Source organism: Mycobacterium mantenii (assembly GCF_010731775.1).
In the GTDB taxonomy this organism is placed as follows: Bacteria; Actinomycetota; Actinomycetes; order Mycobacteriales; family Mycobacteriaceae; genus Mycobacterium; species Mycobacterium mantenii.
Genome location: NZ_AP022590.1, coordinates 397730 through 622106, shown reverse-complemented (window position 1 = coordinate 622106; position 224377 = coordinate 397730). Strand labels below are relative to the sequence as shown.

The window sequence follows — 224377 nt, the reverse complement described above, 5'->3', positions numbered from 1 at the left end:
GCGCGGTACCCAGAAAGGCGGGGCGCGTGCGGGTGCCGGTCTACTGTGGTGCATACCGGTCGCCGCGATGTTTGGGGGGATTACCGTCGAGTCCTCGCTAGCCTGGTTGCTGCAGCCCGTCGGTGTCGACGCCTTCCTCGACGAAATCTGGGCGAGCAGGCACCACCACATCAAACGATGCCAACCGGGCTACTTCGACCGACTGTTGCCCGGGCCTTCGGCCGTCGACGGGCTCCTGGAGCACGTGCGGCCGGAGCCGGCGGCCGTGCGGCTGGTGAAGGGCGGCCGGGACATGGACCCGGCGGTATACCGGCAATCCGACGGCGGCCTGGACCCGGTCCGGGCACTGCAGGGCCTGGCCGACGGCTACACCATCGTGCTGAACGGGCTCGAACGGTACGTGCGCACGATCGCGTCGCTGTCGCACTCCATCGAGGTCGAGCTGAACTTCCCGACGCGGGTCAACGCCTACGTCACGCCACCGGAATCGACCGGCTTTGTCCCGCACTACGACCCGCACGACGTGCTCGTCCTGCAGATCCAGGGATCGAAGACGTGGCATTTGTCCGACGCCGCCGCCGTGCCGCCGCACGAGATCCAACGGCGCAAGGGGGTGGGGACGGACGAGCTCACGTCGCCGACCGACGTCTGCCTGCAGCCCGGCGATGTGCTGTATCTGCCGCGCGGCCAAGTGCATTCGGCCGAAACGCACGCCGAGCCGTCGGTCCATCTGACGATCGGGCTGCATGCGCCCACGGTGCTCACGCTCGTCACGCACGCGCTGCACGCGCTGAGTTTGCGCGACCCCCGGGTGCACGCCCGCTTGTCGCCACGGCACCTGGATGACGCGACCGCCCGCGCCGGCCTGGGCGACCTCGTGCACGACACCCTGCAGGCCGTCGGGGATCCCGAGATCGTCGGCGAGGGCCTCGACGCGATGGCGGACGTCTTGGTCCGGCGCGGCCGATGCCCCCCGGTCGGGCGGGTCAGCGACACCGTCGGGATCGACGGGCGAACGCTGGTGGCCAAGTACGAGCCGCTCTATTCGCGGGTTACGCACGTCGGCGACCGCGTCGTCCTGCAGTTCGCTCAACTGTCGGTGGGCGCCGGCGCCGACCACGAGGCCGCGCTGCTGTTCCTCGCCGGCAGCACCGAGCCGTTTCGGGTCGGCGATCTGCCCGGGCTGAGCGCGGCGCAGCAGTCGGGGCTGGCGCAGACGCTGATCCTGAACGGATTCCTGGTCCGGCTGTCCAATGGCTGACAGTTAGCTTCGCATCTCCGGTGAGAGTGCCTGTTTCTATCCGCATTTGCGGATGAAAATGGCGTAAGCTTCGGGTACCTGTGGGTCCCGTCGGGGTCGCCGCTACGCACACCGCGGGACCGCTGACCGGTTCACCCGGAAGGAGCGCATCATGGCGGCACGGACGCACGCCGGTGACCAGCGATGACCATGCCGATCTGGGCCGCTTTCCCACCTGAGGTGCATTCGGCGGCGCTCTCCAGCGGGCCGGGACCCGGGTCCTTGCTGGCGGCCGAGCAAGCGTGGCAGGCGCTGAGTGCCGAATACGATTCGGCCGCCCAGGAACTCGGCGATCTTTTGGCGGCCGTGCAGGCCGGAACCTGGCAGGGCCCCAGCGCGGAGGCGTTCGTCGCCGCGCACGTCCCGTATCTGGCCTGGCTCTTGCAGAACAGCGCCAACAGCACCGCGGCGGCCCTCGAGTCCGAGACCGTGGCAGCGGCCTACACCGCGGCGCTGTCGGCCATGCCGACCCTTGAGGAGCTGGCGACCAACCACGCCGTTTTCGCGCAATTGGTCGCGACGAATTTCTTTGGTGTCAACACGATCCCGATCGCGCAGAACGAGATCGAGTATCTGCAGATGTGGCTGCAGGCGGCCACCACGATGGCGATGTACGAAGCCGTGTCCGAGACCGCGATGACGTGGGCGCCGCCCACCGCGCCCCCGCCGGCGATCCAGAAGACCGACATCCCGAACCAGGATGCCGGCGGCGGGCCAACGAAATTGAGCTGGTGGGTGACTCGGGTGCAGGAGGTGGCCAGGGCGATCAGCGGGGATCTGAGCCAGTCGCCATCGAACCCGTCCGCAACCCTCTCCGACCTGATGGGCGACCCGCTACTGGCCTCCGAGGTTCCGCACTGGGCGGGCGAGTCGCTCCTCTATTTCACCCCGCAAGTACCGCAATTGACGCAGCTGTCGTTCGGCCTGATCGCGCCCTTCATCCCCGTCGCAGGTGCAGCGGGTCTGGCGGGCCTGGCCGGGCTCGGCGCCGCCCCGCAACCCGCCCCCGCCCTGCCCGGCGCGGCGGCCGCGCCGGCGCCATCCCATCAGGGGGCGCCCGTCGCGATGGCCCCCGGCCTCGGCACACCCATCCCGACCCCGGCCACCACCGCGGCGCCCGCGCCCGCCCCCGTCGCCGCATCGGCGTCCGCCGCGGCTCCAGCGCCGCCCGCCGCCGGCGTTCCGGGGTTCAGCTACCCCTACGTCGTCGGCCCCCCCGGCCTCGGGGCAGGCACCGGCATGAGCGTCGGCTCCCGGGCCGACCAGACGTCGCCCGGGCGCGACACCGTCGACGCCTCCGCCGCCCCGGTTCGGGGGGAACAGGCCCGGCGCGGCCGACGGCCCCGGCCGGGCCTGATCGACCCCGGACGCCGCTACGAATATCTCGACGATGCGTCGGGCGCCGAATCCCCCGCCGCGTCGGCGTCGGATCGGGGCGCCGGGCGCATGGGTTTCGTCGGCACCGCCCACCGGCCCGACACCGCTCCTGTGGGCTTGACCACACTTGCCGGCGGTTCGCTGGACGACAATCCGGGTCTGCCGCTGCTGCCGAGCGCCTGGGGCCCCGAAACCGAATAAGTAGCAACGGGGCAGGTAGAGGGCCCGTGACGGGCGCCGCGGGCGGTGGCGGCGGTTTGGACGACGTCGATTCCGGCTACCAAGCCCCTAGCTCAACGTAAGGTGGGGGCAGAGCAATGGAGGGAGTCCGTAAATGATGAAGCGCTCGTTGGCCAAACTGGCTGTCACCGTCGGCGGCCTGGCATTGGCGTCGACCGCTGGGGTCGGGGTCGCATCGGCCAGCCCCGATTACGGTCCGATGATCAACACGACCTGCAACTACGACCAGGCGATGCGGGCCGTGCACGCGGAAAACCCGATGGCCGCTCAGTACCTGGACCAGTCGCCGCCGAACCAGCAGTTCCTGCAGCAGTACCTGGCGTCATCGCCGGACCAGCGGGTGAACCTGCTGCACGCGATCGAGCACAACCAGGGGGCCCAGCAGGCGCTGCCGATTTTCCAGCAAATGATGACGGACTGCACTCGCTACTGAGTGCCTCCGACTCGGGCTTTTCGACACAACCGTTAGACCACCAGGCGACGGGCCACCGCAACTAAGCGGTGCGCCCGTCGACCTGTGTTCGCCGTTTCGCCGCCCAGTCCGCCATCGGGAATCCGGGGGCGTTGTTACAGGCCGACAGCAGCAGAGCCACGTGCGGCAGTACGGCCAACCCGTAATCGCAGGTCCACCCCGGCTGGTTCATCGTCCATACCAGGACGCCTTCCGACGGCGTGGCGAAGCCGGCCAGCCGCATTGGCGGCGCCTCCCCGACCGGGGCCATGCCGACGGCGTCGTGGCGGCACTGGGCGACGGCGATGAAACCACTGACGACCTCGTGATGGGGGTCCAGCGCATTGTCGTAGATGTCGACCGACTCGGCGTACAACGCCGGACCGTTGAATTGGTAGGCCGATTCGGCGTGGTCGGAGGAGCCGGCGGGTCGCAGCGGAGAGCCCTTGAAAAGCAGCGCCGCCGAGCAGTCCGGTGGCCGGGCGCTGGTGAAGTAGGTATCGCCCACCGGCATCGCGCTCGCCGCGCCGAACGGGGTGTCATCGCCGCTTTGCAGCAGTAGGTCCTGCGCGCGGGCTTGCGGGGGTTTCACCGTTGTCGACGTCGCGCCCCCCGACTGACCGGACGCCCGGACCGCCCGTCCCCCCACCACTGCGCTGCACCCACCGAGTGCCAGCATGGCGACGACGGCGACTGCGGCCACCCGTGCCTGAAGTGCCATCGGCTGATGGTACAGCGCTCAGTGCGTTTTCAGGTCCGGCCGATAGCGCGCCAGCAGCGACCGCACTGTGTCCATGGCCTCGACCGCGCGTGCCTTGTCGACGGCCTGGATGGCCATCACCGGGATGTACTCGTCATCGGGCAGGTCGATCCGCGCCCAGCGGTGCCCCACCGGAAACGAAACGCCGACCACGTCCGGCCATTCGATCAGCTTGTCGCCCAACAGGTTTCTCACCGAAACTCCGGCCGGCCCCACTCGCAGCCGCGGCCGCGCGAACAATAGCACGACGCCGGCGATGACCAAACCCAGCATCGCGATGGCCACCTGGTCGGAGGTCTGAAAGACGACCCCGGTGGACCCCGCCTTGAGCAGAAGGCCCACCGCGATGTGTGCCGCGGCAATGACGAACGCCGCCCCATAGGCGAACAGCGGTGTGCGATGGGGACGCACCACCGCATCCCAAATCTCGCGGTCCGGAGGCGAAGTCACGACCGGGCGCGCAACTCACGCAGGGTCAGCGCGGTGGTGAGGGCCGCCAGAGTCGCTTGGGCCCCTTTGTCCTCGGCCGATCCTGGAAGGCCGGCCCGGTCCAGGGCCTGCTGCTCGGTGTCGGTGGTCAGCACGCCGTTGGCCACCGGTGTGGAAGTGTCCAAGGACACCCGGGTCAGGCCCTGAGTCACCGCATCACACACGTATTCGAAATGCGGTGTCTGTCCGCGAATTACGACGCCCAGAGCGACCACGGCATCGTGGTTGCGGGCGAGTTCCTGAGCGATGACCGGGATCTCGATCGCGCCGATCACCCGGACCACCGTGGGGTCGTCGATACCCGATTCCGAGGCCACCTTGCGGGCACCCGCCAGCAGGGCGTCGCAGATTTCGCTGTGCCAGGTACTGGCAACCAGGGCCAGGCGCAGGCCGGACGCATCGAGTGGCGGAACCTCCGGCACACCGTCGGCAGGGCTCATTTGCGCCCCTCCGCAACATCGCTCCACTCTGCATCGGCACGGACGTGGCTCACAAAGCACCGCCGAATTCACCTGGCAGATGGACGGATTCGTGAAAGTCGTCGAGCCCGGCCAGGTCGTGGCCCATCTTGTCCCGCTTGGTCATCAGGTAACGGATGTTCTCCGCGTTGGCGCGCACCGGAAGCGGCACCCGCTCGATGATATGCAGGCCGTACCCGTCCAGCCCGACCCGCTTGGCCGGGTTGTTGGTCAGCAGCCGCATCGAGCGCACCCCGAGGTCCACCAGGATCTGCGCGCCGATCCCGTAATCCCTTGCATCGGCGGGCAACCCGAGCTTCAGGTTAGCGTCGACGGTGTCCTCACCGGCGTCCTGCAGCTGGTAGGCCTGCAGCTTGTGCATCAGCCCGATGCCGCGCCCCTCGTGGCCGCGCATGTACAGCACGATCCCGCGTCCCTCGCGGGCGACCATCGCCATCGCGGCGTCCAGCTGGGGCCCGCAATCGCAGCGGCGGGAGCCGAACACGTCACCGGTCAAGCATTCGGAGTGCACGCGCACCAGCACGTCGTCACCGTCGGCGTTCGGGCCGGAGATGTCGCCGCGCACCAGCGCGACGTGTTCGACTTCTTCGTAGATGCTGGAGTAGCCGATGGCACGAAACTCCCCGTGCCGAGTCGGTATCCGGGCTTCGGCGATGCGGGCGATGTGCTTCTCGTGTTTGCGTCGCCACTCGATCAGGTCGGCGATGGTGATCATGGCGAGGTCGTGTTCGTCGGCGAAGACCCGCAATTCGTCGGTCTGCGCCATCGAGCCTTCGTCTTTTTGGCTGACGATCTCGCAGATGGCGCCCGCGGGCTGCAGCCCGGCCAGCCGGGCCAGGTCGACCGCGGCCTCGGTGTGACCGGGACGGCGCAACACGCCACCGTCCTTGGCGCGCAACGGAACCACGTGACCGGGCCGGGTGAAATCATCGGCGACGCTGGTGGGATCGGCCAGCAAGCGCATGGTGGTCGCTCGGTCCGAGGCCGAAATCCCGGTACCCACACCCCGTCTTGCGTCGACCGTCACGGTGTAGGCGGTGCCGTGTTTGTCCTGGTTCACCGCGTACATCGGCAGCAAGCCCAGCCGGTCGCAGATCTCGCCGTCCAGCGGCACGCACAGGTATCCGGAGGTGTAGCGCACCATGAACGCCACCATCTCCGGCGTCGCCTTCTCGGCGGCGAAGATCAGATCGCCCTCGTTCTCGCGGTCCTCGTCGTCGATGACGATGACGGCCTTGCCGGCCGCAATGTCGGCAACCGCCCTCTCGACGGAGTCCAACCTCGTCATCTTTCCTCGCCCTTCCCGCTGTCCGGCAGGAACACTGTCGAAACGGCTCACACGAGAAGCCCACGTGTTGCATTCAGTATGAACCACGGGGCCGCAGCGGTTATTGCCGCGGCTTGATCGCCGGGACGGCCTCGGACGGCGCAGTACCGCCGAGCGGGCCCACGATGCCCAGATGCCTGACGCGGGCTAACGGACCATCAATCGTTCAACATATTTCGCGATCATGGGTCAACTGCCGCTTTAGGGTTGCTGGGAAAACCCATTGACCAGCACGCCCGGTATAGGCTCCGATATGTTTGAGCGGCGGTTTGTGCTCAACGCCACAGCAGCCCCTACGCTGGACGGCATGGATTTGGAGAAACTCGTGCTGGATTATGTCCACGAAAACATGCCGACCGACCTTCAGGTCCCGACCGGTGGGAGCGAGGAGGAAGCCATGCAGGTGGTCAAGAAGCAGTTCTCAGATGCGGGCGCATTCGAGTGTTCAGACGGACTCGCCCGCAAGATCGTGCAGCATGCGCGGGCGAAGGCCGACGACAAGTAGCGACCTTCTCGTATGACACTGAAAATTCAGAAGGTCACCCAAGATCCGAGAGACCGGTCTGGGCTGAGCTTCGTCATGCAGTTCACCCGTCCCCTGACGCCACACGAACGTCAGACCGTGCCGATGTTTCTTTCGCAGTTACTGCCGACCGAAGAGAACGGCCCCGACACGGTGGTGATCCGGAAAGCGCGTGAGGAATGGTTCACCCTTGCGCAGCATCGGCAACGGTGGAAGGCGCTGCTGGCTGACGCGGAGGCGCAGGCTGAAAAATACCTAGCGCAGGACACCAGCGCCGAAGGTCTGGCCGCTGCACGAGCCGATCAAACGCGGCGCCGGCTAGAAGCGATCGACTGGGACGACGACTCAGAGACCTAGACCGGGTCTCAGCATAGGCTGTGTGTATGAGCGACGACGGCCGCACCACCCCAGAGCGGGTGTCGTTGCGCGCTTACTGCCTGGGGCTGTGCGGCAGGAACACCATGGACGACCCCGGTAGCTGGATGGTCGTTCCCATTGAGGGCGGTGACGGCTACTGGTGCGAATCGTGCTGGGCTGATCGTGACCCCGACGACCGGGAACCCGACGCCAAACTATGGGTTCAGCCGGACTGGTAACGAACGTCGGGCGTATGCCCCCCTCAACCGCGTTGTTAGAACTAAATGTTCACCTAGTAGTGGAACTGGATGTTCTCCTCGAACTCGCGGGCACGTATGCCCCGACACGTCCCCCTTGAACGGCTACTCTCGCCAAGGATTGACGACACAGGAGGATGAAATGGCAGCTCAATGCATGGTCGCCGGATGCGAATCATCAGCACTGACCATCCACAATCTCACCCCGAACCGAGAATGGGCCAGCCTGCCGGGCGAGATTTTGGTCTGCAACCTGCACAAGGAAGAACTAGAGAAGCCCGGCGCCGAATGGTTGTTGGAGCGGGACGAAGACAAAATCTACGTAGGCGACAGCCTCCGCAACCTCAACGAGTACATCCTCGTCGGGATCGACTCCATCAAGGGCTACGGCGCCGGCCGAGAATTTAGCCACAACGACGAGAACGGCCACCACATCCACATGCGTGTGCGACGCCGCGGCGAACCCGAAAAAGAAATCGCCCTAGTAATCACGTCCCACGAGATGGCCAAAGTGCTGAAGGACTGGGCGAAACTACTGCCTCCGGTCGACGACTAACAACGTCAAACCGCGCGGGCAGGGTGGTCGGCTGGCAGATGCGCCCATCTGAATTTCTCCAAATCGTTCAATGCGTCCCACTGCTCACCGGTCTGCACGTCCTCGCAACTCAACTGCGGGGTTAGCTTCGCGGCCAGCGCCCCCAACTCGGCGTCCTCGTCCTCGTCGAAGTCAGGATCGTCGGCGGCCGGCCGATCCAACGCAGCCTGATACGCCTTGATGACCCGGTGCACGCTCATCCTCGACGCCCCGGTGGCCACCGCGATGTCCCGCACCGACTCCTTCGCCAGAAACAAGGTGATGATCTGCTGATTGCGCTTCAGCGCCGCGTCCGCGCTCAGACGCTTCCGCACTGTCGGGTCTTCCTTGGCCATGACCTGACGGTAAAGCCGACCAGGCCATTTGCTGGCCAGCAAAACACCCCACGTCGTCCAGGGCGCCGACAACGCCCGTTGGGACGACCGCTGGGACACCTTTTGGGACAAAACCGGCGCTGTCCCGCCACGGGAATCATTCGCCGAAACTATCGCTGATCAGCACTAATTTTCACGGAAGTGATGGGTATTTGCTGGGTGATGAGGGATTAGCACGGATTTCGATGCTTCTGTAGCAGGGAGCGCGATGACCGGCTTCGCCGCCGCGCCACCTATGATCTGTAAGACTTTGTGGACGTCGTCGTCTACTAAGCGTGAGAGTGGTTGTGTTGCAATGATTTTAGAGAGGATGTCAGCCCCTACGCTCCCTCATCAGATGTGGGGCTTGGTGGAACTGTCATCGACCACCTCGCCGTCGATGACCTCGGACGGTTCTTCATCTGGCTTTGCAAGCAATTCCTTCTGCTTCTTGGCTGCGATCGCCTTTTGCTGCGCTTCCTCGCTCGCAAGCGTGAATACATCGTTCACCGACGAAAACACACCGGCGAGGGCATTCACCGCTCCACCGTAATCGTTGACACTCACCTGGGTGATGAACTGAAACAGATTGGACATCGCGCTGACGACGGTGCCAACCGTGCCGGTCACCTTGATAACTGACAGCCCCAAACCAAACAGTGATCGGCCGTGCTCAGCAAGAGGCTCTAGACCATACGTCTCAGCTTCAGAGAGTAGGAATTCGATCTGTTCGATCTCCGCGCGGATCTTCGCGGCCAGGTCGGGTGGTAGCTCTGCCTCTTCGAGTAGTGTGGCCCACTCCGCAAGCGATGCCTTCAGCATTTCGACATTGGGGGCCGGCTTCAATGAGCTTTGATAACTCAGGATCTGGCCGAGAGAGCCGAGAAGATTGATCTTGTCCTCAGAGATCATGGTGGCGTTGGCATTGCTGTTGGCTTCCCAGTTACCCGTGTGGACCACCACGCTGTACCAGAGCACGATGTCGCCCTCGTACCGCGTACGCGTCTGGTCGTCGTCAGGCAGCGCCAGGAGATAAAGCTGCAGTCGTCGCACGAGGTGAACAACTTCAGCATGTCGGATCGCAAACTCGGGCGTATGGGCCTGTGCGTTTAGGACATAAGTCCAAACTTCCTTGACCGTGTTGCGACCGCTCTGACGTACCCGCCAGAAGACGCGCTCGAGCGCAGTCGCTGCATTATCAGGAATATCGGGCATACGTGTTCGCTCCTCCCTGCCCCGCAGATTATCGGACGCGCGGCCCAAAAATGAGTTCACCGTCGGTTTCCGGTGGCAGTCCCCGCGTAAGCCACCTCGGCTTCCGGCAGGCATCCACCGGGCAGATTATCGGCATCCTCGGCGGATCAGTCTGCGGTATTCCTGCCGGGCCGTTTGGTGCGGTCGGTGGTCGCGGGATACTTCGCCCACCGGCCGGGGGGTGCGCAGGGCGGCGGTCGAAACCGGAAAGGGAACGGCTCACCTGACCACCTCCCCGTGCTTGATGTCTGAATAACAGTTCCGGTCGCGGGACAACGGCTCAAGGAGGTAGGTGCCGCACACCTGGCAGGTGTTCCGCATCGCCGCGAACCGGCCGTGACGCGGCAAGACGAACCCGCTCACTGCGAGACCACCAGCGCCCAGCAGCGACCGCACATCAGGCGTCGTCGGCTGATCACGTGCTGCAGTTGGGTGCCGCATCGCAGGCAGCGACGGTCCCGCAGCCACGTCAGGTAGCCGCCGCGGTGCTCAGTCACCGACGTAGCGGACGTACAGTCGCCCCGACCTCGTAGCGGCCTCAAAAGCGCCCTGAGGACCGAAGCATCCTCGGCCACGGTTGGCGCTGCTGGCGATGCCGTAGATCTTCTTCTTGTCGTCTACCGGCCACCGCGCCCATTTCTGCGGGTGATCACGCAGCCGGTCAGCGAACGCCGCCAGCAGGGGATTTCGGGTGCCGAGTGTTCGCGCATCGGGTGGTAGGTCGTCGAGGAACTCGATGTTGGCCAGTTCGGGGTATCGGTCTGCGGAGGGCACGGTGTTCTCGCTTTCTCTGTTAGCGGGTGTGGGGCCGGGCCGGTTGTGCCGACCTGCCCGGCCCCGAACGGTCCCGCGATAGGGGCATCAGGACCGTGGTCTAGGTGTGGTGCGGGCACGGCAGATCGACGCCAGCGCAGTCGGTGCAGTAGGCGGCGTTCGGTCGGTGCAGCAGCGCCAACCCTTGTGTGGTGACCGCCAAAACCCCGCCACTGTCCAGCAAGGAGAACGCGCCGTCGTCGCGGGGGTCGGTGACATCGACGTTCGCCATGTATGCCGTCAGCCCGGCGCTGCCGACAATGACAGGCACCCCGTCAACCGACGCCTGCACTGTTTCCAGCGCTGACCGGCAACGGTCGTCGAACTGGTCGCTGGACTCGATGTCGGGGTTGAACGGTCGCAGATCGGTCAGCGTCTGCAGCCGCAGCCCCAGCGTCGCCGCGATGAACCGGCCCGCGTTGGAGCCGCCGTCCGCCGCGATCACCGCAGTCGGGTAGGGCAGGCCGTCGCCGCACACCTGCTGCAGGTACGCCGCCGCGCCGGCCGCATCCGACAGCAGGTCAGCATCGACGACGCAGAACGCCACCAACGTCGTGTTGCGGGCCCCCGGGGCCCGCAACACGACTCCGCCGCGGGTCTCGAACTCCGATCCGTCTAACCGGTCCGCCCAGCCCTCGTCATCGTCGTCGTCGGAGTCGTCATCCTCGTCGTCGTCGTCCCCGTCGTCAGGAACATCGTCGGAGTCGGGCAGGTCATCCCGCGGAATGTCGAAGTCGTCGTCGTCGGGGGCGTCGGCCGGGTCGTCGTCCAGGTCATCATCGTCGTCGTCGAGGTCGCCGTCGAACAGGTCGTCGAGGAGGTCATCATCGTCGCTGTCGGGGTCATCTAACCCGTCTAGCCGGGTGGACGACCGCAGCCAACGGTAGGCATCGTCAACGTTCACAGCGCCCCCTGCGGGTGGTCCTTGTGGTACTGCTTGGTGACTTCGGGGCCTACCTGCAGGACGCTGCCCCAGTCGTGCAACTGGGCGGCGTGCTCGGCGGGAAGCTCGACCAGTTCGCCCGGCCCGTACACCCGGCCTTTGTGGCACAGCGACCACTTCAGCGACCCGTTCAGGGCGGCGGGCAGCACCCGAACCACCACTTGGAAGGTGCCGCTCATGGGGTCGTCGCCAGGTTGTAGACCTGCAGCACGGCAGGCGGGCGGGTCACACACAAAACCAGGCGCTCCTCGGCGACGGTCCGCAAGATGTTGCGCGTGAAATCGTCTGTGGCGTAACCGATCCGCATTGAAAGCGGCTCCCTGATCGCGACATAACCGAACTTGCTGGTGTCGATCAGGACGGCCTCACCTTCGGGTGCTGCCGTCGTCGTCAAAACGTCGATCCCCCAGAGTTGGTTAGCCTGACCGGCTGTCGGGTCGGGCTGGACCATGAAGTGGCCGTAGGCGTCCTTGATGCGGCGGATCGCTGACCAGGTTGTCGGGTGCAGAACGATCAAATCGGGAGTGGCCAGGGCCGGTCCCACACGCAGCGTCGCAATGGCTTTCTCGAACGAGTCCAGCGCAGACAGCAGGGTCGATCCCGAACCGCCCGTATCGACCGAGGCGTCGTACTTCAGGATGCCGGGGGTGTCCAAGAAGCCCTGCATGCCCGTCTGAGACTCGTACTGGTACGCGCCGCTGTAGACCGCGATACCGGAGTTTCCGCTGATCAGCAGCGAGTTCTCCAAATCGACGATCTGCCGGTAAAGCTCGACGTTCGCGTAGGACTGGAACGCCGGCCAGTCGTTGATGATCTCCCACGAAAGCCCGTTGTTCGCAGCGAGTTTCACTGCGGTCGCGGTCAAAGCGTCGGTGTTGAACGTCAGTTCGGGCTTCAGCGCGCCCTCAGCGACCGCGGCGGGGCTGCCGGTCGTCGATATATGCCGAATGAACGTGACGGCCGGGGTCTCGATCGCGTAGCCGGGCAGCCGGTCCAGCAGCCGGGCCTCGTGGATTTGTTCGACCGGGTACGGGAACCGGGTCGCTGGCAGCAGCGGATCCGCGGTGCTGAAGTCGCGTTTCTCGGTCTCGATGCGGCAGTTCTCGCCGCGCTGGGCAGCCGCCTGCATCCTCTGCAATTGCTGGTCGGAGAACCCCAACGGCGCGAGGCGTCCTGCCGTGTTGATCGGCCGGGCGCCACGCGGCAGGCCGGGTTGCGCGGAAGCGTCGACGCTGCGCGTCGACGCGGTGCCGTTGCGCTGCGAGACCTTCTCGCGGATCGGGTTGAGGGAGCTGGTGTCGGATCGCTTCAGTTCCGACTCAGCGCGCTTGATGCGGGCGTCGAGTTTCTTCTTCTCGCGCAGCATCGCCGCTTCGGCCTGGTTGATGTTCTGGCGGCCGACGCTGCGCGCCTCCTCCAGACGGGTGGCCAACATGCGGACGACTTCGCTGCGGCGTTCTTTGAGCATCGCGACTTCGTCAGCGAGGACGGTTGAGATGGAAGACACGGAGGTAACCCCTTGGGAGAGAACACAGCACTGGGACACTCGACCGGGGTCGGGTTGGTCGGCAGTGCTTACCCTGGGGGCCTGTGCTGCTCTCAAGACGGCGTTGAAGGGCTAATGAGCCAACATTCTTCGGCCGTCCCGCGTCCGTAACGGTGCCACAAACATTCCCGTTACCGTTGGCTGCGAAGGGATTAGGGCGCGTCGCGGAATTCGGCCGCTTGCTGCATCTGCTCAACGCACGCCTGATGCAAGAACTCCGTGTGATCCACCCGGCACGCTGGCAGGCCTCGGTCGCGAACGAGATGTACTGGCCGGCCATCGCCACGAACAAGTGTTTGGCCTGGCCCAGGGCGTTGATCTGGTTCAACACGTTCTCCACCTCCCAGAAGTCGCCGCCCGCCATCGCAGCCACGGACTGCGCCGCGGTCGCGCTGTCGTCAGCGATCTGAACTATCTGAGGGTCGATAGGCATGTCTACTCCTTGGTGATTTGTTGGTGTCGCAGCGCGAGAACTTGTTCGTCGCTGAGGGTTTCCAGGCGCCGACCCTCAGGCGGCCGGCGCGAAGGAATATCTCTGCGGGTGGTGGCAGCGTGAGCGTCGATGATCGCGAACACCGTCGCCTTGTCGTCGTGATCCCACGGCACCGCGCCTGCATACACATGCGCTTCGGCTTCGGCGCGGGAGTGATGCCACGACACGCGCGTCCTGCCGCGAGGAGGCCATAGCAGCAGCGCCCAGGCCGGTTCTCGCGGCAGCGTCGGCCGTTGCTTGTCGGTCATCGCACACGCCTTAGTGACGTACCCGACCGCTGGACCACTGTTGGCACCAAGGAGTGCGTTCCAGCGTGGTTTACGTGGCAAGGAAATGAGCGAAGCGAGGCTTCCGCGGCAGGCTTCGGTTTGAGTTGGTTGGTTGTGGTGGCTGCCTCGCCACCGCGGGCGCGCGTTTAAACCTTCACGCGCCTTCGCTGCGCGAACGCGCTCCGAAAAAGGAAATGTCAGTGTGGTTTTTAAGGCAACGGTGAGGTGTGCGGCAGGGCGGTTAGGTGACGTACTAGTACCTCCCCTGGGGAGTAGGCGCCACGTTGTTCGGTCAAGGAAATTCTGACCAGTGGTTATCCTCGAAACTCCCCTGGGAGTTGGGCAGACCTTGTAAAACAAGCCTCGGGTTTCACGCGCCCGACTCCCCCGTATAACTCTCCTGGGGAGTTTCGGCCGACTCCCCTGGGGAGTTTCGGCGCTTCGCCTGTTTGCGTTCCCACTTTTCGCGTTCGCGTTTACGTTGGTAGCGCATGTGATCGGCTGTGTTGTTCCGTCTGATCCACACGAAGTACCAGCAGTGGTGGCCGGCTTCCCAGATGCCTTGCTCCACCAACTTGTTGGCTTCGCGGATGGAACCCCAGCCCCTCACGACCCACTCGGGGACTTCCCACTCCGGTGGTATCTTCGCCTCAGGCTGATTGTGTACCTGCGCAATACACCACGACCCGGCCCGCACATACAAACCGAGGCTGGCGGTGCCGAAGCGCGGGTCGTTGTGCTCCTCATCACCGACGAGCCAGAACATGACCACCACCTCCGCAGTGCAGTAGTGGAAAACCTTGCGGGGCAGCGGTATCGTTACGAGTGTCGAGTTCGTCGCGATGCCGGCCCCTAGCGGCCGGCATCGTCATTTCGGTTGACCACCCATTGCCTTGCGCTGCTTGGCCTCCCGCGCCTTGATCGACAACCGTTTGTAGTAGGCGAGGCGCGCGTTCTCGGCGCGTTTGCGTTCCGTCGTCGTCAGGTTGTCGGGGTCGAGTCCTAACTTTTTGGCGTGCCACGCCACCTCGGACGGTGAGTTGGCGTGGGCCTTGGCTAGACGCGCCTGCCGGTCAACAGTGTTGGCCCAAGAGGTGTGCCCGCCGATGCTGCCGTATTCGACCAGCCGGGCACGGGTTTCTGGACTGTAGTAGGACACGATGGAGCTGCTCTCCCTGTGCAGCGCCCAGGTCGGCGTGGGCGGCGCGCTCCAATCGCGGTCAACACTACAGCGGAAATCCTTCGGTGTCGGAATCGAATCCGGGTGTGTCGCAACCGATTAAAGGCCAGTCGGGTGGCCTATAAGTCGCCGAGCTGCAGTTTGCGGGCCTCGGCCTGTGCCCGTTCCGCCGCGGTGTGGCGGGCATAGCGGTCCACCATTTCGCGGGTGGACCAGCCCGCCGCGCTCATTAAACCGCCTTCAGAACCGCCGGACTCCAACCACCGCGACGCCCACGAGTGCCGCATCCGGTGCAAATGAAATCCTTCGATGCCGGCCTGCTTTGCCCGCGCCAGCAGCGCCACCCGTAACCCGTGGTAGCCGAGGCCCTGATCGCCGCCGCCGAGGAACAGCGGCGCGGTGTGCGCCAGCCGATGGGTGCGGCGGGCACGCAGGTATCGGTCGAGCGCGGCGGCCGTCTGCGGCCCTATCGTCACGACACGGCCTTTACCACCCTTACCGCGGTGCACCGTGACCAGACCGCGCTCTAGGTTCACGTCGGCCGTCGTCAGGCCAAGACATTCACCGGCCCGCAGCCCGGTCTCGGCCAGCAGCCGCACCACCGCCTCGTCGCGGCGCCCCAGAAAATCCTTGCCGCCGCACGCCTTGAGCAGCAGCCGGATCTCGTCGGCGGTCAACCCGTCGATCACTTTGGTGTCCAGCTTGGGCGGTCTGATCCCCAGCAGCGGGTCGCTGTCGAGCTCGGCTCCCTGCTCAGGGTCAGCCAGCCACGCGGAGAACTGCCGCACTGCCTGCAGGCGGACGCGGGCCGTGTTGGGCTCCGCGCCGTTGGCCAGCAGCTCGGCAACCCACATCGACAGCAACGTCTTGTCCAGTTCCGGCGTGTGCCCGTTGTTCTCGCACCACTCTCTGAACAGCCGAACACCGCGCATGTACGAGTCGATGGTGGCCGGCGATTTATGCGCGGCCTGCATCGCCAGCTTCCACGACGGCAACAGCGAAAAAAGGTTAGACGTGCTCGGCTCCATGGCCGATATGTTAACCGCTGCCCACTGTAGGGTGGGTTATTTCGAACTTTAGGCCTGTCACCTGCCGTTATGTGACATCAGCCGCTCAACATATTTCGCGATCACGTCGACTTCGAGGTTCACCTGCGTCCCGACCGGAGCGCGGCCCAGGGTGGTCAACTCCCGGGTGGTGGGAATCAACGAAACTTCGAACCAGTCCCCCGGGTCGCTGCCCAGCGCGGACACGGTCAGCGAAATGCCGTCGACGGTGATCGATCCCTTCTCCACGACGTAGCGGGCCACCGCGGCGGGCAGTTCGATCCGCACCACTTCCCAGTGTTCCGACGGCGTCCGGGCCACGATGTGCCCCGTCCCGTCGACGTGCCCCTGCACGATGTGCCCGCCCAGCCGGCTGTTGACGGCCGCGGCACGCTCCAGGTTGACCCGGCTGCCGACCTGCAATTCGCCCAAGTTGGACCGGTTAAGCGACTCGGCCATCACGTCGGCGGTGAATTGACCGCCGGGCAACAGTTCGGCGACGGTCAGGCACACGCCGTTGACGGCGATGGAATCGCCGTGGCCCGCATCGGCCGTCACGACGGCGCCGCGGATGGTCAGCCGCGCCGCGTCGGAAAGGACGTCGCGAGCCGTCACCTCGCCGAGTTCCTCGACAATTCCGGTAAACATCCCCCCAGGCTAATTGGCCCTCGCTCAGGCTGATGAGCAGGGCAAACGCCCGCACCTCGTCGACACTGGCACCCCACGTTCACCAGGGCAGTCACCGGCACCCTCTACGATGCAGTGTATGCAGACCCGCCGCCGTCTATCGGCCGTCATCGCATCCCTGACCCTCGCCACCGCCTTGATCGCCGGCTGTTCGTCGGGCTCGAAGCAGAGCAGCGCGCCGCTTCCCGACGGCACGACCTTGGTCAAGCAGTCGGCCGACGCCACCAAGAATGTGAAGAGCGCGCACATCGCGCTGAGCATTCAGGGCAAGATCCCCGGGCTGCCCATCAAGACGCTGACGGGTGACCTCACCACGGCGCCGGCCACCGCCGCATCGGGCAACGCCTTGATCACCCTGGGCGGGTCCGACATCGACGCCCAGTTCGTGGTGCTCGACGGGACCCTGTACGCCACCCTCACCCCGAACAAGTGGAGTGACTTCGGCAAGGCCTCCGACGTCTACGACGTCTCGGTGCTGCTGAACCCCGACAGCGGGCTGGCCAACGCGCTGGCGAACTTCAGCAATGCCAAGGCCGAGGGCCGCGACACCATCAACGGGCAGAGCACCATCCGCATCAGCGGAAACGTGTCGGCGGACGCGGTGAACAAGATCGTGCCGCAGTTCAACGCGACGCAGCCGGTGCCCAGCACGGTGTGGGTCCAGGAGACCGGTGACCACAAGCTGGTCCAGGCCAACCTGCAGAAGAGCTCGGGCAACTCCGCCCAGATCACCCTGTCCAACTGGGGCGAGCAGGTTCAGGTAACCAAGCCCCCGGTGAGCCAGTGACCGCGGACACCGCAGCCCAGGCCGGGCACCAGGCCGGACGCCGCGTAGCGATCAGCGCGGGCAGCCTGGCGGTCTTGCTGGGCGCCCTGGACGCCTATGTCGTCGTGACGATCATGCGCGACATCATGACCGACGTTCACATCCCGATTAACCAGCTGCAGCGCATCACCTGGATCATCACGATGTACCTGCTGGGCTACATCGCCGCGATGCCGTTGCTGGGCCGCGCCTCCGACCGGTTCGGCCGCAAGCTGGTGCTGCAGGTCAGCCTGGCGCTGTTCATCGTCGGCTCGGTGGTCACCGCGCTGGCCGGCCACTGGGGCGATTTCCACATGCTGATCGGCGGCCGCACCATCCAGGGCGTGGCCAGCGGCGCGCTGTTGCCGGTCACCCTCGCCCTCGGTGCCGATCTGTGGTCGCAGCGCAACCGCGCCGGCGTGCTCGGCGGCATCGGGGCCGCCCAGGAGCTCGGTAGCGTGCTGGGCCCGCTGTACGGAATCTTCATCGTCTTCTTGTTCCATGACTGGCGCTACGTGTTCTGGATCAACGTCCCGCTGACCCTGATCGCCATGGTGATGATCCAGTTCAGCCTGCCCTCGCACGAGCGGGTGGAGGAGCCCGAGAAGGTCGACCTGGTCGGCGGTGTGCTGCTGGCGGTCGCCCTGGGCCTGGCCGTCATCGGCCTCTACAACCCGGAACCCGACGGCAAGCAGATCCTGCCCAGCTACGGGTTGCCGCTGGTCATCGGCGCGGTCGTGGTCGCGGTGATGTTCCTGCTCTGGGAGCGCTTCGCGCGCACCCGGCTGATCGAACCGGCGGGCGTGCACTTCCGCCCGTTCCTCGCCGCGCTGGGCGCCTCGCTGTTCGCGGGTGCCGCGCTGATGGTGACGTTGGTCGACGTCGAGCTGTTCGGCCAGGGCGTGCTCGGACAGTCCCAGACGCAGGCCGCCGGGCTGTTGCTGTGGTTCTTGATCGCGTTGCCGATCGGGGCGGTGCTCGGCGGCTGGATCGCCACCCGGGTCGGTGACCGGGTGATGACCTTCGTCGGGCTGCTCATCGCGGCGTACGGGTACTGGCTGATCCACTACTGGCGCCAAGACGTGATGAGCCAGAAGCACGACATCTTAGGGGTGTTCAGCGTGCCCGTGCTGCACGCCGACCTGTTGGTGGCCGGTGTGGGCCTGGGCCTGGTGATCGGGCCGCTGACTTCCGCCGCGCTGCGTGTGGTGCCGTCCGCCCAACACGGCATCGCCTCGGCGGCCGTGGTGGTGGCCCGGATGACGGGCATGCTGATCGGTGTGGCCGCCCTCAGCGCGTGGGGCCTGTATCGGTTCAACCAGATCGTGGCGGGCCTGACGGCCGCGATCCCGGCCAACGCCACCCTGTTGGAGCGCATCGCCGCCCAGGGCACGATGTACCTCAAGGCCTTCGCCATGATGTACGGCGACATCTTCGAGGCCACCGTCGGCATCTGCGTTCTCGGAGCGCTGCTGGGTCTGTTGATCGGCGGCCGCAAAGAGCACGCCGAGGAGCCGGAAGTCGCTGAGCCGCAAGCGGTTTCGTTGGGTGAGCGCTAGCCGCTGCGCGGCACCAGGCTGAGCACCAGGTCGGGTCCGACCCGGTCGATTCCGTCGAACTGCCAGCGCAGCGCCCGCGCGATCGTCGACACCCCCACGTCGTCGACCGCGGTGACGGGGCCGCCCAGCAGGGTAGGCGCGACGTAGGCCAGAATCCGGTTGACCACCCCGGCGCGCAGGAAGGCCCCCGCCAGCGTCGGTCCCCCCTCCAGCAGCACGTCGGTGCGATCCGACACGGCCCTGAGCACCTCCATGGGGTCGTGCGTGCGGATCAGCATGGTCCGCGAATCGTCGTTGAGCACCTTTGCCTCTGAAGGTATTTCACGCATCCCGACGACCACCCGCAGCGGTTGCCGGTCGGCCAGCGAGCCGTCGGGCAGTCGCGCGGTCAGCGCCGGATCGTCGGCCAGCACGGTGCCGGTTCCCACCACGATCACTTCGGCGGCCGCGCGGCGGCGATGCAGATCCAGCCTCGAGGCCTCGCTGGAAATCCATCGGCTGGAGCCGTCTGCGGCCGCGCTGCGGCCGTCGACGCTGCTGGCGTATTTCCACGTCAGATGTGGCAGCCCGGTCCGTTGCTTGTGCAGCCACTCCCGCAGCGGGCCACCGGTCACCTCGTCGGCCAGCACACCCGAGCGCACCGCGACGCCCTCTTGCTCGAGCCGGGCCGCCCCGCCGGCGGCCTCCGGGTTGGGGTCGGCGACGGCGTACACCACGGTGCCGACCTTCGCGTCCAGCAGGGCGTTCACACACGGCGGGGTTTTGCCGTAGTGATTGCACGGCTCGAGCGTGACCACGGCGGTGCCACCGGCCGCCAAATCGCCGGCCCGCCGCAGGGCCAGGATCTCGGCGTGATCGCCGCCGGCGGGTTCGGTGGCGCCGACGCCGACCACCTCGCCGCGGGCATCCAGGATGACCGCCCCCACCGGCGGATTCGGATAAGTGGTCCCCTTGACCTGGTTGGACTGGTCGATCGCCAAGCGCATCGCGGAGTCGAGGCGCTCGCCCGGCGGAACCGTCATCGCCGCAGGTGCAGGGATGCGCCGACGGCCTGTCGGCGCAGCGCTTCTATCGCGGTCTCCGGGTTGTCGGCGCCGTACACGGCCGACCCGGCGACGAAGCAATCGACGCCGGCCTCGGCGGCCTGCTCGATGGTGTCCGCGTTGATGCCGCCGTCGATTTCGACGAGGATCGTCAACTCCCCCGCCTCGATGAGCTTGCGCGCGGTGCGCACCTTGCTGAGGACCTCGGGGATGAAGCTCTGGCCACCGAAGCCGGGCTCCACCGACATGATGAGCAGGGTGTCGAACTGCGGCAGGATTTCCAGGTAGGGCTCCAGCGGGGTCCCCGGCTTCACGCTGAGGCCCGCTTTCGCGCCGGCGGCGCGGATGTCGCGGGCCACGCCGGTCGGATTCTGGGTGGCCTCTGCGTGGAAGGTGACGTTGTACGCCCCCGCTTCGGCGTAGGGAGGCGCCCAGCGGTCGGGGTCCTCGATCATCAGATGGCAGTCCATCGGGATGGTGGTGGCGGCCAGCAGGCTCTCCACCACGGGCAGCCCTAAGGTCAGATTCGGCACGAAGTGGTTGTCCATCACATCGACGTGCAGCCAGTCGGCGCCGGTCACGGCGGCGGCTTCGTCGGCGAGCCGGGAGAAGTCGGCGGAAAGGATCGACGGCGCGATCAGAGGCCCCTTCAACGGTTCCGTATTGCGAGGCATGAGCGCCAGACTACTGAGCCGCGCCGCCCGCTTCACCTCCGGCGCGCCCGCTATTCCGCCTCGCGGCGCAGCGCGGCCGCGAACATCGCGTCGGTGCCGTGCCGGTGCGGCCAAAGCTGGACGTACGGCCCGTCCCCCAGGTCGGCGGCGGGCTCGAACAGCGGCCGGGTGTCCAGCGCGCTCACCGGGTGGCGGCGCAGCGCGTCGGCGACGACGCCGACGGTCTCGGCCAGGTGCGGCGAACAGGTGGCGTAGAGCACCACGCCGCCCGGCCGGGTCAATGCGATCGCGGCGCCCAGCAACTCACGTTGCAGCTTGGTGAGCGTGGGCACGTCGGCGGGTTGACGCCGCCATCGGGCCTCCGGCCGACGGCGCAGCGCCCCCAGCCCGGTGCAGGGCGCGTCGACGAGCACCCGGTCGAAGGTGGGCTCCAGCTCGGTGTGCCGCCCGTCGACCCGCAGCACGTCGACCGGCAGGCCGCGAGTGTTCTCGGCCACCAGATCGGCGCGGCGCGGCGCCGGCTCCACCGCGGTGAGCCGGAATCCGGACTTCGAGTGCTGCTGCGCTCCCAGGGCTGCCAGCAGCGCCGTCTTCCCGCCCGGGCCGGCACACAGGTCCAGCCACCGCCCGCCGTCGCCGTCGACCGGCGCCAGCGTCAGCGCCCGGGCCACCAGCTGGCTGCCCTCGTCCTGGACCAGCGCGACGCCGTCGCGCACCGGCGCCAGCCGCCCGGGATCGCCGCCCGCCAGGTACACCGCGTACGGCGAATACCGGCCGACCGTGCCGCCCACCGCCTCGGCCAGTTCGGCGGCGGTCAGCGCGCCGGGGCGGGCGGCCAGATGCACCTGAGGTCGTTCGTCGTCGCTGGCCAGTACCGCGTCGAGCTCGGTCGCGGCGGCGCCCAACGCATCGGCGAACGCCTGGGCGATCCACCGGGGGTGTGCATGCGCGAACGCGGCGTGCCCGATCGGATCCTGCGCCGGGTTCGGGGCCAACTCCCGCACCCAGGACTGCTCGTCGCGCCCGGAGATGGTGCGCAGCACGCCGTTGACGAAACCCGCTCGCGCCGAGTCGAATTCGATACCGGCCTGCTCGACGGTGGTGGACACCGCGGCGTGCGCGTCGACCCGGGTGCGCAACAGCTGATACGCGCCGAGGCGCAGCAGGTCGAGCAACACCGGGTCGATGGCTTGCGGCGAGCGCCCCGCGGCCGCGCCGATGACGGCGTCGAGCAGGCCCCGGGTGCGGCAGGTGCCGTAGGTCAACTCGGTGGCGAATGCCGCGTCGCGACCGGTGATTCCGCGCTCGCGCAGCAGGGCGGGCAACGCCAGGTTCGCATAGGCGTCGCGCTCGCTGACCGCCCGAAGTACGTCGAATGCGGCGGCGCGGGCCGGGTCCAGCGGCCGGCGCGGCGGCCGGCGGTCCCGTTGTGGCGGCCTGCGGTCGCGCTGCTGCGGGCGCGGCGGCTTGCGCTCCGGCCGGCCGCGCTGCGGCCTGTCGCGGCCGGTGCTCACGTCGCCCGCACCGCGGGGTCAAGCCGGGCGCCGCGCGCCCAGTCGACGGCGTTCATGAATTTCTTTCCGGGCGGCTGGATTTGGCCCAGCCGCACCGGATCGGAACCCGTACCGACCCAGACGCTTTTGCGGTCGATGTGAATAGTGCCGGGCGACAACGGTTCTGGCGGTCCAGGCAGTGCGGAGGTCTCGACGGCCTGCACCGGCCCCAGTTTGATGCGCAGGTCGCCGATCAAGGTCCAGGCGCCGGGGTTGGGCGTGACCGCGCGAATGCGGCGATCCACCACCGGCGCCGGCAGGTCCCAGCGCACCCGGGCCTGCTCCACGGTGATCTTGGGCGCGACGCTGACCCCGTCGGCGGGTTGCGGCACCGGCGTCAGCGTCGCGTCGGCGATGCCGTCCAGCGTGGTCGACAACAGCGCCGCACCCGAAACAGCAAGTCGCTCAAGTAATTCCCCGGCGGTATCGGTCGGCCGGATCGTCTCGGTCACCACTCCGTAGATCGGGCCCGAGTCCAGGCTCGGCTCGATCCGGAATGTCGAGGCGCCGGTGATGCTGTCGCCCGCCGCGATGGCCGCCTGCACCGGGGCGGCGCCGCGCCAGGCGGGCAGCAGCGAGAAGTGCAGGTTGATCCACCCGTGCGGGGGCACGCCCAGCAGGCCGTCGCGCAACAGCGCGCCGTAGGCCACGACCGCGCAGCAGTCCGGCGCCAACGCCGACAGCTCCGCGACGAATTCGTCCGAGTTCGGCCGCGCCGGCCGCAACACCGGGATGCCGCGGTCGAGCGCCTCGCGGGCCACCGGCGACGGCTCCGGCTTGCCGCGGCGTCCGACGGCCGCGTCGGGCCGGGTCAGCACGGCGATCACCTCGTGACGCGGTGAGTCGATGAGGCGGCGCAGTGCGGGCAGCGCAGGTTCGGGGGTTCCGGCGAAGACAAGGCGCACCGGCCCAGTCTAGAAAGCGGCGGACGCAGGCCCGACCCGCCCGAGTCGCCGTAATGTGCGTGCGTACACTGTTGCTTATGGTTACTATTTCTGGGAGTAACTTTTTAGCGGTGTGAACGTACCGCCGATTCGTGTCGACAACGAGGTCGAAAGCCAACCCCTTCGCCTTCCCCCAAGGAGGTCCAAATGACCCTCGACACCACCATCAGCGACGCTTCGGTGGCCGCAACGCATCGCACGGTATGGGCGCTGGGCGACTACGCCCTGATGGCCGAGGAGGTCATGGCGCCGCTCGGCCCCGCCCTGGTCAAAGCCACCGGCATCGGGCCCGGCGTGCGCGTTCTCGACGTCGCCGCCGGCTCGGGCAACATCTCGCTTCCGGCGGCCGCCACCGGCGCCACCGTCGTCTCCACCGACCTCACCCCGGAGTTGCTGCAGCGGTCGCGGGCCAGGGCCGAGGCGCAGGGCCTGACGATCGATTACCGCGAGGCCAACGCGCATGCGCTGCCGTTCGGCGATGGCGAGTTCGACGTCGTCATGTCCGCGATCGGCGTGCAGTTCGCCCCGGATCAGCAGCGCGCCGCCGCCGAACTGGTCCGGGTCTGCCGCCCGGGCGGCACGATCGGCGTGATCAGCTGGACCCCCGAAGGGTTCTTCGGCCGGATGCTCGCCACCATCCGGCCCTACCGGCCGAGCCTGTCGCACCCCGTGCCGCCGGCGGCCCTCTGGGGACGCCCGGGCTATGTCGCCGCGCTGCTCGGTGACCACATCGCCGACTTCACCGCCACGCGAGGCATATTGGCGGTCAACCGGTTCGACAGCGCCCAGGCGGTGCACGCGTACTTCAAGCAGCACTACGGCCCGACGATCGAGGCGTATTCGAACATCGGCCACAACCGCGTGCTGGCCGCCGAGCTCGACGCCCAACTCGTCGAGCTGGCCGAGGACCACCTCGTCAACGGCACCATGGGCTGGGAGTACCTGCTGGTGACCGCCGCAAAGCGGGCCGACTAGCTCTGATGGTGGCGACCCGCTTCGCCCGGCTCCACCGCGCTCGCGATCGCCACGCTCTGATGGTGGCGACCCGCTTCGCCCGGCTCCACCGCGCTCGCGATCGCCACGCTCTGATGGTGGCGACCCGCTTCGCCCGGCTCCACCGCGCTCGCGATCGCCACGCTCTGATGGTGGCGACCCGCTTCGCCCGGCTCCACCGCGCTCGCGATCGCCACGCTCTGATGGTGGCGACCCGCTTCGCCCGGCTCCACCGCGCTCGCGATCGCCACGCTCTGATGGTGGCGACCCGCTTCGCCCGGCTCCACCGCGCTCGCGATCGCCACAGCCGGCTACAGGTCGATCTCGGCGTCCAGGTGGACGTCGGGCTCCCCGCCGGCAGCGGTGAAGGCCGTCAGGGCCCGCACCAGCCCGTGCCGCTCCGGCGGTGGCATCTTCGCCACGATGGCCGCGATCTCGGCGCGCCGGTGCGAGGTGACCTGGCGGACGACGTCGCGGCCGCGCGTGGTCAGCGCGGCGAGCAGCTCACGGCGCGAGGTCGGGTGCGGCAAGCGGTCGATCAGCCCGGCGGCGACCAATCGGTCCACCATCCGGCCGGTGGCCGACGGCTGCACACCCAGCAGGCCCGCCAGCGTGGCCAGGTTGACCGGACCGCGATTGGACAGGATCACCAGCGTCCGGAACTGCGCGATGGTGATGGTCTCGTCGACCTGCCCGACGGAGCGCGCCGAAATGGCCATAAGCAAACGGGAGGCCGTCAGCAAAGCATCGGTGATGACGTCCAAGGACTCGTCAACGGCGGTGTTGTCCGCTGCCATATCGCCCCTTTTCGGATGGTTTCCGGCCTCTCGGCGGCTAAGGATTAGAAAGTGTAGCAACCTTCTAATGTCGTAAGGAGAGATTATTGCATGCACATATTGTCGCCTAGGGTAACGGTTCGTGAAGGTTACCCGATGTGCAGCGGGTCGATCTGCACCCGGGCCGGCTCGTGGGTTTGCCGGGCGCTGAGCACACCGACGCCACGGCGCAGCGCCGCCGCCAGCGCCAGGCCCTGCTGACGCGGCACGCGCACCAGCATTCTCGTCACCGGGGCGCCGGCCGGGGTTCCGGCCGGGCGGCGCACGCCAGGCGGAAGGTCAACCGGCCCAAGCAGATCGGCCTGCAGGGCCTCCTGATCGGACAGCCGGGCCTCGTCGAGCAGGGCGGCCACGGCGCCGGCGGTCCCGTCGATGGCCGCCATGTGGACGCTGGGCGGCAGACCGACCTCGGCTCGCGCCGACACCTCGGCCTCCGCGTGGCCCACCGGATCCCAGCGGATCAGCGATTGCACCGTGGGAAGCGACGACTCGGCGACCACCATCACCACGCCGCCATCGCCGCGGGCACGCACCAGCGCGGCGGCGCTCATCCAGCGCCACAACGCATCCTCGGCCGCGCGCAGGTCTTGCCGGCCCAGCAGCGCCCATGTGTCCAACAGCAGGGCCGCCCCATAACCGCCGCAGGCCTGCGGCTCGGCGCCCGGGGTGGCCACCACCAGGGCCGGACCCGCCGCCACCTCGGGCACGACGCCGTCCCCCGACGACGTGATCACCGCCGTACCGGGAAACGCGCGGCCGAGTTCTTCGGCGGTGCGGCTGGCCCCGACGACGACGGCGCGCACCGCGTCCGACCCGCAGCGCGCGCACCGCCGCATCGCGTCGGCGCGACCGCACCAGCGGCAGAGCAGTGCCGCGCCCCCCTCCTGCAGCGACAGCGGCCCCGTGCAGTGCCGGCAACGGGCGATGGTGCGGCAGCGCGCGCAGGCCAGCGCCGGGACGTACCCCCGCCGCGGCACCTGCACCAGCACCGGCGCCGCGGCCTGCAGCGCCGAGCGGGCGGCGCGCAGCGCGATAGACGGAATGCGTGCCGTGCGCGCCGCCGGGTCGCGCTCGTCGGCGTAGCCGGTGTCGTCGAGGGCGATCACCCGCGGCGTGCGGGCGCGCACCACCGGCCGCGCCGCGACGATGTCGTTCGCCCAGCCGCTGCGCACCAGCGCGTGGGCTTCGGCGGTGCGCGCGTAGCCGCCGATCAGCGCCGCGCACCGGGCCTGATGCGCGCGCAGCATCGCCACCTCGCGGGCGTGCGGGTACGGCGCCCGCGGCTCGGCCAAGCTGTCGTCGGCGTCGGCCCACACCATGACCAGCCCCAGGTCGCTCAGCGGCGCGAACACCGCGCTGCGGGTACCGATCACCAACCGCGCGGAGCCGCGCAGCGCGGCCAGCCACCGCCGGTACCGGGCCGCCGGCCCCAGGCCGGCCGACAGGGCCACCACGGCGGCCTCGTCGATCCTGGTCGTCGCGGTGTGCCACAGCGCGTCCAGGTCGCGCTGATCGGGAACGATCACCAGCACCGAGCGGCCGGTCCGCACGGTTTGCGCTGCGGCGTCGGTGAACCGGTCCGTCCACGACTCGCCCGGCAGCGCCTGCCAGACGGCCCGGGCCGCCCGCGATTCGGCCAGGGCGGTCAGGAACTGAGCGCCGCGGCCGTACGCGTCCCAGCCCGAGGGGTCGACGGGACCCGGGATCGCAAGGTCGCGGCCGGCCGGGGCTTCCCGCTCCACCCTGGCGTGCCGGGCCGGCACGGCCAGCCGCAGCACGTCGGGGCGGGTGCCGGCGTAGTGCGCCGCGACCGCATCGACCAGCCGGCGGATTTCCGGGGTGAGCACCGGTTCGGCCGAGATGACGCGGTCCAGCCAGCCCAGCTTCCCGGGGTGGTCGGTGTCGTTGCGGCGCTCCAGCACAAACCCGTCGACCAGCCGGCCGTGGAAGCGCACCCGCACACGCACCCCGGGCTGGGCGTCGTCGGACTGCTCGGCCGACACCAGATAGTCGAACTCGCGGTCCAGATGCGGCACCGATAGCATCGGCAGCACCCGAGCGATGGGTTCCACCTCGACGGGCGTGCGCGGGCTGGGGCTCACCGCGCCCCCGGACCGCGAATCATGTTGCTATCCAATGCATTTACCGTCCGGTGTGCAGCGTACCGGGCACAAGCGACAATCAGCTCTCGGCGGGCGCCGGGGCGTCCCCGGCGGCCGCCCCGGTGTGCTGGGCGGGCACCTCGCGGCCGAAGAAGAAGCCGGCCGTGATCAGGATCTGGGCCGCCGCGTAGGACCACCAGATCGGCACGGCCAGCGCCTCGTTACCCAGGATGAAGCGCCCGATGGCGATCATCGAGTCTGAGGCCGCGAAGGACACCGCACCCATCGCCGTCCAGATCGTCGGCAGTTTCGCCAGCAGGGCGGTGCACACCATCGCGGTCAGCACCACGATGTAAACCGTCACCGGCAGCGTCAGCTTGTCCGCGCCCAGGTGAGGCCAGAACCAGACCAGCAGCGCGATCGACACCGCACACATCAGGATCACCGCGGCGATGCGCATCGTCGACGGCCGCGCATCCTTGGTGTTCCCCGAAAACGCCGGTACCAGCGGAAGCAGTGCGGCCACGAAACAGAAGTGCGCCAACAGGAATGCCGCCAGGCCCACCACGAAAGAAAGCGTCCACCACGGGATCGCCAGCACCCAGTCGCCGACGGCCGACAGCAGCAACGCCGGCATCAGCCACCGCCGCTCGCGGACGTTTGCGTGGCCCGCCGCGGCCAGCGTCAGCAGCAACGCCATCGAGGCTTTGAACGCCGGCTGCAACACCCAGTGCCCGGTCAGCTCCACTCCCGGCGGCGAGCGCAGCGCCAACACGGTCAGGTAGATGCCGTAGCCGAGGGCCACCCAGCCGGCCACCACCCAGGCGCCGGCCATCAGACGAGGTGCGTACGGTACGTCCATGCCCAGCTTGGATAACACAGCCGACGAGAAACCCGCTATCGACCCCATTCTGCAGAAGGTACTGGATGCGGTTCCCTTCCGGCTATCCACTGAGGACGGAGTCGACGCGGCGCGGCAGCGGTTCCGCGACCTGCCGCGCCGGCCGGTGCATCCCGAACTGCGGGTCGAGGAGCGCACGATCCCCGGCCCCGCCGGCTCCATCGCGGTCCGGATCTATTGGCCACCAGCGCATTCCGACGGCCATCCGGAGGGCGCCGCGGCGCCGGTCGTGCTGTATTTCCACGGTGGCGGCTTCGTCATCGGCGACCTCGACACCCACGACGGCACGGCCCGTCAGCACGCGGTCGGCGCCGACGCGATCGTGGTGTCCGTCGATTACCGGCTGGCCCCCGAGCACCCCTACCCCGCCGCCGTCGAAGACGCTTGGGCCGCAACGCTTTGGGTCGTCGAGAACGCCGCCGAGTTGCACGGCGACCCGGGCCGGATCGCGGTCGCCGGGGATTCGGCCGGCGGCACCATCTCCGCCGCGGTGGCGCAGCGGGCGCGGGACAACGCCGGTCCGCCGATCGTGTTCCAGCTGTTGTGGTATCCGTCGACCATGTGGGACGCATCGCTGCCGTCGTTCACCGAGAACGCCACAGCGCCCATCCTCGACGTCAAGGCCGTCGCGGAGTTCTCCCGTTGGTACGCGGGCGAAGTCGACATGTCCGATCCGCCGTCGGACATGGCCCCGGGGCGGGCGACGGACCTGAGCAACCTGGCGCCGGCCTACATCGCCGTCGCCGGGTACGACCCGCTGCGCGACGACGGCATCCGGTATGGCGAATTGCTGGCGGCCGCCGGCGTCGCCGCCCGGGTGCACAACGCCGAGACGCTGGTGCACGGCTACCTGGGGTATGCGGGTGTGGTGCCCGCGGCCACCGCGGCGCTCGAGGGCGGACTGACGGCATTGCGAACCGCCCTGCACCGGTGACCCCGCAGCGTACGTTTAACACATGAGCGAGCCGACCATCGCCCGCCCGGGGATCGATCCGACGTTCAAGGCGCTGCTCGACGTCTTTCCGATGACGTTCCGCGAGGCCGACGGCGTCGAGGTCGCGCGCTCGCGGCTCCGGCTGCTCAAGGTGCCGCCGAAGATGCTGCCGGAGCTGCGGATCGAGGACCGCACGGTCGCCCACGGCGAACGGACCGACATCCCGGTGCGCATCTACTGGCCCGACAGCGAGCTCGCCCCGCTGCCCGTGGTCGTCTTCTACCACGGCGGCGGGTTCTGCCTGGGCGACCTGGACACCCACGACCCGGTCGCCCGCGCGCACGCCGTGGGCGCCGAGGCCATCGTGGTGTCGGTCGGTTACCGGCTGGCCCCCGAGCATCCGTTCCCAGCGGCGGTGGACGACTGCTGGGCGGCGTTGCAATGGGTCGCCGAGAACGCGGCCGAGCTCGGCGGCGACCCCGGCAACATCGCCGTGGCCGGTGACTCGGCGGGCGGCAATCTCGCCGCGGTGACGGCGCTGTTGGCCCGCGAGAACGACGGGCCCGCACTGCGCTTCCAGTTGCTGTGGTACCCGACGGTCACCGCGGATCTGTCCCTGCCGTCCTACACCGACAACGCCGCGGCGCCGATTCTGAACCGTGAAGTGATCGACGCCTTTCTGTCCTGGTACGTCCCCGACCTCGACATCACCGACCCGACCGCGCTGCCCACCACCATGGCTCCGGCAAACGCCGCGGACCTGTCCGGGCTGGCGCCGGCCTACATCGGGACCGCCGAACACGATCCGCTGCGCGATGACGGGGCCCGTTACGCCGAGCTGCTGGCCGCCGCGGGCGTGCCGGTCGAGCTGAGCAACGAGCCCACCCTGGTGCACGGGTACGTCAGTTTCGCCCTGGCGATACCCGCCGCCGCCGAGGCCGCCGAGCGCGGCCTGGCGGCGCTCAACAAGGCGCTGCACCCCTAGGCAGGCAACGATGGTCCCCCACGAAGACGAAACCCCCGACTATCACACGCTTATCATCGGCGCCGGATTCTCCGGCATCGGCGCGGCCATCAACCTGGACCGGGCCGGGCTGCCCGACTACCGGGTGATCGAAGCCGGCGACGGGGTCGGCGGCACCTGGCACTGGAACACGTATCCCGGTATCGCCGTGGACATTCCGTCATTCTCCTACCAGTTCTCCTTCGAGCAGAGCCGGCACTGGTCGCGCACCTACGCGCCGGGCCGCGAGCTCAAGGCCTATGCCGAACACTGTGCCGACAAATACGGCATCCGGTCCCGGATCCGGTTCAACACCAAGGTGCAGAGCGCCGAGTTCGACGACGAGCACGGCCTGTGGCGGTTGCAGACCGACCCCGGCGGAGAAGTCACCGCCAGGTTTGTGATCAGCGCCTGCGGCGTATTGACGGTGCCGAACCTGCCCGACATCGACGGCGTGGACTCGTTCGGCGGCATCACCATGCACACCGCGCGGTGGGATCACAGCCAGGATTTGCGCGGCAAGCGCGTCGCGGTGATCGGCACCGGCGCCTCGGCCGTGCAGGTGATTCCCGAAATCGCGCCGATCGTCAACCAGCTCACCGTATTTCAGCGCACACCAATCTGGTGTTTCCCGAAGTTCGACGTTCCGTTGCCCGCGGCCGCACGCTGGGCGATGCGAATCCCCGGCGGCAAGTTCCTGCAGCGCCTGCTCAGCCAGGCCTACGTGGAACTCACCTTCCCCATCTCGGCGCACTATTTCACGGTCATCCCGCTGGCCAAGAGGATGGCCTCGCTGGGGAAATCCTATCTGCGGCAACAGGTTCAGGATCCGGCCGTGCGCGAGCAGCTGACCCCGAAGTACGCGGTGGGTTGCAAACGCCCCGGTTTCCACAACGGCTACCTCGCCACGTTCAACCGCGACAACGTGCGGCTGGTCACCGAACCGATCGACAAGATCACGCCCGACGCGGTGGCCACCACCGACGGCGAGAACCACGAGATCGACGTACTGATCCTGGCGACCGGCTTCAAGGTGATGGACCCCGACAACGTGCCCACGTTCGCGGTGACCGGAAGCGGCGGAAAGTCGTTGAGCCGATTCTGGGATGAGCACCGGCTGCAGGCCTACGAAGGCGTGACCGTGCCGGGCTTTCCCAACCTCTTCACCGTGTTCGGTCCGTACGGTTACGTCGGCTCTTCATATTTCGCGCTCATCGAGGCGCAGACCCATCACATCGTGCGGTGCCTCAAACGCGCCGAGCGCGTCGGCGCGACCCGCGTCGAGGTGAGCGAGGAAGCCAACGATCGCTACTTCGCCGAGATGATGCGCCGACGGCACCGGCAGATCTTCTGGCAGGACAGCTGCCGGCTGGCCAACAGCTACTACTTCGACAAGAACGGCGACGTGCCGCTGCGTCCGGGCACCACCCCGGAGGTGTACTGGCGCAGCCGCCGGTTCGATCTGGACGACTACCGGTTCACCGGCTAGCGCCCGACGGGCCCTAGATCGCGCGCTTGAGGTCGTCGACCTTGTTGAGCTGCTCCCAGGGCAGTTCGATGTCGGTGCGGCCGAAGTGCCCGTAGGCGGCGGTCTGCGCGTAGATCGGGCGCAGCAGGTCCAGGTCGCGGATGATCGCGCCGGGCCGCAAATCGAACACCTCCGGGACGATCTTCTCGATCTTGACCGGGTCGACCGTCGCGGTGCCGAACGTCTCGATGAACAGCCCGACCGGGGCGGCCTTGCCGATGGCGTAGGCCACCTGCACTTCGACCCGCTCCGCCAGCCCGGCGGCGACGATGTTCTTGGCCACCCAGCGCATTGCGTAGGCCGCCGACCGGTCCACCTTGGACGGATCCTTTCCGGAGAAGGCGCCGCCGCCGTGCCGCGCCCAGCCGCCGTAGGTGTCGACGATGATCTTGCGGCCGGTCAAACCGGCGTCGCCCATCGGGCCGCCGAGGACGAACTTGCCGGTCGGGTTGACCAGCACCCGCGTCGCCGACGAGTCCAGGGTGTCGTGCGCCAGCTCGTCGAGCACGGTCTTGAGCACGTGCTGGCGGATGTCGGGATCCAGCGTCTTTTCCAGGTCGATGCCGTCGGCGTGCTGGGTGGAGACCACCACGGTGTCCAGCCGGACGGGCACGTCGTCCTCGTACTCGATGGTGACCTGCGTCTTGCCGTCCGGCCGCAGGTAGGGCAGCGTGCCGTTCTTGCGGACCTCGGTCAGCTTCCGCGACAGCCGGTGCGCCAGCGCGATCGGCAGCGGCATCCGCTCGGGGGTGTCGTTGATCGCGTAGCCGAACATCAGGCCCTGGTCGCCGGCGCCCTGCAGGTCCAGCGGGTCGGCGGCGCCCTCGACACGCGTCTCGTGTGCGGTGTCCACGCCCTGGGCGATGTCGGGCGACTGACGGCCGATGCCGATGTTCACGCCGCAGGTCTCGCCGTCGAACCCTTTCTCGGACGAGTCGTAGCCGATCTCGAGGATGCGCTCGCGAACCGTGTTGGTGATGTCGGCGAACGCCTCTTTGGCCGTCGTCGTCACCTCACCCACCACATGCACCTGTCCGGTGGTGACCAGCGTCTCGACCGCGACACGTGAGCGGGGGTCCTGCGCCAGCAGGGCGTCGAGGACCGAGTCGCTGATCGCGTCACAGATCTTGTCGGGATGTCCCTCAGTCACCGACTCACTGGTAAACAGGCGACCCTTTTCGCTCACAATCTCTACCCTTCCAAATAGTTAGTTAACCGAATTATATCGGTTGGTATCGGGCCGGCCAGCACCTGGCCTGGCGCCACAGGAAAACCGAACCGTATTACGCGCCGCCGTGCAGGAATGCGGCGATCGCATCCACGATACGACTGGCCATCAATGTCTTGGAGCCGTGCTGCAGCGCCGACTCGGTACCGTCGGCCGCCAGCAGCCAGCCGTCGTTGTTGTCCACCTCGAAGGCCCGGCCGTCGCCCACCGCGTTGACGACCAACAGGTCGCAGCCCTTGTTGCGCAGCTTCGCCCGGGCGTGAAACAGCACGTCCCCGTTGTCATCCCCGGTCTCGGCGGCGAATCCCACGATGGCGCGCAGGTTCGGCAGCTCGCCGTGGGCGCGCGCACGCACCGCACCGGCCAGCACGTCGTCGTTGCGGACCAGCTCGATCGTGGGCAGTCCCTCTTGGTCATTGGGGCCCTTTTTGATCTTGGCGGCCGCGACCCGGGCGGGCCGGAAGTCGGCGACCGCGGCGGCCATCACCAGCACGTCCGCCTCGGATGCGTGCTTGGCCACGGCGTCGCCCAGTTGCTCGGCCGAGCTGACGTGGACCACCTCGACGCCGGCCGGGTCGATCAGCCCGGCGGTATGCCCGGCGATCAGAGTGACCTCGGCGCCGCGCTGGGCGGCCACCCGGGCCACCGCATAGCCCTGCTTGCCGGAGCTGCGGTTGCCGATGAAGCGCACCGGGTCGACCGGTTCACGGGTGCCCCCGGCGGTGACCAGCACCCGGCAACCGGCGAGGTCGTAGGGAAGCGCGTCGTGGCGCTCCAGCAGCAGGTGGGCCAGGGTGGTGATCTCCTCGGCTTCGGGCAGCCGGCCCGATCCGCTGTCCGTGCCGGTGAGGCGCCCGGCGGCGGGCTCGAGCACTATCGCTCCGCGGCGGCGCAGCGTGGCCACGTTGTCCACGGTGGCCGGGTGCAACCACATCTCGGTGTGCATCGCCGGCGCGAACAGCACCGGACATCGCGCGGTGAGCAGGGTGGCGGTCAGCAGGTCGTCGGCGCGGCCGTGTACCGCCCGGGCCAGCAGGTCCGCCGTCGCCGGCGCCACCACGACCAGGTCGGCCTCCTTACCGAGCTGGACGTGCGGAACCTCCGGCACGTCGTCGAAGACGCCGGTGCGCACGGGCTGGCCGGAGAGCGCCTCGAACGTAGCGGCCCCGACGAAGCGCAGCGCGGACTCGGTGGGGATGACGCGGACGGAATGGCCGGCCTCGGCGAGCTGACGAACGACGGTGCACGCCTTGTAGGCGGCGATACCGCCGGAGACGCCGACGATGACCCTTTTCGCGGCCCGATTACGGTCCTCCACAGCGCGCCCGGCCCGGCCCGGTTACTCGCCCTCGGTGTGCTCGAGCAGGTCGCTGTGGATCTCGCGCATCGCGATCGACAGCGGCTTTTCCTGCAGCCCCGGCTCGACCAGCGGACCCACGTATTCGAGGATGCCCTCGCCGAGTTGGTTGTAGTAGTCGTTGATTTGACGGGCCCGCTTGGCGGCATAGATCACCAGGGCGTACTTGCTCGAGACGCGGTCCAGCAGCTCGTCGATGGGCGGGTTGGTGATGCCCAGCGGGGTGTCGTAGGCGGCCGGTCCCCCGGCGGACGGGTCGAACCGGTCGGGGACGGCGGCCAAGGCCGCGTCGGACTGCGGAATACTCACGTAGGTCAATCTCCTGGCGGATTGGAGCGGCTGGTCACCACTGAAAAAAATGGTGAAATTCGGTGTTCAATCTTGCTGGGATGTGGTCCGGTTTCTGGTCTGGCCAGACGGGTCGTGCCGGCCCGGCGCTTTTCCCACCAGCAAGGATACCAATTCGGAGCACGCCGACTCCAATTGACTGTTCACGACCACCCGGTCGAAGTCATTTTGGGCCGCCATTTCGACGCGTGCGGTCTCCAGACGCCGCTCCATGGCCTCCGGGGTTTCGGTGCCGCGCCCGATGAGCCTGGCCTTGAGGTCCTCCCAGCTGGGCGGCGCCAGAAAGACCGCCAAGGCCTCGGGCATCGCCCTCTTGACCGCCCTGGCCCCGGCCAGGTCAACCTCGATCAGCACGGGGAGTCCGCGGGCTGTGGCGGCCCGGACCGGCTCGGCCAGGGTGCCCGATCGGTGCAGCCCCGCGTGAATTTCGGCCCACTCCAGCAGCGCGCCCTCGTCGATGAGCTGCTGGAAGCGGGCGGGGCTGACGAAGTGGTAATCGACGCCGTCGACCTCGCCGGGCCGCGGCGCCCGCGTCGTGGCCGACACGCTGAAATGCAGGTTCGGGACCCGCTCGCGCAGGCACCGGACCACGGTTGACTTGCCGACCGCGGAGGGACCGGACAGCACAACCACACGTCCGGGACCTGACGGTTCAGGACGTGTGCCGTGCTGGACGTCCGGTCCCCCGCCGGCGCTCACAGGCGCTCCTGGGCCGGTGCGCCCACGGCTTGGGTCCGCTCGCCCGCCTTCTCCTCAGGCCGTTCGGCCTGCATCGTCGGCGGTCGGGTTAGGAGCCGAACTTTTCCAGCAGGGCTTTGCGCTGACGATCGCCGAGGCCGCGCAGACGGCGGGTGGGGGCGATCTCCAACTCAGTCATGATTTCCTGCGCCTTGACCTTGCCCACCTTGGGCAACGCCTCGAGAAGCGCGGAAACCTTCATCTTGCCCAGGACTTCGTCGGTCTCGGCGTCCTTGAGCACCTGGGTGAGGTTGGTGCCGCCACGCTTCAGGCGGTCCTTGAGCTCTGCTCGCGCTCGACGTGCGGCAGCAGCCTTCTCCAACGCGGCCGCGCGCTGCTCGTCGGTCAACTGGGGAAGGGCCACGATTCCTCCGTATCTGATCAATCAATTTCAATCGATCTCATTTTGTCTCGCCGGTACTTCTGCCAGCGGAGACGACCGTACTCAGGCCTTCTGACGAAATCTAACCCGACCCCCTGCTTCAGGGGGCAAACTCCCAGCATGGACCGGAGTGTGGCCGGCCGAAGCGGCGCTTCACGCGGCGTCGACGGCGGCCGCGTTCGGCGCGGGCCGGCCGCCGCCACCGGCTCGGTTTCGACGCGTAACTGAGCCATCTACCTGCGGCTTTAGCGTTCGATGGCGGTGGAGGGCGGCGCGGCCGGCCAGCCCGGAAGCTCGTCGCCGGGCCGCCGTCACGCTCGGTGTGAGGGATCACGGATTTGTTGCGGCGTGTCGCGCGTGTCGCGTCGCCGGTCAAACGCCAGGCCATCGCCGCCGTTCGGCCCGACGCACCGGTCTCATGGGCGCCGGGGGTCTTCCGGGCCCGGTATTCAGGCGCCCCGGACCGTGACCACCTGTGCCGCCGAGTCGCCGTCCGCGGCGCTCAGGCGCCGCCCCAGGTCACGATCGACCAGCAACCGACGACCCGCCGCCCCATCCCGGCCGATCCGTCGGCGGCGGCGCCGGCCCGACCGGCGTCGGAGTCCCGGTCGGCGGCGGGGCGTTCGAGCCGGCGCCGCGACCGAACCACGTTCGACGTCACCAGACTCCACTCTCCCCAGCCCACCCTGCGGTTTCACCAACCTTCAAGGGCCGCAGCGTCGTTGACCGCCGGGGGGTGCGCCGCCGCGCCGGACGCGCGCGAGTGATCGCGGGCGCCCGCCTCCGCGGCATCCGGGAGAAATAAGACTCGGTTTCCGCACCCGCGGACTAATCCCAGTTTTGTTTCCGTAGGTGCGGGATGAAGGCGGCGCCCGGTCCCATTTCAGCTAATCGGCACCCCGAAATCCGATACGATCGAGCGGTGTCCAACCTGCGAATTCGCCAGGCGGCTGAGCTGCTCGGCGTCAGCGACGACACCGTGCGGCGCTGGATCAACCAGGGCACATTGGCGGTCAGCCATGACGCCGCCGGCCGCAAGGTGATCGCCAGCGAGGACCTCGCCCACTTCTCCCGCACGAATGCGCCCGCCCCGCCGGCGGACCCGCTCAGCATCGGCAGCTCGGCCCGCAACCGCTTCGTCGGGCTGGTCACGTCGGTGGTCAGCGACAAGGTGATGACCCAGGTGGAGATGCAGTGCGGTCCGTTCACCGTCGTGTCGCTGATGAGCACCGAGGCCGCCGAGGAATTGCATTTGCGTCCGGGAAGCGTCGCGGTGGCCGTCGTCAAGGCCACGACCGTCATCGTCGAAACCGCGCGGCCCAGCACGGCAGTGGCGTCGGACTAGCCGTCTACAGCGCGCCGAGATAGGCGACCGCGTCCAGCATGCGATCGGCGGCCGCACGCAGCTCCGCCACACCCGGTCCCGCCCGCAGCACCTCGCGGGCCACCGCGGGCAACAGCTGCCCGGGATCCGCGCCGCCCAGCCCGGCGAGCGCCTCGGGCCGACCGCCCTGCACGCCCAGGCCAGGCACCAGCACCGGTCCGCCCAGCGCACTGAGGTCGGGCGCCTCGAGCACCGTCGCGCCGACCACCACGCCGACGTAGCCGGGCCCGGACGGCGTGAAGGACTTGTTCACCACCGCCGCCTGGTCGACGACCAGCTGGGCCACCGTGCGGCCGTCGAAGGCGGCACGCTGCACGGTCGCGCCCTCGGGATTGGAGGTGGCCGCCAGCACGAACACCCCGCGGTCGTGCGCCGCGGCGGCTTCCAGCAGCGGCCGCAGCGAGCCGAAGCCCAGGTAGGGGGTGGCCGTCACGGCATCGGCGGCCAGCGGCGAATCACCCGCCCAGGCGGCCGCATAGGCCGCCATCGTCGTCCCGATGTCGCCGCGTTTCGCGTCGGCCAGCACCAGCACCCCGGCCGATCGCAGGGCCGCGATGGTGCGTTCCAGCACCGCGAATCCCGCGGCGCCGTAGGCCTCGAAGAACGCCACTTGGGGTTTGACGACGGCGAATCCGGAAAATGCCTCGATGCAGATGTCGCAGAACGCGGCCAGGCCGTCGGCGGTGGTGGGCAGATCCCAGGCGCGCAGCAGCTCGGGATGTGGGTCGATGCCCACGCACAGCGGCCCGCGTTGCGCTTTCGCGTCCGCCAGCCGGACGCCGAACCCGGTCACCGCGCGCCTTTGTCCGACATCTGGCTGTGCAGTTCCTGCAGGCTGCGCACGCCGATGTCGCCGCGGATGCCGGCCTCGATGCCCTGGACCGCGGCCGAGGCGCCCTGCACGGTGGTGACGCAGGGGATGTTGACCGAGACTGCGGCCGAACGGATTTCGTAGCCGTCGATGCGCGGCCCGGAGTTGCCGTAGGGCGTGTTGATCACCATGTCGACCTCGCCGGCCTTGATCGCGTCCACCGCCGAGGTCGCGGGGCGGCCCGGCTGCGGATCTTCGAAATGCTTGCGCACCTCATCGCAAGGGATTCCGTTGCGGCGCAACATCTCCGCCGTCCCCTCGGTGGCGAGAACGCGGAAACCCAGATCGGCCAGCCGCTTGACCGGGAAGACCAGCGAGCGCTTGTCCCGGTTGGCCACCGAGACGAAGATGGTGCCCTGGGCCGGCAGCGAGCCGTAGGCGGCCGTCTGGCTCTTGGCGAAGGCGCTGCCGAAGTCCCGATCGATTCCCATCACCTCGCCGGTGGATTTCATCTCCGGGCCCAGCAGCGAGTCGATGGCGGCCCCGTCGGCGCGGCGGAAACGGTGGAAGGGCAGCACGGCCTCCTTGACCGCGATCGGGGCGTCCTGCGCCGCGTGGGCCCCGTCGCCGGACGCCGCCAGCATCCCCTCCTCGCGAAGCTGAGAAATGTTGGCGCCCAGCATGATCCGGGCGCACGCCTTGGCGAGCGGGATCGCGGTGGCCTTCGACACGAACGGCACCGTGCGGCTGGCCCGCGGGTTGGCCTCCAGGACGTAGAGCACATCGTCCTTGAGCGCGTACTGCACGTTGAGCAGTCCCACCACGCCGATCCCGTGGGCGATGGCCTCGGTCGCGCGGCGCACCTTCTCGATGTCGCTGCGGCCCAGCGTCACCGGCGGCAGCGCGCACGCCGAATCGCCGGAGTGGATGCCGGCCTCCTCGATGTGCTCCATGATGCCGCCGATGTACACCTCGGTGCCGTCGCACAGCGCGTCGACGTCGATCTCCACCGCGTCCTCCAGGAAGCGGTCGACGAGCACCGGGTGCTCGGGTGAGAGCTCGGTGGCGCGGGTGATGTAGCCCCGCAGCGTCTCCTCGTCGTAGACGATCTCCATGCCCCGTCCGCCCAGCACGTAGGACGGCCGCACCAGCACCGGGTATCCGATGTCCTCGGCGATCCGCCTGGCCTGGGCGAAAGTGGTTGCGGTGCCGTACTTCGGGGCCGGCAGGCCGGCCGCGGTGAGCACGTCGCCGAAGGCGCCGCGGTCCTCGGCCAGGTCGATGGCCTCCGGCGGAGTGCCGACGATCGGTACGCCCGCGTCGGCCAGGCGCTGCGCCAGCCCGAGTGGCGTCTGGCCGCCGAGTTGCACGATCACCCCCGCCACACCGGGGCCGTCGCCCGCCGACTGCTGCTCGGCACGGAACACCTCGAGAACGTCTTCGAAGGTCAGCGGCTCGAAATACAGGCGGTCCGCGGTGTCGTAGTCGGTGGACACCGTCTCCGGATTGCAGTTGACCATGATGGTCTCAAAGCCCGCCTGGCTCAATGTCGTCGCCGCATGCACGCAGCTGTAGTCGAACTCGATGCCCTGCCCGATGCGGTTGGGCCCCGACCCCAGAATCAGCACCTTGGGCTTCTCGGTCTGCGGCGCCACCTCGGTCTCGGCGGCCGGGTCCAGCTCGTAGCTGCTGTAGTGATATGGCGTCTTGGCCTCGAACTCGGCCGCGCAGGTGTCGACGGTTTTGTACACCGGGTGCACACCGAGGCGCTCGCGCAGCGACCGCACCCCGTTCTCGCCGGCCAATTCGGGCCGCAGCGCGGCGATCTGGCGATCCGATAACCCGCTGTGCTTGCCGCGGCGCAACAGGTCGGCGTCGAGCACCGGGGCGGCGATCAGCTCGGCGCGCAGCTCGATCAGCTGGCCGATCTGCGCGACGAACCACGGGTCCACCCCGCTAACCTCGGCGACCCGCTCGACCGACGCGCCCTGCCGCAGCGCCAGTTCGATGTCGTAGAGCCGGCCCTCGGTCGGCGTCCGCAGCCGGGTCAGCACGTCGGCGACGTCACCGTCGGGGTCGGGCTTGGTCCAGAAACCGGCGCGGCCGGTCTCCAGCGAGCGCATCACCTTGCCGAGCGCCTCAATAAAGTTGCGGCCCAGCGACATTGCCTCGCCGACGGATTTCATGGTGGTGGTCAGCGTGGGATCGGCGCCCGGGAACTTCTCGAACGCGAACCGCGGCGCCTTGACCACCACGTAGTCCAGGGTGGGCTCGAAGCAGGCCGGGGTCTCCTTGGTGATGTCGTTGACGATCTCGTCGAGCGTGTACCCGATGGCCAGCTTGGCGGCGATCTTGGCGATGGGAAAGCCGGTGGCCTTGGACGCCAGCGCGCTCGACCGCGACACCCGGGGGTTCATCTCGATGACGATCAGCCGGCCGTCGGCAGGGTTGATCGCGAACTGGATGTTGCAGCCGCCGGTGTCCACCCCGACCTCGCGCAGGATCGCGATGCCCAGGTCTCGCATCCGCTGGTATTCGCGGTCGGTCAGCGTCATGGCGGGCGCGACGGTGACCGAGTCACCGGTGTGCACGCCCATCGGGTCGAAGTTCTCGATCGAGCACACCACGACGACGTTGTCGTTGCCGTCGCGCATCAGCTCGAGCTCGAATTCCTTCCAGCCGTAGATCGATTCCTCGATCAGCACGTTGGCGCTCGGGCTTTCGGCCAGCCCGGCGCCGGCCATCCGGTCGACCTCCTCGACCGATCGCGCCATCCCCGAACCCAGGCCGCCCATGGTGAAGCTGGGCCGCACCACGACCGGCAGACCGAGCTCCTCGACCGTCTCGCGGACCTCTTCCATGGTGAAACACACTCGGCTGCGGGCGGATTCGCCGCCCACCTTGGCGACGATGTCCTTGAACATCTGGCGGTCCTCGCCGCGCTGGATGGCGTCGAAGTCGGCGCCGATGAGCTCGACGCCGTGGCGCTCCAGCGCGCCGTTCTCATACAGCGCGACCGCGGTGTTCAACGCCGTCTGCCCGCCCAGGGTGGCCAGCAGCGCGTCGATCTTGTTGCCGCGCTCGGCCTGCTGGGCGATCACCTTCTCCACGAAGGCGGCGGTGATCGGCTCGACGTAGGTGTGGTCGGCGTACTCCGGGTCGGTCATGATGGTGGCCGGGTTGGAGTTGACCAGGCTGACCTGCAACCCCTCCGCGCGCAGTACCCGGCAGGCCTGGGTCCCGGAGTAGTCGAACTCGCAGGCCTGACCGATCACGATCGGGCCCGAGCCGATCACCAGCACGTGCTGCAAGTCGGTACGACGCGGCACTACCGCCCCCTTCCGCGGTTTGGGGCCGCCATCAAATCGATGAATTGGTCGAACAAGTACTCCGCATCGTGCGGGCCGGCCGCGGCCTCCGGGTGGTACTGGACCGAGAAGGCCTGCCCGTCGCCGAGTTTCACGCCTTCGACGACTCCGTCGTTGGCACAGGTGTGGCTGACCACCGCCGCACCGAACGGCGTGTCGAAGGATTGGCCGGCCTCCCCCTCGAGTGCAAAGCCGTGGTTTTGGGCGGTGACGGCCACCCGACCGGTGGCGTGGTCGATCACCGGGATGTTGATGCCGCGGTGACCGAACACCATCTTGTAGGTGGACAGTCCCAGCGCCCGGCCCAGGATCTGGTTGCCGAAACAGATGCCGAACAATGGGATTCCGGCGCCCAGCACCTCGCGGGTGACCGCGACGATGTGATCGGCGGTGGCGGGGTCGCCGGGGCCGTTGGACAGGAACACCCCGTCGGGATTGATGTCGGCGATCTGCTCGTAGGTCGTCGACGATGCCAGCACGTGGGTGCGGACGCCGCGCCGGGCGAAGTTGCGCGGCGTGTTGGTCTTGATGCCCAGGTCCAGCGCGGCCACCGTAAATCGCGGTGAGCCTTCCGGTTCCACGATGTAGGTGTCCGGCGTGCTGACCTCGCCGGCCAGGTCGGCGCCCAGCATCGACTGCTGTCCCCGCACCCGCTGCAGCAGTTCGTCCGCATCCGCGAGCGCGTCACCGGAGAACACGCCCGCCTTCATCGAGCCGCGGGTGCGCAGATGCCGCACCACCGCGCGGGTGTCGATGCCGGCGATCCCCACGATGTGCTGGCGGACCAGTTCGTCCTCCAGGGTTCCGGTGGCCCGCCAGTTGGACGGGCGCGGCGACGGATCGCGCACCGCGTAGCCGGCGACCCAGATCTTGTCGCCGCGGCTCTCGGCGTCCTCGCCGTTCCAGCCGGTGTTGCCGATCTGCGGCGCGGTGGCCACCACGATCTGCCGGTGGTAACTGGGGTCGGTCAGCGTCTCCTGATAGCCGGACATGCCGGTGGAAAACACGGCCTCGCCCAGTGTTTGGCCAATCTCGCCGAACGGCGTGCCGGTGAAGACGCGGCCGTCCTCGAGTACCAACAATGCTTTGCTCACGCGGCTCCCTCCTGCTGGGACTCCAGCCACTCGCCGTAGTCGTCGCGGTGGTTCGCCCGGAAGCCGGTGTCGATCTCGACTCCCGATGGCAGCCGCCACCGTATTGCCAATATCCCAACCCGGGCCGCGGCCCTACCTCCCATACGGCGCTCCATACGGATAGCGGTGATCGAGTCTTGTGGAATCCAAATCGGTTGAGCCCGTAAGCGCTCCATCATGATTCCCGCGGCATAGCGGGTCAGCGCCGCTTTGCAACGGAAACCCAGATCGCCGGCCGCGATCCGCTCGTTCCAACCCGGCGCCATCATCGAGCCGCAATAGTGGCCGCGGGTGGTGATGATCGCCGCGCCTACCCGGTCGGGCATGCCGGGCAACTCGCCGATCAGCTCCGCCTGCCGTTGGGATTTCCGCCGCCAGCCGCGCATCATCAGTTGGATCACCACCGTGATCACCACGACCACCACGGCCGCGAAGATCAGCGATCCCACCAGCGTGCCCGAATTCATGCCGGGCACTTCCCGTCTCGGGCGGTGACCTTGCCGCGCAGCAGCGTGGCGGTCACGGTGGCGGGCAGTGTCATCGCCTCGTAGGGCGTGTTGGCCGACCGGCTGGCCAGGTCCGACCCGGCGACGGTCCAGGAGGCCGTCGGGTCCACCACCGTGAGGTTGGCCGGCTCCCCCGCTTCCAGCGGCCGCCCATGATCGGGCAGGCGCGCGATGCGGGCGGGATTTTCGCTCATCACCCGGGCGGCGTCCCGCCAGGTCAACAGGCCCGGGATGACCATGGTCTGCACCACGATCGACAGCGCGGTCTGCAGGCCCAGCATGCCGGGACGCGCCGCGGAGAACTCCACGCACTTCTCGTGCTCGGCGTGCGGGGCGTGATCGGTGGCCACACAGTCGATGACGCCGTCGGCCAGCGCCTGGCGCAGCGCCACCGCGTCGGCCGCTTCGCGCAGCGGCGGGTTGACGCGGTTTTGTCCGTCATAATTGGCCAGCCTGCTGTCATCGAGCATCAGGTGGTGCGGCGTGACCTCGGCGGTGATCGAGATTCCCTGCTTCTTGGCCCATTTCACGATCTCGACGGTGCCCGCCGTGGAAGCGTGGCAGATGTGCACCCGGGCGCCGGCGTCGCGGGCCAGCAGCGCGTCGCGGGCGACGATCGATTCCTCGGCCGCCCGGGGCCATCCCGCCAGGCCCAGCCGAGCGGCGGTGGGCCCTTCGTGGGCGACGGCGCCGACGGTCAGCCGGGGTTCCTCGGCGTGCTGGGCGATGAGCACGTCCAACCCGGTGGCGTATTCCAGCGCGCGGCGCATCACCAGCGGGTCGTGCACGCAGATGCCGTCGTCGGAGAACATCCGCACCTGCGCCGCCCCGGCCGCCATCATGCCCATCTCGGTGAGCTCCTTACCGGCTAACCCGACGGTGACGGCGCCCACCGGGTGCACGTCGACCAGGCCGACCTGCTGGCCGCGATGCCAGACGTGGTCGGTGACCACCGGACTGTCGGCGACCGGGTTGGTATTGGCCATTGCGAACACCGCGGTGTAGCCACCCAAAGCCGCTGCGGCCGACCCGGTTTCGATGTCCTCGGCGTATTCGCGCCCCGGTTCGCGCAGATGGGTGTGTAAGTCCACCAGGCCGGGAAGCAGGACGTGATCGGTGGCATCGATCACGTCCGCCGTGTCGGGAAAGTCGAGGCCGGCGCCGATGTCGGCGATCTGGCCTTCAAAACCGGGGCTGTCGACCAGCACGTCGACGCGATCGCCCTCGCCGTACAACCGAACCCCGCGCAGCAGCACGCTCACGCCGCACCCTCTTCCCCGGCCAGTTCGGTGCCAACCAGCACATGGAACAACACCGCCATCCGCACGTGCACACCGTTGGAAACCTGTTGCAGCACAGCCGATTGCGACGAGTCGGCCACCGACGATGCAATCTCCATTCCACGCAGCATCGGCCCCGGGTGCAGCACCACGGCGTGGCCGGGCAGCATCGCCTGGCGACGATCGGAAAGCCCGTACAGCGACGAGTATTCGCGTACCGACGGGAAGAAGGCGCCGTTCATCCGCTCGGCCTGCACCCGCAGCATCAACACCGCGTCGGCGGCGGGCAGCTCGGCGTCGAAGTCGTTCGACACGGTGACCGGCCAGCCCTCCACGCCGACCGGCAGCAGCGTCGGCGGCGCGACCAGCACCACCTCGGCGCCCAGTGTGTGCAACAGCATCACGTTGGAGCGGGCGACCCGGCTGTGCAGGATGTCGCCGACGATCACAATGCGACGGCCTTCTACGCCGCCGAGGCGCTGGCGAATGGTGAGCGCGTCCAGCAGCGCCTGGGTCGGGTGTTCGTGGGTACCGTCGCCGGCGTTGATCACCGACGGCCCTGGATCCTCTCGGGCGGCGTTCCCGCCCGAAGTCCACTCGGCGAGCAGGTGCGCGGCGCCGGAGGCCGGGTGCCGGATGATCAGCGCGTCGGCGCCGGCGGCGCGCAGCGTGAACGCGGTGTCGCGCAGCGACTCCCCCTTGCCCACCGACGATCCGGAGGCGCTGACATTGATCACGTCGGCGCTCATCCACTTGCCGGCCACCTCGAAGGACACCCGGGTGCGGGTCGAATTCTCGTAGAACATCGTGACGATGGTGCGCCCGCGCAGCGTCGGCAGCTTCTTGATCTCGCGGCCCACCAGCGCCTGCGCGAACCGGTCGGCGTCGTCGAGGATGGCGGTGGCGTCGTCGCGGCTCAGGTCGCCGGCGGCCAGCAGATGGCGCGTCATCGGGAGATCACCACCCCGTCGTCGCCGTCGGTCTCGCGCAGCAGCACGTGCACGCTCTCGCCGCGTGAGGTGGGGACGTTCTTGCCGACGTAGTCGGCGCGCAGCGGCAGTTCGCGATGGCCGCGGTCGACCAGCACCGCCAGCTGCACCACCCGCGGCCGGCCCACGTCGCGCAGCGCGTCCAGCGCGGAACGCACCGACCGGCCGGAGTACAAGACGTCGTCGACCAGGATCACCAGGGCGTCGTCGATGCCGCCGGCCGGAATCGAGGTGGCCTCCAGCGGCCGCGGCGGCTTCTGCATCAGGTCGTCGCGGTAGAGCGTGATGTCCAGGGCGCCATGGCCGACCTCGACCCCGCTGTATTCGCCGATGTTGGCGGCCAGCCGCTTGGCCAGGATGACACCGCGGGTCGGGATGCCCAGCAGCACCACCCGTGGTGCGTCCGGACCGTCCAGCGCGGTCTTTTCGATGATCTGATGTGCAATGCGGGAAATGGTGCGGCCCACATCGGCCGCCGACATCAACTCCCGGGAATCGCTGCCCAAGCCGGTGTTGCCCGCAGCACCCATACGAAACTTGACCTCCTTCTCCGCCTCGCCGGACGGATCGTTAAAGGATGTCGACTGCGAGGCAGCGTACCACTTATTTCGAGTGCGACGCCGCGAGGCATGGGTGGTGCCCGTCGCAGCCCACCGCGCTAGTCACACCCGCCTCACCAGTCTCTGGGAGGGAGGCATGCGGCGTGTGCCCGCCTCACAGCGTCACGTCGCGTTCCGCGGTGGCGCGCTGCTCGAGCGCACCCAAGCAGGCTGGCGCTCAAGCGCCTATTGCGGCGGAGGCGGAGGACTCGGAGGGCGGTTCGCCGGCGGAGACTGGCGGGGCCGGATCGGCCCACAGTTCAGGCCGATCTTGCAGTCCCAGTTGCCCGATTGAGGTGCGACCGTGTCGCAGCAAGCGTCGTCGGGCGACGAGGGCGTCGGGGCTACCGTCGGCGACGGGTCCGGGTCCGCAACGGTGCGCGGCACCCCGACACCGCTGGCACCATCGATTCCGCTGAGCGCCAGGGCAAATACGGCAGCACCACCGCACACCGCGGCTATATGTCGCGGCCGGCATATCGGGGGCCTGAATTATCGAAGAAATATGTGCGAACCCCGGCAGAAAGCGGCTCTGCCGGCGCCCATAGCCGCATTTTCGGAGCCGTCGGGCTCGGTGCGCAGCCGCCTCTAGCTGCAGGGATATTGCCCGTTGAGCAGACAATTCACCGGTGGCGAGTAGGCACCCGTCAACGCGCCTCTAAAACCACCCGTCGCTGAACCACCGGGCGCAATGACGCGATTCCAATTCGCGGGGGTGAGAACAAAATGCGTGCCCGATTGGCTAACGGTGCTATTCCATGTGTGCAAGACGGATTGTCCCGCCGGCATGTCGAATTCGAGCTTCCAACCGGCTAGCGGCGCCATGCTCGCGTTGGTGACGGCGAAGCGGGCTATGAAACCGGTCTGCCACGTATGTTCCACCGACAACGTCGCCGTCACCGCGGCCGCATGGGCTACCGGGCTGATGGCGAGTCCGAAGATGGCAACCAGCAGTGCCGACACGGCTACGTGAAGCGCTGTGCGCCAGCACTTCACGCAATTGTTCAGTTCGGCCATAGCCGCCGACACTAAAGCCGAACGAGCGACATCGGCCGTCGCATCGCGGGTGGGCTGCCGTACCTTTGCGCAACCGAGACCGTCATGAAATCTTGACCCTCGATGCACCGATGCGTCGGCGGGCTGACCGGGCGCCGCCACCGGCCCGCTAACCTGACCAGGTGAATCGCTCGACCCTCGACCTCAATGCGGCCTCCATCCGCGAAGTCTGCGACGCCGGACTGCTCGCCGGCGCGGTGACGGTGGTCTGGCAGCGCGGAGAACTGCTGCAGGTGAACGAAATCGGCTACCGCGACGTGGACGCGGGCCTGCCGATGCAGCGCGACACGCTGTTCCGCATCGCGTCGATGACCAAGCCGGTGACGGTCGCGACGGTGATGAGCCTGGTCGACGACGGCAAGCTGAGGCTGAAGGATCCGGTCACGCGGTGGGCTCCGGAGTTGGCGCAGGTGCGGGTGCTCGACGATCCGCACGGCCCGCTAGACCGCACGCACCCGGTGAACCGCACCATCCTGATCGAAGACCTGCTCACCCACACCAGCGGCCTGGCGTACGGGTTCTCGGTATCCGGGCCGATCTCCAAGGCCTACATGCGGCTGCCGTTCAATCACGGCCCGGACACCTGGCTCTCCGAGCTGGCCAAGCTGCCACTGGTGCATCAGCCCGGTGACCGCGTCACCTACAGCCACTCCATCGACCTGCTGGGCGTCATCGCTTCCCGCGTCGAGGGCAAGCCCTTCCACCAAGTGCTCGACGAACGGATTCTGGGCCCGGCCGGCATGACCGACACGGGGTTCTTCGTCTCGCCCGAAGCGCGGCGCCGCGCGGCGACCATGTACTCACTCGACGAGCACAGCCGACTGCGGCACGGCGTGATGGGCCCGCCGCACATCACGCCGCCCTCGTTCTGCAATGCCGGCGGCGGATTGTGGTCGAGCGCCGACGATTACCTGCGGTTCGTCCGGATGCTGCTGGGCGGCGGAACGGTCGACGGCGTGCGGGTGCTCTCGGAAGAGTCCGTCCGGCTGATGCGGACCGACCGGCTCACCGACGAACAGAAGCGGCACAACTTCCTGGGCGCGCCCTACTGGGTCGGCCGCGGCTTCGGGCTGAACCTGTCGCTGGTGACCGATCCGGCAAAGAGCACACCACTTTTCGGGCCGGGCGGTCCCGGCACGTTCAGCTGGCCCGGCGCCTACGGGACCTGGTGGCAGGCCGACCCCGGCGCGGAGCTGATCCTGCTCTACCTGATTCAAAATCTGCCGGACCTGACCGTGGATGCGGCCACCGCCGTCGCCGGCAACACGTCGCTGGCCAAACTTCGCACGGCACAACCGAGATTCGTCCGCAACACCTATCGCGCCCTCGGCCTCTAAAGTCACATTGCGATGGCCGAATACCCACCCGACCGCATCAGCGGGCCGCGGCTGACGCTGCGCCCGCCCGTGCTCGACGACGCGGGGGCGCTGTTCCAGCGGGTCGCCCGCGATCCGCAGGTCACCAAGTATCTGCTGTGGGCGCCGCACCCCGACGTGGCCGCGACGCGGCGGGTGATCACCGAAAAACTCAACGCCAGCGCGGACGAGAAAACCTGGGTCATCGAGTCGCGGCACCGCGGCGAGGTGATCGGGCTGGCCAGCTGCCGGCGCAGCGCGCAGCACTCGGTCGAGGTCGGCTACTGCCTGGGCCGACGCTGGTGGGGCAAGGGTTTCATGTCCGAGGTGCTCGGCATGTTGCTCACCGCGCTCGACGCCGATCGCGAGGTCTACCGCGTCTGGGCCACCTGCAGTGTGGACAACGAGCGCTCGGCACGACTGCTCGAGCACGCCGGCTTCTTCTTGGAGGGGCGGCTGGCCCGGCATGCGGTCTACCCCACCATGGGGCCCGAGCCACAGGACAGCCTGCTCTACGCCAAGATTCTGCGCTAACCAGCCTTTCTGACTACCCGTCGTATTCGAGCGCCCGGCGCGCGTAGGCCCGCACGTCGGCATCGCCGTCCTTGAGCGCGAGCCTCAGTGCGTCCCGGGCGGCGGGCTGACCGGCCCAACGGATCAGGCTGAGCACCGCCGCCTTGCGCACGTCCAGGTGGGCATCGCCCAGCGCCTCCCACAGATGCGGAACCGCGAAGTCCACCGGGGTCCCGGCCAGCGCGCGTGCCGCGCCTTCCCGCACCTGCCAGGCCGGCGCCCGCAGCGCCTGCTTGATGGCAGCGTAATCATCTTGGCCGCAACCTATTTGGCTTAACGCGGCCAGTGCGGCCGCGCGGACCAGCGGGTCGGGGTCGGCGACCAGCCGCCGCACTGCCCGGCTAGCTGGGACCGCTGCCGCCCTTAGCGTCGCCAGCCCGGCGGCCGCCGCGATCCGGACCTCGCGGTTGTCGTCACCGGCGGCGGCGACGACCCCATCCACATCGTCGACGGACACCAGCGCGCGCACGGCCTCGATGCGCACCCGATGATCGGCGTCGCCCAGGGCGCGACGGTAGCGCGCGGCGTCACCGGCCCGGCGCGCGGCCAGCACGTACAGCGAGGCCGCGCGCACCACCCGATCGACCGAATCCAGGTGTACGCGAAGGCTTTCCGGGTTGGGCAGCACCTCGACCAGCTCGCGGATGCCGTCGGCACCGGTGTGCCGAACCGCGGCGTCGTGGTCGTTCAGCGCGGCCACCAGGGCCCGCGCATACCCGTCGGGAATGTGCTCGGTCAGCGTCGACACCGCGGTGCGGCGCACCCCGGGATCCGTGTCGACAAGGTAGGGCCCCAGGTCGGCCATCGTCGGCTCCTCGAGCGCCAGCACCTCGGCGATGCGCGGCGACGGCGGCTCGACTATCGTTGTGGCCGAATTGATTCGGGACACCGCGGTGGCGGGCGCTTGGCCGCCGACCAGCGGTGGCTGCTCCACCGGGTACACCGTCTGGTCGGTGGGCGGCAGGCCATCGAGCTCGGGGACCGGCACGAAGTACGGCGCCACCGGCCGCTTGAGGAACACCATTCCTTCTTCGGCGTCGCCTTGGGTCGCTTTGCGCAGGTTGAGGTGATAGCCCCACTGGCTGTCGTCGCGGCCGGGCAGGTCGGCGCGGTCGTGATACAGGCCCCAACGCGATTCGGTGCGGGTGTGCGACGAACGGGCGGCCATCTCGGCGCAGTCCCGGATGAACGACACCTCCACCGCGCGCATCAGCTCATGCGGATTGCGGGCGCCCATCTCGGCGATCTCGGCGCTCATCCGCTCGAAGGTGCGGATGGCCAGGGAGAGCTTGGCACCGGTCTTGGGGGGCGCCACGTAGTCGTTGACGAAGCGGCGCAGCTTGTATTCGACCTGCGGTTGGGGCGGGCCGTCCGGATGCCGCAGCGGCCGGTAGATCAGCTCGTGCGCCTCGCGCACCTGCCCGTCCGGAAGTTGTTGGGGCGCAGCGACGTCGGCCAGCGTCGAGGCGGCGTGTGTGCCGGCCAGATCGCCGAACACGAACGCCCCGATCATGTAGTTGTGCGGGACGCAGGCCATGTCCCCAGCGGCGTACAGCCCGGGCACGGTGGTGCGGGCGTGCTCGTCGACCCAGACACCTGACGCGGAATGTCCACTACACAAGCCGATTTCGGAGATGTGCATCTCGATGTCGTGGGTGCGGTAGTCGTGGCCGCGGTTGGCGTGAAAGGTGCCCCGGGTCGGTCGCTCGGTGGTGTGCAGGATGTTCTCCAGCGCGGTCAACGTCTCGTCGGGCAGGTGCGACACCTTGAGGTAGATAGGCCCGCGCGCGGAGTCGATCTCCGTCTTGACCTCGGCCATCATCTGTCCCGACCAGTAGTCGGAGTCGACGAACCGCTCGCCGTGCGCGTTGACCTGATAGCCGCCGAACGGATTGGCCACGTAGGCACATGCCGGGCCGTTGTAGTCCTTGATCAGCGGATTGACCTGGAAGCACTCGATACCGGACAGCTCCGCACCCGCGTGGTAGGCCATGGAGTAGCCGTCGCCGGCATTGGTGGGGTTCTCGTAGGTGCCATACAGGTAGCCCGACGCGGGCAGGCCCAGCCGGCCGCATGCGCCGGTGGCCAGGATGACCGCCTTGGCGCCGACCGTGACGAATTCCCCGGTGCGGGTATTCAGCGCCGCCGCGCCCACGGCCCGGCCTTCCCTTGTCAGCACCCGGACCGGCATCAGCCGGTTCTCGATCCGGATCTTCTCGCGCATCGACCGCTGCCGCAGCACGCGATACAGCGCCTTCTTGACGTCCTTGCCCTCGGGCATCGGCAGCACGTAGGAGCCCGAGCGGTGCACCCGGCGCACGGCGTATTCGCCGTGCTCGTTCTTCTCGAACTTCACGCCATAGCGCTCCAGCCGCTGCACCATCGCGAAACCGCGGGTGGCGGTCTGATACACGGTGCGCTGGTTGACGATTCCGTCGTTGGCGCGGGTGATCTCGGCGACGTAGTCCTCGGGTTCGGCCTTGCCGGGGATCACCGCGTTGTTGACCCCGTCCATGCCCATCGCCAGGGCTCCGGAGTGGCGCACATGGGCCTTCTCCAGCAGCAGCACCTGCGCACCGTTCTCGGCCGCCGACAGCGCGGCCATGGTGCCCGCGGTGCCGCCGCCGATGACCAGCACGTCACAGTCCAGACGAACCGGTGCCGTGGGGTCCGGAACCTGCATCACGCCGCTACCGCCGAATGATTCAGTGCCGCAATGACTTCAGCACGCAGCGCGGCGCGCTGCCGATCGACGCGCGGCTCCGGCACGTCGATCAGGGTGCGCAGCGGCTGACCGGCCCTGCCCAGCACGGCGATGCGATCACCCAGCAGCAGCGCCTCGTCGACGTCGTGCGTGACGAAGACGATCGTCGTCGGGTGCGCACGCCAAGTATCGATCAGCAGCCGCTGCATGGCCGCACGGGTTTGGGTGTCCAGCGCGCCGAACGGCTCGTCCATCATTACCGCGCGCGGCGCCCCGGCCAGGCCACGGGCCAGCTGCACGCGCTGGCGCATGCCGCCGGACAAGCTCTTGGGCAGGTAGTCGCCGAAGCCGGTGAGCCCGAGCTCCGCGATCCAGCGGTCCGCATCGGCGCGCCGGCCGGCCCGCGGGACACCGCGCAGCCGCAGGGCCAACTCGATGTTGGATCGCACGGTGCGCCAGGGCAACAACGCGTTGTCCTGGAACACCATGCCGCGGTCGCCCGAGGTGGTCGTCACCTCGTGGCCGTCGGCCACGATCCGGCCCGCGTCGGGCCGCAGCAGTCCCGCCAGGGCCCGCAACACCGTCGACTTGCCGCAGCCCGAGGGACCCGTGAGCACCAGGATCTCCCTGGGACGCACCGTCAGACTCAGCCCGTCGATCACCGGTTCTCCGGTGTAGGACAAGCGAACTCGATTCAGTTCCAGACTGACTCCGGCCTGTTTTAAAGTCATCTTCGCTCCTCCTCCGCGCGCGGCAGCCAGCCGGTCACCCGACGGCCCACGACCTCGACGGCCGCCGCCGTCACGAAGCCCAGCACGCCGATGGTGATGATGCCGACGAACACCTGGGGGTAGGCCAGCACGGTGTAGTCCTGCCAGGTGCGATAGCCGATCCCGAGTCGGCCCGAGATCATCTCCGCGGAGATCACGCAGATCCACGCGACGCCCATGCCGACCGACAGGCCACCGAAGACCCCCGGCAGGATGCCCGGCAACACCACCTGCTTGAGCACATCCCACCGGCCGCCGCCCAGGGTGCGCACCGAGTCCTCCCACAGCGTGGGCAGCGCCCGCACCGCGTGCCGGGTACTGACCAGGATCGGGAAGTACGCCGCGAGGAAGGTGATGAACACGATGCCGGCCTCGTCCGTCGGGAACAGCAAAATCGCCACCGGCACCATCGCGATGGCCGGAATGGGTCGGACCAACTCCGCCAGTGGGCCAAAGGTATTGGTGAACACGCGCGAACGGCCCAGCAGCACACCGGTCGCGACGCCGACCACGGCGGCCAATCCGAAGCCGGTGAGAATGCGGATCAGCGACTGCGCCAGGTCAAGCCAGTACTCCCCGGTGCCGAGCCGGCGCCCCAGCGCGTGCACGATCTCGGTGACGGTGGGCAGCGTGTCGAAGCGCAACAGCAGCCGGACCTTGTCGGCGGTGAGCAGCTGCCATAGCCCGATCGCGGCGGCAACCGAGGCGAGCCGCAGCAGCCGCCACCGCCACGGCGAGCCGGCACGCCGCGGGGCGCCGGTCGCCGGGGCCGCGTCCACGACTTGCGTAGACACCGGGGCTGCCGGGTCGCCGGTGAGATAAGCGGTCATACCGAACCTCCAAGTGCCTGTTGGTAATTCACGATGGTGCCGCCGGGGTGCGCGGCGAGATAGCGGTGCACGCCGGCCGGTGTTCCGAATGGCAAGTAGTTCTGGCCGTCCTGCACCCAGACCGCCTTGTCCGCGAACCACCGGGTGCCCAGCTCGGCGTCGGGAACATAGGCGGCACGGACTTTGGCGCCGCGGGACGTCGCGTCCCGCACCGCCCGGAGCAGACTGGTCGGATTGGCGACGGTTTGAGTGGAATCGGCGCCGTCCAGCCACAGTTCACTTGCCAGGGCGGGATCCCCGCGCAGCGCCGATGGGTTGGCGGTGGCGGCCCGGGTCGCGTCGTAGTTCAGCCCGCGCGCCCCGAAAACGGTGCGCAACGGCCCGTCCTGGACGAAGCCCGACACGTCGAGGTCGGCGAAGTCACCGATCGACTTCAGATACGGCACATCGTTTTTCAACGCCTCGACCAGTGACGGTTTGAGCGTGGTGTCGAACGAGGTCCCGCCCGGACCGTTGTAGAGGTACACGACCTCCTGCGGCAACCCGCTGCCCTGAGCGACGATGCGGGCGGCCTCCAGCGGCTTGCCGTTGAGGAAATCGGTGGCGTCCAGTTGCGCCTGCAGGAAGGCGCCCAGCACCTCCGGGTGCGCCGATGCATACGAGCGCCGCACCACCACGCCGTGCAGGGTAGGTAGGTTCAGCTCGGCCCCGTCGTACAGCAGTTTGGCCTTGTTCTGGTAGACCAGCAGTCCCGGCCAGGCGACGAATTGCGAAAGACCTTGCACCTGACCGGATTCGAGGGCAGAGGCACCGATCTGCGGTTGCTGGTTGAGGACTTCCACGCCGCTGATCCCGGCCCTGTCCAGCGCCCGCATCAGGGTGCCGTGACCTGCCGACCCCACGCTTGCCGAGACCTTTGCGCCGGCCAGGTCGTTCAACGTGGTCGCCGACGAGCTGGGCGCCACCACCACCATGTTCAGCGCGCCCTTGGGGTTGTAGCCGGTGATGGAGACGATCTCGGTTTTCGCCAGCGGGTTGGCTTGCGTCTTCGAGGCGTTGATCAGCATGGGGTAATCCCCCATCGAGCCGATGTCGATCTTCTCGGCGAGCATCTGCGCGGTGATCGGGGCGCCGGTGTCGTAATCCTGCCACCGCACCGCATATTTGGTACCGGTGCGGGTGGTGATGTCGGCCAGGCGGCGTTCCAGGTAGCCCTGCGCCCGCAGCAGCGTACCCGCGGTGACGGTGTTGATGGTCTTGGACTGATATCCCACCACCACGTTGACCACACCGGATGACTGAGACAGGGATTCCAGCGAGCATCCGGCGGTGAGCGCGACGATCGCGATCACCACCGACGCTGGCCGAACGGCGCGTCTTTTCATCAAAGATCCTGGGGTTGAAGGCTTTTCAGCGGAGGAGGTAGGGCATGTTGACCGTGACGGCGCCGGTCGGACAGCGTGCCGCGCAGGGGCCGCAGTACCAGCACTCGTCGACATGCATGAAGGCCTTGCCGGTGTCGGGGTCGATGGCCAGCGCATCGAGCGGGCAGACCTCCACGCACAGCGTGCAGCCGTCGATACACAGCGACTCGTCGATCGTGACCGGCACGTCGGCGCGGTTGTTGTGGATCAGCGTCATCGGTCGCTCCTCATCAGGTTGCCGCGCATGGTGATTCGATCGCCCCGCATCCGGATGTACTCCAGGTCGACGGGTGTGCCGTCGGCGAGGCTGGTGAGCCGCTCCAGCATCAGCAGCGGTGCGCCGTCGGGTACCTGCAGCGTGGCCGCCGAGTGCGGGTCGGCCGGAATGGCCTCGACCGCCAGTGCCGCCGAGCCCAGCCGCTGCCCGCTCACCTCCTCGATGAGCGCGAACAGGTCGTTGGTCTCCAGCGGATGGTTCAGCACCTGGCGGCCGATGTCCGGGGCGAGGTAGGTGAGGTCCAGGCTGAGCGGCAGATCACCCAGGTAACGCAACCGCTCGACGAACACCACCTGCTCGCCCGGTTGCAGCCGCAACCGGCGGGCCACCGACGGCGGCGCGGTCACCGGCATCGCGGCGCGCACCTCGTTGCGGACCTCACCGAGATCCTTGAACGTCTCCTTCAGACCCAACAGCGCGTCGAGCCCGTGGTCGTACTTGCGCTGCGCGACGTGCGTGCCGACCTTGGGTCCGCGGTCGATAAGCCCCTCATGCTTGAGGACGGCCAGTGCCTCCCGAATGGTGTTGCGCGAGACCGAGAATTCGGCGGCCAGCGCCAGTTCGGCGGGCAGGCCCTCCGGGTAGGCGTCGGCGTGGATCTGCTGGCGCAACACGTCGGCGACCCGGCGGGCACGATCGGCCCTGGGTCCCCCGATGGGTACTGGTTGCGTCACGCCGTCACGCTAACGCAGCTCAGGGCCTGTTTTTGGGTCGAGCACGTCGGTCGGTGACGGCGCCCGGGCGTATTGCGCCGGGCCGCCGTCGGACCCGACCAGCTAAAACCGCCACCCGCCGCGCCATTGCGCCACCTGCGAGAACCCGTCGGCTTTGGGATCCCGGTGAGCAGAACCGGCCGCGCCGTGCGACCCCACGATTCCGGTGTGGACTCCCGACGGCGGAAGATGGCTTGCATGACTGACGTTTCGAAACACGCGTTGACCAAGGTGCCGGCGGTCACCCTGGGCTTCTGGGTCATCAAGGTCTTGGCGACGACGTTGGGCGAAACGGGCGGCGACACCGTCACGATGACCCTGAATTGGGGTTATGCCGCCGGGGTCGCGATCTTCGGCGTCGCGCTGGTGGTGCTGGTCGCGGCTCAGATCCTCGCCAACCGATTCCACGCGGTCCTGTACTGGTTGACGATCGTGGCCTCGACGACGTTCGGCACCGTACTGGCCGATTTCGCGGACCGGTCGCTGGGCATCGGCTACACCGGCGGATCGCTGCTGCTTCTTGCGTGTCTAGTGGCCACCCTGGGTCTGTGGCGATGGTCGCAGGGCACCGTATCGGTCAGCACCGTCTCGACACCCAAGGTGGAGGCCTTCTACTGGGCGACCATCACGTTCTCGCAGACGCTGGGCACCGCCCTCGGCGACTGGCTGGCCGACACGCGCGATTTCGGTTACGAACGCGGCGCGCTGGTTTTCGCGGCCGGCCTGGCGGTGGTCGCGGCTCTGTACTTCTGGACTCCCATCTCCCGCGTCACCTTGTTCTGGGTGGCATTCATCCTCACCCGGCCGCTGGGGGCGACCCTGGGTGACTTCATCGACAAGCCCGTCGCCGACGGCGGCCTGGCGTGGAGCCGCCCGCTCGCCTCGGCGGTGCTGGCGGCGCTGATCGCGGTGCTGCTCGTCGTGATACCGCAACGTCCCGGTCGCCACCCTGGCCAGCCCAAAGACGATGCGACGGAAGCCGGCCCGCGCCTTGACGTCGAACAACCAGACCAGGACGCGCACTGACCGGTCGATCCGGATCGAGGCCCGCTGGCCCGACTGAGGGTGCGTCTCGCGCTCGACGTAGCGTTGAAACATGCGAGTCCTGCTCGTTGAGGATGAATCACGACTGTCCGCCACCGTGGCCCGGGGGCTCAAGGCGGAGGGGTTCGTCGTCGTGGCCGTCGGCAACGGCGCCGACGGCCTGCGCGAGGCCACCGAAAACGCTTTCGACGTAGTCGTTCTCGACATCATGCTGCCCGGCTTCAGCGGCTATGAGGTGTTGCGCCGGATGCGCTCACGAAACGTGTGGACGCCGGTGCTCATGCTGACCGCCAAGGACGGCGAGTATGACGAGACCGATGCCTTCGATCTGGGTGCGGATGACTACCTGACGAAACCATTCTCATTCCGGGTGCTGGTGGCGCGGCTGCGGGCGTTGGTTCGTCGCGGCGCACCGGCGCGACCGGTGGTGTTGGAAGCGGGGTCGCTGGCGCTCGATCCCGCCCGGCACACGGTCAAACGGGGCTCGACCCCGATCGCACTGACGCCACGTGAGTACGGGGTCCTCGAGTTCCTGATGCGCAACAAGGACGTGGTGGTGACCAAGGCGGAGATATTGCAGAACGTGTGGGATGCGCACCATCACGGCCCGGACAACGTGGTCGAGGTCTATGTGGGATACCTGCGTCGCAAGATCGATGTTCCCTTCGGTACCAACACCATCGAGACGATACGGGGCGTCGGTTACCGCTTGCTGGGCTGAGACGCGTTGGGCGGCAACGTCACAGTGATCTTGGTTCCGCCGCAGGGCGGGTCGTCGATGCTGACCGTGCCCCCGTGTGCGGCGACGATCTCGGCGACGATCGCCAGACCCAGGCCGGCCCCTCCCCCGCTGCGCGCCCGGTCGGAATCCAGGCGCACGAAACGTTCGAATACCCGGCTCCGGTCGGCCGGGGCGATCCCGGGTCCGTCATCGCTGACGACAAGAACCGCAACTTCGTCCCGGCCGCCGACCTCGATGGCGACACACGAAACCGCATGGCGGACAGCATTTTCGACCAGGTTGCGGATCATGCGCGACATGGCCGCCGGGTCACCCTCCAGCCGCACCGGGCGGATATCGGTGTGGATCACGACTTGCGCTTCACGGCGGGCACGGTCGGCTTCGGTCCGCGCGAGGTCGTGGAGAGCCACCTGTTCTTTGCGCCGCAGCAGGGTCTGCTCGTCGGCGCGGGCCAGCAGCAGCAGATCCTCGACCAGGGTGTGCATGCGCTGGGCCTCGGGCAGCATGGTGTTGACCGCGAGCTCGGCATCGAGCAGATCGGGGTGGGCTTCGGCCACCTCCAGCGCGGAGATGATGGTGGTCAGCGGGCTGCGCAATTCGTGAGACGCGTCGCCCACGAAGCGTTGCTGCGCACGGTGACCCGCTTCCAGACGCGACAGCATCTCGTTCATGGTGACGGCCAGCGCCGCGATCTCGTCGTGGCCGTCCGGCACCGGCACCCGCTCGGCCAGGTCGGACGTCGAGATGTCCGCGACCCGGGAGCGGATCGCGTCCACCGACTGCAGCGACCGGCGAACCAGCCAGTAGGTCGCCCCCGCCGCCACCGCGACGATGACCGGCGCGCTGCAGGCCAGCAGGATCGCCAGCGTCCGCGTGGTCGCCTCGACCGCCTCGCTGCCGCCGCCCACCAGCACCGTGTAGACCCCGGATCGGGTGGCGACCTTCTGTCCGCTGACCCGCATATCGTCACCGGCCACCGCGTCGTCGGGCAGGCCGCGACGCAAATTGAAGTCGAACGCGCTCGTCGGCACCAGCGGAGTTTTCGGGGCGGCATCGGACCGCTTGACCACGTGGCCGTCGGGACCGATGACTTGGGTTGCGACCACCCGCTGGTCGGTGCTCAACAGGGCGTTGTCGAGCTCGGCGGGCGAGTCGGACTGCAGCGCCTTGGAAATATCGCGGACTCGTTCCGCGGCGGCGTAATCGACGCCCGTCAACAACGAGCGGTACAGGATCGCGTCCAGGCCCGCGCCCGCCACGCTGAGCGCGCACAGTACGACGAGCGCCGACACCGCCGCCGAACGGGCCGAAATGCCCAGATGCGCGAGGCGCCACGGACGCACTAGCCCGCCTTGCCGAAACGGCCCGACACCCGATACCCGCACGCCCTTGATTCTGCAGGGCCGCGACCCGGCTAGAAACATCGAGCTCAGCGGGTTCTCAGCGGCTTCTCAGCGCCATCGCTCTAGGCTTGAGTCCGTATGTCTGGTAGAGCACGCCCTGCGCGTCGTAACGATCGTGCGATCCCCCGGATACTGATTAGCACGGCAGTCGCATTCGGCTTCGGTGTCCTGGTAGCGGCGCCGGCCGCCGCCGACCCGAGTCCGTTCAACACCCTAAGTTCGAGCTGCAACCAAACGGCTCCGTCGGGCAGGGACGCACTCGTCCAGGGGATCCGGCGAGCCATCGCCGACTGGCCGCCGGGCGGACCGCACCCCTCGTCCCGCACCACGTGCGGCGCCAGCCCGACGCCGACGACCGGCTGATCTCAGGAGCTGTCGGCCGCCGACGGCACGCCCGACGCGTCGTTGGCGCCGTTGTTGCGCGCCCCGTTCGTTCCGGACGCGTCCGCCGGGAGCTCGAAAGCCGCAGTCACCGAACCCACCGCCGCCATGGCGGCATTGCGTTGCGCCTCCATGCGCGCCAGCGCCGTCTCGGTGAAGACCGACAACCCGAGATCGGGGTTGTATCCGTGGATTTCCTTGACGTCGAGCTGGGCCAGGAAGTAGACGATCTCCTTGGAAACCACCTGCCCCGGCACCAGCACCGGGAAGCCCGGCGGGTAGGGCACCACGAAGGTGGTCGACACCAGGGTCTTGCCCTCGGCCAGTCGTCGCCCGGCCATGCCGATCAGCACGTGCTCGCGATCGGACTCCTCGTAGCCGGCGTAGAACGCCGATCGCATGTCGCCGAAGTTGCACTCGTCGACGGGCCGGAACGCCACGTCGAATTCGCTGAAGTCCGGCAGATGCGGCAGATCCTCGGTGATCTCCTCGACATGACGCTCTTGCAGCGCACGGTCGGCGACGCTGGCCGCCTTCTCGATGCGGTCGAAATCGATTGCCACCCTTCGCAATACGTCGAGCAGGTAGTGCACGCTCGACCAGGTGACACCGATGGTGAAGATCAACAGCACGCTGTTGATCGACGTCTTGTTGATCTGGATGCCGAACCGCTCCATCAGGATCTTTTCCCGGAAGTCGTAGCCGTTCATTCCGGTCTTGCCGACGAAGAGCGTGACTCGCGTCGGGTCCAAGACGAAGTGGTCGGAGCGCCACGCCTCGTTCCATTCGGCCAGGGCGCCCTGCCTGATCGAAGCGGTCGAGCTGACCGCGGACTCCCGGAACTCCTCGGGCACCAGGTCGGACTCGTCGAGGATGCGGAACCACTTGCTGATCAGCCTGTCTTTGCGCACCCGGTGCCGGAAGACCAGCGCCATGTCGTAGACCTGCCGGACCAGCTGGAAGCCTTCGATGTCGACCTGACGGCGCGCCAGGTCCAGGGACGCCAGCAGCTGCTGGTTGGGCGAAGTCGAGGTGTGGGTCAGAAAAGCCTCACCGAATGAATCGCGGGTGAGCGCGTTGAAATCCTGGTCGCGCACGTGGATCATCGACGCCTGCCGAAGCGCCGACAGCGACTTGTGCGTGGAATGCGTGGCATAGACGCGGACCCGCGCGGCCGCCGGGTCGGGCATCAGCTCGCGCTCGACCCACTCCGACCGGTCGACGCCTGCCATGGACGCGGCCCACTTCCGGTGCTCCGCAGCGTATTCCGGCGATGCCAGCATCTGCTCGAGACGCTCGGCGGACACCATCGCCGTCCGCTGCCGGGCCCACGGCACGGCCGTGGCGAACGCGTACCACGCCTCGTCCCACAGAAAGCAGATGTCCGGCTTGATCGCCAGCACCTCCTGCATGACCTGCAGCGGGTTGTAGACGACGCCGTCGAAGGTGCAGTTCGTCAGCAGCAGCATGCGCACCCGGTGCAGCTGTCCGGCCGCCTCCAGATCCAGCAGCGCCTGCTTGATGGTGTGCAGCGACACCGCGCCATAGATCGCGAACTGCGGCAACGGATAAGCGTCCAGGTACAGCGGGTAGGCCCCGGCCAGCACCAGCCCGTAGTGATGCGACTTGTGGCAGTTGCGGTCGATCAGCACGATGTCGCCCGGCCGGGTCAGCGACTGCACGACGATCTTGTTGGCGGTCGACGTCCCGTTGGTGACGAAGTAGGTGTGGTCGGCGTTCCACGTCTTCGCGGCCTTGTCCATCGCCTTCTTGATGTTGCCGTGCGGGTCCAGCAGCGAGTCCAATCCGCCTGAGGTGGTTGAGGTTTCGGCCATGAAGATGTTGCGGCCGTAGAACTCCCCCATGTCCTGCAGCGACCTGGAGTTGAAGATGCTGGCGCCGCGCGCGACGGGCAGGGCGTGGAATTGGCCCACCGGCGCGGCGGCGTACGCGCGCAGCGCATCGAAAAATGGTGTGGCGTAACGATTTCGCAGCCCGGCCAGCACCGTGCTGTGCAGGTCGGTGACGTCGTTGAGCCGATAGAACGTCCGGTCGTAGATGTCGGGTTCGGTGTCGTCGCCGGCCGCGATCGACTCGTCGGTGAGCAGGTACAGGTCGATGTGGGGCCGCAGCTCCCGGATCCACTCGCCGCACTCCACCCAGTCGTTGGCGCGATCGGGAATGACCCCGTCCGCATCCTCGTTGGGCCCGAGCAACGTGTTCATCAGCGGCAACCGGTCGCGGGACCGAAGCGGCAAGTCGTCGCGGATGATCGCGGCCTGGATCTCCCCGTTCAGGGCGACCGCGGTGATGGCGTCTTCGACGCTGGGCACCACGAGGATCTCGAACTGCACATCGTCGGACGGGCACCGCAGCGCCCGCAGGCACTCGGCCAGGCTGTCCGGCGCGGTGCTCGGGGCGTCGTCGGCGAGCAGCACGGTATAGAAGTGCTGCTGCTTGGCCTGTGCGACCAGTTCCTGGTCGTCCAGCGGCGCCGAGGTATCGAAAAGCCCTGCGCGGTCACCGTATTCACTGAGCAACCGCACGGCCAGGGAGACCTCTTCGGTGAGCCGCACGGTGGACAGGCTCTCCAGGTGGGCGCGGAAGACCGCCAGATTCGCCGCACCCGGGTACAGCCAGTACCGCTCGTAGGCGGCGATACGGTCCATGAGGCGTTTCACCCGGGCCACGTCATGGGTTTTGTCCAGCCCGGCAAGGTCGACCTCGGCGAGGTGACGGCATGCGTCGTCGAGCAGGTTCCAGGTGTCGATCCGGGCGTATGACGGGTTGGCCACGGCCGCCAGTGCAGACACCCGGAGTCGTCGCGGCTGGGTGCTGTATCGAATCATGACCTCACCTGTTCTTCTGGGCGACTTGTATTCTCACCCCACCCCGCTGCCCACGTGATCGTTTCGCGTGAGCTCGCTCAGCTGTTCAGCTCGTCGTCACCCTTGTCAGCGTCCACGACGCGCCGATTGGCGCCCCGGGTGCTGTCCACCCACCGCAGCACGGGCAGCTCCCAGCGCCGCACCGGCAGCTCGGTGACATCGGACAGCGACCGCACCACACCCTGCGTCAGGCCCATGATCGCGGCCATCACCGGCAGCAGCGGCTGCAGCGGCCTGGCCGCGGAGCGCACCGTGCTGATGCGGCGGGCGACGACCACCCGTTCGGCGCAGTGATACAGCCAGGCGCCCACGCCCAGCGCGTAGATCGCGAGCACCGAGGCGACGATGGTCAGCCCGTAGGCGGCGCAGATCACCGCACCCAGCACCACCGTCGCGGCCAGCACGGCCGCAGCGAGCAGGCGCAGCTCCAACCGGGTCATGGCTGCGGTCCGGGGTCCTCCGGTGCGCCGGCTGCGTCGGAACCCACCGCGCCGCGCACCGCGTCGGCGGCGGCCCGGATCTGCGGCGTCACCAGCATCACGTGGCCGAGCACCCCGTTGACGAAGCCCGGCGAGTCGTCGGTAGACAGCTCCTTGGCCAGCTGGACGGCCTCGTCGACGGCGACCGGTTCCGGCACGTCGTCGGCATACAGCAGCTCCCACACCGCGACCCGCAGGATCGCACGGTCCACGGCGGGCAGCCGGTCCAGCGTCCAGCCCTGCAGGTGCGAGCTGATCAGGTCATCGATGTGGGCGGCGTGTTCGCCGACGCCCCGGGCCGCCGCGGCCGTATACGGCTGCAGGGGCGCGATTTCGGGGTTCGTCTCGGCGAGCCCGGTGCGGACGTCGACGACCTCCGCCGGGCTCAGCCCACGGGCGTCGGCTTCGAACAGCAGGTCGACGGCACGCTTGCGGGCCTGGTGGCGTCCCCTGACGGGCCTGCTCACGCGTTGACGCGCCCCAGATAGCTGCCGTCGCGGGTGTCGACCTTCAGCTTGTCTCCGGTGTTGATGAACAGCGGCACCTGGATCTCGGCGCCCGTCTCGACGGTGGCCGGCTTGGTGCCGGCGCTGGACCGGTCGCCCTGCAGGCCGGGCTCGGTGTGGGTGACCTCCATCTCGACCGAGACGGGCAGCTCGAGGTACAGCGGCGCGCCGTTGTGGAACGCCACCTGCACCGGCAGGCCCTCCAGCAGGAACCGGGCGGAATCGCCGACCAGTGACTCGGGCAGCGGGTGCTGCTCGTAGTCCTGACTGTCCATGAACACGAAGTCCGAGCCGTCGCGGTAGAGGTAGGTGGCGTCGCGCCGGTCGACGGTGGCGGTCTCCACCTTCACCCCCGCGTTGTACGTCTTGTCGACGACCTTGCCGGATAGCACATTCTTCAGCTTGGTCCGCACGAAGGCCGGACCCTTGCCCGGTTTGACGTGCTGGAACTCGACGATCTGCCACAGCTGGCCGTCGATCACCAGTACCAGTCCATTCTTGAAATCGGCAGTGCTTGCCACGGTTCGGTATATCTCCTCGAGGATGGACAGTCGTCTACGGAACTGTCTGTAACTTGTCGGCCAGTTTAGAGCGCTCCGCGGTCGGCGCCCGCGGGCCGGGGTGGGGCGGTGACGCGCGAAACGCCGTCAGCGATGGACGCGTTCGGAGCCGAGCGCGGTTTGCTCGTCGGGCGAGGGCAACGGCTTGATCATCGTCAGCAACGGGAGGTTCAGGGTGACCCCGCTGCCGAATGGCACGTGGATCGCGAAGTAGACGATCTGCATCTCCAGCCGCATCTCCCGAAGGGGCTGTGCATACATGTCCCACCGGAAATCCCGCAGGCGCGCCAAACCCCGTGCCACCCCGTTCACGCACCCGACTGTACTCGCGGGCGCAAGCCCCCCGAAGCCGTGCGCGGGTTGCTGCCAGTGCCGATCGCAAGCGCGGCGCATGCGCCGGGCGCGGCGGGTCGGCACCATCGGGGCCAGTGCCGATCGCAAGCGCGGCGCATGCGCCGGGCGCGGCGGGTCGGCACCATCGGGGCCAGTGCCGATCGCAAGCGCGGCGCATGCGCCGGGCGCGGCGGGTCGGCGCCATCGGGCCAGTGCCGATCGCAAGCGCGGCGCATGCGCCGGGCGCGGCGGGTCGGCACCATCGGGCTACGTCAGGACGGCCAGCTCTTTGGGGAACTTGGTCAGCAATTCCGGGGCCCCGCCACGGGTCTCCGCCGGCACCACCAGGGTGTCCTCGATGCGCACGCCGCCGCGGCCGGGCAAGTAGACGCCGGGTTCCACCGTCACCACAGATTCGGCCAGCAACGTGCCGGTGGACGTGGCACCGATGCCCGGCGCTTCGTGGATTTCCAGGCCCACGCCATGGCCCAGGCTGTGGCTGAACTGCTCGCCATAGCCCGCGTCGGCGATCACCTGGCGGGCCGCGGCGTCCACCCCGCGCAGGTCAGCGCCCGCGTGCAGCGCCTCCCGGCCGGCCCGCTGCGAGTCGGCGACCAGCTGATAGATCTCCAGCTGCCAATCGGCGGCCTTGCCGAGCACGAAGGTGCGCGTCATGTCGGAGTGGTAGCCGCCGACCAGCGCGCCGAAGTCGATCTTGACGAAGTCGCCGTCGGCCAGCACCGCGTCCGTGGGGCGATGATGCGGGATCGCCGAATTCGGCCCGGCGGCCACGATGGTCTCGAACGAGATCGCGTCGGCGCCGTGGTCGAGCATCAGGGCCTCCAGCTCGCGGCTGACCTCGCGTTCGGTCCGCCCGGGCCGCAGCCCGCCCCGCGCCACCAGTTCGGCGAGTGCGGCGTCGGCCGCCTCGCAGGCCAGCCGCAACAGCGCGACCTCGCCGGCGTCCTTGACCTCGCGCAACGCCTCGACCGTCCCGGCGGCCTTGACCAGCTCGGTGGCCGAATTCCGGTCGTCGAGCTCGCGGGTCAGGGCGTCGAATCCGTCGACGGTCACCACGTTGCTTTCGAAGCCCAGCTTGTGCGCGCCCGCCTCGGCGGCCTGACCGACCAGAAAGCGTCCCAGCACCCGTTCGATGGCGACTTCGAGGTCCGGCGCCTGCTCGGCGGCCTGGGTCCGGTACCGCCCGTCGGTGGCCAGCACGGGGCCGCGATCGTCGGCGAACACCAGCAACGCGCCGTTGGACCCGGTAAAACCGGAGAGGTAACGGACGTTGACCAGGTCCGTGACCAGCAGCGCATCCAATCCGCTGGCCTCAAGTCGCGCTCTGAGCCTGTCTCGACGCTGTGAATGTGTCACAGGTCTTGACGGTACTCGCTACGCTTTTGGGCCATGAGTAACTGGATGCTGCGCGGATTGGTCTACGCCGCGGCGATGGTCGTCGTCCGATTGTTCCAAGGTGCACTGATCAACGCGTGGCAGACCCAGGCCGGGCTGATCAGCGTGGCGCTGCTGCTTCTGTTCATCATCGGCGTGGCCGTATGGGGGGTTCTCGACGGCCGGGCCGACGCCAACGAGAACCGGGACCCGGACCGGCGCCGCGATCTGGCGATGATCTGGCTGCTGGCCGGCCTGGTGGCGGGCGTCCTGTCCGGCGCCGTCTCCTGGATCATCGCGCTGGTGTACAAGGGCCTCTACACCGGCGGCCTGATCAACGAGCTGACCACGTTCGCGGCGTTCACCGCGCTCTGCGTCTTCCTGCCCGGGATCATCGGCGTCACCATCGGCCGTTGGCGGGTGGACCGGCAGTTCGAGAAGACGCCGGAGAAACACCACGGCCCTGGCGCACGGCCGGAGCGGGACGGCGACACCGACGTGTTCTCCGCGGTGCGCGGCGACGACGCGCCCACCGGCGAGATTCCCGCGCAGACGTCCGGCGCCCACGCCGACGCGCGGACCGCGGCGGTCGCCACGGCCGAGCGCGACGCGCCCACCGACACGGTGGCCACCACCGAATCGCCGACCGAAACGATCGCCAAGCCCGAAGACGACCCGAAGACGGAGGTGATCCGCACCGGCGAGAAGCACACCAAGCCGGACGCGGAACACGACAAGGGCTAGCTGTCGGCGCCGGGCTTCCCGGCCAGGTAGCGCAGGGCGAGCAGATAGCCCTGCACCCCCAACCCGACGATCACTCCGGTCGCCACCGGGCTGAGGTAAGAGTGCCGCCGAAACTCCTCGCGCGCATGGACATTGGAGATGTGCACCTCGATCAGGGGTGCACTCAACTCGGCGCACGCGTCGCGCAGCGCCACCGAGGTGTGGGTCAGCCCGCCCGCGTTGAGGATCACCGGTTCTCCTGCGTCGGCGGCCGCATGGATCCAGTCCAGCAGTTCGGCTTCGTTATCGCTTTGCCGCACAACGGCTTTGAGTCCCAGCGTATCGGCTTCGCGCTCGATCCGCGCCGCCAGCTGTTCGTGCGTCGTGTCGCCGTACACATCGGGCTCGCGCCGGCCCAGCCGGCCCAGGTTCGGGCCGTTGATGACGTTGACGGTGGTGGTAGTCATGACGCCTCCGCAAGCCCGGCATAGGCCGCCGCCAACAGCGACGGGTCGGGGCCGGCCATCCGGCCCGGTTTGGCCAGTCCGTCCAGGACCACGAACCGCAGCACCCCGGCCCGCGACTTCTTGTCTCCCGCCATGTATTCCAGCAACTGCGGCAACGCGTCGGCGTCGTAGCTCACCGGCAGGCCGAGCGCGGACAGGATGGTGCGGTGCCGCTGCGCGGTGGCGTCGTCGAGCCGGCCGGCCAGCCGGGCCAGCTCGGCGGCGAAGACCAGGCCCACCGACACCGCGGCGCCGTGCCGCCATTGGTAGCGCTCGCGACGCTCGATCGCGTGCCCCAATGTGTGCCCGTAGTTGAGGATTTCGCGCAGTTCCGATTCCTTCTCGTCGGCGGCGACGACCTCCGCCTTCACGGCGATCGCGCGGCGGACCAGCTCCGCCAGGACGTCACCCGACGGGTCCAGCGCGGCCCGCGGATCGGCCTCGATGAGGTCGAGGATCACCGGATCGGCGATGAATCCCGCCTTGACGATTTCGGCCATCCCCGCGACGAGTTCGTTGGGCGGCAACGTCTGCAGCGTCGCGAGGTCGACCAGAACGGCGTGTGGCTGATGAAACGACCCGACCAGGTTCTTGCCCGCGTCGGTGTTGATCCCGGTCTTACCGCCGACCGCCGCGTCGACCATGCCGAGCAGCGTGGTGGGCACATGCACGATGTCCACGCCGCGCAGCCAGGTGGCCGCCGCGAACCCGGCGACGTCGGTGGCCGCACCGCCGCCGAGGCTGACCAATGCGTCCTTGCGCCCAATCCCGATGCGGCCCAGCACTTCCCACAGGAAACCCACCACCGGAAGGTCTTTGCCCTCTTCGGCGTCCGGGATCTCGATGCGGTGCGCGTCAACACCCTTGTCGGCCAACCGGCTTCGGATCACGTCGGCGGTCTCGGCCAGTACCGGTTGGTGAACGATGGCCACCTTGTGACGGTCGCCGAGAAGTTCGTCCAACTCGCCCAGCAGGCCGGTACCGATGATCACCGGGTACGGCGGGTCGACGGCCACCTCGATGGTGACCGGATCTCCAGATTGCGTCATGTGGCCGCTCCGGCGGGAGCCTGCAGCCGCGAGACGATGTAGCGGACCACCGCGCCGGGGTTGCGCCGGTTGGTGTCGACGCGGATGGTCGCCGCCCGCCGGTACAGCGGGCTGCGCTCGGCCAGCAGCGCGCGGTACTTGTCGGCACGATCGGGCCCGGCCAGCAGCGGTCGCACGGCGTTGCCGCCGGTGCGCCGCACGCCTTCGGTGGCGCTGATCTCCAGGTAGATGACGGTGTGACCGGCGAGCGCCGCACGCACCCCTGGGCTGGTGACCGCGCCGCCCCCGAGTGACACCACGCCGTCGTGGTCGGCCAGCGCGGCGCGCACCACGTCCTCCTCGATTCGGCGGAACTCCGGCTCGCCGTCGGTGGCGAAGATGTCGGCGATGCGGCGCCCGGTCTGCTGCTCGATGGCCACATCGGTGTCCAGGAAATCGACTCCGAGCGCCTTGGACAGCCGCCGGCCGATGGTGGACTTCCCCGACCCCGGCAACCCCACCAGGACAGCTTTGGGCGCCATTACGCGGTGCCCCGGGCGGCCGGCGACTCCCGCTCGGCGACCGCCTGCCGGTAGGCCTCGACGTTGCGGCGGGTCTCGGTCAGCGAATCTCCACCGAACTTCTGCAGCGCGGCGCGGGCCAGCACCAGCGCCACCATGGCCTCGACCACCACGCCGGCCGCCGGCACCGCGCACACGTCCGAGCGCTGGTGGATCGCGACGGCCTCGTCGCCGGTCGCCATGTCGACGGTGGCCAGCGCCCGCGGCACCGTGGAAATGGGCTTCATCGCCGCGCGCACCCGCAGCGGCTGGCCGTTGGTCATGCCGCCTTCCAGCCCGCCCGCGCGGTTGGTCGAGCGCACCACGCCGTCGGGGCCGGGGTACATCTCGTCGTGGGCACGGCTGCCGCGGCGACGCGCCGTCTCGAAGCCGTCGCCGATCTCGACGCCCTTGATCGCCTGGATGCCCATGACCGCGGCGGCGAGCTGGCTGTCCAGCCGGTTGTCGCCGCTGGTGAAAGACCCCAGCCCGACGGGCAGGCCCAGGGCCACCACCTCGACGACACCGCCGAGCGTGTCGCCGTCCTTCTTGGCCGCCTCGATCTCGGCGATCATCGCCTGCTCGGCGGCCCCGTCGTACGCGCGCACCGGGCTGGCGTCGATCGCGGGCAGGTCGCCCAGACCCGGCGGCGGGCCGTCGTAGGGCGCCGACGGGCCGATCGCGATCACGTGCGACAGCACCTCGACGCCGAGCGCCTGACGCAGGAACGAGCGGGCGATGGTGGCCGCCGCGACGCGGGCCGCGGTCTCGCGGGCGCTGGCCCGCTCCAGCACCGGCCGGGCGTCGTCGAAGCCGTACTTGAGCATGCCCGCGTAATCGGCGTGGCCGGGCCGCGGCCGGGTGAGCGGCGCATTGCGCGCGCTGTCCGCCAGTTCCCCCGGGTCAACCGGGTCGGCGGCCATCACGATTTCCCACTTCGGCCATTCGGTATTGCCGATCTCGACGGCGATGGGCCCGCCCAAGGTGACACCGTGCCGCACCCCGGACAGCACGCTCACCGCGTCGCGCTCGAACGCCATGCGGGCGCCGCGACCGTAACCCAGGCGACGACGGGCCAACTGTTCCGAAATGTCCAGGGAGGTGACCTCCACACCGGCGACCATGCCTTCGAGCACGGCCACCAGCGCGCGGCCATGTGACTCCCCGGCGGTGATCCAACGCAACACGGGTCCCATTCTCCCATGTGCGCCCGAGTGGACTTAAATCTGCGCACCACTGCCGAGAACGAGCCCCACCCCCGCCGCGCTGGCCAGACACATCGACGGCCCGTGCGGCACCGCCGCCGTGCCGCCGTCCCCGCCGAGGAGCCGGGCGACCATCGCGAGCACCACGGTCAGCAGCGGCGCGCCCAGCGCCGCCAGGAACCACGCGCCGACGCCGAAGCAACCGGTCAACGCGCCCAGCCCGAGGGCCAGCTTGACGTCACCGGCGCCCATGCCGCGCGGCGCCACGCAGTGCACCATCAGGTAGATCGCGGTCAATGCCACCGTCCCGGCCAGTGCCGGTGCCCCGCGCCCGGTCAGCGCCGCGATCGCCAGGATCGCCGCGGCACCGGTCAGCGTCAGCGCGTTGGGCAGTCGTCGTTCGCGGATGTCGTAGCGACTCAACGCCGCCAACCAGGCCAGCACCAGACACACCGCCGCAATTCGCATGCGCGGCAGGCTAATCCGGTTCGGCCGCCGCGCAAGTCATGGCCTCGCGGGGCGCGGGCAGCCCGGTGAACTGTTCCACCTGCGCGAAAGCCTGGTGCAGCAGCATTTGCAGACCGCTGATCACCCGGCCGCCGGCGGCGCTCACCGCGGCGGCCAGCGGCGTGGGCCAGGGGTCGTAGACGGCGTCCAGCAGCACACCGATGCGTTCGAAGGTGCCGGAGTAGCGCGCGGCCACGTCCGCCGGGATGGTGCTGACCAGCACCTCGGCCGCGGCCACCTCGCCGGCCAGCCCGGCGCCGTCCAGATCGCAGAACCGGGTCGGCACGCCCAGGTCGTTGCCCAGCTGCATTAGCCGGGCCGCCTTGTCGGCATTGCGGGCCACCACGGTGATGCCGGCGACGCCCAGTTCGGCCAGGCCGGCAACGGCGGCCGGCGCGGTGCCGCCCGATCCACAGACCAGCGCCCATCCAGAGGCGCTCCCGAGCGCCCCGGCGACCCCGTCGATGTCGGTGTTGTCGGCGCGCCAGCCCGTCGGGGTGCGCACCAGGGTGTTGGCCGATCCCACCCGCCGCGCGCGGTCGGTGCGCTCGTCGGCGAATCGCAGGGCCGCGAATTTGCCGGGCATGGTCACCGACACCCCGACCCATTCGGGCCCGAATCCGCCGACCACCCCGGGTAGCTGGTCGGCGTCGCATTCGATGCGCTCGTAGGTCCAGTCGGTCAAACCCAGCGCACGGTAGGCGGCCAGGTGCAATTGCGGGGACTTCGAATGGGCGATCGGCTTGCCGAGCACCGCCGCCTTGCGGGGGCCCGTACTAGCGGGGCGTGCTGTCGAGGACACCGTTGCGCTTAGCCAGCTCGATGTTGGCCAGGTGTTGTTGATAGTCGCGGGTGAACAGCGTCGTGCCCTGCGCGTCGATGGTGACGAAGTACAGCCAGTCACCGGGCAGCGGGTGCTCGGCGGCGTTCAGCGCGTCGGTGCCGGGCGAACAGATCGCGGTGGCCGGCAGGCCCTGCGACACATAGGTGTTCCACGGCGTCTTCTGGGCGCGGTCGGCGTCGCTGGTGGCCACCTCGCGCCGGTCCAGCGGGTAGTTGACCGTCGAGTCGAACTCGAGCGTGTGGTGGGCGTGCAGCCGGTTGTAGATGACCTGCGCGACCTTGGCGAAGTCCTGGGAATTGGATTCCTGCTGCACCAGCGACGCCACCACCAGGATGTCGTAGGGCGACAGGCCCATGGCCTGGGCGGTGTCCACCAGCCCGGACTTCACGTACTCCTGGGCTCCGGCGCCGATCAGGGTGGCCAGGATGCTCTCCGGCGACGCGGACGGATCGATGTTGAAGGTGCCCGGCGCTATCAGGCCCTCGATCCGGCGGTGGTCCTTGCCGAGCTCGCCGACGGGTTCGGTGGCCCACGGCGGCACCGCCAACGCCAGGGCAGAGCTGTTGGTCGCGGCGGAGCGCAGGTCCTGCGCCCGCACGCACCGGGTGTCACCGTCGAGGTCCACGCAGGTGGCGCGCGAGATCAGTGTCAGGATCCCCGGCGTCACCACGTTGGTTTTCATGTCGGTGGTGTCGTCGAGCTGGCGGCCTTCCGGGATGACCAGCCGGCCCACCCGGCTCTTCGGGTCGGTCAGCCGCGCGACGGCGTTGGCGGCCGGGATCTCGGTGCGCATCCGGTAGAAGCCGGGCTGAATGGAGTTGATGGCGCTGTTGCCGTGCGCGGCGTTGACGAACGCCCGGACCGTCTTGATGACCTCCTGTTTTTGCAGCGTCTCGCCGATGTTGGTGGTCGAGTCACCGGCTTGAACCTGAATCACGAGGTCCCGCTTGCCGCCACCGGTGTAGTCGTCACCGGGCCCGAACAGGGTGTGCCACAGCTTGCCGCCGACGAACACGCCCGCGAGCACCACCACGACGAAGACCGCGAGCGCGATCTTGCCGGCAAGTCGGCGCCGCCGGCGGGCCCGCTCGGCCTGATTGCGGGCGACCCGGCTCGACTTGCGCCGACGCGGCGCACCCACGGCCTCGGGTTCGGCTCGTTCCCGCCGTGCGCTGTCAACCATCGCTGAGCTCCCCCGCCGCCGCGCGCCGCTGATCCAGCCAACTCTGCAGGATGGCCACCGCCGCCGCCTGATCGATCACCGCACGCTGCTCCTTGGCCCGCACACCGGCCGCGCGCAGCGATCGCTGCGCGGACACGGTGGTCAGCCGCTCGTCGGCCAGCCGCACCGGAACGGGAGGAACTCGGCGGGCCAGCACTTCCGCTAGTTTGCTGGCCACCTCGATCGCGTCGATAGCCGACGGGCCGGTCCGATCGGCCAGGGTGCGCGGCAGCCCGACGACCACCTCGACAACCCCAAGTTCGGCGACCAGCGTGGCCAGCCGGCGCAGGTGCTTGCCGTTGCGGTCGCGGCGCACGGTCTCCACCGGGGTGGCCAGGACGGCGTCGGGGTCGCTGCAGGCCACGCCGATCCGGACGCTGCCCACGTCGATGCCGAGCCGCCGCCCCCGGCCGGGGTCCTGCTGCGGATCTCCGGGCCGGTCAGGCAACCGGTGCTGTGCCGAAACCACTCAGCCGACCCGCGCTATCTCGGAGCGGACCGCCTCGAGCGCCGCGTCGATACGGCTCGGGTCCTTTCCGGAACCCTGCGCCAGGTCCGGCTTGCCGCCGCCGCGGCCGTCGACGGTCACGGCCAGCTGCTTGATCAGGTCGTTGGCGCGAAGCCCGAGGTCCTGGGCGGCGGGGTTCGCGGCGACCGCATACGGCACGCTGCCGCCCTCGCCCTCCGCGATCAGCGCCACCACCGCGGGGTCGCTGCCTAGCTTGCCGCGGATGTCGCCCACCAGGGAACGCAGGTCGCCGGCGGTCATCCCGGCGGACATGCGTTGCGCCACCACCCGGACGTTACCGATGCGCTCCGCGCCGGCCGCGGCGTTGGTCGCGGCGGCCCGCGCGCCGGCCAGCCGGGCGCGTTCGAGTTCCTTCTCCGCCGCCTTGAGCCGCTCCACCAGGTTGCCCACCCGGGCCGGCACCTCGTCGGAGGGCACCTTCAGCGACGACGCCAGCCCCGCCATCAGCGCGCGCTCCTTGGCCAGGTGCCGGAACGACTCCAGTCCGACATAGGCCTCCACCCGGCGCACCCCGGAACCGACCGAGGATTCGCCCAGGATCGTCACCGGCCCGATCTGCGCCGAGTTGTGCACGTGGGTTCCGCCGCAGAGCTCCAGCGAGAAGGGGCCGCCGATCTCCACGACCCGGACCTCGTCGGGGTAGGCCTCGCCGAACATGGCCATCGCACCCATCGCCTTGGCCTTCTCGAGCCGCTCGGTGAAGGTGTGCACCTCGAAGTCGGCCTGCACGGCCTGGTTGGTCACCTCTTCGACCTGGGTGCGTTGCTCTTCGGACAGCGGACCCTGCCAGTTGAAGTCGAACCGCAGGTAGCCCGGGCGGTTCAGCGACCCGGCCTGAACGGCATTGGGCCCCAGCACCTGTCGCAACGCGGCGTGCACCATGTGGGTGCCCGAGTGGCCCTGGGTGGCGCCCCGGCGCCACTGCGGGTCGACCGCCGCGACGACGGTGTCGCCCTCCACAAATTCCCCGGACTCGACGTTAACCCGGTGCACCCACAGGGTTTTCGCGATCTTCTGCACATCGGTGACCGCCGCGCGGGCGCTCTCGCCGGTGCCCGTTCCGCTGATGATGCCCTCGTCGGCGATCTGCCCGCCGGACTCGGCGTACAGCGGGGTGCGGTCCAGCACGAGTTCGACCCGGGCGGCGCCGTCGGTGCCGTGGGTGACCACCGGCACCCGCTTGCCGTCGACGAAGATGCCCAGAATCTTTGCCTCGGAGGTCAGTTCGTCGAACCCGGTGAACTCGGTGGGACCGGCGTCGACCAGCTCGCGGTAGGCGGTCAGGTCGGCGTGGGCGTGCTTGCGCGCGGCCGCATCGGCCTTGGCGCGGCGACGCTGCTCGGCCATCAGTTCCCGGAAGCCGATTTCGTCCACGCGCAGACCGGCCTCGGCCGCCATTTCCAGCGTGAGCTCGATGGGGAATCCGTAGGTGTCGTGCAGGGTGAACGCGTCGGAGCCCGAAATCGCCTTCGCACCAGATGTTTTGGTGGCGCCGGCCACCTCGTCGAATAGTTTCGAGCCGGCCGCCAGCGTGCGGTTGAACGCGGTCTCCTCGGCGACGGCGATGCGCCGGATCCGATCGAAGTCGGCGACCAGTTCGGGATACGACGGACCCATCGCGTCGCGCACGGTCGCCATCAGGTCCCCGACGATGGGGCCCTCGATGTCGAGCAGCTTGGCCGAGCGGATCACTCGGCGCAGCAGCCGGCGCAGCACATAGCCGCGGCCGTCGTTGCCGGGGGTGACGCCGTCGCCGATCAGGATGGCCGCGGTGCGGCTGTGGTCGGCGATCACCCGGTAGCGCACATCGTCGTCGTGGTTGCCGACGTCATACCCGCGCGGTGCCCGCGCGGCCGCGGTGTCGATGACCGGCCGCAACAGGTCGGTCTCGTACACGTTGTGCACGCCCTGCAGGATGAAGGCCACCCGCTCCACACCCATGCCGGTGTCAATGTTTTTGCGCGGCAACGGGCCAAGGATCTCGAAGTCGGTCTTGCCCGTGCCCCCGCCACGTTCGTTCTGCATGAACACGAGATTCCAGATCTCGATGTAGCGGTCCTCGTTCGCGATCGGGCCGCCCTCGACGCCGAACTCCGGGCCGCGGTCGTAGTAGATCTCCGAGGACGGGCCGCACGGGCCGGGGATGCCCATCGACCAGTAGTTGTCTTCCATGCCGCGGCGCTGGATGCGCTCTTCGGGCAGGCCGGCGATCTCCTGCCAGAGCCGCACGGCCTCGTCGTCGTCGAAAAAGACCGTCGTCCAGATGCGTTCGGGATCCAGGCCGTAGCCGCCCTGCTCGACGCTGTCGGTGAGCAGGGTCCAGGCCAGTTCGATGGCGCGGCGCTTGAAATAGTCGCCGAACGAGAAGTTGCCGGCCATCTGGAAGAACGTGTTGTGCCGGGTGGTGATCCCGACCTCGTCGATGTCGGGGGTGCGGATGCACTTCTGGATGCTGGTGGCGGTCGGGTATTCCGGGGTGCGCGCGCCCAGGAAGTAGGGCACGAACTGCACCATGCCCGCGTTGACGAACAGCAGGTTGGGGTCGTCGAGGATCACCGATGCGCTCGGCACCTCGGTGTGACCCGCCTTCACGAAATGATCAAGAAACCGCTTCCTGATCTCGTGTGTCTGCACTTTCCAGCCCGCTTCTTCCTGTTACTTCGATGTGTCATTCCCAGCCTATTCGCCGGGGCGTGGCAAGCCCGTCTCACGACGCATTTCGACCGCTCACAGTACCTGCCCCGGCGCGCCGGGCACCGGGCCGCTAACCCTCCAGAAAGCTCAGCCGGACCGAGCGTTGCGGGTTGTCCCGGTTCAGGTCGACCAGGACGATGCTTTGCCAGGTGCCCAGCATCGGCTCCCCGGCCGAGACCGGAACCGTCACCGACGGCGCCACCAGCGCCGGCATCACGTGGTCGGCGCCGTGGCCCGCGGAGCCGTGCGAATGCCGGTAACGGTCGTCGCGCGGCAGCAGCCGCTCCAGCGTGTCGACCAGGTCGTCGTCGGAACCGGCGCCCGTCTCAATGATGGCCACCCCCGCTGTGGCGTGCGGGACGAACACATTGCACAGGCCGTCCCCGCGCGACCAGCAGAACCCGCGCACCGCCTCGGTGATATCGACGATGCGGCGGCGCGAGGTGTCCACGTCCAACACATCGGTATGCATCCGGACAAGCCTACGGCGCGGGCGTCACGACCAGCCAATCGTCTGTGAGCGCGGCCACATCAGGGCATTGCGGCGCGCACCCGGCAGGAGGAAGGTAACTGGTGGGACCGGTGGCGCTACCGGGGCGCCGCCCCGACAGAGGAGGGGTCGACCGTGTACGCACGCTCCACCACCATCCAGGCGCAACCGCTGTCCGTCGACATCGGAATCGCGCACGTTCGCGATGTCGTCATGCCCGCCCTCACCGAGATCGACGGGTGCGTGGGGCTGTCGCTGTTGGTTGACCGGCAGTCCGGCACCTGCATCGCCACCAGCTCGTGGGAAACCATGGAGGCGATGCGCGGCAGCGCCGAGCGGGTGGCACCCATCCGCGACCGGGCCGCGTTGATGTTCGACGGCAGCGCGCGGGTCGAGGAGTGGGACATCGCCCTGCTGCACCGCGACCACCCATCGCGCCCGGGCGCGTGCGTGCGCGCCACCTGGCTCAAGGTGGTGCCGGATCAGCTCAGCCGGTCCCTGGACTTCTATCGGATGGCGGTGCTGCCCGAGATGGAGGACCTGGACGGGTTCTGCAGCGCCAGCCTGCTGGTCGACCACCCCGCCTGCCGCCGGGCCGTCACTTGCTCCACGTTCGACTCGATGGAGGCGATGGCCCGCAACCGCGACCGAGCCAGCGAACTGCGCAGCAGGCGCGTGCGCGAGCTGGGCGCCGAGGTGATCGACGTGGCCGAGTTCGACCTGGCGATCGCCCACCTGCGGGTGCCCGAGCTGGTCTAGCTAGGGCAGTGCGTCCCCGGGGAATCCGCGGCAGGCGTGCACCTGGTAGGTGAAGACGCCCGCCGCCACCCCGGGGTCGTCGGCCATGATCGCCGTGGTCTCGTCGACCGTCGCCGCGAACACCCCGATGCCGCAGATGTCGGATTCGTCGCTGACCGGCAGGACCACCGCGAGCACGCCGTCGTCGCGCAGCCCGAAGTTCCGCCGGCCGTGCTCCCAGATGATGCTCGCCGAGGACTCGTCGCCGAATCTCGGTCCGCGCTTGAGGATGACCACGCTATAGGGCTTGGCGGTGGGCAGCAGGGCGCCCATCTCCGCGTCGGTGAAGATCTTCATGCCCGCCCCCTTCTGCGGATGATCGCGCGCAGCCGGTCCAGCCGGCCGGCCATTTCGCGCTCACCGCCGCGGCCGGTGGGCCGGTAGTAGTCGACCCCTACCAGCTCCTCCGGTGGATATTGTTGTGCGACAACGCCATCGGGATGGTCGTGCGAGTACTTATAACCCTGCGCGTTGCCCAGCCCCGCCGCGCCCGAATAGTGCCCGTCGCGCAGATGGGGCGGAACCAGCCCGGCTTTGCCGGCCCTGATGTCGGCCATCGCCACGGCCAGCGCGGTGGTGACCGCGTTCGACTTCGGCGCGGTGGCCAGATAGATCGTGCAGTGCGCCAGGGTGAGCTGCGCCTCCGGCATGCCAATCAGCGCCACCGTCTGCGCCGCCGCGACCGCGACCTGAAGTGCGGCCGGGTCGGCCATGCCGATGTCCTCGCTGGCCAGGATCATCAGCCGGCGCGCGACGAACCGTGGGTCCTCGCCGGCGACGAGCATGCGGGCCAGATAGTGCAGCGCGGCGTCGACGTCCGAGCCGCGGACCGACTTGATGAAGGCGCTGATGACGTCGTAGTGCTGGTCGCCGTCGCGGTCGTAGCGCACGGCGGCCTCGTCCAGGGACTGCTCGACGGCCGCGACGGTCAACTCGCCGCCCGGCTCCACCGCCTCGGCCGCCACCTCCAGCGCCGTCAGCGCGCGCCGGGCGTCACCGGCGGCCAGGCGCACCAGCAGGTCGACGGCCTCCGGCGCGACCGTGATCTGCCCGCCGAGCCCGCGCGGGTCGTCGATCGCGCGCTGCACCACGGCGCGGATGTCGTCGGCGCCCAGCGGCCGCAACTGCAGGATCAGCGAGCGGGACAGCAGCGGCGCCACCACCGAGAAGCTGGGGTTCTCGGTGGTCGCCGCCACCAGCAGCACCACCCGGTTCTCCACGGCGGACAGCAGCGCGTCCTGCTGGGTCTTGGAGAACCGGTGCACCTCGTCGATGAACAACACGGTTTGCTCACCGGACAGCAGCGCCCGGCGGGCGGTGTCGATCACCGCCCGAACGTCTTTGACGCCGGCCGACAGCGCCGACAACGCCTCGAACCGGCGGCCGGTCGCCTGCGAGATCAGCGCGGCCAGCGTCGTCTTGCCGCTGCCGGGCGGCCCGTACAAGATGGCCGACGCCACGCCCGAGCCCTCGACCAGGCGGCGCAGCGGAGACCCGGGCGCCAGTAGGTGGTCCTGCCCGACCACCTCGTCCAGCGATGCCGGACGCATCCGGACCGCCAGGGGTGCGCCGCCCCTCGCGCCCAGCCCATGGTCGGTCGGCTGCGGCGCGCCGGGAAGGTCAAACAGACCGTCGGACACGGCTTCAGGCATACCACGATGGGCGGACGCCCGCGCCGGCCCAGGCGCGCGCCGCAATCCGCGCGCCCGGGCCGCTTCTTTGCTAAGTTCGGCGTTTGCCAAGTTCCGCGCGCGTTCCCTCCTAGGAAACTTCAGACACGAGGAAATCCGACAGCAAGGACGGACATGAGCCAACCACCCGAGTATCCAGGCACCCCGGCAGACCCTCAGGGCAGCAATCCTCCCGGCTACCCGCCGCCGGGCTACGGCGCCCCGCCGCCGGGTTACGGCGCACCTCCGCCGCCGGGTTACGGCGCACCGCCTCCCGGCTACGGGCCTCCACCCGGCTACGGTGGCCCACCCGCGTTCAGCGTGGGCGACGCGTTTAGCTGGGCCTGGAACACGTTCACCAAAAACCCTGTGGCGCTTATTGTTTCGTCATTGGTCTACGCGGTGCTGTTCGGCATCGCCTCCGCCCTGATCGGCTGGAGCCAAACCATGGGCACCACCTCGAGCGGTTCCGACGACGACTACTTCACCTTCACGGCGAACCTCAACGGCGGCGGGCTGGCGCTGCTCATCCTCGGTTATCTCGTCGCGTACGTGGTGGGGGCGTTCGCCCAGTCCGCGTTCCTGTCCGGCTGCCTGGATCTGGCCGACGGGCGGCCGGTGACCATCGGGTCCTTCTTCAAGCCGCGCAACTTCGCCATGGTGTTCCTGGCCGCGCTGCTGGTCGGCGTTCTCACGTCGATCGCCTCCGCGTTGTGCTTCCTGCCCGGACTGATCCTGGGGATCTTTGCCCAGTTCACCATCCCGTACGCGATCGATCGGTCCCAGCAGCCGATCAAAGCGCTGTCTTCCAGCTTCTCCACCGTCACGGCGAACTTCGGCAACGCCCTGCTGGTCTGGCTGGTCGAGGTCGCGGTGTTCCTGGTGGGTGCGCTGGCGTGCGGTGTCGGTCTGCTGGTGGGTGCCCCGGTCGCGGCTCTGGTCGGGATCTACGCCTATCGCAAGCTTTCGGGCGGCCACGTCGTGCCGGTCGAGTACGCCGGGTACCAGGCCGGTCCGCCGCCGGGCGCACCACCGGGGCCCGCACCGGCCTGAGGCTGCGCACGGGTTACTCGTATTACGGCGCGGTAAGCCGCAATTGCGGTGTGCTGCGCCGTGGCCGCGCGTGTGATGGGATCAGCGACTATGAGCATCAAAGTTGCGCTGGAGCACCGCACCAGCTACACCTTTGACCGGCTGGTCCGGGTGTATCCGCACGTCGTGCGGCTGCGCCCAGCGCCCCACACCCGCACGCCCATCGAGGCGTACTCGCTGCGGATCGAGCCCGACGAACACTTCATCAATTGGCAACAGGACGCGGTCGGCAATTTCCTTGCCCGGCTGGTGTTTCCGAACCCGATGCAACGACTGACCATCACGGTTGGGCTGATCGCCGACCTCAAGGTGATCAACCCGTTCGACTTCTTCATCGAGGACTGGGCCGAAACCTGGGCCCCCGCCGGGGGGCCGGCCGGGCTGCGCTATCCCACAGACCTGGCCAACGACCTGGAACCCTATCTGCGGCCCGTCGACGAAGAGGGCGACGGCTCGGGTCCGGGCGAGCTGGCGCGGGACTGGCTGAGCAATTTCTCGGTGCCCAACGGCACCCGCACCATCGACATGCTGGTCGAGCTCAACCGGGCGATCAACGCCGACGTTGCCTACAGCCTGCGGATGGAACCCGGCGTGCAGACACCGGATTTCACGTTGCGCAACGGGGTCGGCTCGTGCCGGGACTCGGCGTGGCTGTTGGTCTCGATCCTGCGCCAGCTGGGGCTGGCCGCGCGGTTCGTGTCCGGCTACCTGGTGCAGCTGGCGTCCGACGTCGAGGCGCTCGACGGTCCGTCGGGCCCCGCCGCCGACTTCACCGACCTGCACGCCTGGACCGAGGTGTACATCCCCGGCGCCGGCTGGATCGGGCTGGATCCGACGTCCGGGCTGTTCGCCGGCGAGGGCCACATCCCGCTGGCGGCCACCCCGCACCCGACGTCCGCGGCACCCATCAGCGGGGGCACCGAGCCCTGCACGTCGACGCTGGAGTTCTCCAACACCGTCACCCGGGTCCACGAGGATCCGCGCGTCACACTGCCGTACACCGACGACGCGTGGCGGACGATTCAGGACGTCGGCCGGCGGGTCGACGAGCGGCTGGCCGCGGCCGACGTCCGACTGACCATAGGTGGTGAGCCGACTTTCGTGTCGGTGGACAACCAGGTCGCCGAGGAATGGACCACGGCCGCCGACGGCCCGCACAAGCGGCAGCGTGCCTCGGACCTGGCCGCCCGGCTGAAGTCCGAGTGGGCCCCGGGCGGCGTGATACAGCGCGGGCAGGGTCGCTGGTACCCGGGAGAACCGTTGCCGCGCTGGCAGATTGCGTTGCATTGGCGCGCCGACGGGCGTCCGCTGTGGACCGACGAGAGACTGCTCGCCGATCCTTGGGGCGGCGAGCAGCAGCGCCCCGCTGACACCGAAGCGGCCTACCAGGTGCTCGCCGGGATCGCCGACGGCATGGGGTTGCCCGCGTCGCAGGTGCGGCCGGCATACGAGGACCCGCTGCATCGGCTGGCGACCGAAGTCCGCGAGCCGGACGGCGTTCCGGTGGACGCCGCCGACGACCTCGAATCCGATTCCCTCGCAGGCCGTGCCGCGCTGCTGTCACGTCTGGACGAATCCGTCACGGCCCCAGCGGCGTTCGTGCTGCCTCTGCACCGGCGTGAGGACGACCTCGGGTGGGCCAGCGCCGACTGGCGGCTGCGCCGCGGCCGTGTCGTGCTGCTGGCCGGGGATTCTCCGGCGGGGCTGCGGCTGCCACTGGATTCGATCAGCTGGCAACCGCCGCGCCCGTCGTTCGACGCCGATCCCCTCAGCGTCGCCGAGGCGCTGTCGACGGAGGAGACCAGCGCCAGCAAAGCAATAGTCGTCGACGCCGACGGGGCGCCGCCGACCGCGATGGTCACCGAGATCCGGGACGGGCTGCTCTACCTCTTCCTGCCGCCCACCGGGGTGCTCGAGCATTACGTCGATCTCATCTCCCGGGTGGAGGCCGCTGCGGCGAAGGCCGACTGCCCGGTGGTGATCGAGGGCTACGATCCCCCGCCCGACCCGCGGCTGCGCTCGACCACCATCAGCCCGGACCCTGGGGTGATCGAGGTCAACGTCGCACCCACCGCCAGTTTCGCCGAACAGCACCAACAGCTGGAAACGCTGTACGCGCAAGCCCGTTTGGCCCGCCTGTCCACCGAGTCCTTCGACGTTGACGGCACGCACGGCGGCACCGGCGGTGGCAACCACATCACGCTGGGCGGCGTGACGCCCGCGGACTCACCGCTGCTGCGTCGTCCCGATCTGTTGGTCTCGCTACTGACCTACTGGCAGCGTCACCCGTCGCTGTCATACCTGTTCGCCGGCCGGTTCGTCGGGACCACCTCGCAGGCGCCGCGAGTCGACGAGGGCCGCGCCGAGGCCCTCTACGAGCTCGAGATCGCGTTCGCCGAGATTGCCCGGCTGGGCGGCGGAGGCGCCACCAAGCCGTGGGTGATCGACCGCGCGCTGCGCCACTTGCTCACCGACATCACCGGCAACACCCACCGCGCCGAGTTCTGCATCGACAAGCTCTACAGCCCCGACAGCGCCCGCGGCCGGCTCGGCCTGCTGGAGCTGCGCGGCTTCGAGATGCCCCCGCACCTGCGCATGGCGATGGTGCAATCGCTGTTGGTGCGCTCACTGGTCGCCTGGTTCATCGACGAACCCCTGCGCGCACCACTGATCCGCCACGGCGCCAATCTGCACGGTCGATATCTGTTGCCGCACTTCCTGATTCATGACATCGCCGACGTCGCCGCCGACCTGCGCGCGCACGGTGTCGCGTTCGAGACCAGCTGGCTGGATCCGTTCACCGAGTTCCGGTTCCCGCGCATCGGGACCGCGGTGTTCGACGGCGTGGAGATCGAGCTGCGCGGTGCGATCGAGCCGTGGACCACGCTGGGCGAGGAGTCGACCGCGACGGGCACCGCCCGCTACGTCGACTCCTCCGTCGAGCGCATCCAGGTCCGCATCATCGGGGCCGACCGTCATCGCTACGTGGTGACGGTCAACGGCTACCCGGTGCCGTTGCTGGCCACCGACAATCCCGACATTCATGTGGGCGGTGTGCGGTTCAAGGCCTGGCAGCCGCCCAGCGCGCTGCACTCGACCATCTCGGCGGACGGGCCCTTGCAGTTCGAGCTGATCGATTTGACCACCGGCACGTCGCGCGGGGGCTGCACGTACCACGTCGCCCATCCCGGCGGGCGGGCCTACGACACGCCACCGGTCAACGCCGTGGAGGCCGAGGCGCGCCGCGCCCGCCGCTTCGAGGCGACCGGCTTCACCCCCGGCAAAGTGGACCTGTCCGACATCCGGGAGAAGCAGGCCCGGATCTTCACCGACGTCGGCGCGCCGGGCATCCTCGACCTGCGCCGCGTGCGTACCGTTGCGCAGTAATGGCGTTTGCGGACATGACATTCGGCACCGGTGCACCGGCTGGGTCCGGCCCGATGGCCGGCACCGCGCGCTACGACGCCGATCGCCTGCTGGCGTCCTACCGCGCCGCGCGGGCCCAGGAAGCACTCTTCGATCTGCGGCACGGCCCGGCAAGCGGTTATGACGAATTCGTCGACCGGGACGGCAATGTGCGCCCGGCGTGGGCCGAGCTGGCCGACGCCATCGCGGAACGGGGCCGCGCCGGGCTGGACCGGCTGCGCTCGGTCGTGCACGGCCTCATCGACAACGACGGCATCACCTACACCGACGTCGAGCCCGGCGGCCGCGGCCAGGAACCCCGGCCGTGGCAGCTGGACACCCTGCCGGTCGTGCTGTCCGCGACCGACTGGGAGGCGCTCGAGGCCGGCCTGCTGCAACGGTCGCGGGTGTTCGACGCGGTGCTGGCCGACCTGTACGGGCCGCGCAGCCTGCTCACCGAAGGCGTCCTGCCCCCCGAGCTGCTGTTCGGCCATCCCGGGTACGTGCGCGCGGCCAATGGAATCGAAATCCCCGGCCGCCACCAGCTTTTCATGCATGCCTGCGACGTCAGCCGGCGACCGGACGGCGCCTTCGTCGTCAACGGCGACCGCACCCAGGCGCCCTCGGGCGCCGGTTATGCGCTGGCCGACCGGCGCGTGGTCGCGCACTCGATCCCCGATCTCTACGAACGCATCGCGCCGCGGCCGACGACGCCGTTCGCCCAGGCGCTGCGGCTCGCGCTGACCGACGCGGCACCCGACGACGCCCAGGACCCCGTGGTGGTGGTGCTGTCCCCGGGTATCTATTCCGAGACCGCGTTCGACCAGGCCTACCTGGCCACCCTGCTGGGTTTCCCGATGGTGGAAAGCGCCGATTTGGTGGTGCGTGAGGGCATGTTGTGGATGCGTTCGCTGGGCACCTTGAAACGCGTCGACGTCGTTCTCCGCCGGGTCGACGCCGACTACTCCGACCCGCTGGATCTGCGCGCCGATTCCCGGCTCGGGGTGGCCGGACTGGTGGAGGCGCAGCGTCGCGGGACGGTGACCGTCGTCAATACGCTGGGCAGCGGGATTCTGGAAAACCCTGGGCTGCTGCGTTTTCTGCCCGCGATGGCCGAGCACCTGCTGTCGGAAACCCTGCAGCTGCCCACCGCCCCGGTCTACTGGGGCGGCATCGCCAGTGAGCGCTCACACCTGCTGGCGAACCTGTCGTCGTTGCTGATCAAGTCCACCATCGGTGAGAAAACCCTTGTCGGACCGACGCTTTCATCTCACCAGCTGACGAAGTTGGCGGCCCGGATCGAGCAACTGCCGTGGCAGTGGATCGGCCAGGAGCTGCCACAATTCTCGTCCGCGCCGACCGACCACGCCGGTGTGCTGTCGTCTGCCGGCATCGGCATCAGGTTGTTCACCGTTGCCCAGCGCGGCGGCTACGCGCCGATGATCGGCGGCATCGGCTACGTGCTGGCACCGGGTTCCGACTCGTACACACTGAAAACCATTGCGGCCAAGGATGTCTGGGTGCGCCCCACCGAACGGGCGCGCGCCGAGACCATCAGCTTTCCGACGCCGGAGCCGCCGGCGAAGACGGCCGCGGGCACCTGGGGCATCAGCTCCCCGCGCGTGCTGTCCGACCTGTTCTGGATCGGCCGCTACGGTGAGCGCGCGGAAAGCATGGCGAGGCTGCTCATCGTCGCCCGCGACCGCTTCCACGTCTATCGGCACCACCAGCAGAGTGAGGAAAGCGAATGTGTGCCGGTGCTGATGACCGCGCTGGGCCGCATCACCGGAACCGACACCGCGGCCGACAGCGACGGCGACCACGCCGAGATGATCGCCGTCGCCCCCTCCACCCTGTGGTCGCTGACCGTCGACCCGCACCGGCCCGGCTCCCTGGTGCAGTCGGTGGAGGGTTTGGCGCTGGCCGCCCGGGCGGTGCGCGACCAGATGTCCAACGACACCTGGATGGTGCTGGCCGCGGTGGAGCGGGCACTGGCACTGGAAAGCGAACCGCCGGATTCGCTTTCCGAGGCCGATGCCCTGCTGACCACGGCCCAGAACCAGACGCTGGCCGGCATGCTCACCCTGTCGGGGGTGGCCAGCGAGTCGATGGTGCGCGACGTGGGCTGGACGATGATGGACATCGGCAAACGGATCGAACGCGGCCAGTGGCTGACGGCGTTGCTGCGGGCCACGCTGACCGTCGGCCGCGGCGCGGCGGCCGAACAAACCGTCATCGAGTCCACCCTGGTGGCCTGCGAGTCGTCGGTCATCTACCGGCGCCGCACGGTGGGCAAGATCAGTGTGGCCGCGATGGCCGAGCTGATGCTGTTCGACGCGCAGAACCCGCGGTCGTTGCTGTACCAGTTGGAGCGGCTGCGGACCGATCTCAAGGATCTGCCCGGCTCGTCGGGGTCGTCGCGCCCGGAACGGCTGGTGGACGAGATCGGCACCCTGCTGCGGCGGTCCCATCCCGCCGAACTCGAACGGGTCGGCGCCGACGGCCGGCGCGCCAAGCTCGCCGAGCTGCTCGATTCGGTGCATGTCGAGCTACGCGACCTGGCCGAGCTCATCACCACCACCCAGCTGGCGTTGCCCGGTCATATGCAACCACTTTGGGGTCCCGACGAGCGTCGGGTAATGCCGGCCTAGTTGCGTTGTCTCCCCACATCTTTCAGACTTTCGATGGTGCCCGATCCGCGGTGACGCCGTGATAGCGGTGTGGATCGGGCAGTCGTCGGCGCCGCACCATGTGCACCAGCGCCAGGACCGACAGCGTGGCGGCGTAGATGCCCACAGTGACGCGAACGCCTGCAGGTAGAGGACGGCCACGACGGTCAGGCCCACCAGGTTTGCCACCCCGAACACCACGATGGAGCGATAGCCCGACATCACCGCCGGCCCGATGACGGCGATGATGTACAGCGCCGCCCACCCGTAGCCGTCGTGAACACCGGTCTGGTATTGCAGCGCATGGGGCCCGTCGCCGCGGTGACCGGCTCGGTCAGCACGACGACGGCCAGATAGGCCGACACGACAGTGCCGAGCACCGCGAAAGGCGCCACCCGCAGCCGGGCGCCGCGCGGTTCCGGCAGCAAGATCGCCCACGGGGCCAGCGCGGGAAGCAGCGGCAGTGCGATGAAGACATATGCGCGCACCGTCAGCTGGGCCATCCCTGGGGAGACAACGCCGTTGGGCCACACGGCCGCCTCGATGAACTGGTGCGCCGCGAACACCGCCGGCAACAACGCGAATGGCACTTCGCGCCAGTGCTTCACCTCGCGCAGGGTCGCCGCGGCGACGGGCACGAGTGCGGTGCCCACCACCAGATCCGCCGTCATCGAGAAGCGCACCCGTCGAGGTGTTCTCGTTTGTGGCGCCGCGAATCGGGGTACGGCCCCGGGCGCGGCTCAGCCGGCGACCGAAGCCGGACCGCGGGACTCCGAGGTCACCTCGTCGACCACGGTGTAGATGAACTTCATCTTCTCCAGCACCGTGACCGGCAGCACGAATGGGTACAGGTCGTCGTGACCCATCGACCGGTTCACCATGTTCAGCGACCACGACAACGGCAGCCACATGTCGATGATCGTCTGAAAAGCACTCGGGCCCAAGGCCGGCCGGTCGAAGGTGGCCGACGCCGGCGCCAGCCCGCACCACGCCGAGGTGTCCAGCGTGTCGCGGATGTGCAGGTAGTGGGCGAACGTCTCGGCCCAGTCCTCAGCCGGATGCATGGTGGCATAGGACGACACGAAGTCCTCCTTCCAGCCCTCGGGCGCGCCCTCGCTGTAGTGCCGGTCGAGCGCCTCCTGATAGTCGGCTTCATGATCGCCGAACAACTCGTTGAACCGCTCCACGTAGTCACTGAACGGCGCGATCAGCCGGTAGTAGTAGTAATGCCCGATCTCGTGACGGAAGTGCCCCAGCAGGGTCCGGTACGGCTCGTCCATCTCGACGCGCAGCTGCTCGCGATGCGCGTCGTCGCCCTCGGCCAAATCGATGGTGATGAACCCGTTTTCGTGTCCGGTCATCACCTTCTCGTGCGCGCTGGACAGCAGCCGGAAGGCCAGCCCGTAGTCGGGGTCCTTGTCACGCCCAACGATCGGCAACTTCAGTTCGTGCAGCTCGGCGATCAGCCGGCGTTTGGCCGCCTCGGCCCGGGCGAACTCGGCCATCCCCACGGTGTCGGCGTCGTTCGGCCGTTCGGTCGTCAGCGCGCACGACGTGCACAACAGCCGGGGGTTGTTGACAGGAACGAGCCAATTGCATTCGGCGAGCAGCAGGTTGGCGCACAGCTGGTACTCGCTGGCAGGCACGAAGCCGGCGTGCTCGGTCGACCCCTCCTCCGAGATCACCAGCAGGGCCATCTGGTCGAGTGAAAACCCCAGCGCGCTACCGCAATTCAGGCAGGTGGAGTTCTCGAAGGTCAGGCGCTGACCGCAGTTGGGGCAGGTGAAGTCACGCATACAGCACATCGCCTTCGAAGGGCACCACGTCGACGGCGACGTCAATCACGCTGCGTTCCGAGTCCGTGTAGATGATGCCGCGCAGCGGGGGGACGTCCGCGTAATCGCGACCCCGGCCCACGATGATGTAACGCTCGTCGACCATCTGGTCGTTGGTGGGATCAAGCCCTAGCCACTCGAATTGGCCGGGCTCCCGCGGGGTCCATACCGCTGCCCAGGCGTGGGTGGCGTCGATGCCGATCATCCGGTCCTTCCCAGGTGGCGGGTCGGTGGCCAGATACCCGGATACGTAACTGGCCGCCAACCCGTTGGCTCGCAGGCAGGCAATCGCCAGCCTGGCAAAGTCTTGACATACCCCTTCGCGGGCCGCCAGAACCTCTTTCACCCCGGTGGAAATCGTCGTCGACCCCGACCGGTAGGTGAAGTCGGTGAAGATCCGTGATGTCAGGTCGCGCAACACCTCGATCAGCGGACGCCCGGCCGTGAAGCTGGGCGCCGCATAGTCGCGAATCTCGTCGGTGATTTCCGGTGGATTCAGGTCCAGGGTGAACTCGGTCGCCAGCGCTCCCCCGCGCCCGACCGGCCGGGCCGCCTCCCACGGCTGGGTCGCCGGCCCGCCGCTGTACAGACCCGGATCCGGCGGATACACGTCGACGATCGAATCGCTGGTCACCTTCAGGGTGCCGTGCGGCTCGGTCACGTGGAAATACGAGCTGATGTTCCCGTAGGTGTCCGTGCTGGTCGATTGGTCGGCGGGGGCCGGTTCGATGGTCAGCCGGTGCGCGACACAGCGCTGCCGCAACGAGTCGCGCGGGGTGAGGAATCCGCGACCATAGGAGCTGGTCACGATGTCGGAGTAGCGGTACTCGGTGCGGTGGGTCACGCGATGCCGGCGGGCGACCCCGCCCCCACCGTCGCCTGGTTCTGCTGGCAAGCGCCACCTCCTCACCGCTGATCACATCACATGCCGCCCGGTCGCGTGAGGTCCGCGATTCGCCCCGGCCGCCCACCGTTTGCCAATCCAACGGCAAGCACGCCAAAACGGGAGCACAATCGAATGGTGGCCACGTGGGGCGAAGTCGCCCGCATCGTTGGTGAGCTGGCACTCACCTCCGAGCCGTCACCGCACGACTGGCGGGTCGGCAAGAAATTGCTGGCCTGGGAGCGGCCGCTGCGGCCCTCCGAGCGCGAGGCGCTGGGGCGCAACGGCCCGCAACCGCCGCAGGGCGACATCCTCGGGGTGCGGGTGTCCGACGAGGGCGTCAAGTTCGCGCTGATCGACGACGAGCCGGGGATCTACTTCACCACCCCGCATTTCGACGGCTATCCCGCCGTGCTGGTCAACCTGGCCGAGATCTCGGTTCGCGACCTCGAGGAGCTCATCACCGAGGCGTGGCTGACCCAGGCGCCACGGAAACTGGTCCAGGAGTTCTTGGCCGACTCGCGCTGACCGCTCACACGTGCCGCAGGTCGATGACCCGTTGCAGGTCGTCGACGCAGGCGCTGACGACGTCGGCGAGGATCACCTGCGTTTTCTCGTGCGCGCCGGACTGCAATTCCGCCGCATGATGACGCGCCGAGGCGGTGTACACGCAGGCGCCGGCGGGATCGGGGTCGGCCAGGGCGGTCGCGGCCGCCAGCACCACCAGCACCGAGTGCACGAGCGGCGGGAGGCGTTCGCGATCGCCGTCCTCGCTTGGCGAGACGGCCCGGGCCAGTTGCAGCACCGAGCCGGCCAGCAGGGCCACGTGCACGGCCTGGTGGTCGGCGGCCTCGATCGCCGTCCGCAGGGCCCACCGCCGCGGGGCGATGGTCACGACGTGGCGGGCGGTGGTGCGCGCCTCGAGCAGTCCGCTGAGCTGTTCGTGCACCCGGTCGACGGCCGTCAGCGGCCAGTCCGGCGGCGGCTCCTTGCGTCCGACGGCGACGTCCGCGGCCCGCGACAGCACATCGTGCAGCACGCCGAGCACGCCGACGCGCGCGGTGCGCAACACCTTCAACGGATCGGCGGGAAACAACAAGACCGCGAACACGATGGCCACCGCGCCGCCGATCAGCGCGTCGAAGATGCGTTCCAACCCGACGCCGCCACGGTAGAGGGCCAGCACCAGAATCGCCGACACCACGGTCTGGTTGGCGAACATCATCCCGTGCCCGATGAAGCCGCCACCGATGAACACCGCCGCGCCCAGCGCCACCAGCGCCGCGACCGCGATGGGCAGCTCGCCGGGTCCGAGCAGGCCCTGCACCAGCGAGCCCAGCCCGATGCCCAGGGTCACCCCGATCATCATCTGGACGGCGCGTTGCGCGCGCAGCACGTTGCTGGTCGACAACGACACCGCGGCGGCGATCGGCGCGAAGAACGGCTGCGGGTGATCGAGGACGGCGTGCGCGATGTACCAGGACAAGCCCGCGGCCGTCGCGGTCTGCACCAGGTTGAACCACACGACCCGCAACCGTTTGTTGCCCGCACGCGCGGAGGCGAGAACCAGCGATGGCACCGCCCGCCGCGACGTGCGCACCGGCTAGGTCCGGCTTAACTCGAAGAGTGGGATGACCCGGGTGGTCTTGGCCTGGTACTCGGCGAAGCCGTGCGCGGCGGCGGTGACTTTGTCGAAGAGCGCGGCGCGATCGTCGGCGGGGATCTCGTGCGCCGTGACGTCGAACTCGTGTGTGCCGATCTCGACGCGGGCCCGCGGGTTGGCCCGCAGGTTGTGCACCCACGCCGGGCTGACGGGCGAGCCGGCGAAGGAGCCGATGATGATCAGCCGGCCGTCGATGCGGAAATAGGCCAGCGGCGACACCCTGGGCTGCCCGGACTTGGCGCCGGTGGTGTGGAGCAGCAGCAGGTCTGCATTCTCGAACTGGCCGCCGACCTTGCCGTCGTTGGTGCGGAACTCGTCGATGATGCTCTGGTTGAACGCGTTAATCGTGTCGGTGTCGGGCATTTCGGTCATGCCCGGTCAACCTTTTCGGGCTTGGCGTCTATTCCGGATTCCTTGCGCTGCTGGGCGGTGATCGGCGCGGGCGCTTCGGTCAGCGGGTCCACGCCGCCGCCGGTCTTCGGGAAGGCGATCACGTCGCGGATGGAGTCGACCCCGGACAGCAGCGCGTTGATCCGGTCCCAGCCGAACGCGATCCCGCCGTGCGGGGGTGCGCCAAAGGTGAACGCCTCCAACAGGAATCCGAATTTCTCGTGGGCCTCGGCCTGGTCCAGGCCCATCACCGCGAACACGCGCTCCTGGATGTCGCGGCGGTGGATACGGATCGACCCGCCACCGATCTCGTTGCCGTTGCAGACGATGTCGTAGGCGTCGGCGAGCACGTTGCCGGTGTCGGTCTCGATTTCGCTCTCGTGTCCGGGCTTGGGTGAGGTGAACGCGTGATGCACGGCGGTCCACGCCCCCGAGCCGACGGCCACGTCACCGGCGGCGGTCGCGTCGTCGGCGGGCTCGAACAGCGGCGGGTCCACCACCCAGACGAACGCCCAGGCGTCGGGATCGATCATGTCCAGCCGGTGGGCGATCTCACCGCGGGCGGCGCCCAGCAGGGCCCGCGACGGCTTGGCCGGGCCGGCCGAGAAGAAGACGCAATCGCCCGGCTTGGCCCCGACCTGGGCGGCCAGCCCGTCGCGTTCGGCGTCGGTGAGGTTCTTGGCCACCGGACCGCCCAGCGTGCCGTCGTCGGCGATCAGCACGTAGGCCAGTCCTCGGTGACCGCGCTGCTTGGCCCACTCCTGCCAGCCGTCCAGCGTGCGCCGCGGCTGCGACGCCCCGCCGGGCATCACCACCGCACCGACGTACGGCGCCTGGAAGACGCGAAAGGTGGTGTCTTTGAAGAACTCTGTGCAGTCGACGAGCTCCAGCCCGAAGCGCATGTCGGGCTTGTCGGAGCCGAATCGCCGCATCGCGTCGGCGTAGCTGATCCGCGGGATCGGCGTCGGAATCCGGTAGCCGATCAGCTCCCACAGCGCGCACAGGATCTCCTCGGAGACGGCGATGATGTCCTCGGCGTCGACGAAGCTCATCTCCATGTCGAGCTGGGTGAACTCCGGCTGGCGGTCGGCGCGGAAATCCTCGTCGCGGTAGCAGCGGGCGATTTGGTAGTAGCGCTCCATGCCGGCCACCATCAGCAACTGCTTGAACAGCTGCGGGCTCTGCGGCAGGGCGTAGAACGAGCCCGGGTGCAGCCGGGCCGGCACCAGGAAGTCGCGCGCGCCTTCAGGCGTGGAGCGGGTGATGGTCGGGGTCTCGATCTCGACGAAGTCATGCTGCGCCAGCACCGAACGCGCGGCGGCATTCACCTTGGAGCGCAAGCGGATTGCCTCGGCCGGGCCGTCGCGGCGCAGGTCCAGGTAGCGGTACTTCAGCCGCAGTTCCTCGCCGGCGGGCTCGTCGAGCTGGAACGGCAGCGGCGCGCTCTCCCCCAACACGGTCAGCGAGGTGGCGTTGACCTCGATCTCGCCGGTGGCGATCTCGGGGTTGGCGTTGCCTTCAGGGCGGATCTCCACCACACCGGTGACGGCGACGCAGAACTCGGCGCGCAGCCGGTGCGCCTGGGCCAGCACGTCTGCCGCGCGGAAGACCACCTGCGCGATCCCGGAGGCGTCGCGGAGGTCGATGAAGATGACGCCGCCGTGGTCGCGGCGGCGAGCCACCCAGCCCGCCAGCGTCACCTGCTGCCCGGCGTCGCTACTCCTCAGCGAACCCGCGGCGTGACTGCGCAGCACAAAACACTCCCTTTCACCTGGCTTGAACGAGTGACCAGTCTAAAGGAGGTAATTTCGGTGGCATCGCCACAGACGCTGCTACCAACATCGCCCTGGTCGGTCCCGGCGCCGTCGGCACGACGGCCGCCGCGCTGCTGTACCGGGTCGGGCATTCGGTCATGGTGTGCGGCCGCACCCCGCGCGACGCCATCGAACTGCGGCCCGACGGGGCCGACCCGATCGTCGTCCCCGGTCCCGTGCACACCGACCCGGCCGGGGTGACGGGGCCGGTGGACGTGGTGCTGCTGGCCGTCAAGGCCACCCAGAACGACGCGGCCGCCGCGTGGCTGGCCCGGCTATGCGACGTCCACACCATCGTCGTGGTGCTGCAAAACGGCGTGGAGCAGGTCGAGCAGGTGCAGCCGCACTGCCCGTTGTCGCCCGTCATCCCCGGCATCGTGTGGTACTCGGCGCAGACCCAGCCCGACGGCTGGGTGCGGCTGCGCACGCAGCCGGCCCTGGTGCTGCCCAGCGGGCCGGCCGCGGAGACCGTCGCCGAACTGCTGCGCGGCGCGGGCTGCCGAGTCGACTGTGACCCCGACATCCTCACCGCGGCCTGGCACAAGCTGCTCTCCAACGCGCTGGCCGGGTTCATGGCGCTGGCGCGCCGGCGGTCCGGGATGTTCCGCCGCGACGACGTCGCCGCGCTGTCGCGGCGCTATGTCGCCGAGTGCCTGTCCGTCGCGCGGGCCGAGGGCGCCCGGCTGGCCGACGGCGTGGTCGACGAGTTGGTCGACATGTTCAGCAACGTCGCCGAGGACATGGGCACGTCGATCCTGACCGACACGGAACATCAGCGGCCGATGGAATGGGATATCCGCAACGGCGTGATCGTTCGCAAGGGCCGGGCCCACGGCCTGGCCACGCCGATCAGCGACGTGGTGGTGCCCTTATTGGCCGCGGCCAGCGACGGCCCCGGCTAAGTTGTTGTCATGTTCCCCTGCGAGCGCGTCGATACGAGCTTCACCGACACCGCACCGTTCCGGTTCCGCAACAGCGTCGACCTGGCCATCACCCCCGAGCAGTTGTTCGAGGTGCTATCCGATGCCCAGTCCTGGCCGCGGTGGGCGAAGGTGATCACGAAGGTCACCTGGACCAGCCCCGAGCCGCGCGGCGTCGGGACCACCCGCATCGTCGAGATGCGCGGCGGCATCGTCGGCAATGAGGAATTCCTCGCTTGGGAACCGTTCACGCACATGGCATTTCGGTTCAACGAGTGCTCGACCCGATCCGTGGCGGCCTTCGCCGAGGATTACCGGGTCGAGGTCATCCCGGGTGGCTGCCGGTTGACGTGGACGATGGCCCAGAAACCCGCCGGCCCGGCGAGGCTGGCGATGGTCGTGGTGGGGCCGCTGCTGAACCTGGCCCTGCGCCGCTACCTGCGCAACCTGCGCAGCTACACCGATTCCCTTGCGACCCGGCAACATTAGGAGAGTGTCATGACCTTCAACGAGGGCATGCAGATCGACACCAGCACCGCGTCCTCGTCCGGTGGCGGCGGCATGGGAATGGCCGTCGGGGGTGGCGGCATCGGGCTGCTCATCCTCATCGGGGCGCTGTTTCTGGGCGTCGACCCGGGCCGCGTGATGAACTCCCAGCAGACCAACACCGGCGGCTACTCGGCGCCGGGTTTCGACCTGAGCCAGTGCAAGACCGGCGCCGACGCCAACAAGTACGTGCAGTGCCGGGTGGTCGCCACCGGTAACTCGGTGGACGCGGTGTGGCATCAGCTGCTGCCCGGTTACACCCGCCCGCACGTCCGGCTGTTCACCGGCCGGGTGAGCACCGGCTGCGGGGCGGCCACCACCGCGGTCGGGCCGTTCTACTGCCCGGTCGACCAGACGGCGTACTTCGACACCGACTTCTTCCAGGAGCTGGTCGACAGATTCGGTTCCAGCGGTGGGCCGTTCGCCCAGGAGTATGTGGTCGCCCACGAATACGGCCACCACGTGCAGCAGCTGCAGGGTGTGCTCGGCCGCTCGCAGCAGGGCGCGCAGGGCGCCGGCGGCAACGGCGTGCGCACCGAGCTGCAGGCCGACTGCTACGCCGGGATCTGGGCGCACTACGCCTCCACGGTCAAGCAGGAGAGCACCGGCGTCCCGTACCTGGAACCGTTGAGCGACAAGGACATTTCCGATGCCCTGTCTGCCGCGGCCTCGGTGGGCGACGACCGCATCCAGAAGGAATCCACCGGACGGGTCAACCCCGAGTCCTGGACGCACGGTTCGTCCGAACAGCGCCAGAAATGGTTCACCATCGGGTACCAGACCGGCGACCCGAAGAAGTGTGACACCTTCTCGGCGCCCGACCTGGGCTAGTCCTGATGGCGGCGGCCCGCTTCCCCCCGCTCCGCCGCGCTCGCGACCGCCGCTAACCGGCCAGCAGCGCCTTCAGCTCGCCACGACCCTGCTCGTCGAGCGGCAGCAGGGGCGCGCGCGGGTCGCCGACCGGGAAGTCGAGCAGCTCCAGGCCGGCCTTCACGGTGGTGGCCAAGCCGCCGGCGACGATGAAGGTGAGCAACGGCTTGAGGTCGTCGTAGAGCTTCTGCGCGGTGTCGAGGTCTTGCGCTCGCACCGCCTCGTACAGGTCGATGCAGGGCTGTGGCCGCAGATTCGGTGCGGCCGTGCACCATCCGGAGGCCCCGGCGGTCAGGGCGTCGAGCACCAGCGGGTTGCTGCCGTTGTAGAAGGGCAGCCGGTTGCCGGACAGCTCGGCGATGCGCCGCATGCGGGTCAGGTCACCGGTGGACTCCTTGACCATGGTGACGTTGTCGATGCTGTCGAACATGCGGACCAGCAACTCGGGGGGCATGTCGACACCGCTGGTGGCCGGGTTGTTGTAGGCCATGATCGGGATGGCGATGCCGTCGCCGATGCACTGGTAGTGCCGGAAGATCTCCCGCTCGGTGAGCTTCCAGTACGACACCGGCAGGACCATCACCGCGTCGGCCCCGGCTTGCTGCGCGTACTTCGCACGCCGAATGGTCTTGGCAGTGGTCACATCTGACACACCGACGATCACCGGGACGCGGCCGGCGACGGTGGCCAGCGTGGTGTCGACGACGGCGTCGAATTCGGGTTCCTCGAGATAGGCCAGTTCGCCGGTGCTGCCCAGCGGGGCGATCGCGTGGACGCCGGCGGAGACCAGCCGCTCGACCAGCGCGGCCAGCCGCTGGGTGTCGATGCCCTTTTCGGAAAAAGGAGTCACCGGGTAGGCGATGATGCCGTGGATCTTGGGCTCAGGCGTGTGCGCCACTGACGGTCTCCTCGGATTGGGTTGGCGGATAACGGGTTTAGCCGGTCAACACGTCGGGATGCCGGGCCAGGGCCCGACGGGCGTAGTAGGCGAAGTTGGCGCGGCTGCGCTGCGGTGACAGCGTCCAGTCGTGGGCCTCGCGGGCGAGTTCTTCGGGTAGTTCCTTGACGGCGCCGGCGGCCATGGCGGTCAGCTGCAGCTTGGCGGCGCGCTCGATGAGGATCGACAACGAGCACGCCTCCTCGACGCTGGCGCCGGCGATGACGTGGCCGTGATGCCCCAGCAGCACCGCCTTCTTGTCGCCGAGGGCGGCGGTGATGATCTCGCCTTCCTCATTGCCGACCGGAACACCCGGCCAGTCGGGCAAAAACGCGCAGTCGTCGTACAGCGGCGTGGTGTCCATGTGGGAGACGATCAGCGGGACCTCCAGCATCGACAGTGCCGCCACGTGAAACGCGTGGGTGTGCACGATGCAGTGGACGTCGGGCCGCGCGCGATAAATCCAGCTGTGAAAACGATTGGCGGGGTTGGCCATTCCGTCCCCGTCGAGGACATTGAGGTCCTCGTCGACCAAAAGCAGGTTGGCGTCGGTGATCTCGTCGAATCCCAGCCCGAGCCGCTGCGTGTAGTAGGTGCCGTCGGCCTCGGCCCGGGCGGTGATCTGCCCGGCCAGCCCGGAGTCATGCCCGGCGTCGAACAGCGCCCGGCAGGTCAATGCCAGCTTCTGGCGGGTGGTCAACCCCGAATCGGCGACGTTCGCCGTCAGCTGCTCGGCGGCGCGGCGCATCAATTCGGATTTCGAATCGGTGAACGTGCTGGCCATATGACACAATGTAACAGAATAGGAAACCTTGTGTCATGAGAGGGGTCGCCGTGACCGCACTGCTGCGCGCGGTCCGCAAGCAACGCGGCCTCACCCTGGAGGCGCTGGCCGAGCAGACCGGACTGACCAAGAGCTACCTGTCCAAGATCGAACGCCGGCGCAGCACACCGTCGATCGCGGTGGCCCTCAAGGTCGCCAAAGCCCTCGACGTCGATGTCGGGCGGCTGTTCTCCGAGGAGGCCGCGCAGGAGAAGATCACCGTCGAGCGTGCCGCCCCCGACGCCGAGGGTGAGCGCTACCGGGTGCTGGCCTCGTCCCTGCTGGGAAAGTCGATGTCGCCCTTCGTGGTTCGCCCGACCGAGCAGCTCGCCGACGATCCCCACCCCGACCACGCCGGCCAGGAATTCATGTTCGTGCACGCCGGCACCGTCGAACTCGACTACGGGGACCAGACGTTCACGCTCGGGCCCGGCGACAGCGCCTATTTCGACGCATCGGTCAGCCATAAAATCCGGGCGGTCGGCGCCGAACGCCCCGAAGTCGTCGTCGTGGCGCATGCCGAGCCCAGCGCCCGGAGCCTCCGCGACGTGTTTGTGCCTTAGACTTCTATCCCCCACGCGTTGCCCGTATGTCGGATAGGAAACGAGCGACTCAGCCGTGACTCAGACCTCAACGCTCACTGAAGGCGGGAAGGTGTCGGCATGGGCGCCGATGCGCAACGGCGTGTTTCGCGCGTTGTTCATCGCCCAGTTCGTGTCCAACGTCGGGACCTGGATGCAGAGTGTGGCTGCGCAGTGGTTCCTGGTCGAGGACCACAGCAGTGCCGTCGTCGTGGCGCTGGTCCAGACCGCGAGTCTGGGACCGACGCTGCTGCTGGGGATCTTCGCCGGGGCGCTCGCCGACCTGTTCGACCGGCGGCGGCTGTTGATCTTCCTGCAGTCCTATGCGGTCCTGGTGACGCTGGCCCTGGCCGCGCTGACCTTTCTCGGCACCCTCACCCCGACCGAGCTGCTGCTGTTCACTCTGGCCGTCGGCTTCGCCTCCGCCCTGACCGCACCGGCCTGGCAGGCCATTCAGCCCGAGGTCGTCACGCGCGAGCAGATACCCGCCGCAGCGACTTTGGCCAGCGTCTCGGTAAACGTCGCCCGGGTGGTCGGGCCCGCGATCGGCGGCGTGGTGCTGGCCATGACCGGCCCCGGAGCCGTCTTCGCCATCAACGCCATATCTTTCGCGGGAATCATCGTCGCCCTGGCGGCATGGGGGCGACCCAAACAAGAGCCACCCGTCGAACGGGAACACTTCAGCCAGGCCATCGTCACCGGGCTCCGCTACGTCATCAACGGCCCGATATTTCGCCGAATTCTTTTGCGCACAACACTTTTCGTTTTCCCCGCCTCTGCCCTGCTGGCGCTGTTGCCGGTGGCCGCCGCCGACCGTTGGCACCTGGGAGCCAGTGGCTACGGTGTGGCGTTGGGGGCCATAGGTTGTGGCGCGGTGCTCGCCGTCGCGGTTCCCGCGCCGGTGCGCCAGACGGTGCCGCCCAACGCGTTGCTGGCAATCTCGGCCGCCGCGTATGCGCTGGCGCCGCTCGCCGTGGTCTTGCTGCCGTTCGCCGCGGCGGCGCCGTTTCTGGTGCTGTCCGGGACGACCTGGCTGGTCACCCTCACGACGCTGAACGCCGCCGCGCAACTCCATCTCCCCCAATGGGTTCGGGCCCGCGGATTGTCGGCGTACCTTCTCGTCTTCACCGGATCCCAGGCGTTCGGCTCATACCTGTGGGGCGCCATCGCCACGCGGGCGGGGCTTGATTTCGCGTTGGTGTTGTCGGCCGCGTTCCTGGGTGCCGCCGCACTCAGCGTCGCCGTCCTTCCGTTGCGACCGTCCACCGGAAAGCTCAGCCGGGACATCTCCAGGGCATGGCCGTCGCCGATGGTCGTCTTCGAACCCTGTCCCAATGACGGACCCGTCCTGGTGGCCGTCCGCTACCGCGTGGCGGCCGACAAACTCCAAGAGTTCGTCAAAGCGATGAGCGCGGTCCGGCGGTCGCGGTTACGCACCGGTGGACACAGCTGGCGGCTGTATCACAGCATCGAGGACCCCGACGCGGTCCTCGAAAGGTTCACGGTGCCGTCCTGGAGCGAGTTTCAGCACCAGCACACCGAGCGCTGGCTGGAGTCCGACCATGACGGCCTCGCGACGGCGGTGAGCTACACCATCGACAACGCCCGGCAACCCGAGTATTACCTCGCCCTGCGCGTGCACCGATGAACGAGCCGGCTTGGTTACCCGTGCGGGGCCGTGCAGGTGACGGTGGTGGTGGCGTCCTGCTGGACGACCACCTGGCCGTCCACGGCGATCTCGCAGTGGAACGAGGCGGGCCCGTTGCCCGAATCCGGCCAGTGCAGCATGCCGCTGGCGGTGATGCTCGCCCACTGGTTCGGGTTTGCCAACGTGGCGTTGTAGGTGACCGGTTGCCCGGCGCTGAGCGGGGCCTGCACGTTGGTCATGAACTTCGACGAGTCCGCGTTGTAGGCCGCCTGGCTGGGCGGATCGGAACTCACGTAGTTGACCGTGGCGGTCACATTATTGGGGCTGGTCACCGTGTACGTCACCTGATGCCCGGGCGGATCCGCATAGCTGGTCGCGGGCGTGAGTACCGCCCCCGCGGCCGTTGCCAGCATTACCGCTGAGATCGCGCTCGCTGTCCTTTGCACGTTCGTCATATCGAAAACGCTACCGGATTCGTTAGCAAAGGTTCGCTGTTTACCGGCAGCTGTGCCCGCGGTCGCCCGGCTCGGGTATGAAGCAAGCATGAGCGACGACCCGCATTCGGCCCCGCAACCGGCCGATGCCACCCAAGCGGCGGTGACCCGCCGCCGATTGCTGACGACCAGCGCGGTCTCGGCCGCTGTCGGGGTGGGCATTGGGGGCGGCGCCGTGCTGCTGTGGTCACGCCCGCGCGGACCGATGGCCTGGCTGCGGCCCGATCGCCACGGCGCACCGCCGGTCGCCGGGCTGCACCTGCAATTCGGGAAGAACGCCGGCACCGAAGTGGTGGTGTCCTGGCACACCACCGACGCGGTCCGCAATCCCCGCGTCCTGCTCGGGACGCCGGCGTCGGGCTTCGGCCACACCGTGGCCGCGGAAACCCGCACCTACCGGGATGCGAAGTCGGGCACCGAAGTTCGCGTCAACCATGCCCGGCTGACCAATCTCAGCCCGGACACCGACTACGTGTACGCCGCGGTGCACGACGGCGCGGAACCCGAGCAGGGCACCGTGCGTACCGCGCCGACGGGCCGGAAAAAACTGCTGTTCACCAGCTTCGGCGACCAGTCCACGCCGGCGCTGGCCAAGATGCCCGACGGCAGCTACGCCACCGACAACATCGGCTCGCCGGCCGCGGCCGACACCACCATGGCGATCGAGCGGATGGGCCCGCTGTTCAACCTGATCAATGGCGACCTGTGCTACGCCAACCTGGCCCGAGACCGGGTGCGCACCTGGTCGAACTGGCTCGAGAACAACACCCGCTCGGCGCGATACCGGCCGTGGATGCCGGCGGCCGGAAATCACGAGAACGAATTGGGTAATGGGCCAATCGGTTACGGCGCCTACCAGGCCTACTTCGCGGTGCCCGATTCCGGGTCGAGCCCGGAGACCCGCGGCATGTGGTACTCGTTCACCGCCGGCTCGGTGCGGGTGATCAGCCTCAGCAACGACGACGTCGCCTTTCAGGACGGCGGCAACTTCTACGTGCACGGCTACTCCGGCGGCGAGCAAAGGCGCTGGCTTGCAAGCGAACTCGCCGCGGCCAGGCGCGATCCGGACATCGACTGGATCGTGGTGTGCATGCATCAGACGGCGATCTCCACCGCCGACAGGACCAACGGTGCCGACCTGGGCATCCGCGAGGAATGGCTGCCGCTGTTCGACCAGTACCAGGTCGATCTGGTGGTGTGCGGTCACGAACACCATTACGAGCGCTCGCACCCGCTGCGCGGCGCGCTCGGGACCGACACCCGCACGCCGATACCCGTCGACACCCGAAACGATCTCATCGACGCCACGCGCGGAACGGTGCACCTGGTCATCGGCGGCGGCGGCACCTCGGCGCCGAGCAACGCGATGTTCTTCCCCGACCCTCGGTGCCGGGTGGTGACCGGCGTGGGCGCCTTCGATCCCGGGCTGGGCCGCAAGGCGCCCATCTACGTCCTCGAGGACGCGCCGTGGTCGGCCTTTCGCGACCGCGACAACCCTTACGGTTTCGCGGCTTTCGACGTCGATCCGGGCCGGCCCGGCGGTAACACCGCGATCAAGGCCACGCACTACGCGCTGCGGGGTCCGTTCGGTGAAGTCGCCGTCATCGACGAATTCACGCTCACCAAGCCGCGCGGCGACAAGGCCGGCTAGCCCGGCTCAGCAACATCACCACGGCGGACTTTTTCCCTGTGAAATACTTCAGAAATGGTTGAATCGCCGCCGGGTCCGGTCGTCGGGGGACGCTTGGCAGACTTCGTCGTGGATCGGCGCATGCTGATGATCACGGCGCTCGCGGTGCCGATCGGAGCCCTTGCCGCGGGTGCGGCGTGGTGCCTGCTCCGGCTGATCGGGCTGGTCACCAACCTCGTCTTCTACCAACGATGGGCGGTCGGCCTGGTCGCACCGGGATCCCACCCCCATCCGTGGTGGTTGTTGCTGGGCGCCCCGGTCGCCGGCGGTCTGGTGGTCGGCATCATGGCACGGCTGGGCTCGGAGAAAATCCGCGGTCACGGCATGCCCGAAGCGATCGAGGCGATTCTCACCCAGGGCAGCCGTGTTGAACCGAAAGTCGCGATTCTCAAGCCTGTTTCGGCAGCGATCAGCATCGGCACCGGCGGTCCGTTCGGCGCGGAAGGACCGATCATCATGACCGGCGGGGCGCTCGGGTCGATCCTGGCCCAGCACCTGCATCTGACCGCCGACGAGCGCAAGATCCTGCTGGTGTCGGGAGCCGCCGGCGGGATGGCGGCCACCTTCAATTCCCCGCTGGCGTCCATCCTGCTGGCAGTGGAGCTGTTGCTGTTCGAATGGCGGCCCCGCAGCCTGATTCCGGTGACGGCATCGGTCGTCGTCGCGACCGTTGTGCGCCAGTTCATTCTCGGCGGCGACCCGGTCTTCCCGGTCGACGTTGCGCACCTCACTCGCATCGACTGGAAGATCGACCTGTTGGCGCTCGTCATCGGAGCCTGCGGCGCCGTGGTCGCGATCGCCGCCACGCGGTTGGTGTATCTGGCCGAAGACGCCTTCTCGCGCCTGCCGATCCACTGGATGTGGTGGCCCGCGATCGGCGGCTTGGTGATCGGAACGGGTGGGCTGATCGAACCGCGGGCCCTCGGCGTCGGCTACGACGTGATCGACGCGCTGCTCACCGGCCGTGCCACCCTTTCCCTGATCGTCGGCATCCTCATCGTGAAGACCGCCATCTGGTCACTGTCATTGGGTTCGGGCACGTCGGGCGGGGTACTCGCACCGGTGTTCATGATCGGCGGTGCGCTCGGAGCCCTTGTGGGACAAGGGCTGCCGGACGTGTTCGCGGGTTTCTGGGCGATCCTCGGGCTGGCGGCCGTGGTGGGCGGCGTCATGCGGTCGCCGCTGACCGGCATCGTCTTCACCCTCGAACTCACGCATGCCTGGCCCGCACTCCTTCCCTTGATCGTCGCCTCCACCACGGCCTATGCCGCATCGGTGATGATGCTCGACCGATCCGTTCTGACGGAGAAGATCGCCCGGCGCGGGCTGCATCTGACCCGCGACTACACCACCGATCCGCTAGAAGCGTTCTTCGTCGCCGACGTCATGCATCCCGAGCCCACGGACATACCCACGGACGGCAGCGTCAGCACCCGCGACACCCTCCGCCACGCCGCGAACGTCCTCGCCGAATCGGGCGGCCGCGCGCTGCGAGTCCTGTCGCCGGACGGCACGGAACAGGGTCACCTGCTGCTGCAGGATCTGCTCGCCGCCCGCCTACACGACATCAACGAAGACACCCAGCGCACCCGGCACTTCGTCGCGTTCGCCCGGAGACGAGCCCCGCGGGTCACCGATCCCGGCTAGCTCAAAACAACGTCGGCTGAATGGGTTCCGGCGCCGGCGCGGCGGAGACCGCCTGTGCGAAGGGGCGGTGGTCGCCGGCCAGCCGATACTTGGCGATCAGCGGCGCGGCCCGCTCCCGCAGCGCGTCCCGATAGTCCTGCGGCAGGTAGGCACCCCGCCGGTACAGCTCGCGATAGGGGCCGACCAGTTCTGGATGCGAGCGCGCCAGCCACGCCATGAACCATCCCCGGGTCGAGCCGCGCAGATGCAGGCCGAAGACCGTGACGCTGCTGGCACCGGCCGTCGCGATCTGGCCGAGCAGCCCGTCGAGGTGCTCCACGGAATCGGTGAGATGCGGCAGCACCGGCGCGACCATCACGTGACAGTCCAGCCCGGCGGCACGGATCGCGCTGATCAGGCCCAGCCGGGCCTGTGGTGTGGGCGTGCCGGGCTCGACGTCCTTGTGTAGCTCCGGATCGCCGACGGCCAGCGACACCGCGACCGAGACCGGAACCCGCGCGGCGGCATCCGCGATCAACGGCAGGTCGCGGCGCAGCAGCGTGCCCTTGGTCAGGATCGACAGCGGCGTGCCGGATTCAGCCAGGGCGCCAATGATGCCGGGCATCAGCGCGTAGCGCCCCTCGGCCCGCTGGTACGGATCGGTGTTGGTGCCCAGCGCGACGGTCTCGCGCTGCCAGGCCGGCCGTCGCAGCTCGCGACGTAGCACCTTGACGACGTTGGTCTTGACGACGACCTGGGTGTCAAAGTCGTTGCCGCAGTCCAGCTCCAGGTATTCGTGGGTGGGCCGGGCGAAGCAATATCGGCAGGCGTGCGAGCAGCCGCGGTAGCCGTTCACGGTGTAGCGGAACGGCAGCGCCGACGCGTTGGGCACCTTGTTGAGCGCGGACTTGCATAGCACCTCGTGGAAGGTGATCCCCTCGAACTGCGGCGAGCGCACGCTGCGCACGAAGCCGATGCGTTGCAGCCCCGGCAACGCCCCGTCCTCGACCGGCTTCCCGTTGACCGCGACGGCCTGATTTGCCCACCGCATCCGTCTATTCGAACATCAGTTCGAGATCGAGTCAAGCACCGCGCTAGAAGGGCGGGGGGTCGTCGTCGCCGTCGGCCGGTGGAGCCGGGCCAAAGTAGGCGGCCTCGCGTTCTCGACGTTTAGCTTGCCGGGCTTGGCGATTCTGCCTGCGTTCGGTCGCGACGCGGTGCGCCCGGTTCTGGGCGCGAGTCTTGTGACGCCGGGGCATCATCGCGGTGCGGTCACCGCACGGTTCGGTCCGTGGCCCAGCGGGCGCGAGGATCTCGCCGGTCGGCGCGCACAGACTCGGAAAGAGCAGGGCGCTGCCCGGGGTGGTGACATAGGTGCGCCCGGATGGGGAGATCAGAATCAGCGTCGCGTCGGGCAGCTGCTGTTCGCGCCAGCCCCAGAAGGTTTTCACCAAATGATGTGTGCGGCAATAACATTTGAGGTTCGACGCGTGAGTGGGCCCACCCTCGCTGTAAGGAATCGTATGGTCCACGTCGCAGTCGGTGGCCGGGCGGTCACAGCCGGGCCAGCGGCAGGTCAGGTCACGGCACCGCACGAAATCCGCCAGCGCCTTCGATGGCACACGATGCGGCTCGGGCGCGGAGCCGACCGGATGGACCAGCGGCGCCAGCTTCGCCGAGGCGGCCAGCTCCGCTATCAGCTCCGGCGGGATCAACCCCTCGGCACCCACCTCGGCGCCCGGCGACTGGCCGCGGCCGTCCAGGGTGTCGCGCTCGGCGATCACGTGGATCACCACCGGCCCGGCAGCCGGCCGTTTCCCGGCGACGCAGTCCGGGCACCCACACCGGCATCCCAGCCGGTCCACGCCAGCGGCCAACGCCCCCAACGCATCAGCGCGGCGTTGCTCGCGGCTGCGCGGGTCCTTCTCACATACCGTGGCCGCCAACGCGTCCAGCCGCCGATCCAGCGCATGCGCATCCGGGCTCAACAGACTGCCCTCGATGTGCGACAGGCCGCCCTCGATATCGGCGACCCAAACCTGCCGGTCGGCCCGGCTCTCGGTGCGCCGGCGCACCGCATCGGCATCATTCCTGGCCACGATTTTGTCCACTTGTGCGGCCAGCCGCCCCTGCGTCATCGAAGGCCAGCGCGCGACCTTCGTTGCCAACTCGGCGTCCACCGCTGCGAGCACCTGCGCATCGGTGATCAGATCGGTGCGGTACACGATCGTGGTGAACAGCCGAAAGTCGATGTCGCCGGCCCGAAAGATTTCACCGACCTCGGGCAGCCGTTCGCGCAGCGCGCGGGCATACCGCACCCGGCTGGCGGCCAGCCCCTGACCGATCCGCAGCTCGGCGGCCACTTCCGCGCTCACCGCCGCCTCGGTGTCGACCGCCCACTCCTCGCACTCCGAACAGCGCGACAGCCGATGCGCAAACAAGTCGCCGATCGCCGTCAACTGCTCGGCCGCCGCGCGGTTCTCGACCCGCGAAAACACGCCGATCCGCTCCAACAGTGCCGCCGACTCCGGCGTCGCCGACGGATGGTGTCGCTCGAACAGCTCGTCCAGCCGAGCAATCGCCTCTTCGAACATATGTTCGATTATGCCAGTGGGCGGCGACAATTTCCTGACGGCGCGACCATCCCCGGAGCGCCGCACCGAGGCTAAGCTTCGGGTCGTATCGCCCCTACGCCGGCCGCGAGGACCTATGACCGAACGCATCGAGACTTCCCGCACCATCGCCGCCCCGGCGCAGGCCATCTTCGCCGTGCTGTGCGACCCACAGGGCCACGTCGCGATCGACTCGTCCGGGATGCTTCAAGACGCCGAGGGCGATCCGGTGCGCGGCGTGGGTGACCAGTTCGTGGTGCACATGGATCGCGAATCATTGAACGATTTCCCGGAATTGGGCAAATACGACGTCACCGTCGACATCAAGGAGTTCGAACAGGATCGCCTGATTGCGTGGACGGTTCTGGGTCAAATCCAGCCACCGATCGGCCATGTCTACGGCTATGCGCTCACCCCCACCGAGGACGCGTCGGCCACGACCGTTACCTCGTTCTACGACTGGTCCGACATCGACCCGAAGTGGCGGGAAGCCGGAATTTTCCCGATTCTGTCCGAGGGCGCATTGCGCGCGACGCTCGGAATTCTCGACCGCACCGTGCGCCGCGGTTATCCGCGCGGATAAACCGCACCAAGCCGGTGCCACACACCGTGTTGCCCATCGATTTTCGGTGCGCGAGGAATTTAGAGTTCGGTTTCACGTGGCATTTGTTCGGGTACTATCTCGGGGCCCCTCACGAAAGGACCTATCATGTTGCACTCGGTGATTCTGGCGAGTTCGGACCCCGTCGCGGCCGGTTTTATCCTCCGTGGCATCAAAGGAATTTTCGTCGCCATCGGCAGCATTATCGCCGCAATAGTATGCGGAATCATCGCCATGATGAAGGGCCGCAATCCGCTGGGCTGGGGAATTCTCGGGCTCTTCTTCTCCATCTTGACGTTGATCGTCGTAATCATCATTCCCAGCAAAAAATAGGCGCTACCGGCCCAGTTGCGAAAGCACCTCGGCGACAACGGAATCTAGAGCAATGGGAACCTGCTTTCCGGTTCCGAGATCCTTCACCCCGACGGTTCCGGACTCGATGTCGCGGTCGCCGAGCACCAGCGCGATCCGGGCACCGGAGCGGTCGGCCGCGCGCATCGCGCCCTTGAGCCCGCGGTCGCCGTAGGCGATGTCGACGCGGGCACCGCCGCCGCGCAACTGTGCGGCCAGCACCGCCAGCCGCAACTTGGCCTGCTCGCTCAGCGGCACGCCGAACACCTCGCAGCGCGTCGTCTCCCCCACGCTCTTGCCCTCCGCGCGCAGCGCCAGCACCGTACGGTCCACGCCGAGCCCAAACCCGATGCCGGACAAGTCTTGTCCACCGAGCTGCCGCATCAGGCCGTCGTAGCGACCACCGCCACCGATCCCGGACTGCGCGCCCAGACCGTCGTGCACGAACTCGAAGGTGGTCTTGGTGTAGTAGTCCAGCCCGCGCACCATGCGCGGGTTGATGACGTAGGGCACCCCCATCGCGTCCAGGTGCGCCAGCACGGTGTCGAAGTGCTGCTTGGCCGCGTCGGACAGGTGATCGAGCAGCACCGGCGCATCGGCGGTCATGACGCGCACCTCGGGCCGCTTGTCGTCGAGCACCCGCAGCGGATTGATCTGCGCCCGCCGTCGCGTCTCCTCGTCCAGGTCGAGCGCAAAGAGGAACTCCTGCAACAGTTCCCGGTATTGTGGACGGCAGCTGTCGTCGCCCAGCGAGGTGATCTCCAGGCGGAAGCCGTCGAGCCCGAGTGACCGGAAGCCGGCGTCGGCGATGGCGATCACCTCGGCGTCCAGAGCCGGGTCGTCGACCCCGATCGCCTCCACGCCGACCTGCTGAAGCTGGCGATAGCGGCCGGCCTGCGGACGCTCGTAGCGGAAGAACGGGCCCGCGTAACAGAGTTTGACCGGCAAAGCGCCGCGGTCCAGCCCGTGTTCGATGACCGCGCGCACCACGCCGGCGGTGCCTTCGGGCCGCAGCGTCACCGAACGATCGCCGCGGTCGGCGAACGTGTACATCTCCTTGGACACCACGTCGGTGGATTCGCCGACACCGCGGGCGAACAGGGCAGTGTCCTCGAAGATGGGCAGCTCGATGTCGCCGTAGCCGGCCCGGCGGGCGGCGCCGAGCAGGCCGTCGCGGACCGCGATGAACTGGGCCGAGTCCGGCGGGACGTAATCGGGCACGCCCTTGGGCCCAGAAAACGACGAAAACGCGGAGAACTCGCTCACGGGCTACAGGCCTTCGAGGAACGGGTTGAGGCGCCGCTCGGCGCCGATGGTGGTGGCGCTGCCGTGCCCCGGCAGCACGACCGTCTTGTCGTCGAGCACCAGCAGCTTGTCGATTATGGAGGTCAGCAGGTCGCGGCCGCTGCCACCGTGCAGGTCGGTGCGCCCCACCGAACGTTCGAAGAGCGTGTCGCCGGTGAAAACGACGTCCTTGTCGGACGACACCCGAAACACCACCGACCCGCGGGTGTGCCCGGGCGTGTGATCGACGTTGACGGTCACGCTGCCCAGGTCGAGCTTGTCGCCGTCGCGGTCCAGCTCGACGACCTGTTTGGGCTCGCGCCAGAAAGCGCCCGCCACCATCTGCGCCAGGCGCGGGCCCAGGCCGTAGATCGGGTCGGTGAGCATGAACCTGTCCTCGGGATGGATGTAGGTCGGGCAACCGTAGGTGTCCGACACCTTCTGCGCCGACCACATGTGGTCGATGTGCCCGTGGGTCAGCAACACCGCGGCCGGCGTCAGCCGGTTCTTGTCCAGGATGTTGCGCAACTGGCCCATCACCCGCTGCCCCGGATCGACGATGACGGCGTCCGTTCCCGGCCGCTCGGCCAGCACATAGCAGTTGCACTGCAACATGCCCGCGGGAAATCCGGTGATCAACACACCGCCCATTTTCCCATGGGGGCCGCTTGACACTGCACGCCGCGCTCACATTAGCCTGAGCTGGCACCTTCACCGGTTCAGAGGGCTCCGACTCACCAAGCATGGAGGCATAGCGGCCGTGCCGACCAACGAACAGCGACGTGCCACCGCCAAACGCAAGCTCGAACGGCAGTTGGAGCGGCGCGCGAAGCAAGCCAAAACCCGCCGGATCGTACTGATCGCGGCCGGCTCGATCGTGGCCGTGGCCGTGATCGCAGCGGTGGTGATCACGATCGTCAACACCAAGCACGACCACAAGAGCAACACCGCGGCATCGACGACGACCACCAGCAGCAGCAGCAGCAGCTCGCTGGACACGACGGCTCCCGGCCAGCCGGGTCAGGTTCCGCCGCTGCCCCCCTTCAAGCCGTCGGACACCGTCGGCGCCAACTGCCAGTACCCGGCCTCGTCCGAGCCGGCGGCCAAGCAGGTCAAGCCGCCGCGGACCGGCAAGATACCGACCGATCCAGCCCAGGTGAGCGTTAGCATGGTGACCAACCAGGGCCACATCGGTCTGATGCTGGCCAACAACGAATCACCTTGCACCGTCAACAGTTTCGCGAGCCTGGCCGGCCAGAAATACTTCGACAACACCAAGTGCCACCGGCTGACCACCTCGCAGGGCCTGAGCGTCTTGCAATGCGGTGACCCCAAGGGCGAGGGCACCGGTGGTCCGGGCTACCAATTCGCCAACGAGTACCCGACCGACCAATTCCCACCGAATGACCCCAAGGCCCAAGAACCCGTGCTCTATCCGCGCGGCACCCTGGCCATGGCCAACGCCGGACCCGGCACCAACGGCAGCCAATTCTTCTTGGTCTACAAGGACTCCCAGCTGCCGCCGCAATACACCGTCTTCGGCACCATCCAGGCCGACGGGCTGGCCACCCTGGACAAGATCGCCAAGGCCGGCGTCGCCGGCGGCGGTGCAGACGGCGCACCCGCCACCGAGGTGACCATCACCTCGGTGGCGCTCGACTAGGCCGGACCGACGCGAAACACCCTCTGATCGGCCAGATTCGCCCGGCCTGCACCGCCGAGAGCTTATGGTCGTTGGGTGAATCTGGATCCGGACTCATTCGGTCATTACCGGATATTGGAGTTGTTGGGGCGCGGCGGGATGGGACGCGTGTACCGCGCCTACGACGCGACCACGGACCGGGTGGTGGCTCTCAAGGTGCTCCCGCCGCATTTGGCTGAGGATCAAGATTTTCAGCAGCGTTTCCGCCGGGAGGCACGCATAGCGGCCGGTCTCAACGACCCGCACGTGGTGCCAATCCATGGTTATGGCGAGCTCGACGGTCGGCTCTATGTCGACATGCGGCTGATCGAGGGCCGCGACCTGTCCCACTACATCAAGGAGAACGGCGACCGACTCAGCCCGGAGCAGACGGTCGCGGTGATCGAGCAGGTTGCCGCGGCGCTGGACAGCGCCCACCACGCGGGGTTGATCCACCGCGACATCAAACCGATGAACATCTTGATCACCACGGCACACAATTTCGTCTACCTGATTGACTTCGGTCTTGCCCGCGCGGAGGCCGACACTCAACTCACGCAGACCGGTGCCACGATGGGCACCGTCGCGTACATGGCGCCCGAGCGCTTCAAGGGCAAAACGGATCACCGTGCCGACGTCTACTCGCTGGCCTGCGTTTTGCACGAGTGCCTGACCGGGAAGCGCCCCTTCGCGGGGGAAAGCCTCGAAGAACAGCTCAACGCGCACCTGAACGCGCCGCCACCGCGAACGTCGGCAACCGCACCCGGCGTTCCAACGGGTTTCGACGCGGTCGTCGCCCGCGGAATGGCCAAGGATCCCGAACAGCGTTATCAGACCGCAATGGAGCTCGCCGCGGCCGCCAGGGCAGTGCTGGCCGCCGATGGCCTGGCCACCACGTCGAGCACGTCACCACCGCCCGGCACGGCGCCGCTGGGGCCGGCTTGTCCCCCGCCTGGGAGCAAACCCGATGCGCAACAACACCGTCCGACCCATTCGCGGCGGTTGCTGGCCGGCGTCTTCGGCGCCTCGGCACTGGCGCTGGCCGCCGTGGCGGTCTTGGTCATCGCAGTGGTGACCCAGAGTCACGGTTCGGCCGACAGCGCGGCATCGTCCACCCAGACCCGGGCCCGGGTGCCCGGCAGGTCCGGCTCCAACCCCGGTACGAGCGACCCGGCGTCGGCGACGGCCCCGCCACTGCCGGCGTTCGCACCGCCACCCGATCTGGGCGCCAACTGCCAATACCGCTCCGTGCCCGACCCGGCCGCCCGGTCGGTGAACCCGCCGCCGACGGGCAGGGTGTCCACCACTCCCCCGCAGATCGGCGCCGTCATCGCCACCAACTTCGGCGACATCGCCATCCAGCTCGCCAATTCCGAGTCCCCGTGCGCGGTGAACAGTTTCGTCAGCCTGGCCAGGCAGCAATTCTTCGACAACACCCAGTGCGCCCGGCTGATCAGCTCCCAGGATGGCGGGTCGCTGTTGTGCGGGGGTCCCGACGTGGACGGCTCCGGTGGCCCCGGTTACGAATTCGCCGACGAGTACCCCGCGGACCAATACAAACCCGACGACCCCGCACTGCGCGCGACGGTGGTGTATCCGCGCGGCACCATCGTCATGGCCACCGAGGGACCCAACACCAACGGCAGCCAGTTCGCACTGATCTTCAAGGATTCCGAGATGGAACCGCAGAGCACGGTGCTGGGCACCATCGACCAGGCGGGGCTGGCGACTCTGGACAAGATCGCCCGGGCCGGCATCGCCGGCAATCGCCAGAGCGGTGCGCCCACCAACCCGGTGAAGATCACCGCGGTGCGGCTGACCTGAGCCCGGGCGGGCTCACCCCAGGGTCAGGCCGCCGACGTGACGCGATAGACGTCGTAAACGCCTTCGACGTTGCGCACGACATTGAGCAGATGGCCGAGATGCTTGGGGTCGCCCATCTCAAAGGTGAAGCGGCTGATCGCGACTCGGTCACCCGACGTCGCGACGGACGCGGACAGGATGTTGACCTTCTCGTCGGCCAGCACCCGCGTGACGTCCGACAGCAGCCGGTGCCGGTCGAGCGCCTCGACCTGGATGGCGACCAGGAACACCGACGACGGCGACGGCGCCCAGTGCACTTCGATGATGCGCTCGGACTGCTGCTGCAGCGAGGCGGCGTTGGTGCAGTCGGTGCGGTGCACGCTCACCCCGCCGCCGCGGGTGACGAACCCCATAATCTGGTCGCCGGGCACCGGGGTGCAGCATTTCGCCAGCTTGGTCAGCACGCCGGGGGCGCCGGGGACCGAGACGCCGACGTCGTCGCTGCTGCGGGGCCGCCGCAGCATGGTCGTCGGGGTCGACCGTTCGGCGAGGTCCTCCTCGGCCTGGTCGATGCCCCCGAGTTCGGCCAGCAGCCGCTGCACGACGTGCCGGGCCGACACGTGCCCCTCACCGATCGCGGTGTAGAGGGCGGACACATCGGTGTAGTGCAGCTCGCGGGCCACCGCCCCCAGGGTTTCACCATTGACCAAGCGCTGCAACGGAAGTCCACCGCGACGCACCTCGCGGGCCATGGCGTCCTTGCCGGCCTCCAGCGCCTCCTCGCGGCGCTCCTTGGCGAACCATTGCCGGATCTTCGCCTTGGCGCGCGGTGACACCACGAATTGCTGCCAGTCCCGCGACGGCCCGGCGCTGGCGGCCTTGGAGGTGAAAACCTCGACGACTTCCCCGTTTTCCAGCTTCCGTTCCAGCGCCACCAGGCGCCCGTTGACCCGCGCGCCGATGCAGCGGTGGCCCACCTCGGTGTGCACCGCGTAGGCGAAGTCCACCGGCGTCGAGCCGGTCGGCAGGGTGATGACGTCACCCTTGGGGGTGAACACGAAGATCTCTTGTACCGCAAGGTCATAACGCAACGACTCGAGGAACTCGCCCGGGTCGGCGGCCTCCCGCTGCCAGTCGAGCAGCTGGCGCATCCAGGCCATGTCGTCGATCTCGGCGGCGGCGTGCGGATGCGGAACGCCGTTGCGGCCCTTGGCTTCTTTGTAGCGCCAGTGCGCGGCGATCCCGTACTCGGCGGTGCGGTGCATCTCGCGGGTGCGGATCTGGATCTCCAGCGGCTTGCCCTCCGGACCGATGACGGTGGTGTGCAGCGACTGGTACACGCCGTAGCGCGGCTGGGCGATGTAATCCTTGAACCGGCCCGCCATCGGCTGCCACAGCGAATGCACCACGCCCACAGCGGCATAGCAGTCCCGGATCTCGTCGCACAGGATGCGGATGCCGACCAGGTCGTGGATGTCGTCGAAGTCTCGCCCCTTGACGATCATCTTCTGGTAGATCGACCAGTAGTGCTTGGGGCGGCCCTCCACCGTCGCCTTGATCTTCGACGCGTTCAAGGTGTTGACGATCTCGGTGCGTACCTTGGCCAGGTAGGTGTCCCGCGACGGGGCGCGCCCGGCGACCAGCCGAACGATCTCCTCGTACTTCTTGGGATGCAGGATCGCGAACGACAGGTCTTCCAGTTCCCATTTGACGCTGGCCATACCCAGCCGATGCGCAAGGGGCGCAATGACTTCCAGCGTCTCACGGGCCTTGCGCGCCTGCTTCTCCGGCGGCAGGAACCGCATGGTGCGCATGTTGTGCAGCCGGTCGGCGACCTTGATCACCAGCACGCGGGGATCGCGCGCCATCGCGGTGATCATCTTGCGGATGGTCTCGCCTTCGGCGGCGTTGCCCAACACCACCCGGTCCAGTTTGGTGACGCCATCGACGAGATGGCCCACCTCCTCACCGAATTCCTCGCTCAAAGCGTCCAGGGTGTACCCGGTGTCCTCCACGGTGTCGTGCAGCAGCGCGGCCACCAAAGTGGTGGTGTCCATACCCAATTCGGCCAGAATGGTGGCGACGGCCAGCGGGTGGGTGATGTAGGGGTCGCCGGAATGGCGCAACTGGCTGGCGTGCCGCTGGTCGGCGACCTCGAAGGCGCGCTGCAGCAGCGACACGTTCGCCTTCGGGTAGACCTCCCGGTGCACCGCAACCAGCGGTTCGAGCACCGGGTTGAGGGTGCTGCGCTGGGCGGTCATCCGGCGGGCCAGCCTGGCCCGGACCCGCCGCGACGCGCTGCTGGACGTTTTCAGGGATTCCGTCGGTGGCTCCGGAATCTCCATCGGCTGCGTGGTGGCCGGCGGCTCCTCGGGCGCTTCAAGCGCTTGCGCCGCGCTGTTTTCCTCCGCCACGGTGGTCACCTCCGAATTCGAGGATATCTCCAATGCTTCAGGGCTACTCGCAAGTCAGGCTGTGTACCGCCAACGGCGCGACCGCTTCCCGGCCACGCAGCGCGCCCAGTTCGAACACCACCGCCGCCGCGAGCACGTGGGCCCCGGTGCGCTCGAGCAACCGGGCCGCCGCCGCCAGGGTACCGCCGGTGGCCAGCACGTCGTCGATGATCATCAGGTTGCGTCCGCGCAGGTCGATCCCGTCGGCGGGGATCTCCAGCGTCGCACTGCCGTATTCCAGGTCGTACCGCTCGGCGTGCACCGGCGGCGGTAGCTTCCCGCCCTTGCGAATGGCCAGCACGCCGGTGCGCAGGCGGTCGGCGACGGCCGCAGCAAGCAGGAACCCGCGGGAGTCGATGCCGGCCACCAGGTCGGCACCGGACGCGAAGTCGGCCAGCGCGCCGGTGATCGCCGACATCGCCGTCGCATCGGCGAACAGCGGGGTGAGGTCCTTGAACTGGACCCCCGGCTTGGGGAAATCGGGCACCTTGCGCGTCAGCGTCTCGATCAGCTCGGCCAGCGCCGCCGGGCCGCCGGAGTTCGTCATGAAAACCTCACTGCACCAGGGCCCATCGGTCCATGTTCCATCCCGCGCCCCAACGCGTCGGGTTCTTGCTCACCCCGTACATCTTCTTGGAGGTCAGCAGCGTGCGCTGCTGCCGGTAGAGGGGCAGGGTGGGCATGTCGCCCCACAGCACGGGGGCGGTTTCGGTCAGCAGCCTGGCTCGCTCGGCGGCATCGGCGGAGACCGCCAGCGCGCCGATCGCGCTGTCTACCTGCGGATTCGTGTATCCCGACAGGTTGTTGCCGTTGCCGGTGTGCAGCGTGTAGGCGTCCAGCGCCGACGAGCCGCTGGACCCGCTGCCGGTGGCCCCGCCGGTGCTGGCCAGCAACGCGTCGATCTTCCCGTCCGTGAGCGCCTGCGGTCCCGAGCTGTCCAGGATGACGCCGGAGACGGTGATACCGGCCGCGGCGCAGGCCTTGGTGATGACGCCGACGTTGACCGCCAGCCGCGCGTTGGGCCCCTGGTAGCCGATCCGCACCGTCAGGGGCGCCCCGCCCAGCGCGTTACGCGCGGCGACCGGATCGGCCTTCGTGAACGGGTCGGCCGCGCCGGCCCCGTCACCGGCGGACACGGCGTCGTCGGCGGCCGGGTCCAGCCGCGAGTTGGCGATGGGCACCCCAGCGTCCTTGGCCAGTGAGTCGCGCGGCGTGCACAGCGCGACCGCGCGCCGGGCCTTGGGCGCCGCCAACGGCCCCCGTGGGGCGAAGATCAGCTGCTCGAGGCCATCCGACGGCCCGTCGGAGCGCTCGTAGTTGTCCGGCGTGGTCAGCGCCCCCGAGGATCCCGCGGCGACATCGACCACGTCGACGCTGCGGCCGTTGACCCGATCCTGGATGTCGGGCCCCTGCGACCACACGGTGACCCGCTTGGTGATGGGCTTGGGCCCCCACCACCGGTCGTTGGCGACGAGCACCACCGCGCCGCCATCCAGGACGGATTCGATCTTGTACGGCCCCGACGACGGGAAACGCTTGAGGATCTCTCCAGATTTCAACCCGGGCTTGAGGTCCCAGATGGTGTTCCACAGCTTCGCGATCTGTTGCACCAGCGGTCCGTTGTTGCTGAGCAGGGCCGCGGTCACGTCGACGTTGAGTTGGTCGGCGATGACGTGCGACGGCATCAGCGTGGTCGCGGTGAACAGCTGGTTGTAGTCGACGACGCCGCGGTCCGGGATGAATGACACCCGCGCCTTCTTTTGCCCAGGCATGCACTCGACGTTGGCGATGTCGAGGTAGCCCGCTTGGCTGGCGGCATGGAAGTCGGGAAACTTGCCGGACTGGGCCGCCCAGGCGAGCACGATGTCATCGCAGGTCACCGGCTTGCCGTCGGAGTAGACGGCGTTGTCGGCGATCTGGTAGTCCAGCACCAGCGGCGTGCCGCCGACCACCGAGACGGTGCCGAAGTCGCGGTCGGCAACGGTTTGCCCGTCCGGGCCGTGATAGGTGAAGCCGGTGAGCGTGCGAGCGAACGCCTGGGCTCCGGCCGACGCCGCGCCGACGACGGTGTTCGTGTTGTAGGTGGACAGCGGCCCGTCTACCACGTAGTCGATCTGGGCGGCGGCGCTACCCGCGCAGGCGGTCAGCGCGAAACCCGCCGCCAGCACCACCGCCAATCCGACGCCGATCCACCCCAGGGCCCGACGGCCGACGAGCGCGCCACGACCGGCCCCAGTTCCCCGATACCTGGTGGCCATTGGCTACTACCGCCGGCCGACGTTCCGCTTACCGGTGGGACGCCGGGTCCCGGTCGGCCGCACGGGACGGGCACCCGGTGCCGGCTTGCTCGGCGCCGGCTTCGACGGCGCTTCGCTGGAGGCCTCCGCGGCCGGCGGGGTCTCCGGCTCGGTGCCGGAGGCGTCTTCACCGGGGCTGCTCGTCTGTTTCTGCGTGCCGGGCCTGCGTCGTTTGACGACGCGGCGGGTGTGCGAGCGCACCAGCTCCGTGCGCTCGCGCAGCGTCACCAGCAGCGGGGTGGCGAAGAAGATCGACGAGTAGGTGCCGACCAGGATGCCGACGAGCTGCACCAGCGCCAGGTCCTTCAGGGTGCCGACGCCCAGCAGCCACACCGCGACCACCATCAGCGCGAGCACCGGCAGCACGCTGATCAGGCTGGTGTTGATGGAGCGCATGAAGGTCTGGTTGATCGCCAGATTGGCTTCCTCGGCGAAGGTGCGCCGGGTGGTGTGTTGGAAGTCCTTGGTGTTCTCTTCGACCTTGTCGAACACGATCACGGTGTCGTACAGGGAGAAACCGAGAATCGTCAGCAAGCCGATGACGGTGGCCGGCGTGACCTCGAAACCGACCAGCGAGTACACCCCCGCGGTGACGCTCAGGTCGAAAACCATCGTCGTCAACGCGGAAATCGCCATGTACCGCTCGTAGCGCACCATGATGTAGAAGCCGACCAGCACCAGGAAGACGGCCAGCGCGATCAGCGCCTTGTCGGTGATCTGGTCGCCCCAGGTCTCGGAGACCGCGGCGTCGCTGATGGCCTGCTTGCTGGGTTTGCCGTCGGCGCCCTTCGGCCCGAAGGCGTCGAACAGGGCGTTACGCAGCTTTGTCGTCTGGTCGTTGGTCAGCGTCTTCGAACGGATCTGCACGGTCGCGCCCGCGCCGTTGCCGACGATGACCACCGCCTCCGGATCGTTGCCGAGGGCCGTACGGAACACCTCGGAGACCTGCGAGGTCTGCACCGTGCCCGTCTTCCCGGCGGCCGGCATCGACACCGTCGTACCGCCGTTGAAGTCGATACCGAACGTGAAGCCCCGCAGCAGGATGCTGATGAGGGCGACGGCGACGATCGTGCCGCTGATGCCGAACCACAACCGGCGCCGCCCGACCACCTCGAAGGCGCCGGTGCCGGTGTAGAGGCGCGACAGGAAGCCGTGACGAGGGGCGGTGCCGGCGCTCGTGGCGCTCTCGGTCAGCTCGGTCGCGCCCTCAGAGGCTTCGGTGATCTCGGTTGCGTCTTTGGAGGCTTTGGAGGAAGTCATACGCTATCCCCGTCCCGTCTTGACCTGCGCGGACACCCGGCGTTCGCGGGCGACCTGCTGAACGGCGCCTAGGCCGTTGTAGGCCGGCTTTGCCAGCGTCGGGGACTTGGACGCCAGGTAGACCAGCGGCCAGGTCACCAGGAAGACCACCACGATGTCGAGAACCGTGGTCAGGCCCAGCGTGAACGCGAAGCCCCTCACCTGGCCGATCGCCAGGGCGTACAGCACCGCAGCGGCCAGGAAGGTGACCGCGTTACCCGACACGATCGTCTTGCGGGCGCGCGCCCAGCCGCGTGGCACCGCAGACCGGAACGAACGGCCCTCGCGGATCTCGTCTTTGATGCGCTCGAAGAAGACGACGAACGAGTCGGCGGTGGTGCCGATACCGATGATCAGACCCGCGATGCCCGCCAGATCCAGGGTGTAGTTGATCTGACGGCCCAAAATCACCAGGATCGCGAAGACCATTGCTCCGGAGGCAGCCAGCGACAGGGCGGTGAGCAGTCCCAGCACCCGGTAGTAGAGCAGCGAATACAGCAGCACGAGGATCAGCCCGATCGCGCCCGCGACCAGTCCCGCTCGCAGCGAGGTCAATCCCAGTGTCGCCGAGACGGTTTGGGCCTCCGAGGCTTCGAAGGACAGCGGCAGCGAGCCGTATTTGAGGACGTTGGCCAGCTGCTTGGCGGTCGAGGCGGTGAACGGCGGATCGCCGCCGCTGATCTGGGTCCGGCCGCCCGGAATCGCTTCCTGGATCATCGGCGCGCTGACGACCTGCGAGTCCAAGGTGAACGCGGTCTGGGTGCCGATGTGGGCGGCGGTGAAGTCGGCCCAGGTGTTGGCGGCGGCGGACTTGAACTGGAGGTCGACGACGTAGCCGATGCCGCGCTGGTTCTGGCTCGCGCTGGCGTCCTGGATCTGGTCACCGCTGATGATCGACGGGCCCAGCAGGTAGGCCACCTTGTGGTCGGTCGAGCAGGTGATCAGCGGCTGGGCGGGATCGTCGTTGCCGGCCAGGATGTCGTCCTTGTCGCAGCGCGTCGCCTGGAACTGCAGGGCGAGGAACTGAATGCCCTGACGGGTGCTCTGCCGCCACTTCTTCTCCTCGGCGATGCGGTCGGCGAGGTCCTTGCGCGGATCCGGCACGGCGGGCGCTTCGGCGGGCGGCGCCTGCCCGGCCGGCGCGCCGGGAGCGGGAGCCGGCGCGTTCGGGGCGGGTGCGGGCGGTGCGGGGCTGGGCGTCGGCGGCGGGTCCTGGGGATAGGGCCGAGGCTGGGCACCCGGCGCCGGCTGGCCGGGAGCGGGCTGACCGGGCGCCGGCTGGCCGGGAGCGGACTGCCCCGGGGCGGGCTGACCGGGAGCAGGCTGACCCGGTGCGGGCTGGCCCGGGGCGGGCTGCCGTGGCGCGGGCTTGGGCTCGGCGCTCTGGGCCGGCATCGAGTTGAGCACCGGCCGGATGTAGAGGCGGGCGGTCTGCCCCAGGTTGCGGGCCTCGTTGCCGTCGTTCCCCGGGACCGTGATGATCAGGTTGTCGCCGTCGACCACGACCTCCGAACCGGAGACGCCGAGGCCGTTGACCCGGGCGCCGATGATCTGCTGGGCCTGCGCCAACGCCTCACGGCTGGGCTTTGACCCGTCCGGGGTACGCGCGGTCAGCGTGACGCGGGTGCCGCCCTGAAGGTCGATACCGAGCTTGGGGGCGGCTCGCTTGTCCCCGGTGAGAAACACCAACAGGTAGACGCCGACGAGCAACAACAAGAAGACCGACAGGTAGCGGGCAGGGTGCACCGGCGCCGAAGACGATGCCACGTTCCTTATATCTCCTCGAAAATCGGTTACTTACCCCGGACAGAGCCTACGTGGCCCGCAGTTGCCCGCTGCGCAAGCGGTCCGCCGTGGGGCGATTGATGGGAATCCCGGTCAGGAATCGTTGGCGACCGAGCCCTCGCCGGCGGCGCCGTCGCCCTCGGCAAGGTCCTCGTCGTCGTCGGGCAGGATCCGGTCGCGGATCGCGAGCTTCATCCAGGTGGTGACCACGCCGGGTGCGATCTCCAGGTCGACGGTGTCGTCGCTGATCGCGACGACGGTGGCCTGCAGGCCCGACGTGGTGTGCACCCGATCGCCCGGACGCAGCGACTCGTGCAGGTCGATGGTGGCCTGCATCGCCCGCTTCTGGCGGCGCGACGCCAAGTACATGAACCCGCCCATGATGAGCAAGAACGGCAGGAACAGGATCAAACTCTGCATGGACGCGCCTGTCTTTCGTCGTGATTATCGGGGTATTACGAGGGGGTGGATGCCGGTACGACACGGGCGTCGCGCACCTCGTAACGGTCCAGTGTGCCCGTCCAGTCTGGCAGGCCACGGGTCGCGACCGACCGCCGCGGTGCACCGAGTGCCCGCCGGCGTCAAGCTCGATAGGCTTTTGATGCGACGTGACACGCGCGCCGCGGGGAGGAGTATGTAGTGGCCAGCCTCGAGCAGACTCGCCAGCTGGTCACCGAGATCCCCGGTCCGGCATCGCTGGAACTGAGCAAGCGCCGGGCGGCGGCGGTGTCGCACGCGGTGAACGTGTCAGTGCCGGTCTTCGTCGCCCGCGCCGGCGGCGGCATCATCGAGGACGTCGACGGCAACCGGCTGATCGACCTCGGCTCCGGCATCGCGGTCACGACGATCGGCAACTCCTCTCCCCGGGTGGTCGAAGCCGTGCGCGCGCAGGTGGCCGAGTTCACCCACACCTGCTTCATGGTGACGCCGTATGAGTCCTACGTCGCCGTCGCCGAAACGCTGAACCGAATCACCCCGGGAGCCGGCGAGAAGCGCTCGGTGCTGTTCAACTCCGGCGCCGAGGCGGTCGAGAACGCGGTCAAGGTCGCGCGCGCGTACACGCGCAAGCCCGCCGTGGTGGCGTTCAACCACGCTTACCACGGCCGGACCAACCTGACGATGGCGCTGACCGCCAAGTCGATGCCCTACAAGGGCGGCTTCGGCCCGTTCGCCCCGGAGGTCTACCGCGCGCCACTGTCCTACCCCTATCGCGACGGCCTGGTCGACAAGGAACTGGCCACCGACGGGGAGAAGGCCGCGGCCCGGGCCATCAACATCATCGAGAGCCAGGTCGGCGCCGACAGCCTGGCCGCCCTGATCATCGAGCCGATCCAGGGTGAGGGCGGGTTCATCGTGCCGGCCGAGGGATTCCTGCCCACCCTGCTGGACTGGTGCCACAAGAACAACGTGGTGTTCGTCGCGGACGAGGTGCAAACCGGGTTCGCCCGCTCCGGCGCCATGTTCGCGTGCGAGCACGAGGGCATCGAACCCGACCTGATCTGCACCGCCAAGGCAATCGCCGACGGACTGCCGCTGTCGGCGGTCACCGGCCGCGCGCAGATCATGGATGCGCCCCATGTCGGCGGTTTGGGCGGCACCTTCGGCGGAAACCCTCTAGCTTGCGCGGCAGCGTTGGCCACGATCGAGACGATCGAGAACGACGGATTGATCGAACGAGCCCAGCACCTGGAACGCCTGATCACCGAACCACTGTTGCGCCTGCAAGCCGGCGACGACCGGATCGGCGACGTGCGCGGTCGGGGCGCCATGATCGCCATCGAATTGGTGAAGGCGGGAACCGCCGAGCCCGACAAGGAACTGACCCAGAAGTTGACCGTCGCGGCCGCGGCCGCCGGGGTGGTCGTCCTGACCTGCGGCATGTACGGCAACATCATCCGGCTGCTGCCCCCGCTGACCATCAGCGATCAGCTGCTGACCGAGGGGATCGACATACTCGGCGGACTGCTGCGCGACCTCTAGACCCGGAGAAGCCTCGCCAGCGCGCCCACCGCGTGGGCAACGTCACAAACGCCGCAGCGGCCGGATCATGGTGGAATACCGTTACTTTAGCTAACGTTCTAACTGTCAGCGCGGACAGCGCAATTTGACTCGCTAACTTTCATTTGCAAGGGATCATTTATGTCGACTCCTATTCGGGACGAACAACTCGACCGTCGCGTCGAGGAACTCATTGCCAACGACCCCCAGTTCGCCGCGGCCCAACCGGACCCGGCGATCATCGCCGCCCTCGAACAGCCCGGGCTGCGGCTGCCGCAGATCATCCGGACCGTGCTCGACGGTTACGCCGAGCGGCCGGCGCTGGCGCAGCGGGTGGTGGAGTTCGTCAAGGACGCCAAGACCGGACGGACATCGGCCGAGCTGCTCCCCCGCTTCGAGACCATCACGTATGGCGAACTGGGCCAACGGGTTTCAGCCCTCGGCCGCGCCTGGGCCGCCGACTCGGTGAACCCCGGCGAACGGGTCTGCGTGCTGGGCTTCAACAGCGTCGACTACGCCACCATCGACATTGCGCTGGGCACGATCGGGGCCGTGTCGGTGCCGCTGCAGACCAGCGCGGCGATCACGTCGCTGCAGCCGATCGTGGCCGAGACCGAGCCCACCCTGATCGCGTCGAGCGTCAACCAGCTGCCCGACGCCGTGCAGTTGATCCTGGCCGGCGACCACGTGCCGGACAAGCTGGTCGTGTTCGACTATCAGCCCGAGGTCGACGACCAGCGCGAGGCCGTGGGCGGCGCCGTGGCGCGGCTGGCCGGCACCGGCGTGGCCGTCGAGACGTTCGCCGACGTGCTGCAGCGCGGCAAAAACCTGCCGGCGGTTGCCGAGCGGGCGACCGACGAGGACTCGCTGGCCCTGCTGATCTACACCTCCGGCAGCACCGGCGCGCCCAAGGGCGCGATGTACCCGCAGAGCAACGTCGGCAAGATGTGGCGGCGCGGCAGCAAGAACTGGTTCGGCGAGAGCGCCGCATCGATCACCCTCAACTTCATGCCGATGAGCCACGTCATGGGACGCGGAATCCTGTACGGCACGTTGGGAAATGGTGGCACCGCCTACTTTGCGGCCCGCAGCGACCTGTCCACCCTGCTCGAGGATCTCGAACTGGTGCGGCCCACCGAGATGAACTTTGTCCCGCGGATCTGGGAGACACTGTTCGGTGAATTCCAGCGCCAGGTCGAGCGGCGTCTGGCCGACGGCGCGGACCGCGAGACCGTGGAGGCCGCGGTGCTCGAGGAACAGCGCCAGTACCTGCTGGGCGGGCGGTTCATCTTCGCGATGACGGGCTCCGCACCCACCTCACCGGAGTTGAAGAAGTGGGCCGAGTCGCTGCTGCAGATGCACCTGATGGACGGCTACGGCTCGACCGAGGCCGGAATGGTGTTGCTCGACGGCGAGATTCAGCGTCCGCCGGTGGTCGACTACAAGTTGGTCGACGTTCCGGATCTGGGTTACTTCGGCACCGACCGGCCGCATCCGCGCGGTGAGCTGTTGCTGCGGACCGAGAACATGTTCCCCGGCTACTACAAGCGGCCCGAGACCACGGCCAACGTTTTCGATGAAGACGGGTACTACCGGACCGGTGACGTGTTCGCCGAGATCGCCCCGGACCGCCTGGTGTACGTCGACCGCCGCAACAATGTGCTCAAGCTTGCGCAGGGCGAGTTCGTGACGCTGGCCAAGCTGGAGGCGGTGTTCGGCAACAGCCCGCTGATCCGCCAGATCTACGTCTACGGCAACAGCGCCCAGCCCTACCTGCTGGCCGTGGTGGTGCCGACCGAAGAAGCCTTGGCGGACAACGACGTTGAGTCACTCAAGCCGAAGATCGCCGACTCGTTGCAGAAGGTCGCGAAAGAGACCGACCTGCAGTCCTACGAGGTGCCGCGCGACTTCATCATCGAGACCACCCCGTTCACTCTGGAAAACGGTTTGCTGACCGGGATCCGCAAGCTGGCGTGGCCGAAGCTCAAGCAGCACTACGGGGAACGGCTCGAGCAGATCTACGCCGACCTGGCCGCTGGACAGGCCAACGAGCTGGCCGAACTGCGCCGCAGCGGTGCCGAGGCGCCGGTGCTGCAGACCGTGAGCCGGGCCGCGGCCGCCATGCTGGGCGCGGCGGCCGGCGACCTGTCCCCCGACGCCCACTTCACCGATCTCGGTGGAGACTCGTTGTCGGCGTTGACATTCGGAAACTTGCTGCGCGAGATCTTCGACGTCGACGTGCCGGTGGGTGTCATCGTGAGCCCGGCCAACGACCTGGCGGCCATCGCCGACTACATCGAGGCCGAGCGGCATGGGTCCAAGCGGCCGACGTTCGCCGCCGTGCACGGACGCGGCGCGACCACGGTGCGCGCCAGTGACCTCACCCTGGACAAGTTCCTCGACGAGGCCATCCTGGCCGCCGCGCCGAGCCTGCCCAAGCCGGCGACCGAGGTGCGCACGGTGCTGTTGACCGGCGCGACCGGATTCCTGGGCCGTTACCTGGCGCTGGACTGGCTCGAGCGGATGGACATGGTCGACGGCAAGGTGATCGCCCTGGTGCGGGCCAAGTCCGACGAGGAGGCGCGCGCCCGGCTGGACAAGACGTTCGGCGTTGGCTCTCCCGAAGGCGACCCGAAGCTGTTGGCGCACTACCAGAAGCTGGCCGCCGACCACCTCGAGGTCATCGCGGGTGACAAGGGCGAGGCCAACCTCGGCCTGGACCAGCAGACCTGGCAGCGGCTGGCCGACACGGTCGATGTCATCGTCGACCCGGCGGCGCTGGTGAACCACGTGCTGCCCTACAGCGAGCTGTTCGGGCCCAACGCGCTGGGCACCGCGGAGCTGATCCGGATTGCGTTGACGTCCAAGCAGAAGCCGTACACGTACGTGTCGACGATCGGTGTGGGTGACCAGATCGAGCCGGGCAAGTTCGTCGAGAACGCCGACATCCGGCAGATCAGCGCCACCCGCGAGATCAACGACAACTACGCCAACGGCTACGGCAACAGCAAGTGGGCCGGCGAGGTGTTGCTGCGTGAGGCCCACGACCTGTGCGGTCTGCCCGTCTCGGTGTTCCGTTGCGACATGATCCTGGCCGACACCACCTATGCCGGACAGCTCAACCTGCCGGACATGTTCACCCGGCTGATGCTGAGCCTGGTCGCCACCGGTATCGCGCCCGGTTCGTTCTACGAGCTCGACGCCGACGGCAACCGGCAGCGGGCGCACTACGACGGCCTGCCGGTCGAGTTCATCGCGGCCGCGATCTCGACGCTGGGAGCACAGATCACCGACAGCGACAACGGTTTCCAGACGTACCACGTGATGAACCCGTACGACGACGGCGTCGGACTCGACGAGTACATCGACTGGCTTGTCGAGGCCGGGTATTCGATCGAGCGCATCGACGATTACTCCGAGTGGCTGCGGCGGTTCGAGATGTCGCTGCGGGCCCTGCCGGATCGGCAGCGCCAGTACTCGCTGCTGCCGTTGTTGCACAACTACCAGAAGCCTTCAGTGCCGATCAACGGCTCGATGGCGCCCACCGATGTGTTCCGCGCGGCGGTGCAGGAAGCGAAAATCGGCCCCGACAAAGACATTCCACATGTCTCGGCGCCGGTCATCGTCAAGTACATCACCAACCTGCAGTTGCTCGGACTGCTCTAAGGTAGGCCGAAAAACAAGTCGCCCAGCCCTTTTCAGGGCTGGGCGACTTGTTTTGTGTGGAAACTACTGCTGCGGGTGCGGCCAGCGCAGATACGCGGCTTTGGCGCCCGTCCCGGCGCCGGCACGGTTATGGCGCCATCCCCGCTTGGGCTCGGGGTCCGCCGAGGATCGCGGCTTGGTAAGCGCGCCCGAGGAGACCTCGGCCGGCTCGTAGACCGAATCCCGGTATGGCTCAACGCTCGGCGCGGCAGCGGCGGGTTCGCCCACCACCGGGTGCACGTCGCGGGCCAGTCGCACGGCGGTGCGCGCCAGCACGACGCCACCGACGAAGATGATCAGCGCGCCCAGGCCGGAGAAGTACGTGACCTCGAGCACCGCGCGCTTGCGTTCGGTCGCGGCGATGGGATCACCGGCGGAGCCGATGCCCAACAATGGTGCGACCTGACCGCCCACCACGAACCAGGCGCCGGCCAGCACGGCCAGCCAACCGCCCAGCATGGCGGCGACCCGGTTCCCGGCGACGATCAGCAACAAACCGCCCAACGCGGTGGCCGCTCCCGGCGCCACCTCCAGCCAGCCGCGGGCTGTGCTCCACGCCCAATCCCGGTCCGGTGTGTAGGCGAAATTAAAATGCGGACCAACAAACGGTATTAACGCCCCCCAAGCTCCCAAAATGACCAGGAGCAATCCGCTGACCGCGCCGCGCGAGCGCGGCATGCTCAGCCCGCGCGGTTGGCCGTCTTCTGCGTATTTCATGACATCCCCTCGTTGAATACCGGGCTTGATTCCGGCCTGGGATGGTTACCCAGCGCTTTCCACTACTAACCCACGGGAGAGTCGAAAGCCACCGCTAGCTGTGGCTTTTGAGGCTGCTGAGACTCGTGTTACTAGTGAAGTCCGAACAGCAAGAGCACGATTGCGATCGCCGGAAAGGCGCCCTGCGTCGCGGCGGCGCGCGCCTTCTCGCGGTCGGACGCGACCAGCACCACCGCGGCCGCGGCCATCGACCCGACGCCGGCGAAGATGAGCGCCGCGCCAATGCCTTTGTGCCCCAAGGTAACTGCGGCGATGCCCACGCCGGTGACGATGGCCAGGAACAGGTTGTAGAAGCCTTGGTTGAAGGCGAGGAGCTTGGTGGTTTCGGCCTCGGCCTCGGTGGTGCCGAACGTGGCGCGGGTGCGCGGCGAGGTCCAGGTCAACGATTCGATCACAAAGATGTAGACATGCAGCAACGCCGCCAGCGCGGCGACGACCAATCCGGCGGTGATCATCGCTTCCTCCTCGCTGGTCGAGGCCGGCGCGGCGGCCGGATTGCGCATATTTCGGCGCCGGTGAACTTTACCGACCAGCGGTTGGCCGGGCCAGCCTGACGCGAATCGGCACCGGTAGCCCAGGGCTACCGGTGCCTCCCGCCGTGCTTGGTTACCGGCTACGCGCCCGCGTGGTGATGCCGGTGGAACAGGCCGCCGCCGGCGCGCCGACGGAACAAGCCACGACCGGTGCGCCCGCGGGGCTCCGCCCCGGCCGCCGCGGCGTCCGCCCGCGCCGCCGCCGGGGCGCGCGTCTCGTCGTACATGGCCGGCTCAGCCGTCGGAACGGCCTCGCCCGCCACGGGCGCCGGGGGCGTCACCACGACGTCGCGTGCGTGCCGAACGGCCAGGCGGGCCACGGCGGCCCCGCCCAGGAACACGATCAGGGCGCCCAGACCGGTGAAGTAGGTGACCTCGAGCAGGGCGCGTTTGAGGTCCGTCGCCGCCATCGGTTGACCGACGTCGCCGATGCCCAGGGTCGATGCGAACGCGCGGCCGACGACGAACCAGGCGCCGCCGGCCACCGCCAGCCACCCGCCGAACACGGCGCTGGCACGGTTACCGGACATGAGCACAAGCAGGCCGCCCACCGCTGCGGCGGCCCCGGGCAGCACCTCCAGCCAGCCCTTGGCCGTGGTCCACGTCCATGCCGGGTCGGTCATGTAGACCCAATCGATGTTGGGGCCGAAGAACGGCACCAAGGCACCCCACGCACCCAGGAGTATCAGGAGTGACCCGGTTAGCGCGCCGCGGGTACGTGGCATGTACAGCGCGCGAGGGCGGTCGTAGTCGTGGCTCGTGGTCCTCATCGGAACCTCCTTCACAGATATCACTGCTGTGAGGCTGGTTACCCGAACGTTCGGGCCATGGCTCGGCGCGAAGGTCACGATTTGGTCGCGAAACGCATCCGGGGCCGTCGACGGCCCAGCTACCTACTGGTCGCGATCAGTCGAACAGGCCGGCCTGCCCGAGGCCGGTGACCCCGGCCGGGGGGGCCAAGCCGAGGTGCGTCCACGCCTGGGCGGTGGCGACCCGGCCCCGCGGCGTCCGCGCGACCATGCCGGCGCGGACCAGGAACGGTTCGCACACCTCCTCGACCGTGGCGGCCTCCTCGCCCACCGCCACCGCCAGCGTCGACACCCCGACCGGGCCGCCGCCGAAGCTACGGGTCAGCGCCGAGAGCACCGCCCGGTCCAGCCGGTCCAGGCCCAGCTCGTCGACGTCATAGACCGCCAGCGCGGCCTTGGCGACGTCGCGGGTGATCACGCCGTCGGCGCGCACCTCGGCGAAATCGCGAACCCGGCGCAACAACCGGTTGGCGATCCGCGGCGTCCCGCGCGAGCGCCGGGCGATCTCCTCGGCCGCGTCGCCGCCCAGTTCGATGCCCAGGATTCCGGCGGAGCGGGCCAGCACCCGCTCCAGCTCGGAAGGCTCGTAGAAGTCCATGTGCGCGGTGAACCCGAACCGGTCCCGCAGCGGGCCGGTCAGCGCGCCGGAGCGGGTGGTCGCGCCGACCAGGGTGAACGGCGCCACCTCCAGCGGAATCGACGTCGCCCCGGGACCCTTGCCGACCACCACGTCGACCCGGAAGTCCTCCATGGCCAGGTACAGCATCTCCTCGGCGGGCCGGGCGATGCGGTGGATCTCGTCGATGAACAGCACGTCGTGCTCGACCAGGTTGGACAGCATCGCCGCCAGGTCACCGGCGCGTTCCAGCGCGGGCCCGGACGTCACCCGCAACGAGGATCCGAGCTCGGCGGCGATGATCATCGCCAGCGACGTCTTGCCCAGTCCCGGCGGGCCGGACAACAGGATGTGATCCGGTGTGCCGCCCCGGTTCTTGGCGCCCTCGATGACGAGCTGCAGCTGTTCGCGCACCCGCGGCTGGCCGATGAACTCGTGCAGCGAACGCGGTCGCAGGCTGACCTCGATGTCGCCCTCGCCGGGCGCCAGCGCGCCGGAGACCTCCCGCTCGGCGTAGTCGTCCCCGTAGTCGTCGGTCATCGGGACTTACCCAGCAGCGACAGGGCCGCGCGCAGGGCGCCGGACGTCGTCGCGTCCTGTTCGGTGGCCAGCACCTTGTCGGTGGCCTCTTCGGCCTGCTTGGCGGCGAAGCCGAGCCCGACCAGGGCCTCGACCACCGGCCCCCGCACCGCGTGCCCGTTCACCACCGAGGAGCCGCCCGGCGCGCCCGCTATGCCGGCACCGACCTTGTCCCGCAACTCCAAGACCATCCGTTCGGCGCTGCGCTTGCCGATGCCCGGCACCCGGGTCAGCGCGGTGACGTCGCTGTCGTGCAGCGCCTGGCGCAGCGCCCCCGCGTCGTGCACGGCCAGGGTCGCCATCGCCAGCCGGGGCCCCACCCCCGACACCGACAGCAGCGTCGAGAACAGGTCGCGGCTGTCGGCGTCGGTGAAGCCGTACAACGTCATCGAGTCCTCGCGGACGATCATCGCGGTGATCAGCCGCGCCTCGGTCCCGGTCCGCAACGTGGACAGCGTCGACGGGGTCGCGTTCACCCGGTAGCCGACGCCGGCGGCCTCGATCACCACATGGTCGAGCGCCACCTCGAGGACCTCGCCGCGCACCGAGGCGATCATCGCGCGGCCTTCAGCTTGGCATCCAACTTGGCTTTGTATTTCTGTCGCTGTTGGGCGGCCATGGTTTCGGCCGCGGCCATCCGGGCGATCATCGGCGCCCGCCAGCAGTGACAAATAGCCAACGCCAGGGCGTCGGCGGCGTCGGCAGGTGTCGGTTTCGCTTGCAGCGCAAGGATTCTGGTGACCATCGCGGTGACTTGCGCCTTGTCGGCCGCGCCGTTGCCGGTGACCGCGGCCTTGACCTCGCTGGGGGTGTGGAAGTGCACGTCGACGCCGCGCTTGGCCGCCGCCAGCGCGACCACCCCGCCGGCCTGGGCGGTGCCCATCACCGTCGACACATTCAGCTGGGAGAACACCCGCTCGACGGCCACGACGTCCGGCTGGTGGGTGGCCAGCCAGTGCTCGACGGTATCGCTGATCTGCAGCAGCCTCTCGGCAAGCGGTGCATCCGACGGCGTGCGCACCACGTCGACGTCCAGCGCGACGACCGTGCGCCCGCGCCCGCTTTCGACGACCGACAGACCGCATCGGGTCAGGCCGGGATCGACGCCCATCACCCGCATTCCCGCTCCCAACTAGTAGAACAGCTGTTCGATAGCCTAGCGGCCGGCCCCGACGGGTCCGGGTAGGACACGCGGCGCCGCGGCCGATTCCCGGGGGTGACGTTAGGGCGCCGAACCCGCGAAAAAGCTGTTAGCTTTAGCCCACGTTCGCTCAAGCATCGTGGCAACGGAAGGGTTGGCGTGGGATCTCTGCTGCTCATCATCGCCGTGGCGCTCTTCATCGCATCCATCGTGGTGCTGGTGGTGGCTTTGCGGCGGCCCAAGCAACCGGCCCAGCGGGACGGACGTCCGGATCCACTCGCGTCCGACGCGATGCCGCAGTTCGGGCCGCGCCAACTGGGCCCCGGCGCCGTCGTCAGCTACGGCGGCGTCGACTACATCGTGCGCGGGTCGGTCACCTACCGCGAGGGCCCGTTCGTGTGGTGGGAGCACCTGCTGGAAGGCGGCGACCAGCCGATCTGGTTCAGCGTCGAGGAGGACGACGGGCGGCTCGAACTCGCGATGTGGGTCACCCGCAAGGACGTGCCGCTGCGGCCCGGCGACCCCTACGTCGTCGACGGCGTGATGTTCCACGAGTCCGAACGCGGCCGGGCCTCCTACACGACCGAAGGCGCCACCGGCCTGCCGGCCGGCGGCGAGATGGAATTCGTCGACTGCACCAACGCCGACGAGTCGGTGCTGCTCTCGTTCGAGCGCTGGGCGTCCGACATGCCCTGGGAGGTGTCGACGGGCAAGTCCGTGTCGCCCGGCGAGATCACCGTGTACGCGGCGCCCCCGCCCGCCTCGGCGTAGGGCACGAGGTCTGCTCGGTGCCCCTTCATCGGCTCGCCGTGACCCCGGCGGACGTATCCGGCGAACGGCTGGGACTGGCGCTCAACACGCCCCTCCCCACGCCGCTGGCCAGCTGCAGGCTGGATCACCCCGGCGGTGGCGCCGCGCTCCTGCTCGGGGTGCTCGGCGCCTCACACGTCGTCGCGGTCGAGCACGCGGCGGGCCGATTCTCCGAGGAAATCTCTTGCACCGCACGCACTCTCGGGGCCGACCTGCCCGCGCGCACCGACGCGCCCGGCTACTGCCTGCAATCTTGTACCGACACCCACGACGAGGCGAGCTTTCGTCGCCTCGCGCAGGACCTGCGCGACCGTTGCGCCCGCGGGGCCGGCTGGCTGGGCGGCACGTTCCCCGGCGATGACGCCGCGCTGACCGCGCTGGCCGCCGAACCTGACGGCGCCGGCTGGCGCTGGCAGACCTGGCATCTCTATCCGAACCGTCCCGCCGGCAGCGGCGGAACGGTGGTGCACACCGCCAGCCGGTGGCGCCCGTGAGCCGCAATCGCCTGTTCGTGATCGCCGGTGTGCTGGGCCTCGCCGGGGTGACGTGTCTGATCTTCGGAATCATATTGCTGCAGAAGAACATTGCGTCGTATGTCGCCGGCCACTATCACGAATACGCCCGCGACGTGAACGGGACCCGCTACCAGTGCACGGGGTCGCCCGAACAGGTGGCCGACACTCTGGCCGACTACCAGGAACCCGACGCGCGAGCCGACAACGACAAAACCGAGTACCTGCGCTACAACAACAACATCGTGATCGTCGGCCCCGACGGCAACTACCCGTGCAGCATCCGCGTCGAGCCGCTGAGCGCCGGATACAGCCACGGCGCCTTCATCTTCCTGGGCCCCGGATTTTCCCCCGGATCCCCGTCGGGCGGCGCCGGAGGCACCCCCGGCGGCCCCGGCGGAACCAAGTGACGGCACCACCGCAAAGGAGAGCACCATGTACCTCGCCGTCGAGATCGGCACCGTCGACCTCAATCCCGTGCTGAAAGGCGCGGTCGCGACGATCCTCTACTTCGCGGTCGGCATGGCCGTGCTGCTCGTCGGGTTCTACGCGGTCGACGTGCTGACCCCGGGAAAGCTGCGCCAGTTGGTGTTCATCGACCGCCGGCCCAACGCTGTCGTGGTGGCGGGTGCGATGTACATCGCCCTGACCGTCGTCATCATCACCGCCATCGCCAACAGCTATAGCCAGCTGGGCCAGGGCCTCGTCGGCGTGGCGGTGTACGGGCTGATGGGGGTCATCCTGCTGGGCATCGCGCTGTTGGCCATGCATCTGCTGATACCGGGCAGTTTTCACGAGCACATCGACGAGCCGGAGCTGCATCCGGGATCGTTCGCGGTGGCGCTGATACTGCTCGCCGTGGGAGGGGTGACCGCCGCGGCGGTGTCATGAGCGCTGTCGATGTGCGGACGCCCGAGGCGACGCCGCCCGAGGCGACGCCGCCCGAGGCGGCGTCGGGGCGGTGGCGGGCGCTGTTGCTGGCCGCCGTGGCGGCGTGCGCGGCGTGCGGCATCATCTATGAACTCGCGCTGCTGACGCTGTCGGCCAGTCTCGACGGCGGCGGGATCGTCGCCACCTCGCTAATCGTCGCGGGTTACATCGCCGCGCTGGGCGTGGGTGCCCTGCTGGTCAAACCGCTGCTGGCGCACGCCGCGATCACCTTCATCGCCGTCGAGGCGCTGCTGGGTATCATCGGTGGGCTCTCGGCGGCGGCACTGTACGTGGTGTTCGCCTTTGTGGACGGGTCGACGTGGGTGCTGGCGGTGAGCACGGCGCTGATCGGAGGCCTGGTCGGCGCCGAGGTGCCGTTGTTGATGACGCTGTTACAGCGCGGACGGTCCGCGGGTGCCGCCGATGCCGGCCGCACCCTGGCCAACCTGAACGCCGCGGACTACCTCGGCGCGTTGCTGGGCGGGCTGGTCTGGCCGTTCCTACTGCTGCCACACCTGGGAATGATTCGAGGCGCGGCGGCCACCGGCATGATCAACCTGGGGGCGGCGGCCGTCGTGGCCATTTTCCTGTTGCGCCAAGTGGTTTCGACGCGCCAGTTGCTGCTGGCGCTGTGCGCGCTGACCGCCTCGGCCGGACTGCTCGCCACCCTGCTGCTGCGTTCGGCCGACATCGAAACAACGAGCAGGCAAAGGCTTTACGCCGACCCGATCATCGCCTACCGGCACACGGCCTACCAGGAGATCGTGGTGACCCGCCGCGGCAACGACACCCGGCTGTACCTCGACGGCGGCCTGCAGTTCTCCACCCGCGACGAATACCGCTACACCGAAAGCCTGGTCTACCCCGCCCTCGGCAACGGTGCGCATTCGGTGCTGGTGCTCGGCGGCGGCGATGGCCTGGCGGCTCGCGAATTGCTGCGCCAGCCAGGCATTTCCAAGATCGTGCAGGTCGAGCTCGACCCCGCCGTAATCGACATCGCGCGCACCACGCTGCGCAACGCGAACGGCGGTTCGCTGGACAACCCGCGAGTCTCCGTGCTGACCGAGGACGCGATGAACTGGTTGCGCCGACCCGATGTGGATCGCTTCGACGCGGTCATCGTCGACCTTCCCGATCCCGACACACCCGTCCTGGGCCGGCTGTACTCGACGGAGTTCTATGCGCTGGTCGCCCGCGCGCTGGCCCCCGGTGGGCTGATGGTGGTGCAGGCGGGCAGTCCCTTCTCCACCCCGACGGCGTATTGGCGGACCGCCTCGTCGATCCGGGCCGCCGGCTACGCGGTCACGCCTTATCACGTGCACGTGCCCACGTTCGGCGACTGGGGGTTCGCCCTGGCGCAGCGCGCCGCCGCCGCGCCCGCACCGAAGGTGCCCGCCAATGCGCCCCCGCTGCGCTACCTGAACCAGCAGGTGCTCGACGCCGCCGCCGTGTTCTCCGGCGACATCGGGCCGCGCCCGGTGGAGCCGTCGACCCTGGACAATCCGCGCATCGTCGAGGACATGCGGCACGGGTACGAGTAGCTACTCCTCGTCGAGGGCGGCCAGCACCTCGTCGGAGAGGTCGACGTTGGTCCAGACGTTCTGCACGTCATCGCTGTCCTCGAGGGCGTCGACCAGCTTGAACACCTTGCGCGCGCCGTCGACGTCGACGGGCACGCTGACCGAGGGCTGGAAGCTGGCCTCGGCCGATTCGTAGTCGATGCCGGCGTCCTGCAGCGCGGTGCGCACCGCCACCAGGTCGGTCGGCTCGGAGATGATCTCGAAGCTGTCGCCGAGGTCGTTGACGTCCTCGGCGCCTGCCTCGAGCACCGCCGTCAGCACGTCGTCCTCGGTCAGGCCGTTCTTCTCCAGCGTGACGACGCCCTTGCGGGTGAACAGGTAGGACACCGATCCGGGATCGGCCATATTCCCGCCGTTGCGGGTCACGGCCACCCGCACCTCGCCGGCCGCCCGGTTGCGGTTGTCGGTGAGGCACTCGATCAGCACCGCCACGCCGTTGGGCCCGTAGCCCTCGTACATGATCGTCTGGTAGTCGGCGCCGCCGGCTTCCTCGCCCGCGCCCCGCTTGCGGGCGCGCTCGATGTTGTCGTTGGGCACCGAGGTCTTCTTCGCCTTCTGGATGGCGTCATACAGCGTCGGGTTGCCCGCCGGGTCACCGCCGCCGGTGCGGGCGGCGACCTCGATGTTTTTAATCAGCCGGGCGAACTCCTTGCCGCGGCGCGCGTCTTTGACGGCCTTCTGGTGTTTGGTGGTGGCCCACTTGGAATGGCCGCTCATCGGTGTCCTTATCTGAAAGTCTTCTTGTTTTTGTGGCCAGACGAGTCTACGTGGACGGTCGGGTTGGGCGGCCCGGCGTCTGTCCAGCCGTCGCAGTGGCCCCAGGAGTCACCGCTGGGCGGGGATATGCGCCCCCCGGAAAGCGATAGCGCATCCGCTAGCGCCTTGCGTACTCACACCCACCACCGGAGGGGCCGTCAGCCGGTGACGAGGTCGACGAACAGGTGATGGATGCGCCGGTCGCCGGTCATCTCGGGGTGAAACGCGGTGGCCAGCTTGCGGCCTTGCCGCACCGCGACGACGTGCCCGGCCGCGGTGGCAAGCACCTCGACGCCCTCACCGGTGCGCTCGACCCAGGGTGCGCGGATGAACACCGCGCGCACCGGATCGCCAAGCCCCGTGAACGGGATGTCCCCCTCAAACGAGTCGACCTGTCGCCCAAAAGCGTTGCGGCGCACCGTCATATCGATCGCACGCAGCGGCAGTGCCTCGCGTCCGCCCGCGCCGGCGTCGAGGATCTCGCTGGCCAGCAGGATCATGCCCGCGCACGCGCCGTAGGCGGGCAGCCCGTCGGCGAGCAGCCCCCGCAGCGGCTCCAGCAGGCCGAGGTCGAGCAGCAGGTGGCTCATGGTGGTCGATTCCCCACCGGGAATGACCAGGCCGTCGACCGACTCGAGCTCGCTGCGCCGGCGCACCGGCATCGACTCGGCCCCGGCCTCGCGCAGCGCGGACAGGTGTTCGCGGGTGTCGCCCTGCAGCGCGAGCACCCCGATCCGCGGGGCGCTCACTGGGTGGTCGGCTGGTATCCGCGCTTGAAGCGGGTCAGCCCCTCCTGCATGACCGCCGCGACCATCTCGCCGGACTGAGTGAAGATCTTGCCCTGGCACAGCGAACGGCCGCCGCTGGCCGACGGCGAGCTCTGGTCGTACAGCAGCCATTCGTCGGCCCGGAACGGGCGCATGAACCACATCGCGTGGTCGAGCGACGCCACCTGCAGGTGCTCCCGCACGTCGAGGTGGGTGACCTGGGCCGATCCCAGCAGGGTCAGGTCGCTCATGTAGGCCAGCGCGCAGATGTGCAGCACCGGGTCGTCGGGCAGCGGGTCGCGGTGGCGGAACCAGACCTGTTGCTGTGCGGCCTTGGCCGGCGAAAGCTGCAGCAGGTTGCGCGGCACGATGCAGACGTCCCACTCCTCGAACTGCTTGAATCCGGCGTCGTCGAAGACCTTGATCGAGTCCAGCCCGGGCAGCCCGTCGGGCGGCGGCGCCTCCGGCATGACGTCCTGGTGGTGGACGCCTTCCTGATCGGTGTGAAAGGAGGCGCCCATGCTGAAGATGATTTCGCCGTGCTGGATGGCGTTGACCCGGCGAGTGGCGAACGAGCCGCCGTCGCGGGAGCGCTCGACGATGAAAACCGTGCGCTCCTTGGCGTCCCCGGGCCGCAGGAAATACCCGTGCAACGAGTGCACCTGGTACTGCGGGTCGACGGTGCGCACCGCGGACACCAGCGACTGCCCCGCCACATGGCCGCCGAACGTGCGCTGCAGGAAGCCCGACTCCGGACTGAACACGCTACCGCGATAGATGTTGACCTCGAGCTGCTCGAGATCGAGGATCTCTTCGATCGACACGGACTGTTTTTACCAGCCGCGCTCGGCCAGCCGATGGGGCTCCGCGATCTGCTCGACGTTGATGCCGACCATCGCCTCGCCCAGCCCGCGCGACACCTTGGCCAGCACGTCGGGGTCGTCGTAGAAGGTGGTCGCCTTGACGATCGCGGCGGCGCGCTGCGCGGGGTCGCCGGACTTGAAGATGCCCGAGCCGACGAACACGCCCTCGGCCCCGAGCTGCATCATCATCGCCGCGTCCGCCGGGGTGGCGATGCCGCCCGCGGTGAACAGCGTGACCGGCAGCTTGCCGGCCCGGGCGACCTCGACGACCAGCTCGTAGGGGGCCTGCAATTCCTTTGCCGCAACGTACAACTCGTCCTCGGACAGCGATGTCAGGCGCCGGATCTCGCCGCCGATGGCCCGCATGTGGGTGGTCGCGTTGGACACGTCACCGGTGCCGGCTTCGCCCTTGGAGCGGATCATGGCCGCGCCCTCGTTGATGCGCCGCAGCGCCTCGCCGAGGTTGGTCGCCCCGCACACGAACGGCACGGTGAACTTCCACTTGTCGATGTGGTGGGTGTAGTCGGCGGGGGTGAGCACCTCGGACTCGTCGACGTAGTCCACGCCGAGGCTCTGCAGGATCTGCGCCTCGACGAAGTGGCCGATGCGCGCCTTGGCCATCACCGGGATGGTGACCGCGGCGATGATGCCCTCGATCATGTCGGGATCGCTCATCCGCGACACCCCGCCCTGGGCGCGGATGTCGGCGGGCACCCGTTCCAGCGCCATCACGGCGACCGCGCCGGCGGCCTCGGCGATCTTGGCCTGCTCCGGGGTGACGACGTCCATGATGACGCCGCCCTTGAGCATCTCGGCCATGCCTCGTTTGATGCGCGCCGTTCCGGTTCGCCCGTTGCCGTTCGGTGGGTGGGCGGTAGTCACTGCATGATCTCCTTCAACCGTTGTCGACCCAGTCTAATGAGGCGCTTTGGCCCGCGTTGACTCCGCGGAGTCAGCGGATGGACAGCAGCGGCGCGGAGGTGCGGCCGCCGGCCAGCGCCACCGCTTCGGTGAGCAGTCCGGATAGCTGCATGGGGTACACCGTCTCCCCCGCCGCGACCAGCGCAGCGATGTCGGCAGCGTCACACCAGCGGTGACCGTGGATGTAGCTGTGTTCCAGTTCGGTTCGGCCCGTTCGGGAGGTCTCGAATCGGTGGGTGCGGTAGACGAAGTAGAACTCCTCGCTGTCGATCAGCGAACCGTTGAATTCGAAGACCTCGTCGCGCCGCCACACCGGCCCGACCATGTCGGCCGGCGGGACCCGCAGGCCCGTTTCCTCGGCCAGCTCGCGCGCGGCGGCCTCGGCCAGCCGCTCCCCCTGCCGGACTTCGCCGCCCACCGTGAACCACCACTTGGGCGCGTGCCGGTCGGCGAGCGCGGGATCCGACCCGCACAACAGCAGCACCGCGCCGGTGTCGTCGAGCAGCACGATGCGCGCCGAGGTGCGGTGGTTGAGGACGCCGTGGTCGCCGTGGGCCAGCGCGTGCGGCCGCTCGACGATCTCGAAATAGCTGGGCAACGCGGCGGTCCCGCCCAGGTGGAACAGCCGCACCAGGGGCCGGTCGGCCAGCGCCAGGGTGTCCCGGACCGCGTCGTTGTGGAAGCGACGGGCCAGCACCACCCGAGCCTCGGCGTCGGCCAGCTCGGCGATCAGCCCGGCCGGCAGCGACGCCGGATCGACGATCGCCAGCGCGGCCGACAGCTCGTTCTCGGCGTCCTCCCGCGCGGGCCGCGCCGCCCCCTCCGCCGCGTCGGCCAGCGCCGCCAGCCGCCGCCCCTCGGACGCGCCGCCGTAGGAGTCGATGGCGACCGCGCGCGCCACCACCGCGCGCCGTGCCAGCGCGCCGTCGAGCGCCTGCCACGACAGGTCGTAGCGGACGTGCAGCCGGTCCAGCCGGTTGGCCGTCCGGTAGGCCCAGGCGCCGAAGACCGCCAGCACCGCGACGAGGACCGCGATGGCGACGATCAGCCATGTCATCAACTGGCCACCTCAACCTTGGCGCCCGACGCGGCGACCGTCTCGTACACCCGCATGATCTGGCTGGCCACCACCGACCAGTCGTAGCGCTGGACGGCAGCCGAACCGGCCGTTATGTAACGCTCCCGCAGCACATCATCCTCCAGCACGGCGATCAGCGCATCGGCAAGCGCGTCGCCGTCGCCGACGGGCACCAGGCAGCCCACGTCGCCGCCCTGCAGCACGCGCCGGAAGGCGTCCAGATTGCTCGCCACCACCGGGGTGCCGGCGGCCATCGCCTCGACCAGGACGATGCCGAAACTCTCCCCGCCGAGGTTGGGCGCGCAATACACGTCGGCGCTGCGCATGGCCGACGCCTTGCCGGCGTCGTCGACCTGACCCAGGAAGCGAACGTGGTCCACCAATTCGCCTGCCTGGTCGCGCAATTGGTCCTCGTCGCCGCGCCCGACAACTAGCAGCTGCACGTCGGGGAAACGCCCGACCAGCCCGGGGAGCGCATCGAGCAACACCGGCATGCCCTTGCGCGGCTCGTCGTAGCGGCCCAGGAACAGCACCGTCTTGCCGGCGCGCGGGTAGCCGTCCAGGCGCGGCGCCGAGGCGAACGAGACGACGTCGACACCGTTGGGTATCTCCACCGCGTCGGTGCCCAGCGCCTCCATCTGCCAGCGGCGGGCCAGATCGGAGACCGCGATCCGGCCGACGATCTTCTCGTGCATCGGGCGCAGGATGCCCTGAAACACTGTCAGCGTCAGCGATTTGGTGGTCGACGTGTGAAACGTGGCGACGATCGGACCCTTGGCGATGTTCAGCGCCAGCATGGACAGGCTCGGTGCGTTGGGCTCGTGCAGGTGCAGCACGTCGAAATCGCCTTCGGCGAGCCACTTTTTCACCTTGCGGTGGGTGGCCGGCCCGAACCGCAGCCGGGCCACCGACCCGTTGTAGGGAATCGGGACGGCCTTGCCCGCCGAGACGACGTAGTCGGGCAGCGACGCGTGCGGCGACGACGGCGCGAGCACGCTGACCTCGTGCCCCCGGCCCCGCATCACCTCGGCCAGCTGCAGGACGTGCGACTGAACCCCGCCCGGAACGTCGAACGAGTAGGGACAGACCATCCCGATCCGCATCAGGTTTCCTTCAGCCAGGCCTGCTTGGCTTCGGGGAGGTCGACCAGCCACTGCGGCTGCAGCATGTGCCAGTCCTGGGGATAGGTGGCGATGTTCTTCTCGAACTGATCGGCCAGTGCCTGGGTGATGGCGTTGACGTCGCCGCTGGTGCAGTCCAGGGGCGGGTGGATGGACACCCCCCAGCCCGGGCCGTCGAACCAGCAGTGCGCCGGCAGCAGGACGGCCCCGGTCGCGATCGCGAGCTTGGCCGGCCCGGCCGGCATCCGGGTGGGCCCACCGAAGAAGTCGACCTGCACGCCGGTGCGGGTGAGGTCGCGCTCGGCCATCAGGCACACCACCCGGTTGTCCCGCAGCCGATCGCACAGCACGTCGAATGGCGACCGCTCTCCTCCGGACAGCGGCAGCACCTCGAAGCCGAGGCGTTCGCGGTAGGCGATGAAGCGGCGGTACAGCGATTCGGGTTTGAGCCGCTCGGCGACGGTGGTGAACGTGCCGTGCGTCTGCGCCAGCCACACCCCGGCCATGTCCCAGTTGCCGCTGTGCGGCAACGCGATCACCGCGCCGCGGCCGCTGGCCAGCGCCGCCTCGATGTGGTCCCTGCCCAGGACCGAGTCGTGCAGCTCGCGGCCCAGCTCGCGCAGGTCCATGCCCGGCAGCCGGAACGCCTCGCGCCAATAGCGGGCGTAGGAGGCCAGCGAGGCACGCATCAGCGAGTCCGGCACGTCCTCGGGCGACGCCCCGACGACGCGGGCCAGGTTCTTGCGCAGCTGGTCGGGGCCGCCGCCGCGGGCCGCGTAGCGCGCCCCCGCCGCAAAGGCGTTGCGCGCGGCGAACTCCGGCATCGCCCGCACCGCCATCCAGCCGGACGCGTACGCCCAGTCGGCGCCCATTCCGCCGGTCAGCCCGCCCACCAACCGGCTCGCCAGGCGGCGTTGTGCCCCAATCACTTTCATGCCCGGCGGAGTGGGAATCACGGCTGACCCATCAGCCGGTCGGTCGCCCCCGGCGAGGTGCGCACCGCGTGCAACCGCTGCGCGCAGGTGACCAGGCTGGCCACCGCCAGCACCCACATGGCGACCGGTAACGCGGGCGGCCACGCAACATACGGAAAGTCCGACACGCCAGCGCCCACCAGCACGATGATCAACCGTTCCGGCCGTTCGATCAAGCCGCCGTCGCCGCGCAGCCCGCTGGCTTCGGCGCGGGCCTTGATGTACGAGATCACCTGCGAGGTGACCAGGCAGATCAGCGTGGCTACCACTAGCAGCCTGTCGTGCAGGCCGAAGACGATCCACCACAGCAGCCCGCAGAACACCGCGCCGTCGCTGACCCGGTCACAGGTCGCGTCCAGCACCGCGCCGAACCGGGTGCCGCCGCCCCGTTCCCGGGCCATCGCTCCGTCAAGCATGTCGAACAGGACGAAGAACGAGACCACCAGCGTGCCGGCGAACAGCTTGCCCATCGGAAACAGGGTCAGCGCCCCGGCAACCGCGACGACCGTGCCCAGGACCGTGACGACGTCGGGGGTCAAACCCATCCGCAGGCATGCCCTTGCGGTCGGCGTGGTCAGCCGCGCGAACGCCGCCCGGGAAAGGAACGGCATTTTGCTCATGGTTGTTTCGTCCACTCCGTGGCCAGCAGCTGACGCGTCTCGCGCAGCAGTTGCGGGATCACCTTGGACCCGCCGACGATGGTGATGAAATTCGCGTCGCCACCCCAACGCGGCACCACGTGCACGTGCAGGTGTTCGGCCAGTGACCCGCCGGCCGACGTCCCCAGGTTCAGGCCGACGTTGAAGCCGTGCGGCCGGGACACGTTCTTGATGACGCGAATTGCCTTCTGAATGAAGGCCATCAGCTCCGCGCTCTCCGGGTCGGTCAGGTCCTCGAGCTCGGAGACCCGCCGGTAGGGCACCACCATCAGGTGTCCGGGGTTGTACGGGTAGAGGTTGAGCACGGCGTAGACGAGCTCGCCGCGGGCGACCACCAGGCCGTCCTCGTCGGACAGGTGCGGAATGTCGCTGAACGGCTGCTCGGTCTTGCCGTTGTCACGCTTCAGCGGCGCTTCGGCCAAATAGGTCATCCGGTACGGAGTCCACAACCGCTGCAGGTGATCTCGCTCACCGACCCCCCTGTCCAGGATGGTGTCGTCGGCACCCTGTTCCACCGGCTCGCGATCACTCACAGTCACTCACCACTCGACACTTTCACGAGATCGGCTGTGGGCACAGAATTCTCGCGATCGGCGATCCACTTCACGATCGTGTCGACCGCACTGTCGCGGGGCACGCCGTTGATCTGCGTGCGGTCACCAAAACGGAAGCTCACGGCCCCGGCCTGCACGTCGCGGTCACCGGCCAGCAACATGAACGGCACACGCAGGTTCGTTTGATTCACGATTTTCTTGGCCATCCGGTCGTCGCTGGCGTCGACCTCGACCCGCACGCCGTGCGACTTCAGCTGCGCAGCAATGCTTTCCAGGTACTCCACGTGCTCGTCGGCGACCGGGATGCCCACCGCCTGCACCGGCGCCAGCCAGGCCGGGAAGGCCCCCGCGTAGTGCTCGGTGAGGATGCCGAAGAACCGCTCGATCGAGCCGAACAACGCCCGGTGGATCAGCACCGGCCGCTGCCGGGATCCGTCGGACGCGGTGAATTCCAACTCGAATCGGTCCGGCATGTTGAAGTCGATCTGCAGCGTCGACATCTGCCAGCTGCGGCCCAGCGCGTCCTTGACCTGCACCGAGATCTTCGGTCCGTAGAACGCCGCGCCGCCCGGGTCGGGAACGAGCTGCAGGCCCGACGCCTCACCGACCTCGCGCAGGATCTCGGTAGCCTCCTCCCAGACCTCGTCGGAGCCCACGGACTTCTCCGGGTCCTTGGTGGACAGCTCCAGGTAATAGTCGTTGAGGCCGTAGTCGGCCAGCAGGTCGAGCACGAAGCGCAGCACCGAGGTCAGCTCGTCGCGCATCTGCTCGCGCGTGCAGTAGATGTGCGCGTCGTCCTGCGTCATCCCGCGCACCCGGGTCAGGCCGTGGATCACGCCGGACTTCTCATAGCGGTAGACGCTGCCGAATTCGAAGAGCCGCAACGGAAGTTCGCGGTAGGACCGTCCGCGTGACCGGTAGATCAGGTGGTGCATCGGGCAGTTCATCGGCTTCAGGTAGTAGTCCTGGCCGGGCTTGCGTACCGTGCCGTCCGGGTTGAACTCGGCGTCGAGATGCATCGGCGGATACATCCCCTCGGCGTACCACTCCAGATGCCCCGACGTGACGTAGAGCTGCTCCTTGGTGATGTGCGGGGTGTTGACGAACTCGTAGCCCGCCTGCTCGTGCTTGCGGCGCGAGTACTCCTCCAACTCCCGGCGGATGATGCCGCCCCTGGGGTGGAAAACCGCCAGCCCCGAACCGATTTCGTCGGGGAAGCTGAACAGGTCCAGCTCCACGCCCAGCTTGCGGTGGTCGCGGCGCTGGGCTTCGGCGATCAGCTCCAGGTGCTTGTCCAGCGCCTCCTGCGTCTCCCACGCGGTGCCGTAGATGCGCTGCAGGCTGGCGTTGCGCTGATCGCCCCGCCAGTACGCCGCCGAGCTGCGGGTCAGCTTGAACGCCGGAACGTGCTTGGTGGTGGGGATGTGCGGTCCGCGGCACAGGTCGCCCCAAACCCGTTCGCGGGTACGGGGATTGAGGTTGTCGTACGCCGTGAGCTCGTCGCCGCCGACCTCCATGATGTCGGGGTCGCCGGATTTGTCGTCGACGAGTTGGAGCTTGTAGGGCTCGTCGGCCAGCTCGGCGCGCGCCTGGTCCTTGGATTCGTAGACACGCCGCTCGAACAGCTGGCCCTCTTTGACGATCTGGCGCATCCGCTTCTCCAGCGCCGCCAGGTCTTCGGGGGTGAACGGTTCGGCCACGTCGAAGTCGTAGTAGAAGCCGTCGGTGATCGGGGGGCCGATGCCCAGTTTGGCGTCCGGGAACAGGTCCTGGACGGCCTGAGCCAACACGTGCGCGGCCGAGTGCCGGATGACACTGCGGCCCTCCTCGGTGTTGGCGGCCACGGGAACGACGTCGGTGTCGGCGTCGGGCGTCCAGCTCAGGTCGCGCAGCTTTCCCGAGTCGTCGCGCACCACCACGATGGCGTCGGGCGTGCCCCGGCGCGGCAGCCCGGCTTCACCCACCGCGGCGGCCGCGGTGGTCCCGGCAGGCACCCGGATCGGGGCTGCAAGGACGGAGTCGGCGGCGGCGCTCATGAAACTGGTTCTCCAAGGGGTGGACTTCTCGATGATCGTTGCCATGCTATCGGGGCGGACCTCGGAGAACCCAAGCCGTCAACGGTCGCGGGCACCGCGCTCAGGGCTGGCCGGGTTTGAGCCGCACGAACAGCGCGTCGGCTTCGGTCAGCAGCTGCTCGCCGTCGGTCAACCGGCCGGACACGAAGATCTTGCGACCGTCCACCCGTTCGATGCCCGCGTCGAACTGCAATTCCTTTTCCACCGGGACGATGTGGCGGTAGTCGATCTTGAGGTAGGCGGTGCGCTGTCGCGGGTTGCCGGTGAGCACCGAGGCCGACAACCCGAGGATCGAGTCGAACAGCATCCCCAGCGCGCCGCCGTGCACGGCGCCGTTGCGGCCCAGGTGGAACCGGGCGAAGCGGGCCTGGCCGTGGATGCGGCCGTCCTCGCCCTTGTGTGCCGACATCGGGATCGTCAGGATGTTGCCGCGCATCGGCAGGTCCATCCGCCGGCCCGACGGGGACGCCCATTCGTCGGCGTCGAACGGCGCCAGCAGCGCCGATACCTTCTCCAGGAGGTCAGCGGCCTCGGTGATGACCTCGTCGGGAGCGTCGGCGGCGCGGGCGTGGTCCTGCAACGAGCGGACGGCCTCGATGAACCTGCCGTAGTCGGGCCCGCCCTTGGTCGTCGGTTCCGGCGGATTGAATCCCCCGCCGGGGTGTCGCTGATGTTCGGCCACCACAACACCGTATTGCCCGCCGGACGGGCTTTCGCGCGGTGGTTAGGCCGGCTGCTGCGCCCCGGCGGCCGACAACGTTTCGAACTCGTCATCGGACAGCTCGATCTGGGCGGCGGCGACGTTTTCCTCTAGGTGCGCAACCTTGGACGTGCCGGGGATGGGCACCATCACCGGCGAGCGTTTCAGTAACCACGCCAAGGCCAACTGCGACGGCGACGCATCGTGGTCGGCGGCGATGCGCTGCAGCGGGCCGTCGGCGGCGGCCAGCGGTCCGGCCGCCAGCGGGAACCACGGGATGAACGCGATGCCCTGTCTGGTCGCGGTGTCCAGGAGCGGCTCGGCGCCACGGGCGGTCAGGTTGTACATGTTCTGCACCGACACGATCTCGGTGATCCGCAGGGCCGCGTCCAGTTGGTCGGCGCCGATCTCGGACAGGCCGATGTGGCGGATCTTGCCCTCGTTCTTCAGGGTGAGCAGCTCACCCACCTGGTCTTCGAGCGGGAAGTTCGAGTCGATGCGGTGCAGCTGGAACAGGTCGATGGTGTCAACGCCCAGCCGGCGCAGGCTCATCTCGCATTCCTGACGCAGATAACTGGGATTGCCCAACGGAATCCAGATGTCCGGGCCGGTGCGCAACAGCCCCGCCTTGGTCGCGATCACCAGACCGTCGTAGGGATGCAGCGCCTCGCGAATGATCTCCTCGGAGACGTAGGGACCGTAGGAGTCGGCGGTGTCGATGAAGTTCACCCCGAGCTCGACGGCCCGCCGCAGCACCCGGACGCATTCGTCGCGGTCGTCGGGCGGGCCCCACACGCCCTTTGCCGTCAGGCGCATCGCGCCGAAGCCGAGCCGGTTGACGGTCATGTCGCCACCGAAGGTGAATGTTCCGGATGCCCCTGCAACAGTTTTCGAGTTTTCTACGGTCACTTCTCCGACCGTACGCGCCGAATGCGGTTACGCATCTCGGCGTGGCAAGCTGAGCACGTGGACCTGCGAGCGCTCAAGGAACTTCCCCTGACCTACTCCGAAGTGGGGGCAACGGCGACCGGTGAGCTGCCCGCCGGATACGACCATCAACACGCCGAGCGCCAAATCGGCACGGGCCGGCAGCGTTTCGAGCAAGCCGCCGCCGCCGTCATGCGCTGGGGCATGCAGCGCGGATCCGGGCTGCGCGTGCGGGCCAGCTCCGAGATCGCCGTCGTCGACGCGGTGGTGGTGGTGAAGATGGGCTTTCTGCCCGCGCCCTGCCGCGTCGTCTACGTCGTCGACGAACCCGATATCCGGGGCTTCGGCTACGGCACCCTGCCCGGTCATCCCGAGTCCGGCGAGGAACGCTTCGTGGTTCGCCACGACCCGGTCACCTCGGCGGTGTACGCGGAGGTGTCGGCCTTCTCCCGGCCCGCCACCTGGTGGGGCAAGGCCGGCGGGCCGGTGGTGAAGCTGGGCCAGCGCGTCATCGCCAAGCGCTACCTGCGCGCGGTGTGACGGCGGGCGCTATCGCGCGCCGGCTCCGATGCTGCCGCTGTGCACCCCCTGCGCCAGCCGGGCCAGTGCGACGGCGCCGGCGAGCAGACCGAAGTCGCGCAGCGCGACGTCGTAGAAGCCGGGGCCGGTGACCAGGTCGATGATGATGCCGGAAGTTTCACCTGGACCGGCTCACCGCCGAGGGCCTGCTGGAAGCCGATTACGCGCGCCTGTCCGGTCGCTCGGGCCCCGGCGCCGGACGTACCTCCAAGCTGTATCGCAGGACGCGCCGCGACATCGCGGTCAGCCTTCCGCAGCGGGAGTACGAGCTGGCCGGGCGGTCAATGGCGACGGCCATCGCCCGCTCGGCCGATACCGGCGAGCCGGTCGCCGAGGTCCTCAACGGTGTCGCCCGCGAGTACGGCCGAACGATGGGTGCCACTGCAGCGGTGGGGTCCTCGGCCCCAGCGCCCCCGCAGGACGCTGCCGCCGCCGTGAAGCGGGCGGTCCGGGTGCTGAGCCGGTACGGCTACGAGCCGCGGTTCCGCGACGGTGAGGTCAAGCTCGCCAATTGCCCGTTCCACGCACTGGCACAGGAGCAGACGGAACTGGCCTGCACCATGAACCACGCGCTGATCACCGGCGTGGCCGATGCGCTCGGACCGCACCGGCCCGACGCGCGCCTCTGCCCGAACCGGGGCCGGTGCTGCGTCGTGCTCACGCCCGGCCCCAATAGTCCACCCTACGAGCTCCACCCGGACAGCAATCCTTCAGCGCCCGTACACATCTCGTCGATGACGTCGGCCACCGAGGCATCGCCGCGGATCATCCCGACGCCCTGACCGGCATCCACCGGCGCGATCCGGCAGTCCCCGGCGGCGATCGCGGCGGCCAGCTGGTCGCAGGCCCCCGCGTCCATCGCTTCCTCGTGACCCGTCCAGTGCTCGACGAAATCGTTGGCCAACACCCGCGACGGGAACCGCGCCGGCCAGGGCAGACCCTTGGCGACGTCGAAGACCCGGGTGACGGCGGTGTCGGTTTCGGTGGCCGCGACCAGGGCCCGGCGCCCGGCGTCGCCGGTCAGCGCCTCCGGGCATGCCGACAACCGGGTGCCCACCCACGCCCCGCTGGCACCGGCGGCCAGCACCGCGGCCAGGCTGCGCGCCGAGGCGACACCGCCGCCGGCCAGCACCGGGACGGTGACGGCATCCAGAACGGCGTCCAGCAGCGGCAGCAGCCCCAGCTTGTCCTCGCCGTGCCCGCCACCCTCGGATCCGCGCGCGACCAGGATGTCGACGCCGGCGTCGACGGCCCGCCGGGCCCCGACGGCGTCGTAAACCTGTGTGACGGTGGGGATTCCGGCGTCATGCGCCTTGGCGACCCAAGACCAGTCCGTTCCGAAGCTGACCGACAACAGGGCCGGGCGGGCGGCTAGCGCGTCCTCGAGCAGCCCGGCCTCGTTGCGCATCACCCAGTCGACCATGCCGATGCCGAACCGCCCGTCGACGTGCCGAAGCTGCTCGGCGAGCAACTCCCTGGACGCGACGCTGCCCATGCCGACCATGCCGAGGCCACCGGCCCCCGTGACCGCGGCGGCCAGGCGGCCGCCGGCCACCCCGCCCATCGGGGCATTGACGATGGGTACCCGCAGACCGAAATTCGTTGACCAGGGCGTCGACAGCATCGTCGGCTAGTGCGCCGCGGGAATGGTCTTCAGCACGGTCAGCAGGACCACCGAATCCTCGACCGCGTGCAGGGCGTGCCGTTCGGTGGGAATCGCGACGTATTCACCGGCCTTGCCGTCCCAGGCGTCGCCGTTGGTCGTCAGCCGCACGTGACCCTGCAGCACCTGCAGCGTCGCCTCACCGGGGCTGTCGTGTTCGGACAGGTCGTGCCCGGCGAGCAGGGCCAGCACGGTCTGGCGAAGCTCATGGGTGTGACCGCCATGAATGGTGTGGGCGGCCCGCCCGCTGTGCGATTGCTTGGCCTCGGCGATCTTTTCGGACGAGAGGTCGGTCAGCGAGATGGAATCCATAATGGGTCCTTCGAAGTTGATAGGCCCTCATGAGGCCTTGAGGGTTGCTGTTAGCCGCTCAGTAGCAGTATCCCCGCCGCGATGAGGCCGATGACTTTGCCCGCCTCCAAGGCGACGTACCCGTAGTGGGCCCGGGAACGCGGCCCGTCCGATCCGGCGAGCACCCTGTCCGCCCGACGGGTCAGCGCGGGGCGCACCGCGACCAGCTGGATGGCCAGTGCGGCCACGGCGACGGCGATCGCCACCCTGACGCCCGCCGGGGTCGGACCGGCCACCACGATGGCCCCGATGACGAGGGCGAAAGCCACCTCGACGGTGTTGAGCGCGCGAAACACCAGCCGCCCGATGCCGAGCCCGATCTGCAGCGTCACATTGGGCGCCCGGAATTTCAGCGGGGCCTCCAGGAACGAGATGGCGAGCACCATGCCGAGCCAGATGAAGGTCAGCGCAACGGCAGTCGCCGTGCCGGTGCTCATTTGGCCGCTCCCTGCAGTGTCAGGTGAGCCAGACACAGATCCGGCTCGACGAACGGGTCGAGCCGGTCCACCGAGACGGGTGCTCCCCAGGTCTCCATGGCTCCTTGCATCAGGCCCAGATGCACCGGGCAGACGACGCTCGAGGAGCTCTCGGCCAGTTCGAGAAAGGGGCAGTGCCGCAGCCCGACCTGCTGCTGTCCGTTGTTCACCCGGCGCTCGGGGGCGAAGCCGAGTTCGTCGAGCACATCGATCAAGCGGGCGATCGCCTCTTCGGCGCCGTCGGCGCCGTCGGCGTCATCGGGCATCGGGTGCAGTTCGGCATCCACCTTGTGCCCCCAGGCGCGGCCCGCCGCCAGGGCCTTGGGCGCGGGGTCGCGTTCGTCGGCGAAGGCCATGGCCAGGATCTCGGCCAGCAGCCGATAGTGTCGCGTCCCGCCGCGATCCATCTGCCGGACCGCGCGAAACATCAGCGGTGGGCGTCCCGGCCCCTTCCGATCCAGCTCGACGTGCTCCACCTGCCCGTCAGCGACCAGGCTGTCGAGGTGGAAGCGGACGGTGTTGGGGTGTACGTCCAGCACGCGGGCGATGCCCGCGATGCTCATCGGATCCGGCGAGGCCCGCAGCAGCCGCATCACGGCGCGCCGCCGGCCGGCCAATTCCCCGGTCGACGAGTCCTGTGCCTTCTGGGAATTGTGGGATTTCAAAGGGCCCCTCCCGCTTCTAGTCCTTCACGCCCCGTCCGAATGGCTGGCACTGGGCTGGCCGGCCACCAGAGGTGTGTCGACCCCGAGCGGACCGAGCTTGCCGGCCCCACCCGGGGACCCCAGGGGGGCGTCGCGACCCGGCAGCGTTTCAGCGAAGAATGCCTCATTGTCGGCCAGGTAGGGTTTGAGATCCTCAGGCAGGTCATCTTCGTAGTAAATCGCCTCCACCGGACAGACCGGTTCACACGCGCCGCAATCCACGCATTCGTCGGGATGAATGTAGAGCGCCCGGCCGCCTTCGTAAATACAATCCACCGGGCATTCGTCGACGCATGCGCGGTCCATCACATCGATGCATGGCTTTCCGATCACGTAGGTCATGCGCTAGAGTTTACACAAGGGTACTTGTGAAAACTAGAGCAAAGGTCGGAGAACCCATGGCCGCCAACGAACTTGACGTACGCCAGCTGCGCAAGCCGGAAAAGCACCCGACCATCTTCGCCACCTATGCCGCGCTGCAAGTCGGCGACTCGTTCGTTCTGGTCAACAACCACGACCCCAGGCACCTGCACGACGAATTCGAGGCCGACTATCCCGGCGGTTACGACTGGGAGTACCTCGACAAAGGCCCGTCCGTCTGGCGGATCCGGATCGGTAAACTCATCGACACCCCACCCCCCGTGCGCCACCCCGGACATCTCGAGCTGGCCCTGGAGCCGGTGGAAACCTCTGCGCGGCAGGAGATTTGATGCCAGGACAACGAGCAGGTTCCGAACTGCCGCTACCGTCCTCGAACCGCGCCGACGACGCGGTCGCAGGGCATTGGCTGCTGGCGCGGCTCGGTAAGCGCGTGCTGCGCCCCGGCGGTGTCGAGCTGACCCGCACGCTGCTGTCCCGCGCGGAGCTGACCGGCGCCGACGTCGTCGAACTGGCACCCGGCCTGGGCCGCACCGCCACCGAGATCGTGGCCAGGGGGCCGCGGTCGTACGTCGGCGCCGAGGGTGACCCGGACGCGGCCAACGTGGTGCGCGGCGTGCTCAGCGATTTCGGTGCGCAAAACGCGGCCGTGCAGGTTGCGGACGCGGCCGCCACCGGATTGCCCGACGCCTGCAGCGATGTGGTCATCGGCGAGGCGATGCTGAGCATGCAGGGCGACGCGGCCAAGGCGGCGATCGTCGCCGAGGCGGCCCGGTTGTTGCGGCCGGGCGGGCGCTACGCGATCCACGAACTCGCCCTCACTCCGGACGACGTGCCGGAGGACATCAGCACCGACATCCGGCAGGCGCTCGCCCGGGCGATCAAGGTCAACGCCCGTCCCTTGACGGTTGCGGAGTGGTCGAAACTGCTCGCCGAGCACGGGTTGGTGGTCGATCAGGTGGCGACCGCGCCCATGGCGCTGCTGCAGCCGCGCCGGCTGGTCTCCGACGAGGGGCTGTTCGGTGCGCTGCGATTCGCCAGGAACGTGCTCGTGCACCGCGACGCCCGCAAGCGGGTCCTGACGATGCGCCGCACGTTCCACAAACATCGCAACCGGTTGGCCGCCGTCGCCATCGTCGCGCACAAACCGGCGGGGCCGGGCACCGCCTGACAACCGCTGCAACGCTTCAACCTTCGCCTTTGCGCCCCCGGCCGACTTTGGGCCCGTTCCGCAATCTCTGCGTGACGGTTTAGTTATGCCCCCTGACAAAACTTGGCTGCGGCAGTTGCGGGAAGAACAAAGGAGCTTGCCGGTTATGGGTGCTAACCCACCGTTGTTGACGGAGTCCGACCTCGACGCGTTGGCGTCGGATTTCCTGCAGTCGCACTACTTCGGGTCAATTTATGCCGATTGGTCACCGGATCGACGGCTCGACATGTTCCTGCGGCGGCGGGGTCTCGCCCGGGTGGCCAACGACGGCGACCTGTCCCACAACGTTTTGGAACGCATCATGGCCCGCGGACGCGCCACGCTGGCGCGGCGTTGATCGGCCAGTTGACTTATGTAGGACCAGGTAGGCGATCCGATGACCAAAGACTTGAAAAAAACGGGATCTCGCACGGCGAAAATGCCGACCACCGCATTGGTACAGACGTACTATTGTGCCCTAGAGCTGAAGACGCGGGCGGGGTCGGATGAGTGGTCGAGGCTAGCGGGGAGGGGACGATGAATTCACCGAAATGGATGGTTCATTGGCCGCAGCGCAGGCCGACGGCCACGATTTACCAGCTGACCGACCGCCTCCACAAAGGACACATCGCTCGGGTACCCGCGCACCAGATCACGGCGACGGTAGCGGCGTGGCTGGCCGACCTGGGTGCCGACAGCCCGCTGGTCGACGAACTCGAGCGCGCCGTGTGTGGCGGTGATTGGGCGGCCGCGCACGCACTGAGCGAGTGCCTGGCGATCGAAATCGCGGTGGCCGACTGAAACGTCGTTCAGCAAAGCGACGTTCTTAATCGACATTATTGCTGGTTTTCATCAACAGTTTCGTTGACGTATATCGACGTGCCCAACAGTAACGGGCGTGTCCGACCTCCCGACACAAACAAAGTATCTGCAGGCCTCGCGGGGCCGCCGCGCGTCGCACCACTCCGGTGACGACCGCGAACAAGCGATACTTGCCACCGCCGAGCGGCTGCTGGAGGAACGACCGCTGGCCGACTTTTCCGTCGACGATCTAGCAAAAGGCGCCGGAATTTCCCGGCCCACCTTCTACTTCTATTTCCGGTCGAAGAACGCGGTGCTGCTGTCGCTGCTCGACCAGATGAACGCCAAGGCGCAGGCGGCGCTGCGGGCGCTCGACGTCGTGTCTTCGGGCGACCCCGAGGCGATCTGGCGGGCACGCATCGAGTCGTTCTTCGAGGTGTCCGGATCGCACCGGGCGGTCGCGGTCGCGGGCGCCGCGGCCAAGGCGACCAACCCCGAGGTGCGGCAGCTGTGGTCCGCACTGATGAACAAGTGGATCTCTTACACCACCATCGCGATCAAGTCCGAGCGCGGACGCGGCGCCGCCCCCGACACCATCCCGGCCGCGGAGCTGTCCGTGGCGCTCAACATGTTGAGCGAGCGGATGATGGCCGCGGCCTTCACCGCCGAGGATCAGGCGATCCCCGAAGACCGGGTGATCGACACGCTGCTGCACATCTGGCTGGCCAGCATTTATCAGCGCTGAGCGAGCACCGCTGCCGCACGGCTCAGGCAGTCGTCGATCAACCGGCCGGCGGCGCCGAAGTAGGCGGCGGACGGCTCCTTGCCCGCCAGCTCGGCGATCGCCCGCTGTTCGCCCGCAATGTCTGCGGCATTGACGTTTTCGGCCATCCGCTGCGTATGTACGGTCAATCCGGCGAGCAGTTCCCCACTCTGGGATCCCGCGACGACGCTGCGCCGGCCCAGCGGGCGCAGGGTGTCCCATTCGGCATGCCACGCCCCGTCGGGCCGCTCGTCGTTGGCTAGCGCCGCGGCGGTGTGCAGCGTCGCGGCCAATGGCGGTGCCGCGATGGCGGCACGGCGGATCAGGATGGACAGCACCGGGTTTCGCTTGTGCGGCATCGACGACGAGCCGCCGCGGTTCCCGGTTGCCGGCTCACTGAGTTCGGCGATCTCCGGTCGGACCAGGGTGACGATGTCCGAGGCGATGCGGCCCCAGGAGTCGGTGCAGCCGACGAAGGCGTCGCCGGCCGCGGTGACGGGTGCGCGGCTGGTGTGCCACGGCGGCCGCGCAGCCAAGCCCAATGTGGTTGCGGTGCTTTGTACTAACTGCAGCGAGACGCCGGCCGGGTCGGTCGTGCCGGTCATCAATGCCGCCAGCTCCGTCGTCGCGGCCAATGTTCCGGCGGCGCCGCCGAGTTGGATCGGTGTGGTCAGCGCGGCCAGCCGCACGAACGCGTCGATGACTCCGTTCAGCCAGCCGGCGACCTTGCCGCCAAACGTGGTGAGTGCGGCGTGCTGGGTGAGGGTGCGGGCCACCATCGGCGTGTCCCGGTGCCGGGTGACGAGTTCGGACAGTGTGGAAATCTGCTGTGTTAGTTGGGTTGTCAACTCATCGGCAACCGCTCGCACGGCCAGCATCAGGCTCGTGTCCAGGACGTCCTGACTGGTGAGCCCGCGGTGAATCCAGGGCGCGACGGCCGGCTCGGCCCGCTGCCGCAGCAGGGTCACCAGGGGAATGACCGGGTTGCCGCCGTCCTCGGCGGCGACCGCGAGCGATTCACAGTCGTCGGGTGTGACCAGGTTCGCGATCTCCGCTTCGGCGCAACCGGCGGGCGCCAGGCCGGCGCCCGCCAGGGCGCTCAGCCACGCGGCTTCCACCGCCACCATCGATCCCAGCAGCGCCCGATCGGTCATGTGCTCCCCGGCGCGATGGTCTCCGGGCCACAACAGGTTGGTCATCGCGCGTCGTCCCGGTACGCCAGGAACACGGTCTCGGCCGGGCCCTGCAGATGGATATCGAAACGGTAAGCGGTGCCGTCGTTTTCGGCGGTACACAGCAATGCGGACCGGCGCTCGGCGGTGACCGCCGTCAGCAGCGGATCGGCGTTCGGGTCGGCGCCGGGCAGGTAGGCGCGGGTGAACAGCCGGTCCAGCAGTCCCCGGGCGAACACCGTGAGCGCGAAGAAGGGCGGCCGCCCGGCGATCGCCGAACCGGGCGTCAGGGTGGTGAACGCGTAGCGTCCGGCGTCGTCGGTCGCGCAGCGCCCCCACCCGGTGAACGGAGCGTCGTGATGGTGCCGACCCGCGGCGCCCGGCGCTTGCGCCGCGCTTGCGATCGACACCGCGTCGTGATGGTGCCGACCCGCGGCGCCCGGCGCTTGCGCCGCGCTTGCGATCGACACCGCGTCGTGATGGTGCCGACCCGCGGCGCCCGGCGCTTGCGCCGCGCTTGCGATCGACACCGCGTCGTCGCGGCGCAGCGAACCGGCTTGTCGCGGAACGCGTCCCGCGCCGTCGGGTTGCCAGAGTTCCACCAGTGCGTCCGGGACGGCCGCGCCGGCACCGTCGTACACCGTGCCGTGCAGCCGGATGGCCTGCGGATGGCCGTCGTCGACCATGAGGTTGTCGCCGGGATACGGCAACCCCAGATCGAGGAACGGCCCGACGGTTTGCCCTGGCGTGCAAGCTGATTCAGTCATGCTCGCCTTCTGTCGGGGTGCGTGCGCCACCGGCCAGCACGATGTCCCACCGGTACCCGGTCGCGTACTCCGGCTCGTTGAGGTCGTGGTCGTATCGGGCGATCAGCCGCTGGCGCCCGGCGGGATCGAGGATCGATTGGAAGATCGGATCCAGCGCGAACATCGGGTCACCCGGGAAGTACATCTGGGTGACCAGGCGCTGGGTGAAAGCGGTTCCGAAGACGGAGAAGTGGACGTGCGCCGGGCGCCACGCGTTGTGGTGGTTGCGCCACGGGTAGGGCCCGGGCTTGATGGTCCGGAACCGGTAGGTGCCGTCCGGCCCGGTCAGGCAGCGGCCCGCACCGGTGAAGTTCGGATCGAGGGGCGCCGGATGCTGGTCGCGCTGGTGGCGGTAGCGACCGGCGGCGTTGGCCTGCCAAATCTCCACCAGCTGGCCCGCCACCGGCCGGCCGGATTCGTCCAGGACGCGTCCGGTCACGACGACCCGCTCGCCGATCGGCTCGCCCGGATGACCGGCCGTCAGGTCGGCGTCGAGTGGGTCGACGTCCTGGTGGCCGAAGCACGGCGCCCAGCGTTCGACGCCCTCGGGATCGACGACGACCAAAGGTTGCTTGGGATGGCGCAGGATCGTGCTGCGGTACGGCGGGTAGTCGAGCCGCGGCCGGTCGCGGTGCCCGACTCCCCCGCCACCCTGGTATTGCGCTGCGATGCGGGCGATCTCCGCCGTGATGTCACCCTGAGAAGCGACACGCTCGGCGTCCATGTGCCGTGAGGCTACTCTCGCCGGCCCACCGAATCCCGCAAGCGGGCGGTGTCGCCGGGTCAGAGAGAGCGCACCAGCGCCGCCCGCCCCTTGGTGCGCATCTTGTACGTTGCCGAGCCGCGGTATTGCTCCATCTTCGCGGCCATCTTATTGCCCAACTCCTCGAGCTCGGCATCGGTGATCTTCACTTCCGGCGGTGCCGGGATCATGTCGCGTTCCTCTTCGTCGGCGTGGGCCTCCAGTACCGTCTTGAAGGAGTTCCACTCGTCCTCGTAGCCGGGCGCGCTCTGCGGGGTCCTCAACAACACCGAAAGCTGGTCGACCACCTGGCGGTGCTCGGCGTGCGCAACCGCGATCAACTTGCTGGCATCCTTGAGCGCCGGGTAGTACAGGTCGTCCTCGATGCGGAAGTGGATGTCCAGCTCGATCAGCAGATCATCGAAAAGTTCATGCCGCTCTTCAGAATTCACCGGGGCGTCGCTGATCTTGCGGCCGAGGCCCTTGATCACGATGTGGTGTTCTTTCAGGACGTCGTAGGCGTTCAATTGGCTGCTCCTCCTTTTGCGATTCCTACCGCGCCGCCGGGAGCGGGCTGCGGCTCGCCGCGGACTTCGACCACTCCGTCGTTCAATCGGGCCTCGTAGCACGGCAGCGGCGCCGCCGCCGGACCGCGCACAACTTCTCCGGACTCGGCCGCGAACCACGAACCGTGCCAGGGGCACACCAGCCGGCCCCGGTCCATCCATCCGTCGGACATCGGCGCGGCCAGGTGCGGGCAGAATTCCCCGTACGCCGCCACCTCACCGGGTTTGGTCTGGCAGACCACCAAACCCACTCCGTCGACCTCGACCCGTACCGGCTTGCCGTTCAACGAACTCGCAGGCAGCACCGGCGTCCAGGTGGCGGTGCGCAGCCGGGGACCCGACTGATCGATGCCGATCCCGGACTCGAAGACCAGCGCCCCACCGAGGTAGCTGCCGGCCACGGTGATGCCGTAGCCGAGGGCGGTGAGCAGGATGCCGCGTCCGTGCCGCCCCTTGCGCCGGTCCCACCAGGACTGCATGTACAGCGCGGTGGCGGCCATGTTCACCAGCCCGTGCACCGCACCGACCCGGCGGTCCTCCTCGTGGGTGTGCTGCCAGTCGGTGACACCGGTGACGGCCGAGCCGAGGCTCGCCAGGATGCCCACCCCGAGTGCGCGCGACGCGAACCGCGATGCGTCGACGACCTCGGATGCCGGCTGTCCGGGCAGGACGCTGAGCGCGTCCAGCGCAACCGTCGTCCCGAGGGCGCCACTGGTCAGTGACGCCAGGGGCGGGTGCACCGGGTGACCGAGCCAGACCCCGTTGAGCGCGTTGGCGACGGTGTTGCGGGCGCCGCCGAGCCCGTTGAATGCAAAGCTGAGCAGGTGTTCGAACCGATAGCTCGGTCGATCAATCCATTCCTGGCGCCCGATAGTGGCTATAACCTTCGACCCGACCTGCTGCAATCGACCCCCTCGTGGTCGACCCACCATGGCACCAGTTCCTTCCTCAGATCAGCGGAAAACGACGGTTAATTACCGCAAAACCGAACGGTTACCCCTTGTTTACGCCGCGCTCACAAGCGCGGAGCGGCTGTCGTGACCCACCGTAGCTGCGGGCTTCCGTCTTTCAGCTGCGTGCAACCTGTGAATTAGCACCAAGCATTCTTGGGGAAACCTGACGGTGCCGCTGGCAGGTGATTGACCCGCGACAAAGACTGCGGGATTCTACTGAGCGGAGAGTTTTTCTGTAAAACAGAGAGATCGCAGAGGGGCCATGACAGACCATCGCGGCGAATTGGCCGAGGTCTTCGAGAACGTGCGACGGGGAATGATCCCCGCGCACATCTACAACGACCGCGAACTGTTCGCCCTGGAGAAGCACCGGCTGTTCAGTCGGGTGTGGACGTTCGTGGGACACGAGTCCGAGATCGGCCAGGACGGCGACTACGTGGTGCGCCGCGTGCTCGACGACTCGTTCATCATCACCCGCGACTCGCGGGGCACCGTGCGCGCGCTGTTCAATATGTGCCTGCATCGCGGAATGCAGGTCTGTCGCGCGGAGATGGGAAACGCCTCCAACTTCCGCTGCCCCTACCACGGCTGGACCTACCGCAACGACGGCCGGCTCACCGGGCTGCCGTTCCACCGGGAGGCCTATGGCGGCGACGAGGGGTTAGTCAAGGACCAAACCCTATTGCCCGCACCGAATTTCGCGAGCTACAACGGCCTGCTGTTCATCAGCCTGGATCCGAACGCCGAACCGCTGGAAGAGTTCCTTGGCGACTTCAAGTTCTACCTCGACTACTACACCAAGCAGAGCGCAGGCGGCGTCGAGGTGCGGGGGCCGCAGCGCTGGCGGATCAAGGCGAACTGGAAGATCGGTGCGGAGAACTTCGCCGGCGACATGTACCACACCCCGCACACCCACGCGTCGATCGTCGACATCGGGCTCTTCCGCGAACCGAAAGCCCAGAAGCGCAAGGACGGTGCCACCTATTGGGCGCACCGCGGCGGTGGGACCACCTACAAACTGCCGCCGGGCAGCTTCGAGGAGCGGATGCACTACGTCGGCTACCCCGACGAGATGATCGGCCGGATCAAAAGCGTGTGGACACCGCAACAGCAACGGGTGGTCGGCGAGGACGGATTCATGATCTCGGCCGCGACGTGCTTTCCGAACCTGAGCTTCGTGCACAACTGGCCCAAGGTGCACGACCGGGAGGACCAGGTCCTGCCGTTCATCTCCATCCGGCTGTGGCAGCCGATCAGCGAGAACGAGACCGAGGTGTGCTCGTGGTTCGCGGTGGACTCCACCGCTCCCCCGCAGTACAAGCAAGATTCGTACCGGGCGTACCTGATGTGCTTCGGGTCGACCGGCATGTTCGAACAAGACGACGTGGAGAACTGGGTGTCGCTGACGACCACCGCGGGCGGTTCCATGGCGCGACGGTTGCTGCTGAACAGCAGGATGGGCCTGTTCGCCGACGACCGTCCCGTCATCGAGGCGTTGTCGCCCAACGCCTTCCACGGTCCCGGGCGCGCGCAGGTCGGCTACAACGAGCACAATCAGCGTGCGTTGCTGAACATGTGGGCCGACTACCTGCAGCGGATGCCCGCATGAGAAAGCCGTTGCCGTTTAACGACATTCGCCACCTTGAGGCGCATCAGTTCCTGGTTGACGAGGCGTACCTGCTCGACGCCCAGGACTATGCGGTGTGGTTGGACACGCTGACCGCCGACGTCCGCTACGCCATGCCGGTGCGCGTCACGACCGCGCGGGGCGCCGGGTTCGGCGCGTCGGCGGAAAGGGGGCCCGGCATGCACCATTTCGACGAGGACAAATACTCGCTGAGCCAGCGGGTCGCGCGGCTGGGCACCGAGCACGCGTGGGCCGAGGATCCGCCGTCGCGGCTGCGCCACTTCGTCACCAACGTGCGCACCTTCACCGGCGACGACGAGGCCCACCTGCTGGTCGAATCGGCCGAACTGCTGTTCCGCAGCCGGGGCGACGTCAACGACAGCGCCCTGATGTCGTGCGGGCGCGAGGACGTGTTGCGCCGGTGCGGCGATCGGTGGAAGCTTGCCCGCCGCACCATCATCGCCGACGAATCGGTGCTGAGGATGCAGAACCTCGCGGTGTTTCTATGAACGGTGCCGGCCATGGACGATGACCTGCAGCGGCTGCTGGACGGCGCGGTCGGCGAAGCGATCTGCCTCGCAAACGAATTCACCGAAGTTTTGGTGCGCCGGGTCGACACCCGAAACGGGTCACGGCTGTTGATCAGCGCACCCAAATCCGGGCGGTGGATCACCCTGGACGCGCTCGAGGTCGAGGCATTGACGTGGCAGAACCCCCGTACGCTGGCTGCCATGGTCGGCAATTCCCACGAGCCGCTGCTCCCCGAAGAAGGCGAACCTCCGCGATGACCGGCTGGCTGGAGGGCAAACGCGCGCTGGTCGTGGGCGCGGGTTCCGGGATCGGCCGGGCCGTGGTGGCGTCCTTCGGCGCCGAAGGCGCGAATGTTGCTGTGCTGGAACGTGATCCACACAAGTGTGACGTGTTGCGACAGCAGTTGCCGCGGGTTCCGGTGGTCGAAGGCGACGCCACCACCCGCGAGGCCAACGACCGCGCCGTCGCCGCCGCGGTGGCTGCGTTCGGCGGGCTGGACACCCTGGTCAACTGCGTCGGGGTCTTCGACTTCTACCGGGGCGTGGGCGACATCGAACCCGATGCGCTGGCCGACGCGTTCGACGAGATGTTTCGCACCAACGTGCTCAGCCATCTGCAGTCCGTCAAATCCGCGATCCCGGCGCTGCGACACGCGAGGGGGTCGTCGATCGTGCTGACCGAATCCGCGTCGTCGTTCTATCCCGGGCGCGGTGGTGTGCTCTACGTGTCCTCGAAATTCGCGGTACGCGGGCTGGTGTCGGCGTTGGCGCACGAACTCGCACCGGACATCCGGGTCAACGGGGTGGCACCCGGCGGCACGCTCAACACCGACCTGCGCGGCCTGTCCAGCCTGGGGCTCGACGAGACCCGTCTCGACGACAGCCCGAACCGGGCGCGTGATGTCGCCGCGCGCACTCCCCTGCATGTCGCGCTCACCGGCGAGGACCACGCGTGGAGTTACGTGTTCCTGGCGTCCGGACGCTCCCGCGGAATCACCGGCGAAACCGTGCGGCCAGACGGCGGATTCGGGCTGGGCGCGCGATGACGGATCTGGATCAGCAGCGCGCGCTGGTGGCGCAGGGCTGCCGCGTCGCGGCGGCCCGCGGCCTGGTCGACGGCATCCTCGGCCACCTGAGCCTGCGGGTCGACGACGAGCACCTGCTGGTGCGCTGCCGAAGCGATACCGACACCGGGGTGGCGTTCACCCGCCCCAGCGACATCCGGCTGATCACGTTCGACGGTACCGCCGGCGCCCCAAGCGAACTCGACGGCTACCGCGTCCCCAACGAACTGCCGATCCACGTCGAGACCATGCTGGCCGACCCGGGGCACACCGCCGTCGCGCACCTGCACCCACCGGACGTGGTCGCCGCCGATCTGGCCGGTATCACGCTGCGGCCGATCTACGGCGCCTATGACATTGCCGGCGCCTGGCTGGCGCGCGGCGGTGTCCCGGTCTACGAACGCGCTGTGCTGATCCGGAATTCGGGCCTGGGCAAGGAGATGGTCGCGGCGATGCGCGGTCGTCCCGTGGTGATTTGCCGCGGACACGGGATCACCAGTGCCGCCGCCACGGTGGCACAGGCGGTGCTGCAGGCGATCAGCCTCGACGCGCTGGCCCGGATGTCGTTGCGGGTGCGTGCGGCCGGTGGCACGTGTACCGACATCGGCGACGCGGACTGGGATGACTTGCCGGACTTGGGTTCTGCGTTCACCGCCGAGGCGGCCTGGCGCCACGAAGTGGCCCGGCTTGCCGGGGGCTAGCCGAGCTGATCGCCGATCTCCTTGGCGGCCGCCGCAAGGGCCGCGGCCACCGCGGGATACCGGGCGGCATCCAGCCGGTTCTGTGGTGCGGCGGCGTTGAGCGCGAGCCGCAGCCCGGGCGCGTGGGTAAGGATCGGCACGGCGACCGACGCGACGCCTTCCTCGCTTTCCTCCCGGTTGGTGGCGTAGCCGCGCTCGCGGATGCCGGACAGCTCGGCTTCCAATTCGGTTCGGCTGCCGATCGAATGCGAGGTGATGCGCTTGAGCCGCTCGCGCGGCAGCAGCGCGCGCAACTCCGGTGGCGACAACTGGGCCAGCATGACCTTGCCCGTCGAGGTGCAGTGGGCCGGCATGGCGCGGCCCAGCCGCGACGCCACCCGCACCGCGGCCGGCCCCTCGACGGCGGCGACGAATCGCACGCTCGCGCCGTCCAGCATTCCGACATGCACCGTTTCGCGCAGTTGTTCGCTGAGGCTACGCATGACGGGCGCGGCCGAGCGCGCAATGTCGACGCGGCCGAAGATCGCGAACGCCACCCCGGTCAACGACGGACCGGGCAGGTACGCCTTGGACACCGGGTCCTGGCGGACGAACCCGCGATAGGCCAGCATCGCCAGCAACCGATGCGCGGTCGACGACGCCACGCCCAGATAACGGGTCGCCTCGCTCAACCGGATCTGCGGCCGTTCACCCAGCAGCAGCAACAGCTTGAGCGCGTTGTCGACCGACTCGATCGGATACTGCGGCGCAAGCGAATCAGCGCCAGGCGCCGCGTTGGCGGTCGCGTCGGCCGGTTCGCGCTTGGGTGGCATGGATCCACGGTAACCAGTTATGGGCGCGGCTTCGGGTTATTCTCGGCATCGTGAGCGGGGCTACTCACGTTGGATACCACCGTTACGTCGCCATCGGTGACAGCCAGACAGAGGGCTTGTGGGACGGCGACGACACCGTCGGCCTGCTCGGATTCGCCGACCGGCTCGCGGTGATGGTCGACTCGCTCTACCCCGGCCTGCAGTACGCCAACCTCGCGATTCGCGGGAAGCGGATCGGCCACGTGCTCACCGAGCAGCTTCCGCAGGCGCTGGCGATGCGGCCCGATCTGATCACCGTCTGCGCCGGGATGAACGATGTCATCCAGCCGGGGCGATCCTTCTCCCCCGCCCTAGTCGACCTCGAGCACATCTACGCGGCGCTGGCCGAGTCGGGTGCGACGGTGGTGACGACGACCTTCCCGAACGTGGCGCAGTTCCTCCCGCTGGGACGGCTGGTGGCGGGGCGGCTCACCCGCATCAACGGGGCGATCAGGGCGGCCGCCCATCGCTACGGGTTCCGGCTCGTCGACCTGTACAACGCGCCCTCGATGCGCGAGTTGGACACCTGGGCCATCGACCGGGTACACGCGTCCAGCAAGGGCCATATATTGTTCGCCGCCGCAGCCGCCGAAGCGCTCAATCTTCCTGACAGCAACCATGATTGGGCACGCGGCGGCCTGGCCCCCACCCAGCGTTCCTTAGCCGCCGGCACGTACGAACAGTTGCGCTGGACACAGGAGAGTTTCTTCCCGTGGATCTGGCGGCGACTGCGCGGCCTCTCCTCGTACGACGGGCGCGAACCCAAACGCCCGCGGCTGGAGGGGCTGGGCGCCGCAAGCGAATTCAAGCGCACACCTTAAGGCACGGATCCTCGGTCGGTCAGGCATCCTTGACGCATGAATCTCGAGCCGGTGCTGCACTCGATTCCGCCGCTTGCGGTCTATCTGATGGTCGGCGGTGTGGTCGGGATCGAGAGCCTGGGCATTCCCCTGCCGGGCGAGATCGTGCTGGTCACGGCCGCGCTGATGTCGTCGCACCATGACCTGGCCGTCAATCCGCTCGGCGTGGGGATCGCCGCGGTGATCGGCGCGGTGATCGGCGATTCGATCGGCTACGCGATCGGGCGCCGGTTCGGCATGCCGCTTTTCGAGCGGCTCGGGCGGCGGTTTCCGAAACATTTCGGACCCGGACACGTCGCGCTCGCCGAAAAGTTGTTCAACCGCTGGGGTGTTCGAGCCGTCTTCCTCGGCCGCTTCGTCGCGCTGCTGCGGATCCTGGCCGGGCCGCTGGCCGGGGCGCTGAACATGCATTACCCCCGTTTCCTGGCGGCCAACGTCTCGGGCGCGATCTGCTGGGCGGGCGGCACCACCGCACTGGTGTACTTCGCCGGAATCGCCGCCGAACGCTGGTTGGAACGGTTCTCCTGGATCGGGCTGGTGGTCGCCGTCGCGGCCGGGCTGACCGCGGCAATCCTGTTGCGGGAGCGCACATCCCGAATGATCGAGGAATTGGAGGCCGAGCATTACCGCAAGACCGGCACCACCGCGCCCGACACCGTCTGACTAAACGGCCTCGCCGGTGTCCGCCACCAGTGGCGGCCGATGCTCGTCGATCAGGGTGCGGGCCATCTTGCGGGCGCGCAGCGCGGCGTCGAGGTCGCCGACGGCGGCCAGCACGATGGCGCCTTTCATCAGGATGTGCCAGGAAGAGGCGAAGTCCTCGACGTCGGTCAGGCCGGCCGCGACTGCCCGCCGGCGCACGATGTCACGGACGTGCTCGATGTGGACGAGACAGGCCTGCCCCGCCGGGTGCTCCGGCCCCAGTTCGAGCAGCACGTTGATGAACGAGCAGCCCTCGTATCCATCGCGCAACTGGAACCAGTCATGCATGACGTCGAAGATCGCCAGCAATTGTTCATCGGGGGTGGTGGCACGCAGCCGCGACTGCTCCTCGATCAGGCCGTGGGTCCAGAGCTCCTCGCGGCGCTGCAGCACGGCCAGAACCAAGTCGTTCTTGGTGGCGAAATGGCGGTACAGGGTCGCCTTGGCGACACCGGCGCGTTGGATCACTTCGTCGGTGCCCACGGCGCGAATCCCACGCCGGCTGAACAGTTCATATCCCGCGGTCAGGACACGTTCGCGCGCCGAGGCGGGGGGCGTTCCGACATCGGAAATCGTCATTGCCAGACTTACCATACTCTTAGCCCAGGCCGGTAGACAGACCGGCCTGTCTCGTTATAGAAAAGAGATTCGCATCCGCGTACAGTCTGTCTTCAGACATTAGGACGGGCATCCATCGAGGCGTCTGCGACGCCTGTCGATTAGGGGGTCCATCATGAATTCCGTCGTTGTGGAAGCGATGCCCACCAGTCATCTGACGCTGAGCACCAAACTTGTCTACGAGCTCGGCGACCCCAACAGCACGCTGCGGGCCACCGCGGACCGCAGCGGCCCCTCGGTGGTGATCTACGCCGGGGGCGAGGTCGACGCCTGCAACGAGGACACCTGGCGCCACCTGGTGAGCGAGGCGTCCAGCGGCGTCACCGCGCCCGGCCTCTTCGTGGTCGACGTCACCGGGCTCGACTTCATGGGTTGCTGCGCGTTCGCGGTGCTGGCCGAAGAGGCCAAGCGCTGCCGGGATCGCGGCATCGACCTGCGCCTGGTGAGCTGCGAGCCGATCGCCGCGCGCGTTGTCGACGCATGCGGGCTCAGCAGCGTGCTGCCGATTTACCCGACCGTCGACTCCGCGCTGTCCGCGGCTGCTCGCTGGTAATACCTCGGTGCCGCAGCCGGCTCAATGGGTGAACATCCCACCGTTGGCGCCGAGGAAGAATTCCTCCTCGTCGACCCGCGAACCGGTGAGCCGGCTGCCCAGAACGCCGCGGTTGCCGCGGAGGCCGGGCGGCGGGGCGTCGAGCTGCAGCTGGAACTGAGCAGTTGCCAGGTGGAAACCACATCGCGGGTGGCGGCGACCAGTGCTGAACTAGGCGAGGAGCTGAGCCGACTGCGGCGAACCGCGGCGCAGGCCGCCGAGGCCGTCGGCGTCCAGCTGCTGGCCTCGGGGCTTCCGCCGACCACACCGCACGAGTTTCCCGTCACCGACACCCCTCGCTACCGGCGGATCGGCGACCAGTTCGGGATGATCGCCCACGAGCAGGGCATCTGCGGATGCCACGTGCACGTGCAGGTGCCCGACCGCGCCGCGGCCATCCACGTCAGTAATTGGCTACGGCCGTGGCTGCCGTCACTGCTTGCGCTGTCGGCCAATTCGCGGGTGTACCGCAACGCGGACAGCGGCTATGCGAGCTGGCGCAGCGTGCTGTGGCGGCGCTGGCCCGCCGCGGGAGCACCGCCGTTTTTCGCCTCACCCGACGAGTACGACGATGCGGTGCGCATGCTGGTCGACACCGGGGTGATCCTGGACAAGGACATGATCTATTGGGACGTACGCCCTTCGGCCGACTTCCCGACGGTGGAGGTGCGGGTGGCCGACGTGCCCGCGACCGTTGCCGAGACCGTGCTACTCGCCACCCTCATCCGGGCGGCGGTGATGACCGCGATCGACGCACCCGATGACGCGAGACGGCTACCGCCCGGTGCGCTGCGCGCTGCGTACTGGAAGGCCGCACACGACGGGTTGTCCGGCCACGCACTCGATTTGGTCCACGGCCGCGGCGCGGTGCCGGCGAGGGAGCAATTGGCAGCGCTGGTGCGGCGGGTGCGCCCCGCGCTGGAGTCGCTGGGCGAATACGACCGCGTCATCGAAGAACTCGACCGCGTCATATCCGACGGCAATGGGGCGATGCGTCAGCTGCGGGCGTGGCGTAAACGCGGTGAGGTGCGCGACGTCATCACCGAAGCCGCCGCGGGCACGCTGAGTTGAGGCCTAGCTGTGCGGTCAATCCCGTTGCCGCAGCTGATCTCTCGTCAGACCACCGCGACCAGGCGATAGAGGCCGATCAGGCCCACGACCACGATGATGGCCCGCAGCGCGTTGCCCGACAACCGACGCCCATAACGCGCCCCGAGCAGGCCACCGACCAGTGACCCCGCGGCGATCAGTCCGGCGGCCGGCCAGCTGATCCGGTCGAACGCCACCGAGGTATAGGCAACGGCGGCAACCACATTCACCACCAGCGCCAGCAGGTTCTTGGCGGCGTTCATGCGCTGCACCGACTCCGGCAGCAGGGCACCCATCAGGCCGACGAGCAGGATGCCTTGCGCGGCGGTGAAGTAGCCGCCGTAGACACCGACGGCGAACGTGCCGAACACCAGCGTCGCCATCCGGCGCGGACTGACATGTTCGGGTGAGCGGCCCGCCTCCTCGGCGCGCCGCGCGGTCCACGCCTGGATTCGCGGGCCGATCACCACCAGCGCCAGCGCCAGCACCAGCAGCGCCGGCACGATCTCGGCGAACACCTTCTCGGGCAGATGCAGCAATAGGTAGGCGCCCAGCGCCGCGCCGGCCAGGGATGCCGGGAGCTGCCAGCGCAGCCGATCCCATTGACCGCTCAGCTCGGCGCGATAACCCCAGGTGCCCGAGACGCTGCCGGCGACCAGACCCGTCGCGTTCGACATGGTGGCCGTCACGGGCGGATAGCCGAGCGCGACCAGCGTCGGGAAGGTGATCAGGGTGCCGGACCCGACCAGCGCGTTGATCGCACCGGCGCCCAGCCCGGCCAGGCATATGAGGAACATCTGAAATGGCGACACCGAAGAAAAACCTTAGCCTGCCGCGGATTTCGGTGCGACACGACTGCCGTCCGCGAGCGAGCCGGTCAGGCGGGAGGAGCTTCGGCGCCGCGATCCACCCCGGTGCGCAGCTTGACCGAGGCCGAATACGCCAGGGTGCGAAAGTGCAGGACCGGATCGTCGGAGGCCTCGATGCCGGCGGTCACGCGCATCGGGTCGAATACCACGATGTCGCCCCCGTGCTCACGCTGGGTGTCCAGGCCGGTGATCGCCACGGTGCCGACGGTGACGATCTGGGTGCTCTGCCAGGCCGCCGACGGGTCGACCGTCGAGTCGGTGGGCCCGGCGATCTGCACCCGGAAGTCGAACCGCACCGGGCCGTCGTCCAGCCGCGCCTTGAGCTCGTCGGCCAGAAAGTCCGGATCCTTGCCGTGCGCGTCCGACCCCGACAGGTACTCCTCGGCAGCGGTCGGAACCAGGTGGTAGCGAACGAATCTGGCGCTGCCGTCGGCGGCGATCCAGCGGAAGGCGTGCAGGCCATGGTATTCGGTGGTGGCGTAGCTGGCCGGGATCCGGTTCGCCTCACGCAGGATGGGCAACGCACCGAGCAGCCCCGGATGGAAGAGCAGGTGTTTGGCCATGCGCAGCGGCGTCGTGAGGCCGGGCCGCATCGCCTTGAGCAGGTCGATGAAGCCGTCCGGTGTGCTGGAGACGAACAGCCGGGCGGTCTGCGCCGAGACGTCGGTGGTGGAGCCGTCGGGCAGGGTGAACTTCACCGCCATCCCGCGCACTCCGGGTGCGCCGTCGCGCTGCTCTGGGTTACCGGATCCGTTGGAGAAGCGAATCAGCGCGGGGACCGTTGAACCATCGAGATGCTGTGCGCGCGAGAGCATGAGCGCGTCGGGGGTCGCGGTGAACGTGCCGCGATACAGGGTGCCTTTGGCGTGCAGTGCGCGGCAGCCGGGCCGGGCTCCGCCGGCGCCCCGGATCGCCTCGATCGCCTCGTCAGGAGTAAGTCCACCGCTCATGGACGAATCTTAGTTGGCTCAGTCGGGAAAGCCGAAGAGTTCGACGACACCGTGATCGCGGCCAGCGGTGTAGCCGCCGTCGACGGCGAGGGCCTGGCCGCTGACGAACGAGGCGTCGGGAGACAGCAGGAAGGCGGCCATGGCCGCGACCTCGTCGGGCCGACCCAGCCGCTGCAGGGCATGCTCCTTGGTGATGGAGGCCAGCGGCCCCTCCATCCCGGGAATGCTGAAGACGTTGTGCGCCATGGGCGTTTCGATGAAGCCGGGACAGATGACGTTGGCCCGGATACCGCTCGGCCCGTAGTCCAGCGCGATGTTCTTGGTGAGCAGCACGACGCCGCCCTTGGCCGCGTTGTACGAGCTGCCGCCCGCGGTGCCTTCCAGGCCCTCGACGCTGGCGACCGTCACGATCGAGCCCCGTTCGCCGTCGGCCCGGCGCTGTTCGATCATCCTGGCCAGGGCCGCCTTGGCCACCAGGAACGTGCCGGTGAGGTTGATCCCGATCACCCGGTCCCATTCGGCGCGCTCGAGCAGGTGCACCGGACCTCCCCCGGCGACCCCGGCCGCGTGGAAGATGCCGTCGAGGCGGCCCGGCACGGCGGCCAGCACCGCGGCGATCGCGCGTTCGTCGGTCACGTCGGCGGAGACGAACGTGAACTGCGGTCCCAGATCATCGGGCGGGGCTGCCAGGTCGGCCCCGATCACGGTGCCGCCCTCGGCCAATAGCCGCCGCGCGGTGGCCAACCCGATTCCCGACGCGGCGCCGGTCACGACGAAGGTGCGGGAACGGGCGCGGTCGGGGTTCACCATGTCGCATCCTTCAACTGTCGGGCGGGTCGGCCCAGTCATGGTGACACACCACCCCGCAACTGGGTCGCGGATACCGGATTTCTGGTCAAAGCCGCTCGCGCACTGAACTTTACAAATCCATCCGGTGATTTGATAGGTGGGCTGTATCAACCCATAGCAAACCCATCTTGGACAATTCTCCCGCTGCCGGAGGACGATAACCCCAAGGGCGAATTCCGCAGCGCCCGACAGTGTTAGGAACAACGATGTCGACAACTCCCCCTCAGCCGCTGTCCCGTCGGGCCGGAGGGAGGTTCGGGGCGGTCAGCGCGGCCGCCGCGACCGCGGTGGTCGCCCTCGCCTTCACCGCCCACCACGCCGAGCCCACCGCCGCGGTGGCGCTGATGTCCAACGATGCGATCGCCGTCGCGCACGGCGTCTCGGTCACCCCCGCGCCCGGCTGGACGCTCGGGCATCGCGGCCCGAACTGGGTGGCGCTGAACAACGCCGACACCAGCGCGCAGCTGCGGATCACCGTCAAACCCGCGGGCGGCGCGGATCCCGCCGGGCTGCTGCAGGCCGACATAGACCAGTACACCGGCGGCGCCTCGGCGGTCTTGACCGATGTGAACCGCCTGAACCCGCCCGAGACCAGGCCGCTGACCGGCGCCAACTTCCAGCAGGCCGCGTCCATCGACTACACGGCCACCGTGGTGAACCCGCAGGGCTCGATTCCGGTGATCGGCAGGTTCACCGAGCTGCTCAACACCTCGAATGGCCGGTCGGCGTTCATCGACTTCCGGCAGGACAGCAGCGCGACCACCCAGGCCGCCGCGGACGGCGGCATGATGATCAACTCCATGGAGTGAGGCGCCGGCGACCCTTGCAGGCGAGGGTCGGCGTCGCGTGCACAGAATCGACCGCGTATAGAGACTGGAGCAAACCGACCGCGGAGGGGTTCATGCCACCAGCCGACACGGCGACCAGTACGGCGCAGACGCTCGCCGGCATCGTCGAAGGACACGCACAGCACCGGCCCGACGCGATCGCAATCCGCTACGGCGAGCGCCAGTGGTCCTGGGCCGAGTGGAGCTCGCGGATCCGCCGCACGGCGGGGGCGCTGCGCGCGGCCGGTCTCGAGCGCGGCCAGTGCGTGGCCGTCCTGGACAAGAATCACCCCGCCTGCCTCGAAGTGCTCATCGCCGGCGCCTCCATCGGTGTCGTCACCACCGTCGTCAACTGGCGGGTGATTGGCGACGAACTCGTCCACGTTCTCAACGACAGCGGTGCCCGGGTGCTGCTGGTCGGCGCCGAGCTGCGTGCGGCGGCCGAGGAGGCAGCCGACCGGGTACCGGGCGTCGAACGCATCATCGAGGTCGGCGACGAGTACGAATCGCTGCTCGCCGCGGCGACACCGACGCGGTCCGACGCGAGCGTCGGCGAGAACGAGACGGCGTTGGTGATCTACAGCTCCGGCACCACCGGACGCCCCAAGGGCGTGTTGCTCAGCCAGCGCGCGCTGGTCAATCACGCGTCGAACCTGGCACCGGCGTTTCCCTTCGCCGACGGGGACGCCAACCTGGTCGCCATGCCGTTGTTCCACGTCGGCGGAATCGGATATGCGCTGTTCGGAATCCGTTCCGGCGCACCGACGTTCATGACCCGCGAACCTGACGCCGCAACGCTGATCGGGGCGGTGCGCGCCGGAGCCACCCACGCGTTCTTCGTCCCCCCGGTGATCGCCCGGTTCCTGGAGGCGGGCGAGACGGCGAGCGCGGCCATCGCCGGCCTGCGCTACATCGTGTACGGGGCCGCGCCGATGCCGCTGCCGTTGCTGCATCGAGCGCTGTCCACCTGGCCCGACACGAAATTCGTGCAGGTGTACGGGCAGACGGAGTTGTGCGGCGCGGTCACCGCGCTGTCCGACGACGATCACCGCGATTCGGCGCGGCCCGAGCTGCAACTGGCGGCCGGAAAGGCGGTGCTGGGCTGTGAGATTCGCATCGTCGCCCCCGAGACCGGCACCCCGTTGCCGCCCGGGGAGCCCGGCGAGGTGTGGGTGCGCAGCAACCAGAACATGACCGGTTACCTGAACCGCCCGGACGCGACGGCCGAGACCATCACCGCCGACGACTGGGTGCGCACCGGCGACATCGGGCGACTGGACGCCGACGGCTACGTCTACATCGAAGACCGCATCAAGGACATGATCATCACCGGCGGCGAGAACGTGTACGGCCCCGAGGTGGAGAGCGTGCTCATCGAGCATCCCGCCGTCGAGGACGCCGCGGTGATCGGGGTGCCCGACGACTTCTGGGGCGAATCGGTCAAGGCGATCGTGGTCACCGACGGCGGGGTCGATCCCGCCGACATCATCGAATTCTGCCGACGGCACCTGGCCGGCTTCAAATGTCCCCGCACCGTGGACTTTGCGCCGGAACTCCCCCGCAACGCGAGCGGAAAGATACTGAAAACTCAGTTGCGGGAACCGTTTTGGCGCGATCGGGCACGGGGCATATGAGCGTCCTACAGGCGGCCCTCGACGCGCAGGTCCGGATGCACCCAGTCGGGTGAGCGGCGTTCCTTGAACGAGCGGAAGCCTTCGATGGCCTCGGCGTCGGACAGGCTGGCGGTCATGCCGATGCGGTCATAGAGGCCGAGATAGCTGTCGATGCTGGACTTGATGACGCCGCGAGCGCGGGGCGCGGTACGACAGCATTGCGCGAGTATGTCTTTCGCCGCATCCAGCAGACCCTCATGCGGAACCACCTTGGTGACCAGACCCCAGTCGAGGGCTTCGACCGCGGTAAGCACCCGCCCGGTGAACATCAGGTCGCGGGTGCGTACCGGCCCGATGACACGGGTGAGCATCTGGCTGTAGTAGGTGTCGGCGTAGCCGCGGAACAACTCGGGCACCCGGAAGGTCGCGCGCTCGCTCACCACCGAGAGGTCGCTGCACAACGCGATCTGGAATCCGCCACCCTGGCATAGTCCGTTGACCGCGGAGACGATGGGCTTGGCCGAGGTGCGCACCGCGTCAAACGGCGTGACATCCATCCCCAGCGCGGACCCGAAGGTGATCCAGTTGTCCTCGCCTCCCCCGCCGCCCATGTCGCCGCCGGGCGCGAAGACGTCACCGGTTCCGGTGAGCACCAGCCCGGCCAGATCCGGGTCCTCGTTGAGACGTCCTACTGCATAACGGATTCCGAAGTACATCGCCGGGCTCAGGGCGTTGCGTGCCTCGGGCCGGTCGATGGTGCACACGGCGATCGGGCCCTCGCGCTCGAGGCGCAGGAACGGCGTGCCCAGCCAATCGCCTTCGGGTGGACGGGGGGTGTTCTTCGGCGTCTGCGCCACGGGACTCCTCAAGTTCGTAGGTGCAGTTACTTCGTGTTGTTGCGTTGTGCTGTGACCCGGGTGGGTCGGGTGAGGCGGCATGTGTCTTGCCGGCCCCGCGGTGCGGCTTGAGAGGACTGGCCGCCCGGCCTGTCTGGACTTCTCTGGCCGCTGATTGAGATCTGCGATGTGATCGCTTCTTTAAGGAAATGCTGGCGGGGTTGTCCCTGGGGATTGGGTTGGCAGACAAGTGAAAAGGGGCGCGAATGGTAGCGGGCCAGTTGTGGGCCGGGGTGGATGTCGGCAAGGAACATCACTGGGTGTGCGTGGTTGATGACACCGGTGCGGTGGTGCTCTCGCGCAAGCTCGTCAACGACGAGCAACCCATCCGTGATCTGGTCGCCGAGATTGACCAGCTGGCTGACGAGGTGTCCTGGACGGTCGATCTGACCACGGTATATGCGGCGTTGTTGTTGACAGTGTTGGCTGCTGCCGATACGCAGGTGCGTTACCTGGCCGGCCGAGCGGTGTGGCAGCCCTCGGCGGTCTATCGCGGCGGGGAGACCAAGACTGACGCCAAAGACGCCCGGGTGATCGCCGATCAATCCCGGATGCGTGGGGCCGACCTGCCGGTCCTGACGCCCGACGATGACCTGATCACCGAACTGCGGATGCTGACAGCCCACCGCGCAGACCTGGTCGCCGATCGCACCCGCACCATCAACCGGCTGCGTCAGCAGTTGGTGGCGGTGTGTCCGGCCTTGGAGCGAGTCGCTGCGCTGACCGCCGATCGCGGCTGGGTGGTGTTGCTGTCGCGATACCAGCGCCCGAAAACGATACGCAACAGCGGTGTTTCGCGGTTGACGAAGATACTCACCGATGCCGGGGTGCGCAACGCTGCTTCGATCACCGAGGCCGCAGTCACTGCCGCCAAGACACAAACGGTGCGCCTGCCCGGTGAAGATGTCGCCGCCGGCCTGCTTGCCGAATTGGCACAGGGGGTGATAGCCCTCGATGACCGCATCAAAGCCACCGACGCCGACATCGAGGGCCGATTTCGCCGCCACCATCTGGCCGACGTGATCACCAGCCTGCCCGGCATCGGCTTCCGACTCGGCGCAGAGTTCCTGGCTGCCGTCGGCGACCCCGCCAAAATCGGCTCGGCTGACCAACTCGCCGCCTGGGCCGGACTGGCCCCGGTCCCACGGGACTCCGGGAAACGCACCGGACGCCGGCATACACCCCAGCGCTACAACCGCCGCCTGCGCCGCGTGATGTACATGTCCGCGCTCACCGCGATCCGCCGCGACCCGCAATCTCGGGCCTACTACCAGTCCAAACACGACCAAGGTAAGAAGCCGATCCAAGCCACCATCTGTCTGGCTCGACGCCGCACCAACGTCCTCTACGCCCTCATCCCCGACCACCGCACCTGGCAACCCGACTCACCCCCGATCACCGAATCGGCCGCTTGACTTCATCATTGAGAGTCCTCTCGGGTCGGCGTCGCCGCGGATGCGTCGCGCCGCGACGCCGCTACTGTAGCTCTTACGGTATCTCTGCGAAGCGGCCGCCTGGACGTAAGACAGGGTGGCCGTCTCGGCGCTCGCGGACGCGTCGGCCAGCAGGGAGGCGAATTTGGTCTGCAGGGTGGACGTGGTGTCTCCCACCGGCTTGTCGCAGAACCTGCAGCGCGTCGAGAAGTTGGGTTGTTCGTCCTCGTCCGGCCAGAACCGGCGCGGCCCGACCTGGGCGCCGGGGTCGAACTGGACGGACTGATGCGGGGCGTCTTTGAGGATTCGGCCAACGGGATGTCCTTGCGGGCATTCGAGTTTCAGCATGCCAACGCCCTCTTGGTTGCCGACCATGGTTCACCGTCCTCTCGGGTATGCGCCTGTCAACGGAGGATCTGCGCGAGGTTGCGCCATCGCCGATGCCGGTGGCGAAACATGAGCCGGACGAAGGCGCGAGTCAGCAGCCCGTGCAGGCCGTCGTCGGTTTCGATCTCGTCGGTGTAGCGGCAGCTGTGCTCGTCGATGGGTTCGAATATCAGGCGGTGATTCCAGGTGCGGACCGGCCCACCGTGCTCGTTGGTGTAGATCTCGGTCGACTCGAGTCGCTTGATGGTCAGGTGGTGCGTCCAGGCAGGGATCACGCCGAACCACCAGAACCGCGCCGATCCCTGGGTGCCTACCTCGATCTGCTCGGGGACGTCGAGCCGGTAAACCCGCAGCACCGGGCTGAGCACGTGCTTCATCAGCTCGGGCTTGCGCGCCAGGGCGGAGGCCGCCTCAACCGGGATCGGCAGCTCGGTAGTTAGGGTTACCTTACTCATGCAGTTTATGGTGGCCTAGGGGGCGCGATCAGGCAAGCGTGCCGCGGGCCCCGGGGAGTGGTTCGGGGGCCGCCCAGTCGGGCGGCTGGGCCGGCGAGGACGGTGCGCATCGAACCAGCGACCTTCCGCGTGTGAAGCTGGGGCGACGTCAGAAGCCAGACGTTTATGCTGGTCAAGCTGGACGAACTGGACCAATCTTTTGGGGGGTTCAGAACATGCGATACGAGCGGCGCGGCGGATGCGGAGCGGATGAAATCCAAGCTGTGACCCGTGGGCACGGCCGGCCTGACCAGAGATGATGGAAGCCCTTGCGTGATGCAGCCGCAGCAATTCCCACATCTGCGGCTCAAACGCATGCATTTCGAACCCACGAGCCGGCCTTATCTCGACGACTTGATTGTTGCTCCGCGTCGAGCTCATCAACTGACATACCTCCACCGCCCCCCGCGACGGCCTCTACCGCGCGGCGTTAAGGTCCATCGGCCCTTGAATGGCGTTGTCCCGCAGGGTAGGTGTTAACAAGGCGAGGTTCGGACCTATCCACAGCACAGTTCCGATACGGCGAAGATCGAAGCCGGCAGCGCGTACAAGTCCGAGAACGGCTCGTGAAGAGGAGAGGGCGATTGATCGGCAAGGAGCATGCCGACAGGCACGGTGAGCTCGATCACCGGGCCGCCGAGGTCGATAAGCGCGAAAAGGCTCTCGTGCAGCGCGAGGCCGACCTACAAAGACGCGAGTGGCTCGTTGACGAGCGAGACCGGATCGCTGACGAGCGAGACCGGATCGCTGACGAGCGAGACCAGATCGCTGACGAGCGAGACCAGATCGCTGGCGGCCGAGAGCAGAGTGCAGACACACGCGAGCGGGTGGCTGATGAGCGAGAGGGCACGGCTGCGGAGCGCGAACGCGAGCGACTCCGTCGCACAGCCGACCACGCGGACCGCTCGGCAGCCGATGACCGACGGGAACGCGCTGAATACTTGCGCGAGCAAGCCGAAATCTCGCGTGAGATGACCGCAACCAATCGACATCCCGCCGAAGAGTAACCCGTTCCGGAGGAAGGGCATTTCCTCACACGTACAGCATCCAGGCTGTCTGAAACGTGGCCACCGCTGTCGTATGGAGGTACGGGTCCTGCAGCGGTATGCGCCAGCAGACGTGAATGCCGCCGTCTGGTGGGGCTAGTGATCATGCCGTGGCCGCCGAGGTCCTCGCCGGATTAGGCAATATTGGCCAGGCCAATTCGGCGCCGGTCGTCCGAGGGGATTCCGCGTCCGTCACCAGCGATCTCGATGAGTAGTTCGTCGGTGACACTGACCTCGACGGTGATGTTTGCGGCCCCTGATTGCCACACCGCGTTGCTGAGCACTTCGACGACAACAACTTCCGCGTCGTCGGCGAGTCCATCGCTCACCATGGCCATCAGCCTGACGATGATGTTTCTCGGCCGGGAATTACCGAACCGCCCGCACAGTGCCGCACACGTTTGACAGGCCCTCGCAGTCGGCCACGGTCGCACTCCCCTGGCCCAGGTCACGTACACAACACCGCAAAGCGCGGAAGTTGGCGATATCCGGGCCGCGACTCGTGCTGCGAATGCGACGAACCTGGGCATGGACAAGGCCGGCGCCGCTGTAGCGACCCGGCCTCTAACTCCCCAAGTGGCTTCCTACAGAAACCCAGGGACCTATTCAAAAACCCTACAGCATCCCAGCCAAGGGCCCGCAATCACGGCGAAAGGCCCTCCGAATTCTCAAGACTCGAGCCAAACTTCCGGACGAGTTGCCATGTTCTCCAATGTTGTACATCGCGCGGTCAATGCAGCCGAGGTCATACCGACAGCACGGGGACTTACTTGAGCCATCAATAGGGCTGGCCGCGTCCACGATTCGCGGGATGTGACGTCATCTCTGTGACGACGGAACGGCCTTGCCCGCGAGGAGATTCCTGTGCGGCCGCCAGCAGAATATCGACAGAGTTCATGATCCCGGTCGCGATATCGTCGACCGCAGGCACATTGTCCGGGCACGCACACACGCTCACATCCAGCTCGTCATCACGGCAGGTCAGCGCAATGTTTAACCCACTTTCCTCGGCTAGGGGCGCCACGGTATGCATGCCGACGACCTTGGCGCCGGCACAGTACGCCGGCACCGGCTCAACGGCAATGGAGGAGACACTGCCGTGACAGATCGGCCTGAGCTGATGCCGCAGGCCTGATCGGGTGTAGAGCTGCATACCCACCTGAGCTATGGTCGGCGGGATAAGCGAGGCCATGCTCTCCAAATCAATTGGAGAAGACCTACTTTCGTTGTCGCGGCCCCGGATCGCGTTCAATCTTTCGGTGGCGGTATGGAGATTGGCGAGGACCTGCACAGGGTCGTCGAGGTGTACCGGGATGCGAAGCCGCCCGATAGTCAACGCCCTGCCAACCCTAGGGGGATCCGTGACTGGTAGCTCGAACGGCATCCGCATCAGCAGCGGATCGTCGGGTACCTCGTCGTGCCGTTGCAGCCATGCGCGCAATGACAGTGTGCAGGCAGTTAGAACAACGTTGGTGATGCTGCCCCCGAACGCCTTGCTGACCGTCTTCACGTCAGCCAGCGGGATCGAGGCGAAGGCCACTGCGCGCCGCTTGGTCAGCGGCGCGTTAAACACTGTGTGCGGCACCGGACCGCTCATCGACGATGCCACCGGGGCAATCGGGATCCCTACGCGCATGCGGAGCAGCCGACCACTTACGGCCTGCAGCACACCAGATATCGTCTCGGCGATCAGCCACATTCCGGCGACATGGTTTTCGACGATCTCGGTCATCACATCGGTAACGAGGTCGCCGACGGAGGGCGAGCCTAAGCTAGGCTCGGTCGACAGATTGTTGGCCGGGTCGGCGTGCGGTCCGGTGGTCAGCAGCCGCGGCCACAAGGACGCTGCTCCTGCCGCCCCGTCGTTCAGTGCAGGCGACATCTTCACCGCCAACGCCCACCGGCCGCCTGCCAGTCCGTTGATACTCCACGCTTCCCACAGCCGGCTAAGGCCATCCAGTCGCCCGGCACTCAACTCCGCGATGAGATCGGCGAACTCCCGCCGACCGCCGGGAGCGCGAACCGTTGCGCGATGAATTTGCGAAGAAGGGTCATAGTCGTCAATCTCGGCCCACACGGGCTGCCCCACGCCCAGCGGCTTGGTCACCAGGCGGCTGCGAAATCGCGCCAGTTGCGGCAGCGACGCGGCCACCAATTGGTGTAGCCGCTGGTGGCTGAGCTGATCGGACGCATCGATGATCACCAGCGTAACCGTGTGCGCAGGCGTCCTCGAACTCTGTGTGTGCAGCGACAGCGCATCGGTCCCCGACAATCGCATAACCATCAGCGTCCCCCCTTTCTGCAACGAAATCTCTTGAGGCACAGCCTCTACCAACACTTGCCAACGGTGATGCGGACAGAATCACTCCACCAACGGGGGTCGCCTTCGTCGGTGACGAGTCGTTCACTTCGCTTGTGCCAGTTGCTTCCTCAATGCGATGAGTTGACTCTCGAGTTCAACCACGGCATGTGCGACGACGCTGGACGCCAAGGCGGCGCGCGCAGCCACGGTAGTCGGCCCGGGGGTCGTCGAATTGTCAATGTCCTCGAGTCGCCGAACCATGCGTCGCGAGACTGTTGCCTCGGCGGGGAGGTCGTCAATACCGAAGTCGCTGAAGGCTCTGAATACTGTGTCGTCACTTGTCATAGTCGTGTTGTCCCTAGCTATGGTGCGACGGAGGCGCGAGGGCCATAGGGGGAAGAGGACGGGAAGACCCGCCCCAGGACCGGGGTCGTTCCCGACGATCGGCTGTTTTGCCCTGCGTTGCGAATTCCCAGCGCTCGCGCGCGGCGTCCCTCCTGGTGCGGCTTTCCCGGTCTTCCACGCTGATCATGAGCAGGGTATCGACGCTCGACACGTCGCCCGGAGCGGCAGCTGCCATCACAATCCTGTGCGCTTGATCGGGGTCGAGGTGAAATGGGACAACCAGCAAGCCATACTTATTGCCTTTGGAGTCAAGGACTTCGACCGTATTGGGCGGATGGCCGCGGTGTCCGTCAAGTTTGACCACATGTCCGCCGCTCACAAGTTCGGCGGGCGTTATTCTCCATTCGGTGTTGTTGTACATCACACAACTGATCGCACCTAGACGCATCGACAGAACCGCGATCAAATCTGGCAGTTGCGTCATCAGGTCATCACTGTGTGGCCACCATGCGCCATCCACATACCCGATGCCACGCGCGGCGGGTTTCCACCGAAACCTCGCCGCATGGATGCCCCGTGTGGTGTCCCACCTCGAGCTGTTGCGGGCTTGCCCTAGCGTCACCGCGACGCTCCCGTCTTGACCGCGATACCGGCCAATCATTCGAATCGGCGACGACATGACCCAGAACGATCACAAACGAAATACCGCCGATACGTTGTCACCCTACTCCGATCTGGGCTGGGCCAAAGGGACGCTAGCGACCAACGCTCTGCCGGCCCGGTTTCTGCTACATCAGGCCTAAGGGCCATGGATCGAGTAACCCCTGCCGAAAGTGATTCACCCGCGAAGCGGCATCAAGACCGAAGGTCCACGCCGAATTAGCGTCTCTATCAACGAGACGTGCTGCGTTTGTACACACAGTGAAGAGTCGACGGCGGCCGGCCTGGTGCTGACTGCTTAACACCACAGTTGCGCACCAACGGCCATCTAGCAACAGACCACAAGAACGCAACTTGCTCAATCGGTCGCTGGGTCCCAGGGTATGCGATGAGCGGCACAGATAGAAGATTGAACTTGGACCACTTGTCGACGGTGTTATCGGGCAATGATGATCTTGGGCGGGGCGGACGCGCTGACAAACGACTGTTGCGGCACCGACGATTTCGGCACCTTGTCCCTGCTAAGGATCCCGTTCGGGTCTGGCGGAGGCATGTGCAGGGAACGCGCCATCCCCTGCCCAGCGCCGCCGCACGGCTGGCGGATCCGGAACGACTGGCGGATGATCACGCCATGAGACGCGAAGTGGGCGCCGAGATCGAAGTCGACATCACCGCACCCACGACGCTGGAGTTTCAGATTGCTGTTGCCCCGCATCCACGCACTGAGGTCTTTGAATCGCTGCGCTTCGTCCTGGACGGACGGCCTATCCAGGCCATGGAAATCAGCGGTGTACATGGCAACCGCATCCACAAGTTCGACGCAGCAGTAGGCACACTGAAAGTCGACTACTCGGCGACGATCGTGGGTCAAACCGATCCGGCGCCAGTGACCGAATACGACCAGTCGATGTATCTGCGACCCAGCCGCTACGCCGAGGCCGATAAGTTCTACGGTTTCGCCGCAACCGAATTCGGCACCTATGGAGATTCGGCGACGCTGTTGGAGAATGTGAGCTCGTGGGTGGGTACGAGGCTGAACTATGTGCCCGGCTCAAGCGATCCGATCGACGGGGCGGTGGAAACCCTGCTCTCCGGCGCAGGCGTGTGCCGCGACTACGCGCATCTGGTGGTGGCGCTGCTGCGTGCGGTCAACGTCCCGGCCCGCCTGGTGTCGGTGTACGCGCCCGGGGTGCACCCGATGGACTTTCACGCGGTGGCCGAGGCTTTTGTCGAGGGGCAATGGCGGGTGGTCGATGCGACGCTGCTAGCGCCGCGGCAAACCCTGGTGCGGATAGCCACTGGTCGTGATGCCTCCGACACCGCGTTTCTCGACAATCACAGAGGCGCGATCACGCTGAACCGGCTGGTGGTGACCGCCGTCGTTGACGGCGACTTACCCCGGGATTCGATCGACCAACTCGTCTCCATCCGCTGAGAACGCCCGACCGGCTGGTTGCGACCATCAACGTGCCGTGGTTCGTTCCGGACCATCCGAGTAGCGTGGGAACCGTCGGCGATACTTCGCACCTGACTATTCAAAGCCATGTCGTCGCCGATTCGAATGATTTGGCCGGTCTCGCGGTCAAGACAGGAGCGTCGCTATGACGCCGAAACAAGACCACATGGACGTCGGACACCGGCAAACCCCACCGGTACACACACCGCGCCTGAGGCTAAAGCCCAAAGCGCCGCAGAGCGGGTCTGTCGATGGGGCATGGTGGCCGCACAGTGACGACCTTACGGCGGAGCTACCGGATCTGCTGGCGGTGCTGTCCGTTCGACTCGGGCCGATTGGCCGCGTGATCTACAACATCGACGAATGGGCAAAGCCGCCCGCTAAGTTCGCGGTCGGGAGACGGATGGTACGACTCGACGGATATCGCCTCCAGCCAGCCAACACCATCGAGGTCCTCGGACTCGATCGCAGCAAAATCGTCCTACTGGTCGTTTCCCCGCACGCCGACCCAGACCAGGCACACACGATCATGATGACAGCAGCCAGCCCCAACAATGCCTCGACCGTCGAGGGCCTCATGATCAGCCCGGAAGAAAAGGAGACCCGGGTATAGACCCGCGCAGCCAGTCATCGCGCAAAACCACTGGGGATCAATAAAGCTCGGCCGATATGGCCTTCACGTGCCGCACCGGACACTGCCATTCGCCGAGTGAGAACCTTATTTGTTACATCGCCGCTCCCGGTTCGTACGTCGTCATACCGGTACCGGGGTATGCTGCAGGCCTCGCGGGTTTGTCGAGTGCCGCCCTTCCGGTAGCCATCTGCGGTAGCTGAATTGGTAGACCGGAGCGTCACGTGGCGCCTCCTTTCCCCCGGCCCTTCAAGCACCACCCGATTAGCGCTACGCGGACGCGACGATACAAGCGCCGCCGTAGACGGCGCTTGGCGGCCAAAGTTCGGGAGTTCGGAGCAATCGGCACCGTTAAATTTGCACGAAAACTCCTGGGGCCGATCGGGTATCGGCCTCTTGGTCGATAACGTCACGCGGTGGTCACCACTCGAAGACCAAACTCGTGGCAGCAGTTGGCCGGTCCGGTCGGCCGGGAGCCATCGCGGGCTACGTATTGCGAACCCAACCCGCGTCGAAGTCATTGCGGCACAGTAGAAAATGTTGAGCATGCTGCAAAGTCGAGATCACCGCCACGGTCGCCTCCGCGCCCTGGTTATTGTCCACGCCGTCAGAGCGCAAACCGTCGTATCCACCACCTGTATCCGGGTCCCACATCGGCTCCCCCGCGTCGTTGTCTCCCATGAACCAGGCGGCTGCGGCATCGACGCCGGCCGGCCAGATCGGGTCGGTATCAACGGTGGCGGCGCGCGCGCACGCATCGGCGAGCGTGGACACCTCAGTCGGCCGCTGGTCGAATCCGGGCCGGGTGTCCTCGGCGCCTCTGCCCCCGGCAGGGGTGGGCGACAGATGACCGTCCACCGTTTCGACTGCGACCAGCCACGCCAACAGCTCCAAACCTCGCTCCCGCAGCGGCGCGTCGGCAAGCGCGGCGCCGGCAGCGATCATCGCCTCGGGCACAACGGCGTTGGCGTAGGTCAGTCGGGGCTCGGGCCACGGCCACCCCAGGTCTTTGTTCGGTGCAGGCACCGACAAGGCATAGTCGGTGAGCAGTGCGCGAGCCGCGCGGTGTGTTGGGTCGAAGACGAGAAGTTCGGCAGCACCGAGCGCCGCGAACGCCATCGCCCGCGGTAATGCCGAGCGCTCCTGGGCGGCACGCTCGAACTGCATGATGGCCGACTGGCGGGCCAAGCCGACATTACTGTGCGCGGCTGCGGTTCCCAGACCCCAGATGCACCGCCCCCAGGCGTCCTCGAGGGCGGGCTCGTCGACCCAACTTCCCGTGCCGTCCATCCGATTGCGGCATGCGCCAGTGAGAGCCTGTGCGTCGTTTAAGAACCGCAACGCAACACCTGCCAGACCGTTCAGTATTCGGTCGGGGCCATGGTCTCGGGTGGCGACAACAAGCACCCGCGCTACGTCGTCGGTGCAGTAACCGTGCTGGGGCAGGGGTTCGGCGAGCCGCGCGTGCACCAACGTGCCACGACGGTCGGTCAGCCGGAGCAAGTGATCGAAAATCGGCGCCGGAGACGTGGTGCTCATGCCCCTGCCCGTCGCTGCGCGAGGACCCGCTGCGCCAGCCGCTGATACGCGCGCGCGACGGTTGGCCAGGCCACCTCGGGCGCCAATCTCCTGGCCTCGGCCGCCATCGCACCGGCGAGGCGCGGCTCGGTCAGCACCCGGCGCAGGGCACAAGCCAGCGCATCCGGATCGTCATGCGCGACGACGATGCCGGCGCCACTGGCGAGCAGCTCGACGGCGTGCGGGAACGCGGTGGCCACGACCGGGCGGCCGCTCGCGATGGCGTCGACCAGAGCACTGGAGGTGACCTGATCGGTCGAGTCGTAGGGCAACACCACGACCGCCGCGGATTGCAAGAGGGCGGTGAGCATCGGAACGCTGCGGTGATCGGTGTCAAAGCACACCGAATCCGCGACACCGCTGCGCAGCGCCTGATCTATTCGGGCATTCCGGTACGCCTCGCCATCGGCGGCCAGCACCGTCGGGTGCGTTCTGCCCGCAACCAGATACCGCGGCCGGCCGGGCAGATCATTGAGCGACCCCATTACCTCGATCACCCGCTCGATGCCCTTGCCCGGGCCCAGCAGGCCCCGGGTCAACACGATGGGTCGACCGCTCCGCATGCACGGTGCCTTCGTCGGGACGGTCGCGCCGTGTGGGATGGTGGCGACTTTGTGGCGCGCGATGTCGAAGCCCCGGCGCAACCGTAGGCTGGCCGCCTCGGACATCACGACCACCTGATCCGCCCGGTCGGCGAGCACCTCGAGAAGCGAATGCTGTTGTGGCGTAGGGTCTTTCGGGATAGTGTGAGCGACCAAGATCGACGGTACGCGCAGTCTGTCGACGATGCCCATGACTTCGGCGCCGTCGACGCCTCCGTAGATGCCGTACTCATGCTGGATGACGGCGACGTCGCTCTGGTTCAGCAACTCGGCGCATGCTGCGACGGATGCCGCTGAGCCGTTGACCAGCTCTCCGACGACGCGGGTGCTCGCGGATGGCGGGCCGTCGGATACCCGAACGACGCTGACCTCGGCGCCGTTGGTGCTCAACCCGTCGGCCAGCGCGGCACTGAACGACGCCAGCCCCGACGGTGTCGGTGGATACGTACCCAGAATGCCGAAACTCATGGCGTCGGAAAGCCCCTGCCGCCCAGGGGAGTCCGTCGAACATGGAAATTCAACCAAGGCGCTCAAGGCAATCCCAACTAAAGGTGGCCACCTGCGTGCCCGGTATGAGCGGTTGCTCGGTGCGATCAGCGGCGTATGACTGACTCAGCCCGGACTGCCTGGATTTCCAACTCCTTTGAGGGTACACCCGCCAATGCGTCGCGGTGACGACCGAATATTCCCGCCGTGGGGTACAGTCGCAGAACCGGGACCACCCAGGCCCCCATGACAAAGGGGCCAGCGATGTCCGATAAGTCTCCTCGACGGGCCATGAGCAAAAAGTCCGGAAAGTCATTGAAGGAGAAGCGCGCCGACAAGCACGTCAAGGCAGCCCGCCGCGCCGCGGCCACCGATTCGCTGCTTCGCACCGAGAAGAGCTGAGGCACAACGCCGTTCGTTCGCACGAGCTGCCGCCTAACCGAAGTCCACCGCGCGCGTTGAAATGTGCCGGGCCGATTGCGCCCGGCCTGCCCGGCGATCGACGCTGCGACCGATACAGCCGAGGCGAAACACCGGTTTTAGCAAACGCCGATGGCCGGACCTTCAGAACCGGACGGGCGATGTCAGTTAGGGGCGCGCTTCGCGACGCCAGTTGCGATTGCTGCGATTGCTGTCTTGAGGCCCCGACGGCGCCCCGTTCCTAGGTCGATGCCGGCGAAACCCGGCTCCAAGTCGGTGAACATCCGCTCGCTGCGGGTCTCCGGAGCGTCGTCGGCGGTGTCGTGCAGGTAGCGATCCGGCAGCGACAGTTTGGCGATGGTGCGCCACGCCTTGCCGTACTGCACCAGGAACGAACCGGTGGTGTAGGGCAGGTCGTACTTGTCGCACACCTCGCGCACCCGCATCGAGATCTCGTGCAGCCGATTACTGGGCAGATCGGGGTAAAGGTGATGCTCGATCTGGTGACACAGGTTGCCGCTCATGAACCGCAGCGCCGCCCCCGCCTCGAAGTTGGCGCTACCCAGCATCTGGCGCAGATACCACTGGCCCCGGGTTTCGGCGATCATGTCGGTCTTGGTGAATTTCTCTGCGCCATCGGGGAAATGCCCGCAGAAGATCACCGCATTGGCCCAGACGTTGCGGATCACGTTGGCCACCACGTTGGCCTTCAGCGTCGATTGGTAGGTCGCGCCGGGCGACAGCGAGGTCAGCGCCGGGAACGCAATGTAGTCCTTGACCACCTGCCGTCCGGCCTTGGCCGAAAACTCGCGGATCTGCAGGAGGGTGATGTCACGATCCGGGCCGGCCTTCAAGATCTTCTCGAAATCGACGGTCTGCAAGCCAATTCCCCACTCGAACCAAAGCGCGAGGATGGCATTGAACAGCAGGTTGCCGACGTTAAAGCGCTCCCAGGGCTGGTCACGCGTGACTCGCAGGATGAAGTAGCCCACATCGTCATCCATGCCGAGGATGTTGGTGTACTTGTGGTGCTGAAAGTTGTGGGAGGAAATCCAGTGTTTTGATGCCGCACTCATGTCCCACTCCCATGTCGCAGAGTGGATCTCGGGATCGTTCATCCAGTTCCACTGGCCGTGCATGACGTTGTGGCCGATCTCCATGTTCTCGATGATCTTGGCCAGACCCAGGGTCACCGTTCCCGCCCACCACGCCAAGCGTTTCGAGCTACCGGTCAGCATGACCCGGCCGGCTGCCTCCAGGGCGCGTTGCGCGGCGATGGTGCGGCGGATGTAGCGCGCGTCGCGCTCGCCACGGGAATCCTCGATGTCCAGCCGGATCGCGTCCAGCTCAACGGCCAGATTCTCGATGTCGGCATCGGTTAGGTGAGCGAAGGCCGCAACGTCGGTAATCGCCATGTTTGCTCTCTTTCATCGAGCTTGTATGTCGGGTTCTCGGCGCTCATCGGCGACTAAGAATGCGGAACGGGCGCAGCCGCCGCGGCAAGCCACCCGACCAGCGCCTAATCGAATAGGCGAAGCCCCGTCTCGATGGTTTGACGCACCAGAACTGTGGAATGCGCCTTTCAGGCGCAGATGATTGCCGGCTGTTGTGATGGTTCTCCGGATCGCGGGCGAATGAGCGACATCCGCACGCTGTCCCGGAACGAAACGGATGGACCTTGGACTGTGCAGCGTGAGCAGGCGCTCATCAAGTTTCCCGGCTTACAGCCAAACTTGCTTCCCGACTGGCCGATGGAATCAGCACCAACAACGTTACGCCTCTCATAGACCCCGGGCTAGTTGCCCGCCGAGTGCGGTGTATCGGCGGTGCCCATCCGCGTGGCAGTACCGAACGGTCACCGCATCAGCAATTTCCGAGCACCCTGCGGTATCGTTTGTCACGGTTGATTGCCCAGCCTCCAGAAACGTGCGGCGGCGATCTGTAAGAGATCCCCGCCGCAATGTGACTGGATACCCGGTTAATTCGACGGTCGAAGGGTTGTCCTTTCGGACTGCCCCTGACGGAGTCCGGTGGTCAAGCCTTGGTCGCTGCCCCCCGTCCGCAGCATCGGCGCGCCCCGCTGGCTGATTGCCCGCAAGTATGTACCGTCAGTGTGTCTGAGTGCTCGAGACCGCGCTTCGATCGGAGCGACGAAACATCTGTGGCGCGCATGAAGAGGGCGCGCTCTGCCGCTGCTTTCATCGTCCACCTCATTTACCCGGCGGACGGCACTCCTAGCGCGCCAGCACCGGAATGCCGGCGCACTCCCACCATCTTCGACGACAGTTTGGCGCCGCAACACCGACGCATTGGCTTCGTCCGGGCGCGCGGGTCCGCAGTTAGACACCCCGGCGCACGGCGGACGCCGACTGCGGCGCCGGAGCCAAAGGAACGGTCTTGAGCAAATTCACCGAAACCATGTATGACACCGCCCAGTCCAGTTCGAAGGGCCTGGTCACCGGGGAGCCGAATTGTCCCGTCCGACACACCTGGGGCGAGGTGCATGAGCGCGCCCGTCGGATCGCGGGTGGCCTGGCCGCCGCGGGGGTCGACCGCGGTGACGCCGTCCCGGTGCTGGCGGGTGCTCCAGCCGAGATTGCGCCTGCCGGGCAGGGAATCTGGATGCGCGGCGCCAGCCTCACCATGCTCCATCAGCCCACGCCACGCACCGACCTTGGACGCTGGGCCGAGGAAACCGCCGCCGTCATCAAGATGATCGGCGCCAAAACGGTCGTCATCTCGGACCCTTTCGTGGCCGCGGCCCCACTTCTGGCCCAGCTGGGTCTGCGGGTGCTGACAATCGAGCAGCTGCTCGCCAACCGGCCGATCGATCCGGTCCCGACCGGCGAAGACGACGTTGCGTTGCTGCAGTTGACGTCTGGTTCTACCGGGTCGCCCAAGGCCGTTCAGGTTTCGCACCGCAATATCGTTTCCAACGCCGAGGCAATGTTCATCGGCGCAGAAGTCGACGTCGATACCGACGTGATCGTGAGCTGGCTGCCACTGTTCCACGACATGGGTATGACCGGTTTCTTGACCGTGCCAATGTATTTCGGTGCGGAGCTGGTCAAGGTTACGCCGATGGACTTCCTGTGCGACACGTTGCTGTGGGCGAAGCTCATCGACAAGTACAAGGGCACGATGACCGCCGCGCCGAATTTCGCCTACAAGATGTTCGCCAGACGCCTTCGTAAGCTGGCCCAGCCCGGCCAGTTCGACCTGTCCAGCCTGCGGTGGGCGCTGTCGGGCGCCGAACAAGTCGAACCGGCTGACGTCGAAGACTTTTGCGAAGCGGGCAAACCGTTCGGGCTACGTCCGGAGGCGATCCTGCCCGCATACGGTATGGCCGAAACGACCGTGGCCGTGTCGTTCTCCGAGTGCGGCGCGGGCTTGATGATCGACGAGGTTGACGCAGACCTGCTCGCCCTGCTCCACCGGGCGGTTCCGGCGACCAAGGGCAAAACCCGGCGACTGACAACGCTTGGCCGTCCGCTGAAGGGGCTGGAGGCGCGCATCATCGACGACGACGGCAACATCCTGTCCGCCCGCGGCGTCGGCGTCATTCAGGTGCGCGGCGAACCGGTGACGGCCGGTTACGTGACGATGGGCGGTTTCGTCGCGGCTCTGGACGACCAGGGTTGGTATGGCACCGGCGATTTGGGCTACCTCACCGAGACCGGACACCTCGTCGTCTGCGGCCGCGTCAAGGACGTAATCATCATGGCCGGCCGCAACGTCTACCCCACCGATATCGAACGTGCCGCCGGGCGCGTCTCCGGGGTCCGGCCCGGCTGTGCCGTGGCGGTGCGCCTGGATGCCGGACGGTCGCGGGAGACGTTCGCTGTCGCGGTGGAGTCCAATGACTGGCAGAACCCGGCCGAGGTGCGCCGCATCGAGCATCAGGTGACGCACGAGGTGGTCGCCGAGGTCGATGTCCGGCCTCGCAATGTGGTTGTGCTCGAGCCGGGAATGATCCCGAAGACGCCGTCGGGGAAGCTCCGACGCGTCCATACGCTGACGCTCGTCGGCTGACTCTGGGGACGCCGCGAAGAGTAAGTTTGTCGGAGGAGGCGATATTGACCGACTTCGACGCCCAGCCCGGTCGCAAAGCGCCGGCACAATCCGAACCCTCCCCCGCCCAACGGGAAGCAGACGAGGCGGAACTGTATGCCGGGCTCCGCGGAGTGGCCGGGATCGTGGCGGGTGCCCAAGGGTTGATCGACCTCCTTCGGGACGTCGCGGAGTTTGCCGCCCAGGCGATTCCCGATGCCGACGGTGTGGGCGTCGCCTTGATCGACCCGGGACACGGCATATCCAGCGTCCGGACGTGGGCGGCGACCGCGACACTCGTCGACGAGATCGACACCGTTCAGTACGACGAACTCAACGAGGGGCCCTGCATCACCTGTATGCAGTCGCAACGAGCCACAGTGAGCGGATCGCTGGGCAGTGACAGCCGTTGGCCGCACTTCGGTGGCCGGGTAGCGCGGATGCGCGTGCACTCCGCGCTAGCGCTCCCGTTTATCGTTGCCGACGAGGTGATCGGGGCGATCAATGCCTATGCCAGAAACCGCGACGCTTTCGGCGAGCACGCGGTGCGGTTGGGCTCCCAGTTCGCCAAGCCCGCCGCGATATCCGTGCACAACGCGCAGTTGCTAGCCAACGCCCAGAAACGGACGCTGCGATTGCAGCGCGCGTTGGACAGCCGCGCAGTAATCGATCAGGCGATCGGCATCATCCGTAGCAGGTCGGGCAGTACCGCGGACGAGGCCTTCGGCCGGCTCGCCCATATCAGCCAGACCGAGAACATGAAACTGAACGTCGTAGCCGAACGGCTGGTCGAAGAGGCCGTGCGGCGCGCCCGCGCACGGCATCGCTGAAACCCTCAGCGCGGTGGCGCGGCCGCGAGTTCGGTCAACTCCGCCAGCAGTATCGGGCGGGAATCCCGATCGGTCATCAATCTGCGGGCGACGTCGGTCAAGTGTTGGCGTTTGGTCCGCGCGTAGGTGCGCAACAAATGGAAGGCCTCCTCGACGGACACACCCAGCGTTTCACGGAGGAAGCCTTTAGCCTGCTCGATGATGACGCGACTGGTCAGTGCGGAGCGTAGTTGCGGCATGACGGTGGAGGGTGTGGGCGGGTGTTCCGTCAGGATCGCAACGCATGCGATGTGAGTCAGGGTCTGGCCGACGAGCAGGTCGGCCTCACTGAGCTCGCCCGGGCGCGTGCCGAACAAACCCAGCGCGCCCAACACGATGCCGGCGGCGCGCATCGGGACGGCGTGCACGGAGGCGAAGCCCTCCTCCACCGCGGCGGGAACGAACCGCGGCCACCGCCCTGCCACCCGTTGCACGTCGGCGACCGAAACCGGTCGACCCGTGGTGTAGCAGTCCACGCATGGGCCTTCGTCGGCTTGCAGCTGGAAGAGTTCGAGTGCACGGGCCTGCTCCGAGGTGGCGGCCAGCAGCCGGAGCTGGTGCAGTGGGTCGGCGAGCAGAAATCCCGCGGCCTCGATGTCGAGCAGCTCGACACATCGCTCGGTGAGGTCGGTCAGCAGGTCGACGACGTCGAAGTCGTCGAGCAGGCTGTCGACGAGCGAGACGACGGCGTCGAGCACCCGGGTTTCACGGGGAGTGTCAGTCACAGTGCCTCCTTCCCGGACTGTTCCTGCCTATGCGAGCCGGCATCAGTCGGCCTCGAACTTCAGCCGGCGCTCGAGGATGTCGCGGGCCACGTCGGTGGCGCTGCGGCCGGTGGCGTAAGCGCGAGCGCGCAGCCGAGCAAGGGCCTCGGCCGGCTCAACCTCCAGCTGGGCGACGAGCATTCCGGTGGCCTGGCTGACCTCCGAGCGGCTCAGCGTGTTGAGTTCGGCCCAGGCATTGCTGGTGGGGTCGGCGACGGCTGCCTGCAGGTCCGCATCCAGGAGGTCCAGCAGCGGGATGCCCGCAAGCTCCGCGGCGGCGACCGCGCCGACCAAATCCTCGTCCGGCAGCGGGCCAGGCTGCGCACGGAACAGGTCGAGGGCGCCGACAAATTCGCCGGCCACGACGACCGGTATCGCATAAACGCTTCTGATGCCGTGAGCCAGCATGGCGGGCCCGTAGGCGGTCCACCGAGCCTCGCCGGGATCGGCGAGGTCGACGACCAGAATCGGAATCCGCCGCGTGACAGAGTCCAGACACGGACCCTCGCCGAGCGTGAACTGCAATTCGTCGTACATGCGCGCGGCCGGGCTGCTGGATCCCAGTGTGCCGCTGCTAGCACTATCGAAGACGAGCGAAATCGCCGCTGCGTCCACCTCGAGGAAGACCACGCAAGCGTGGCACAGGGAGTCGGCGGCTTCTATCCCGCGCCGGCCGTCTACGGCGGCGAGCAGCTTCTCGTGGATCGCCACATTTAACCGAACACGATTCCGGCAGCTGCTGAAGCGTCCGGGGGTTTCGGCATTAGCATCCCTCCACCTTTTCCTCGTTCGAGGGCTTTGACGAGCGTACCGCTGCTATCGCAGGACGGTTCCGCCTCTCATGGCGCAGGGCGGCCGTGACCGCGCATCGGTTCGGCAGACAACAAAACGGTGACTGACCCGTGCCGTTGGCCGGAGAATCCTCATGGTGATCGCCGGGACGATCCCCGGAAATGGTCGGCGCAGTCGACCACCGCGGCGATCCGGGAGAGTAAATCCGGGAGAGTAAGGAGTTCTGAACATGCAATACAACGGGTTCCGCTGTCGGAGCTGAGTGAGGGTTACATTCTCCAAGATCCGCAGTCTGCGGATTTTCGCCCTTTCGGATGCGATCTCGAGGCCACCAATCTCACAGAAATGCGTACCCGTGCTGCACCGTCTTGAAGTGGTCCCGGCTGGGATCGAATTAGCCGCCTGTTGATTTGCTCCGCACAGCTGATACCAGCCATAATACCTCTGTTACCTGCTGCGATGCCCACTGTACGCTAGGTGCATAACTATGCATAACCCAGCACGATCTAGCACGCGGATAACATACGCATAACACCGCTTTGGAGGGTTGACGAGGGATGCCCGGCAAGAAGGGACACCGCGGCTGGGGCTGGCTACGCCAAAGCGGCCGCCGCCAACCGAAGCGGTGGCACGCCTCCTACATAGGCCCCGATAAGGCCCGCCACAAGGCCGAGCGCACCTTCGGAACCAAGATGGACGCCGAGGGCTGGCTGGCAGCCGAGCGGCGACTCATCGACCTCAAGGTGTGGACCCCGCCGGCACAACGAGCCGCCGAAAAACAGGCCAAGGGCATCACCCTCGCCGAGTACACGCCCACGTGGATCGAGCAACGCACAGTGGGCGGCCAGCCCCTTAAACCACGCACCAAGAGCCACTACACCAAGTTGTTCGAGGAACACATCAAGCCGACCACGCTGGCCGCTATCCCGCTGAGCAACATCACCGTCCAGGCTGTCCGCCAGTGGCACGCGACCACGCTGGTGGACAAGCCCACCTACCGCGCCCACGCCTACGGGCTGCTGCACGCCGTGCTGGCCACCGCAGTCGTTGACGGGCACCTCCCTGCCAACCCTGCACAAATCAGCGGCGCCGGCGGCACCTCAAGCAAGAAGCAGCCCGTCATCCTCGATGTTCCCGAGGTTGGCCAGGTGGCCGACGCCATCGACGAACGGTTCAAAGCACTTATCCTGATAAGCGCATGGTGCGGCCTGCGGTGGGGCGAGGTGACGGAGCTTAGGCGCAAAGATTTCAGCGCCGACTGTGCTCTCATCGCCGTGGAGCGTGGCGTGGTGCACCGCGACGGCAAGTGCCATGTAGACACCCCGAAATCGAAGAAGGGCCGCAAAGTCGTCACCCCGCCCCACATTCGGCCCGCCCTGCTCCACCACCTGGCCACGCACGTCGCCAAAGGCGCCGACGAACTTGTCTTCGAGCCCGCCCGCAGCTGCCATTTGTCCGACAAGACGTTCCGGCGGTACTTCAAGGCGGCGCTCGCGGACATTGGACGCGACGGCAAGAAAAAGCCGCGGCCCGCCATCCACGATCTTCGGCACTTCGCGGGCACGCAGACCGCCCGCGTCGGCAACCTGGTCGAAACCATGGGCCGGCTCGGCCATTCCACGGTCACGGCCAGCCTGATTTACCAAGGCATTGTCAGCGGCCGCGACGCCGAGATCGCCGACGCACTCTCCGCGCTGGCCACCAACCAAGCCACATGAGATCGCCGCGTAAGTCAAGAACACCGATGGTACTGAGGCACAAACAAATTGCGTGTGCAGTCGCATAGCCGCAACACCATATATCCGCACGTCACACGCGCTTAGCTGGTTAGCACCAGTCAGGGGTTACGTGCGGGACTGCAACTAGAATGCGTTGATTTGCAACAGTTTTCGCGCCGGACACAACATGTGCGGAACTTAGCGTTAGCGCCATGAACGCAGCAAACACAGCGGGCCGCAGCAACAAACTGCACAGCACTGGCCTGCCCGAACTACTCACCATGAAGCAGGTGGCCGAAGCGACCGGCACCTCCATCTGGTCTGTGCGCCGCCGCATCACAGACGGCACGCTGATCGCGCACCGGGTTGGGCCGCGTCAGATACGGATAGAGCGCGACAGCGTTGCCCGCCTGCTCGGGCCGATTGGCGGCGCGGCGTGAAGGACCGGGATGGGCCGCCGACCAAAAAAGTTGGAGCCCCCCCGCAAGGGAGCCCCAACCACGGTTACCAAACCCACCCCAAGGGTAGCAGCCCCGCACAACCGAACGCCATTGCCTCGCAGCAAGTGTCGTGGTGGGAGACGCACCAATTCGTTGAGCGGATGCTCGCGCAGGCCAATACCGGGCAGCTCCCGTGGGCGGGCAGTCCCGCATGGTGCGCGATGGCCGACGGAGATCCACGCAAAGTCCTCGCCCTCGCGGTGGACGGCGAGCACCACGTGCTCCGCAAAGAGGTCGCGCAGACCGCCCAAGCAGCGGCGGCCAGGGCCATTGCTGGTGCCGCCGACTGGCCGGCGATGGGCAACCAGATGCGCTCCCGCGCAGCCTTTTACGACGCGCGGCCATGGCTTAGGCGGGCGGCGCAATGACGCACGCAGAGCCGGCCGCCTACACCAACGGCTGGCACCCCGACGACCCCGGCCCACCTGAACCAGAGCCAGAAGGTCCGCACCGCGACAGTGGACGGCGACGCGATGAAGGCGACGATGTCCCCTCAACCTGGGAGCCTATCGACCTAGGGCCGTATATACGCGGGGAAGTAGTGCAGCCGCAGACGACGCTCGGTATCACGCGTTCTGATGGGCTGAAAGTCGTTTACCCCGGTCGGGAACACTCACTTCTCGGCGAAACCGAGTCAGGCAAAACATGGTTCGCGGTTGGCTGTGTAGCCGCTGAACTACTCGCCGGGAACTACGTCGTCTACTGCCACTACGAGGAGGGCGATCCCGGCTCTACGGTTGAACGTCTGCTACTGCTTGGCGTGGACGCCGCGTTGATCGACGCACGCCTGCGGTTCGTCGCACCAGCGCGCGCCGCCAGAATCGAATGGATTGCAACGCTGCTGGATCCACCGCCCACATTGGTGATTCACGACGGCGTTAACGAGGCCATGGCGTTGCACAGCGATGAGATCAAAGACGCCGCCGGTGCGGCCGCGTTCCGGCGCCGACTTGTGACCCCATTCCTGCGCGTCGGTGCCGCCACCATTGCCTGCGACCACCTGCCCAAGGACCGGGAGGGCCGCGGCCGTGATGCTTACGGCTCGGTACACAAAGGCAACGCCATCGACGGGGCGCGAATCTTGTTGGAAAACAAAGAGCCCTTTGGGCGCCAGATGCGGGGCCGCTCTTACATTTTCGTCACCAAGGACCGGCCGGGCCACCTCCGCGCCCACGGGCGGCCCGCGGGAATCCCCGGCAAAACCTTCATGGGCACGCTGATCGTCGACGACTCAGAGACTATCGGGCCTGACTTCACGATGCGCTTCTTCGCGCCGAAGGACGATGACGACGCACCAGCCCCTGCCAAGGGGAAGGATTACAGCGCCGAACTGGCCGACGCTGTGTACGACGTAATAGCCGCGCTACCCGACCACACCGTCGCCTCCATGGAGTTGCTCTATGCCGAGATGCGTAAGGCCGGCCACCAGTTCAGGCAGGCTGCAGTCCGCGATGCCGTTGCAGACCTGCGCGTAGCAAAACGTGTAACAGAAGTGGACGGCAAGCGCGGCGCCAAGGGATATCGCGCTGTTTTGACCCCGGCCCAGGATCGACCCGAATGACCTCTGCCCGCCACCCCGGCCGTGACCTCGGCCCCTTACAGGGGGGCCGACGGGCCGAGGTCACGTCCTATCCCCGGCCGTCGGCCAGGCCGAGGTCGGCCGAGGTGGGCCGAGGTCAAAGAAGAAAGGGGCAACCAGCCCATGATGATTTTGAGCGATCAGTTAGAGGAAGGAATCACGGCATGACAGAACAACCAGACTGCGACGCGTACGCCACCACCGGCGTACTCGAAACCCGCTGTCCTAATTGCGGCGCAGCGCCTGGCGCATGGTGTGTAGACGACGACGGGCGCGGTGTCCGCCGTATTCCCTGCGTCGACCGCCTCGCAGCCGCCGTACGCGTGCTCCGCGGCGGCGGCACCGAACCCAACGAGGGCGACAGCGGCGAACGCGACCTGCGGGACGGCTACCCCCGAATACCGCAGGCCCCCACCCGATGTGGTGCGCAAAACACCGCCCAAGGGTGACCTGCCGCCGATACAGACTGGCCCCGGCCGCTACGGCTCCGACGAGGTCATCACAGACCCAGACGGCAACCTCACCGGCGTCACCCACACCGAGGCCGCCGCGTACATCGCGCCGCCAATCATGCCGAAAACAGCAGAAGGAGAAGGAAAGTGAGCGACAGCGAAAGCAGGACCGAAACCAGCGAGCCTAGCGTAGAGGACCGCCAAGACGCAGAGATCAGCGCCGAGGCGTTGCAGACCGTTGCACAAGCCACGGCGCGCGCCGAGTTCGAGGACGCCCTGCGGCCGCCGCCGGCACCTGCTGACGCCGAGGCCGAGGTTGACGCCGACGCGGCTAACGAGGATAGCGACGGCGAGGGCGGCGAGGGTAGCGGTGAGGGCGACCCCAACAACCGTGAGGCGGCCAAGTGGCGCACCAAGCTACGTGACACCGAGGCCGAAAGGGATGCGCTCGCAACACGCCTCGAGGCCATGCAACGCGCGTCCATCGACAACCACGTCACCAGCCTGGGGCTCAAGCCCGCCGCTGTGTGGGCTGTAGGCGCCAACCTGGCGGATCTCCTTGACGAGAACGGGATGCCTGACGTGAAAAAGGTTGAGGCGGCCGCCGCGGCCGCGCAAGAGACACTCGGCGTCACCATCTACAAGCCGCCGCGGCAGGGGCTGCAGTCGGGGGCCATGTCACACCAGCCCAAGCGCGACAAGTGGGTTGAGGCGTTCGGGCCGCGCGATTGACCGCGCTTGGCGGTGCCTTAGCTGTAAAGTGGGTGGTGTCCTGCCAGGTGCAGGCCGGCCAAGTCGCCAGGTGCGCGGCCGAAAACCCCGTTAAATCTTCGCGCGGGTTTTCCTGCGCACCTGAAAGGACTTGCCACTCATGGCTATAACTACAACTCCCACAACGGCGGCCGCATGGTCACCCGACGTTTACACCTTTGCGCCCGAGGACGTTCTGCCCAACGCCCTCATCCTCCAAACGAGTTTCGTGGCGGGCGACATTGACGGCGACCAGCCGAGCCTGCATGTGGGCTACGTGACCGACACCCTGGACGCCTCGTACGTCGCCGAGGGCGCCGAAATCGCAGACGCGGCACCAGGTTTAGACGAGGTCGAGATCAAGACCAAGAAAATCTCGCGCCTGGTCAACCTGAGCCAGGAACAGTACAACCAAGAGCAGACCGCGGCGTCGGTCGCCGCGTCGGTGGCCCGCGACCTGACAGCCAAGGCCGACCTCTCGTACCTTGGCGAGAATGCGGACCCGCTGATCGGGTTGCTGCACGCAGCCGACGTCATAGACGGCGGCGCCGTAACCGACAGCCTCGACGCCCTGGTCGACCTCGTCGCCGAACTCGAGAACAACGGCTCCACGCCAAGCGCAATCATCCTTGACCCGTTGTCGTGGGCGGCCGCACGGAAGCTGAAGGTCGGCGCCGACTACAACGCCGCCTTGCTGGGTGCCGGCACCAACGACGCCCAACCAATGATGTTGAGCCTGCCCATCTTTCGCTCGCGGTTCATCCCAGCGGGAACCGGCGTCGTTGTTGACAAGACAGCCATCGCCAGCGCGGTCGGACCCGTCAAAATCGCAACCAGCGAGCACGCCCTGTTCTCCAGCGACGCCGTGCAAGTACGGGCCACCTGGAGGATTGGGTGGCAGTTGGTGCGGCCCGACCGCGTCGGCAAGTTCACCGTCGCCAGCGCACCCAGCGGCAGCTAGACGTGGAGCGCGGAGCGGCGGTTGGTGCGGTTGGCATGGCAGCCGCACCAACCGCGCCCGCTGCCCACACCCGTTGGCCGCGGCCGACCACCTGCCGAGCAGTCGGGCGCGGCCACGGTCCACACGAAAGGGATTTGCGATGCCTTGGAACACACCGACACGACTGCGCCGCGCCTGCCTACGGCGCGACGACTACACCTGCCAGCAGTGCGGCTACCAGAGCGAACCCAACAGCGGCGAGCTGCACGTCGACCACATCCACAACCGCGCTGAAGGCGGCGCCGACGTGCTCGACAACCTCGTCACCCTCTGCGTTCCCTGCCACCAGCCCAAAACCCAAGCCGAGGCTGCGCGTGGCCGTTGGCGGCGCAGCGGCAAGCGCCGGTCACCACTGCACCCAGCCGACGCGCTGGGCTAAGGCACACCATGGCAGGTAGTTTGCTAACTACAGCGTCACCTCAGCTTGAAAGCATAGGGGCGGGGTCCCCTTGTTTGCCAGAACGGCCAGCCGGTCGGCATAGGGTCGCTGGCTCGGCGCATCGCATCCCAGAACTTTTGGCGAGGAGGGTGATTCGCCCATGACAGCGAAGCGCAGGCTGGCGCCCGGTAGGCGGTTGCGCGCCGACATGGACGCGGCCCTCCAGCGCGCGGGACAGGAAGCGGGGGAGGCGCTTGAGTTCGATGAGCGGGAGTTGGCGGCACTCGATACGGCGTGCGACGCCGCGAACCGGGCCGAAGAGTTGCGCGGGGTGTACCGCAGCGAGCTGGCAGGGGAGGCGCGGCCCACGGTGCTGTCGAACATGTCTGCGGAGATACGGCATTGCGAGCGGCTGAAGTTGGATGCGCTGGCGAAGTTGGCGCTGCGCGTCGAGAAGCCCAAAAGTGGGCAGCACCAGCAGGCGGCAAAGTATCGCTGGGATCGGAAGGCGGCGTTGGATGGTTAGGAAGGCACCCCAGTCGGAGAGGCAGTACGGCGGGGTTTATGCCGCGGTTGCGGAGGCAATTGAGGCTGAGGTGGGGATGTTCAGCACGTACACGCGCGCTGGCAGGCATATTCCGCCGGTGTTCGAGGAGTGGCGGGCGCGGGGCGTTCTTGGGGCGACGCTTGAGGTGCCTGCCTACTTGCTGCCTCGGCCTTCCCGGCTCCGTCTGGAGCCGGGAAGGCCGATGTTCGTCGCGGTCGTGTCTGCTGATGACCGAGTGTCGTTCCGCGCGGAGACCACGGTCGAGACGGTCGAACGGCTCGGGTTGTGACGGGGCGTCTCGGTGCACTTTGTCGGTGGCCGGTCGTACCGTCGAGGCCATGTACATAACGGAAGCCGACTGGGACCGTCTAAGTCGGCACCTCGGAATCGAACATCGGCTGCCGCCCAGGGCCGTTTACTTCTCGGTTGCGGCGCTGGCGAGGGATGACGAAATCATTGCCTCGTGGGCCTCAACGCAGATGTCCTCTGAGGCGCCGCCCACTTCCGTCTGGTCGAACTGGATCGTGACGCGACAGCTGCTCGGGCACACCGAACTGACATTTAACGCGCCCTTCTACGACTCCGTCGAAGAAGCCAGCAGCTTCCAGTCCGACAAGGTGACGATGGAGGTAGGCGCCGCGTGGGCACGTCCGTTGTCCTCAGTCGTCGAGGTCGGCTTCGACAATGTCGTAAGCATGGTCGCGCAGAACCCGCAGCAATGGTGGTCGACAGCCACCACTGTGAGGCTCAGGTTTACCGATACGAGTCCGGTGGAGGTCCTGGGTCCGACTTCTCTGTATCAGCCGGCGGTGCGTGAGCGGTGGGATCAATTTGTCGAGGCGATTAGGTCGTCAGTCGCCTGAATTACCGGCGCGCGCCTATTTGTCGCGATGTTTCCCTCGGCCGCCCGTGTCTTTGTCACGCGGTTGTGGGCGATTACCCATGTCTTTGTCTCGCCGTTCTGGCCGATCCCGCGCGCCGTCTATGCTGCGGCGCTCCTCGCGGTGCCGTGGGTCGTCGCGCTTCGCCGTTTTCTCGCTGAACTGGTCGTCGGCGGGATCGTGCCAATTGTCGAAGTCATCTGTCATTTATCCCCCTCAGTACAGGGCCAGAGCGCCGACGAGCAACGCTACTTCCACAATGAGCAAAGCGACCGCTACGCGGAAGGCGATTTGCCGCGCTTGTAACTTGTCGTGATTGCGGTCTGCGCCCTCAATCATCTTGCAGGTAACGAATCTTCGGATGGTCGCCTCATCCTCGCCGGCGTCGACCCGCTCGAGGATGACCCGTGCCGACGGGGTGTGGCTCCAGCTCTTTGCCGGCCACGCTATGAATAGGACGCAACCACCGAGTATCACCACCACCAGCAGAAGAACGGCAGCCAGGAACGGGCACAACACCAGGCCCTTGTTCGGATCGGTGTTGATCAATCCGACGCCCGCCGAGAACGAGATGAACAGCGCGGTGGTGGCAAGCAGGTTGTTAGCCCGCGTCCGCGTGTTTGCAAGAGTTTCGTTCTGCGCCTTCAGCCTGTCCTGAGCGGCGGCATAAGCGAGTTCAAGGCGCTTGTCAGCTGCTGGTTCTTCGGACGACATTCTCGGCAATCCGCTGAGGCTGGGTTGGCAACTGCATGTTCGCCAACATTACGGGCTCCCGAGTCGGCGGCACTACAGGAACTGGCCGCGCGGCCATCAGCACGCGGTCTTCGTAGTCTGCGCGGGTTGTCACCGCCGCAGGGGGGTTGACGCAGCGGTCCGGCGTGCCGGCGTACGTCTAACGGCGTGTCGTTACCCGATGTGGGCGGCTAGCCGCGATAGCATTCCCGCAGCTGTCCAATGTTTGTTCCTGATACACGAGCTGCTGCGAAGCGGTCGCCTAGGCATGATGACGACCGTATCTATGTGCATGCCGTTTTGCTCAATGATCCCGTCAAGCGTTTGCACCAGTATGTGCTTCGACGGCTGGTAGGCCGGCACGAGCTTCGGCACTTCGAGTACTTTGACGCTCCAGAGGCGATCTGCAGCAGGCGCGTGCAGGTGGTCTATCCAGGCAGCTTCCAGCCCGACGACGACGATGACGTGTGCGAAGACTGCGCGCGATTAATGGTCTTTTTGCAGCGCGACTATGCGCAGTATCCAGAACAAGCTCGACGGACCGCGGAGCAGGTGCGGAAGCGCGAGCAGGAGCTGCGCGACAAGCGCGAGAAGCGTGAGAAGGCGCAACGGGCGCAAGACAAGATCCTCACGGCACCCGACATCTTCGCGTTTGTTGACGAGGGCGACGATGAAGAGGCGCCTGATCTTTTCGACTTACTGAGGCGTGCGGACAGCGACGAGCTAGAGCCAGGTGCCTCTGACACAGCGTGAGCCACCCGGCTAATGGGTTCCGTGTTACCGCTGCACCTCTACTGCGCGATGATGAACGTGCGCACGCTCTCGGGCCAGCTCCACGCGTACTGCGGTTGAGATTCCCACTTCGTGCCAATCGGGCTCCCAGGGCAGCGGGTGTTGATGAGGAGTTGCACCGTGTCGGCTCCCATATCGCCTTGTTGGGCGGCCTGCTTCAATGCCGTGCGCTGGTCGTCAGATCGCCGCTCCCACCATTCCAGCAAGTCAAGCTCGTTGGTCACGCGCTCCTCCGAATCGGTTCTGTGGTCGACCAGTGGTCGGCTGCCCGGCGCCGCGGCACGACCGGCGCCGGCAGTTGCGGCAGCGGCCGCGCCAGCAGCGCGCGGTGCTCCCAGTCGGCGCGGGCTGCGAGCGCCTCCCGCCGCCGACGTTCATAGATTGCCAGATACACGGTCCCACCGACGACAACACCGCCGACAAGCCACGGGTGGACGCAGGTCATGGCCAGCACGAACACGGCCAGCGTGACCGCAGCGGCCGGATGCCTGTCTGGCCAACTGCCGTGGGAGCAGCGCCGCTCCTGCCCACACCGCCGACACCAATGCCTACTCATGAATCGACATTCTCGTCGTCCGCACTGACAGCATCGTGGTCGGCCATCATGTCAGCTTCGTCAGCGGCCGCCATGAGGGTGCGCGCGAGCTGGCGTGCCTGCGCTGCTGTGACTGGGTTGTCGGCGTGCAGCTGGTGCACTGAAATGTGCCGTGTGACAGTGCCGTCGGTGGCTTGGGTGCCGTGCACGTACACCTCAATGTCGTCGCTCCACGGTCGGTCACCGGGATCGTCGGCGGCGATGGTGCGGTGCCAGCCGTGCCACGTTCTGTAGGCGTGTGGTGTGCCGGCATCCAGCCACTCGTCCACTATGCCCGCGCCGGCAGGCAGTGGGACGTTGGGGAACGGGTTGGTTGTGGTCGTCATGGTTGGTTTGTCCTCCTACACTCGGCATTTGGTAGGCGGAGAACCCACTGGGCGGCCACATTAGTTGATAACACCGGCATAACACCGGGATTGTTTCGCTAGGCTAGATACCCTATTCTACGTGCGTGAATGTGAGTGGTCCCGGCTGGGATCGAACCAGCGACCTTCCGCGTGTGAAGCGGACGCTCTCCCACTGAGCCACGGGACCGGCGCCGAGATGGCGAACGACGTCGAAGACTAGCATGCGCCAACCGCCGACAATACCGGCCACAGCGTCGGCAGGTCGACGCGCTAGCCTAGACACGGCTCGTACCAAGAAATTTGTATGTGCCCGCTCACGTCGACTATCGTCGTGCTTCGCACCGGGCGACGATCTCGTCCGAGGCGCGCGGATGTAGCGCAGTTGGTAGCGCATCACCTTGCCAAGGTGAGGGTCGCGGGTTCGAATCCCGTCATCCGCTCGAAGGTGCAAGTGGCATCAATCCCAGCGGTGGAGTGGCCGAGTGGTGAGGCAACGGCCTGCAAAGCCGTGCACACGGGTTCGATTCCCGTCTCCACCTCCAGCTTTTGGTTTCCCGGCGCGATTAGCTCAGCGGGAGAGCGCTTCCCTGACACGGAAGAGGTCACTGGTTCAATCCCAGTATCGCGCACCAGCATTACTGCACGTCAGTGCATATTTCTCGGCCCAGGGCGCGGCGGCGTGCCAAATACGTGCCAAAGTTACCTCGCTGGTCACTGTGGCGGGCAAGACGGACCGTTCTTCGCCGGGGCTAAAACGACGATCCGCCACGCAGGCCACGGCGACCGCGATCAATCGTCTGGCGACTACGTATGCCAGTCTGGCGCGCGCCGACTCACTCAGCTTGTCGGCGTTCGAATAGCAATCAGCTCGTCATGGCTAAACGCATATATTTCTTTGTCGCCGTGGAACTTCACGCAAACATCGAGGCCGTCCTCGTCCTCGTCTACTAGATCGTGAACCACGCCAACCTGCCCTTCGTGTTCGTCCCCAGCAGCAACCACTTTGATCGGTGTTCCAGGGGCCAGTTTCACGCTATTAAATTGCCAGGGCTCGTAAGTTGTCGGACTAGGCCGATACCCGGACGGCATCGGCGGTATCGGCGGCGGGTCAGACCACCGCGCACCATCCCACCACCGATTCCGAGTCGGATCTGCCGGGTCTTGATACCACCCCGGCGGCGGCAACGTCGGCCACGGCCGCGGCAACTCAGCGGCCGGCAGCTTCGGCAGACACAACACAATGATGATCCCGATGAGACCCAGCAGGCACCCGAGCACGAATCCCTCGCGGCCGCTGCGGTTTTTAGCCTGGTTGATCGCGCAGCCGATGCCACCGCAAAGCGCCGAGAGCAGGATTATCCCAAACCAAGACATTGCTACCCCTGCGGTGATTAACCCCGTGAGCTACGGCCCCGACCGTAGTTGACCGGCACGTTAACAGACGATCAGTGCGCGGTGCGGGGAAATGGTCCGAAACGTGGTGCCCGAAAGCGAAGGAGGTTGCGGCCCACCGCGACCCCGTCTGGCGAAAGGCGGCGTAACCTGCGCCGAGAAACATGGAACCGCTGCGAACCCTGTTGCGGTCCTGCACTATTCGAGCGAAATGGTGACCAGTGGAGGTAGGGGAAAGATATGGAGCCTTGGGAGGATGTGGCGGCTGAGCAACGTTGGCGGGAAAATGGGTGCCCTCCCATGTGGGTGCTGCTCGATGAGATGGTGCGCCGGTACAGCGTTGACGGGGCGGTCCGAATTTGCCGGCGGTGGGGGGTATCGAATGCGGGTGATCTTCTGACACTCGCCGTTGAGGCCGCCGAGGTTGGGCTGTGACCGTGCACGCGTGTCCGCGGTGCGGCCTTGAGGCGCGGTGCTCGCACCGCACCTGGCCGGACCGGCACCCGGCCGCCGCCGTCACCGTGGCCATCGTGGTGCTCGCGATGGTGGTGGCGCACCCGTGGCTGCTGGCCGTTGTCGCGGCCGGCGGGGGCGTTTACGCCGCCGTGCGCCGCCAGCAGCGCCGCGACGCCCTAGCGGCACGCGCCGAATACGAACACCGGCAAATCATGTCCGCGGCGTTCCGTTGGGGACCCATGGAACTAGCCGCGACACCGCCAAACCGACCAGCGGCAGCGGCGCCGCCGAGCCAACGTGCAGCCGACCACTGGTCGCCCACAGAGCCTATGAGGGCAGGCCACCGATAAGTACTAGCAGACGGGCGATGAAGTCTCTTGCCTGTCTACGGGCACGCTCATTCGGCCGGTCGGCCGAAATTTCGATGGGCTGCTCGCCGCGGAAGACAATGAGCACAATGGGTCGAACATCCTTTTCGTTCGTGACGTTCTCAATCTTCACGACGCCACTGAGTGCCAGCTTCTCGACGTCTCGCACCGAACGCAGCCAGCCGCTGATCGGAGGCAATGCAGAATTTCCAACGTCAGTGCCTGCCACTGTCAGAGATCCGATGGAGTCACCTGCTATCCAGTAGACAGTGAGGGTGCGAGCATCCGTGTCCGCTGCGCCGACAACAAAACCGTCTACTCCCTCGCGCTTCCCGCCCATATACCAGGCAAGAACGTACAGGAACGCTGCGAATTGGGCATCAGTCAGACCCAGGTAGCCGACGTCGGTCGCGTTGACAATGCCATCGTTTAGGGCGGCCACGTACTTCTGTTCGATCTCCATGCACGCGAGGTTAGACGTACACCGGTAGGGCGTACCGCTCCGTCAACTCCCCTGCGAATGCGCTGACAGCCCGCGTCGCGGCCGTGCATCTGGCCACGAGTGGGCGCCGCGCCGTGCGGCGCTTTCAGCGCGCGGTGAAAAGTAGGTTAGGGCAATGCGTGGCGAACGCCAGTCCCGCCGGCGCTACTACTCGTGCGGCCCCGTGGACTTTTCTTCAGCCTTGGCAGCCGTTTGATCGCCCGGGGACGGCGTCTCCTGCAGAGAACGTGCATCGGCCTCGGGGTCCTCTGCCCGGAAAAGGCACTTGTGTTGTAAGGCAAACTTTCGGAGTTCTAAGGCCAGGCGGTCGAAGAGAAGTTTCAACTTCTTTCTGGACAGCTCGGATGGCATTGGGAACCAGACTGTTGCGTGGTTCTCAGGATGGGCGTCATCGATGCCGGCGTCGTCGTAACACGGCAACTGAAGGGAATCTGCCTCACCGACCGTGAACCCCCAAGTTCCCAGCGCCTTTCGCGCGCCAGGCGTCTTGGAGGAGCGGAGATACGCCCAATACACGTCCTTCGGATCTTCGGCAGCCCGCTTCGTCGAGAGGCCGCCGTTGTCATCGGAGCCCCTGTCGCCGGGCCGGAACGCACTGGAATCGGGATCTGGTTTAAAGGCCTCGATTCCTGGGTTGTCACCGACAGTGCCCTTACTTTTCCCAATAGGCGCAACGCGTCGAAGCAATTCAGCCTGATCGGTAAGGCGAACTCCTGGGTATTGGGGCGCGCTCACGACCGAAGAATGCCATTACGGAAGAAACGGTCGAGCGCGTCTTGCTCGAAACTTTCATATTCCTCGGCGTCGTCGTCTGAACGGACAGGCGCCAGCACGGCCAGGTACAGCGAATCGGCTCCAATCTCAGCGATACTCGTATATCCGTTCTGGCGCCACTCAAGGCGGATATGCCCCTCGTCCGTAAGCATCGGCTCGGCATCGCCCATCCGGTCAGGGGAAACGGTTGCGAGCCATTCAAGATAGTTTGCTTGGGCTCCTGCCTGCAGTGGCTGCGAATGGGCGTAATCCCAGCCTTCTTGGAAGCGGCTAAGCATAGCGAGCTTGCGAGCGATAAAACGCCATTCGTGCTGTACCGCCTTATGTTCAGCCAGGGCGTCGCGTTTGATATTCAACGTACCTGCGTCACTGGTGAACGTAGCGCCGGTGGGGACAGCCAGCCGTGATGCGTGCTCAATGAGTTCTACCGCGCGGTCTACGTAGCTCATCAAGGGACTGGCTACAGCAGCTTCACTATGTACTACGTACCCGTTCGATTCCGCGGTTGCAGGGTATGTCTTACTCTGCATCGGAGTCATCACCTAACCCGAAAGCCTGCCGGTTTTCTTCGATGTACCTATTTAGTTCAGTGCGCAGGTTAAGAATCATCGACTTCGGGACTACAAAAGCGCGGCTCCTATTCGCTTCAATATTGATTACCCCATCCTCAGCGAATCTTTCGGGGGCAGGAGGGGGTGGTGCAAAACCGAATGCAAAACACACGTTTTCACCGATGTCATTGAAAATGAATACATTAGTAGGTTCGGCGTCCTCGTACGTATCCGCTGGCCAACTGACGTTGACCAGGATCTGGACCACTTTCTCCTCGGGTTTCTCCTCGGGCTCATCAGCCATTTTTGCCGTTCCTTTCGCGGTCCCGACAACACCCACCCACACGCGCAGCCTACAGTCTGGCCTTCAAGCCAGGAGCGGTTGCGTATTCGTACAGACTCACAGGCCGAGCCGTTCCACCGTCTCAGTCACCTCCCTAGTTTGCTGGCCGTACAGAATGGCGGTAGCCGCAAACGGTCGCGTTCTGTACAGAGAGCGAGACGCTATGCAACCCGGCGATGCCCTTCGGGCACTCGGGGGGCCATGGCCCCATACCCTCGGGGGTACCGTGCACGCTCCTGGCCTGCAGTGATGCTGGCGCGGGTGCGCGGTGGTGCGCCGGCAGCTTGGCGGTGTTGTTGGACCGTGGCCGCGCCCGACGCTCGGCAGGGTCGGGCGCGGCCATCGGCGTGGGCAGGGCGCAGTGGTGCCGGTTGCCATGCCAGCCAGCACTACTGCCGCACCGCTCTGCTCCACGTTTCTCAGCTGCCGCCGGGGGCGCTGGCTACGGTGAAGCGTCCGATGCGGGTCGGCCGCACAAGCTTCCAGCCGATACGCCAGGTGGCCCTTACTTGCACGGCGTCGCTGGAGAAGAGGGCGTGCTCGCTGGTTGCTATCTTGACGGGTCCGACCGCGCTGGCGATGGCTGTCTTGTCGACGACGATGCCGGTGCCTGCTGGGATGAACCGCGAGCGAAAGATTGGCAGGCTCAACATCATCGGTTGGGCATCGTTGGTGCCGGCACCCAGCAAGGCGGCGTTGTAGTCGGTGCCGACCTTCAGCTTCCGTGCGGCCGCCCAGCTCAGCGGGTCGAGGATGATTGCGCTTGGCGTGGAGCCGTTGTTCTCGAGTTCGGCAACGAGGTCGACCAGCGCGTCCAGGCTGTCAGATACGGCGCCGCCGTCGATGACGTCGGCTGCGTGCAGCAGTCCGATCAGCGGGTCGGCGTTCTCGCCTAGGTACGAGAGGTCGGCCTTGGCTGTCAGGTCGCGGGCCACCGACGCGGCGACCGTTGCCGCCGTCTGCTGCTGGTTGTACTGCTCGTTGCTCAGGTTGACCAGGCGCGAGATTTTCTTGGTCTTGATCTCGACCTCGTCTAAACCTGGCGAGCTGTCGGCGATTTCGGCGCCCTCGGCGACGTACGTCGCGTCCAGGGTGTCGGTCACGTAGCCGACATGCAGCGACGGTTCGTCGCCCTCAATATCGCCGGCCACGAAACTGGTTTGGAGGATAAGGGCGTTGGGCAGAACGTCCTCGGGCGCGAAGGTGTAGACGTCGGGTGACCATGCGGCCGCCGTGGTTGGGGTTGTGGTGATAGCCATTGTCGCTCAAGTCCTTTCAAGGAGGGGAAACCATCGGGTGGGTGAAACCGGGCGGCATGTACAGCCGTCGCCGGGTTGCCCTCCAAGGGCTGAGCGTGCGGCGGGGTTCGGCCATACAGCCGAGCGGCCCGCGCCGCGATGGACATATTACGCCTGGCGCGCCGCCAAGCGCGTTCAATCGCGCGGCCCGAACGCCTCCACCCACTTGTCGCGCCGCGGCTGGTGCGCCATCGCACCGGACTGCAGCCCTGCCCGTGGCCGTGTGTAGGTGGTGACCCCGAGGCTTTCCTTCGCCGCCTCGGCTGCGGCCGCAACCTTGGCGGTGTCCGGTGTGCCGTCGTCGCCTAGCAGGTCGGCGAGGTTGGCGCCCGAAGCCCACAGTGCGGCCGGCTTCATACCCATCGCGGTCACGTGGCTGTCGATGGCGGCGCGCTGCATGGCTTCGAGTTGTGTTGCCAGCGCGTCCCTCTCGGCCTCGGCGGTTTGTGCGCGGTGTCGCAGCTTGGCGGCTTCGCGGCTGGGCTTGCCATCGCCCTCGCCCTCGGCGCTGCCGTCGCCGTCGCCGTCGCCATCCTCGTTAGCCGCGTCGGCGTCAACCTCGGCCTCGGCGTCAGCAGGTGCCGTCGGCGGACGAAGGGCGTCCTCGAATTCGGCGTGCAGGGTGGCCTGGGCAACGGCCTCCAACGCATCGGCGCTGACCTCGGCGTCTTGGCGGTCCTCTACGGTAGGCTCAGTGGTTTCGGTCGTGGTTTCGGTGTCGCTCATTTTCCTTCTCCTTTTACTGTTTTCGGCATGATCGGCCGCGCGATATACGCGGCGGCCTCGGTGTGGGTGACGCCGGCAAGGTTGCCGTCTGGGGCTGTGATGACCTCGTCGGAGACGTAGCGGCCGGGGCCGGCCTGTATCGGTGGCAGGTCGCCCTTGGGCGGCGTCTTGCGCACCACATCGGTTGGGGGCCTGCGGTATTCGGGATAGCCGTCCCGTAGGTCGCGTTCGCCGCTATCGCCCTCGTTGGGGTCGGTGCCGCCGCCGCGGAGCGCGCGTACGGCGGCTGCGAGGCGGCCCACGCAGGGGATGCGCCGGACACCGCGGCCGTCGTCGCCGCGGCACCATGCGCCAGGTGCTGCGCCACAGTGCGGGCAGCGGGCCTCGAGCACGCCCGTGGTGGCGTACGCCTCGCGGTCGGGTTGTTCTGTCACGATGTGACCTCCTTGATGGTTGATCGTCTTTTTCTCCTCCGACCTCGGCCCACCTCGGCCCACCTCGGCCTGGCCGACCGCCGGGGACAGGACGTGACCTCGGCCCGTCGGCCCCCCTGTAAGGGGCCGAGGTCCCGGCCGGGGTCGCGGGCCGAGGTCATTCGGGATGATCCTGGGCCGACGTCAAAACAGCGCGATATCCCTTGGCGCCGCGCTTGCCGTCCACTTCTGTTACACGTTTTGCTACGCGCAGGTCTGCAACGGCATCACGGACTGCAGCCTGCCTGAACTGGTGGCCGGCCTTACGCATCTCGGCATAGAGCAACTCCATAGAGGCGACGGTCTGGTCGGGTAGCGCGGCTATTACGTCGTACACAGCGTCGCCCAGTTCGGCGCTGTAATCCTTCCCCTTGGCAGGGGCTGGTGCGTCGCCATCGTCCTTCGGCGCGAAGAAGCGCATCGTGAAGTCAGGCCCGATAGTCTCTGAGTCGTCGACGATCAGCGTGCCCATGAAGGTTTTGCCGGGGATTCCCGCGGGCCGCCCGTGGGCGCGGAGGTGGCCCGGCCGGTCCTTGGTGACGAACACGTAAGAGCGGCCCCGCATCTGGCGCCCAAAGGGCTCTTTGTTTTCCAACAAGATTCGCGCCCCGTCGATGGCGTTGCCTTTGTGTACCGAGCCGTAAGCATCACGGCCGCGGCCCTCCCGGTCCTTGGGCAGGTGGTCGCAGGCAATGGTGGCGGCACCGACGCGCAGGAATGGGGTCACAAGTCGGCGCCGGAACGCGGCCGCACCGGCGGCGTCTTTGATCTCATCGCTGTGCAACGCCATGGCCTCGTTAACGCCGTCGTGAATCACCAATGTGGGCGGTGGATCCAGCAGCGTTGCAATCCATTCGATTCTGGCGGCGCGCGCTGGTGCGACGAACCGCAGGCGTGCGTCGATCAACGCGGCGTCCACGCCAAGCAGTAGCAGACGTTCAACCGTAGAGCCGGGATCGCCCTCCTCGTAGTGGCAGTAGACGACGTAGTTCCCGGCGAGTAGTTCAGCGGCTACACAGCCAACCGCGAACCATGTTTTGCCTGACTCGGTTTCGCCGAGAAGTGAGTGTTCCCGACCGGGGTAAACGACTTTCAGCCCATCAGAACGCGTGATACCGAGCGTCGTCTGCGGCTGCACTACTTCCCCGCGTATATACGGCCCTAGGTCGATAGGCTCCCAGGTTGAGGGGACATCGTCGCCTTCATCGCGTCGCCGTCCACTGTCGCGGTGCGGACCTTCTGGCTCTGGTTCAGGTGGGCCGGGGTCGTCGGGGTGCCAGCCGTTGGTGTAGGCGGCCGGCTCTGCGTGCGTCATTGCGCCGCCCGCCTAAGCCATGGCCGCGCCTCGTAAAAGGCTGCGCGGGCGCGTATCTGGTTGCTTACCGCGGTCCAGTCGGCGCCACCCGAGATGGCCCCGGATGCTGCCGCTTGGGCGGTTTGCGCCACTTCTTTGCGGAGGACGTGGTGCTCGCCTTCCACCGCTAGGGCCAGGAGTTTGCGTGGGTCGCCGTCGGCCATCGCGCACCACGCGGGGCTGCCTGCCCATGGAAGCTGCCCGGTATTGGCCTGCGCAAGCATCCGCTCAACGAATTGGTGCGTCTCCCACCACGACACTTGCTGCGAGGCAATGGCATTCGGCGGTACGGGGCTGCTACCCTGAGGGTGGGTTTGGGTGCGGCAACCGAGGTTGAGGCCCCCTCGCAGGGGGGCCTCAACTTTTTTTGTAGGCGGACCCTCCCGGTTTGTCACGCCGCACCGCCGTATGGCTGCATTGCGGCGTCCACCTCGTTAAGGTCAACACGCACAAGGCGGCTGCTGCTTCTGTACCCGGCGATGCGGCCGTCGGCGATCATTTGTCGGATCGTCCGTGCCGACACGGCAAGGTATTCCGCGGCCTCTTGTATGGATGCCCACTCGCGGCGGCGCCGGCCGCCCGCTGCTGTGGTGGTGTTGGTTTGCGGCATGAACGGCAACGTAATGCCGCGAACGTACAGAATTAGCGGTCAATGTTGTTGCGGAGCGCAGGTAGCGCGGCCCGCCGTCTGCCGCAACCTGGTGTTACGTGCCGCCAGGTGAATGCGGCCTTCTTGCACTGTGCGGCGATCTCACTCACTTGGTGTGTGCGGCGATCTTGGATAGCAGCGCGGCCACCTCGCGGTCGCGGCCCTGGGCTGCGTGCTGATAGCGCATGGCCGCGGAGGGGGACGAATGACCGAGGCGGGCCATCAATTCGGCGATGCTGGCACCAGTCGCGGCGGCGAGGACTGCGCCGCTGTGCCGCAGGTCGTGCCACCGCAAATCCTCGCGGCCGGCCTTCGCGCGCGCCTTATACCAGTGCCGGTAAACGGTGCTCGGCTGTAGGTGGCTGCTGCTGTCGGCGGGGAATACCAGCGAATCGCGGGCACTGCGAACGTGTTTCGCCAGGTGCTGCTCGATGGCGGGGATGATGTGCGGCGGGATGGCGACATCGCGCATACCGGCTTCGCTTTTGGGCGTGGTGATGACGTGGGTACCGCCGACGCGTGTGGCCGCGCGCCGCACCCGTATGACCTCGTCGGACAGGTCGATGTCGCCGCGGCGCAACTCAATGGTCTCGCCGAACCGCAGGGCGCACCATGAGGCCAGTAAGACCATCAGCTGCAACCGCTCAGGCATCGCTTCGGTGAGTGTGGCTAGCTCCTCCACCGAGGCTGGGCGGATTTTGTGTACGCGGTTGGCGCGGCCGGCGCCGACGATGCGGCACGGGTTGGCGTCGATCACCTCTTCATTGACGGCGCTGGCGAAGATGGTGCGGAGCAGGCTGTAGGCGTGGCTGCGCATGGTGGGTTTGTCGGCGAGGGTCTTGGCGTACCACTCGCGCACATCCTTAGAGCGGATTGCGGCGAGCTGGCGGCCGCCGAACTCGTCGAGTAGGTGGTCGTCGAGGATCTGCTGGTAGTGCTCGCGGGTGCGCGCCTTAATGGGCCGGCCGGCGACCTGCCGGTTGGCCAGCCACACCGCCGCGTAAGCACCGAAGGTGATGCGTTCTGGTTTGGCCGCGGTGTCAGGGTTCCATGCGTTGGCGTCGACCTCGCGGCGGCGGTCGGTGAGGTACGCCTCGGCATCAATGCGGGCGGCGAAGGTGCGGGGCGCGGTGATGTAGCTGCCGTCAGGGCCGGTGTAGCGCACTTGGTAGCGGCCGGACGGCAGGCGCCGGATGTTGCCGAATGCGCGGCGGGTGCGTCGTTTAGCCATCGTCCTGCTCCCTGCGGGCGTGCCAAATACGTGCCAAATTAACCTAACACAACTGCCGTATACCGCCGCTTGCCGCCAAGTGGTACTGTGCCGTCTATTGCCAGTTCAAGCACCTTAAATGCTGGTCATTACGCAGATCGGCAGACTGGTATGCAACCTACTTCAATCCCAGTATCGCGCACCAGAGTTGGCGTAGTTCAGCAGCGATATAGATGCCTCAGTCGCTGGTGTGGACGATTAACACGTCGGTCTTGGCCCTTCGGGAGACCGCGGACGGCACCGACCCGAGCAGCCGCCCAGCGACGCTGGCGAGTCCGACGTTGCCGACAACCAGCAGGTCGGCCGCGACCTCCTCGGCCAGTTGCACCAGCGCGTTGATGGGGGCCCCGACGACCGATTTCTCCTCCACGTTCTTGGCCCCGGCTTGGTGCGCCCGCTCCCTGGCATCCCGCAGGATCGCGTAGAAGGGGGCCTCGCCCACGGTCCGGTAGTCCTGCCCGTGGTCGCTCCCCGGCGGGATGGCGTAGCGACCGCGTTCCTCGGGGACGGGAGTATGCGCCGTCACCACGATCAATTTCGCCTCGTGATGCGCAGCGATCGCGCCCGCCCGCTCCACCGCACGCAGCGACGAGTCCGAGCCATCGGTACCAACCACGACGATCTGATAGGCGCTCATTTCTCGCTCAGTTTAAGGCCGACGGCGGCGCCTTAGAAGTGCGCAAAACAGGATATGGAGCCGCCCTGCACTGGAGTTTGCGGTGGCGACCCCAAATTCGTGGTTGTCAAACGATGCGAACGCGCGATAATGCCCGCATGCGTTTCATCTATGTCCCCGCGGCGGTCGGCATGGCCATTGCTGTGTCGATGGGGGCGCCGTCCGCTCACGCTGAGACCGGCGTCAATGGATACGTTCAATGCATAGGTGGCGACGCGAAGCCCCCGCCCCCCGGGGTAAGCGCAGAAAACTGGTTTCCCAGCGTCCACATCATTGATGTGGATATCAGTTCTGGGGTGCCTCCCGCCGAAGTGGTTCAAAGGTTAGTGAATATGGGAGTCAAGCCGGACGACGCCGCCACGCGAGTGCGGTGCTACCTGGCCAACTTGCCGCATTAGTCGAGCGCAGATCATATTCCTGGAATTTGTTATACGCCAACAGTTTTAATTGATTCTCGTCTCCGTACAAACGCTACAGATTCGAGGGGGCCATGCATCGCACCCGACATCTCGTCACCACCATCGTCACGGCCGTCGCGTTGCTGGTTGCGGCTGCCGCTTTCGCCTACGCGCCACTTGCATCGGCCGACCCGATCTGCGGTGCGCCGGGAACGCCGCCGTGCGCGGGGCCCAGTCCGTTGACGCCCGAGCAGCAGTGCGCGTTCATCGCGTGGCGATCGATGATGCCGTGCAACTGGCTCGGAATGCAGGTGCCAGCCGGCACACCGGGGAGTTGGGACAACCCGCCCGCACCACCACCCCGCCGCCCCCGCCCCCGCCGCCGCAGCCGTGAGCCGCGCTGCGCTGGCGACAACCGGCAAAGGCGTCACGACTTCACGCTCGCCGCAAGTTCTCCTGATGCGCTATCTTCGCGCAGTGACCAGACCCTTTGGCATGAGCGCTCTTGCAACGACGCTGGCGCTGACAGCGTGCGTAACAGCGCCCCACGGCACCGCCGACCCGACACCTCAACAGTCACCTTTCCCGACCGGAAAATCCGGCACCAGCATCCATGTCACGGAGTACAGCACCGCGACCGCCGACGTCACGCTCAATGGCGCGACCTGGGTCTCCTCGGGTTGCTCCGGCGGCCGGGGTTGCAACGTCATCGAACTCACCATCGCCGGCAAGTCCAATGCGCCGTTCACCTACAGCCAGACCTCCGTCACCGCCGCATCCTCCCCGTGGCGGCAAGACCCGAACCGGGATGTTCAGGGCGGCTCGTCCATGGTCGACTACCAGAAGATCAACAAGATGCCGCCCCTGCGCGCGGGCAGCGTCACCAACGGCCAAACCGCCCACGGGTTCGTCGCCTACGACGGCAACATCAACCAGGGCGACGTGTACATCGAGTTCAACGATCCCGACGCCCCGGCTGCGCCCACCCCATTAGCGGGCTGGAAAGTCCACACCTGAGCGAAACACTAAATGCGGGTCTGCGCCTCGTCGCATCAGCGTTGACGGCTGCGTTCCGCGACTGTCAGAACCACGGTCCGGAGTATTCGCCGTTCGGCGCGTACACCAAAGTGCCGTCTTCGTAGCAGCCGTACGACAGATAGTCATCGGAGTCGATTCCGAAACACGATGAGTAATCGTTGGTCACATGACCTTTGATGATCATCATCCAGTTTTTGTCGATCAGGTCCACGGGCCGCACATTCCAACCAGACGAGACCTTTTGCGAGGTCGTGATGTCGATGACCGGCTTGTCGGAATCATTATCGATATACAGGTACTTACCTGCGAAATATAAGTGTTTGATGTGCAGACCTCGAACTTCATCACCATGGCGTTCGAAAAGGAGCTTGTTCTGGGTAACATCTCGCACCTCGATGAAGTCGTCGCCGTAGCTGGTTAGGACGTGGCCCCACATCACGCCGCCGCTCGGGGCCGGGGTCTTCAGCTGGTTGTCTCGAAAATCGAAGTAGCCGTACTGGTATGGCCAGGTGTGCCCTACGATCGCGATGAACCCGTCCGGGTACCTCACCAGCCCGCTACCCATACCGGTGCCGTTGTTTTCGCCGACGACCGAACCATCTTTCGCGCTGTGGAAGACCTCGTCAGGTTGGCCGCCGGCACCATAGGTGTAGAAGCCAGCGAAATTAGCTGCGCCCCAATGGTTGTTGGACCTGAACGAGGGTTGCAGGGATTTCCCGTCGAATCCGACAACTGGGTCGCCTACCGCCATGAAGCCGTAGTAAGTCGGCATCAAATACTGGGCTCTTTCGATATTGACGTCAGCCGGCCATGGCACGTTCTGCGGCGGCGCGCCCGGCGAAAACGGATCGAAGCTCACGATCGACGTCGCGCGTGATTCAGGAGTCAGGCCACTCGACGGCGTCGACAGAGTCATGACGTAGTAAACGCGGATATTGTCCTCGTCACCACCCACGACGCACGCTTGGCGCACCAGCTTTTGCCCAGCCGGAACCGCAGGCGTGGGAAGTGCAACATTGCGCCCCGTTTTCGGGTTGAAGATTTCGCCGGTGGTATCGAACTTCTGATCGTCGCCCGTGCTGAAACTGTTGCCGCACTGGCTATATACAGTCCCGGGACTACGTAGCCGATGTCCATGCGGAAGTGCCGATGTTGGCGCTATCGCGGGTGGTGAGCTGCTGCTCGTGGCCGCCGATCCGGCTCCGGACGGTCCTGCGGTCCCGGAACTTGTTGGAGCCGGCATCGATTTCTGCTGCGCCGAGCATCCCGCCGTCGCGGCCATGACGATGATGGCCGTGATCAACCCCATGCCGAGCCGCAATGCTCGATCGTGCACTGAAACGGTCAATGTTGTTCGCTCTCTCTACCGAGACTGCACATTCACGCCGATCAGCAGAACGAGCAGTCCAACGGGAAAGATGAACGCCGCTTGCATCTGGCGCTTCTCGCGGCGCGAAAAGTCCAGCCCAAATACGCCCATCATGTTTCCCTGCTCGTTCGGAGATCACCGAGCATGCCCCATTTCCCGAGAACGGGGATGCGCTCTGAGCTGGGAGACTACACACGGCGGCCTATACGCGGGTCGGAATCGCCCATCAGCCAACCACCATCTTTATCGGCCATGTCGACTTTTTTAGCCATTCCGAGCAGACCAACGCCGCCGCGGATGGATGCCGCCGAAAAGCCGCATCGCGCGCTCTACGGATCTGTGGCTTTCGCGGCAAGCGATCGTTGGGCTGCCGGCAAATTCACACGCGCTGGGCCGACATATCCATGTCGATGGTGCCTTGGCACGGGCCGCTCAGAATGTCGGTGTGCATGACGCCGGCGAGCGTCCCGTCGGGTTGGGGCGTGTAGTGCACCTCGGCGTGAGCCGGGCTCCATTGGATCGTGGTGTCGGGCATCATGCAGTCCCATTGAAAATCGTTGACCTGCGACCAGGACTTCCCATCCCAGGTGAACTGGACCGGCTGCGGAACCGTCGGATTGCTGGGCGGAGGGCCGCTCACAATGGTGGCGACGCACTTACCGCTCGTACAACTCGAGCGGATCCCGTAGGTCTCGGTGTGCTGCCCCTCGGGATCGCCGACCGCCATGCTGGTCCCGGCCTTGGGGCCGACCATGAACGTGATCGCGTACTGACCGTTCCAGGACGGATTGTCGGCGAAGGCATTCGGGGGAAACGACAGGGCAATCGCGAGCGACGCGGCGGATAAACCGGCGATGCTCGTCAGACGGTCTGCAGCCATCGTTCCTCCTCCGGGTCCGTACTCATTCAATAGTCGTATGCGGGACCCTTGCCGACAAGATCCAGGCCGGCCCAGTAGGTGCGGAAACCCCGCCTTACCAACCCCACTCGTCATCGTCGAGGACATCCACGGTCAGAGCGTTGTCGGCGGCGCCCTTGGTTCCGTAGGTGAAGGTGAGCAGGGTGCGGTCGTCCTCCAGGGGTTCAGTCGCTACGACGGTGGCGTGCCCGATCTTCATGCGGATCCTGTCTCCGGGCTTCAATTCGTCAACACGTTTAAGCGTCACGCTCAACCCGTCGTCGCCGATGACGCTGCGGAGGCTTTGGTCATTCGCCCTCCTCACAGCCGGAATGTCCCCCCGGGTCCTGAGAGCACGAGTTGCACACGCAATCGCCCGGACCTGGATCTGCCATCGTCACACGAAAGCGTCGGTGCGCGGAACCGTCACGGTGTGTAGATCGGCCGCGGCCTGTGGCACCCGACCCAACCGGTGTTGCGTTTCTGGCACCTCACGCGCCAACCGGCCGAGTACCACCGTCCTGAGGGCGACCCAGCCCCGCAGGCCAATCAGATGCCGTGTGCCACAGCCTTGTTCCCCCTCAGTTCTGCACCAGGTCGGGGATGGGCTCGGAGTCCGTCAGCCAGTGGCGTCCGATCCGGCGGGCCGCCTCCCACTTGGGGACGCTCACCGCGTCATCCTGGCCCAGGTCCGCAGGGGTCGGGCCGATGCGCTCGACCAGACCGGCGAGGGCGCCCCGATCAAAGTTGTATATCTCGGCTGCGCTAAGCCCGAGGATTCGCCGCGTCTCGTCAATCGGAATGTCCCAGAACGAGCGGCGCAGCCAATCGCGGGTGTGCGGCCACGTTCCTTCCGGGTGGGGATAATCGTTGCCCCACAGCATGTTTGGCACGCCGATCTCGTAGCGCCGGGCCAGTTCCCGGCGCTCGGTGGTGGTGGCACCGATGAAGCAGTTCCGGTCGAAGTACGCCGAGGGTGGCATCGTCAGATCACCCTCCAGCAGACGGCTCATCTTCTTGGCCGAGTGCTCACGCATGAACCGGGTATCCATCAGCCACAGCAGGTCGTTGGCCCAGTAGGCCCCGCACTCGGTGGCCCCCCAGCGCAGGTTCGGGAAGCGCTCGAATACGCCGGCCCACAAGGCGAACCACAGGGGCCGGACTCCCCACCAGCGCACCTCGGTCGTGTAGATGCCCAGATGCGGGCCGTACTGCTCACTTGGCGCGGGACCGACGTGGGTGTGCACCGGCATCTGCAGGTCCTGGCAGGCGGCCCAGACCTTGTCGTAGCGGCGGTCATGGTAGGGCGGATAGTCACCCCAGAGCACCGGGATCATGATGCCGCCGCGCAACCCAGCCTCGGCCGCCCGAGCGATCTCGGCCACCGCCGCGTCGACGTCCGCCAGTATCGGGACCACCGCAACCCCGGCCCGTCGCTCCGGGCTGTGGCTGCACAACTCAGCCAACCAGCGGTTGTGGGCCCGCGCGCCGGCCATGGCACGCCCCGGGTCCAAGTCGCCGGACTGCCCCAGACCCGCACCGAACGGAGCCCCGGCGACACCGGTGACGGCGTCGGCGTCGGGAAAGATGACCTCGCCGGCGACGCCGTCGCCGTCGAGTTCGCGGTCGCGCTGGGCGACGTCCCAGCCGCCCGCGATGCCGTCGCCGTGTTCGTCGAACCACGCTTGCGCGAACTGTTCGTCGATGAAGCCACTGGCCTGCGCCGCGGCGGCAATCTTCTCGGCCAGGAAGGCCTCGAAGTCCTCTCGATATTCCGGGTCGATGTACTCGCGGTACTGCTCGGTGGGCAGCTCGGCATGGGTGTCAGCGGAGATGATGAGGTAGGGCTCCACGGTGGACCTTTCGCTACCAGGTGCGGATGGGATCGGGTTCGAAGACGGTGCTGCGCGCCTCGGCGGGCACCGCCGCCAGCGGCTCGGCAACCTCGGCCACGGTCGGGCCGATGCGGTCGACCAGGGGTGCCAGTGCGTCGAGGTCAAATCCGTACACGGCCGCCGCATTCCCACCCACCATGGCCGCCACCTCGTCCACCGGGACGCAGGAGAAGGTGTGGCGCAAGGCCTCTCGGGTGTAGGGAGAGGTCCCCTCGAAATGCGGGTAGTCGCTTCCCCACATAATTCGGTCGACCCCGATTCCATGGCGCTCGGCGCATTCCACGGGCCGCATGAAGCTGGCACCGACGTAACACTGGCGAGACCAGTACTCGCTGGGCCGCAGCGGAAGCGAGCCGGCGGTGGGCCCGGCGAACCGGGCGATCGCCGAGTTCGCTCGCCCGTAACGGGCCGCCGCGACGTCGAGCGAGTCCAGCGTCGCCGGTATCCACCCGGCGCCCTGCTCGGTGAAGACCACGGTGAGGTCCGGATGGCGATCCAGGACGCCGCTGAAGATCAGATGCCACAGCGCCCGGTGCGCCCACCAATGCGTCTCGTACACCCACACCGCGAACGAACTCCCCCACCCGTCCGTCGGGGTCGGCCCGGCGTTGCCGCCGTGATGGTTGACCACCAGGCCCGCCTCGTCGCACGCCGCCCAGAGCGGCTCCCAGTGCTCGGCGTAGAGCGCGGGAATGCCGGTGCCGGGGGCGACTCCGGGCAGCAGCACACCGCCGCGCAGCCCCAGCTTGGCGATCTGTGCCACCTCGGCGACGGCTTCGTCGAGATCTGGAAGCAGGATCTGCCCCACCCCCGCGCGCCGCTCGGGCGACAAGGAGCAGAAGTCGGACAGCCAGCGATTGTGAGCGCGAAGGCCGGCCCAGCGCAGCTCGAGTTCCCGGGTGGTCTCGGGCGGGGGCGCGGCCAGGCTGGCCTGAGGAAAGAACGGCGGCACGGTATTGGGGAAAATGACCTCTGCCGCGGTGCCCTCGCGATCCAGATCGGCGTTGCGCCGCTCGCTGTTCCAATTGCGCTCGGCTTCTGGCTCGGTGAGGTCACCGAACGGGTTGACGAATGTCTTTGCCCAGCTGTCGAATTCGTCTCTGTACTGGGGATCGAGGTACTCGCGGTAGCCGAGCAGGTCGGCACCGGCGTGGCAGTCGGCCGAAATGACCGCGTACCGGTCCATGCGCTATGTCCGCGCCGGCTCGGGCCTGGGGGCGGCGAGCAGGGCCACGTCGTCGTAGCGCTGGTGCACGTACGGCAGCAGCCACTCCTGCGGCACCCGGGCCGCGATCCGCCCCACCTGAACGGTGCGCCGGCGACACCAGGTGATCGACGTGATTTGGCGAATGACGATGTCGGCCACCGGATCCAACGGTGACTCCCCCAGCTCGAGGGTCCCGTCGATGTTCTCCAGCAGCTCGTAGTGCCGGTGATATTCGCCGTAGACCAGGTGGGGATCGGTGATGCCGCCGCCGTCGGGGGCGCGCAGGAACTTGAAGTAGAACTCGGTGTTCATCTGGTCGGGCGGCAACTCCGCCGGGCCCGTGACCTGACCGTTCACTGTGATGAGCCGATGGCCCAGCCGGTCGACCGTGGCGCTGACGCGGTCCGCGTCGCGGTCCACCTCGATGTGGGCCAGTTTCTTTGGCTCGCCGAATGTTTCGCGCCCACCCGTGACGGACTGTTCGGTGGACTGGGGCATGAACAGGGGATAATCGCCCTCGCGTTCGCCGTGCCGGGCGGTCACCGAAAACACCGCCGACCCGAATGGCGCCATGCCCTGTATCCGGACCCGCTGCAGCTGGACGCGCACCAGTGGTTCGGCCGCGGGCTCCAGCGGCTTGGGCAGCACGGTCGCGACGATCTCCGGATCGGTGAGGTACGTGACGGTCACCGCCTCGGTGGCGATGGGCGCCTTGGTGGCGTCGATCTCGTGGTCGACCTGCGCCTCGGGTGGGCGAGGACCGTAGCGAACTGCGTTGGTAGTCAACGCTCTCCTCCTTCGGTTTCGGGCGCGTTCTCGGCGTGCCGGCCAAGGACGTCGACGAGGTAGTCGGGCTCGCCGCGATTGAGGATCGATGCCGCCTTGCTGCTCACGACCTCATCGGCCGGTGTGGGCGGACCCATCATCCAGAAGCGGTCAGACCGAATTCCGTCCACCGCCTGGTCGGCGACCGTCTCGAGCGGGGTGAATTCGACATGGGCGCCGGCTGCCTCGAAGCGGGCCACCACATCCGCCAGGGTCGCCTCGGGTGTGTGGCGTTCCTGGGTCGCGGCGTAGCGCTCCGGACGGTGCCGCCACGATTCCCAGATGCCGGTGTTCAGAAAGCCGCCGGGAAACAGCAGGTGCGCCCGCACCCGCGTCCCGGTCATCGCCAGGTGGGTGTAGAGGCTCTCGGTCAGGCAGAGCACCGCGGCCTTGGTCATCGGGTAGACCGCCATGGCCGGTCCGCCCATGGCCCCCCGGGCGATCGGTGCAAACCCGCCGTTGCCCGAGCAGGTGTTGACCACGTGCCCCTCGCCCTGCTCGAGCAGGATGGGCACGAAGGCCTTGATGCCGTGGATGACGCCCAGCACATTGACGTCGATCCCCCAGCGCCAGTCGGCCAGGTCGTGCTCCCACATGTAACCCTCGGAGACCCCGCCGGTGCCGGCGTTGTTGCACACCACGTGCACCGCGCCGAAGCGCGAGAGCGCCTCCTTGGCCAGCGACTCGACCGAGGAATAGTCGGTGACGTCGGTGACCACCCCGGCCACCTCGATGCCCTCGTCCGCGAGTGCCCGGGTCGCCTCGTCCAGGGGTTCGGCGAGCACGTCGGCCAGCACCACCTTCATGCCCTCTTGGCCGAAACGCCTGCCCAGGGCCCGGCCGATGCCCCCGGCTCCGCCGGTTACGACCGCCACCCTGCCCGGAAGGTCCTTCATTGTGGCCATCGTCACATGGTCGCGCATAGCACCGCAACAGGTCGCATTATGCGACCATTGTGGGTATGGCGCCGCGTCCCTCCCCGCAGACCGAGCGGGTGGTGAACCTGTTCGAGCAGCTGGCGGGTGACGGCAGCCGGGGCATGACACTGGCCGAGGTGTCGCGCCAGTTGAGCGTGCACAAAGCCAGCTGCCACTCGATGCTGTCCGAATTGCTCCGCGCCGGCTGGCTGCTGCGCGACCCGGTTCGCAAGACCTACCACCTGGGCCCCGCCCTGGTCCGTCTCGGCCGCCAGGCGGCGGCCCGCTATCCGGCTCTGGTGTTGGCCCGTTCGGCGATGGCCGAACTGTCGGCCGCGACGGGCGCCCACTGCGTTGCCTTCGCGGTGAGCGACGACTACTCCACGGTCGTCGATCAGGTGCGAAGCCGGCACGGCGGCGGTCACCCGATGCCCATCGGCACCCAGTTTCCCCACCGGCCCCCGTATGGGGCGTCGACCGTGGCGTGGGCCGGGCCGGAGGCTCGGGAGCGCTGGCTGGCCGCGCTGCCCGAAGACGTGCGCGATCGCTACCGCCAGGCCATCACCACCGCCCGGCAGCGCGGCTACGCGGTCGGTCTGCACCTGCTGCCCGATGTGCGCCTGCAGGAACTGGCGCTGATCGTGCGCAGTGCCGAGGTGCGTTCCACCCGGCTCAGCCAGCTGGCGCAGGCCTTGACCGACGAACTGATCCACCAGGAGGACTGGTTCCCGATCAGCCTGGAACCGGACCGCACCTACGAGGTAAGCCACATCGACTCCCCGATCCTGGAGCGCGGCTCCCGCATCGCCCTGATGCTCAGCCTGGTCCCCAGCGCCGAGCCGATGACCGGTGCGGCGGTCGCCGGCCTGGGGCGCCAACTCGCTTCCGCGACAAAGCGACTCGGCGCTGCCTTGACCGAAGAGTCCGGTTAGCGCCGCTCCGGGGCCAGCCGCTTGAGGGCCAACCCTCCTTCGAAGGGCCGGTAGCCGAAAGCGGCCGGGGCGCAATAGCCCGTGTCCTCCAACGGCGTGTGCACCTCTGCGACGGTGGGCCCGATCTTGGCCGCCACCGGCACCAAGGCATCGAGGTCGAAGCGATACAGGCGACCCGCGTTGCCGCCCAGGATCTTTCGGCAGGCATCCTCGGGCCTGTCGTGCAGGGCCCACCGAATGGCCAACTTGGAGTGTGGCGTGAAGCCTTCCTCGTGCGGATAGTCGCTGCCCCACATGATGTGCTCCGGACCCATGAAATCGATCATCGCGCCGTCGAAAGGCATCAGCTCACTGGCCAAATAGCAGTTCCGCTGGACGTATTCACTCGGGGTCAGCGTCAGCTCGTCGACCGACGATCCGCCGAACATTCCGTAGGTGCGGTTGCCGGCGTCCGACTTCATGGTCGGCACCATCGCGTCGAGGATGCCGAGTTGCCCGGGCACCCAGAGCGTGCCCTGCTCGGTCGGCACGAATCGCAGTGTCGGGTATCGTTCGAACACCCCGGCCAGGATCAGGTGACCCAGTGTGCGTTGGGCCCAGATCGCCATCTCGGTGATCAACACCGCATTGGAGGCGGGCTGGTCCATCGGCATCTCGGGACTCCCGGCCCCCGCGTGCTGCACCACCGTCAGATCCAGCTCCGCGCACAGCGCCCAGATCGGTTCGTAGCGGGTGTGAAAAAGCGGGGCCACCTGCGGGTCACCGGGCGAGACCGCCGGAATGAGCACGCCACCGAAGCAGCCCTGCTCGGCGCCCCAGCGGATTTCTTCGGCCGCCAGCTCGACATCGTTGGGAAAGATTTGAATCAACCCGCGGCGCCGGGCCGGGGCCAGCGAACAGAAGTCGATCTGCCACCGGTTGTGGGCTTGCACTCCGGCCCAACGCTTCTCGAAGTCCTCACGCGTGCGGGGCAAGCTGATGGTGATGTTGGGGGTGGTCGGGAAAAACGGTGGAATAGTGTTGGGCAGCAGCACCTCGGCGGCCACCCCGTCGGCGTCCATCTCCGCGATACGAAGATCGTGGTCCCAGTTGCGGGCAGCGGTGGCGACGATCAGATCGTCGAACGGGCTGGCGTAGGCCTTGGCCCACGCATCGAACTCATCGTGCAGACGCGCCGGCAGATACGGTTTGTAGTCGTAGAGATCCGCCCCGGCGTGGGTATCCGTCGAGACGACGACATAGCGATCCAATGTGTCCCAGGTTGTAGCCATCGCACCTCCACCAGAGTGAGTCGAGTATAGGAGTCTTGACTTGCCCGCGGACAGGCCTCGATGATTTCGTGCGGCGCGACGGCCGGAGCAAGATGTGAGGCGTGAGTTGGACGAGGTATACAGACAGAGCACTCGCGGCCACCACCCTGGATGGCGATGCGCTGTACGCTGAGCTCGAAGACTATATCCGCGTTGATAATCCGCATCTGACCGACGTTCGGCTCGAGCAGGCGACGGCGACCGAAGAGTACGACACCGACGTCCAGCCGCGCCGGCGATGGTATGAGGTCACGTACCTGGCCGAAGACCCGGAGGGCAACTCGTAGCTCGGCGGCGCCGCGGCCGTTTTCCCGCGCGAACGCCGGCCTCGGCGCTAAATTCCTTTCCTGGGCATTGCAGAAGGAGCGGGCGGGTGCGGTCAATCATTGCCGTCGTCGTTGCGGTCGGTTGCGCGAGCATCGCGCTGCCCGCGCCGAAAGCGGCCGCCGACGATGATTTCGTCGCCCTGGCGGTGTCCGCCGGAACCGGCCGAGCCGCCGGGTGGGGCACCGCCGGCAGTCAGGATCAGGCAAACCAAGTCGCGCTGGCCCACTGCACCGCCGAAGCCGGTGATGCCTGCGTCGTGGTGGCGGGCACGCGCAACGGCTGCGCATCGGTGGCGTTCGACCGCGTTTCCGGACGTTTCCAGGGTGGGTCCGGCCCGGACACAACGGCATCCACCGCGGACGCCCTGGCCAGGTTGGGCTCGCCCAACGGACGGATCAAGGCCACGCACTGCTCGTCCTGACGGCGTGGGCGACGCCCGAGCGCTCCGCGAGAAGGGCATCGCGATTTCGACTATCGTTCATAGAAGTCGTCCTTGACCGCACGCCGATCGGCCCGCTCACAGAGGGGAGGCCACGACTCGGATGAGGGTTGGTCCTGGGAAGTGGCCGGCCGCCTGCGCGATGTTGCTGTGCACCGTCGCGCTGGCCTTCGCAACGCCGGCCTTGGCGGATGAGTCCGACGACGCATTCATCGCGGGCCTGTCCAAGGGCGGAATCAGCATCCCCGACAACAGCGATGCGATTGCGAAGGCCCGCACGATTTGCACCAGCATCGCAGCAAACCCGAACGCATCGGTGCTGGCCATCCAGTTGGCGAGGCAAACACCCCTCTCCGTCAAGCAGTCGGCCTACTTCGTCGGGCTGTCCATTGCCACCTATTGTCCGCAATACAAGGACGACATCGACCCCTCGGTGATCTGGCTGCTGCCGGGTCCGCCGCTCATGTAAGTGGAGCTGGTGCGGCACAGCGGGTTTCGCTGCGATCAGCAGTGCGTCGACCAGCACTGCTGAAGCGGGCAGTAGGTCGAATGCGCAAGGCTCACCATCGATCCGATATCTCCGAAGGTCACGTTCCGCGGGTCCAACGTTTGGTGGATGCTCTGGGCGATCTGGTCGTACGTCCAACCCCAGCCGATGTCGTCGCAGATCAGCCGACCCATGCCGGTGAGGGCGGAGTCGTGTTCGGGCGGCCAGCTGAACCCGGCGGCACGCAATTGAGCCAGGTAAGTGGCATCGAGCGGATCGGCAATCGCAACGGCGCTAGTGACAAGGGCAGCGCCCGCCATAACGGGGACGGCCAATGCGGCAAGCCAGCGAGGTGAGGGCATGTGAGGCGGTTCCTTTCTTGTTCGCGGTCACGATGCCGTCGACCCATAGCGGCATGAAGACGAACAATAGGGATCGCCGGGAACAAGCAGCTTATAAAGAGCTGAATAATCGGGTTTTTGGGCGACTAGTGCCCGCCTTCGACTCAGCCTTGCGCCAGCCGGGCGGACCCATTCTCATACGCGGCGGTCAGCCAGAACACCGTGCGCTCGATACCCGGCACGATGTCGGTGACCTCGATCTCCCCTTGGGAGAACTGGGTGAGCAGCCCGTAGACGACGCCCGTGAGGATGAGCTCGAGGTCATTGGCGAATCCCGGCTCCGCCTGCGCCAGAACGGCTTTGGCGACGGGGACGACCGCGTCCACGCCGCGCTGGATGAGGCGCTTGCCACCGGGCCCCGATCGCGCCTGGAAATAGGAGCGCAGCATCAACGGATGCCGTTCCCACGGCTCGAAGATGGTCCTCATCACGTGCATCAGGTCCACATACATCGACTCGCCGGGCAAGTCGCCGATCAGCGAGGGCAACCCCGCATAGCGATTGGCGTCCATCCATTCGTCGAGTGCCGCGACGATGAGTTCGTCGCGCGTGCGATACCGCTTGTAGATCGTCGCCAGGGATACGCGGGCCCGTCGGGCCACCTCGCGCAGCTGAACGGCCTCATAGCCCTCGCGATCGAGCATCTCGACCACGATGTCCAGGATCGGATCGGCCCGCCGCCCGGAAGTGCCGTTCACGGCCACCGGCCCGGCCCCTGTCGCCTTCACGGTAACCATGTTACTGTGCGGACGTGAGTAACGGCGTTACTCTCCCTGATCTGGGCTGATCAACAAGAAATGAGGAAGTGCACGGTGGCTTCTGCAACAAGGTTTGATACGCCGATGACAACGAACAACGCCACGGGCCGGGTCGCGGGCAAACGGGTCTTGATCACCGGGGCCGCGCGCGGCATGGGACGCTCGCACGCGGTGCGGCTGGCCGGAGAGGGCGCCGACTGCATCCTGGTGGATATCTGCTCCACGCCAGCGGGTTTGGAGTACCCGCTGGCCACCGAAGACGACCTGAACGAGACCGCACAGCTGGTGGAGAAGCAGGGCCGGCGTGCCGTCACCAAAGTCGTCGACGTGCGCGACGAGGCGGCCATGAAGTTCGCGGTCGACGCGGCCGTCGACGAACTCGGTGGACTCGATGGCGCGGTTGCCAACGCCGGCGTGCTCACCGTCGGCACCTGGGACACCACCACCGCCGAGCAGTGGCGGCTGGTCCTGGACGTCAACCTCATCGGCGCCTGGAACACCTGCGCGGCCGCACTCCCCCACCTGGTCACCCGCGGCGGCGGAAGCCTGGTCAACATCAGCTCGTCGGCCGGCATCAAGGGCACTCCGCTGCACGTGCCCTATACGGCCTCCAAGCACGGCATCGTGGGAATGACCTTGGCGCTGGCCAACGAGCTTGCCGCGCAGAACATTCGCGTCAACACCGTGCACCCCACCGGGGTGGCCACCGGAATGGCACCGCCGAGCATGCACACGTTGATCGCCGAGCAGCGGCCCGACCTGGTGCCGATCTTCCTGAACGCGCTGCCCGCGCCGCTGATCGAAGCGTCCGACGTGAGCAACGCGGTGCTCTACCTCATCTCCGATGAATCCCGTTACGTCACAGGGCTCGAACTGAAAGTCGACGCCGGTGTCACCATCCGCTGAGGGTTCGATGGGCGACGGCGCGCGACATGACCGCGGGATGCGCACGTTCGCCGAAGTGATGACGATCGACCCGCCCGACGGCGACAGCCCGTACGCGGGCGGGTTGATCGACTTCGTCTTCGCCGAGGTGTGGTCACGGCCCGGGCTCAGCCGCCGCCATCGACGGTTCGTCACCCTGGCATGTGTCGCGGCCGCCGACGCGCAGGCCCCGCTCGAGCAGCACGTCTACGCCGCGCTCAACAGCGGTGACCTCACCATCACCGAAATGCGGGAAGCCGTACTGCATTTCGCCGTCTACGCAGGCTGGCCGAAGGCGTCCCGGTTCAACATCGCAGTGGACCTGGAATGGGCCAAGATCGCCCAGGCGCGCGGCGAGCCGCCCCCTGCACCGGAACCATTGCTGCCACTGGTCACCGCCAGCGACCCCGAGCTGCGGTTGCAAGGCGGCGAGGAATCGTTCAAAGAGATCAACTGCCTGCCGTTCGCGCCGATGCGTGACAACCCGTATTCGGGTGCCGGCATTCTGAACTTCGTCTTCGGCGAGATGTGGTTACGCCCCGGCTTGGGGATGAAGGAACGCCGGCTGATCACCGTCGCCTGCGTGGCCTTCCAGGATGCCGAAATCCCGATCATGTCGCACGTGTACGCGGCGCTGAAAAGTGGCGACGTCTCCTTCGAGGAGATGGACGAACTTGCGCTGCAGTTCGCGGCGTACTACGGCTGCGCCAAAGCCGAATACCTCAACCAGGTGATCGCGGAACAGAAACGGCGAGTAACGGCCGAAAACCAAGCCGATCAGCCGCACGTCGGCTGACCCCGACGGGACCCCGATGGCCGATACCAGCACAGCGGTTTCGGCCGCGGCCTCGAAGGTGGCCTTGAAACATTGTGCAAACCAACTATTTCCGCTAGAGGGGTAGAGTCGCGGTCATGAATGTGGTCGAGTGGCTGAGGACCCCCCGCTACTTGCGGACGCGTTTCATGATGGAGACGCGGCCTCTGAACCGGCTGGAGATGGAGATCGTGTTCCTCGAGGTCGCCGCCCGCGACGCGCTGGTACGCCTGCCCGTGGCGTTCATGATTCTGCCGAAGAGCCCGCGCCCGTGGCGCGATGGCCCGTCCAACCAGCAACAGGACAAGTAGGGGATCCGCGCAGCACGGCCGGACCACCGACCGGGCGTCAGCCGCGGCGGAACCGCTCCCGCAGCTCCGGGTCGTTCTCCCACCACAGGCCCGACGGCGTGGGGGGCTGACCCTCGGCGCCTTCGCTCTCGGCGCCGCGCGCCTTTGCCGCCGACTCGGCCTGGTCCAACTCGGCATCGACGGCGACCGCGTGTGCCTTCTCGTCGCGGGACAGCGCGCGCATCAGCAGCAGCACAAACGGCCACCCGACCAGGTCACCGAGGATCCATAACACGCCGGCACCGATCGTCTGGTCGAGGCGCGGATCGGGACCCCAAGACCTATGCAGCGCAGCGTAATACGCCATTGCGATAAGCGGGCCCTGCCAGATGACCAGCCCCAAGACACCGTCGCCGAGCGCCTCGGCGACCGTGATCAGCAACGAGATCGACTGCGGATACCTGCGGGGAACGGGATCTTCTTGCAATCGAGCGTAGAAGTATCCAAAGCCCAAGGCCACCAACAGGATTCGGGTCGGCGCTCCGATCCACTCGCTCTGCAGGGC

Annotated in this window: 243 protein-coding genes, 4 tRNA genes and 3 pseudogenes (1 of these 250 only partly in view); 90 read left to right on the top strand and 160 right to left on the bottom strand. The window is 67.5% G+C overall.

Annotated elements, in window-relative coordinates; translation table 11 throughout:
• Positions 1-79 precede the first annotated feature (79 nt).
• The 3 genes from G6N50_RS03245 to G6N50_RS03235 all read left to right on the top strand — a co-directional run bounded on the left by G6N50_RS03245 (position 80) and on the right by G6N50_RS03235 (position 3350).
• Positions 80-1261, top strand: a complete 1182-nt coding sequence (locus tag G6N50_RS03245; RefSeq protein ID WP_142275753.1) for a cupin domain-containing protein — start codon at positions 80-82, stop codon at positions 1259-1261.
• Between the two features lie 183 nt (positions 1262-1444).
• On the top strand, positions 1445-2878 hold the full coding sequence (locus G6N50_RS03240) for a PPE family protein (protein ID WP_163650805.1): 1434 nt from the start codon (positions 1445-1447) through the stop codon (positions 2876-2878).
• A gap of 133 nt (positions 2879-3011) precedes the next feature.
• Positions 3012-3350 carry a hemophore-related protein gene (locus G6N50_RS03235; protein WP_083094776.1) on the top strand — a complete coding sequence of 113 codons (339 nt, stop codon included), beginning with the start codon at positions 3012-3014 and terminating at the stop codon, positions 3348-3350.
• 61 nt (positions 3351-3411) lie between these two features.
• Here the strand turns inward: G6N50_RS03235 and G6N50_RS03230 are convergent, their stop codons facing one another.
• Genes G6N50_RS03230 through G6N50_RS03215 form a run of 4 tightly spaced genes read right to left on the bottom strand, consistent with a single transcriptional unit; the run spans position 3412 to position 6384 of the window.
• The gene (locus G6N50_RS03230; RefSeq protein WP_083094777.1) at positions 3412-4089 is read right to left on the bottom strand and encodes a hypothetical protein; all 678 of its coding nucleotides are present in this window, start codon (positions 4087-4089) and stop codon (positions 3412-3414) included.
• 18 nt (positions 4090-4107) lie between these two features.
• Complete coding sequence (locus tag G6N50_RS03225) at positions 4108-4578, bottom strand: PH domain-containing protein (protein ID WP_067837433.1); 471 nt, start codon at positions 4576-4578, stop codon at positions 4108-4110.
• On the bottom strand, positions 4575-5057 hold the full coding sequence (gene ribH, locus G6N50_RS03220) for a 6,7-dimethyl-8-ribityllumazine synthase (RefSeq protein WP_083094778.1): 483 nt from the start codon (positions 5055-5057) through the stop codon (positions 4575-4577). The genes G6N50_RS03225 and ribH overlap by 4 nt, the downstream gene beginning before the upstream one ends.
• A gap of 49 nt (positions 5058-5106) precedes the next feature.
• The gene (locus G6N50_RS03215; RefSeq protein ID WP_083094779.1) at positions 5107-6384 is read right to left on the bottom strand and encodes a bifunctional 3,4-dihydroxy-2-butanone-4-phosphate synthase/GTP cyclohydrolase II; all 1278 of its coding nucleotides are present in this window, start codon (positions 6382-6384) and stop codon (positions 5107-5109) included.
• A gap of 262 nt (positions 6385-6646) precedes the next feature.
• Between G6N50_RS03215 and G6N50_RS03210 the strand changes: the two genes are divergently transcribed.
• From G6N50_RS03210 to G6N50_RS03195, 4 genes are all read left to right on the top strand, one after another.
• Positions 6647-6928 carry a hypothetical protein gene (locus G6N50_RS03210; RefSeq protein ID WP_142275513.1) on the top strand — a complete coding sequence of 94 codons (282 nt, stop codon included), beginning with the start codon at positions 6647-6649 and terminating at the stop codon, positions 6926-6928.
• Positions 6929-6940: 12 nt separating this feature from the next.
• Entirely contained in the window at positions 6941-7303 is a 363-nt protein-coding gene (locus tag G6N50_RS03205) for a hypothetical protein (protein WP_142275514.1), read from the top strand.
• A 26-nt stretch (positions 7304-7329) separates the two neighbouring features.
• Positions 7330-7542 carry a hypothetical protein gene (locus G6N50_RS03200; protein ID WP_083094782.1) on the top strand — a complete coding sequence of 71 codons (213 nt, stop codon included), beginning with the start codon at positions 7330-7332 and terminating at the stop codon, positions 7540-7542.
• Between the two features lie 139 nt (positions 7543-7681).
• On the top strand, positions 7682-8116 hold the full coding sequence (locus G6N50_RS03195; protein ID WP_142275515.1) for a hypothetical protein: 435 nt from the start codon (positions 7682-7684) through the stop codon (positions 8114-8116).
• Between the two features lie 5 nt (positions 8117-8121).
• Here G6N50_RS03195 and G6N50_RS03190 read toward each other — a convergent pair whose 3' ends face one another.
• From G6N50_RS03190 to G6N50_RS03160, 7 genes are all read right to left on the bottom strand, one after another.
• Positions 8122-8490, bottom strand: coding sequence for a helix-turn-helix domain-containing protein (locus G6N50_RS03190; RefSeq protein ID WP_083094784.1), 369 nt, complete (start codon positions 8488-8490; stop codon positions 8122-8124).
• 372 nt (positions 8491-8862) lie between these two features.
• Complete coding sequence (locus G6N50_RS03185; RefSeq protein ID WP_142275516.1) at positions 8863-9723, bottom strand: hypothetical protein; 861 nt, start codon at positions 9721-9723, stop codon at positions 8863-8865.
• A gap of 398 nt (positions 9724-10121) precedes the next feature.
• A complete protein-coding gene (locus tag G6N50_RS03180; RefSeq protein WP_158086059.1) occupies positions 10122-10259 on the bottom strand; it encodes a hypothetical protein in 138 nt (45 codons plus the stop codon).
• On the bottom strand, positions 10252-10536 hold the full coding sequence (locus G6N50_RS03175; protein WP_083094786.1) for a hypothetical protein: 285 nt from the start codon (positions 10534-10536) through the stop codon (positions 10252-10254). Before G6N50_RS03175 ends, G6N50_RS03180 begins: the two co-directional genes overlap by 8 nt.
• A gap of 100 nt (positions 10537-10636) precedes the next feature.
• Positions 10637-11479, bottom strand: a complete 843-nt coding sequence (locus tag G6N50_RS03170) for a hypothetical protein (protein ID WP_083094787.1) — start codon at positions 11477-11479, stop codon at positions 10637-10639.
• The gene (locus G6N50_RS03165; protein ID WP_083094788.1) at positions 11476-11697 is read right to left on the bottom strand and encodes a hypothetical protein; all 222 of its coding nucleotides are present in this window, start codon (positions 11695-11697) and stop codon (positions 11476-11478) included. Before G6N50_RS03165 ends, G6N50_RS03170 begins: the two co-directional genes overlap by 4 nt.
• On the bottom strand, positions 11694-13025 hold the full coding sequence (locus G6N50_RS03160; protein ID WP_142275517.1) for a phage major capsid protein: 1332 nt from the start codon (positions 13023-13025) through the stop codon (positions 11694-11696). Before G6N50_RS03160 ends, G6N50_RS03165 begins: the two co-directional genes overlap by 4 nt.
• Positions 13026-13270: 245 nt before the next feature.
• On the opposite strand from G6N50_RS03160, the gene G6N50_RS03155 reads away from it, so the two are divergent.
• Entirely contained in the window at positions 13271-13474 is a 204-nt protein-coding gene (locus tag G6N50_RS03155) for a hypothetical protein (protein ID WP_142275518.1), read from the top strand.
• 25 nt (positions 13475-13499) lie between these two features.
• On the opposite strand, the gene G6N50_RS03150 is transcribed toward G6N50_RS03155, so the two are convergent.
• The 5 genes from G6N50_RS03150 to G6N50_RS03130 all read right to left on the bottom strand — a co-directional run bounded on the left by G6N50_RS03150 (position 13500) and on the right by G6N50_RS03130 (position 16700).
• Positions 13500-13805 (bottom strand): hypothetical protein, encoded by a 306-nt coding sequence (locus G6N50_RS03150; RefSeq protein ID WP_083094791.1) that lies wholly within the window; start codon positions 13803-13805, stop codon positions 13500-13502.
• A gap of 391 nt (positions 13806-14196) precedes the next feature.
• The gene (locus G6N50_RS03145) at positions 14197-14592 is read right to left on the bottom strand and encodes a hypothetical protein (RefSeq protein ID WP_142275519.1); all 396 of its coding nucleotides are present in this window, start codon (positions 14590-14592) and stop codon (positions 14197-14199) included.
• 102 nt (positions 14593-14694) lie between these two features.
• A complete protein-coding gene (locus G6N50_RS03140; RefSeq protein ID WP_083094793.1) occupies positions 14695-14985 on the bottom strand; it encodes a hypothetical protein in 291 nt (96 codons plus the stop codon).
• A gap of 140 nt (positions 14986-15125) precedes the next feature.
• Positions 15126-16034: a tyrosine-type recombinase/integrase gene (locus G6N50_RS03135; protein ID WP_083094794.1), complete on the bottom strand. Its 909-nt coding sequence runs from the start codon at positions 16032-16034 to the stop codon at positions 15126-15128.
• Between the two features lie 57 nt (positions 16035-16091).
• On the bottom strand, positions 16092-16700 hold the full coding sequence (locus G6N50_RS03130) for a riboflavin synthase (protein ID WP_083094795.1): 609 nt from the start codon (positions 16698-16700) through the stop codon (positions 16092-16094).
• Between the two features lie 118 nt (positions 16701-16818).
• Between G6N50_RS03130 and G6N50_RS03125 the strand changes: the two genes are divergently transcribed.
• Both G6N50_RS03125 and G6N50_RS03120 read left to right on the top strand, forming a co-directional pair.
• Positions 16819-17526, top strand: coding sequence for an LppX_LprAFG lipoprotein (locus G6N50_RS03125; protein WP_083094796.1), 708 nt, complete (start codon positions 16819-16821; stop codon positions 17524-17526).
• Positions 17523-19103, top strand: coding sequence for an MFS transporter (locus G6N50_RS03120; RefSeq protein ID WP_083094797.1), 1581 nt, complete (start codon positions 17523-17525; stop codon positions 19101-19103). The genes G6N50_RS03125 and G6N50_RS03120 overlap by 4 nt, the downstream gene beginning before the upstream one ends.
• Here G6N50_RS03120 and ribD read toward each other — a convergent pair.
• The 4 genes from ribD to fmt form a co-directional block, all read right to left on the bottom strand.
• Entirely contained in the window at positions 19100-20125 is a 1026-nt protein-coding gene (gene ribD / locus G6N50_RS03115) for a bifunctional diaminohydroxyphosphoribosylaminopyrimidine deaminase/5-amino-6-(5-phosphoribosylamino)uracil reductase RibD (protein WP_083094798.1), read from the bottom strand. The genes G6N50_RS03120 and ribD overlap by 4 nt on opposite strands.
• Positions 20122-20820 (bottom strand): ribulose-phosphate 3-epimerase, encoded by a 699-nt coding sequence (rpe, locus tag G6N50_RS03110; RefSeq protein ID WP_083094799.1) that lies wholly within the window; start codon positions 20818-20820, stop codon positions 20122-20124. The genes ribD and rpe overlap by 4 nt, the downstream gene beginning before the upstream one ends.
• A 50-nt stretch (positions 20821-20870) precedes the next feature.
• Complete coding sequence (locus G6N50_RS03105; RefSeq protein WP_142275525.1) at positions 20871-22220, bottom strand: RsmB/NOP family class I SAM-dependent RNA methyltransferase; 1350 nt, start codon at positions 22218-22220, stop codon at positions 20871-20873.
• 110 nt (positions 22221-22330) lie between these two features.
• Complete coding sequence (gene fmt, locus G6N50_RS03100) at positions 22331-23278, bottom strand: methionyl-tRNA formyltransferase (protein ID WP_083094801.1); 948 nt, start codon at positions 23276-23278, stop codon at positions 22331-22333.
• Between the two features lie 186 nt (positions 23279-23464).
• Here fmt and G6N50_RS03095 point away from each other — a divergent pair, with 186 nt between their 5' ends.
• Entirely contained in the window at positions 23465-24292 is an 828-nt protein-coding gene (locus tag G6N50_RS03095; RefSeq protein WP_083094802.1) for a class I SAM-dependent methyltransferase, read from the top strand.
• Here G6N50_RS03095 and G6N50_RS29680 read toward each other — a convergent pair.
• From G6N50_RS29680 to G6N50_RS03070, 4 genes are all read right to left on the bottom strand, one after another.
• Positions 24289-24561, bottom strand: coding sequence for a 2-isopropylmalate synthase (locus G6N50_RS29680; RefSeq protein WP_269473844.1), 273 nt, complete (start codon positions 24559-24561; stop codon positions 24289-24291). The two genes, G6N50_RS03095 and G6N50_RS29680, sit on opposite strands and share 4 nt — an antisense overlap.
• Positions 24562-24621: 60 nt before the next feature.
• Positions 24622-25107: a MarR family winged helix-turn-helix transcriptional regulator gene (locus G6N50_RS03080; protein WP_083094804.1), complete on the bottom strand. Its 486-nt coding sequence runs from the start codon at positions 25105-25107 to the stop codon at positions 24622-24624.
• A 128-nt stretch (positions 25108-25235) separates the two neighbouring features.
• Positions 25236-27248, bottom strand: coding sequence for a primosomal protein N' (locus G6N50_RS03075; protein WP_179970088.1), 2013 nt, complete (start codon positions 27246-27248; stop codon positions 25236-25238).
• 79 nt (positions 27249-27327) lie between these two features.
• Positions 27328-28110, bottom strand: a complete 783-nt coding sequence (locus G6N50_RS03070) for a lysoplasmalogenase (protein WP_083094805.1) — start codon at positions 28108-28110, stop codon at positions 27328-27330.
• Between G6N50_RS03070 and G6N50_RS03065 the strand changes: the two genes are divergently transcribed.
• Genes G6N50_RS03065 through G6N50_RS03055 form a run of 3 tightly spaced genes read left to right on the top strand, consistent with a single transcriptional unit; the run spans position 28109 to position 31575 of the window.
• Positions 28109-29083: an alpha/beta hydrolase gene (locus G6N50_RS03065; RefSeq protein ID WP_083094806.1), complete on the top strand. Its 975-nt coding sequence runs from the start codon at positions 28109-28111 to the stop codon at positions 29081-29083. The genes G6N50_RS03070 and G6N50_RS03065 overlap by 2 nt on opposite strands.
• A 22-nt stretch (positions 29084-29105) precedes the next feature.
• Entirely contained in the window at positions 29106-30068 is a 963-nt protein-coding gene (locus G6N50_RS03060; RefSeq protein WP_083094807.1) for an alpha/beta hydrolase, read from the top strand.
• A 10-nt stretch (positions 30069-30078) separates the two neighbouring features.
• The gene (locus G6N50_RS03055) at positions 30079-31575 is read left to right on the top strand and encodes a flavin-containing monooxygenase (RefSeq protein WP_083094808.1); all 1497 of its coding nucleotides are present in this window, start codon (positions 30079-30081) and stop codon (positions 31573-31575) included.
• Positions 31576-31588: 13 nt separating this feature from the next.
• Here the strand turns inward: G6N50_RS03055 and metK are convergent, their stop codons facing one another.
• The 6 genes from metK to G6N50_RS03025 all read right to left on the bottom strand — a co-directional run bounded on the left by metK (position 31589) and on the right by G6N50_RS03025 (position 36328).
• The gene (gene metK / locus G6N50_RS03050) at positions 31589-32800 is read right to left on the bottom strand and encodes a methionine adenosyltransferase (protein WP_083094809.1); all 1212 of its coding nucleotides are present in this window, start codon (positions 32798-32800) and stop codon (positions 31589-31591) included.
• Between the two features lie 97 nt (positions 32801-32897).
• On the bottom strand, positions 32898-34160 hold the full coding sequence (coaBC, locus tag G6N50_RS03045; RefSeq protein ID WP_083094810.1) for a bifunctional phosphopantothenoylcysteine decarboxylase/phosphopantothenate--cysteine ligase CoaBC: 1263 nt from the start codon (positions 34158-34160) through the stop codon (positions 32898-32900).
• A gap of 21 nt (positions 34161-34181) precedes the next feature.
• On the bottom strand, positions 34182-34508 hold the full coding sequence (gene rpoZ / locus G6N50_RS03040) for a DNA-directed RNA polymerase subunit omega (protein WP_083094811.1): 327 nt from the start codon (positions 34506-34508) through the stop codon (positions 34182-34184).
• 66 nt (positions 34509-34574) lie between these two features.
• Positions 34575-35246 (bottom strand): guanylate kinase, encoded by a 672-nt coding sequence (gmk, locus tag G6N50_RS03035; protein ID WP_142275520.1) that lies wholly within the window; start codon positions 35244-35246, stop codon positions 34575-34577.
• A gap of 88 nt (positions 35247-35334) precedes the next feature.
• Positions 35335-35649, bottom strand: a complete 315-nt coding sequence (gene mihF / locus G6N50_RS03030; protein ID WP_007171927.1) for an integration host factor, actinobacterial type — start codon at positions 35647-35649, stop codon at positions 35335-35337.
• 520 nt (positions 35650-36169) lie between these two features.
• Positions 36170-36328, bottom strand: a complete 159-nt coding sequence (locus tag G6N50_RS03025; RefSeq protein WP_158086060.1) for a hypothetical protein — start codon at positions 36326-36328, stop codon at positions 36170-36172.
• A gap of 261 nt (positions 36329-36589) precedes the next feature.
• Between G6N50_RS03025 and G6N50_RS03020 the strand changes: the two genes are divergently transcribed.
• Complete coding sequence (locus G6N50_RS03020; RefSeq protein ID WP_067827907.1) at positions 36590-37012, top strand: TOBE domain-containing protein; 423 nt, start codon at positions 36590-36592, stop codon at positions 37010-37012.
• A 4-nt stretch (positions 37013-37016) separates the two neighbouring features.
• Here the strand turns inward: G6N50_RS03020 and pyrF are convergent, their stop codons facing one another.
• From pyrF to G6N50_RS02980, 8 genes are all read right to left on the bottom strand, one after another.
• Complete coding sequence (pyrF, locus tag G6N50_RS03015) at positions 37017-37844, bottom strand: orotidine-5'-phosphate decarboxylase (protein ID WP_083094813.1); 828 nt, start codon at positions 37842-37844, stop codon at positions 37017-37019.
• A complete protein-coding gene (gene carB / locus G6N50_RS03010) occupies positions 37841-41191 on the bottom strand; it encodes a carbamoyl-phosphate synthase large subunit (RefSeq protein WP_083094814.1) in 3351 nt (1116 codons plus the stop codon). The genes pyrF and carB overlap by 4 nt, the downstream gene beginning before the upstream one ends.
• Positions 41191-42324, bottom strand: coding sequence for a glutamine-hydrolyzing carbamoyl-phosphate synthase small subunit (carA, locus tag G6N50_RS03005; protein WP_083094815.1), 1134 nt, complete (start codon positions 42322-42324; stop codon positions 41191-41193). Before carA ends, carB begins: the two co-directional genes overlap by 1 nt.
• Positions 42321-42830 (bottom strand): PH-like domain-containing protein, encoded by a 510-nt coding sequence (locus G6N50_RS03000; RefSeq protein WP_083094940.1) that lies wholly within the window; start codon positions 42828-42830, stop codon positions 42321-42323. The genes carA and G6N50_RS03000 overlap by 4 nt, the downstream gene beginning before the upstream one ends.
• On the bottom strand, positions 42827-44131 hold the full coding sequence (locus G6N50_RS02995; protein WP_083094816.1) for a dihydroorotase: 1305 nt from the start codon (positions 44129-44131) through the stop codon (positions 42827-42829). The genes G6N50_RS03000 and G6N50_RS02995 overlap by 4 nt, the downstream gene beginning before the upstream one ends.
• Positions 44128-45099: an aspartate carbamoyltransferase catalytic subunit gene (locus G6N50_RS02990; RefSeq protein ID WP_083094817.1), complete on the bottom strand. Its 972-nt coding sequence runs from the start codon at positions 45097-45099 to the stop codon at positions 44128-44130. The genes G6N50_RS02995 and G6N50_RS02990 overlap by 4 nt, the downstream gene beginning before the upstream one ends.
• The gene (pyrR, locus tag G6N50_RS02985) at positions 45096-45668 is read right to left on the bottom strand and encodes a bifunctional pyr operon transcriptional regulator/uracil phosphoribosyltransferase PyrR (protein ID WP_083094818.1); all 573 of its coding nucleotides are present in this window, start codon (positions 45666-45668) and stop codon (positions 45096-45098) included. Before pyrR ends, G6N50_RS02990 begins: the two co-directional genes overlap by 4 nt.
• 657 nt (positions 45669-46325) lie before the next feature.
• Entirely contained in the window at positions 46326-46754 is a 429-nt protein-coding gene (locus tag G6N50_RS02980) for a cellulose-binding domain-containing protein (RefSeq protein WP_083094819.1), read from the bottom strand.
• Positions 46755-46915: 161 nt separating this feature from the next.
• Here G6N50_RS02980 and G6N50_RS02975 point away from each other — a divergent pair, with 161 nt between their 5' ends.
• Both G6N50_RS02975 and G6N50_RS02970 read left to right on the top strand, forming a co-directional pair.
• On the top strand, positions 46916-48130 hold the full coding sequence (locus G6N50_RS02975; RefSeq protein WP_083094820.1) for a serine hydrolase domain-containing protein: 1215 nt from the start codon (positions 46916-46918) through the stop codon (positions 48128-48130).
• Between the two features lie 12 nt (positions 48131-48142).
• Positions 48143-48682, top strand: a complete 540-nt coding sequence (locus G6N50_RS02970) for a GNAT family N-acetyltransferase (RefSeq protein WP_083094821.1) — start codon at positions 48143-48145, stop codon at positions 48680-48682.
• Positions 48683-48695: 13 nt separating this feature from the next.
• Here G6N50_RS02970 and G6N50_RS02965 read toward each other — a convergent pair whose 3' ends face one another.
• Genes G6N50_RS02965 through G6N50_RS02940 form a run of 6 tightly spaced genes read right to left on the bottom strand, consistent with a single transcriptional unit; the run spans position 48696 to position 55400 of the window.
• A complete protein-coding gene (locus G6N50_RS02965) occupies positions 48696-51404 on the bottom strand; it encodes a fumarate reductase/succinate dehydrogenase flavoprotein subunit (protein ID WP_083094822.1) in 2709 nt (902 codons plus the stop codon).
• Positions 51404-52156: an ABC transporter ATP-binding protein gene (locus tag G6N50_RS02960; protein ID WP_083094823.1), complete on the bottom strand. Its 753-nt coding sequence runs from the start codon at positions 52154-52156 to the stop codon at positions 51404-51406. The genes G6N50_RS02965 and G6N50_RS02960 overlap by 1 nt, the downstream gene beginning before the upstream one ends.
• Complete coding sequence (locus tag G6N50_RS02955) at positions 52153-53025, bottom strand: ABC transporter permease (RefSeq protein WP_083094824.1); 873 nt, start codon at positions 53023-53025, stop codon at positions 52153-52155. The genes G6N50_RS02960 and G6N50_RS02955 overlap by 4 nt, the downstream gene beginning before the upstream one ends.
• A complete protein-coding gene (locus G6N50_RS02950; protein ID WP_083094825.1) occupies positions 53022-54410 on the bottom strand; it encodes an ABC transporter substrate-binding protein in 1389 nt (462 codons plus the stop codon). The genes G6N50_RS02955 and G6N50_RS02950 overlap by 4 nt, the downstream gene beginning before the upstream one ends.
• A gap of 25 nt (positions 54411-54435) precedes the next feature.
• A complete protein-coding gene (locus G6N50_RS02945; RefSeq protein ID WP_067827866.1) occupies positions 54436-54666 on the bottom strand; it encodes a 4Fe-4S dicluster domain-containing protein in 231 nt (76 codons plus the stop codon).
• Positions 54663-55400 carry a GntR family transcriptional regulator gene (locus G6N50_RS02940; protein ID WP_083094826.1) on the bottom strand — a complete coding sequence of 246 codons (738 nt, stop codon included), beginning with the start codon at positions 55398-55400 and terminating at the stop codon, positions 54663-54665. The genes G6N50_RS02945 and G6N50_RS02940 overlap by 4 nt, the downstream gene beginning before the upstream one ends.
• A gap of 237 nt (positions 55401-55637) precedes the next feature.
• On the opposite strand from G6N50_RS02940, the gene G6N50_RS02935 reads away from it, so the two are divergent.
• Together G6N50_RS02935 and G6N50_RS02930 are read left to right on the top strand one after the other, a co-directional pair.
• Positions 55638-56465: a COG4705 family protein gene (locus G6N50_RS02935; protein ID WP_142275521.1), complete on the top strand. Its 828-nt coding sequence runs from the start codon at positions 55638-55640 to the stop codon at positions 56463-56465.
• A gap of 70 nt (positions 56466-56535) precedes the next feature.
• Positions 56536-57204, top strand: coding sequence for a response regulator transcription factor (locus tag G6N50_RS02930; protein ID WP_083094828.1), 669 nt, complete (start codon positions 56536-56538; stop codon positions 57202-57204).
• On the opposite strand, the gene G6N50_RS02925 is transcribed toward G6N50_RS02930, so the two are convergent.
• The 7 genes from G6N50_RS02925 to G6N50_RS02895 all read right to left on the bottom strand — a co-directional run bounded on the left by G6N50_RS02925 (position 57186) and on the right by G6N50_RS02895 (position 65152).
• The gene (locus tag G6N50_RS02925; protein WP_083094829.1) at positions 57186-58649 is read right to left on the bottom strand and encodes a sensor histidine kinase; all 1464 of its coding nucleotides are present in this window, start codon (positions 58647-58649) and stop codon (positions 57186-57188) included. The genes G6N50_RS02930 and G6N50_RS02925 overlap by 19 nt on opposite strands.
• A 344-nt stretch (positions 58650-58993) precedes the next feature.
• On the bottom strand, positions 58994-61858 hold the full coding sequence (locus G6N50_RS02920) for an aminotransferase class I/II-fold pyridoxal phosphate-dependent enzyme (RefSeq protein WP_083094830.1): 2865 nt from the start codon (positions 61856-61858) through the stop codon (positions 58994-58996).
• A 77-nt stretch (positions 61859-61935) separates the two neighbouring features.
• Positions 61936-62337: an antitermination protein NusB gene (locus tag G6N50_RS02915; protein WP_083094831.1), complete on the bottom strand. Its 402-nt coding sequence runs from the start codon at positions 62335-62337 to the stop codon at positions 61936-61938.
• A complete protein-coding gene (gene nusB, locus G6N50_RS02910; protein ID WP_083094832.1) occupies positions 62334-62843 on the bottom strand; it encodes a transcription antitermination factor NusB in 510 nt (169 codons plus the stop codon). The genes G6N50_RS02915 and nusB overlap by 4 nt, the downstream gene beginning before the upstream one ends.
• Positions 62840-63403: an elongation factor P gene (gene efp / locus G6N50_RS02905; RefSeq protein ID WP_067827843.1), complete on the bottom strand. Its 564-nt coding sequence runs from the start codon at positions 63401-63403 to the stop codon at positions 62840-62842. The genes nusB and efp overlap by 4 nt, the downstream gene beginning before the upstream one ends.
• 126 nt (positions 63404-63529) lie before the next feature.
• Positions 63530-63754 carry a hypothetical protein gene (locus G6N50_RS02900; RefSeq protein WP_083094833.1) on the bottom strand — a complete coding sequence of 75 codons (225 nt, stop codon included), beginning with the start codon at positions 63752-63754 and terminating at the stop codon, positions 63530-63532.
• A gap of 288 nt (positions 63755-64042) precedes the next feature.
• The gene (locus G6N50_RS02895; RefSeq protein WP_083094834.1) at positions 64043-65152 is read right to left on the bottom strand and encodes a M24 family metallopeptidase; all 1110 of its coding nucleotides are present in this window, start codon (positions 65150-65152) and stop codon (positions 64043-64045) included.
• Positions 65153-65185: 33 nt separating this feature from the next.
• Here G6N50_RS02895 and G6N50_RS02890 point away from each other — a divergent pair, with 33 nt between their 5' ends.
• Complete coding sequence (locus tag G6N50_RS02890; RefSeq protein WP_083094835.1) at positions 65186-65914, top strand: B-4DMT family transporter; 729 nt, start codon at positions 65186-65188, stop codon at positions 65912-65914.
• Here the strand turns inward: G6N50_RS02890 and aroQ are convergent.
• The 10 genes from aroQ to G6N50_RS02840 form a co-directional block, all read right to left on the bottom strand.
• Positions 65911-66360 carry a type II 3-dehydroquinate dehydratase gene (gene aroQ / locus G6N50_RS02885; RefSeq protein WP_083094836.1) on the bottom strand — a complete coding sequence of 150 codons (450 nt, stop codon included), beginning with the start codon at positions 66358-66360 and terminating at the stop codon, positions 65911-65913. The two genes, G6N50_RS02890 and aroQ, sit on opposite strands and share 4 nt — an antisense overlap.
• Entirely contained in the window at positions 66357-67448 is a 1092-nt protein-coding gene (aroB, locus tag G6N50_RS02880) for a 3-dehydroquinate synthase (RefSeq protein ID WP_083094837.1), read from the bottom strand. The genes aroQ and aroB overlap by 4 nt, the downstream gene beginning before the upstream one ends.
• Positions 67445-67969, bottom strand: coding sequence for a shikimate kinase (locus tag G6N50_RS02875; protein WP_083094838.1), 525 nt, complete (start codon positions 67967-67969; stop codon positions 67445-67447). Before G6N50_RS02875 ends, aroB begins: the two co-directional genes overlap by 4 nt.
• Positions 67969-69174, bottom strand: coding sequence for a chorismate synthase (gene aroC, locus G6N50_RS02870; protein WP_083094942.1), 1206 nt, complete (start codon positions 69172-69174; stop codon positions 67969-67971). Before aroC ends, G6N50_RS02875 begins: the two co-directional genes overlap by 1 nt.
• A 33-nt stretch (positions 69175-69207) precedes the next feature.
• Positions 69208-69660, bottom strand: a complete 453-nt coding sequence (locus tag G6N50_RS02865; RefSeq protein ID WP_083094839.1) for a prepilin peptidase — start codon at positions 69658-69660, stop codon at positions 69208-69210.
• Positions 69661-69670: 10 nt separating this feature from the next.
• Positions 69671-70501, bottom strand: a complete 831-nt coding sequence (locus G6N50_RS02860; RefSeq protein ID WP_083094840.1) for a shikimate dehydrogenase — start codon at positions 70499-70501, stop codon at positions 69671-69673.
• Entirely contained in the window at positions 70476-71726 is a 1251-nt protein-coding gene (mltG, locus tag G6N50_RS02855; RefSeq protein WP_083094841.1) for an endolytic transglycosylase MltG, read from the bottom strand. The genes G6N50_RS02860 and mltG overlap by 26 nt, the downstream gene beginning before the upstream one ends.
• Positions 71719-72234 carry a Holliday junction resolvase RuvX gene (ruvX, locus tag G6N50_RS02850; protein WP_083094842.1) on the bottom strand — a complete coding sequence of 172 codons (516 nt, stop codon included), beginning with the start codon at positions 72232-72234 and terminating at the stop codon, positions 71719-71721. The genes mltG and ruvX overlap by 8 nt, the downstream gene beginning before the upstream one ends.
• Positions 72235-74928 carry an alanine--tRNA ligase gene (alaS, locus tag G6N50_RS02845; protein ID WP_083094843.1) on the bottom strand — a complete coding sequence of 898 codons (2694 nt, stop codon included), beginning with the start codon at positions 74926-74928 and terminating at the stop codon, positions 72235-72237.
• Between the two features lie 130 nt (positions 74929-75058).
• Positions 75059-75448 carry a secondary thiamine-phosphate synthase enzyme YjbQ gene (locus tag G6N50_RS02840; protein ID WP_179970134.1) on the bottom strand — a complete coding sequence of 130 codons (390 nt, stop codon included), beginning with the start codon at positions 75446-75448 and terminating at the stop codon, positions 75059-75061.
• 165 nt (positions 75449-75613) lie between these two features.
• Between G6N50_RS02840 and G6N50_RS02835 the strand changes: the two genes are divergently transcribed.
• Positions 75614-76237, top strand: coding sequence for a hypothetical protein (locus G6N50_RS02835; RefSeq protein WP_083094845.1), 624 nt, complete (start codon positions 75614-75616; stop codon positions 76235-76237).
• Here the strand turns inward: G6N50_RS02835 and G6N50_RS02830 are convergent, their stop codons facing one another.
• Positions 76238-76573: a hypothetical protein gene (locus G6N50_RS02830; protein WP_083094846.1), complete on the bottom strand. Its 336-nt coding sequence runs from the start codon at positions 76571-76573 to the stop codon at positions 76238-76240.
• Positions 76570-77928, bottom strand: a complete 1359-nt coding sequence (locus G6N50_RS02825; RefSeq protein ID WP_083094847.1) for a replication-associated recombination protein A — start codon at positions 77926-77928, stop codon at positions 76570-76572. The genes G6N50_RS02830 and G6N50_RS02825 overlap by 4 nt, the downstream gene beginning before the upstream one ends.
• Before the next feature lie 153 nt (positions 77929-78081).
• Here G6N50_RS02825 and G6N50_RS02820 point away from each other — a divergent pair, with 153 nt between their 5' ends.
• The 3 genes from G6N50_RS02820 to G6N50_RS02810 all read left to right on the top strand — a co-directional run bounded on the left by G6N50_RS02820 (position 78082) and on the right by G6N50_RS02810 (position 85094).
• Complete coding sequence (locus G6N50_RS02820) at positions 78082-78999, top strand: DUF2189 domain-containing protein (RefSeq protein WP_179970087.1); 918 nt, start codon at positions 78082-78084, stop codon at positions 78997-78999.
• A gap of 90 nt (positions 79000-79089) precedes the next feature.
• The gene (locus tag G6N50_RS02815; protein ID WP_083094848.1) at positions 79090-82425 is read left to right on the top strand and encodes a transglutaminase family protein; all 3336 of its coding nucleotides are present in this window, start codon (positions 79090-79092) and stop codon (positions 82423-82425) included.
• A gap of 53 nt (positions 82426-82478) precedes the next feature.
• Positions 82479-85094 (top strand): circularly permuted type 2 ATP-grasp protein, encoded by a 2616-nt coding sequence (locus tag G6N50_RS02810; RefSeq protein ID WP_163650942.1) that lies wholly within the window; start codon positions 82479-82481, stop codon positions 85092-85094.
• A 22-nt stretch (positions 85095-85116) separates the two neighbouring features.
• Here G6N50_RS02810 and G6N50_RS29675 read toward each other — a convergent pair whose 3' ends face one another.
• The 4 genes from G6N50_RS29675 to G6N50_RS02795 all read right to left on the bottom strand — a co-directional run bounded on the left by G6N50_RS29675 (position 85117) and on the right by G6N50_RS02795 (position 87842).
• Positions 85117-85239 (bottom strand): hypothetical protein, encoded by a 123-nt coding sequence (locus G6N50_RS29675; RefSeq protein ID WP_264028645.1) that lies wholly within the window; start codon positions 85237-85239, stop codon positions 85117-85119.
• A gap of 94 nt (positions 85240-85333) precedes the next feature.
• Positions 85334-85783 (bottom strand): DUF6629 family protein, encoded by a 450-nt coding sequence (locus tag G6N50_RS02805; RefSeq protein WP_232068871.1) that lies wholly within the window; start codon positions 85781-85783, stop codon positions 85334-85336.
• Between the two features lie 69 nt (positions 85784-85852).
• The gene (locus G6N50_RS02800) at positions 85853-86908 is read right to left on the bottom strand and encodes a zinc-binding metallopeptidase family protein (protein WP_083094850.1); all 1056 of its coding nucleotides are present in this window, start codon (positions 86906-86908) and stop codon (positions 85853-85855) included.
• Complete coding sequence (locus tag G6N50_RS02795; RefSeq protein WP_083094851.1) at positions 86901-87842, bottom strand: transglutaminase family protein; 942 nt, start codon at positions 87840-87842, stop codon at positions 86901-86903. Before G6N50_RS02795 ends, G6N50_RS02800 begins: the two co-directional genes overlap by 8 nt.
• Before the next feature lie 126 nt (positions 87843-87968).
• Between G6N50_RS02795 and G6N50_RS02790 the strand changes: the two genes are divergently transcribed.
• On the top strand, positions 87969-88358 hold the full coding sequence (locus G6N50_RS02790) for an MmcQ/YjbR family DNA-binding protein (RefSeq protein WP_083094944.1): 390 nt from the start codon (positions 87969-87971) through the stop codon (positions 88356-88358).
• A gap of 4 nt (positions 88359-88362) precedes the next feature.
• Here the strand turns inward: G6N50_RS02790 and G6N50_RS02785 are convergent, their stop codons facing one another.
• The 3 genes from G6N50_RS02785 to aspS are packed head-to-tail and all read right to left on the bottom strand — an operon-like array spanning position 88363 to position 91637.
• Positions 88363-89430: an FUSC family protein gene (locus G6N50_RS02785; protein ID WP_083094852.1), complete on the bottom strand. Its 1068-nt coding sequence runs from the start codon at positions 89428-89430 to the stop codon at positions 88363-88365.
• Positions 89431-89433: 3 nt separating this feature from the next.
• Positions 89434-89865 carry a nitroreductase family deazaflavin-dependent oxidoreductase gene (locus tag G6N50_RS02780; protein ID WP_083094853.1) on the bottom strand — a complete coding sequence of 144 codons (432 nt, stop codon included), beginning with the start codon at positions 89863-89865 and terminating at the stop codon, positions 89434-89436.
• Entirely contained in the window at positions 89862-91637 is a 1776-nt protein-coding gene (gene aspS, locus G6N50_RS02775) for an aspartate--tRNA ligase (RefSeq protein WP_083094854.1), read from the bottom strand. Before aspS ends, G6N50_RS02780 begins: the two co-directional genes overlap by 4 nt.
• Before the next feature lie 62 nt (positions 91638-91699).
• Between aspS and G6N50_RS02770 the strand changes: the two genes are divergently transcribed.
• From G6N50_RS02770 to ypfJ, 3 genes are read left to right on the top strand one after another with little or no spacing between them, the layout of a single operon-like run.
• Positions 91700-92599, top strand: a complete 900-nt coding sequence (locus G6N50_RS02770) for an oxidoreductase (protein WP_179970133.1) — start codon at positions 91700-91702, stop codon at positions 92597-92599.
• Between the two features lie 9 nt (positions 92600-92608).
• Entirely contained in the window at positions 92609-93106 is a 498-nt protein-coding gene (locus G6N50_RS02765) for an SRPBCC family protein (protein ID WP_083094856.1), read from the top strand.
• Between the two features lie 9 nt (positions 93107-93115).
• A complete protein-coding gene (ypfJ, locus tag G6N50_RS02760) occupies positions 93116-93994 on the top strand; it encodes a KPN_02809 family neutral zinc metallopeptidase (RefSeq protein WP_083094857.1) in 879 nt (292 codons plus the stop codon).
• Positions 93995-94046: 52 nt separating this feature from the next.
• Here the strand turns inward: ypfJ and G6N50_RS02755 are convergent, their stop codons facing one another.
• Together G6N50_RS02755 and G6N50_RS02750 are read right to left on the bottom strand one after the other, a co-directional pair.
• A complete protein-coding gene (locus G6N50_RS02755) occupies positions 94047-94931 on the bottom strand; it encodes a dihydrodipicolinate synthase family protein (protein ID WP_083094858.1) in 885 nt (294 codons plus the stop codon).
• A gap of 37 nt (positions 94932-94968) precedes the next feature.
• Positions 94969-95754: an aldolase gene (locus G6N50_RS02750; RefSeq protein WP_083094859.1), complete on the bottom strand. Its 786-nt coding sequence runs from the start codon at positions 95752-95754 to the stop codon at positions 94969-94971.
• A gap of 50 nt (positions 95755-95804) precedes the next feature.
• Here G6N50_RS02750 and G6N50_RS02745 point away from each other — a divergent pair, with 50 nt between their 5' ends.
• Both G6N50_RS02745 and G6N50_RS02740 read left to right on the top strand, forming a co-directional pair.
• The gene (locus tag G6N50_RS02745) at positions 95805-96356 is read left to right on the top strand and encodes a helix-turn-helix domain-containing protein (RefSeq protein WP_083094860.1); all 552 of its coding nucleotides are present in this window, start codon (positions 95805-95807) and stop codon (positions 96354-96356) included.
• A 55-nt stretch (positions 96357-96411) separates the two neighbouring features.
• On the top strand, positions 96412-98022 hold the full coding sequence (locus G6N50_RS02740) for an MFS transporter (protein WP_264028642.1): 1611 nt from the start codon (positions 96412-96414) through the stop codon (positions 98020-98022).
• A 14-nt stretch (positions 98023-98036) separates the two neighbouring features.
• Here the strand turns inward: G6N50_RS02740 and G6N50_RS02735 are convergent, their stop codons facing one another.
• Entirely contained in the window at positions 98037-98477 is a 441-nt protein-coding gene (locus G6N50_RS02735) for a hypothetical protein (protein ID WP_083094862.1), read from the bottom strand.
• Positions 98478-98565: 88 nt separating this feature from the next.
• On the opposite strand from G6N50_RS02735, the gene G6N50_RS02730 reads away from it, so the two are divergent.
• Positions 98566-100167 (top strand): purple acid phosphatase family protein, encoded by a 1602-nt coding sequence (locus G6N50_RS02730; protein WP_083094945.1) that lies wholly within the window; start codon positions 98566-98568, stop codon positions 100165-100167.
• Positions 100168-100221: 54 nt separating this feature from the next.
• The gene (locus tag G6N50_RS02725) at positions 100222-101853 is read left to right on the top strand and encodes a chloride channel protein (protein ID WP_083094863.1); all 1632 of its coding nucleotides are present in this window, start codon (positions 100222-100224) and stop codon (positions 101851-101853) included.
• A gap of 1 nt (position 101854) precedes the next feature.
• On the opposite strand, the gene G6N50_RS02720 is transcribed toward G6N50_RS02725, so the two are convergent.
• Positions 101855-102883, bottom strand: a complete 1029-nt coding sequence (locus tag G6N50_RS02720) for an Rv2578c family radical SAM protein (RefSeq protein WP_083094864.1) — start codon at positions 102881-102883, stop codon at positions 101855-101857.
• Positions 102884-102926: 43 nt separating this feature from the next.
• Complete coding sequence (locus tag G6N50_RS02715) at positions 102927-104426, bottom strand: HNH endonuclease signature motif containing protein (protein ID WP_083094865.1); 1500 nt, start codon at positions 104424-104426, stop codon at positions 102927-102929.
• 115 nt (positions 104427-104541) lie between these two features.
• Here G6N50_RS02715 and G6N50_RS02710 point away from each other — a divergent pair, with 115 nt between their 5' ends.
• Entirely contained in the window at positions 104542-105027 is a 486-nt protein-coding gene (locus G6N50_RS02710) for an SRPBCC family protein (protein ID WP_083094866.1), read from the top strand.
• 126 nt (positions 105028-105153) lie between these two features.
• Complete coding sequence (locus G6N50_RS02705) at positions 105154-105378, top strand: deoxyribodipyrimidine photolyase (RefSeq protein WP_065026686.1); 225 nt, start codon at positions 105154-105156, stop codon at positions 105376-105378.
• Positions 105379-105381: 3 nt separating this feature from the next.
• Here G6N50_RS02705 and hisS read toward each other — a convergent pair whose 3' ends face one another.
• Complete coding sequence (gene hisS, locus G6N50_RS02700) at positions 105382-106662, bottom strand: histidine--tRNA ligase (protein ID WP_083094867.1); 1281 nt, start codon at positions 106660-106662, stop codon at positions 105382-105384.
• 3 nt (positions 106663-106665) lie between these two features.
• Positions 106666-107322, bottom strand: a complete 657-nt coding sequence (locus tag G6N50_RS02695; protein WP_083094946.1) for an MBL fold metallo-hydrolase — start codon at positions 107320-107322, stop codon at positions 106666-106668.
• Between the two features lie 118 nt (positions 107323-107440).
• On the opposite strand from G6N50_RS02695, the gene G6N50_RS02690 reads away from it, so the two are divergent.
• Both G6N50_RS02690 and G6N50_RS02685 read left to right on the top strand, forming a co-directional pair.
• Positions 107441-108343 (top strand): peptidylprolyl isomerase, encoded by a 903-nt coding sequence (locus tag G6N50_RS02690; protein WP_083094868.1) that lies wholly within the window; start codon positions 107441-107443, stop codon positions 108341-108343.
• A 75-nt stretch (positions 108344-108418) separates the two neighbouring features.
• Positions 108419-110185 carry a protein kinase domain-containing protein gene (locus tag G6N50_RS02685; RefSeq protein WP_083094869.1) on the top strand — a complete coding sequence of 589 codons (1767 nt, stop codon included), beginning with the start codon at positions 108419-108421 and terminating at the stop codon, positions 110183-110185.
• Positions 110186-110208: 23 nt separating this feature from the next.
• On the opposite strand, the gene G6N50_RS02680 is transcribed toward G6N50_RS02685, so the two are convergent.
• The 6 genes from G6N50_RS02680 to yajC all read right to left on the bottom strand — a co-directional run bounded on the left by G6N50_RS02680 (position 110209) and on the right by yajC (position 118418).
• Complete coding sequence (locus tag G6N50_RS02680) at positions 110209-112509, bottom strand: RelA/SpoT family protein (protein WP_372509921.1); 2301 nt, start codon at positions 112507-112509, stop codon at positions 110209-110211.
• 112 nt (positions 112510-112621) lie between these two features.
• Positions 112622-113164 carry an adenine phosphoribosyltransferase gene (locus G6N50_RS02675; RefSeq protein ID WP_067827741.1) on the bottom strand — a complete coding sequence of 181 codons (543 nt, stop codon included), beginning with the start codon at positions 113162-113164 and terminating at the stop codon, positions 112622-112624.
• A gap of 7 nt (positions 113165-113171) precedes the next feature.
• Positions 113172-114875 carry an ABC transporter substrate-binding protein gene (locus G6N50_RS02670; protein ID WP_083094870.1) on the bottom strand — a complete coding sequence of 568 codons (1704 nt, stop codon included), beginning with the start codon at positions 114873-114875 and terminating at the stop codon, positions 113172-113174.
• A gap of 6 nt (positions 114876-114881) precedes the next feature.
• Positions 114882-116174 carry a protein translocase subunit SecF gene (gene secF, locus G6N50_RS02665; RefSeq protein WP_083094871.1) on the bottom strand — a complete coding sequence of 431 codons (1293 nt, stop codon included), beginning with the start codon at positions 116172-116174 and terminating at the stop codon, positions 114882-114884.
• A gap of 3 nt (positions 116175-116177) precedes the next feature.
• Positions 116178-117980 carry a protein translocase subunit SecD gene (gene secD / locus G6N50_RS02660; protein WP_083094872.1) on the bottom strand — a complete coding sequence of 601 codons (1803 nt, stop codon included), beginning with the start codon at positions 117978-117980 and terminating at the stop codon, positions 116178-116180.
• 111 nt (positions 117981-118091) lie between these two features.
• Positions 118092-118418: a preprotein translocase subunit YajC gene (gene yajC, locus G6N50_RS02655; protein WP_083094873.1), complete on the bottom strand. Its 327-nt coding sequence runs from the start codon at positions 118416-118418 to the stop codon at positions 118092-118094.
• A gap of 219 nt (positions 118419-118637) precedes the next feature.
• Here yajC and gabT point away from each other — a divergent pair, with 219 nt between their 5' ends.
• Together gabT and car are read left to right on the top strand one after the other, a co-directional pair.
• On the top strand, positions 118638-119978 hold the full coding sequence (gene gabT, locus G6N50_RS02650; RefSeq protein ID WP_083094874.1) for a 4-aminobutyrate--2-oxoglutarate transaminase: 1341 nt from the start codon (positions 118638-118640) through the stop codon (positions 119976-119978).
• A 159-nt stretch (positions 119979-120137) separates the two neighbouring features.
• Positions 120138-123662, top strand: coding sequence for a carboxylic acid reductase (gene car, locus G6N50_RS02645; protein ID WP_083094875.1), 3525 nt, complete (start codon positions 120138-120140; stop codon positions 123660-123662).
• A 63-nt stretch (positions 123663-123725) separates the two neighbouring features.
• On the opposite strand, the gene G6N50_RS02640 is transcribed toward car, so the two are convergent.
• The 6 genes from G6N50_RS02640 to ruvC all read right to left on the bottom strand — a co-directional run bounded on the left by G6N50_RS02640 (position 123726) and on the right by ruvC (position 128135).
• Entirely contained in the window at positions 123726-124418 is a 693-nt protein-coding gene (locus G6N50_RS02640; protein WP_083094876.1) for a hypothetical protein, read from the bottom strand.
• 131 nt (positions 124419-124549) lie between these two features.
• On the bottom strand, positions 124550-124933 hold the full coding sequence (locus tag G6N50_RS02635) for a DUF1304 domain-containing protein (protein ID WP_083094948.1): 384 nt from the start codon (positions 124931-124933) through the stop codon (positions 124550-124552).
• 158 nt (positions 124934-125091) lie between these two features.
• The gene (locus G6N50_RS02630) at positions 125092-125781 is read right to left on the bottom strand and encodes a hypothetical protein (RefSeq protein ID WP_083094949.1); all 690 of its coding nucleotides are present in this window, start codon (positions 125779-125781) and stop codon (positions 125092-125094) included.
• Between the two features lie 136 nt (positions 125782-125917).
• Positions 125918-126976, bottom strand: coding sequence for a Holliday junction branch migration DNA helicase RuvB (ruvB, locus tag G6N50_RS02625; RefSeq protein ID WP_083094877.1), 1059 nt, complete (start codon positions 126974-126976; stop codon positions 125918-125920).
• On the bottom strand, positions 126973-127572 hold the full coding sequence (gene ruvA / locus G6N50_RS02620) for a Holliday junction branch migration protein RuvA (RefSeq protein ID WP_083094878.1): 600 nt from the start codon (positions 127570-127572) through the stop codon (positions 126973-126975). Before ruvA ends, ruvB begins: the two co-directional genes overlap by 4 nt.
• The gene (gene ruvC / locus G6N50_RS02615; RefSeq protein ID WP_083094879.1) at positions 127569-128135 is read right to left on the bottom strand and encodes a crossover junction endodeoxyribonuclease RuvC; all 567 of its coding nucleotides are present in this window, start codon (positions 128133-128135) and stop codon (positions 127569-127571) included. Before ruvC ends, ruvA begins: the two co-directional genes overlap by 4 nt.
• Before the next feature lie 180 nt (positions 128136-128315).
• Here ruvC and G6N50_RS02610 point away from each other — a divergent pair, with 180 nt between their 5' ends.
• From G6N50_RS02610 to G6N50_RS02590, 5 genes are read left to right on the top strand one after another with little or no spacing between them, the layout of a single operon-like run.
• The gene (locus G6N50_RS02610) at positions 128316-128927 is read left to right on the top strand and encodes a DUF4178 domain-containing protein (RefSeq protein WP_083094880.1); all 612 of its coding nucleotides are present in this window, start codon (positions 128316-128318) and stop codon (positions 128925-128927) included.
• A gap of 17 nt (positions 128928-128944) precedes the next feature.
• Entirely contained in the window at positions 128945-129460 is a 516-nt protein-coding gene (locus G6N50_RS02605) for a DUF2617 family protein (RefSeq protein WP_083094881.1), read from the top strand.
• On the top strand, positions 129457-129888 hold the full coding sequence (locus tag G6N50_RS02600) for a DUF4247 domain-containing protein (RefSeq protein ID WP_083094950.1): 432 nt from the start codon (positions 129457-129459) through the stop codon (positions 129886-129888). Before G6N50_RS02605 ends, G6N50_RS02600 begins: the two co-directional genes overlap by 4 nt.
• 25 nt (positions 129889-129913) lie before the next feature.
• Positions 129914-130369, top strand: coding sequence for a DUF350 domain-containing protein (locus G6N50_RS02595; protein WP_083094882.1), 456 nt, complete (start codon positions 129914-129916; stop codon positions 130367-130369).
• On the top strand, positions 130366-131949 hold the full coding sequence (locus G6N50_RS02590; RefSeq protein WP_083094883.1) for a polyamine aminopropyltransferase: 1584 nt from the start codon (positions 130366-130368) through the stop codon (positions 131947-131949). The genes G6N50_RS02595 and G6N50_RS02590 overlap by 4 nt, the downstream gene beginning before the upstream one ends.
• Here G6N50_RS02590 and G6N50_RS02585 read toward each other — a convergent pair whose 3' ends face one another.
• The 12 genes from G6N50_RS02585 to G6N50_RS02530 form a co-directional block, all read right to left on the bottom strand.
• Positions 131950-132705 (bottom strand): YebC/PmpR family DNA-binding transcriptional regulator, encoded by a 756-nt coding sequence (locus G6N50_RS02585; RefSeq protein WP_083094884.1) that lies wholly within the window; start codon positions 132703-132705, stop codon positions 131950-131952. It abuts the gene before it with no gap.
• Positions 132706-132902: 197 nt separating this feature from the next.
• Positions 132903-133493 (bottom strand): pyridoxal 5'-phosphate synthase glutaminase subunit PdxT, encoded by a 591-nt coding sequence (pdxT, locus tag G6N50_RS02580; protein ID WP_083094885.1) that lies wholly within the window; start codon positions 133491-133493, stop codon positions 132903-132905.
• Positions 133490-134335 carry an acyl-CoA thioesterase II gene (gene tesB, locus G6N50_RS02575; protein ID WP_083094886.1) on the bottom strand — a complete coding sequence of 282 codons (846 nt, stop codon included), beginning with the start codon at positions 134333-134335 and terminating at the stop codon, positions 133490-133492. Before tesB ends, pdxT begins: the two co-directional genes overlap by 4 nt.
• 9 nt (positions 134336-134344) lie before the next feature.
• Positions 134345-135256 carry a pyridoxal 5'-phosphate synthase lyase subunit PdxS gene (pdxS, locus tag G6N50_RS02570; protein ID WP_083094887.1) on the bottom strand — a complete coding sequence of 304 codons (912 nt, stop codon included), beginning with the start codon at positions 135254-135256 and terminating at the stop codon, positions 134345-134347.
• A 70-nt stretch (positions 135257-135326) separates the two neighbouring features.
• On the bottom strand, positions 135327-136352 hold the full coding sequence (locus G6N50_RS02565; RefSeq protein WP_083094888.1) for an NUDIX hydrolase: 1026 nt from the start codon (positions 136350-136352) through the stop codon (positions 135327-135329).
• On the bottom strand, positions 136352-137476 hold the full coding sequence (locus G6N50_RS02560; protein ID WP_083094889.1) for a glycosyltransferase family 4 protein: 1125 nt from the start codon (positions 137474-137476) through the stop codon (positions 136352-136354). Before G6N50_RS02560 ends, G6N50_RS02565 begins: the two co-directional genes overlap by 1 nt.
• A complete protein-coding gene (locus G6N50_RS02555; protein ID WP_372509915.1) occupies positions 137476-138450 on the bottom strand; it encodes a phosphatidylinositol mannoside acyltransferase in 975 nt (324 codons plus the stop codon). Before G6N50_RS02555 ends, G6N50_RS02560 begins: the two co-directional genes overlap by 1 nt.
• Positions 138447-139088: a phosphatidylinositol phosphate synthase gene (gene pgsA / locus G6N50_RS02550; protein WP_083094891.1), complete on the bottom strand. Its 642-nt coding sequence runs from the start codon at positions 139086-139088 to the stop codon at positions 138447-138449. The genes G6N50_RS02555 and pgsA overlap by 4 nt, the downstream gene beginning before the upstream one ends.
• Entirely contained in the window at positions 139085-139660 is a 576-nt protein-coding gene (locus G6N50_RS02545) for an HIT family protein (RefSeq protein ID WP_083094892.1), read from the bottom strand. The genes pgsA and G6N50_RS02545 overlap by 4 nt, the downstream gene beginning before the upstream one ends.
• A 2-nt stretch (positions 139661-139662) precedes the next feature.
• Positions 139663-141717 carry a threonine--tRNA ligase gene (thrS, locus tag G6N50_RS02540; protein ID WP_083094893.1) on the bottom strand — a complete coding sequence of 685 codons (2055 nt, stop codon included), beginning with the start codon at positions 141715-141717 and terminating at the stop codon, positions 139663-139665.
• A gap of 100 nt (positions 141718-141817) precedes the next feature.
• On the bottom strand, positions 141818-142441 hold the full coding sequence (locus tag G6N50_RS02535) for a PaaI family thioesterase (RefSeq protein WP_083094894.1): 624 nt from the start codon (positions 142439-142441) through the stop codon (positions 141818-141820).
• A 39-nt stretch (positions 142442-142480) separates the two neighbouring features.
• Positions 142481-143365 (bottom strand): aldo/keto reductase, encoded by an 885-nt coding sequence (locus G6N50_RS02530; protein WP_083094895.1) that lies wholly within the window; start codon positions 143363-143365, stop codon positions 142481-142483.
• A 57-nt stretch (positions 143366-143422) separates the two neighbouring features.
• Between G6N50_RS02530 and G6N50_RS02525 the strand changes: the two genes are divergently transcribed.
• Positions 143423-143923, top strand: coding sequence for a DUF1990 family protein (locus tag G6N50_RS02525; protein ID WP_083094951.1), 501 nt, complete (start codon positions 143423-143425; stop codon positions 143921-143923).
• A 9-nt stretch (positions 143924-143932) separates the two neighbouring features.
• Here the strand turns inward: G6N50_RS02525 and G6N50_RS29155 are convergent.
• Positions 143933-144076: pseudogene (locus G6N50_RS29155) on the bottom strand (Rv2617c family stress response/phage resistance protein); the annotation flags it as partial.
• On the opposite strand from G6N50_RS29155, the pseudogene G6N50_RS02520 reads away from it, so the two are divergent.
• A pseudogene (locus G6N50_RS02520) lies at positions 144076-144621 on the top strand (transcriptional regulator); the annotation flags it as partial. The pseudogenes G6N50_RS29155 and G6N50_RS02520 overlap by 1 nt on opposite strands.
• Before the next feature lie 23 nt (positions 144622-144644).
• Here G6N50_RS02520 and G6N50_RS02515 read toward each other — a convergent pair.
• From G6N50_RS02515 to fdxA, 5 genes are all read right to left on the bottom strand, one after another.
• Complete coding sequence (locus tag G6N50_RS02515) at positions 144645-145586, bottom strand: NAD(P)H-dependent flavin oxidoreductase (RefSeq protein ID WP_083094896.1); 942 nt, start codon at positions 145584-145586, stop codon at positions 144645-144647.
• A 6-nt stretch (positions 145587-145592) separates the two neighbouring features.
• The gene (locus G6N50_RS02510; RefSeq protein ID WP_083094897.1) at positions 145593-145937 is read right to left on the bottom strand and encodes a cupin domain-containing protein; all 345 of its coding nucleotides are present in this window, start codon (positions 145935-145937) and stop codon (positions 145593-145595) included.
• A 50-nt stretch (positions 145938-145987) separates the two neighbouring features.
• Positions 145988-146413 carry a hypothetical protein gene (locus tag G6N50_RS02505; protein ID WP_083094898.1) on the bottom strand — a complete coding sequence of 142 codons (426 nt, stop codon included), beginning with the start codon at positions 146411-146413 and terminating at the stop codon, positions 145988-145990.
• Positions 146410-147045, bottom strand: a complete 636-nt coding sequence (locus G6N50_RS02500; protein WP_232069036.1) for a helix-turn-helix transcriptional regulator — start codon at positions 147043-147045, stop codon at positions 146410-146412. Before G6N50_RS02500 ends, G6N50_RS02505 begins: the two co-directional genes overlap by 4 nt.
• Positions 147046-147141: 96 nt before the next feature.
• Entirely contained in the window at positions 147142-147498 is a 357-nt protein-coding gene (gene fdxA / locus G6N50_RS02495; protein ID WP_083094900.1) for a ferredoxin, read from the bottom strand.
• Between the two features lie 56 nt (positions 147499-147554).
• Here fdxA and G6N50_RS02490 point away from each other — a divergent pair, with 56 nt between their 5' ends.
• From G6N50_RS02490 to G6N50_RS02470, 5 genes are all read left to right on the top strand, one after another.
• Positions 147555-147866, top strand: coding sequence for a DUF2249 domain-containing protein (locus tag G6N50_RS02490; RefSeq protein ID WP_083094901.1), 312 nt, complete (start codon positions 147555-147557; stop codon positions 147864-147866).
• A complete protein-coding gene (locus G6N50_RS02485; protein WP_083094902.1) occupies positions 147866-148705 on the top strand; it encodes a methyltransferase domain-containing protein in 840 nt (279 codons plus the stop codon). The genes G6N50_RS02490 and G6N50_RS02485 overlap by 1 nt, the downstream gene beginning before the upstream one ends.
• A 166-nt stretch (positions 148706-148871) precedes the next feature.
• Positions 148872-149081, top strand: a complete 210-nt coding sequence (locus G6N50_RS02480) for a PPP2R3 domain-containing protein (protein ID WP_179970132.1) — start codon at positions 148872-148874, stop codon at positions 149079-149081.
• A gap of 179 nt (positions 149082-149260) precedes the next feature.
• Positions 149261-149524, top strand: coding sequence for a hypothetical protein (locus tag G6N50_RS02475; protein WP_083094904.1), 264 nt, complete (start codon positions 149261-149263; stop codon positions 149522-149524).
• A 97-nt stretch (positions 149525-149621) separates the two neighbouring features.
• Positions 149622-150269, top strand: coding sequence for a TetR/AcrR family transcriptional regulator (locus tag G6N50_RS02470; RefSeq protein ID WP_083094905.1), 648 nt, complete (start codon positions 149622-149624; stop codon positions 150267-150269).
• Here the strand turns inward: G6N50_RS02470 and G6N50_RS02465 are convergent.
• The 5 genes from G6N50_RS02465 to G6N50_RS02445 are packed head-to-tail and all read right to left on the bottom strand — an operon-like array spanning position 150260 to position 154505.
• The gene (locus G6N50_RS02465; RefSeq protein ID WP_083094906.1) at positions 150260-151486 is read right to left on the bottom strand and encodes a lyase family protein; all 1227 of its coding nucleotides are present in this window, start codon (positions 151484-151486) and stop codon (positions 150260-150262) included. The genes G6N50_RS02470 and G6N50_RS02465 overlap by 10 nt on opposite strands.
• Positions 151483-152226 (bottom strand): peptidase associated/transthyretin-like domain-containing protein, encoded by a 744-nt coding sequence (locus tag G6N50_RS02460; RefSeq protein WP_163650804.1) that lies wholly within the window; start codon positions 152224-152226, stop codon positions 151483-151485. Before G6N50_RS02460 ends, G6N50_RS02465 begins: the two co-directional genes overlap by 4 nt.
• Positions 152219-152989 carry a protocatechuate 3,4-dioxygenase subunit beta gene (gene pcaH / locus G6N50_RS02455; RefSeq protein WP_083094908.1) on the bottom strand — a complete coding sequence of 257 codons (771 nt, stop codon included), beginning with the start codon at positions 152987-152989 and terminating at the stop codon, positions 152219-152221. Before pcaH ends, G6N50_RS02460 begins: the two co-directional genes overlap by 8 nt.
• Before the next feature lie 59 nt (positions 152990-153048).
• Positions 153049-153534, bottom strand: a complete 486-nt coding sequence (locus G6N50_RS02450) for a hemerythrin domain-containing protein (RefSeq protein WP_067827614.1) — start codon at positions 153532-153534, stop codon at positions 153049-153051.
• Positions 153531-154505, bottom strand: a complete 975-nt coding sequence (locus G6N50_RS02445) for a Rieske 2Fe-2S domain-containing protein (protein WP_083094909.1) — start codon at positions 154503-154505, stop codon at positions 153531-153533. Before G6N50_RS02445 ends, G6N50_RS02450 begins: the two co-directional genes overlap by 4 nt.
• A gap of 283 nt (positions 154506-154788) precedes the next feature.
• Here G6N50_RS02445 and G6N50_RS02440 point away from each other — a divergent pair, with 283 nt between their 5' ends.
• The 5 genes from G6N50_RS02440 to G6N50_RS02420 are packed head-to-tail and all read left to right on the top strand — an operon-like array spanning position 154789 to position 158448.
• Positions 154789-156135, top strand: a complete 1347-nt coding sequence (locus G6N50_RS02440) for an aromatic ring-hydroxylating dioxygenase subunit alpha (RefSeq protein ID WP_083094910.1) — start codon at positions 154789-154791, stop codon at positions 156133-156135.
• Complete coding sequence (locus G6N50_RS02435) at positions 156132-156662, top strand: 3-phenylpropionate/cinnamic acid dioxygenase subunit beta (protein WP_083094911.1); 531 nt, start codon at positions 156132-156134, stop codon at positions 156660-156662. The genes G6N50_RS02440 and G6N50_RS02435 overlap by 4 nt, the downstream gene beginning before the upstream one ends.
• Before the next feature lie 12 nt (positions 156663-156674).
• Positions 156675-156941 (top strand): dihydrodiol dehydrogenase, encoded by a 267-nt coding sequence (locus G6N50_RS02430; protein ID WP_083094912.1) that lies wholly within the window; start codon positions 156675-156677, stop codon positions 156939-156941.
• Positions 156938-157729, top strand: a complete 792-nt coding sequence (hcaB, locus tag G6N50_RS02425; protein ID WP_083094913.1) for a 3-(cis-5,6-dihydroxycyclohexa-1,3-dien-1-yl)propanoate dehydrogenase — start codon at positions 156938-156940, stop codon at positions 157727-157729. The genes G6N50_RS02430 and hcaB overlap by 4 nt, the downstream gene beginning before the upstream one ends.
• On the top strand, positions 157726-158448 hold the full coding sequence (locus G6N50_RS02420) for a class II aldolase/adducin family protein (RefSeq protein WP_083094914.1): 723 nt from the start codon (positions 157726-157728) through the stop codon (positions 158446-158448). The genes hcaB and G6N50_RS02420 overlap by 4 nt, the downstream gene beginning before the upstream one ends.
• On the opposite strand, the gene G6N50_RS02415 is transcribed toward G6N50_RS02420, so the two are convergent.
• Positions 158445-159260, bottom strand: a complete 816-nt coding sequence (locus G6N50_RS02415; protein ID WP_083094915.1) for an IclR family transcriptional regulator — start codon at positions 159258-159260, stop codon at positions 158445-158447. The two genes, G6N50_RS02420 and G6N50_RS02415, sit on opposite strands and share 4 nt — an antisense overlap.
• 50 nt (positions 159261-159310) lie before the next feature.
• Between G6N50_RS02415 and G6N50_RS02410 the strand changes: the two genes are divergently transcribed.
• Both G6N50_RS02410 and G6N50_RS02405 read left to right on the top strand, forming a co-directional pair.
• Positions 159311-160120 carry an SGNH/GDSL hydrolase family protein gene (locus tag G6N50_RS02410; protein ID WP_083094916.1) on the top strand — a complete coding sequence of 270 codons (810 nt, stop codon included), beginning with the start codon at positions 159311-159313 and terminating at the stop codon, positions 160118-160120.
• A gap of 36 nt (positions 160121-160156) precedes the next feature.
• Complete coding sequence (locus G6N50_RS02405) at positions 160157-160822, top strand: DedA family protein (RefSeq protein ID WP_083094917.1); 666 nt, start codon at positions 160157-160159, stop codon at positions 160820-160822.
• On the opposite strand, the gene G6N50_RS02400 is transcribed toward G6N50_RS02405, so the two are convergent.
• Positions 160823-161440, bottom strand: coding sequence for a TetR/AcrR family transcriptional regulator (locus tag G6N50_RS02400; protein ID WP_083094918.1), 618 nt, complete (start codon positions 161438-161440; stop codon positions 160823-160825).
• A gap of 154 nt (positions 161441-161594) precedes the next feature.
• Here G6N50_RS02400 and G6N50_RS02395 point away from each other — a divergent pair, with 154 nt between their 5' ends.
• Positions 161595-162032, top strand: coding sequence for an anti-sigma factor antagonist (locus G6N50_RS02395; protein WP_083094919.1), 438 nt, complete (start codon positions 161595-161597; stop codon positions 162030-162032).
• A gap of 24 nt (positions 162033-162056) precedes the next feature.
• A complete protein-coding gene (locus G6N50_RS02390) occupies positions 162057-163142 on the top strand; it encodes a glutamate--cysteine ligase 2 (protein WP_083094920.1) in 1086 nt (361 codons plus the stop codon).
• Positions 163143-163186: 44 nt separating this feature from the next.
• On the opposite strand, the gene G6N50_RS02385 is transcribed toward G6N50_RS02390, so the two are convergent.
• The 3 genes from G6N50_RS02385 to G6N50_RS02375 form a co-directional block, all read right to left on the bottom strand.
• Positions 163187-163972: a sulfite exporter TauE/SafE family protein gene (locus G6N50_RS02385; protein WP_083094921.1), complete on the bottom strand. Its 786-nt coding sequence runs from the start codon at positions 163970-163972 to the stop codon at positions 163187-163189.
• A 65-nt stretch (positions 163973-164037) separates the two neighbouring features.
• Positions 164038-164979: a catalase family peroxidase gene (locus G6N50_RS02380; RefSeq protein ID WP_083094922.1), complete on the bottom strand. Its 942-nt coding sequence runs from the start codon at positions 164977-164979 to the stop codon at positions 164038-164040.
• Positions 164980-164997: 18 nt separating this feature from the next.
• The gene (locus G6N50_RS02375) at positions 164998-165789 is read right to left on the bottom strand and encodes an SDR family NAD(P)-dependent oxidoreductase (RefSeq protein ID WP_083094923.1); all 792 of its coding nucleotides are present in this window, start codon (positions 165787-165789) and stop codon (positions 164998-165000) included.
• A gap of 245 nt (positions 165790-166034) precedes the next feature.
• Here G6N50_RS02375 and G6N50_RS02370 point away from each other — a divergent pair, with 245 nt between their 5' ends.
• A complete protein-coding gene (locus G6N50_RS02370; protein ID WP_232068869.1) occupies positions 166035-166637 on the top strand; it encodes a hypothetical protein in 603 nt (200 codons plus the stop codon).
• Positions 166638-166729: 92 nt separating this feature from the next.
• The gene (locus G6N50_RS02365; protein WP_083094924.1) at positions 166730-168289 is read left to right on the top strand and encodes a long-chain-fatty-acid--CoA ligase; all 1560 of its coding nucleotides are present in this window, start codon (positions 166730-166732) and stop codon (positions 168287-168289) included.
• 5 nt (positions 168290-168294) lie between these two features.
• Here the strand turns inward: G6N50_RS02365 and G6N50_RS02360 are convergent, their stop codons facing one another.
• On the bottom strand, positions 168295-169125 hold the full coding sequence (locus G6N50_RS02360; RefSeq protein WP_083094925.1) for an enoyl-CoA hydratase/isomerase family protein: 831 nt from the start codon (positions 169123-169125) through the stop codon (positions 168295-168297).
• A 245-nt stretch (positions 169126-169370) separates the two neighbouring features.
• Here G6N50_RS02360 and G6N50_RS02355 point away from each other — a divergent pair, with 245 nt between their 5' ends.
• Complete coding sequence (locus tag G6N50_RS02355) at positions 169371-170579, top strand: IS110 family RNA-guided transposase (protein WP_142275522.1); 1209 nt, start codon at positions 169371-169373, stop codon at positions 170577-170579.
• Positions 170580-170681: 102 nt separating this feature from the next.
• Here G6N50_RS02355 and G6N50_RS02350 read toward each other — a convergent pair.
• The 6 genes and pseudogenes from G6N50_RS02350 to G6N50_RS02325 all read right to left on the bottom strand — a co-directional run.
• Positions 170682-170972 (bottom strand): annotated as a pseudogene (locus G6N50_RS02350) (hypothetical protein); the annotation flags it as partial.
• Positions 170973-171001: 29 nt separating this feature from the next.
• Positions 171002-171439 carry an SRPBCC family protein gene (locus G6N50_RS02345; protein WP_169926955.1) on the bottom strand — a complete coding sequence of 146 codons (438 nt, stop codon included), beginning with the start codon at positions 171437-171439 and terminating at the stop codon, positions 171002-171004.
• Positions 171440-172161: 722 nt separating this feature from the next.
• Positions 172162-172470 carry a hypothetical protein gene (locus tag G6N50_RS29995; protein WP_158086061.1) on the bottom strand — a complete coding sequence of 103 codons (309 nt, stop codon included), beginning with the start codon at positions 172468-172470 and terminating at the stop codon, positions 172162-172164.
• Between the two features lie 188 nt (positions 172471-172658).
• On the bottom strand, positions 172659-172862 hold the full coding sequence (locus tag G6N50_RS02335; protein ID WP_083094927.1) for an ATP-binding protein: 204 nt from the start codon (positions 172860-172862) through the stop codon (positions 172659-172661).
• 440 nt (positions 172863-173302) lie between these two features.
• Positions 173303-174802, bottom strand: coding sequence for a wax ester/triacylglycerol synthase domain-containing protein (locus G6N50_RS02330; protein WP_232069035.1), 1500 nt, complete (start codon positions 174800-174802; stop codon positions 173303-173305).
• 382 nt (positions 174803-175184) lie between these two features.
• A complete protein-coding gene (locus tag G6N50_RS02325) occupies positions 175185-175742 on the bottom strand; it encodes a DUF5994 family protein (protein WP_372509920.1) in 558 nt (185 codons plus the stop codon).
• A gap of 720 nt (positions 175743-176462) precedes the next feature.
• Between G6N50_RS02325 and G6N50_RS02320 the strand changes: the two genes are divergently transcribed.
• Both G6N50_RS02320 and G6N50_RS02315 read left to right on the top strand, forming a co-directional pair.
• Entirely contained in the window at positions 176463-177266 is an 804-nt protein-coding gene (locus G6N50_RS02320; protein WP_179970086.1) for a transglutaminase-like domain-containing protein, read from the top strand.
• Between the two features lie 166 nt (positions 177267-177432).
• Positions 177433-177900, top strand: a complete 468-nt coding sequence (locus tag G6N50_RS02315; protein ID WP_083094931.1) for a DUF5994 family protein — start codon at positions 177433-177435, stop codon at positions 177898-177900.
• Between the two features lie 504 nt (positions 177901-178404).
• Here G6N50_RS02315 and G6N50_RS02310 read toward each other — a convergent pair.
• The 3 genes from G6N50_RS02310 to G6N50_RS02300 all read right to left on the bottom strand — a co-directional run bounded on the left by G6N50_RS02310 (position 178405) and on the right by G6N50_RS02300 (position 182419).
• Positions 178405-179457 (bottom strand): glycosyltransferase, encoded by a 1053-nt coding sequence (locus G6N50_RS02310; RefSeq protein WP_083094932.1) that lies wholly within the window; start codon positions 179455-179457, stop codon positions 178405-178407.
• Positions 179454-180566: a glycosyltransferase gene (locus G6N50_RS02305; RefSeq protein WP_083094933.1), complete on the bottom strand. Its 1113-nt coding sequence runs from the start codon at positions 180564-180566 to the stop codon at positions 179454-179456. Before G6N50_RS02305 ends, G6N50_RS02310 begins: the two co-directional genes overlap by 4 nt.
• A gap of 602 nt (positions 180567-181168) precedes the next feature.
• On the bottom strand, positions 181169-182419 hold the full coding sequence (locus G6N50_RS02300) for a fatty acid desaturase family protein (protein WP_083094934.1): 1251 nt from the start codon (positions 182417-182419) through the stop codon (positions 181169-181171).
• Between the two features lie 982 nt (positions 182420-183401).
• Between G6N50_RS02300 and G6N50_RS02295 the strand changes: the two genes are divergently transcribed.
• Together G6N50_RS02295 and G6N50_RS02290 are read left to right on the top strand one after the other, a co-directional pair.
• On the top strand, positions 183402-185036 hold the full coding sequence (locus G6N50_RS02295; RefSeq protein ID WP_083094935.1) for a fatty acyl-AMP ligase: 1635 nt from the start codon (positions 183402-183404) through the stop codon (positions 185034-185036).
• 44 nt (positions 185037-185080) lie between these two features.
• The gene (locus G6N50_RS02290) at positions 185081-185884 is read left to right on the top strand and encodes a GAF and ANTAR domain-containing protein (protein WP_083094955.1); all 804 of its coding nucleotides are present in this window, start codon (positions 185081-185083) and stop codon (positions 185882-185884) included.
• Positions 185885-185889: 5 nt separating this feature from the next.
• Here G6N50_RS02290 and G6N50_RS02285 read toward each other — a convergent pair whose 3' ends face one another.
• Both G6N50_RS02285 and G6N50_RS02280 read right to left on the bottom strand, forming a co-directional pair.
• On the bottom strand, positions 185890-186648 hold the full coding sequence (locus tag G6N50_RS02285; protein ID WP_083094936.1) for a GAF and ANTAR domain-containing protein: 759 nt from the start codon (positions 186646-186648) through the stop codon (positions 185890-185892).
• Positions 186649-186690: 42 nt separating this feature from the next.
• Positions 186691-187398, bottom strand: coding sequence for a GAF and ANTAR domain-containing protein (locus G6N50_RS02280; RefSeq protein ID WP_083094937.1), 708 nt, complete (start codon positions 187396-187398; stop codon positions 186691-186693).
• A 773-nt stretch (positions 187399-188171) separates the two neighbouring features.
• Between G6N50_RS02280 and G6N50_RS02275 the strand changes: the two genes are divergently transcribed.
• The 11 genes from G6N50_RS02275 to G6N50_RS02225 all read left to right on the top strand — a co-directional run bounded on the left by G6N50_RS02275 (position 188172) and on the right by G6N50_RS02225 (position 195267).
• A complete protein-coding gene (locus G6N50_RS02275; RefSeq protein ID WP_083094956.1) occupies positions 188172-189197 on the top strand; it encodes a tyrosine-type recombinase/integrase in 1026 nt (341 codons plus the stop codon).
• A 212-nt stretch (positions 189198-189409) separates the two neighbouring features.
• Positions 189410-189637 carry a helix-turn-helix transcriptional regulator gene (locus G6N50_RS02270; protein ID WP_232068866.1) on the top strand — a complete coding sequence of 76 codons (228 nt, stop codon included), beginning with the start codon at positions 189410-189412 and terminating at the stop codon, positions 189635-189637.
• Positions 189638-189762: 125 nt separating this feature from the next.
• Positions 189763-190065, top strand: coding sequence for a DUF2742 domain-containing protein (locus tag G6N50_RS02265; protein WP_232068865.1), 303 nt, complete (start codon positions 189763-189765; stop codon positions 190063-190065).
• A 173-nt stretch (positions 190066-190238) separates the two neighbouring features.
• Positions 190239-191258, top strand: a complete 1020-nt coding sequence (locus tag G6N50_RS02260; protein ID WP_232068864.1) for a hypothetical protein — start codon at positions 190239-190241, stop codon at positions 191256-191258.
• Between the two features lie 438 nt (positions 191259-191696).
• The gene (locus tag G6N50_RS02255) at positions 191697-191879 is read left to right on the top strand and encodes a hypothetical protein (RefSeq protein WP_083100186.1); all 183 of its coding nucleotides are present in this window, start codon (positions 191697-191699) and stop codon (positions 191877-191879) included.
• Entirely contained in the window at positions 191876-192460 is a 585-nt protein-coding gene (locus G6N50_RS02250; RefSeq protein WP_083100184.1) for a hypothetical protein, read from the top strand. Before G6N50_RS02255 ends, G6N50_RS02250 begins: the two co-directional genes overlap by 4 nt.
• Positions 192461-192599: 139 nt before the next feature.
• Positions 192600-193439, top strand: coding sequence for a phage major capsid protein (locus tag G6N50_RS02245; RefSeq protein ID WP_083100182.1), 840 nt, complete (start codon positions 192600-192602; stop codon positions 193437-193439).
• Between the two features lie 139 nt (positions 193440-193578).
• Positions 193579-193857 (top strand): HNH endonuclease, encoded by a 279-nt coding sequence (locus tag G6N50_RS02240; protein ID WP_083100180.1) that lies wholly within the window; start codon positions 193579-193581, stop codon positions 193855-193857.
• 160 nt (positions 193858-194017) lie between these two features.
• Positions 194018-194383 (top strand): hypothetical protein, encoded by a 366-nt coding sequence (locus G6N50_RS02235; RefSeq protein ID WP_083100178.1) that lies wholly within the window; start codon positions 194018-194020, stop codon positions 194381-194383.
• Positions 194376-194693, top strand: a complete 318-nt coding sequence (locus tag G6N50_RS02230) for a hypothetical protein (protein WP_083100176.1) — start codon at positions 194376-194378, stop codon at positions 194691-194693. Before G6N50_RS02235 ends, G6N50_RS02230 begins: the two co-directional genes overlap by 8 nt.
• 25 nt (positions 194694-194718) lie before the next feature.
• On the top strand, positions 194719-195267 hold the full coding sequence (locus G6N50_RS02225) for a hypothetical protein (protein WP_083100174.1): 549 nt from the start codon (positions 194719-194721) through the stop codon (positions 195265-195267).
• Positions 195268-195282: 15 nt separating this feature from the next.
• On the opposite strand, the gene G6N50_RS02220 is transcribed toward G6N50_RS02225, so the two are convergent.
• Together G6N50_RS02220 and G6N50_RS02215 are read right to left on the bottom strand one after the other, a co-directional pair.
• Entirely contained in the window at positions 195283-195492 is a 210-nt protein-coding gene (locus G6N50_RS02220; RefSeq protein ID WP_083100172.1) for a hypothetical protein, read from the bottom strand.
• 9 nt (positions 195493-195501) lie between these two features.
• Positions 195502-195999 carry a hypothetical protein gene (locus G6N50_RS02215; RefSeq protein ID WP_083100170.1) on the bottom strand — a complete coding sequence of 166 codons (498 nt, stop codon included), beginning with the start codon at positions 195997-195999 and terminating at the stop codon, positions 195502-195504.
• A 306-nt stretch (positions 196000-196305) separates the two neighbouring features.
• On the opposite strand from G6N50_RS02215, the gene G6N50_RS02210 reads away from it, so the two are divergent.
• Positions 196306-196770 carry a hypothetical protein gene (locus G6N50_RS02210; protein WP_083100167.1) on the top strand — a complete coding sequence of 155 codons (465 nt, stop codon included), beginning with the start codon at positions 196306-196308 and terminating at the stop codon, positions 196768-196770.
• Positions 196771-196808: 38 nt separating this feature from the next.
• Here G6N50_RS02210 and G6N50_RS02205 read toward each other — a convergent pair whose 3' ends face one another.
• The 4 genes from G6N50_RS02205 to G6N50_RS02190 form a co-directional block, all read right to left on the bottom strand.
• Complete coding sequence (locus G6N50_RS02205; RefSeq protein ID WP_083100165.1) at positions 196809-197033, bottom strand: hypothetical protein; 225 nt, start codon at positions 197031-197033, stop codon at positions 196809-196811.
• The gene (locus tag G6N50_RS02200) at positions 197030-197365 is read right to left on the bottom strand and encodes a hypothetical protein (RefSeq protein ID WP_142275819.1); all 336 of its coding nucleotides are present in this window, start codon (positions 197363-197365) and stop codon (positions 197030-197032) included. Before G6N50_RS02200 ends, G6N50_RS02205 begins: the two co-directional genes overlap by 4 nt.
• Positions 197362-197730: a hypothetical protein gene (locus G6N50_RS02195; RefSeq protein WP_083100161.1), complete on the bottom strand. Its 369-nt coding sequence runs from the start codon at positions 197728-197730 to the stop codon at positions 197362-197364. Before G6N50_RS02195 ends, G6N50_RS02200 begins: the two co-directional genes overlap by 4 nt.
• Before the next feature lie 136 nt (positions 197731-197866).
• Positions 197867-197938, bottom strand: a tRNA-Val gene (locus G6N50_RS02190).
• 180 nt (positions 197939-198118) lie between these two features.
• Here G6N50_RS02190 and G6N50_RS02185 point away from each other — a divergent pair.
• From G6N50_RS02185 to G6N50_RS02175, 3 genes are all read left to right on the top strand, one after another.
• Positions 198119-198191: transfer RNA gene (locus G6N50_RS02185), tRNA-Gly, on the top strand.
• Between the two features lie 28 nt (positions 198192-198219).
• Positions 198220-198293 (top strand) — tRNA-Cys (locus G6N50_RS02180).
• Between the two features lie 15 nt (positions 198294-198308).
• Positions 198309-198383: transfer RNA gene (locus G6N50_RS02175), tRNA-Val, on the top strand.
• Positions 198384-198588: 205 nt separating this feature from the next.
• Here the strand turns inward: G6N50_RS02175 and G6N50_RS02170 are convergent.
• The 13 genes from G6N50_RS02170 to G6N50_RS02110 all read right to left on the bottom strand — a co-directional run bounded on the left by G6N50_RS02170 (position 198589) and on the right by G6N50_RS02110 (position 208544).
• Positions 198589-199125 (bottom strand): DUF2510 domain-containing protein, encoded by a 537-nt coding sequence (locus G6N50_RS02170; RefSeq protein WP_083100159.1) that lies wholly within the window; start codon positions 199123-199125, stop codon positions 198589-198591.
• Positions 199126-199926: 801 nt separating this feature from the next.
• Positions 199927-200430, bottom strand: coding sequence for a hypothetical protein (locus G6N50_RS02165; RefSeq protein ID WP_083100155.1), 504 nt, complete (start codon positions 200428-200430; stop codon positions 199927-199929).
• A 186-nt stretch (positions 200431-200616) separates the two neighbouring features.
• Positions 200617-201204 carry a hypothetical protein gene (locus G6N50_RS02160; protein WP_142275818.1) on the bottom strand — a complete coding sequence of 196 codons (588 nt, stop codon included), beginning with the start codon at positions 201202-201204 and terminating at the stop codon, positions 200617-200619.
• The gene (locus G6N50_RS02155; RefSeq protein ID WP_142275817.1) at positions 201201-201692 is read right to left on the bottom strand and encodes a hypothetical protein; all 492 of its coding nucleotides are present in this window, start codon (positions 201690-201692) and stop codon (positions 201201-201203) included. The genes G6N50_RS02160 and G6N50_RS02155 overlap by 4 nt, the downstream gene beginning before the upstream one ends.
• A gap of 70 nt (positions 201693-201762) precedes the next feature.
• On the bottom strand, positions 201763-202098 hold the full coding sequence (locus G6N50_RS02150; RefSeq protein WP_142275816.1) for a hypothetical protein: 336 nt from the start codon (positions 202096-202098) through the stop codon (positions 201763-201765).
• A gap of 458 nt (positions 202099-202556) precedes the next feature.
• Entirely contained in the window at positions 202557-203396 is an 840-nt protein-coding gene (locus G6N50_RS02145; RefSeq protein WP_083100148.1) for a phage major capsid protein, read from the bottom strand.
• Between the two features lie 174 nt (positions 203397-203570).
• The gene (locus tag G6N50_RS02140) at positions 203571-204161 is read right to left on the bottom strand and encodes a hypothetical protein (RefSeq protein ID WP_083100146.1); all 591 of its coding nucleotides are present in this window, start codon (positions 204159-204161) and stop codon (positions 203571-203573) included.
• Positions 204158-204595, bottom strand: a complete 438-nt coding sequence (locus tag G6N50_RS02135) for a zinc finger domain-containing protein (RefSeq protein ID WP_142275815.1) — start codon at positions 204593-204595, stop codon at positions 204158-204160. Before G6N50_RS02135 ends, G6N50_RS02140 begins: the two co-directional genes overlap by 4 nt.
• 157 nt (positions 204596-204752) lie before the next feature.
• Complete coding sequence (locus tag G6N50_RS02130; RefSeq protein ID WP_232068863.1) at positions 204753-205772, bottom strand: hypothetical protein; 1020 nt, start codon at positions 205770-205772, stop codon at positions 204753-204755.
• Between the two features lie 173 nt (positions 205773-205945).
• Complete coding sequence (locus G6N50_RS02125) at positions 205946-206248, bottom strand: DUF2742 domain-containing protein (protein WP_264028601.1); 303 nt, start codon at positions 206246-206248, stop codon at positions 205946-205948.
• A gap of 131 nt (positions 206249-206379) precedes the next feature.
• Complete coding sequence (locus tag G6N50_RS02120; RefSeq protein ID WP_083100308.1) at positions 206380-206598, bottom strand: excisionase family DNA-binding protein; 219 nt, start codon at positions 206596-206598, stop codon at positions 206380-206382.
• Positions 206599-206743: 145 nt separating this feature from the next.
• A complete protein-coding gene (locus tag G6N50_RS02115; RefSeq protein WP_083100305.1) occupies positions 206744-207868 on the bottom strand; it encodes a tyrosine-type recombinase/integrase in 1125 nt (374 codons plus the stop codon).
• Between the two features lie 217 nt (positions 207869-208085).
• On the bottom strand, positions 208086-208544 hold the full coding sequence (locus G6N50_RS02110) for a universal stress protein (protein WP_083100304.1): 459 nt from the start codon (positions 208542-208544) through the stop codon (positions 208086-208088).
• A gap of 137 nt (positions 208545-208681) precedes the next feature.
• Between G6N50_RS02110 and G6N50_RS29855 the strand changes: the two genes are divergently transcribed.
• Positions 208682-208981, top strand: coding sequence for a hypothetical protein (locus G6N50_RS29855; protein WP_083100302.1), 300 nt, complete (start codon positions 208682-208684; stop codon positions 208979-208981).
• 166 nt (positions 208982-209147) lie between these two features.
• Here the strand turns inward: G6N50_RS29855 and G6N50_RS29990 are convergent, their stop codons facing one another.
• Positions 209148-209324 (bottom strand): hypothetical protein, encoded by a 177-nt coding sequence (locus tag G6N50_RS29990; protein WP_179970085.1) that lies wholly within the window; start codon positions 209322-209324, stop codon positions 209148-209150.
• 152 nt (positions 209325-209476) lie between these two features.
• On the opposite strand from G6N50_RS29990, the gene G6N50_RS02095 reads away from it, so the two are divergent.
• Positions 209477-209998, top strand: coding sequence for a hypothetical protein (locus G6N50_RS02095; protein WP_083096295.1), 522 nt, complete (start codon positions 209477-209479; stop codon positions 209996-209998).
• A 64-nt stretch (positions 209999-210062) separates the two neighbouring features.
• On the opposite strand, the gene G6N50_RS02090 is transcribed toward G6N50_RS02095, so the two are convergent.
• From G6N50_RS02090 to G6N50_RS02060, 7 genes are all read right to left on the bottom strand, one after another.
• Complete coding sequence (locus G6N50_RS02090; RefSeq protein WP_142275610.1) at positions 210063-211340, bottom strand: hypothetical protein; 1278 nt, start codon at positions 211338-211340, stop codon at positions 210063-210065.
• Between the two features lie 427 nt (positions 211341-211767).
• Positions 211768-212268 (bottom strand): Rv2253 family sensor-like surface protein, encoded by a 501-nt coding sequence (locus tag G6N50_RS02085; RefSeq protein WP_083096298.1) that lies wholly within the window; start codon positions 212266-212268, stop codon positions 211768-211770.
• Positions 212269-212362: 94 nt separating this feature from the next.
• Positions 212363-212611 (bottom strand): hypothetical protein, encoded by a 249-nt coding sequence (locus G6N50_RS02080; RefSeq protein WP_142275611.1) that lies wholly within the window; start codon positions 212609-212611, stop codon positions 212363-212365.
• Positions 212612-212867: 256 nt separating this feature from the next.
• Entirely contained in the window at positions 212868-214139 is a 1272-nt protein-coding gene (locus G6N50_RS02075; protein ID WP_083096299.1) for an amidohydrolase family protein, read from the bottom strand.
• 13 nt (positions 214140-214152) lie between these two features.
• Positions 214153-215367 (bottom strand): amidohydrolase family protein, encoded by a 1215-nt coding sequence (locus tag G6N50_RS02070; protein WP_083096301.1) that lies wholly within the window; start codon positions 215365-215367, stop codon positions 214153-214155.
• A 3-nt stretch (positions 215368-215370) separates the two neighbouring features.
• Entirely contained in the window at positions 215371-216174 is an 804-nt protein-coding gene (locus G6N50_RS02065; protein WP_083096303.1) for an acetoacetate decarboxylase family protein, read from the bottom strand.
• Positions 216171-217109 carry an SDR family NAD(P)-dependent oxidoreductase gene (locus G6N50_RS02060; protein WP_083096461.1) on the bottom strand — a complete coding sequence of 313 codons (939 nt, stop codon included), beginning with the start codon at positions 217107-217109 and terminating at the stop codon, positions 216171-216173. The genes G6N50_RS02065 and G6N50_RS02060 overlap by 4 nt, the downstream gene beginning before the upstream one ends.
• Positions 217110-217174: 65 nt before the next feature.
• Between G6N50_RS02060 and G6N50_RS02055 the strand changes: the two genes are divergently transcribed.
• Entirely contained in the window at positions 217175-218062 is an 888-nt protein-coding gene (locus G6N50_RS02055; protein ID WP_083096305.1) for an IclR family transcriptional regulator, read from the top strand.
• Here the strand turns inward: G6N50_RS02055 and G6N50_RS02050 are convergent.
• Positions 218059-219333: an amidohydrolase family protein gene (locus G6N50_RS02050; RefSeq protein ID WP_083096307.1), complete on the bottom strand. Its 1275-nt coding sequence runs from the start codon at positions 219331-219333 to the stop codon at positions 218059-218061. The genes G6N50_RS02055 and G6N50_RS02050 overlap by 4 nt on opposite strands.
• A 101-nt stretch (positions 219334-219434) precedes the next feature.
• Between G6N50_RS02050 and G6N50_RS02045 the strand changes: the two genes are divergently transcribed.
• The 3 genes from G6N50_RS02045 (at position 219435) to G6N50_RS02035 (ending at position 220607) form a co-directional block, all read left to right on the top strand.
• Entirely contained in the window at positions 219435-219659 is a 225-nt protein-coding gene (locus G6N50_RS02045) for a hypothetical protein (RefSeq protein ID WP_083096309.1), read from the top strand.
• A gap of 86 nt (positions 219660-219745) precedes the next feature.
• Positions 219746-220120: a DUF4189 domain-containing protein gene (locus G6N50_RS02040; protein WP_083096311.1), complete on the top strand. Its 375-nt coding sequence runs from the start codon at positions 219746-219748 to the stop codon at positions 220118-220120.
• A gap of 121 nt (positions 220121-220241) precedes the next feature.
• Complete coding sequence (locus G6N50_RS02035; RefSeq protein WP_083096313.1) at positions 220242-220607, top strand: DUF732 domain-containing protein; 366 nt, start codon at positions 220242-220244, stop codon at positions 220605-220607.
• Between the two features lie 35 nt (positions 220608-220642).
• On the opposite strand, the gene G6N50_RS02030 is transcribed toward G6N50_RS02035, so the two are convergent.
• Together G6N50_RS02030 and G6N50_RS02025 are read right to left on the bottom strand one after the other, a co-directional pair.
• Complete coding sequence (locus tag G6N50_RS02030; protein ID WP_083096315.1) at positions 220643-220987, bottom strand: DUF732 domain-containing protein; 345 nt, start codon at positions 220985-220987, stop codon at positions 220643-220645.
• Positions 220988-221130: 143 nt separating this feature from the next.
• Positions 221131-221763, bottom strand: a complete 633-nt coding sequence (locus G6N50_RS02025; protein WP_083096317.1) for a TetR/AcrR family transcriptional regulator — start codon at positions 221761-221763, stop codon at positions 221131-221133.
• 105 nt (positions 221764-221868) lie between these two features.
• On the opposite strand from G6N50_RS02025, the gene G6N50_RS02020 reads away from it, so the two are divergent.
• From G6N50_RS02020 to G6N50_RS02010, 3 genes are all read left to right on the top strand, one after another.
• Positions 221869-222690 carry a mycofactocin-coupled SDR family oxidoreductase gene (locus tag G6N50_RS02020; protein WP_083096319.1) on the top strand — a complete coding sequence of 274 codons (822 nt, stop codon included), beginning with the start codon at positions 221869-221871 and terminating at the stop codon, positions 222688-222690.
• A 37-nt stretch (positions 222691-222727) separates the two neighbouring features.
• A complete protein-coding gene (locus G6N50_RS02015; RefSeq protein WP_083096462.1) occupies positions 222728-223504 on the top strand; it encodes a carboxymuconolactone decarboxylase family protein in 777 nt (258 codons plus the stop codon).
• Positions 223505-223620: 116 nt separating this feature from the next.
• Positions 223621-223833, top strand: coding sequence for a hypothetical protein (locus G6N50_RS02010; protein WP_083096321.1), 213 nt, complete (start codon positions 223621-223623; stop codon positions 223831-223833).
• A 37-nt stretch (positions 223834-223870) separates the two neighbouring features.
• Here G6N50_RS02010 and G6N50_RS02005 read toward each other — a convergent pair whose 3' ends face one another.
• Positions 223871-224377, bottom strand: the 3' portion of a protein-coding gene (locus tag G6N50_RS02005) for a cytochrome c oxidase assembly protein (RefSeq protein ID WP_083096323.1). Its footprint extends 465 nt past the window's final position; only the last 507 of its 972 coding nucleotides appear in the window; the start codon falls outside the window, past its right edge — the gene reads right to left on this strand; it ends in the stop codon at positions 223871-223873.

Bases quoted from the DNA above. Each gene is read 5' to 3' on its own strand.
- G6N50_RS02115 (WP_083100305.1), bottom strand. From the start codon at position 207,868: ATGGCTAAACGACGCACCCGCCGCGCATTCGGCAACATCCGGCGCCTG.
- G6N50_RS02485 (WP_083094902.1), top strand. From the start codon at position 147,866: ATGCCAGGACAACGAGCAGGTTCCGAACTGCCGCTACCGTCCTCGAAC.
- G6N50_RS02565 (WP_083094888.1), bottom strand. From the start codon at position 136,352: ATGACATGGCTGATCGTCGCCATCGCGGTCCTCGTCGCGGTGCTGGCG.
- G6N50_RS02865 (WP_083094839.1), bottom strand. From the start codon at position 69,660: ATGCGAATTGCGGCGGTGTGTCTGGTGCTGGCCTGGTTGGCGGCGTTG.
- G6N50_RS02025 (WP_083096317.1), bottom strand. From the start codon at position 221,763: ATGGTTACCGTGAAGGCGACAGGGGCCGGGCCGGTGGCCGTGAACGGC.
- G6N50_RS02380 (WP_083094922.1), bottom strand. From the start codon at position 164,979: ATGAGCGGTGGACTTACTCCTGACGAGGCGATCGAGGCGATCCGGGGC.
- G6N50_RS02330 (WP_232069035.1), bottom strand. From the start codon at position 174,802: ATGCGATTGTCGGGGACCGATGCGCTGTCGCTGCACACACAGAGTTCG.
- pcaH (WP_083094908.1), bottom strand. From the start codon at position 152,989: ATGGACGCCGAGCGTGTCGCTTCTCAGGGTGACATCACGGCGGAGATC.
- G6N50_RS02730 (WP_083094945.1), top strand. From the start codon at position 98,566: ATGAGCGACGACCCGCATTCGGCCCCGCAACCGGCCGATGCCACCCAA.
- G6N50_RS02035 (WP_083096313.1), top strand. From the start codon at position 220,242: ATGAGGGTTGGTCCTGGGAAGTGGCCGGCCGCCTGCGCGATGTTGCTG.
- G6N50_RS02390 (WP_083094920.1), top strand. From the start codon at position 162,057: ATGGGTGAACATCCCACCGTTGGCGCCGAGGAAGAATTCCTCCTCGTC.
- G6N50_RS03145 (WP_142275519.1), bottom strand. From the start codon at position 14,592: ATGTTCTGGCTCGTCGGTGATGAGGAGCACAACGACCCGCGCTTCGGC.
- G6N50_RS02310 (WP_083094932.1), bottom strand. From the start codon at position 179,457: ATGAGCACCACGTCTCCGGCGCCGATTTTCGATCACTTGCTCCGGCTG.
- G6N50_RS02460 (WP_163650804.1), bottom strand. From the start codon at position 152,226: ATGACTGAATCAGCTTGCACGCCAGGGCAAACCGTCGGGCCGTTCCTC.
- G6N50_RS03125 (WP_083094796.1), top strand. From the start codon at position 16,819: ATGCAGACCCGCCGCCGTCTATCGGCCGTCATCGCATCCCTGACCCTC.
- G6N50_RS02440 (WP_083094910.1), top strand. From the start codon at position 154,789: ATGACAGACCATCGCGGCGAATTGGCCGAGGTCTTCGAGAACGTGCGA.
- G6N50_RS02585 (WP_083094884.1), bottom strand. From the start codon at position 132,705: ATGAGCGGCCATTCCAAGTGGGCCACCACCAAACACCAGAAGGCCGTC.
- ribD (WP_083094798.1), bottom strand. From the start codon at position 20,125: ATGACGGTTCCGCCGGGCGAGCGCCTCGACTCCGCGATGCGCTTGGCG.
- G6N50_RS02345 (WP_169926955.1), bottom strand. From the start codon at position 171,439: ATGAGTAAGGTAACCCTAACTACCGAGCTGCCGATCCCGGTTGAGGCG.
- G6N50_RS02830 (WP_083094846.1), bottom strand. From the start codon at position 76,573: ATGAAGATCTTCACCGACGCGGAGATGGGCGCCCTGCTGCCCACCGCC.
- G6N50_RS03070 (WP_083094805.1), bottom strand. From the start codon at position 28,110: ATGGACGTACCGTACGCACCTCGTCTGATGGCCGGCGCCTGGGTGGTG.
- aroB (WP_083094837.1), bottom strand. From the start codon at position 67,448: ATGACGCAATCTGGAGATCCGGTCACCATCGAGGTGGCCGTCGACCCG.
- G6N50_RS02510 (WP_083094897.1), bottom strand. From the start codon at position 145,937: ATGGATTCCATCTCGCTGACCGACCTCTCGTCCGAAAAGATCGCCGAG.
- G6N50_RS02765 (WP_083094856.1), top strand. From the start codon at position 92,609: ATGTTCCCCTGCGAGCGCGTCGATACGAGCTTCACCGACACCGCACCG.
- G6N50_RS02395 (WP_083094919.1), top strand. From the start codon at position 161,595: ATGAATTCCGTCGTTGTGGAAGCGATGCCCACCAGTCATCTGACGCTG.
- car (WP_083094875.1), top strand. From the start codon at position 120,138: ATGTCGACTCCTATTCGGGACGAACAACTCGACCGTCGCGTCGAGGAA.
- G6N50_RS03065 (WP_083094806.1), top strand. From the start codon at position 28,109: ATGCCCAGCTTGGATAACACAGCCGACGAGAAACCCGCTATCGACCCC.
- G6N50_RS02315 (WP_083094931.1), top strand. From the start codon at position 177,433: ATGACGCCGAAACAAGACCACATGGACGTCGGACACCGGCAAACCCCA.
- G6N50_RS02335 (WP_083094927.1), bottom strand. From the start codon at position 172,862: ATGGCCATGGTGAGCGATGGACTCGCCGACGACGCGGAAGTTGTTGTC.
- G6N50_RS03060 (WP_083094807.1), top strand. From the start codon at position 29,106: ATGAGCGAGCCGACCATCGCCCGCCCGGGGATCGATCCGACGTTCAAG.
- G6N50_RS02375 (WP_083094923.1), bottom strand. From the start codon at position 165,789: ATGGTGAACCCCGACCGCGCCCGTTCCCGCACCTTCGTCGTGACCGGC.
- G6N50_RS02140 (WP_083100146.1), bottom strand. From the start codon at position 204,161: ATGAGCGACACCGAAACCACGACCGAAACCACTGAGCCTACCGTAGAG.
- G6N50_RS02490 (WP_083094901.1), top strand. From the start codon at position 147,555: ATGGCCGCCAACGAACTTGACGTACGCCAGCTGCGCAAGCCGGAAAAG.
- G6N50_RS02735 (WP_083094862.1), bottom strand. From the start codon at position 98,477: ATGACGAACGTGCAAAGGACAGCGAGCGCGATCTCAGCGGTAATGCTG.
- G6N50_RS02960 (WP_083094823.1), bottom strand. From the start codon at position 52,156: ATGACTTTAAAACAGGCCGGAGTCAGTCTGGAACTGAATCGAGTTCGC.
- G6N50_RS02720 (WP_083094864.1), bottom strand. From the start codon at position 102,883: ATGCGGTGGGCAAATCAGGCCGTCGCGGTCAACGGGAAGCCGGTCGAG.
- ypfJ (WP_083094857.1), top strand. From the start codon at position 93,116: ATGACCTTCAACGAGGGCATGCAGATCGACACCAGCACCGCGTCCTCG.
- G6N50_RS02715 (WP_083094865.1), bottom strand. From the start codon at position 104,426: ATGTTCGAAGAGGCGATTGCTCGGCTGGACGAGCTGTTCGAGCGACAC.
- G6N50_RS02635 (WP_083094948.1), bottom strand. From the start codon at position 124,933: ATGATCACCGCCGGATTGGTCGTCGCCGCGCTGGCGGCGTTGCTGCAT.
- G6N50_RS02015 (WP_083096462.1), top strand. From the start codon at position 222,728: ATGCGCACGTTCGCCGAAGTGATGACGATCGACCCGCCCGACGGCGAC.
- G6N50_RS02300 (WP_083094934.1), bottom strand. From the start codon at position 182,419: ATGGCGATTACCGACGTTGCGGCCTTCGCTCACCTAACCGATGCCGAC.
- G6N50_RS02640 (WP_083094876.1), bottom strand. From the start codon at position 124,418: ATGAAATACGCAGAAGACGGCCAACCGCGCGGGCTGAGCATGCCGCGC.
- G6N50_RS03130 (WP_083094795.1), bottom strand. From the start codon at position 16,700: ATGTTTACCGGAATTGTCGAGGAACTCGGCGAGGTGACGGCTCGCGAC.
- G6N50_RS03150 (WP_083094791.1), bottom strand. From the start codon at position 13,805: ATGACCGACAAGCAACGGCCGACGCTGCCGCGAGAACCGGCCTGGGCG.
- G6N50_RS03165 (WP_083094788.1), bottom strand. From the start codon at position 11,697: ATGAGCGGCACCTTCCAAGTGGTGGTTCGGGTGCTGCCCGCCGCCCTG.
- G6N50_RS02970 (WP_083094821.1), top strand. From the start codon at position 48,143: ATGGCCGAATACCCACCCGACCGCATCAGCGGGCCGCGGCTGACGCTG.
- G6N50_RS03185 (WP_142275516.1), bottom strand. From the start codon at position 9,723: ATGCCCGATATTCCTGATAATGCAGCGACTGCGCTCGAGCGCGTCTTC.
- rpe (WP_083094799.1), bottom strand. From the start codon at position 20,820: ATGCCTCGCAATACGGAACCGTTGAAGGGGCCTCTGATCGCGCCGTCG.
- G6N50_RS02370 (WP_232068869.1), top strand. From the start codon at position 166,035: ATGTCGACAACTCCCCCTCAGCCGCTGTCCCGTCGGGCCGGAGGGAGG.
- G6N50_RS02195 (WP_083100161.1), bottom strand. From the start codon at position 197,730: ATGACGACCACAACCAACCCGTTCCCCAACGTCCCACTGCCTGCCGGC.
- G6N50_RS02890 (WP_083094835.1), top strand. From the start codon at position 65,186: ATGAGTAACTGGATGCTGCGCGGATTGGTCTACGCCGCGGCGATGGTC.
- G6N50_RS02215 (WP_083100170.1), bottom strand. From the start codon at position 195,999: ATGTCGTCCGAAGAACCAGCAGCTGACAAGCGCCTTGAACTCGCTTAT.
- G6N50_RS02710 (WP_083094866.1), top strand. From the start codon at position 104,542: ATGACCGAACGCATCGAGACTTCCCGCACCATCGCCGCCCCGGCGCAG.
- G6N50_RS02705 (WP_065026686.1), top strand. From the start codon at position 105,154: ATGTTGCACTCGGTGATTCTGGCGAGTTCGGACCCCGTCGCGGCCGGT.
- G6N50_RS02270 (WP_232068866.1), top strand. From the start codon at position 189,410: ATGAACGCAGCAAACACAGCGGGCCGCAGCAACAAACTGCACAGCACT.
- G6N50_RS02800 (WP_083094850.1), bottom strand. From the start codon at position 86,908: ATGCGTGACTTCACCTGCCCCAACTGCGGTCAGCGCCTGACCTTCGAG.
- G6N50_RS02680 (WP_372509921.1), bottom strand. From the start codon at position 112,509: ATGGAGATTCCGGAGCCACCGACGGAATCCCTGAAAACGTCCAGCAGC.
- G6N50_RS02220 (WP_083100172.1), bottom strand. From the start codon at position 195,492: ATGACAGATGACTTCGACAATTGGCACGATCCCGCCGACGACCAGTTC.
- G6N50_RS02055 (WP_083096305.1), top strand. From the start codon at position 217,175: ATGGCGCCGCGTCCCTCCCCGCAGACCGAGCGGGTGGTGAACCTGTTC.
- G6N50_RS02305 (WP_083094933.1), bottom strand. From the start codon at position 180,566: ATGAGTTTCGGCATTCTGGGTACGTATCCACCGACACCGTCGGGGCTG.
- G6N50_RS02365 (WP_083094924.1), top strand. From the start codon at position 166,730: ATGCCACCAGCCGACACGGCGACCAGTACGGCGCAGACGCTCGCCGGC.
- G6N50_RS02670 (WP_083094870.1), bottom strand. From the start codon at position 114,875: ATGGCCACCAGGTATCGGGGAACTGGGGCCGGTCGTGGCGCGCTCGTC.
- G6N50_RS02085 (WP_083096298.1), bottom strand. From the start codon at position 212,268: ATGGCTGCAGACCGTCTGACGAGCATCGCCGGTTTATCCGCCGCGTCG.
- G6N50_RS02445 (WP_083094909.1), bottom strand. From the start codon at position 154,505: ATGGTGGGTCGACCACGAGGGGGTCGATTGCAGCAGGTCGGGTCGAAG.
- G6N50_RS03200 (WP_083094782.1), top strand. From the start codon at position 7,330: ATGAGCGACGACGGCCGCACCACCCCAGAGCGGGTGTCGTTGCGCGCT.
- G6N50_RS02400 (WP_083094918.1), bottom strand. From the start codon at position 161,440: ATGACGATTTCCGATGTCGGAACGCCCCCCGCCTCGGCGCGCGAACGT.
- ribH (WP_083094778.1), bottom strand. From the start codon at position 5,057: ATGAGCCCTGCCGACGGTGTGCCGGAGGTTCCGCCACTCGATGCGTCC.
- G6N50_RS02060 (WP_083096461.1), bottom strand. From the start codon at position 217,109: ATGAAGGACCTTCCGGGCAGGGTGGCGGTCGTAACCGGCGGAGCCGGG.
- mltG (WP_083094841.1), bottom strand. From the start codon at position 71,726: ATGGTTGACAGCGCACGGCGGGAACGAGCCGAACCCGAGGCCGTGGGT.
- G6N50_RS03215 (WP_083094779.1), bottom strand. From the start codon at position 6,384: ATGACGAGGTTGGACTCCGTCGAGAGGGCGGTTGCCGACATTGCGGCC.
- pgsA (WP_083094891.1), bottom strand. From the start codon at position 139,088: ATGAGCAAAATGCCGTTCCTTTCCCGGGCGGCGTTCGCGCGGCTGACC.
- hcaB (WP_083094913.1), top strand. From the start codon at position 156,938: ATGACCGGCTGGCTGGAGGGCAAACGCGCGCTGGTCGTGGGCGCGGGT.
- G6N50_RS03055 (WP_083094808.1), top strand. From the start codon at position 30,079: ATGGTCCCCCACGAAGACGAAACCCCCGACTATCACACGCTTATCATC.
- G6N50_RS02465 (WP_083094906.1), bottom strand. From the start codon at position 151,486: ATGACCAACCTGTTGTGGCCCGGAGACCATCGCGCCGGGGAGCACATG.
- G6N50_RS02825 (WP_083094847.1), bottom strand. From the start codon at position 77,928: ATGCCTGAAGCCGTGTCCGACGGTCTGTTTGACCTTCCCGGCGCGCCG.
- G6N50_RS03080 (WP_083094804.1), bottom strand. From the start codon at position 25,107: ATGGCAGCGGACAACACCGCCGTTGACGAGTCCTTGGACGTCATCACC.
- G6N50_RS02010 (WP_083096321.1), top strand. From the start codon at position 223,621: ATGAATGTGGTCGAGTGGCTGAGGACCCCCCGCTACTTGCGGACGCGT.
- G6N50_RS02945 (WP_067827866.1), bottom strand. From the start codon at position 54,666: ATGACGCTGATCCACAACAACCGCGCCGACGTGCCGGTCACGATCGAC.
- G6N50_RS02925 (WP_083094829.1), bottom strand. From the start codon at position 58,649: ATGTTTCTAGCCGGGTCGCGGCCCTGCAGAATCAAGGGCGTGCGGGTA.
- G6N50_RS02780 (WP_083094853.1), bottom strand. From the start codon at position 89,865: ATGACCGAAATGCCCGACACCGACACGATTAACGCGTTCAACCAGAGC.
- G6N50_RS02630 (WP_083094949.1), bottom strand. From the start codon at position 125,781: ATGAGGACCACGAGCCACGACTACGACCGCCCTCGCGCGCTGTACATG.
- G6N50_RS02020 (WP_083096319.1), top strand. From the start codon at position 221,869: ATGACAACGAACAACGCCACGGGCCGGGTCGCGGGCAAACGGGTCTTG.
- G6N50_RS03000 (WP_083094940.1), bottom strand. From the start codon at position 42,830: ATGAATTCGGGCACGCTGGTGGGATCGCTGATCTTCGCGGCCGTGGTG.
- G6N50_RS02245 (WP_083100182.1), top strand. From the start codon at position 192,600: ATGGCTATAACTACAACTCCCACAACGGCGGCCGCATGGTCACCCGAC.
- G6N50_RS02590 (WP_083094883.1), top strand. From the start codon at position 130,366: ATGAGCGCTGTCGATGTGCGGACGCCCGAGGCGACGCCGCCCGAGGCG.
- G6N50_RS02050 (WP_083096307.1), bottom strand. From the start codon at position 219,333: ATGGCTACAACCTGGGACACATTGGATCGCTATGTCGTCGTCTCGACG.
- G6N50_RS02030 (WP_083096315.1), bottom strand. From the start codon at position 220,987: ATGCCCTCACCTCGCTGGCTTGCCGCATTGGCCGTCCCCGTTATGGCG.
- secF (WP_083094871.1), bottom strand. From the start codon at position 116,174: ATGACTTCCTCCAAAGCCTCCAAAGACGCAACCGAGATCACCGAAGCC.
- G6N50_RS02950 (WP_083094825.1), bottom strand. From the start codon at position 54,410: ATGAAAAGACGCGCCGTTCGGCCAGCGTCGGTGGTGATCGCGATCGTC.
- G6N50_RS29995 (WP_158086061.1), bottom strand. From the start codon at position 172,470: ATGTCGATTGGTTGCGGTCATCTCACGCGAGATTTCGGCTTGCTCGCG.
- G6N50_RS02150 (WP_142275816.1), bottom strand. From the start codon at position 202,098: ATGGCTGATGAGCCCGAGGAGAAACCCGAGGAGAAAGTGGTCCAGATC.
- G6N50_RS02275 (WP_083094956.1), top strand. From the start codon at position 188,172: ATGGACGCCGAGGGCTGGCTGGCAGCCGAGCGGCGACTCATCGACCTC.
- G6N50_RS02240 (WP_083100180.1), top strand. From the start codon at position 193,579: ATGCCTTGGAACACACCGACACGACTGCGCCGCGCCTGCCTACGGCGC.
- G6N50_RS02435 (WP_083094911.1), top strand. From the start codon at position 156,132: ATGAGAAAGCCGTTGCCGTTTAACGACATTCGCCACCTTGAGGCGCAT.
- G6N50_RS02415 (WP_083094915.1), bottom strand. From the start codon at position 159,260: ATGCCACCCAAGCGCGAACCGGCCGACGCGACCGCCAACGCGGCGCCT.
- G6N50_RS02320 (WP_179970086.1), top strand. From the start codon at position 176,463: ATGAGACGCGAAGTGGGCGCCGAGATCGAAGTCGACATCACCGCACCC.
- G6N50_RS02990 (WP_083094817.1), bottom strand. From the start codon at position 45,099: ATGACGCGCCATCTGCTGGCCGCCGGCGACCTGAGCCGCGACGACGCC.
- G6N50_RS02405 (WP_083094917.1), top strand. From the start codon at position 160,157: ATGAATCTCGAGCCGGTGCTGCACTCGATTCCGCCGCTTGCGGTCTAT.
- G6N50_RS02475 (WP_083094904.1), top strand. From the start codon at position 149,261: ATGAATTCACCGAAATGGATGGTTCATTGGCCGCAGCGCAGGCCGACG.
- pyrR (WP_083094818.1), bottom strand. From the start codon at position 45,668: ATGGGTGCTGCGGGCAACACCGGCTTGGGCAGCGATTCCCGGGAGTTG.
- G6N50_RS02110 (WP_083100304.1), bottom strand. From the start codon at position 208,544: ATGAGCGCCTATCAGATCGTCGTGGTTGGTACCGATGGCTCGGACTCG.
- thrS (WP_083094893.1), bottom strand. From the start codon at position 141,717: ATGAGCGCCGCCGCCGACTCCGTCCTTGCAGCCCCGATCCGGGTGCCT.
- G6N50_RS02820 (WP_179970087.1), top strand. From the start codon at position 78,082: ATGAGCCAACCACCCGAGTATCCAGGCACCCCGGCAGACCCTCAGGGC.
- G6N50_RS02875 (WP_083094838.1), bottom strand. From the start codon at position 67,969: ATGGCGCCCAAAGCTGTCCTGGTGGGGTTGCCGGGGTCGGGGAAGTCC.
- G6N50_RS02675 (WP_067827741.1), bottom strand. From the start codon at position 113,164: ATGACGAACTCCGGCGGCCCGGCGGCGCTGGCCGAGCTGATCGAGACG.
- ruvC (WP_083094879.1), bottom strand. From the start codon at position 128,135: ATGCGGGTGATGGGCGTCGATCCCGGCCTGACCCGATGCGGTCTGTCG.
- G6N50_RS02095 (WP_083096295.1), top strand. From the start codon at position 209,477: ATGAGCGCTCTTGCAACGACGCTGGCGCTGACAGCGTGCGTAACAGCG.
- G6N50_RS03235 (WP_083094776.1), top strand. From the start codon at position 3,012: ATGATGAAGCGCTCGTTGGCCAAACTGGCTGTCACCGTCGGCGGCCTG.
- G6N50_RS02430 (WP_083094912.1), top strand. From the start codon at position 156,675: ATGGACGATGACCTGCAGCGGCTGCTGGACGGCGCGGTCGGCGAAGCG.
- G6N50_RS02920 (WP_083094830.1), bottom strand. From the start codon at position 61,858: ATGATTCGATACAGCACCCAGCCGCGACGACTCCGGGTGTCTGCACTG.
- G6N50_RS02235 (WP_083100178.1), top strand. From the start codon at position 194,018: ATGACAGCGAAGCGCAGGCTGGCGCCCGGTAGGCGGTTGCGCGCCGAC.
- G6N50_RS02955 (WP_083094824.1), bottom strand. From the start codon at position 53,025: ATGACCGCTTATCTCACCGGCGACCCGGCAGCCCCGGTGTCTACGCAA.
- G6N50_RS03190 (WP_083094784.1), bottom strand. From the start codon at position 8,490: ATGGCCAAGGAAGACCCGACAGTGCGGAAGCGTCTGAGCGCGGACGCG.
- G6N50_RS02805 (WP_232068871.1), bottom strand. From the start codon at position 85,783: ATGACGGCGGATCTGGTGGTGGGCACCGCACTCGTGCCCGTCGCCGCG.
- G6N50_RS02145 (WP_083100148.1), bottom strand. From the start codon at position 203,396: ATGGCTATCACCACAACCCCAACCACGGCGGCCGCATGGTCACCCGAC.
- G6N50_RS02810 (WP_163650942.1), top strand. From the start codon at position 82,479: ATGGCCGGCACCGCGCGCTACGACGCCGATCGCCTGCTGGCGTCCTAC.
- G6N50_RS03095 (WP_083094802.1), top strand. From the start codon at position 23,465: ATGACCCTCGACACCACCATCAGCGACGCTTCGGTGGCCGCAACGCAT.
- G6N50_RS03240 (WP_163650805.1), top strand. From the start codon at position 1,445: ATGACCATGCCGATCTGGGCCGCTTTCCCACCTGAGGTGCATTCGGCG.
- G6N50_RS02170 (WP_083100159.1), bottom strand. From the start codon at position 199,125: ATGTCTTGGTTTGGGATAATCCTGCTCTCGGCGCTTTGCGGTGGCATC.
- ruvA (WP_083094878.1), bottom strand. From the start codon at position 127,572: ATGATCGCCTCGGTGCGCGGCGAGGTCCTCGAGGTGGCGCTCGACCAT.
- G6N50_RS02560 (WP_083094889.1), bottom strand. From the start codon at position 137,476: ATGCGGATCGGGATGGTCTGTCCCTACTCGTTCGACGTTCCGGGCGGG.
- aroQ (WP_083094836.1), bottom strand. From the start codon at position 66,360: ATGACTACCACCACCGTCAACGTCATCAACGGCCCGAACCTGGGCCGG.
- G6N50_RS02165 (WP_083100155.1), bottom strand. From the start codon at position 200,430: ATGGAGATCGAACAGAAGTACGTGGCCGCCCTAAACGATGGCATTGTC.
- G6N50_RS02725 (WP_083094863.1), top strand. From the start codon at position 100,222: ATGGTTGAATCGCCGCCGGGTCCGGTCGTCGGGGGACGCTTGGCAGAC.
- G6N50_RS02230 (WP_083100176.1), top strand. From the start codon at position 194,376: ATGGTTAGGAAGGCACCCCAGTCGGAGAGGCAGTACGGCGGGGTTTAT.
- G6N50_RS02750 (WP_083094859.1), bottom strand. From the start codon at position 95,754: ATGGCCAGCACGTTCACCGATTCGAAATCCGAATTGATGCGCCGCGCC.
- G6N50_RS03230 (WP_083094777.1), bottom strand. From the start codon at position 4,089: ATGGCACTTCAGGCACGGGTGGCCGCAGTCGCCGTCGTCGCCATGCTG.
- G6N50_RS02515 (WP_083094896.1), bottom strand. From the start codon at position 145,586: ATGCTGTCGACGCCCTGGTCAACGAATTTCGGTCTGCGGGTACCCATC.
- ruvB (WP_083094877.1), bottom strand. From the start codon at position 126,976: ATGACCGACGACTACGGGGACGACTACGCCGAGCGGGAGGTCTCCGGC.
- G6N50_RS02980 (WP_083094819.1), bottom strand. From the start codon at position 46,754: ATGGCCGAACTGAACAATTGCGTGAAGTGCTGGCGCACAGCGCTTCAC.
- G6N50_RS03205 (WP_142275514.1), top strand. From the start codon at position 6,941: ATGACACTGAAAATTCAGAAGGTCACCCAAGATCCGAGAGACCGGTCT.
- fdxA (WP_083094900.1), bottom strand. From the start codon at position 147,498: ATGACCTACGTGATCGGAAAGCCATGCATCGATGTGATGGACCGCGCA.
- G6N50_RS02595 (WP_083094882.1), top strand. From the start codon at position 129,914: ATGTACCTCGCCGTCGAGATCGGCACCGTCGACCTCAATCCCGTGCTG.
- yajC (WP_083094873.1), bottom strand. From the start codon at position 118,418: ATGCAGAGTTTGATCCTGTTCCTGCCGTTCTTGCTCATCATGGGCGGG.
- G6N50_RS02070 (WP_083096301.1), bottom strand. From the start codon at position 215,367: ATGGACCGGTACGCGGTCATTTCGGCCGACTGCCACGCCGGTGCCGAC.
- G6N50_RS02965 (WP_083094822.1), bottom strand. From the start codon at position 51,404: ATGCAGGTTCCGGACCCCACGGCACCGGTTCGTCTGGACTGTGACGTG.
- G6N50_RS02200 (WP_142275819.1), bottom strand. From the start codon at position 197,365: ATGAGTAGGCATTGGTGTCGGCGGTGTGGGCAGGAGCGGCGCTGCTCC.
- G6N50_RS02935 (WP_142275521.1), top strand. From the start codon at position 55,638: ATGACTGACGTTTCGAAACACGCGTTGACCAAGGTGCCGGCGGTCACC.
- G6N50_RS02505 (WP_083094898.1), bottom strand. From the start codon at position 146,413: ATGAGCACCGGCACGGCGACTGCCGTTGCGCTGACCTTCATCTGGCTC.
- G6N50_RS02120 (WP_083100308.1), bottom strand. From the start codon at position 206,598: ATGCCGCAAACCAACACCACCACAGCAGCGGGCGGCCGGCGCCGCCGC.
- G6N50_RS29855 (WP_083100302.1), top strand. From the start codon at position 208,682: ATGCGTTTCATCTATGTCCCCGCGGCGGTCGGCATGGCCATTGCTGTG.
- G6N50_RS02500 (WP_232069036.1), bottom strand. From the start codon at position 147,045: ATGCGGCTGCTGCGGGCCTCGCCGGATCCGATGAGCATCGCGGGCATC.
- G6N50_RS02420 (WP_083094914.1), top strand. From the start codon at position 157,726: ATGACGGATCTGGATCAGCAGCGCGCGCTGGTGGCGCAGGGCTGCCGC.
- G6N50_RS02915 (WP_083094831.1), bottom strand. From the start codon at position 62,337: ATGACCCGGTTGGAGCTGCGCCTGCTCGCTGCGGCCGTGCTGGCCGCG.
- G6N50_RS03155 (WP_142275518.1), top strand. From the start codon at position 13,271: ATGCAAGAACTCCGTGTGATCCACCCGGCACGCTGGCAGGCCTCGGTC.
- G6N50_RS03135 (WP_083094794.1), bottom strand. From the start codon at position 16,034: ATGGAGCCGAGCACGTCTAACCTTTTTTCGCTGTTGCCGTCGTGGAAG.
- G6N50_RS02155 (WP_142275817.1), bottom strand. From the start codon at position 201,692: ATGAGCTACGTAGACCGCGCGGTAGAACTCATTGAGCACGCATCACGG.
- G6N50_RS02815 (WP_083094848.1), top strand. From the start codon at position 79,090: ATGAGCATCAAAGTTGCGCTGGAGCACCGCACCAGCTACACCTTTGAC.
- G6N50_RS02355 (WP_142275522.1), top strand. From the start codon at position 169,371: ATGGTAGCGGGCCAGTTGTGGGCCGGGGTGGATGTCGGCAAGGAACAT.
- G6N50_RS02930 (WP_083094828.1), top strand. From the start codon at position 56,536: ATGCGAGTCCTGCTCGTTGAGGATGAATCACGACTGTCCGCCACCGTG.